Genomic DNA, 230,686 nt, shown 5'->3' with positions numbered 1-230,686 from the left:
CGCCGTCAGATCGAGTTCGACACATTGACCCGCGACCTCGCCGCCTGGGTCGGTGAAGTGGCCAACGACACCGAAGAGCAAGGCCATCGCGCCGCGTTCAAGACCGCTTTGGAACAATGCTGGCGCAGGGTGCCGCTGGAGAATCGGTCGCGGGACGAGTATCACTTCAAATTCGACGGACCGATGCGCGGTGATCTGCCAGTGCTCACAGCGCGTTTCGATTATGTCCTTGACCTGTCGCTGACCCACGCCGCCCCCCAGGCTGCCAGCGTCGGCAACTTCCTTGAGCACTTCCCCAATTTGACCCACCTGAAGGTTCGAGGGTATCGACTGACGACCTTCCCGGAGGCGGTGCTCCGTATGCAGGCCCTGACGTCGCTGGACCTGAGCGGCACCGGGCTTGGCGAGCTGCCGATCGCATTGGTCGATAACCGTCGGTTGATTCATGTCGACCTGTCCAACAACGCCATCCGCGAGGTGCCAACCGAACTGACCCAGGCCGATGCAACGACCACCGTGGCGTTCAATCTCAGCGCCAACCCGCTGTCCCCGGCCAGCCTTGCGCGCATCGCCGAGCATTTTCGCAGGACCGGCATCACCCTGGGAGTGAGCCCCGGCACCGCACTCTAACCGCCCCATGCGGGAGCGGGCTCGCTCACTCCCGCGGGCAACCCGTTGTGATTGGTGGACCCATCCCGTGCGGTAACTATCTACCGCACACGGCCCTGCCCCGTCTGGTTTGCTTGCGCTTCAATAAAACGCTCAAGGACTCGAGCCATGAACCCGCAAACTTTCACTGCAACGCCTGACGCGCCTGTTCATCACGCTGTCGACAACCTGCCCGACTGGCTGTTCAAAGCATCGCCCACCACACGCAAGGCGCTGAAAAACGCCCGCTTGCAACCGCATCAGACCGCACGACATCAGGCGTTGCACGGAGCCTGCGCCGACCACATGACCCAGCGCAACCGCCTCGAGTCGAGGCTGGCCAACCTGCAAAACCCCAGGGACTTCGCCCTACCGCTGCTGACCGCTGCCATCAAAACCCGATTCGGCCTTGAACTGGACGTCAAGGCCACCTACCTGCGCCTGTACATCCCGCAGCACATCCCTTGGTTCCCTATCCCATCGGGTGCCGCACGCGCCTGGACGATCTCGTTGCTGGACGCCGCATTGCACAACTTCGAAGAGTCGCACACCCACGTCGCCGCCTTTGAACCGGAATCCACCTACATCACCCAACCCTCACCCCACGGTCATTTCGAGACCTTGCCCGCGGTCGAGCAACAGTTGCCTATCCCACGTTTTGCCCAACTGTGCCGCGAGCTGGACATCGGCAACCAGTACCAGGCCTACCTCAACGAGACGCTCGGTCTGACCAGTCCGGTGGCCAGTGAGGTGGTCATGACCGACGTCATTGGAAGCCATAAAACCGCCCTGCGTGCCGCCCTGCACCTGGCCCACCTGCGCCACGACCTGCCTACTGACCTCTTCCAGACGATGCTCGACAATGTGGAGGGTCGCGAAGTCGCGCAGATGGACGGCCAGCCGCTGCTCGGACATGACCTGACGATGATGTCTTCCACACTGACCGGCATCCTGGTGTTCGCGCCTGAGGCCATACGTTCACGGGCCACCACGCGGATCATTGTTTACATCCCCGACGACCCGTACCATCCGCTCAAACTCTACGCCAGCCCGGCGACCTTCATTGAAGCGCTGACCCTCAAGCTGCGCGACCCCCAGTACCAGGCATTCTTCAGCCGCTTCGTCGAGCATCACGAGCGCGGGTATTTCTTCGCCGACCTGAGCCGTCGCCTGAGCCATGTCACCTGGCATCACCCTACGCGCGGCGACCCCCTGCCCAGTTGGCGCGACACCCCCATCGACCATCCCAACCTGCGATTCGCGGTGGCCCCCATCAAGACCGACCTGTGGACTCATCTGTATCAACGCCAACTGAACAAGATCCTCAACGACGCCAGCCACATGGCCGTATCCACGGCCAGCACCGACCGCGCCGCACGCTGGGCGCTGTGGGAAAGCTTGAATAAAGTGGCCGGTGCAATCGTCGAAGTCGCGTCATTCGTAGCCTTGCCCTTCGTGCCGTTTCTGGGTGAGCTGATGCTCGGCTACATGGCCTACCAGCTCCTCGACACCACCTTCGAAGGCATCATCGATTGGGCTGAAGGCTTACAAACCGAAGCCTTCGGCCAGTTGATAGCGCTGACCGAATCGGTGGCGCAAGTGGGCCTGTTCGCCGCAGGCGGCGCCCTCGTCACGCAGGCTTTGAGTCGCGTGCTCTCACCCGAAACACTGGCGCTGTTCGCCTCGCTCAACGTCGTGAAAACACGCACGGGCCAGATGCGCTACTGGCGCCCGGACCTGACACCCTACGAGCAGTCGATCACGCTGCCGAGTTCCGCCAAGCCCGATGAGCTGGGGCTGTATCACCATCAGGACAAAACCCTGCTGCGCCATGAAAACAAACTGTACGCCGTTAAACCGGACAGCGAGACCGGGCATTACCAGATCGAACATCCCGACCGTACCGATGCTTTCCAGCCGCCGCTGCGGCACAACGGTCACGGGGCCTGGCAGACCTTGCTTGACGATCCCCTGGCGTGGGACCGCGACACGGTGGTGCGCCGCCTCGGCCACAGCGTCGAGGGGTTCACCCGCCTCGAGCGCGAGCAGATCCTGCGCATCAGCGGCTTTCACGACAATGTGCTGCGCGAATCCCACGTGGAGAACCAGCGACCACCGTCACTGCTGACCGACACGATCAAGCGCTTGAAGATCGATCGCGACATCCGTGCCCTGATTGAACAGCCCGACCACCCCGAGCGCGAGGAGGCCCTGACCAACCCATTGACCTTTTTCGGCTATCGCTACGATGAACTCGAAAAAACCACCGATCGCCATGTGCAACTGCTGCAAGGTGTGGAACGCGGTCTGCCGACCGACATTGCACAAGAGCTGGTGGACAACGCCACGGGCAGCGAACTCAAGCAAATGCATGAAGGGCAAGTGCCGAGGCGCCTCCAGGATGTGGCCAACAAGGCCATGGAGGCCGTGCGGACCGCCCGGGCGTTCGAAGGGTTTTACCTGCGCGGCGCACAAACGCTCGACACCCAGCGCCTGGCCTTGCACAGCCTCGAGTCGATGTATGGCTGGCCGGACGATTTGCGCATCGACCTTCGCGCCTACTCCACAACCGGTGAAGTGCTGGACCGCATTGGCCCGGACGAAGCGCCCATTCACAAGACCCTGGTGTGCGCCGCGGACGGTACGGTCCATCTGGCCGAACACAGCGAACAGGCAGGCACCTTTTATGAGGCCATCCTGCAAGCACTGAGCAAGCAGCAACGCGATGTGCTGGAACTGTCCCAAGCCGACGGTGAAGCGCTCAAGCGACGCATCATCGACCAGGCGGCACGCACACCGTCGTTGCGCACGTTGCTGGCAAGGCACCCGCATCGCAAGACCCTGTACGACCCGGCGACCATGCGCCTGCCCGGTGGCACCGAGGGTTACTTTCGCCGCAACAGCTCCACCCCGACCCTCGATGCGCGGGTTCGCGAGATTTATCCCAACCTTGATCGAGAAGAGCTACGCGCGCAGATTTCGCGCCTGCAAAATCATCCCGACGGTGCGCGCATGGCGCTTTCGCGCCTCGCCACCGAGTCCCAGGAACTGTACACGGACCTGGATCGCTGGATCCGCCAAACACCGACCTTCAGCCCTGACACCGGGTTGGCACTGGACGCCGTCGACCGTCAGGCCATGCATCACAACCGCCGCTTGCTGGCGTTGGAGATCCAGCGCAGTTGGCAACGTCAGTCCGAGCGCGACGTGGATGCCGCCGACGGCAGCGCGCGTTACATACTGCGCTTTGCCGAGCCGATCCAGTGTGACCTGCCTGCCCTGCGCGCCGACTTCAGTCATGTGTCGACCCTTATCCTGAGGGGCGACAAGGCCACCCAGGGCGCGCCCGCGTTCCTGAAATCCTTTACCGGCCTGCGCCGGCTGGAGCTGCACGGGTTCGCCCTCGACTCATTGCCTGAAGCCGTCGGCCCACGCGCGCCACTCGAGACACTGACCCTCAGCGACTGCGCGATCACGTTCGATGAGGCCGCCTGGTCAAGACTGGCATCGATCACGACCCTCAAGCACCTGGACCTGTCTGCCAATCAGTTCAAGACCATTGTGCAGGTCGATTCGCTGCCGAACCTTCAGCATCTGGACCTCAGCGGCGCCGGCCTGACCGCCATCCCTCTTGGCGCGCTGCAACACCCCCGGCTCGACACGCTGATGTTGATGAACAACGTCATCAGCCAATTGCCAGCCGACCTGTTCGAGAGCGAGGTGTACGAAAGGCGCGGCATCCAACTGACGAACAATCCGCTCGACGATGCGTCACTGGAGCAGATCAAGCAGCACTATTTCGAGACTTCCTACGATCTTGGGGTGGCGGCGCCCGAGGCGGATGTACAGCGCGTCCTGTCGTTGTACCCGATCCTGGAGCCCACCCAGGCGAGTGACTTCGTGTACGAACTGCCCGGCAATTTCGCCGAGGGCCGGGCCATGTTGACCAGTCTGGAAGAAGAACTGGGTCGCGTGAGCAGCGATCTCGACACCTGGACCACCGAATTGCCGGTCCGACATCCGCTGACGGATGAGGCGCTCGATGCCGAGCAATTGTTCGCCGAGCACGTCAATCGCGAGCAATTCATGCAGGTACTCTTGAGCGGCTGGCGCCATGAAACGGAGCTTGATGGCTTCGATGAGCGGATGGAGCCTACCTATGAGCTGGTGATCAATGCGCCGATCCTCGGTGAACTGCCGACCCTGCGCGCCGACTTCAGCCACGTGTCGGTACTGGATCTGCGCAGTGTCGATGGACTGACGCGCATCGGGCGATTCCTGGAGGCGCTCCCCAACCTCAAGCGCCTCAGGTTGCACAATTTTGACCTGGGCAACCTCCCCGACGCGGTGTACAAGATGGGTCGCCTGCACTCACTGGCGCTGCCGGGTTGTCGCATTACGCTGACCGTGGAATCGGCCAACGCCCTGGCCGGCCTGGAGCGGCTGCAGTACCTCGACCTGGCGTCCAACCCGCTGGGGCAGGTGCCGGACTTGAGCCAGATGCCGGACCTCGTCAACGTACTGCTGGACCATACCGGCATCACCGAGTTGCCCAATGGCTTGCTCAACCGAGGCGAACTGGGTTGGGCGGACCTCAGCAACAACGCCATCACTGACGTGCCGAGCGACATCCTCGAGGTGCCTGCGGCCATTGCGCAAAACCTGCATTTGCGAAACAACCCGTTCACCGAGGACGCCCTGGGGCGACTGACCGATTATTACGAAAAGACCGGCATCAGCTTCAGCGTGGACGCCGTCAGTGATCGAGGTGAACCGCCGCTGTTGGCGACCCAAGCGTCGGCGGCGGACGAGTAAACCGGCGTCAGCCGCGCTCGGCTGGCACCGATGACAACTCGAATGGGCTGCTGCTGCGCCGCTGGTTACGATCTTCTCGCGGCGTGGCACCGAAGAAGTTGCGGTAGGCGCTGGAGAAATGCGGCCCCGACGAGAATCCGCATGACAGGCCGATCTGGATGATCGACTTGCTGGTTTGCATCAACATCTGCCGGGCCTTGTTCAGGCGCAGTTCCAGGTAGTACTGGCTCGGCACGCGGTTGAGGTATTGCTTGAAGATGCGTTCCAGCTGCCGACGGGACACGCACACGTGCTGGGCGATTTCGTCGGTGGTCAGCGGCTCTTCGATATTGGCTTCCATGAGCAATACGGCTTGCGTGAGCTTCGGGTGACTGGAGCCGAGGCGGTTCTGCAACGGAATGCGCTGACGCTCGCCGCCTTCGCGGATGCGCTCGACCACCAGCTCCTCGGAGACCGCACCGGCCAATTCGGCGCCGTGGTCGCGGGCCAACACCGCCAGCAAAAGATCGAGCACCGACATGCCACCGCAAGCGGTCAGGCGGTCGCGGTCCCAGTCGAACAGATGGCTGGTGGCGATGACCTTGGGGAAACGCTCGGCGAAATCGTCCTGCCAGCGCCAATGCACGGCGGCGCGATAACCGTCGAGCAAACCGAGCTGCGCCAGCGGGTAGACCCCGGCCGACAACCCGCCGATCACGCATCCGCTGCGCACCAGTTGCTTCAAGGCACTGCTCAGCGCTGGCGCCAACGTGGTCGGCGGCTCATCGGCGAGCAGGAACAGTTTCTGGAAGTTTTCCAGCTTGCCGGTCCACGCCTCGCCCGGCAATTGCCAAGCCCCCTCGGCAGGCGGTTCGGCCTGCAGGAACGACAGCTCGTAAACCACTTCGGGATGCACACGCTGGGCAACACGCAAGGCCTCCTCAGCCAGCGCAAGCGTCAGGGCTTTTGTGCTGGGCCAAATCAGGAAACCAATTCGATGGGCAGTCATGGTGGGCAATCCGAAGCGAAATCAAGTGTTGAAGGCATGGGCCACAATGCTAGCCCGTATACCCTGTAGGAGCGAGCTTGCTCGCGATGCGGTGTATCAGTTTGCATCTGTGGTACAGACACACCGCCATCGCGAGCACGCTCGCTCCTACAGGGGGCTGAAGCATGCACCATTGAGGTGCACAAAGCAGCCTCAAATCACTTCAGGCTACCCGACAGGAACTGCTGCAACCGTTCCGACTGCGGGTTCACCAGCACTTCGCGCGGGTTGCCGCTTTCCTCCACCAGGCCTTTGTGCAGGAACACCAGTTGGTTGGACACTTCACGGGCAAAGCCCATTTCGTGGGTCACCACCACCATGGTCCGGCCTTCCTGGGCCAGGGCCTGCATCACCTTGAGCACGTCGCCGACCAGCTCCGGGTCGAGCGCCGAAGTCGGTTCGTCGAACAGCATCACCTCCGGCTCCATGGCCAGCGCACGGGCAATCGCCACGCGCTGCTGCTCGCCGCCGGACATGTGGCCCGGGTAGGCGTCCTTGCGGTGGGCCACGCCGACCTTGTTCAGGTAGTGCTCGGCCTTCTCGCGGGCTTCGGCCTTGGCCACGCCCAGCACGTGAACCGGCGCTTCCATGATGTTTTCCAGCGCGGTCATGTGCGACCACAGGTTGAAATGCTGGAACACCATCGACAGGCGCGAACGCATGCGTTGCAGCTGCTTGGGGTCGGCGGCTTTCATTGCGCCTTCCTTGTTGGCCACCAGTTTCAGCTCTTCGTTGTTGAGCAGGATGCGGCCAGCGTGGGGCTGCTCCAGCAGGTTGATACAACGCAGGAAGGTACTTTTGCCGGAGCCACTGGAGCCGATGATGCTGATCACATCCCCGGCGGCCGCTTTCAGGGACACGCCCTTGAGCACTTCGTGACTGCCATAGCGTTTATGCAGGTCTTGGACTTCAAGTTTGTACATGCTGTCGGTTCTCACAAAAACAGTCAGTCAGTCGTTGAGCAAGCGCCCGTGACGCAGCGCTTCGCGCCCCGCCACCTTGGCCAGCCAGAAACCGGGTTGGGCATAACGCAGCCGTTCAATGGCAAACAGCACCCCGGACGTACCAGCACACACCGTGCTGACCCGATCCGCCAACGGATCGATCACTTCGAAAATCTCGTCACCGTCCTCAACCCACTCGCCGGGTTGGCGCAGGAAGCTGACCACCCCCGGATGCGGCGCAAACAGCAACTCGGTGCCTTCGAACGGCATGCCTTCGCAGGCGTCGCGCTCGGGCTTGGGCCACTCGCCGCCGATCAGCCCTTGTTCGGCGAGGAACGCCAGGATGCCGTCGGCGTAGGCCTCGGCATCCGCGCGCGCGGTGTCGGCCTGGCCACCCAGTTCAATGGTGGTCGCCAGACACGCCAATGGAATCTGCGCGTCGGGGAACTGCCGCGACAGACGCAACCACGGCAGCGAACAGGCTTCGTCGAACGAGCTGCCGCCGGAGTCTTCCGCCAGCAACCCGACCTTCACACCCAGGTGCGCCGCCAGCGAACGCCACTGTGGCCAGTGTTGCGGCAAGGCGTACATGTGCAACGCCGCCTCGGCATCGCAATGCAGGTCCAGCACCACATCGGCGGTGCAGGCGTGGCTGAGCAGGATGCGCTGCATGCCCTGCAACTGGCTCGCAGCCGCCGGCAAGGAGGCCAGGTGATCACTCATGGCCTGGCGGATCAGGCGGATGTTGGCGTGCGAGTCATCGCCCAGGCGCCCTGCGAGCGCTGCCGCAACGGGCGCGCTGAGCTCGACGAAATCACGGTTGAAGTTCTTGCCACTGCCCGCCTCGAAACGCCCTTGGTGATTGCCTTGCAGCAATTGCCCAAGCCCCAGCGGGTTGGCCACCGGCACCAGTTCGACGACGCCATTGAGCAAGCCCTGGGCTTCGAGTTCGCCCAGGCGTTTTTTCAGTTCCCAGGCGGTGCGCATGCCGGGCAGCTCGTCGGCGTGCAGGCTGGCCTGGATGTAGGCCTTGCGCTCGCCGCTGCCAAAGCGGAATACCGAAATCTGCCGCTCGCTGCCCAGGTGGCTCCATGGCAAACAATGATCAATACGTTCCATATCAGTGCTTCCGCGGGGCCAGGTAGCCCAACCAACGGCGCTCGGCCATCTTGAACAGCTTCACCAGGATGAAGGTCAGGCACAGGTAGAACACGCCAGCGGTGATGTACGCCTCGAACGGCAGGTAATACTGGGCGTTGACCGTGCGCGCGGCACCGGTAATGTCGATCAGGGTCACGATGGAGGCCAGGCTGGTGGTCTGCAACATCATGATCACTTCGTTGCTGTACTGCGGCAGTGCACGGCGCAGGGCCGACGGCAGCAGGATGCGCTTGTACATCTTGAAGCGCGACATGCCCATGGCCTTGGCCGCTTCGATCTCGCCGTGGGGCGTGGCGCGCAGGCTGCCGGCGATGATTTCGGCGGTGTAGGCGCTGGTGTTGATGGCGAACGCCAGGCAGGCGCAGAAGGTCGCGCTGGAGAGCCATGGCCAGAGGAAGCTTTCGCGCACCACTTCGAATTGCGCCAGGCCGTAGTAGATCAAAAACAACTGCACCAGCATCGGCGTGCCGCGGATCACATAGGTGTAGAGCCAGGCGGCACCGTTGACCACGGTGTTCTTCGACACGCGCATCAGGCCCAGCGGCAATGCGCACAACAGGCCAAAGAACAGCGACAGCGCGAGCAGTTTGAGGGTGGTCACCAACCCGCCAAAGTACAGCGGCAAGGCCTCCCAGATGACGTTGTAGTCGAAGATCATAGCTCAGCCGCCCTTACGCCTACCGAGTAGCGCTTCTCGAGGTGACGCAATGCCAGCAACGAGACGCTGGTAATCACCAGGTACATCGCCGCCACTGCGAGGAAGAAGGTGAAAGGCTCGCGGGTGGCATCCGCCGCCTGCTTGGCCTTGAACATCATGTCTTGCAGGCCCACCACCGAAATCAGCGCGGTGGCCTTGGTCAGTACCAGCCAGTTGTTGGTGAAGCCAGGAATCGCCAGGCGAATCATCTGCGGCACCATCACCCGGAAGAACACCTGGAAACTGCTCATGCCGTAGGCCATACCCGCTTCGGCCTGACCTTTGGGGATCGCCATGAACGCGCCACGGAAGGTTTCCGACAGGTACGCCCCGAAGATGAAGCCCAGGGTGCCGATACCGGCGGCCAACGGGTTGAGATCGATGTAATCGTCGAAGCCGAGCATCGGCGCCACGCGGTTGAGCAGGTCCTGGCCGCCGTAGAAAATCAGCAGGATCAGCACCAGGTCGGGAATGCCGCGAATCACCGTGGAATACAGGTCGCCCAGCCAGGCTAGCCAGCGCACCGGCGACAGACGCAGCGCCACGCCGATCAGCCCCAGGACGATGGCCAGCGCCATGGACGACAAGGCGAGCTGAAGCGTCAGCCATGCGCCATCGAGGATGACAGCCCCGTAGCCTTTCAACATGATTCAGGTCCTCGAAAGTTGGGATGAAAAAATGGCGCAAACCGCAGAGATCCTGTTGCTTGCGCCATTTCGGACTTGTCGCCTGGACGTGTTACTTGCCGTAGATATCGAAGGCGAAGTACTTGTCCTGGATTTGCTTGTATTTGCCGTTTTCGCGGATGGCCACGATGGCGCTGTTGATCTTCTCTTTCAGCGCGTCACCCTTGCGCACGGCGATACCCACGCCGTCGCCGAAGTACTTGACGTCGGTGAAGGCCGGACCCACAAACGCGAAGCCCTTGCCGGCGTCGGTTTTCAGGAAACCGTCATTAAGCAGCGTAGCGTCTGCCACGGTGCCGTCGAGGCGGCCAGCGGTCACGTCCAGGTAGATTTCGTTCTGCGAGCCGTATGGCTTGATCTCGGCACCCAGCGGGGCCAGGACTTCGCGGGCAAAACGCTCGTGGATCGAGCCACGCTGCACGCCGATGTTCTTGCCCTTGAGCTCGGCCAGGCCGTCGCTGACCTGGGTGCCTTCCTTCATCACCAGGCGAGCCGGGGTGTTGTAGTACTTGTTGGTGAAGTCCACGGATTTCTTGCGATCTTCGGTGATCGACATCGACGACAGGATCGCGTCGATCTTGCGCACTTTAAGCGCCGGGATCAGGCCGTCGAACTCTTGCTCGACCCATAAGCACTTGACCTTCATCTCTTCACACAGGGCGTTGCCGATGTCGTAGTCGAAACCCACGATGCTGCCGTCCGGTGCCTTGGAGGCAAATGGAGGGTAAGCCGCTTCGATACCGATCTTGATCGGCTTTTCATCGGCGAAGGTTGGCAGGGACAGCACGGACAGTGCCAGGGCGCCAAGCAGCACGAGTTTCTTCATCTTGGTACTCCATCGGTAAAGGGCGAAAACGGCAGAGTGAGCGACAGCCCAATATGCGAATGAGTGGGACCGCAATTGTGTGGCTACGTCCTAGGAAGCCGGTGGTTTTTTCAACACCGGCAACGACGAGCGAGTGATCGGCATTCTAACGACAGGCCCGAGGTCGATATTTCTTCAATGCGACAACTAGTTACAGATGCGTAGAGAAAGCCGCTCGGGCGCGTTGACAGCCCTGCAAATTCATGCAAGGGCAAAAGACAGTGAACCGATCTATGCTGCAAATTGCGGGCCTATTATTGGCAAAGCCTTCTAATCCGGCAAGCGCAGCGTTAGGGGTTATTTTTTTGCAGCGCATTTGTGGCCCTGATCAGGGCATAAGCGTTTCCGGATGCCCCGGGGCGGTGCGAGTGGTTACACCCGGGGTAACAGTGGGAAATGGATGACAGGAGATGTCGATAATTATTGGTTGGCGTTTATCCGGTGTTTGGTTTGACCCCATCGCGAGCAAGCCCGCTCCCACACTGCTGATCCCTGTGGGAGCGGCGGTGCGACGACTCGACTTGCTCGCGAAGAGGCCAGCCATTGCACCACAAAACCATCAGGCAGAAAAAAGCCCCACCGGCTTACACCGACAGGGCTTTCACTCAAAACCGGTGTTTAAGCCACGTTCATCGTCTTGTGCGTATCAATCAAATGCTGCACCACGCTCGGGTCCGCCAGGGTCGAGATATCACCCAGCCCGTCATACTCGGCCGTGGCAATCTTGCGCAGGATGCGGCGCATGATCTTGCCCGAACGGGTCTTCGGCAGCCCCGGTGCCCACTGGATCACATCCGGTGAAGCAATCGGGCCGATCTCACGACGTACCCAGTTTTTCAGCTCGATGCGCAGTTGCTCGCTGGGTTCCTCACCGCCATTCAAGGTCACATAGACATAAATGCCCTGGCCCTTGATGTCATGCGGCACGCCCACGACTGCCGCTTCGGCGACTTTCGGGTGCGCAACCATCGCGCTTTCGATTTCGGCAGTGCCCATGCGGTGGCCGGAGACGTTGAGCACGTCGTCCACACGGCCGGTGATCCAGTAGTAACCATCGGCGTCACGGCGTGCACCGTCACCGGTGAAGTACATGCCACGGAAGGTCTTGAAGTAGGTGTCCACAAAACGGTCGTGGTCGCCAAACAGCGTACGCGCCTGGCCTGGCCACGAGTCGAGAATCACCAGGTTGCCCTCGGCCTCGCCTTCGATGATGTTGCCCAGGTTGTCGACCAGCGCCGGCACCACACCGAAGAACGGACGTGCCGCCGAACCCGGCTTGAGGCCATGGGCGCCCGGCAACGGGCTCATCATGTTGCCGCCGGTCTCGGTCTGCCACCAGGTGTCGACGATCGGGCAACGGGACTTGCCGACATTCTTGTAGTACCAGTCCCAGGCTTCCGGGTTGATTGGCTCACCCACCGATCCCAGCAGGCGCAGGCTGCTGCCGTCAGCGCCGTCCACGGCGGCGGTGCCGGAAGCCATCATCGCGCGGATCGCGGTGGGCGCGGTGTAGAGAATGTTGACCTTGTGCTTGTCGACCACTTTGGCCACCCGGGTGATGTCCGGGTAGTTCGGCACGCCTTCGAACAGCACAGTGGTGGCGCCGTTGGCCAGCGGGCCGTAGACGATGTAGGAGTGGCCGGTGACCCAGCCCACGTCGGCGGTGCACCAGTAGACTTCGCCCGGACGGTAGTCGAACACGCGCTCATGGGTCATGGCCGCATACAACAGGTAACCGCCGGTAGTGTGCTGCACACCCTTGGGTTTGCCGGTGGAGCCGGAGGTATAAAGGATGAACAGCGCTTCTTCGGCACCCATCTCTTTCGGCGCGCACACGGTGCCCGCCACTTTCATCAGGTCTTCGTACCAGATGTCGCGGTGCTGGTTCCACTTGATGTCGCCACCGGTGCGCTTGCACACGATGACTTTCTGGATGCTGCTGGTTTCCGGGTTGGTCAGCGCGTCGTCGACGTTGGCCTTGAGCGAGATCTTCTTGCCGGCGCGAATGCCTTCGTCAGCGGTAATCACCACTTTGGACTTGCAGTCGATGATGCGACCGGCCAGGGCTTCCGGCGAGAAACCACCGAACACCACCGAGTGGATCGCACCGATGCGGGCACAGGCCAGCATGGCGACCACGGCCTCGGGGATCATCGGCATATAGATAGTCACCACATCGCCACGGTGCACGTCCTGGCCGCGCAAGGCGTTGGCCAGCTTGCACACTTCTTCGTGCAATTCGCGGTAGGTGATATTGCGGCTCTCGGAAGGGTCATCGCCTTCCCAGATGATGGCGACTTGGTCGCCGCGCTCAGCCAAGTGGCGGTCGAGGCAGTTGTAGGAAACGTTCAGGGTGCCATCGGCGAACCACTTGATGTCGACGTGGTGATCGTCGAACGAAGTCTGCTTCACGGTGGTGAAAGGCTTGATCCAGTCGAGGCGCTTGGCTTGCTCGCGCCAGAAGCCGTCGGGGTTGACGACCGACTGCTGGTACATGGCTTTGTAGGTTGCCTCGTCGGTCAGCGTATTCGCCAGGACCTCGGGACGAACGGGATACAGAGAAGCCGCACTCATCTTTCTTACCTCGGTGGAATAGTTGTTTTTGTATGGGTCCAGTTTTAGCCCGCCCAGCACCATAGAACCATTCGACGATGGTAGTAACAATCCCCTACAAAACGTCATGACAACGCAAAACACCACACATCCCCGCCAATCCCTGTAGGAGCGAGCATGCTCCGGGCGGCGTTCCGACGATGGTAGCCCAGGCACCGCTGGCATTCAGACAGCCAGCGTCATCGTTAACGACCATCGCGAATAAATTCGCTCCTACAGGACATCACCAGCCCACAGCCCTCCTAATCAGCGATTGTTACAAAATCTACCAAAGGTGTTTATCAAAACCCCACCTATATGAATCCCCACCCCACGCCTAGAATCCGCCCCGCAACAAGACAAACCCTGATTAACCCAGTTGCAGCCCCCACGAAGGCCGTTAATCAAATACTTGAAAACCCAAGTTCCACACGCAACCCCACAAAGGTTGCGTGACCCCACTCGACCTCTAAAAGGTAAAAACGAAATGAAAGCTTTATTAGTTCTGGCCCTCTCCAGCCTGTGCGCAACCGCCATGGCAGACGAGGTCCCGACTGATGTCGCACAGCAACAACCGGTTATCGAGGAATACACTTACTCCACCCATTTGGACATCGCCAAAGTGATCTCCATGAGCGATGTTCCCAATGTCTGTGAAGTCGTTCCAATGAAAATGGAATACGACGACTCCAAAGGCCAACGCCACATCCTGCGCTACAGCGTCATGGGCAACGGCTGCTCCAACGGCTGATCACCGCCCCCTCCCAATACGGTTCGACCCACCGGCCTGGATGCTTGAGGCTGCTGAAGCGCCGAACCGTATAGATCGGTTTTTACGATTGGTTAAAGCATATATTTGCGCTTTTTAATCAAATTAGTCGGCGTAGTATGAATTCCACACCAAGACATACAACGACGACGAACTGGAGCAACCACCATGAAAACCAAACTGATTCTCGCCCTGACCCTCTCTGTACTGGCCGCCAACACCTTCGCCGCTGACGGCTACGACCGCACAGGCTCGGCCGTTTTCACCACGGCATCGGCCGCTGCTGTCTCGACGACGTTCGCCGCTGACGGTGCTGATCATGTAGGGGCAGGCAAACTCGCTGCTGACGGTGCTGACCATGTTGGCGCAAGCAAACTCGCTTCCGATGGTGCCGACCATGTTGGCGCAAGCAAACTCGCTTCCGATGGTGCTGACCACGTCGGTGCAAGCAAACTCGCTGCTGACGGTGCCGACCATGTGGGTGCTTCCAAGCTCGCGGCCGATGGTTCGGATCACGTCGGTGCCGCTCGCCTCAGCTGATCGACGAGCATGACTTCACAGCCCGACTTCGGTCGGGCTTAGTTGTGTCCAGCCCCGCCAAAAACCGAACTAAAACACAAGATGTAGTAAAAAACGCCTTTTTTGACTGTTTTTTGAACAAAAAAAATGGCTCTGAAAAATTTATGAAAAAAAATCTGCCACAGCCATATCCAGCCAAAGCCCTGTAAACCCTCGCTCCGACCGAAAAACCCTCCTGCGCGAACGATCCGTGCGCGGATTCGCCCCACCACGGCCGCAAAAATTTCCCTATAATGCCGCCTAAACCGGCCTGCAATATTCCCTTACAGGGAAGACTGCCAGTCTGAAGCCCACGCAAAAGTCCTCCGCGATTTCTGCGCCCATCGGCGGCTCTCGGAACCCGGTACAAAATTATGTTTATTTGCCTGCGTGTACCGCTGCAAAAAACGCTATCAACGCGGCCAACAGGGCCGTGTGAAAAATACAGACATCCAATTTCACACGGGCACTCTGGCCCTCACGCAGGAGACGACACGTCATGCTGAGCTGGGACGAATTCGACAAAGAAGACACGGAAGTAGCGGCCAAGAGCGCCAACGCCGGCCACGCCACCGAAGCCAACATGGACCGTCTCGACAGCGCCGGCGGTGCCGCCGCCCTGGAAGCTCGCGCCGTTACGTCCACTGACTCGCCTGCCGTTGTCCGCGCCAAGACTGCACTGGACAACCTCGACATCGCCGAAGGCCTGGCCGAACTCGAAGGCGCCTCCGCACGCGTCGCCGTCGACGAAAAAGCCATGATCAACTGCCGCGCCGACCTCAACCAGCTCGTACCCTTCAAGTACGACTGGGCCTGGCAGAAATACCTGGACGGCTGCGCAAACCACTGGATGCCGCAAGAAGTCAACATGACCGCCGACATCGCCCTCTGGAAAAACCCGGAAGGCCTGACCGACGACGAGCGCCGCATCGTCATGCGCAACCTGGGCTTCTTCTCCACCGCCGACTCCCTGGTCGCCAACAACCTGGTGCTGGCCGTTTACCGCCTGATCACCAACCCGGAATGCCGCCAGTACATCCTGCGCCAGGCGTTCGAAGAAGCGATCCACACCCACGCCTACCAGTACTGCATCGAATCGCTGGCCATGGACGAAGGTGAAATCTTCAACATGTACCACGAGATCCCATCGGTCGCGAAAAAAGCCACCTGGGGCCTCAAGTACACCCGTTCGATCTCCGATCCGAAGTTCGAAACCGGCACCGTCGAAACCGACAAAGAGCTGCTGCGCAACCTGATCGCCTACTACTGCGTTCTGGAAGGCATTTTCTTCTACTGCGGCTTCACCCAGATCCTGTCCATGGGCCGTCGCAACAAAATGACCGGCGTCGCCGAGCAGTTCCAATACATCCTGCGCGACGAATCCATGCACCTGAACTTCGGCATCGACGTGATCAACCAGATCAAAATCGAAAACCCGCACCTGTGGGACGCCGAAATGAAGGAAGAAGCCTCGCAAATGATCCTGCAAGGCACCCAATTGGAAATCGAATACGCCCGCGACACCATGCCGCGCGGCGTACTGGGCATGAACGCCGCGATGATGGAGGACTACCTCAAATTCATCGCCAACCGTCGCCTGTCGCAGATCGGCCTGAAAGAAGAGTACCCAGGGACCACCAACCCGTTCCCATGGATGAGCGAGATCATGGACTTGAAGAAAGAGAAGAACTTCTTTGAGACGCGTGTGATTGAGTATCAGACGGGTGGGGCTTTGAGCTGGGATTGATTTGCGAGTGAGCTGCGGTTTGGTAGCTTGAACAGCAGAATCAAAAAAGCCCTGATTTGATCAGGGCTTTTTATTGCCTCAAGAAAACAAGACACTGGACTGCACGATCGCAGGTCGATCGGACGTCAATAGCGGAATGAAATCCATTAACTGGTAGCTTTAGACTTAAGCTTCTCAAGCGCTTTAGCGCAACCATACTCGGCAGCTTTATCTAGATAGCGGAAATACTCTTCCTTTAGGTTGCGCCTCATCATTGCAGTCGCAAGGCTCATATAGAGGTTTGCGCGGAAACCATTTCCATCGAGGTATATGACTGCCGTCTCGCGCTCAAGACGTCTGCAAGCCGACAACATCGCCGGCTGAGGATAGTACTTGCTAAACGCGGCGTCGCTTGCAGGAAGCTGTTCGATCAATGAAAGAAAACCGGGAGTTTTCACTTCATCGAAGCAGTAGAAAAGCATTTTCAATCCAGCGGGAGCAAAGCCCTGGCTCAAGCTAGATCTCAAGAGAGAGCAGACCTGATCGACAACCTGTTCGCGATCGTCAAAGTGCGAAGATAACCACGCTAACCGGTACTGTGCAGCAGGGTTACCTTCATCGGCTGATTGCTTGAGTGGCGGTACACCCTCACTTAAAAGTGCCTGCACTTTTTTCCGGTAGCTCTGCCGATAATCATCGGAAATTTTCTCACCGGGTGACAACTTGCCTCGAATGCTAAATAGCTCACTTTCTGCTTCATCAATTTTTTCTAGATATGGCAATGCCTTGAAATAGAGCTCATCGCTTTCCAGAGAAATTTTAAGCGTTTCTGCGTGTACAGACATCGCTAAAAAGAGCAAAAAAATTAAAGAAAAGCGTCCGGCAACCTGCTTAATCACGGGTCCATCCTAGAGAAGGTCATTCGATCCTCGATGATATCACAAGGCCACATCCGGGCTTTTTGCGTCTGTTTAATTGACGTGATTTTCTGTAGCTCCCACCTACTCACCGACGCCCACGCCCCTACAACATTCCCAGCCACTTCTACATTGATACCCGCTGAAAGCACCTTTATGCTCCAACACAGGTGCCTAAGAAACGCCCAACGTAGAAGCTAATCTCCTCACACCGAATGCATGCTGGCATCCGCCTTGTATGTGCGATGTGTGAAAGAAAGAGCTTGTTGGGATTTCTTAGATCCTCTACGTCGGGCCCCGGCCCTCTTCAACTTCACACGTAGAGGTAATGAATATGCCTAGCAAAGTCTCGAAACGCGCCGTCATCACAGAGCCTTCCGTCTCGACAGTTTTCAGCCGCCACAATCTCTCTCTTCATGCCTTTCTCCATGAAAACCAGCCATGGTTCTGCGCTCGCGATATTGGCCGCTTGATGGGCTTCCATCTCAGCGATCGCATGGTCAGCAAGCTGGATAAAGATCAGCATCAAGTCCTGTGGATTGATTATTACCACCAACCAGAAAAGCAGCTGATGCTAAGCGAATCTGGCGTGTATGCGCTGTTGGTGTATCACTACGCTCCAGAGAATCGGTTACTGCGTGAATGGTTGACCCATCAGGTCGTACCAGCGTTACGTGACGCGCAGACTTCTGACGATTCAGATCGTCCGATGCTGAGTTTGTTGGATTGGCCGAAAATGTCGTTGAGCATGCTGCATTGGCAGGGCGAGGGATGGATTAGGCTGCGGGATATGCCTTACTTGTTAGAAGACCACGCACCGAGTCCGATGAAAGCGACTAAGCCTTGGCGGCGCAGAGTCATGGATATTTTTCAGTTATCCAAGCATTCATTGGGATAGTGATACGTCTGTAGGATTGCTCGCAGGAAGCGCCATCTCTTACTGTAGGAATTTTCGTAGACAACGGTAATGGCCACTCAGTATCGTCCGAGGGTTTTCAACCCTCGGCGATTGTATGGACACGTTTAAGAGCAATAGCGATTGGAACGACGCGGAAATTCAGGCCGCAGTAGATGCTTACTTGAGCATGCTCGCGCGCGAGCAGGCTGGTCAGTCGATCAATAAAGCTCATGAAAACCGAGTCCTACGCGAAGGGCTGTTAGCAGGTCGCACCAAAGGCTCCGTCGAATTTCGGATGCAGAACATTTCTACCGTGTTGGTCGAATTGGGGCGTAGGCGCATTGAGGGCTATAAGCCCGCTAAAAATGTGGGTGCCAATGTTGTTAAGAGCATTCTTAAAGCACTCGACGCTTCTACACCGACTCCCGAGGATTTCGCTCCAACGGCAGACGAGGCGACACTCGAGCAGCGTGCCACAAAGCTTGAGCAGCAGCCGATTACGGATGAGCCAAAGGGAATCGAAAAACCACAACAGACTCAATCCAGCGGAAAGTCGTATATCCGTGATCCAGAAGTCAGGGCATGGGTTCGACAACAGGCCGCAGGGAAATGTGAAGGTTGTGGTGAGCCGGCGCCATTCGAAAAATCAGGCAAACCGTTTCTTGAGGTCCATCACGTTAAGCATCTAGCGCGGGAAGGCTCGGACCGCCCCAGCAATGCGGTAGCGCTATGCCCGAACTGTCATCGTCGTTGTCATCATTCGGATGACAGTGCGGCATTTACCGAATCGCTCTATCAGAAGGTTGGGCGATTGCTTCGTGAGTAAGCGGGCAATTGATGGGGTCTGCGAACCCCATCCTGCTAATCCGCCCACTCCACATAACTCGACTCCCCCCACCCTCCGCCCCCGACAACCACCCCCACACAAACGCCAACGTCGTGCGCCCTGCCCCATCGACACCCACCGTGCCGCGCGACCAGCCGGACAGAATCTCGCCGTCGTCGGTGATGCAGTGAAACAGCAGTTCGATGCTATCGGGGCCGGTGACGCGGCCCACTTGGTGACCCGTGCGGATTCGACCGCCCTGGTAGGTGCTGGTGATGGCATTGCCTTCGACCCGGTAATGAAACACGGTGCCGGTGCCGGAGAGGCCGTGGGTGTTGCCGGCGACGGTGAAGCGGCGGTTGTGCAGGCGTTCGTTGACGGGCATGGGTGGTGTCCTTGGGTTCACTGAGTCCATTGTGTGGGCCATGGTAAGCGTGTTGGGTGTCTGCCGGGGCAAATCCTTCACACGCTGTTCGGCTCAATCATCTCCCAGCTTCAGCGAACTCCGCTGGCGCTTCTCGATGGAGAATTTCAGCAAGGCGGCGCTACGGAAGATGCCGTGGGCGAATTTGCTGTAGGGCATGGTCAGGAAGAAAGCCATGACCAGGCCAAGGTGGAGGCTGAGCAACAGCGCCATGGCCGGGGTTTCACGGCCGGCCAGCAGGGCCAGGCCACTCAGGCTGATGAGCAGGAGCAGGGCAATGAATCCGCGGTCCATGGGTTTCTGGTTGTGATCACCCTGATCGGGATGCCGGCGCATGTTCAGCCACAACAGCCCGGCCGGCCCGATCAGCAAACCGATACCACCGGCGATGCCCAGCAACACCGGCACGCTGAGCACGGGATAAGGGGCCGACCAACCGGCCAGGTAGTGGTAGAGCGTGGCGACAGCGGTGGCGGCAAAACACAGCAAAAAACCATAAAACGTGAGGTGGTGGAAGCGGCGGCGCCATAACGTGAAGGCGTCGTCGGCGTTGTTGCAGCCTTGTGCATGGCCACCGTCGAGGTACTTGAGGGTCAGGACGTTTTTGGCCGCTTCCATTGCCGCCGGCTGCAATGGGACGGGTTGCCGGGCCGGGGTGATTTCGCGCCAGAATTTGCGCACGCCCAGCGTGAGCGCCAGCAGCGCAAAACCAAAGACCGAACCGAACATCCACACCAACGTGTTGTGGGTGAAGATCGCGTAGAAGTTGCCGCCCTCCACCTGGGTCCATAGGTTGCCCGCGACCATCAGCGTCAACAGCAGAAACAGCGCCAGCCCGGCACCGCTGGCCAGCGCCAGGGTCAGGCCATTGCGTTGGTAAAGCTTGCCCAGCGCCGGTGGCCAGGCGTATTCGGCGTAGGTGTCCAGGCGCACGCGGGCCATGGCCTGCGGTACGTTGACGGCAAACTCGTGGGGCGCGGCGTACTGGCACGCGTGCAGGCAGGCACCGCAGTTGTGGCAAAGATTGGCCAGGTAGTGCGTATCGGCCTGCTCGAACACCAGGCGGCGGGTCATGGCGGGGAACACCGCGCAAAACCCTTCGCAATACCGGCATGCGTTGCAGATGGTCATCTGCCGTTCGACTTCGCGCTCATTCACATTCAGCACAGGGATCAGGTCAGGACGCGCCTGGGTCGTGGGGTCAAACAGTTCCATGGTGATGCCCTGCCGGTTCTGATGGATGTTGAAAACCCAGCGCGGCGGCGGCGTGCACGCCCGCGAGGCGGCCAAACGCGGTGCCGATCGCCATGCCGATGCCGGCGGTGTAGCCTTTGCCCAATATGTTGCCCGCCATCATTTCCCCCGCCACAAACAGATTGGGCGAGGGTTTGCCGGCAAAACGCACCGCAGTGGTTTCGTCGGTCTTGAGCCCCAGGTAGGTGAAGGTCACGCCCGGACGCAACGGATAGGCGTAATAAGGCGGAGTGCTGATGGGCCGAGCCCAGTGACTTTTGCCGGGCACGATGCCTTCGGTGTGACAGTCATCCAGCGCGGTGTGGTCGAAAGTGCCCACGCGACAGGCACCGTTGAAGTCTTCGATGGTCTTGACGAACGCTTCGCACGGCAGACCGAGCTTTTGGGCCAACCCGTGCAGGGTGTCAGCCTGCGTACCGGCAAACACCGGCGGCATGAACCGGCCGACCGACGTTTGATCAATGATCGAAAAACCCATCTGCCCCGGCTGTTGCGCCACCAGCCGGCCCCAGATGGCGTAGCGTTTGGGCCAGAAGTCCTCCCCTTCGTCATAGAAGCGCTGGCCGTCGCGGTTGACCACCACGCCCAGCGATACGCAGTCGATGCGCGTGCAAATGCCGCCGTCGTACAGCGGGGCCCGCGCATCGATGGCGACCATGTGCGCTTGGGTCGGGTCGCCAATGACGTCGGCCCCTTGATCGATCATCCGTTTGAGCAACGTGCCTTGGTTGAAACGCGTGCCTCGGATCAGGAAATTGTCCGCCGGCCACTCGCCATCGGCATTCTGCCCCCAGGCTTCGCGCAGCCACTCGCGGTTCGACTCGAAGCCGCCCGCGGCCAGCACACAGGCGCGGGCTTCGATGCGTTCACCCGAGACGCACTGGCCGTCGACCTCGGTGGACTTCAGGTGAGCGGCGACAAAGCGGCCATTGTCCATTTCGATGTCAGCCACTTCGGCGTCGTAGCGCACCTGGATGCCCAAGCGCTCGGCGCTGCGAAAATAGGCATTGATCAGGGCCTTGCCGCCGCCCATGAAGAACGCATTGGTACGCGCCACATGCAACGCGCCGGACAACGATGGTTGAAAATGCACGCCATGGCGGCGCATCCAGTCGCGGCAGGTCGAGGAGGCGCGGATGGTGATGCGCGCGAGTTTTTCGTCGGTCTGCCCGCCGGTGACCTTGAGCAGATCCTGCCAGTATTCCTCCTGCGGATAGGCGTCGATCAGCACATCCTGCTCAGCCTCGTGCATGCAGCGCAGGTTTCGCGTGTGCTGTGAGTTGCCACCTCGCCAGGCTTTGGGCGATGCCTCCAGCAGCGTGACGCTGGCACCCGCTTCGCGCGCCATCAGGGCGGCACACAGCGCCGCGTTGCCGCCCCCTATGACTAGAACGTCGATCATGATTTCTCCTCTACGGCGAGGAGCGTTGAACATTGCCTCCCCACGAATGGGCGGACGATAAGTCAGCCAGCCCAGGCTCGAAAGGCGCCCACGGGTGGGGGGTGTTCAGTTTTGCTAAAGGCCGGGCAGCTCAGCTCGCGACGGTGCTGCCCTCCAAGAGGCTGGCGCCGGGCCAGCGCCCCTGGGCCACCAGTTCACGCGCCACCTCGATCATCACCACCCGTGCAGCCAGTGCGGCGGGTGACAGTTCATCGTCGGGCAAGGTGGTCAGGATATTGCGACGGCCCACATGCGGGTCGGCAATCTGCACCATCGACAGCCCGCACTCGCCCGAGTGCGAGGCGGCCGCGCCGGGTTGGATGGTGGCGGCGAGACCGGCGCGCACGGTGTCCATGAGCACTGCCAGGCCGTCGACTTCCATGACGACGCGCGGTTCGACCCCCGAGCGCTCGAAGGCGCTCATCAATGCGGCGCGCAGGCCATGCTGCAAGCTGGGCAGGACCAGCGGCAGATGCCCCAAGTCGGCCATCTGCACGCTCGCCCCTTGCGGCGCACCGGCCAGATCCGGGGTGCAGATCACAAAGAGTTTTTCGTCGAGCAGCGGCGTGATGGTCCAGCGCCGGGTCGCGTCCACCTGGAACAGGATGGCCACGTCCAGCTGGCGGGCAGCCAGTTGTGTGGCCAGGTGCCCGGAAAGCATTTCCACCAGGTGCAGTTGAATGTCCGGGTAACGCTCGCGCATGGCCTTGATCAAGGGCAGCGCCAGCACGGTGGCCGTCGTCGGCGGCAACCCGACGCTGACGTAACCGCTCATGCGCCCACGCTGGGCGGCTTGCATCGCGTACCCCGCCTGGCGGAGGGTCAGTTGGGCATGGTGCAGGAACGCGATGCCGGCGTTCGTCGGCGTCACCCCGACACTGCTGCGGATCAACAGGCGCGTGTTGAGTTCGCTTTCCAGCTTGCCGATCTGTTGGCTCAGCGCCGACACGCCGACGTCCAGCTCGAGTGCAGCGCGCCCCAGGCTTTTGAGTTCAACGATCTTTACGAAATAACGCAGCTGTCGCAGTTCCAAGGCTCACCTTCCGTCGAGAGAATCATCCCGGGCGCGTATGGCTTCCCGGGAGCTGCGGCCATGGTCTCAAATCTTGAACTGCCCGAGCAGACTTTCCAGGCGGCTGCCAATCGTGTGCAGTTCGTGGGTGGTTTTGACGCCGCCCTGCGTCTGCTCGGCGACCCGTTCGATGGTGTGCGCCATGCCGTGCACGCTGCGGTTGATCTCTTCCGCCACGGCGGTCTGTTCCTCGGCCGCACTGGCGATGTGGGCGTTCATGGCGTTGATGGTCGCGATGAGCTCAACCGCGTTGTCGAGGGATTGACCTGCCTCCCCCGCCTGATGACTGGCGCTCATCCCGGCTTCGCTGGAGTGGTTCATGGCATTGACCACGCTGGCGGTCGCCCGATTGAGGCGTTCGATCATGGCCTGAATTTCCTGGGTGCTGAGCTGGGTGCGGCTGGCCAGGGCACGGACCTCGTCGGCGACCACCGCAAATCCGCGGCCGGCATCGCCGGCCCGCGCCGCTTCGATGGCGGCGTTGAGCGCCAGCAGGTTGGTCTGCTCGGCAATCGAGCGGATCACGTCGAGCACCGAGACGATGCTTGCCACATCGCTGCGCAAACCTTCCAGCGACGTGCCACCGTCGGATAACTCCACGGTCAGTGCTTGCAGGCGAGCGATGCTGGCATTGACCACGTGTCGGGCGCTTTGTGCCTGTTGGTCGGTGTCGGCGGCGGCCGTGGAAGCGCTTTGAGCGCTGGAGGCCACTTCCTGCGCCGCCGACGACATCTGGTTGATGGCGGCGGCGACCTGATCGGTTTCCTGGCGTTGCTGCTCCATGGCCTGATCGATGAGTTTGCTTTGTTGGGCGACATGTCCGACGGCGTTGCTCAGTTCCCCCGACATCGCGACGATCTGGCTGACCAGCCCATGAATCTTCTCGACGAAGGCGTTGAACGATCCTGCCAATTGCCCGAACTCATCGGTACCGGTGGCCGGCAGACGCCGGGTCAAGTCACCCTCGCCGGCGGCGATTTCATCCAGATGGCTGCGGATCAATGTCAAAGGACGCAGGCTGGTGTTGATCAGCCAGACCGCCAAGGCGCCAAACGCGGCGAGCAGCAACAGCGCAGTGACGGCGACGCCGATCAGCAGGCTTTGCACCCGCGACTGGATGTCCTCACGCACGCGGGCCACCTGGCCGTCGATGTTGTCCAGGTTGATGGCCGTGACCACGATCAGGTCCCACTTGGGCAGGTAAAAGCTGTAGGCGAGCTTGGGCACCACGGTATCGGTGTTGACCAGCGCACCGGAATAATTGACGTAGTGGGTCTGGTTTTTGGCCGCGGCCACCATTTCGCGGTTCAGGTAAACGCCGTTCTTGTCCTTGCGATCACTCATGTTGGTGCCCACGCCTTCGCTGCTGTCGCCGCGAAAGAGGCGCACCACCTGGCTGTCGTAGCCGATGAAGTATCCTTCGTCACCGTATTTGATGCGCGACAGCCGGGCGATGGCCTGCGCCCTGCCCGCCTGGTCGCCGGACTCGGCGCGATCATAAAGGTCGGCCACGGCCGTACGGGCGATACTGGCGTAGTCCTTGAGACGATCGCGGCTCTCTTGCAGCAGGCGCTCGCGGGTGTTGGCGATGTCCTGCTCGGCGCTTGCCAACAGGTTCGCTCGTACGGTCAGACCCGCCACACTGGCAAACAACAGCACGGGCAACAGGGTCAGCCACAGTATTTTATTTTTGAAAGACAACGCTCAACTCCTTGCTCCTCAAGCCTGCCAAGGGAGAGCGGCGTGCGGGGGCACGCCGCTGCGATGGACCTACCAGAGTGCGATGTCGTAGGTGAAGTAAATCCGGTTGCTGTCTCGCCCGCGCGAGAAGTCGGAGCGGTAAACGTAGTTGCGCAGCCTCACGCCCAGGCCCTTGAAGGTGCCTTGCTGCACCACGTAGGCGATTTCGGCGTCACGCTCCCACTCTTTGACGGTGGTGTTGGACTTGCCGTCGTTGCCACTCAGGTAGCGCGTCGAAAACGTCAGGCCAGGCACGCCCAGGGTGGCGAAGTTGTAGCCATAACTGAGCATCCAGGTCTTCTCGTCTTCCTCGATGAACTTGCCGATGCCGACGTTGCTGAACGAGTAGACTGTGGCGCCGCTGATGTAAGGCAAGCCCGCATCACCGCTGAGCGCCTGGTAGCCACCACCGAAGGTGTGCCCGGAAATGGCGTACGACAGTTGCCCGCTCCACATGGAGTTGTCGATTTTGCCGGCATAGGCCGAGCCGGTGTCGACGCTGTTGAAGTAACGCAGGTCGCTGGTCAGCACGCCGCTGCCCAGAGGCAGATCGTGCTGAATACCGGCGAAGTTCTGCCGGTAGAAGTTTTCCAGCTCACCGTAGAAGTAACTCAACCGGATGTTTTTCCCCAGTTTGTAGTCGGCACCGGCGTAGTTGAAGTCACCGGATTTATCGCCGCTGTAACCGTCCGGAACTATCGGCATGCTGTCGGTGGAGTCACGCAGCTTGAAGCGATCCAGGTGACCGCCCGTGAGGGTCAGGTTGTCAATGTCGGTGCTGGTGACCTGGGTGCCCTGGTAGGTTTGCGGCAACAGGCGCGCATCGTTGTAAATCAGCACGGGGGTCTTGGGCAGCAAGGTGCCGTATTTGACCGTGGTGTTGGCCAGTCGAGCCTTGGCGGTCATGCCCAGGCTGGCGAACTCATCGGCCGCGCGTCCGTCGTCATGCACGGGCATCAAGCCAGTGCCGCTGCGCCCACGCCCGGAGTCGAGCTTGAAGCCGACCAGGCCCAGGGCATCCGCACCAAACCCCAGGGTCCCGGCGGTGAAACCCGATTGGTAATCCAGCAAAAAGCCCTGGGCCCACTCGGTCCGCTCGCTTTTGGCAGTGCGGGCCGCCCGGGCGCTCATGCCATGTTCATCCCGGAAGTTTTCATTGAAGTACACGTTGCGCAATTGCAACTTGAGCTTGCTGTCGTCAATGAAACCTTCGGCGTTGGCATTGGCCAACGGCAGCATTGCCAGTAGTGGAAGAACAGCCCCGCGAGTCAATGAAGTGCGCATGTTTCGTTTCTCTTTGTTGTTATTCAGGGTGCAAGTGAGCGCACGCCCCATCACCAGGGGCGTCAGCAATGATCAAAAAATGTGTGGGTGAATCAGGAGAACAGGCTGATGGCCCCGGTCAGCAGGGCCAGCGCCGTGATGACCAGTGAGGTCAGCACGGCCCATTTGACGGTGGCTTTCTGGAAGTCGCCGATGTCGCGATCGACCATGCCCACCAGCAGCAACGTCGACGCCACGAGCGGGCTCATCAGGTGCACGGGCTGGCCGAGAATCGAGGCGCGGGCGATTTCCACCGGGTCGATGCCATACGCAGCGGCGGCGTTTGCCAGAATCGGCACAACCCCGAAGTAGTAGGCGTCGTTGGACAGCACGAAGGTCAGCGGCATGCTGGTGATTGCCACCACCAACGGGAACAGGTGTCCCCAGGACGGCGGGATCCAGTCAACCAGGGTTTGCGCCAGGGAATCGACCATCTTGGTGCCCGAGAAGATCCCGGCAAAGATGCCGGCGGCAAACACCAGCAGCACCACGGTCATGGCGTTGCCGGAGTGCGCCAGGATGCGCTCTTTCTGAATGTCCAGTTGCGGGTAGTTGATCATCAGCGCCAGCACGAAACCAATCAGGAACAGAATCGCCGAGTGCATGATGCCCATCACCAGCGCCACCATGACCGCGCACACCAGCAGCAGGTTGACGTAGGCCAGCTTCGGTCGTTTGTGCGGCGTGTCCTCAAGGATGGCCTTGATGTAGCAGTCCCCACCGCCGCTCTGCAGCTGGATATTGCCGATGCGCTTACGCTCGCGACGGCCCAGCAGGAACGCGGTGAACACTACCCAGGCTGCGCCACCGATCATGGTGGGCAGCAACGGCACGAAGTACTCGCCGGCATCCAGCCCCAGCGCGGCGATTGCCCGAGTGGCCGGCCCGCCCCACGGGGTCATGCCGCTCATGATGCTCAAGGACAACATGGCAATGGTGGCCAGGATCATCGGGTTCATGCCGATACGCTTGTACAGCGGCAGCATAGCCGCGCACGTGATCATGTATGTGGTGGTGCCGTCGCCGTCCAGTGCCACAACCAGCGACAACAGGGCGGTGCCCACGGCGATTTTCATCGGGTCGCCGTTGACGCGCTTGAGGATCTTGCGAATCAGCGGGTCGAACAGCCCGGCGTCGATCATCAGGCCAAAAAACAGGATCGCAAACAGCAGCAGCGCGGCCGACGGAGCCACCATTTTCAAGCCGTCGAGCATCATCTTGCCGGTGGTGCCACCAAACCCGCCGATCACTGCGAAGAAGATGGGCACCACCGTCAGCGCGACAATCGGCGACAAGCGTTTAGTCATAATCAGGAAGGTGAAGACCACCACCATGGCCAAACCAAGGAAAGCGAGCATAGTCAGATCTCTTGTTCTTATGATGAGCGTGGCCGACGCGCAGGCGCACGGCCCCTATGCGGCCGGGCGATCCGATCAACGGTGCCCGGCGCAGGTGAATGCAAAGGTTCTTTATGGGTGTTGCAGGATGCCTTGCGCGGTTAGCTGTGTGACGTGACCTTGGCGTTGTCCCAGGTCACGTCCGCAGCCGGCGCCACCACAGGCGGCGGATTGCCGTCGAGAGTGCGCATCAGCCTCTGGCGTTCGCAGGCGTTTTCCGAGATCGAGATCACCACAGTGGCGACGGCGTTACTGGCAAGGCTGGTCAGTGCGCGGGCTTCGGACATGAAGCGATCGATGCCGATCAACAACGCCAGGCCAGCCAGGGGAATGTCGTGGATGACCGTCAGGGTGGACGCCAACGCGACGAAACCGGAACCGGTGACACCGGCGGCGCCCTTGGAGGACAGCAGCATGATCGCCAGCATGGTCACGGTTTGCGTCAGGGTCAGTTCGATGTTGCAGGCTTGGGCGATGAACACCGCCGCCAGCGACAGGTAGATCGCCGTGCCATCGAGGTTGAACGAGTAACCCGTTGGCAGGACCAGGCCGACCACGCCTTTTTTGCAGCCCAGGGCTTCGAGTTTTTCCAGCATGCGCGGCATGACCGGTTCAGTCGACGAGGTGCCCAGCACCACCAGGAATTCTTCCCGGAAGTAGCGCAACAGCTTCCACAGGCTGAAGCCGTTGGCCCGGCAAATGCTGCCCAGCACCACGATGACGAAAAACGCGCAGGCGATGTACAAGGTCATGATCAGCTTGGCCAGCGAGCCCAGCGAGGTGATCCCGTATTGGCCCACAGTGAACGCCAGTGCGCCAAATGCACCCACCGGGGCGAATCGCATCAGGTAGGAGAAGATCTTGAACACCATGTGCGAAGCGGACTCCAGCACATTGAGCACCGGCTTGCCACGCTCGCCGATCGCCGAAAGGGCAAAACCGCTGAGCACGGCAATGAACAGCACGGGCAGCACTTCACCCTTGTTGAAGGCGCCAATGAAGGTGTCCGGGATGATGTGCATGAAAAACTCCACCACGCCCAGCTTCGCCGCCGAATCGGTGTACTGCGACAGGCCCTTGGTGCTCAACTGAGTCGGGTCGATGTTCATGCCCACGCCGGGCTTGAACAGATACACCGACACCAGGCCGATGATCAGGCTGATTACGGTCAGGCCCAGGAACAGCAACATGGTCTTGCTCAGCAGTCGGCCGAGCGAGCGCTTGTCGCTCATGCCGGCGATGCCGGTGACGATGGTGCAGAACACTACGGGGGCGATCATCATCTTGATCAACTTGATGAACGCGTCGCCCAGCGGTTTGAGGGCGACCGCCTGCTGCGACCAGAAATGGCCAACGAGCACGCCCAGGATGACAGCGCAGAGAATCTGGAAATACAGCGACTTTACAACTTTCATGGCATCACCCATTTTTTAGAATTGTGCTGATGCGGAAACGGCGATAACTAGGAGGACATCATCCGGCGAGTCGTTGAGAAGCCGTCGCGTAAACGAAACCTGAGAACAACCGGCGCGCCGTGCGTACGACCGAGGCGCGGATGGTCTCACCTTTATCACCGGTGTAGGACAATACGACATCTATCCCACCACTTGGGTGCTCGATACGCACTTGCCTCAAGCGCGGTTCACTCACCCCGCCGAGCAGTTGCGCAACCACACTGCCCGGTGACACGCACGCGGTCGCCAGGCCGATAGAGCCGGTGATCGCCAGGGCGCGGTGACAGTTGTGGGGCATGAAATAACGGACCTGAACGGTGCCACCGGCCTTGGCAGGGGAAACCAGCACCGGCTTGGGAATGACTTTGTCGCTGACGTCACCCAGGCCCATGGCCAGGCCGGCCTGCAGGCGCAGGGTTTCCAGGCGCTGCAGGAACGGCTTGTCGGCGTCGAGTTCCGCAGGGCTTTCGTCACCGCGCTTACCCAACTGGCCAGCTTCGATGATCATCATCGGCATGGCCATGTCGATGCACGTCATCGGCACACCGTCGATCACGTCCTGGGTGTTGCCGGTGGGGAACAGTTTGCCGGTCTTGCTGCCCGCCGCATCGAGAAAGGTCAGTTGAACCGGCGCCGCCGTACCCGGTACACCGTCGATGGCGGTGTCGCCTTCATAGCTGACGTTGCCACCTGGGGTCTGCACCTCGGAGTTCACGAAGGTGCCGGTGTTGAGGTTGCGAATGCGCACCAGCGTCTGGGCCTTGGACGCCTTGACCAGACCCTGCTCGATAGCAAAGGGGCCCACGGCGCACAGCATGTTGCCGCAGTTGGGTGCTGTGTCGACCCGGCGCTGGGCAACCATCACCTGCACGAACAGGTAGTCGACGTCGGCATCAGGGTGCAGCGATGGGCTGACGATCGCCACCTTGCTGGTTTGCGGACTACCGCCGCCGATGCCGTCGATTTCCAGTTCGTGACCGGAACCCATCAGGTTGAGCAGCAACTCGTCGCGTTCGGGAATCGAAACAGGCAAATCCCACGCAAGAAATACGGGCCCCTTGGAGGTACCGCCACGCATAAGCACACAAGGAATTCGTTGCATGAAATCAGACTCTTGTTAATCAATAGGGGCAATTGATGCTCTGTGAACAAGAGTGACAGGAGCTCAGAAATGATTCCAATGCAAAGATTTGCGTTATTATTCCACTTAGCGAATCAATCAAACCGATGCCCGTCAGACCTCGGCCACTCGGAAACAGGGGCTTAAACCATGGATTATGAGCTGAACGATATTCGATCGTTCGTGAAAATCGCCGAACTTGGAAGCTTTCACGAAGCGGCCGAGGCACTGCACTTGTCCCAGCCGGCCATGAGCCGGCGCATGAAGAAGCTCGAGGACGGCCTGGGCATTGCGCTGCTCGATCGCACCACGCGCAAGGTCAGCCTGACGAGCGTGGGTCGTGATTTTCTGCCCAAGGCACGTCGCCTGCTGGACGATTTCGACGACTCGATACTCAATATCCGCGAATTGGCCGAGCGCCAGGTCGGCCGCGTGACCCTGGCGTGCATCCCCACGGCAGCCTTCTACTTTTTGCCCTCGGTGATTCGCCTGTACAACGAGCGGTACCCGAAAATCCGTATCCGACTGCTTGACCTCAGTGCCAATGAAGGGCTGGAGGCGGTCCTGCGGGGTGAGGCGGATTTCGGCATCAATATGATGAGCGGGCAGCACCCGGACATCGAGTTCGTGCCACTGGTGAACGAACCGTTTGTGCTGGCGTGTCGCCGCGACCACGAACTGGCCGGGCGCAGCTCCGTCAGTTGGTCGGAATTGAGCGACTACCGCCTGATCGGCGTCGGCCGCCTCAGCGGCAACCGCATGCTGCTCGACCACGCGCTGTCCGGCCTGAGCTGGCGGCCGCAATGGTTTTACGAGGTGCAGCACCTTTCCACTTCGTTGGGCCTGGTCGAAGCCGGGCTCGGGGTGTCGGCCATGCCCAGCCTGGCGATGCCTGCAGTGGATCACCCGACGTTGGTAAGCGTGCCACTGGTGGACCCGGTGATAAACCGGTCCCTGGGGCTGGTTTACCGACGCGGCGCGTCGCTCTCCCCTGCGGCCGAAAAATTCGTATCGATACTTCTGGAACAGTGGGAGCGCTAAACTCGCACCGAACGCCCCTCAAGGACCTGAGCCTGTCATGAAATTCGATCTCGCCTATTGCCTGAGCCTCGACGACAAGCTGTCGATCTATGACGTGCGCGATCTCAATTTCGACGAGACGGTGGCGTTCGATTCGGCGAAGGAAGATTTCCAGTGCCCCAACGACGCCTGTCGTATGGCGTTCGATGCGTCGAATGTGTTGACCACGTTCAATGCCAGGAATGTGAACTACGTGCGCACCCCGCACTTCAAGAACACGCCGAGCACGCGGCATGTGGCGGATTGTCCTTATGTGAGCCTCAAGGCGTCAGCCGGTGTTGATGGTGCACAAATGGATGACGGGCCGGAGGAGCATTTTCCGTCAGAGTTGTTGCTGACCCGGCGTCAGTATGTGCGTAAACCCTCGAGCGCGGACGCTTCAGCGGTCGACGGTCAAGTGGCGCCAGGGGCCGCGTCTTCAGCGCCCGGTGCAGGGCAGTCCAGCCGCGAGACTGCGCCAGACAAGACCCATGTCTTTGCCCATCCGGTGGAGTGTTTTGTTTCCAATTTCCCCGACAAGGACCTGCTCAAGCGCACGCCGTTGAAGGTGGGCGAGCACACGGCGCCTTACGCTTCGTTCTTCAAGAAGATCGAGTACCTGACGGACAATAAGGGGCTCATTTATTGGGGGCGGATCAAGGAGATCAAGGATTACACCCAGAGCTTTCGCATCGATTTCGAGCAGAAGGTGTGGTTCAAGCAGGCGGATGAGGCGAAGAAAAAGCCGTATTCGGTGAACGTTTACCTGAGCAAGAAACTGATCGAGAACTACCGCAAGCGCAAGGCGTTCCTGGAGGAGATCAAGCATGCAGTCGACAGTAAGGCCGAGTTGTATTGCTTCTTTTATGGCGTGACGCCGGAGTTGAAGCAGGTGCCGAGCAAGAAGAATCCCGAGCAGACGTTCGGGGTGTTCAGCGCGAATATCGAGAACCTGGATCACTTCATTATTCGGGAGGCGCCGGGGTTGGGTGGCTAGCGTGCAGGGGGGCACCATCCGTCAGGTCGACCATAGCGAAATCGCAGTATTCAAAAAATCAATTTGCTCCAGACTCAAAACAACTGTACAAAAACACAGTACATTTTGAGTCAGCACTTTCGAGCCCGGAGCACACCATGGCCTCTTATGCGATGAAAATCACCCTGGAACGTATCGCCCTCTTCCAATTCACCCCCGCCCATTGCGCGCAGGCCCGAGCGATGTTGGGGTGGAGTGTGGAGCAATTGTCGCGGGAGGCCGGGGTTGCGGCCGACGAGATCGAGCGTTTCGAGGCCCGGCGTGAGGTGGCGGATGCGGATCGGTTGGCGTTGGCTTATCGGTTCGAGTCTGAGGGGCTGATGTTCTTTCCGGGGTTTGCGCCGGGGCGTGGGATGGGGCGTAAAGGTGTCGGCGTGGAATCGCAAGATCGGGCGGATTTTGTGATGGCTGAGTGAGCCGAATCATTGATTGACGATTATTCCTAAATAGGTATATTCCCATGAGTACAAGGAAGTCACTCTGGTGGATTTGTAGCAGCAAAAAAGATCTGAAACAGATGCCCGCCGACGTACAAGACGTTTTTGGTTACGCACTTGATATGGCGCAAAACGGTATGAAACACCCAGACGCGAAGCCCTTGAAAGGGTTAGGGAATGGAGGTGTGCTTGAAGTGGTCGAGGACTTCGATACGAACACTTACCGAGCCGTTTACACCGCCCGTTTTGGCAATGCCATTTATGTTTTGCACTGCTTCCAGAAAAAGTCGACTTCGGGTATCAGAACCGCGCAATGCGACATCGATCTGATCAAGAAGAGACTTCTAGCAGCGCAGGGTCACGCGAAAGGATCAGGTCATGATTGAAATAGAACAAAGCAGCGGGAACGTCTACGAGGACCTCTCGACACCCAACGCCAGTGAAATGCGCGTCAAATCCCTATTGGCGGCAAAAATTGGCGAGATCATCAAGGCACGGCATTTAACTCAGGTTCAAGCTTCCGAGATCCTCGGCCTGTCCCAACCCAAGCTCTCTGAAATGCTGCGCGGCAAGTTCCGCGGGATCAGTGAAGCCAAGATGATGGAGTGTCTTTCCCTGCTTGGGCGTGACATTCAGATCGTGGTCAAGTCGGCGCCTCGTTCCAGGAAAGAGGGGTTGATTGAGGTGGTGTTCAGTTGAGGATCCTGTAGGAGCGAGCATGCTCCTACAGGGTCAGGGGTCAGGGTTTGAACGCTGGGACCTGGCGGGCGTTGGAGACTTGTTCGTAGCCGTACGCCAAGGCAATCAGTTCAGCATCGCTCCAGCGTGGGCCGAAGAAAAAGACTGAGGTCGGGAGGCCGTCTTCGTCGATGCCGGAGGGCACCATGACGCCGGGATAGCCGGCCAACGGGGCGACGTTCATGGCGGGTGAGCCGACGTCCGAGACCATGGCATCGAGCTTATGGGTCATCAACAGCAGGTCGATGGCCGCTGCATTTTGACTTTGAATCTTGCGCCAGAGGTGGTTGTAGGTTTGCTCGTCGAACACCACGTCGTTGGCTGCGATCAGTGTGTCCTGGCTGAGGGCTTGCGGGCTTGCGGCGTTGAACAGGACGAGGTCTTGCAAGGTTTTGGCCGGGATACCGGACCGTGTGGCCAGATAGCGCGGCAGTTCACGCTTGATGCCCATGTGGAAGGCGTCGTCGACCCGCTCTGATAATGGGTCACGCAGGTCGACAGGAATCAACGTCGCCCCCGCTGCCTGCATGAGTTCAAGGGCCTGGGAAAACTGCGGGTCTATCAGCAACGGCAAACTGCTCTGGTCAAATTTGGCGGGGTAGCCGATGCGCTTGCCCACCAGGGTATTGGGGCGCAATAGCGCGGTGTAGTCGACGGTATCCTGGCCGTGAGGCTTTTGCACCGGGTCGGCTGGGTCGCTGCCGCGCATGGCGTTCATGAGCTGGGCAGCCTCGCGCACCGTGCGGGCCATCGGGCCAGGCGTGTCAAGTTTGTGTGTGACGGGGATTAGGCCGCTGCGGCTGAGCAGGCCCACGGTCGGCTTGATGCCGACCACGCCATTCAACGACGCCGGGCAGACGATTGAGCCGGCGGTTTCGGTGCCGACGGCCAGCGGGGCGAAGCCGGCGGCGGTGGCCGCTGCGGAGCCGGAACTCGAGCCGCACACGTCACCGCTTAACACATGAGGATTTTTGGTTTGGCCACCCCGGCTACTCCAGCCAACAGGTAAGGTCGGATCGCGGAAAGCCGCCCATTCACTGAGGTTGGTTTTGCCGATAATGACAGCGCCTGCCTCCCTGAGACGCTGCACGATGTAGGCATCCTTTGGAGCCGGTTTGCCCACCATGGCCGGTGAGCCCGCGCTGGTCTGCATCTGATCGGAGGTGTCGATGTTGTCCTTGAGCAATACGGGGATGCCATGCAACGGTCCCCTAACGTAGCCCCACTGACGCTCCCGATCCAGGGCATAGGCGATGTCCAGTGCATCGGGGTTGAGTTCGATGATGGAATTGATCTTCGGGCCCTGTTCATCCAGCGCATAAATTCTTTGTTGCAGATGCATCACGAGCGCTGCGGCGGTCGTTTCCTTGCGTTCCATGCGCCGAGAAAGTTCATCGACACTGAGAAACTCCAACCTCGATTCGGATGCCGGTGCCTGGGCGTTGGCGGAGCTGGCGAGCGAAAGCAGAATGATCCTGACCAGCCACTTCAGGCGGCTGTTTAACGTAACGTCCATGAAAAAAAGATCCTTAGTAATGACGGTTGATGAGAGGGAAAGCCCACTCCATTTCCAGCCTACCGAGGCCTCCGGAAATGTCCGTCATCACTTGTCGCCAGATCTCGTATGAAACTTCGCGTCTGTCAGTAGCCCAATTAGCCAATGCTTTGCTGATACACCTGCTGCTCCACCTCGTACCACCAGGCACTGCCCCGCTGCGGATGCATGACGTTGAACGCCTGGCCCATCTGCGGCGTGGTGATCGAGACATTGCGGTCCCAGGCCAGGGCCAGGATGCGGTCGAACGGTTCGTACCAGGCGTGCATCGCCAAATCGAAGGTGCCGTTGTGAATCGGCAGCAGCCAGCGGCCCTTAAGGTCGATGTGTGCTTGCAGGGTCTGCTCAGGTTGCATGTGCACGTGCGGCCACTCGACGTTATAGGCGCCGGTTTCCATCAGCGTCAGATCAAACGGGCCGTACTGCTGGCCGATGCGTTTGAAGCCGTCAAAGTAGCCACTGTCGCCGCTGAAGAAAATGCGCGTGTCGCCATCGATGATCACCCACGACGCCCACAGCGTGCTGTTGCCGTCGAACAGGCCACGGCCGGAAAAGTGTTGCGACGGCGTGGCGGCGAATCGGATGCCAGCCACCTCAGTGCTTTGCCACCAATCCAGTTGGCGCACTTTGCTGGCCTCGATTCCCCACTTGATCAGCGTATCGCCGACGCCCAGGGGCGTGAGGAAGTAGTTGGTCTTGTCCGCCAGATCCAGCACGGCCTGATAATCGAGGTGGTCGTAGTGGTCGTGGGACAGGATCACCGCCTCAATCGGTGGCAACTCTGCCAGGCTGATCGGTGGCTGGTGAAAACGCTTGGGACCGGCCCATTGCACAGGAGAGGCGCGCTCGGCGAACACCGGATCGGTGATCCAGAATTTGTCCTGCAGTTTCAGCAGGACTGTGGAATGGCCCAGGCGATAGACACTATGGTTGGGCGCGGCGATCAGCGCGTCATGGGTCAGGCGTTGCACCGGCACCGCAGCGGTTGGCTTAGTGTCGCGCGGTTTGTGAAAAATCATGTTCCACAGGATGCGCAGCATTTTGCGCAGCCCTTCGCGTTTGACCGGCGCATGGTTGCGAAACAGCCCATCGGTCTGACGGGAAGCCTCGGGTTCATTAGCGGTTGTGGCATTGGCCATGACGGATGACTCCAGGACGCCGCGCCGCTGGCGGCGTCTGCGATGAACGATAAATGGCCAAGGCACGCAAGCATCAGCCGGACACTTTATTTTTACTGGACAGGATTAACGAAACATTACACTGCACAGTGTAGTTTCTAGGTTGCATCAATTATCTTCACAAGTAAACTACCCAGTGTAATTACTAAATTTTCTACCGAAGCCCTTTATGACAGCTCCACAGCGCATCACCGACCGAAAACGCGAAGCGATCATCCAGGCCGCGATTGCCGAATTCCGTGACAACGGTTTCGACATCACCAGCATGGACAAGATCGCCGCGACCGCAGGCGTCTCGAAGCGCACGGTGTACAACCACTTCCCCAGCAAGGAAGCGTTGTTCGCCGAAATCCTTAATCAGTTGTGGGCACGGGTGACGGCTGAACAGGAAGCGGTTTACCGCCCCGAACTGCCTTTGCGTGAGCAGATGCGACGGATGCTCATGGCGAAGTTGCAGATGCTGGGCGATGACAACTTCCTCGACCTTGCGCGGGTGGCCATCGCGGCGACGATTCATTCTCCGGAGCGCGCTCAGGACATGGTCGCCAGAATGGGCGAGCGCGAAGAAGGCCTCACCGTATGGATTCGTGCGGCGCAGGCTGATGGGCGCTTGAAACCGGTGCCGCCGGAGTTCGCTGCGCAACAGGTGCAGGGCCTGCTCAAGTCCTTTGCCTTCTGGCCGCAGATTTCCATGGGTCAGCCAGGTCTTTCGCCCGAGATGCAGAGCACTGTGGTGGAATCGGCGCTGGACATGTTCCTGGCGTGTTATCAGTGTTGAACCCCAGTTGATTGTCACACGCAAGTTTGCCTTGTTGGGGTATGAGTTCGGCCTTTAGATGGGTGGTTTTTTTTAGGCCTCATCGCGGGCAAGCCCGCTCCCACATAGGTACTACGTCGCACACAAGTCTGATGTGGGAGCGGGCTTGCCCGCGATGAGGCCCGCCCACACAGCGCAAATTCTCAGCCCTGCACCAAACTGCGAACCGCCGTAATCTGCGGCACTTCCCTCCGATTCATGTACACCCGCAACGGCTCGGTGATGTTGATACGGTCATCGATGTGCTGGTCCAGCAGCAACTGGATCAGGTCGCGCTTGAGGGTCATGGCGTTTTCCGGCCCCGCAGCCCAGACGAATTCGCTGGCCGGGATGATGCCGTCATCCGCAACGTCCATGCCGAAGGAGTCTTCGCTGAAGCGCACGATGTATTGGCCGGTCTTGCGGTTGAGACCGACGAAGCCCTTGAGTTGGTCGGCGGCCTGGCAGATGAGTTGGGAAGTGATGCGCATATAAACCTCACAAAAGATCGATGGTTTACACGCCTGGCAAGATGGAGGGCGCTCCCTCTGCCGGGGAGACTGCCGTGGCCAAGATTACTGCAAAGCACCGCAAAGATGCGCTGGAAAATTGTTTTTTAAACACGTTTTTGTCGGTCTCGCGATAGCGCGAGTGGCGCTCAGTTGTTAAAAGAGACCTCTTTAAAAACCTCTGCGAAAGGATCTCGACCATGCCTGCAACGTTTACCAAGAGTGCCCTGCTGCTGAGTCTGATGCTCGGTTTCACTCAGTCCCAGGCTGCGAGCGGCCCGGCCCCCGCGACACTGGCCGCCAATTCGGGCATCCCGCACCCGGCGGTGATCGCTCACCGTGGCGCCTCGTACGACGCGCCGGAATCCACCGCTGCCGCCTACAAAGCCGCCCGCGACTTGGGTGCCGATTATCTGGAGATGGACCTGCAACGCAGCAAGGACGGCGTACTGTTCGCCCTTCACGACAACAACCTGCAACGTACCACCGACGTTGCCACTAAATTCCCCGACCGCAAGGACAGCCCCGCCAACGCCTTCACCATGGCGGAGCTGAAAACACTGGACGCCGGCAGTTGGTTCAACGCGGCTTACCCGGATCGCGCGCGCCCTTCCTTTGCGGGTCTGAAAATCCTCACCCTCGATGAAATCATCGACATCGCCCAGGCAAACCCGCTGCAAAAGCCTGGCCTGTACATCGAGACCAAGGAGCCCAAGCAGTTTCCCGGCATCGAACGTGACCTCAAGGAAAAACTCCAGGATCGCGGCTGGTTGATTCCGGCCGGGTCCAACGGCAAGCGCAAGGAATTGGCCGTCGGCCAGGGCAAGGGTCGGGTGGTGCTGCAGACGTTCGAGAAGAGCAGCCTCGAACTGCTGGAAAAGGAGATGCCGCAGGTGCCGAAAATCCTGTTGCTGTGGGTGGGTGAAGGCAATATCGAACCGCAGTCCAAGGTGACGTTCGCTGAGTCGGGCGACAAGGACCACGCCGCCTACTACGCCAAGCAGCAACCCAGGAGCAAAGCCGAGTTCCAGCAATGGATCGACTACGCCAAGACACAGGGCGCCATCGGCACCGGCCCATCGGCGGCGCTGACCCACGGCGGTGATCAGAGTTATGCCGACCTGGTGAAACCATGGATGAACCAGTACACCCACGATCAGGGTTTGCTGGTGCACGTGTACACCGTGGATGACGCGGTGGATTTCCAGAAGGTGATGAACGCGGGTGTCGATGGCATCTTCACCAACCGGGCGAGCGAGTTGTTGAAGTTCTACAAACGCCCTGCAGCGGCAAGTGTCGGGCAGGTGTTGACGAAAAACGGCTACTGATCAGGGGTACGCAAAACCTGTAGGAGCGAGCATGCTCGCGATGGTAGATCAGACACTGCGGGCAAACAGACAGCCCGCGTCATCGTTGACGTCCATCGCGAGCATGCTCGCTCCTACAGAGGTCAGCAGAAAGGGAATTTTAAGGGTGGATTAAGTTACCAACGCTAATCTGATCTCACTTAAACAGCACACAAGGAATGCCCCCCATGAAAACCCTGACTGCCCTGTTCACCGCTGCCACCCTGTCCCTCACTGCCGGTTTTGCCATGGCTGACGTGCGAGTCGACGAGATCCCGCAACTGGTCAAGGAAGGCAAGATCAAGCCGCTGGAGGAACTTAACCAGATCGTCCTGAAACTGCACCCGGGTGCCACCATCACCGACACCGAGTTGGACAACCACTTCAACGGCTACGAATACGAAGTCGAGTTGCGCAAGGCCAATGGCGAGGAGTGGGACGTGGACCTGGACGCAGCCACTGGCAAGGTCCTGAAAAACAAGCGGGATAATTGATTCCTGCTCTCACCACTCCAACGTCTCCACTGTAGGAGCGAGCTTGCTCGCGATAGCGATCTGACAGGCCCCTTGATAGTGGCTGACATTCCGCCATCGCGAGCAAGCTCGCGCTTACAAATCCACCACCCGGTCAGGCGCTCAAGCGCGCCGTCACATCATTGAGCTGCCCCGACAACCCGTGCAGGTTGTGGCTGGCGGCCTCGGTGCGTTGCACGTTGTCCAGGTTGGTGCTGGCAATGCTGGTGATTTCGGTGAGGTTGCGCGAGATGTCTTCGGCCACCGAAGTCTGCTCTTCAGCGGCGGTGGCGATCTGACGGTTCATGTCGCGGATAGCTTCGACTGCATGGGTGATGCGTTCGAGCATGGCCCCGGCTTCGGTCACTTGCTGCACGCTTTCTTCGCTGCGCGATTGACCGCTTTCAATGGCGTGGGCCGCATCAACCGCGCCGATCTGCACGGTTTCGATAATCTGATTGATCTCGATGATCGAGGCCGCCGTCCGTTGCGCGAGGCTGCGCACTTCATCGGCGACCACGGCAAAACCACGCCCGGCTTCACCGGCGCGGGCGGCTTCGATGGCGGCGTTGAGCGCCAGCAGGTTCGTCTGCTCGGCGATGCCGCGAATCACTTCCAGGACCTTGCCAATCCGACCGCTGTCGGTTTCCAACTGGCGGATGACCGTCGCCGTGTTGGCGATTTCACCACGCATGCGGGTGATGGTGTGGATCGTGCCCTGCATGACTTTTTCGCCCTGCTGCGCAGACTGGTCGGCATCGTCGGCGGCACGCGCGGCATCGGCGGCATGACGGGCGACTTCCTGGGCGGTGGCGGACATCTCGTTCATGGCCGTCGCCACCTGGTCGGTGCGGCTGAACTGCTCGTTGGTCCCGCTGGCCATAAGCCCGGCAATTGATTTCAACTCGCCGCTGGCGCTGTCCAGATCCCGGGTGCTGACCTGCAAACGACTGAAGGTGTCAGCGAGGAAATCGCGCAGGGTATTGGCCGCCGTGGCCAGTTTACCCAGTTCATCCTGGCGAGTGCTGTTCACCCGATCGGCGAATTTGCCCTGACTCAAATGCGCCACGTATTCGATCAGTTTCTGGATAGGCGCCACCAGGTTGCGGTTGACGAGCCAGAGGCTCAACAGGCCGATCAAAAGCCCCGACACCAGCATCACAATGATACCCAGCAACACAGTGCGATTGGCGTTGGCGCTGATCAGCACCGACTGCTCATTACCCAGTTTGCGCAACTCACCCACCAGCTCGCTCATCTGTTCGCTGGCGGCTCGGTCCACGCCCTTGACCGCCGCGTCACCCGCCGCAGGATCGCCACCCGCAGCGACGTACGCGTCACGGCCCTTCTGATACGCCGCGCCGAGCAAACGATGCTCGTCACGCAGGCGCTCAATGCGGGTTTTCAGTGACGATTCGATGCCCTTTTGCCCAGCCAGTTCGCCGAGGATGCCTTGCACGTCACGCTGACGGTCTTCGAACTGCTTCCAGTACTTGTCCAGGTCCGCCGGTTGCTTGCCGCGCAGCAGGACGTTTTTCCATTCCTGGACCTGGATCTTGAATTGCAGGTTGGCCTCATCGATCAACTGCGAGGTGTGCAGCGGGCCTTCGATCAGGTTTGCGTAGCTCTGCACGCCATTGGACAGGAAATGAAAGCACGCCAGCGCGATCAACAACATCGCCAACAGGCTGCCACTTAGCAGGGCGAGAATTTGCGCTCTCAAGGACTTTTGCACAGACATCGGAAGATCTCATGACAGGAAATCGGCACGTGCCAGAGGACACGTGAAAGTGGTGCGGACATCCTGTCTGCGACAGCGGCCACACGCCAAAGGCGCGCAACTTAACCCATGCGTAATCGGCGTACTAGAGCGGTTCTTGATGAAAACCCGACCATCGGTAGAGCAATCGTTTGCGACCTCCGACTGTCACAAAAACGTCATGTTGGCTTGCGATGATTCGGCTCAAGTGAACCTGTGAAACCCGCGACAGGCGCCCTCCTCGCAGCGAGCCTTCATGAACCACAGCATCGACCAAAGTCATCGCGACCCGGACCTGTTCGGTCTGCTCTATGGTTTCAGTTTTCGTCCCGGCGAACGTGGTCGTGAGATCGATTCGGCGATGGCGCTGCAACGCCTGCAACAGTCCGAGGACAGCGACGAATTTCTCTGGCTGCACCTCAACCTCGCCCATGCGGCGTGCGAGCGCTGGATGAAAAATCATCTGGAATTGCCCGACGAATTTTTCGAAGCCCTGCATGAAGGTTCGCGCTCGACGCGCATCGAACATGTCGACTCGGCGCTGCTGGCGGTGGTCAACGACGTGGTGTTCAACCTCAGCAGCATGGTGTCCTCCGACGTGTCCACGCTGTGGGTGTGCGTGCGTAGCCGGCTGATCATCAGCGCACGCCTGCAACCGTTGCACTCGGTGGACAAGCTGCGTTCCTCGGTGAAGGCCGGCGAGCGCTTTCGCTCGCCCCTGGAGCTGTTGGTGCACTTGCTGCGAGACCAGGGCGAAGTGCTGACCCAGATCGTGCGCAAGACCAGCCAGAGTGTCGATCAGATCGAAGATGAGTTGCTGTCTTCGCGCCTGTCGACCAATCGCGCGGAACTGGGCACCAATCGCCGCGTGCTGGTGCGCCTGCAACGGTTGCTGGCGCTGGAGCCGGGCTCGTTGCTGCGCCTGCTCAACCGCCCACCGCCCTGGCTGCAGAAGGAAGACGTGAAGGAGTTGCGCAAATCCACCGAGGAGTTTGCGCTGATCATCAACGACCTCACGGCGCTCGGCGAGCGGATCAAGCTGTTACAGGAAGAGATCGCCGCCAACCTCAACGAACAGAGCAACCGCACGCTTTTCACCCTGACCGTGGTGACGGTGCTGGCCCTGCCGATCAACATCATCGCCGGTTTCTTCGGCATGAACGTGGGCGGCGTGCCGCTGGCCGGTGACCCGGAGGGTTTCTGGATCCTGGTGGCGCTGGTGGTGACGTTTACCGTGATTGCCGGGCGCTGGGCGTTTCGCAAGCGCCAGGATTATTGAGCCCTCAAATCGACTTCAACAGGGTCCCCGGTGGGAAGGTCAGGCACCCACAGGGTTTGGCGTCGATCACAAACCTCAAGGACACCCGATAACCTGTGGAGCGGGCTTGCCCGCGATGAGGGTCGCCAGCCCACCTCACTCCAACCCCTTGATCCGCCCCTCGATAAACCGCCGTTCCGGCTCCTGCCGGGTCAACGCCAGCGCCCGCTCATACGCCGCTCGCGCATCCGTAACCCTGCCCAACTGCCGACAGAACTCCGCCCGCGCCGAATGCGCCAGGTGGTAGTCCTGCAAATCGCCCCGGGCCAGGATCGCCTCGATCAAGGTCAGGCCTGCCAACGGCCCATCGCGCTTGGAAATTGCCACCGCGCGGTTCAGTTCGATCACCGGCGAAGGCACCCCCGCCAAGAGCACGTCATACAGACCGACGATCTGCGCCCAGTCGGTCTGCGCGGCGGTACTCGCCTCAGCGTGCACCGCCGAAATGGCCGCTTGCAGGCAATACGGCCCAAAACCATCCAGCCCCAGCGCACGCTCGATCAACGCACAGCCCTCGGCAATCATCGTCGCGTCCCAGAGCGAACGGTCCTGCTCATCCAGCAGGATCAGTTCCCCACTGGACGATGTGCGCGCCTTGCGCCGTGACTCATGCAGCAACATCAGCGCCAGCAGGCCCAGCACCTCAGGCTCGGGCAACAACTCCATCAACAGGCGCCCGAGGCGGATCGCCTCGCGCGTCAGCTCTTCCCGAGTCAATTCGGCGCCCATGGACGCCGAGTACCCTTCGTTGAACACCAGGTAAATCACCCGCAGCACGCTGTCGAGTCGCTCGGGCAATTCGGCGAAGGTCGGCACTTGGTAGGGAATCTTCGCGTCACGGATTTTCGCCTTGGCGCGCACGATGCGCTGGGCGATGGTGGCTGGCGCACAGAGAAACGCTCGGGCGATTTCCTCGGTGGTCAGGTCGCAGACTTCACGCAAGGTCAGCGGCACCTGGGCGTCCGCCGCCAAGGCCGGGTGGCAGCAGGTGAAGATCAGGCGCAGGCGATCGTCTTCCACATCGTCGTCACTCCAGTCGCTGTGTTCCAACGCCTCGGCCTGTGCGATCAGCAACGGCCGGGACGCAGCAAACCGTGCACGCCGACGCAGCACATCGATCGCCTTGAAGCGCCCGGTGGACACCAGCCAGGTGCGCGGATTGTCCGGCACGCCGTCGCGCTGCCAGCGTTCGACCGCAACGAAAAACGCCTCGTGCAGCGCCTCTTCCGCCAGATCGAAGTCCCCGAGCAAACGAATCAGGGTCGCCAGGATGCGCCGCGAGTCCTGGCGGTAAACCTGTTCGACCCGTGCCTGGACTGACACCCCGCTCATCGGTCCCGCATGCCTTAGCGCTCCAGGTTCAATTGACGAACGGGCCGCACCTCGACGCAACCCACCCTGGCCGCCGGAATGTGCCCAGCGACCTGCAGGGCCTCATTGAGGTCCTTGGCATCGATCAAATAGAAACCGGCCAACTGCTCCTTGGTTTCGGCGAACGGGCCGTCGGTGATCGACATTTTGCCGTTGCGCATGCGCACGGTGGTGGCGGTCTGCACCGACTCCAGCGCTTCGGCCGCGAGCATCCGGCCGCTGCCCTGGATCGATTCGGCGTAGGCCATGCACTCCTCGTCCCTGGGGCTCTCAGGCAGTGAATGCAATTGCTTTTCGTTGCTGTAGACCAGGCATAGATACTTCATGGGGCTCTCCACATCGGACCGTCAGGGCTTCAAGTCGAACAGCGCCGTGCCGCTCTGCATGTCGAACGGCGCCGACCAGTGTTCGTGGACAATGCGCCACTGCCCGCCCTCACGCCGGTAACAAGCAGTGACACGCATCCAGCAAGCCTGGGTTTCACCCTGTTCGTTGGTGCCACCGCAATGGGCCAGCCAATGGGCGAACGCAATGTGCTCGTCGGCGACGACGTTCAAGTGGTCGAAGTCGAAGGTGTGCGGGCCCTGGCACATTTCCATGCATTCGAGCCAATGCGCGCGGTAGGCGGCCTTACCGCGAAATTGCAGGGCTTTTACGGCATCGAACGAGACGATCTCGTCGGCATACAGGGCCATGATTTTATCGACATCCTTGGCCATCACGGCCTGACGATAGGTGTCGATCAACTTCTCGATTTCGTGGGTAGCGCTCATGGTGATTCTCCGTAGCTATTGTTGTGAAGACACCTCTAGTCGTCTGGCGATCCTGCAATTCGACAGTAGAAATAAAAGTAATCCAAATCTGTGGAGCCGTTAGAATTCGAGCCTCATTCATGTAGGAAAATGGACAATCCCATGTCAGCGAGACTTGTGCCGTACGACAGCCTGAACGCGCAACAGCGCCAGCAAGTGGAGGCCATAGAAGTGCATCGGGAGCAGATCAAGTTCTCGGGCGACATTCATGGTGCCTTGCACGCCCTGCTGTCCAAACCCGGCCCAGGGGTGAGGGGCTTCGCCCTGCTGGCCGAGGACGTTCCCGTCGCCTTCCTGCTGCTCAAGCGTCCACCTGCCCTCCCCGTGTGGGCCAATGAACACAGCGCCACGTTGCATGCGCTGCAAGTCGACCAGCGCCACCAAGGCAAAGGCTACGGCAAGGCGTGCCTGCTGGCGCTCCCTGCGGTGGCGCGCGAGGCCTGGCCGGAGATCAAGGGGTTGGAGTTGTCGGTGGATGCGGATAATGCGTCGGCAATCGGGCTGTACGCCAAGTACGGTTTTGTCGACAGCGGCGAGGCCTACAAGGGGCGGATCGGGTATGAACGGCGAATGGGGATGAGTTTCTAACCCCCCCGCATGCCGTCTGTAGGAGCGAATTTATTCGCGATGGTCGTCAAGGATGACGCTGACTGTCTGAACGCCGCGGTGACTGGGCCACCATCGCGAGCATGCTCGCTCCTACAGTAGAGGGGATGGAATCAAAGGCTCAGCACCATCTCATGCCACGCCATCCCGCCATGGTCCGATGCCGACGGTTTGATGTAGGCAAAGCCGAAGCCGGCATACAGCGGGATATGCCGCTCCTTGCACATCAGGTGAAGGGTCGCCTTGCCCATGCCGCGCATGCGCTCGATGAACTCGCCCATCAAGCGTTTCGCCAGGCCCTGGCCCTGAAAGCCGGGGTGAACCACCACCGACATGATCACCACGTTGGGGCCGGCCGGGTCGTGGCCGATCAACTCCTTGAACGCTTCGTCGGACATTTGCACGTCGAATGCCGCACCGGAATTGATGAAGCCGGCGACCACGCCGTCCACTTCGGCGACGATGAAACCTTCCGGCCAGGTGGCGATGCGGGTGGCGATTTTCTCGCGGGTCGCGGCTTCGTCCCCCTCATAGGCCACGGTCTCGATGGCGAAACAGCGGTCCAGGTCGGCGGGCGTGACGTTGCGGATAACGGTGTTCATGGCAGCTCGAATTTGGCGGTGAGAAAACCCGGAATGATAAATCAGCCACCCGGCGACATCGAGAGACGAAACAGCGAACCCGTCTCTCGCGGCCTGGCTACGCCTTTATCGGCAGCCAGATTTCTACGGTCCCGGTATTGAGCTGCGGATTGAAGTCGGCGCTGTAGTGTTCAAATTCCGGCCCTCCGCTGTGCTGGTAGCCGGATTGCGGGAACCAGGTGCCGTGGATGTACTGGAAGAGTTGTGGCATCTGGCTCAACGGCCCCTTGTGCTCGAACACCGCGTATTGCTGCGGCGGGATTTCCACCCAGCGGTAGGTGTCCGGCAAGTCGTCAAGCTTGCTGATCTGTACGCCTGCCAGGTAATCGAAACCGCCCTGGCCATCGAAATTGAAACCGACGCCGTAAGTCTCGCCGCCCGTCTGCCCCGGAACATTACCGCAGTGGGGAGCGAATTTTTCCCAGAGGGCGGGAATGTCTTTTACCGTCTGCTGGGTAAACCGGCCGGCAAGTCCCGCGATCAATCGGAAGTGGCCGTGTTCGATACGTGGCTCATCCATGGCGCGACTCCTGACGCAAATAAGTGGGTTCGGCTGGGAGTATAGAGGCCAAACCCGATTCGCCAAATTACAGGGTGTGCAACGGCTGCGCGGCACCCGCGCCGACGAACTCGTTGTAGCCCGATAGAATCACATACACTGCGAAATAGCAGAAGATCGCCGCCGATACCAGATAGGAGTAGCGCAGCAGCTTATCCCCCAGCAACTTGCCGCCATGGCTCGCCGCAAAGCACAGGCCTGCCGACCACAGCAGCCCGGCGCAGAGGAAACCGCCCAGGAACAGCGCCGAGCTGACCGGCCCACCGCCGCCCGAACGGGCGATCAGGGTGCCGCCAACCGCTGCAAACCAGAGGATGGCGCTGGGTGACGACATGGCCAGGAAAATCCCGCGAAAGAACTCCTTGCGGTGGGAGTTGTGGCCGACCTCGGCCGTCTCGGCCAGCAGCGCCTCGTGATGAATCGCCGAGTAGATCATCTTCGCCGCAAAATAGATCAACAGTGCCGAGCCGCCGATCCACAGCACCCAGCGCACGGTTTCGTACTGCAGCAGCACGGTCATCCCGGCCAGCGCCAGCACCGCGTAGATCAGGTCACCGACGCAGGTGCCCAGACCCAGGGCAAAGCCTTGAAAATAGCCGCGCTGCATGGCCAGGGTGATCATGGCGATGTTCGCCACGCCAATGTCCAGGCACAGGGAAAGGCTCAGCAAAAACCCACTGCTAAATTCCATCAACCGATTTCCTTCAGGAAAAATTGTTCACATCCGGGCTGGACAGTCTGTCACAGCTGCCCTTACATTGCGCCCCAGGTCACCGCAGTGACCAGCGTCGCTCGGACGGTTCCGGGCGCTTACGTTATCGAGGCAACAATGGCCGAACAAGGTTCGCCGCGCCGCTTTGCGCGCATAGATCGACTCCCCCCTTACGTTTTCAACATCACCGCCGAGCTGAAGATGGCCGCCCGTCGTCGTGGCGAAGACATCATCGACTTGAGCATGGGTAACCCCGACGGCGCGACCCCGCCGCACATCGTCGAAAAACTCGTCACCGTCGCCCAGCGTGAGGACACCCACGGTTACTCGACGTCCAAGGGTATTCCGCGCCTGCGCCGGGCGATTTCCAACTGGTACAAGGAACGCTACGAGGTCGAGATCGACCCCGAGAGCGAGGCCATTGTCACCATCGGCTCCAAGGAAGGCCTGGCGCACCTGATGCTGGCGACCCTGGATCAGGGCGACACGGTGCTGGTGCCCAACCCGAGCTACCCGATTCACATCTACGGTGCGGTGATTGCCGGTGCCCAGGTGCGTTCGGTGCCGCTGGTGCCGGGTGTGGACTTCTTCGCCGAGCTGGAGCGGGCCATTCGCGGTTCGATCCCCAAACCAAAGATGATGATTCTCGGCTTTCCCTCCAACCCCACCGCCCAGTGCGTGGAACTGGACTTCTTCGAGCGCGTGATCGCCCTGGCCAAGCAGTACGACGTACTGGTGGTACACGACCTGGCTTACGCCGACATCGTCTACGACGGCTGGAAGGCCCCGTCGATCATGCAGGTGCCGGGCGCCAAGGACATCGCGGTAGAGTTCTTCACCCTGTCCAAGAGCTACAACATGGCAGGCTGGCGCATCGGCTTCATGGTCGGCAACCCGGAATTGGTCAACGCCCTCGCCCGTATCAAGAGCTACCACGACTACGGCACCTTCACCCCGCTGCAAGTGGCGGCCATTGCCGCGCTGGAAGGCGACCAACAATGTGTGCGCGACATCGCCGAGCAATATCGGCAGCGACGCAACGTCCTGGTCAAAGGCCTTCATGAGCTGGGCTGGATGGTCGAAAACCCGAAAGCCTCGATGTACGTCTGGGCCAAGATTCCCCAGGGGTATGCCCATCTGGGCTCGCTGGAGTTCGCCAAGAAACTGCTGGCCGAGGCCAAGGTCTGCGTCTCGCCGGGTGTGGGTTTCGGTGAGTACGGCGACGATCACGTACGGTTCGCCTTGATCGAGAACCAGGACCGGATTCGCCAGGCTGTGCGGGGGATTCGCGGGATGTTTCGGGCGGATGGCTTAGCCAAAAACACATAACCCTGTGGGAGCGGGCTTGCCCGCGATAGCGGTCTACCTGTGAAGCCTTCGGTGACTGACACACTGCTATCGCGGGCAAGCCCGCTCCCACAGAGAATCTCCACAAAAGGTCCACGTTCTGACAGTCAATCACCCACAAAAAAACCGCATCACTGCGGTTTTTTTGTGCCTGCCAGTTGTCCTTAAACGAACAACGACAACAACAGGATAAAGCCCAGGCCCACCACCGACAGGATGGTTTCCATCGCAGTCCAGGTCTTGAAGGTTTCGGCCACGGTCATGTTGAAGTACTGCTTGACCAGCCAGAAACCGGCGTCGTTCACGTGGGACAGAATCAACGAACCGGCACCGGTGGCCAGCACCAGCAGCTCGCGGTTCACGCCTGGGATCATGCCGACCACTGGCACCACGATACCCGCGCCGGTGATGGTCGCCACGGTGGCCGAGCCGGTCGCGATGCGGATCACCGCTGCTACCAGCCATGCCAGCAGGATCGGCGAGATCTGAGCCGCCACCGCCATGTGGCCGATCACGTCGCCCACGCCGCTGGTCACCAGCATCTGCTTGAAGCCACCACCGGCACCGATGATCAGGATGATCGCGGCGGTCGGCGCCAGGCTCGCGTCCAGCCACTTGAGCATTTGCTGCGAGCCGATGCCCTGCTTGTAGCCAAAGGTGTACAGCGACAGCAGCAACGCCAGCAACAGGGCCGAGATCGGGTGACCGATCAGGTCCATGAAGGTGCGGAAGAAGTTGCCGTCTGGCAGCACCACGTCGGCAAAGGTCTTGAGCAACATCAGGAACACCGGCGAGAGCACGGTGACCAGAGTGATGCCGAAACTCGGCAGGTCGGTGGAGTCCCTTTCACGGGCCAGTTGGTCCACCAGCTCCTGGTTCGGATGACCAGGAATGTGCTTGGCAATGAAAGTACCGAAGATCGGACCGGCAATGATGGCGGTCGGCAAGGCGACGATCAGGCCGTACAGAATGGTCTTGCCGATGTCGGCGCCGAATACGCCGATGGCCAGCAGCGGGCCCGGGTGCGGCGGCACCAGGCCGTGCACCGCAGACAGACCCGCCAGCAGCGGGATACCAATCTTGATGATCGACACGCCTGTGCGGCGGGCCACGATGAACACCAGCGGGATCAGCAGCACGAAGCCGATTTCGAAGAACAGCGGGATGCCCACCAGGAACGCCGCGAACATCATCGCCCACTGCACCTTGTCCTTGCCAAAGGCACGGATCAACGTCTGGGCGATCTGATCCGCGCCGCCCGATTCGGCCATCATTTTTCCGAGCATGGTACCCAGCGCGAGAATGATGCCGACGAAACCGAGCACCCCGCCGAAGCCGTCCTGGAACGCCTTGATGATGGTGCCGATCGGCATGCCGGAGGTCAGCCCGAGGAAAGCGGCGGCGATGATCAGGGCAATGAAAGGGTGGAACTTGAACTTGGTGATCAGAACGATAAGCCCGATCACCGTGACCACTGCATCGAGCAGCAGGAACGTCTCGTGGGACATGCCAAACATTAGGGGTGTCTCCTGGTTGTTGTTGTTATTAAAGCGGGTTATTCGAGTGCCATAAGGACAGCGCTATCTTCTGAAGCAAAATCATCCGGCGCGTTTCAGGCCATGCTCCAGCCACCAGACATGCGCCTGTTTCGCCAGTTGCTCGACGCTGTAGTTGGACGCATCGAGCGCCAGGGTCAGGGGCTCGCCCACCGGGGACTCGAGGGTGGCGAACTGGCTGTCGATCAGGGTCGAAGGCATGAAGTGACCCGGGCGGTGGGACACGCGGTCGGCAGCCACTTCAGGCGTCAGTTCGAGGAACACGAAGCCCAGGCCCGGCAAGGCGCTGCGCAGGCGTTCACGATAGACATGCTTGAGCGCCGAACAGGTCAGCACCGGACGCTGGCCCGTGGCATCGACCCGACGCAGTTCTTCACACAGGGTGTCGAGCCAACCGGCACGGTCATCGTCGTTCAGGGGGATGCCCGCGCTCATTTTTTCGATATTGGCGGCAGGGTGAAAGGTATCGCCTTCAATGGCAGTGGCGCCGCTGAGCTCGCAGAGAGCTTCGCTGACGCAGGTCTTGCCGCAACCGGCGACGCCCATGATGACCAGGGCGGTGATGGGATGAGTCATGTAACACCTCAGCGCGCAGACAGCGCTACCTTTGCCAGTTATGACACTAGACCAAAAGCAGAAGTTGCCGACGCCTTCTTGTCATTTTTGTGGTTTGCAGCCAATTGAGTCCCAACGCCAAAAAGCGAGCTTCAGGTCAAACTCGCTTACGCATTTGCAGCTGCTACGGGACAGCGCTACCTTAGTGCCTTGAATTTTGTTTGGCAAGCCGCCCGATGACCTCCCCTAAAAACGATAAAAATACGCGAACCACTGGCCGTCCGACCCTTAATGAAGTGGCAAGACTGGCCGGCGTCAGCCCGATCACCGCGTCCCGCGCGTTACGTGGCGTCAGCACGGTAGCCACCGAGCTTGTGGAAAAAGTGCAGAAAGCCGCGCAGGAACTCAGCTACGTGGTCAACCCCGCCGCCCGCGCGCTGGCCTCGGCCCAGAGCCATTCGGTGGTGGTGCTGGTGCCTTCTTTGTCCAACCTGCTGTTTATCGACACCCTGGAAGCCATTCATCAGGTTTTGCGACCCAAGGGTTTCGAAGTGCTGATCGGCAACTTTCATTATTCACGCGATGAAGAGGAAAACCTGCTGCGCAACTACATGGCCTACCAGCCACGCGGCCTGTTGCTGACCGGGTTCGATCGCACCGAAAGCTCCCGACGGATGATCGAAGCGAGCAACATTCCCTGCGTCTACATGATGGAGCTCGACAGCGCCGCCGGACTCAATTGCGTCGGCTTCTCGCAACTGGCGGCCGGCGAAACGGCCGCGCAGCACTTGCTGTCCCGTGGACGCAAGCGACTGGCCTACATCGGCGCGCAACTGGATCAACGCACCCTGCTGCGCGGCGAAGGGTTTCGCAAGGCGTTGCAGAAAGCCGGTCGCTACGACCCGGATCTGGAAGTACTCACCCCACGCGCTTCCTCCGTTGGCCTGGGCGGCGAATTGTTCCTGCAACTGATTGCCAGCCATCCGGATGTCGATGCGATCTTCTTCGGTAACGACGACCTGGCCCAGGGCGCGCTGCTGGAGGCGATGCGCAGCGGCATCAGGATCCCCGAACAGGTGGCGATCCTGGGCTTCAACGACCTGCCCATGTCCGCGCACATGGTCCCGCGCCTGAGCAGCATCAACACCCCTCGCGAGGCCATCGGCCGGCGTGCTGCGGAACAGATGTTGACCCTGATGGCTGGCAACACCGTGGCCCGGCCCGTGCAGGACATGGGTTTTGAATTGATGGTGCGGGAAAGCACCTGACCGGCTCACCGGGGCTTTTCAACTAACCTTGAAGGTAAGCCCCACCGTTCTGTCGAAGGAGTGGCTTTATGGAACATGCACTGAAAATTCTTGGCAAAGCTTCGTCCATCAACGTCAGGAAAGTCCTGTGGACCTGCGACGAGCTGGGCATCAGCTATGAGCGCGTGGACTGGGGCAGCGGATTTGCCTCGACCCACAGCCCGGAATTCGTGCGGCTGAACCCCAACGCACAAGTACCGGTGATTGTCGATGAAGCCGGCGTCTTGTGGGAGTCCAACACCATCTGCCGCTACCTGGCGGGCAAGCACCACAACACCGGGTTGCTGCCCCATGAGCCGGCGGCGCGGGCGCGGGTCGAGCAGTGGATGGATTGGCAGGCCACCGAGCTCAACCGTTCCTGGAGCTACGCCTTTACTGCACTGGTGCGCAAAGATCCGGAATTTCAGGACCCGCAGCGTATTGCCCATGGCGTGCGTGACTGGAACCAAAAGATGGCGATTCTCGAACATCAGTTGGCGACCACCAAAGCCTATGTGGCCGGCGCCCACTTCACGCTGGCCGATATCGTGATCGGGCTGTCGATCAACCGCTGGTTGATGACGCCCATGGAGCGGCCGGATTATCCGGCGACGGAAGCGTATTTCCAGAAGCTGGCGCAACGCCCCGGCTTTCTCAAACACGTGTGCAATGGCCTGCCCTGAGCGGTCGGCCTCTGCCGCCCGACGGCAAAGGCTGACCGCTCAGGGCTGAATGTCAGGTCGACGTTACATGCCAAGCCCTTGTAAACAATGGCCTTTACGTCTTGGGCACACTATTTGCTCTCGGTGCTGTACCGCAACCACCTACAAGGTCTACTCATCATGTTGGTCAGTGCACAACAGAACCTGGTTACACCGCTGTTTCTCAAAAAGCCCGGCGAAGATCCGACGACCGATGCCGCGGCCGGTCTGCAGGGCGGCCTGCAAGGCTTGCTGATGCAGAACGTGCAAAACAACATCCAGTTGCAGAACAAGGAAACAGGCAGCGTCCAGGCTGCGGTTTCCAAGCTGAGCACCGAGCAGGTCAACGCCGCCGCGAAAATCAGCGACAACGTTGATGAAGCATTCGCCAAGACCCGTGTTGAGCTGCAGGCGACCTATGCACCATTGCCGGAAGGCGCCAAAGACCGCATCGGCAACGGTGGCGGGGCCACTCAGGACTTCAAGGACTGGATGGCCAAAACCCCAGAGCAACGCATCCATGATGCGATCCTGGAAGAAATGGGCCTGACTGAAGAAGACATCGCGCAAATGCCGCCGGAAAAGCAAAAGGCAATCGGTGAGGAAATCGCACAGCGCATGCAGGAAAAAGCCGCCATCGCCCAGACCGAGAAGGCGCAGCAAACCGGTGATCCAAGCAAGGCCCCGGTGGTCGAGAAGTTCCTGGCGTCGTTGTAATCAGTCCGGGCACAACACCGCCCCTGTAGGAGCGAGCTTGCTCGCGATGCGGCGTATCAGTCATATCAGTACTGGCTGACACACCGCCATCGCGAGCAAGCTCGCTCCTACAGGGATCAATTCAACTGCAACGTCGAATTGAACTGGCTGATCGCATCCACCACGTGCCGTGACCCCTGCTGAATTTCCAGGATCACCTCCCCCGCCTCGTTGGCCAGCTCGACCCCAAGCCCGGTGCGACTCAAGCTCGATTGCATGCTCGACACCGCACTCACTGACAGGTCGTGGTTCCTGCGCACCACGTCGACAATCTCCAGCGTCGCCTGGCTGGTGCGAGCCGCCAGGCTGCGCACTTCATCGGCCACTACCGCAAACCCTCGCCCATGCTCCCCGGCCCTTGCCGCTTCGATGGCCGCATTGAGCGCCAACAGGTTGGTCTGATCGGCGATGCCGCGAATGGTCTGGACGATGGTGCCGATGATGTCGGACTGCTTGCTGACCGCATCGATGCTCAACGCCGCTTCGTTCAAGTCCCTGGAGATGTCCTGGATGATCTGCACCGTCTGCTGCACCACCTCGGAACCTTTACGCGCGCACACATCGTTTTGCACCGAGGTGCTGTGGGCTGATTCGGCAGCCGTTTGCAGGGTGGTCATCTGGTGGGTGATGTCACTTGCAAACTTCACCACTTTGTACAGCCGGCCCTTGGTGTCGAACAGCGGGTTGTAGGATGCTTCGAGGAAAATCGTGCGGCCGTGTTTGTCCTTGCGCTCGAAGCGGTGCGAGTGATATTCGCCGCGATTGAGCGAGGCCCAGAATGCCTTGTAGCCGGAGGATTCAGCCTCGGCGCGATGACAAAACAGGCTGTGATGCTGGCCGACGATCTCGCCCCGCGAGTAATGCGTGGCGTTGAGGAAATTATCATTGGCCGTGATCACACGGCCCTCGGGCGTGAACTCGATCACCGCCATGGAGCGGCCAATAGCCGCGAGCATGCTTTTGTTTTCGTGTTCCTCATGCACTCGTGCAGAGATGTCGGAGGCCACCTTGATCACACTTTTTACCTGGCGATCAGCACCGGACACAGGCATGTAACTGGCTTCGAGCCAAACCTCCCGGCCACGCTTGTCCAGTCTTGGGAACGTGCCGCTGACCGCTTCGCCACGGGCCAGGTCACGCCACAACTTCGCGTAGTCCTCGCTTCGGTAAAACGCTTCTTCGCAGAAGATCCGGTGGTGTTTGCCACGCACTTCATCAGCGCTGTAACCCATGACCGCACAAAAATTCTCATTGGCGTCGATGACGAAGCCGTCGGGGGTGAATTCGATCATCGCCATCGAGCGGCAGATGGCGGCCAGTTTGGCGTTGGCTTCGCCCAGCGCACAGCTGAAGCGTTCGATTTCCAGCAAGTCAGCCTTGTGATGCAAATTGAACATGGTCGTATCACCCTAAGCGCGGTCTTATGACTGTTGAAAGTTCTTCGGTTTTTTCAACGTATCCACCACAACGTTCCCAGGAACAGGTACACGCACCCCTCCACGGGAGAGGCAGGTCAGGTGATCACTGATGTTGAATCGGAGAGTCCATATGGCAACGCTCTTATCAAGACATCCGTCTCTTGATAGCCCGGGATCGGGCCAACCCTGATGCTGTCGTAAAAAAATCCATTTAACGCAAGACTCCTTTCGCTCGTTATCGGTGCTTTTTCTCGCGAGCACTCTCGAGCTTTCCAACCTGTCCGTTCGACATGGTTAGTTACAAAGCAGCATAGCGAGGGTCCTCAACGGCGCAAGGCCACTAGTCGGCCAGTATCAAGGACAAAATCGATTCAGCAGGATTCGACTCAGCGTTCACCCAGCAGGGCCAACAGCGCCTGCACCGCCGCTGACGGTGGCTTGCCCGGCGCAGCCACCAGTGCGAACTCTCGATCGATACGCGGTTTAAGCGGCATCACCCTCAGCCCCTGAAGCTGACTGGGCAAGGTCATCTCTGGCACCAGGGTCACGCCGATGTTTTCCCGCACGAGGGTAAAAGCGCTGTTCCATTCCCGGACTTCAACGCGCACGTCTTCAAGCTGCAATCCGATGTCGCGGGCAAGGCTGCCGGCGTTGGTAGAGCAGCCGCCTGTGGCCAATACAAAGGGTTGCTGCGCCAACTCAGCGAGCGTAACGCCCTCCTCCACCGAACGACGCGCCAGACTATGGCCTGTCGACACCACCGCCACCCAGGCATCACAGCCGAGGCGGCAGGAACGTCGCCAACACCATGGGGAAACTGGCCAGGCGGATAGTGCCACGCTGTACGCCCTTGGCGGTATCGACGGTGCTGCGGATGCTTTCCAGGGCACCGACCATGCTGCGTGCGTGCTCTATCACCGACAGGCCAATGGCGGTGGGCAGGGTCTGGCGGTTTTCCCGACTGAACAACTGCACACCCAGGGTTTGCTCGATCAGCGCCAGTGCCTGGCTGGCCGCCGACTGGGTCATGCCGACGCGCTCGGCGGCGCGGGTGATGTTGCCGGTGTCAGCCACGGCCACGACCATGCGCCAATGCATCAGGTTCATCATGACAGTAGCTCTCCTTATGGCAGCGCCGTGAAAGATTAATTTTACCCAGGGTCGCGCGCACTATGACACTGGCGCAAATCCCTCACCAGAGACGCACCGATGAAGTTGTATTACGCCCCGCAAGCCTGCTCGCTGGCACCTCATATTGTGTTGCGCGAACTCGACCTGCCCTTCGAACTGATCCGCGTCGACAACCGCAGCAAAACGACCGCCCACGGCGCCGACTTCCTCGTCATCAACCCAAAGGGTTACGTGGCGGCGTTGCAACTGGATAACGCGCAAGTGCTGACCGAAGGCCCCGCTATCCTGCAATACCTCGCCGACCTGCGGCCGGACGCGAACCTGGCGCCGGCGCTCGGTACGTTCGAGCGGGTGCGTTTGCAGGAGTGGTTGAATTTTGTGTCGACGGAGATCCATGGCGGGTTGGGCTGGCTGTTCAACGAGCAATTCGCCCAAGAGGTGAAAGCGCAGATCCAGGAGAAACTGTTCAAGCGTTTTGCCGTGTTGTGCCAGACGCTGGAGCGTCAGGATTTTCTGCTGGCGAGCGGGTTCTGTGTCGCCGATGCATATCTGTTTGCGGTGCTGCGCTGGGCGCCTGGGTTTGCAATCGATCTGGATCGCTGGCCGGCGTTGGCGAGGTTTCAGGCGCGGATTAGCCAGCGCCCGTCGGTCAGCGCAGCGTTGGCCGTGGAGTTGGCTTGAACCTACAGGAGCGAGCTCGCGATGTTCGTGAGAGCGCAAGGTTGAGCAGATTATTTGTGCAGCCCTGTACGGCCCGTGTTCTCTATAATCGCCCGCCTTGCCCAGCGACAGACCCAGGCCATGCCCGACACCCGATACACCCAGCTTTGCGAACCGTCATGGCCCTTGATGAACAAGTTTTATCGCGCGCATCAGTCGTCGATGAAGGCCGTGCGCGATGCACGCCTGTGGGTCGCCCGGCGCGAGGAGATCGTCGGCGCGCTGTGCTTGCGGCCGGTGGCGGGTGGGCATTGGTTGACCGGGCTGTTCGTCGATCCGGCGTGCCGTGGGCAAGGCGTCGCGGCGAGATTAATCAGCGCAGCGGTCGAAGGTCTCGAGCAACCGGTGTGGCTGTTCTGTCACCCGGATTTGCGAGGTTTCTACGAGCGGCGAGGGTTTACCTTCGATCCGCAGATGCCCTACGCCATGGCTGAACGTCTGAGCCGGTATGCGCGCAGCAAGCCGATGATTGCGATGGGGTTGGAGCCTGCTGATCATTAAATCCTGATGGGAACTCTGTGGGAGCGGGCTTGCCCGCGATGGCGTCAGTTCAGTCAACATTGATGTTGAGTTTACCGACGCGATCGCGGGCAAGCCCGCTCCCACAGGGAAGTGCATTGAATTGGCAAATGCAGTCAATCATCCGCATTCGGATCAAGGTCCGGAAACATCACCTCGGTAAAGCCGAACTTGCTGAAGTCAGTGATTCGCGACGGGTAAAGCCGGCCGATCAAGTGATCGCATTCGTGCTGCACCACCCGCGCATGGAAGCCTTCGGCGGTGCGCACAATCGGTTGGCCCTTGGGGTCGAAGCCTTCGTAGCGAATGTGCTGATAACGGTCCACCGCGCCGCGCAGGCCGGGCACTGACAGGCAGCCTTCAAAGCCCTCTTCCATCAGTGGGCTCAGCGGCGTGATCAGCGGGTTGATCAGGATGGTTTGCGGCACGGCCTGGGCATCCGGGTAGCGCTCGCTGTGCTCGAAACCGAAGATCACCAATTGCAGGTCGACGCCGATTTGCGGCGCGGCCAGGCCAACTCCGCCAACGCTTTCCATGGTCTGGAACATGTCGTCGATCAGTTGCCACAGTTCCGGGCTGTCGAACATCTCGACCGGGACCGGCGGGGCGATGCGCAGCAGGCGCTCGTCACCCATTTTCAGAATTTCACGAATCATCACATCGCTTCGTCAGTGTTTGGTTTGATTGAGTGATCCCGACCCAGCCCGGAAACATGTTGTTTGGGAATCTCGTCGGCCTCGCCTGGAACCTTCTCGCCCTTTTCCTTGCCTTCGGCCGACATGTGCTCAATCACTGCATTCATCTCCGCACCGAGCAACAGCACCGCCGAGGAAATGTAGAAATACAGCAGCAGCACGATGATCGCACCGATACTGCCGTACATGGCGTTGTAGTTGGCAAAGGTCTTGACGTAAAAAGCGAACCCCAGGGACGCGATGATCCAAACCATCACCGCCAGCACCGAACCGGGCGTAATGAAGCGGAACTCCTGGCGCACATCCGGCATGACGTAATAGGTCAGTGCGACGGCGATCATCATCAGGATCACAATCACTGGCCAGCGCGCGATGGTCCAGACGGTGACGATGAAGTCTTCCAGGCCGACCTGCGAGGCGATCCACCCCATCACCTGCGGCCCGAGCACCATCAGCGCGGCGGCTACCAGCAACATGCCGGCAATCCCGACGGTGTAGATAATGGACAAGGGAAAGCGCTTCCACAGTGGCCGCCCTTCCACCACATCATAAGCCGCGTTCATTGCGCTCATCATCAGGCGCACGCCGGCTGAAGCGGTGTACAACGCGATGACGATACCGATCGACAGCAGACCACCCTTGGACTGCTGCAACTGGTCGATCACGGGGTTGACCTGTTCCAGGGCTTGAGGCGGCAACACCAACTCCGATTGCAGGCGCAGCCAGGAGAAGAAATCCGGCAGGTGCAGAAAACCGATCAGGGCAATCAGGAACAGGATGAACGGGAACAGCGAAAACAACATTTGATAGGCCAATGCCGAGGCATAGGTCGACATTTCGTCGTCGACGAATTCCTTGATCGTGCGCACCATTACCCGGTGCAGAGGCAAGCCTTTCATGTCGGGGAAAATCATCTGCGTCTCCTTTCGCCGCAAATCGCTTGAAGTGGTGGCGACTCAGGGGCCGTTTCTACATCAAATTAGCCTACTTGGCGATTTTGATCCTGCGCAAAATAAAAGCTGACACAAAAACGGCCATCCGCAGATAGCCGTTTGGTTTTCATCAAAAGGGGATTCACGCCTTGTCGACGCCCTTCTTCACTGCATCCTTGGCTTTACCGACCGCTTGCTGCGCTTCGCCTTTCTTCTCCTGCACCACGCCTTCGGCGCGCATTTTGTCGTTGCCGGTGGCCTTGCCGACGCCTTGCTTGATGTTGCCGGCTGCTTCGTTGGCCATGCCTTTTACTTTATCGCCAGTGCTGCCCATGGTGTGTCTCCTGTCAACCTGTGAACGAGAAAAGGGGTTACACAGGGATTGACCCAAGGTATTTGGGGGGAGTTTCATTTTTTTTACCGGGCGACATTTCATCGCCGGTCGCAGGTTGGGCTTTATGTTTGCCGGCCTACCCCTGAGAATGCGACATGTATTGGCCATGGCGCTGATGATCCAACCCGTAGGAACGTTATGAAACTCGATAAAAAGCAGGCCATTGCCCGCAGAAACCAGGAACTTGGTGGTGCCGTACTGGGCGTCAATAACTGCCACTTCACCGAACTGAACCGCAATCGCAATATCTGGTGGTTCGATATTCCGGTGTCGCGCCTGGCCATTGGTCAGTACGAATGGGTTCACCTGCTGATGCATACCCCGGCCACCGATGAGCTGCTGCACCTGAAAGTGCCGACCGTATTCCTGCGCGAGAAGCTCGAAGGGCTGGTGGTGCGCAACGAAGGCAAGCGCAAGGCGGCGCTGAGCCTGGAGCTGAGTGCGGACAAGGATTCGTACCTGCAGGACATGCGCCCGAACGGCACCAACGTCAACTTCGCAACATTCCGCCAGTAACCCAAATATTGTAGGAGCGAGCTTGCTCGCGATAGCGGTGGAACAGTCATATTGATGGTGACTGACATACCGCTATCGCGAGCAAGCTCGCTCCTACACAGGACTACGCGGTAGCTTTCTTCGCGTTGATCTTTTTCAGCTCTTCATCGCGCAGTTCGCGGCGCAGGATCTTGCCGACGTTGGTGGTCGGCAGCGCATCGCGGAACTCTACGGAGCGCGGGACCTTGTAGCCGGTGACATTCGCACGCATGTGCTCCATCACTTGCTCCTTGGTCAGGGTCACGCCCGGTTTGGCGACGATGAAAATCTTGATCGCCTCGCCCGATTTCTCATCCGGCACACCGATGGCCGCGCATTGCAGCACGCCCGGCAGGGTCGCAAGCACGTCTTCCAATTCATTGGGGTAAACGTTGAAACCGGACACCAGAATCATGTCTTTCTTGCGATCGACGATACGCATGTAGCCATCGGGCTGGATCACCGCGATGTCGCCGGTTTTCAGCCAGCCTTCGCTGTCGAGCATTTCATCGGTGGCTTCCTGGCGTTGCCAGTAGCCTTTCATCACCTGCGGGCCTTTCACACACAGCTCGCCGATTTCGCCCAACGGTCGTTCCACGCCGGCATCGTCGATGACTTTGCACAGGGTCGAAGGCACCGGAATGCCGATGGTGCCGATCTGGATGTTCTGGATCGGGTTCACGGTAGCCACCGGGCTGGTTTCGGTCATGCCATAACCTTCGCAGATGGCGCAGCCAGTGACCGCTTTCCAGCGTTCGGCCGCTGCCAGTTGCAGGGCCATGCCGCCGGACAGGGTGACTTTAAGTGCGGAGAAATCCAGCTTGCGGAAGCTTTCGTTGTTGCACAGAGCCACGAACAGCGTGTTCAAACCAACGAAGCCGCTGAATTTCCAGTTGGACAGTTCCTTGACCATCGCGGAGAGGTCGCGCGGATTGCTGATCAGGACGTTGTGGTTGCCGATCAGCATCATCGCCATGCAATGAAAGGTGAAGGCATAGATGTGGTACAGCGGCAGCGGCGTGATCAGGATCTCGCAACCTTCGTTGAGGTTGGAGCCCATCAGCGCCTTGCATTGCAGCATATTCGCCACGAGGTTGCGGTGCGTCAGCATCGCGCCCTTGGCCACACCCGTGGTGCCGCCGGTGTATTGCAGCACCGCCACGTCGCCGCTGTCCGGGCTGGCTTCAGCCACTGGCTGGCCGTGGCCCTTGCTCAGCACGTCATTGAACTTGATGGCCTTGGGCAAGTGATACGCCGGTACCATCTTCTTCACGTACTTGATGACGCTGTTGATCAGCAGGCGCTTGAGCGGTGGCAACAGGTCGGCCACTTCGGTAACGATAACGTGCTTCACACCGGTCTTGGGCACGACGGCTTCGGCCAGGTGCGCCATGTTGGCCAGGCAGACCAGGGCCTTGGCGCCGGAATCATTGAATTGGTGTTCCATTTCCCGCGCGGTGTACAGCGGATTGGTGTTGACCACGATCAGCCCGGCACGGATGGCACCGAACACCGCGACCGGGTATTGCAGGACGTTGGGCAATTGCACGGCGATTCGATCGCCGGGCTGCAAATCGGTATGCTGTTGCAGGTAAGCGGCAAAGGCACCGGACAGCTCGTACAGTTCACCGTACGTGATTGTCTTGCCCAGGTTGCTGAAAGCCGGTTTGTCGGCGAAGCGTTGGCAGGACTGCTTCAACACTGCCTGAATATTCGGGTACTCGTCCGGATTGATGTCGGCAGCAATCCCGGCAGGGTACTTATCCTTCCAGAAGTCTTCGATCATGGAAGCCCACTCCTCAGCAACGCGAATTCAAATACCGCATTTTGATGCGATTATTATTGGTGTATGGGTGAGCCAGGGCTTTTCTTGAAGGCCGAGAGGTCACAAAGCGGGCCGAGATTATCAGCTTTGCCGAGGGCCGACTAGGGCCAAACGTAGCCCCTATAGTCACTTTTGTGACTCAAGAATAACAAGCGGTCATTTTAGAGCAAAAATTCCATATAGAGATGAAAGCCCTGGAATTCGGGGCTTTGTCCTACAAGAATTTCTGTGTTGGCAGTTTTTCGTTCTGCGGTGTGGCTGAAAATGCATCGCGAGCAAGCTCGCTCCTACAGGGATCACACCCGACCTGTAGGAGCGAGTTTACTCGCGATGGACGTTAACGATGACGCGGGCTGTCTGATGCCCGCGGTGCCAGGGCCACCATCGCGACGATTCGGGCCAAGCGCGGCCATTCATCTGTTAAGCAATATCCCGCAACTCTCGGCGCAGAATCTTGCCTACCGGCGTCATTGGCAGCGAGTCACGCAACACAATGTGCTTGGGCACTTTGTAGGCGGTGAAGTTTTCCTTGCAGTAGGATTTCAGCTCTTCAAGGCTGACCCCGGACTCACGCGCCACCACGAACAGCTTCACCGCCTCTCCGGAGCGCTCGTCCGGCACACCGATGACCGCGCAGTTGGCGACTTTCGGATGGGCCATTACCACGTCTTCAATTTCGTTGGGGTACACGTTGAAGCCCGAAACGATGATCATGTCTTTCTTGCGATCGACGATGCGCACGAAGCCGTCGGGATCGATCACCCCGATGTCGCCGGACTTGAACCAGCCCTCGGCATCCAGTACTTCGGCGGTGGCCTCGGGTTTCTGCCAGTAGCCCTTCATGATCTGCGGGCCCTTGATGCACAGTTCACCGCGCTCGCCCAAAGGTTGCTCGACACCCTCATCGTCGATGATTTTCAGCGTGGTACCCGGCACCGGCAGGCCAACGGTACCGATGCGCGATTTGTCGCCGTAGGGGTTTGTGCACGCCACTGGCGAGGTTTCGGTCAGGCCATAGCCTTCGGTGATGCGGCAACCGGTCAACTGCTCCCAACGTTCGGCGGTGGCCTTGACCAGCGCGGTGCCGCCAGAGTTGGTCAGCTTGAGGCTGGAGAAATCCAGGGTCTTGAAATCCGGATGATCCATCAGCGCGACAAACAGGGTGTTGAGCCCCAACAGGCACGAGAACCGCCAGTTTTTCAGCTCCTTGATGAAGCCGCCGATGTCCCGTGGATTGGTGATCAACACGTTGTGGTTGCCCGTCACCATCATGCACATGCAGTTCGCCGTGAAGGCATAGATATGATAGAGCGGCAGCGGCGCGATCATGATCTCCTGCCCTTCGCGCAACAACGGCTGGCCATCGTCGCCATACTGCCCCAGGCAGCCGCGCGCCTGCTGCATGTTCGCCACCAGGTTGCCGTGGGTGAGCATTGCGCCCTTGGCCAGGCCGGTGGTTCCCCCGGTGTATTGCAGCACGGCGATGTCGTCGAGCCGGGCATTCAGCGGCTTGATAGCCTGGCCGCGCCCCATGCGCAGCGCACTTTTGAAGGAGATGGCCTGGGGCAAGTCGTAGTCGGGGACCATTTTCTTGACCTTGCTCACCAGGGTGTTGACCAGCCAACCCTTGGCGGCGGGCATCATGTCGCCCATCTTCGCCTCGATCAGGTACTGCAGGTCCGTGTCGGGCAGCACTTCCTGGACCTTCTGCCCGAACATGTTCAGGTACACCAGCGCCCGGGCACCGGAGTCCTTGAACTGGTGGCGCATTTCCCGCGCGGTGTACAGCGGGTTGGTGTTGACCACAATCAACCCGGCACGCAGGGCACCGAACACGGCAATCGGGTATTGCAGGACGTTGGGCATTTGCACCGCAATACGATCACCCGGTTCCAGGTCGGTATGGGCTTGCAGGTAACCGGCGAACGCTGCGCTCTGGCGTTCGAGTTCAGCGTAGGTCAGGGTCACGCCCATGTTGCTGAAGGCTGGGCGGTCCGCAAATTTCTTGCACGAACGCTCGAACACTTCGATCACCGACTTGTAGGCGCCTTGATCAATATCCAGGGGCACGCCGGCCGGGCGTTTGTCATTCCAGAAATCAGGTTGCATTGTTCTTGTCCTCTTTACCTGAACTTATCCGGGGCCGCTTTTGAGTCCTTGCTTTCCTTTCCCTCAAAACAGAAAGCAAAAAGCGGGGCTTCACGGACACTAGCAGCTATGGTCAATCAGGCAAATATGGCAACAACCGACATTGATCGTATGAATCTTGGTGCAGTGGTGTGGGCTGATCGGACGACGAGCGAAGGATGCGCTATACAATGCAACCAGTGCCCTACACGCTCATGCAAAAGGAATCGCCATGGTCCACGACACCTTCTGGCTGCCCGCGAGTGACCGCAGCCGCCTGTTCGTCAATCAATGGCTGCCGGCCGCGCCGTTAAAAGCAGTGATTCTGCTGGCCCATGGCATGGCCGAGCACAGCGACCGCTATGCCCGCCTGGCACAGGCCTGCTGCGAACAGGGCTATGGCGTCTATGCGCTGGATCAACGCGGGCACGGCAAAACAGCGGAAAACGGCACACTCGGTCACTTTGCGGACGACGATGGCTGGTGCAAGGTCGTGGGCGATCTGGCCAGCCTCAACCAACACATCGGCCAACAGCATCCCGGCGTGCCGATCGTGTTGCTCGGCCACAGCATGGGCAGCTACATCGCTCAGGCTTATCTGCTGCATCACAGCGCCAGCCTGCACGGCGCGGTGCTCAGTGGTTCGAATTTCCAACCGGTCGCGCTCTATCGCGCCGCGCGCCAGATCGCTCGCCTGGAGCGACTGCGCCAGGGCCCCAAGGGCCGCAGCGCCATGATCGAATGGCTGTCGTTTGGCTCGTTCAACAAAAAATTCAAACCGGTGCGCACGCCGTTCGACTGGCTCAGTCGCGACCCGGCCGAAGTCGACAAGTACGCCAACGACCCGCTGTGCGGGTTTCGCTGCACCAATCAATTGTGGATCGATTTGCTCGGCGGCTTGCAGCAGATCAGCAAAGCGTCCAATCTCGCCCAGATCGATCCGGGCCTGCCGTTGCTGGTGATTGGCGGCGAATGTGATCCGGTGAGTGAAGGCAAGCGTCTGAAAGATCTGGCCGATGCGTTGCGCGCCGCCGGCTGCCAGAACCTGCAATTGACGATTTACCCGCAGGCCCGGCACGAACTGTTCAACGAGACCAACCGTGATGAAGTGACGGCCGACGTGCTGGACTGGATCGCCCAGGTCCTGAGCCATCGCCGACCACCCAGATCCGAATAGTTTTTCGTGTTCTTTATATTTGCTACAGGAATTCAAACCGATGACCCAGGTGACCAACACTCCTTACGAAGCCCTTGAAGTCGGGCAGACCGCCAGCTACAGCAAGACGGTCGAAGAGCGTGACATTCAATTGTTCGCCGCGATGAGCGGTGACCACAACCCGGTGCACCTGGACGCCGAGTTCGCCGCCGCCACCATGTTCAAGGAGCGCATTGCCCACGGCATGTTCAGCGGCGCACTGATCAGCGCGGCCGTGGCCTGCGAACTGCCTGGGCCGGGCACCATCTACATTGGCCAGCAGATGAGCTTTCAAAAGCCAGTGAAGATTGGCGATACGCTGACCGTGCGCCTGGAAATCCTGGAAAAGCTGCCCAAGTTTCGTGTGCGCATTGCCACCCGCGTGTTTAATCAGCGCGATGAGCTGGTGGTGGATGGGGAGGCAGAAATCCTGGCGCCGCGCAAACAACAGACCGTGACCCTGCCGACGTTGCCGGCGATCAGTATCGGCTGAGGCTGTGAGCAAAACTGAAATGGAATGCCCCTGAATGTGGGAGCGGGCTTGCCCGCGAAAGGGTCGTGTCAGACATCGATGATGTGACTGACATACCGCCTTCGCGGGCAAGCCCGCTCCCACAGGGGACTCCCACAGTGGGGATATAAAGCTACCGCTTACGAACGCGCGCGAGCCTGGTTACGCAGGGCTTTTACCTGATCGTGATTGCGTTGCACGCCATGGTATTGACGTTCAACCAAGTCACGAATACCCACCAGGTTGTGCTTGTTGATCTTCTCGATCGCTTCGCGGTAAGCCTTAAGCGCGTGGTCTTCGCCGCGCTCGGCTTCGTTCAGCACAGCTTCTTCGTCCTTGCCAGTGAACATCGCTTTCACGTCGACCCAACGACGGTGAAGGTCGCCGCTGACGCTGGTCGAAGTTTCCGGATCGCCACCCATCGAACGCACGGCAGCCTGCAATTCCGCAGCAGCTGTTGCGCAGTCGACGGAGCGCTGGGTGAACAGCGATTTGAGTTCCGGATGCTTGATGTCTTCAGCGCAGGTCTTGAACCCTTCCTGACCATCCTTGCTGGTTTCGATCAGGTCATTGAGTACAGAGATGGCTTCTTTATTCATGTCGGTCATTTTTCAATTCCTCACGGGTTGATGAAAGATGCAATAGACATTGCAGCGGGCATGCCAGCTTTGGATATTGAATTTATTACTTATATTTCAATGACTTACAATTTACCTAAAAATCTGTATCCGTTTTTTTTGCATGATCTGTCATTTGGCCTGCATGCAGAATGCCTGTATTTTCAAGTGGCCCAATCTTGACGACTGACCGATGAACCCTGAAAAGCTCGAACTGTTGATCACCCGCCAAATGCCCTTCGGAAAATACAAGGGCCGCATCATTGCCGACCTGCCCGGTCCTTACCTCAACTGGTTCGCTCGCGAAGGGTTTCCCCATGGCGAATTGGGCGGCTTGCTGGCACTGATGCAGGAAATCGATCACAACGGTTTGTCGGATCTGCTGGAACCGTTGCGCGCCAAACATGGCAAACCCGCCCCTCGCTACTGAGTCGTCCCCATGCCCGATAACACCCGCCGTGCCCGTGATGAATTGTTCTGGCAGACCTTCGCCGATCGCTACGCCGTTGAACCTGGCCCGATCAATCTGGAAAACGGTTACTTCGGACGCCTGTCGCGGACGGTGGTCGAGGAATATCAGCGCAACATCGAACTGATCAACCGCAGCAATTCGATCTATGTGCGCCAGCGTTTCGAAAAGACCGACGGCGCGCGCATTCGTGGCAAGCTCGCCGAACTGATCGACGTACCCGCGCAAAGCGTGGCGTTCACCCGCAACGCTTCGGACGCCCTGCAATCGCTGATTCGCAACTACAACCGCCTGCAACCGGGCGACCAGGTGCTGATCTGTGATCTGGAGTACGACACGGTAAAAGGTGCGATGCGCTGGTTGGCCCGTCATCGCGGCGTCGAAGTGATCGAAATCGAACACGCCCACCCCGCCAGTTTCGACAGCCTGTTGGCGACCTATCGCGATACTTTCGCCCGATATCCCAGGCTCAAATTGATGGCCCTGACCCACGTTACCCATCGCACCGGCCTGGTGATGCCAGTGCAGGCCATTGCCGCTGCTGCCAGGGAGCATGGTATCGACGTGATCCTCGACGGCGCTCATGCGCTGGGGCAGATGGAATTCAACCTGTCGGCGCTGGGCATTGAGTTCGCCGGCTTCAACCTGCACAAGTGGATCGGTGCACCGCTGACCCTGGGGTTCATCTACATCGCGCCACAACGCCTGGCAGACATCGACCCGGACATGGGCGAGATGCATTTCCCTGTCACCGACATACTGAGCCGCACCCCCTACAGCACGCCCAACATTCCCGCGCTGCTGACCTTGCCGCTGGTGTTCGAAGAACACCAGGCCATGGGTGGCGCCGCCGCGAAGGGACCTCGCCTCAATTACCTGCGCGATCTGTGGGTGCGTGAGGTGCGCGAGGTACCGGGCATTGAAGTGCTGACGCCGGATGATCCGCGCTTGTATTGCGCAATCACGGCGATGCGCTTCACCGCGCAGGCGGATCAGCAGGTGATGGCCGAAAGGCTGCTCAACGAATACAACCTGTTTACCGTGGTGCGCACTGGGGCGGCGTGCGGGCCGTGCATTCGGATCACGCCGGGGTTCACCACGACGGGGGAGCACATGAAGCGGTTGGTGGGGGCGTTGAAAGAACTGGCGGGATGACGCCTATCTTGTAGGAGCGAGCATGCTCGCGATGGTCGTCAACGATGACGATGGGCACCTGACGCCCCGCGGCGCTTGCGGTTTTTTTCGCGAGCATGCTCGCTCCTACAGGAGAGCAGTGCTGGTTTTTCTCAAGGCAAAAAAAAGTGCGCCGACCAAGCGCACCGAAAAGCCGTAGAACACACAACGAGGTGTTGGGGTGAATCAGTCCAGCAGCGCCAAGGCCTCGGCGGTGCATTCCTGAATGCGGGCCCAGTCGCCGTTCTTGATCCACTCCGGATCAAGCATCCAGCTACCGCCCACGCACATGACGTTTTTCAACGCCATGTAGCTCTTGATGTTGGCCGGACCCACGCCACCGGTCGGGCAGAATTTCACTTCGCCGAACGGGCCGCCCAATGCCTTGATGGCGGCCACGCCGCCACTGACTTCTGCCGGGAACAGCTTGAAGCGCCGATAACCCAGGCCATAACCTTCCATGATGCCCGAGGCATTGCTGATGCCTGGCAACAGCGGAATGTCGCTGGCCACGCTGGCTTCCAGCAGGTCACGAGTAATCCCCGGGGTCACGATGAATTGCGAACCGGCCGCTTCGGCGGCAGCCAGCATCTGCCGGTCGAGCACGGTGCCGGCACCGGTGATCAGTTCCGGGCGCTGCTCGCGCAGGATCTGGATCGCCTTGAGGCCGAACTGCGAGCGCAGGGTCACTTCCAGGGCAGTCAGGCCACCGGCGGCCAGGGCATCGGCCAGCGGCAGGACATCCTGCTCGCGGGCAATCGTGATCACCGGCAGGATCCGCGCCTTGGCGGCGAGGCTGTCGATCAGGGCAACTTTATCCGCCATGGAAACGGTCGGGGATGGGTTTGTCATAGCGGCTGTTCCTTGGCTCATGGGCACCAGTAAATCTCTAACGTAGGTTGCAGAAACGCGCGAATCGGCAATGCGGCGACATCGTCACCGGCCAGTGCGGTATTCAGGGTGGTCAGCTTGGACTGGCCGGAAATCGACAAAATCTTGTGCCTGGCCGAGGCCAGCAGCGCCCGACTCATGGTCAGGCGTTGATGCGGCACGGTCGGCGCCAGCATCGGATAGCAGCGGCGCGTGCCATCAGCTGCCAGGGCCTCGGCCAGATTCGGGCTGCCCGGAAACAACGACGCGGTATGGCCGTCGTCGCCCATGCCCAGCACCAACACGTCGATCACTGGCAACTCCGACAGCAGGCGATCAGCTTGCTCCGCTGCCTGCTCCAGGTTGGCACTGGCGCTGTACAGGCTGAGGAACTGCGCCTTGGCCGCCGGGCCCTGCAACAAATACTTCTTGAGCAACCCGGCGTTGCTGTCGGCGTGTTCCACCGGGACCCAGCGCTCGTCGGCCAGGCTGACGACCACGTTGGACCAGTCCAGCGGCTGCTTGGCCAAGTGTTGGAAAAACGCCACCGGGCTGCGGCCGCCGGAGACCACCAGCGTTGCAGTGCCCTTGGCCTCGATCGCGTCGCTCAGTTGCTTGACCACATTCAGCGCCAGGCCTTCGGCCAGCAGCACCGGGCTTTTGAACGCATGGGCGCTGACGCCCTGCGGCAATTTCAAATCAGATATCGCCATACCACGACCTCCCGTCCCGCGTGATCAGTGCAATGGAGCTCATCGGCCCCCATGACCCGGCCGCGTACGGCTTGGGCGCATCGCCGGATTTTTTCCAACCGGCGATCAACTGGTCACACCAGATCCACGCAGCTTCGATTTCATCTTTACGGACAAACAGGTTCTGATTGCCGCGCATCACTTCCAGCAACAACCGTTCGTAGGCATCGGGAATCCGAGCGCTGCGCCAGGTGTCGGAAAAATTCAATTGCAGCGGGCCGCTGCGCAGTTGCATGCCCTTGTCCAGGCCTTGGTCCTTGGTCATCACCCGCAGCGAAATACCCTCGTCCGGTTGCAGGCGAATGATCAGCTTGTTGCTGATTTGCAGGCGCTGCTCCGGGGCGAAGATGTAGTGCGACGGTTCCTTGAAGTGGATGACGATCTGCGACAGCTTCTGCGGCATGCGCTTGCCGGTACGCAGGTAGAACGGCACGCCCGCCCAGCGCCAGTTGCGGATATCAGCACGCAGGGCGACGAACGTTTCAGTGTCGCTCTGGGTATTGGAGTTAGGCTCTTCGAGGTAGCCCGGCACCGGTTTGCCTTCGCTATAGCCGGCGATGTACTGGCCACGTACCACTTGGGTGGTCAGGCCTTCCGGGCTGATCGGTGCCAGGGCCTTGAGCACCTTGACCTTCTCGTCGCGGATGCTGTCGGCAGACAGGTCCGCCGGCGGGTCCATGGCGATCAGGCAGAGGAGTTGCAACAGGTGATTCTGGATCATGTCCCGCAGCTGGCCAGCCTTATCGAAGTAACCCCAGCGCCCTTCAATACCAACCTTCTCGGCCACGGTGATTTCCACGTGGGAGATGTAATTCTGGTTCCACTGGGTTTCGAACAGGCTGTTGGCGAAACGCAGGGCGATCAGGTTCTGGACGGTTTCTTTACCCAGGTAGTGGTCAATGCGGTAGGTGCGGTTCTCCGGGAAGAACTGGGCCACGGCGTCGTTGACCTTGCGCGAGGACTCTAGGTCGGAGCCGATGGGCTTTTCCAGCACCACACGGGTGTTTTCCGCCAGGCCAACTTTCGCCAGGTTCTCGCAGATCGCGCCATACACGGCGGCAGGAGTGGCGAAGTAGGCAATCAGTCGCTGGGTGCTGCCGGCCAACTCGGCCAGGGCCACGTAGTCTTCGGACTTGAGGAAGTCGACGTGCAGGTAACTCAGGCGTGCGAGGAAACGTTCGACCACCGCTTCATCGAGCTCCTTGGCACCGACATAGCGGCGCAGTTCGGAAGCAATGAACGCCAGATGCTCTTGCTCACTGCCGGCCTCACGGGCCAGTGCAATGATGCGCGAATCTTCATGCAGCAGGCCGGCGCCGTCGAGCTGATACAGGGCAGGAAACAGCTTGCGCAGGGCCAGGTCGCCCAGGGCGCCGAACAAGGCGAAGGTGCACGGTTCAACCGTAATCGAAGGCATGATGTTTGTTCTTTTATCAAGTTAAGCTACAAATACCTTTTTTCAAGGCATCACTCAAGGGAAAATGTAGTAATAACCACAACATTTTCGCAAAATACAGATTCCGAGTGGTGGTCGATCGGAGCCATCAGTAGGATAGGCCACCGTGACGGGCCTCATCAAAGGCCCATTTTGCATAGCCACGCGCCCATTCGGCGCAGGCGTTAAGGATACTTATATGGACCGCGTGCGAAATTTACTGGAGCAGATCCAGAATCGCCTTGAAGAGCTGAACAAGGCCGAGCGCAAAGTCGCCGAGGTGATCCTGCAGAACCCACAGCAGGCTACCCGGTTCAGCATCGCCGCCCTCGCCCAGGCCGCGTCGGTCAGCGAGCCGACGGTCAATCGTTTCTGCCGCTCGTTCGGTGTCAGCGGCTACCCGGAGCTCAAGCTGCAACTGGCCCAGAGCCTGGCCAGCGGCGCCGCGTATGTCAGCCGCGCCGTGGAAGCCGACGACAATCCGGAAGCCTACACCAAGAAGATTTTCGGCAGCGCCATCGCCTCCCTCGACAGCGCCCTGCAAGCCCTCGACCCGAGCCTGATCAGCCGCGCCGTCGACCTGTTGATCCAGGCCCGGCAGATCCACTTCTTCGGCCTTGGTGCCTCGGCCCCGGTGGCGCTGGATGCCCAGCACAAGTTTTTCCGCTTCAACCTGGCTGTCACTGCCCATGCCGACGTGCTCATGCAGCGCATGATTGCTTCGGTGGCGCATACGGGCGAGTTGTTCGTGATCATCTCCTACACTGGCCGCACCCGCGAGTTGGTGGAAGTGGCACGTATCGCCCGGGAAAACGGCGCATCGGTACTGGGGCTGACCGCAGAAAACTCACCGCTGGCCAAGGCCAGTACCTTGAGCCTGAACATTCCGCTGCCGGAAGACACCGACATCTACATGCCGATGACTTCGCGGATCATTCAGCTGACCGTGCTGGATGTGCTGGCGACGGGAATGACCTTGCGTCGGGGCGTGGATTTCCAGCCGCATTTGCGCAAGATCAAGGAAAGCTTGAATGCGAGTCGGTATCCGGTGGGGGATGAGTTCAACTGAGGTCGGATTCTTCATTGCCTGATCTGGCCTCATCGCGACGGTGCGACGATTCGACAAGCCCGCTCCCACAGTGATTGCGTCGTGCACAAAACCTGTGGGAGCGGGCTTGCCCGCGATGAGGCCATAAGCAACACCGCACAACCTGAGTTAAACCCCCACCCGCGCCTGCAAACTCAAATGCGCCCTCTCCCCCGGCTTCAGGCACAGGCTGTCCGTGCCACCACTGGCCGCTTCCACGCAAACGAATTCAGAGACCTCATCCCAACTCACGCCAAGCAACGGTCGCGAGCCCGGGTGCCAGACCACCGTGTCAGCCGTTTCGCCGGTATCGATGCACAACTCGCGCTGCCAGGCGTGGTCCTTGAGCTGTAATTCACCGTCGTGCTGGAACACCCGCTGACAGCCACCGTCGACCCGTAATTCGCCTTCCTGCTGACAAACCTGACGGTTGAGCTGGTCGTAGCCCTGCGCTCCGTCAAGCCCAGACAGCGCTACCTCGCCGACGTCACCAATACGCCAATAGGCGTGCAACGCCTGGCTCAACTGGCACGGCAGGCTGTCCTGATGCTCGGTGCTCAGGCGCAAATCCATGCGATCGCCCAGGTGGGCATGCAGGTCCGCTTGCCAGTCGCACAATTGCAGGCGCCAGTGCAGACGTACGCCGTCTTCGTCGTCGCTGCTGTCGAGCAGTTTCCAGTCGAGCAGCCGGGCCCAGCCATGAGATGGCCAGGCGTTTTCGCTCGGATGCCGGCCATACCATGGCCAACATACCGGCACGCCCCCGCGAATGGCGCCCACGTGCGGCCACCGCGCCGCGCACCACAGCCACGGCTTTTGTCCTCGAGGCTGAAAATGCAGCAATTGCGCGCCTTGCCGGCTGAACACCGCCTGACACAGCGGGTGATCGATCACCAGTACATCGCGCTTCTGATAGCGCTCCCACGCAAACACGGGACGCGCGCGCATGGATTTGAAGAAGCGTTGTAGCGGATGCTCATGCATGGTGTGCCACGGTCCTGAAATTCATCTGTTGTGCGCCACCCTCCAAAAAAAGCGGACAGCCAAGGCTGTCCGCAAAAATGCGCACATAGAGAGGAGCTTATCGCAACCGCGTTAGAACACCGACTGAATTTTCAGACCAGCGACCAGCGCGTTATCCACTTCATCCACACCGCCCGGGTGAGTGATGTATTGCAGGTTGGGGCGTACGGTCAGCCAGTTGGTCACGTGGAAGCCGTAGTTGATCTCGTAGTTGTATTCGGTGTCGCGCAGCGGCGAGAACAGCGGGTCCTGGTAGTCGGCGACACCATTGGCGGCGTTGGTCAGTTCGGCATTTTTCTTCACGTCATCGTTGACATGAATACGGGCGAAGCCAATACCGACGTCATCCTTGGGACGTGCATCGAACGGCCCCTTGTACACGAACATCAGCGACTGATAGTTGTCGACGACGTTGGTGTCCTTGTCGTGGAAAGTCGCGTTGGCAGCGATGTTCAAACCACGAGAAGCGTCACCGTTGTGGCTGGTGAGTTGCTGTTGCGCCACGAACCAGTAGCCGGATTTGCTGCTATGGCTGCGGTAGGCATTGCCGCTGGTGGCCGCATCGGCACCGTTCTCGTCTTCACGAACATCATCGGCTTTGGCCGTGCTTTTGTAGTAGCCCACACGGTATTCGCCCGGCAGGTTGCCGGGGTTAGGCAACCAGACCAGTTCGACCGGCAGCACGGTCCCCTTGGTACCGCTGCCACTGAGCTTGAAGCCGTTGCCGTGCTCCAGCTGCGACGGGTTCTGGTTGTACGCACCGATCTGTGCATACCACTCCGGCGAGAAGTTGTATTTCACACGAATCGCCGCCTGGCTTACCGGCCAGTTGTACCAGATGTTGGTCGCCCAGTTACCCACCTGGGAGCCGCAGAACGCCAGGTTCTGGAATTCGCACGGGAAGGTGTTGAAGTCTTCGCCTTCACCGAAGTAACCGGCCTTGACGTCCAGTTTGCCGTCGAAGAACTGGTGCTTGATCCACAACTGGGTCAGACGAACCATGTGGCCACGACCGTAGACTTCCTGTGAGGAACTCAAGGTGCCGGCACGCGGGTCGCCGACACGGTCGTTGGAGATGTTCTGGCCATTACGGTTGGTCAGTTGAATCTTGGCCTGGGTGTTATCCCAGCCCAGCAGTTTTTGCAGGTCCAATGCCGCGCCCAAGCCGAACTGATCGGAATAACGCGCGGTCTTGTCGTTGTTGTAGCCGCCGTGCAGGTTGCCACCCACCTCGCCGACGTAGTCCATTTTGATGTCGATACCCTGCTCGATCAGTCGGGTTCGCTCACCACCCCAGTCACCGGTCATCCATTCAGAATCAGCGGCGAATGCATCGGCCGCCTGAACACTGCCGGCCAGCATCATTGCCGCAACCGCCGATAACTGGCAGATCAGCTGGGCGTTTTTGTTCTTCTTCATCCCTACATTCCTCGTTTTATTGTTATTAACTTTGTTTAACGCGGTTACAACGGTTGCTCCCTGTAGGAGCGAGCATGTCGAATCGTCGAATCGTCGCGATGGTCGTCAACGATGACGCTGGCAGCCTGGTACCCCGTGGAGCCATGACCTCCATCGCGACGGTTCGACATGCTCGCTCCTACAGATCTGTCATTCAGCGGCCCTTGAATTGCGCAACGTTTGGAGCGTGACTCTCGGCCTTAGGCACCCCCGCCACCCCCAATCGCTCGCCGCTCTTGGCATCGAACAGCAGCACTTTCGACGGATCGAATTGCAGGGTCAGGGTCTCACCCACCTGCGGCGCCACGTCCGGCGCCAACCGGCAGCAGACCTTGGTGTCATTGAGATTGACGAACACCAGGGTGTCCGGGCCGGTGGGTTCGGTGACCTGCACTTCGGTGCGAATGGTCGGCAAACCATTGCTGTCGCCGGCGGCCAGGACGATCTGCTCAGGACGGATGCCGAGGATCACTTCGCGATCTTCGAGGCCGGCGTCCTGCATGCCCAACGGCAACTCGCATCGCGCCTGACCGCTGTCGAGCAGCGCCAGCAGGCGACCGTCCTTGCGCTGCAAGCGCAGGGGAATGAAGTTCATCGGCGGTGAACCGATGAAGCTCGCCACGAACAGGTTGGCCGGGTTGTTGTAGATGTCCTTCGGCGTACCGAACTGCTGAATGATGCCGTCCTTCATCACCGCCACTTTGTCGCCCAGGGTCATCGCTTCGATCTGGTCGTGGGTCACGTAGACGGTGGTGGTCTTCAGGCGCTGGTGCATCAATTTCATTTCGGTGCGCATCTCGACCCGCAGCTTGGCGTCGAGGTTGGACAGCGGCTCGTCGAACAGGTAGATCTTCGGCCGCCGCGCCAATGCGCGGCCCATCGCTACGCGCTGTTGCTGGCCACCGGAGAGCTGGCCGGGCTTGCGGCTGAGCAGGTGTTCGATCTGCAACAGCTTGGCGACGCGGGCGACTTCTTCGTCGATCTCGGCGGTCGGCATTTTGCGAATCTTCAAGCCGAACGCGATGTTGTCGCGCACGCTCATGGTCGGGTACAGCGCGTAGGACTGGAACACCATGGCGATGTCACGATCCTTTGGGCTCATGCCGCTGATGTCGGCGTCGTCCACCAGAATGGCGCCGCCGCTGATGGTTTCCAGGCCGGCGATGCAGTTCATCAGCGTGGATTTGCCGCAACCCGACGGGCCGACCAGAATCAGGAATTCCCCGTCATTGATCTTCAATTCAATGTTTTTCAGGGTGTCCGGCAAACCGGCGCCGTAGGTCTTGTTGACGTTGCGTAATTCGAGAGTTGCCATGTTTCTACCCCTTGACCGCGCCGGACGTCAGCCCACGCAGGAAATACTTGCCAGCGAATATGTAGACCAGCAGTGTCGGCAGCCCGGCGATCATCGCGGCCGCCATATCAACGTTGTATTCCTTGGCCCCGGTGCTGGTGTTGACCAGGTTGTTGAGGGCCACGGTGATTGGCTGGGCATCGCCACTGGCGAACACCACGCCGAACAGGAAGTCGTTCCAGATCTGGGTGAACTGCCAGATCAGGCAGACCATCACGATCGGGATCGACATCGGCAGCAGGATCTTCCAGAAGATGGTGAAAAAGCCTGCGCCATCCAGGCGCGCCGCCTTGACCAGCGCATCCGGGACACTCACGTAGTAGTTGCGGAAGAACAACGTGGTGAACGCCAGGCCGTAGACCACGTGCACCAGCACCAGGCCGGTAGTTGTGTTGGCCAGGCCGAACTTGCCCAGGGTGAACGAGGCCGGCAGCAGCACGGTCTGGAACGGCAGGAAGCAGCCGAACAGCAGCAGGCCGAAGAACAGTTGCGAGCCACGAAATCGCCACATCGACAGCACATAGCCGTTCATGGCGCCAATGAACGTGGAGATCAGCACTGCCGGCACGGTGATCTTCACCGAGTTCCAGAAGTAACCGCCCACCACGTCCCAGGCCTTGATCCAGCCGATGCCGTCGATCACCGCCGGCCAACTGAGCAGGTTGCCGGTGCGGATGTCTTCCGGGGTTTTGAAGCTGGTCAGCAGCATTACCACCAGCGGTACCAGGTACACCGCTGCGGCCAGCAACAAGGTCGCGTAAATGGCGATCCGGCTGAAGCCCAGCTTCGGTTTTCCGAGTTGATCAGTCATGGCGTTTGCCTCGTAGCTCGGAATACAGGTACGGCACGAGGATGGTCAGCACGGCACCGAGCATGAGCATGGCGCTGGCAGAACCGATGCCCATCTGGCCACGGCTGAAGGTGAAGGAATACATGAACATCGCCGGCAGGTCGGACGAGTAGCCCGGACCGCCTGCGGTCATCGCCGCCACCAGGTCGAAGCTCTTGATCGCAATGTGGGCGAGAATCATGAAGGCACTGAAGAACACTGGGCGCAGGCTCGGCAGAACGATCTTGAGATAGATGGTCGGCAGGCTCGCCCCATCGACTTGCGCGGCACGGATGATCGATTGATCGACACCGCGCAGACCGGCGAGGAACATCGCCATGACAAACCCGGAGGCCTGCCACACGGCGGCAATCACCAGGCAATAGACCACGCGATCCTGATCCACCAGCCAGTCCAGGCGAAAGCCTTCCCAGCCCCAGTCACGCAGCATCTTGTCCAGGCCAAGCCCCGGGTTGAGCAGCCATTTCCAGGCCGTGCCGGTGACGATCATCGACAGCGCCATCGGGTACAGATAGATGGTGCGGATGAAGCCTTCCTTGCGAATACGCTGATCCAGCAGCACCGCGAGGAACACGCCAAGGATCAGGCTGATGCCGATGAACATGCCACCGAAAACCGCGAGGTTCTTGCTCGCGACCCACCAGCGGTCGTTGTCCATCAGGCGCATGTATTGCTGCAGGCCGACCCACTTGTAGCTCGGCATGAAGCTGGAATTGGTAAAGGACAGAATGAACGTCCAGATGATGTAACCGTAGAAACCAACCAACACGATGAGCATGCTCGGCGCCAGTACCAACTTGGGTAACCAGCGTTGCAGCGCATCGAACGGTGAGGCTTTGCTGAAAACCGCCACAGAGCTCATCGGGATAATCCAGGTGAAAAGAAAAGATACCGGCACGACTCCTGTAGGAGCTGGCTTGCCAGCGATGGCATCAACCGGGTCTATCAACAGACCGAGTCGCCTGCATCGCGGGCAAGCCCGCTCCTACACACGAGCCCCTCCCGTCAGGAAAGGGGTGTGTCGGGAATTACTGCGCCGCTTTGACCGCCGACGCCAATTGCGCGCTGGCCTTGGCCGGGTCGGCGTCCTTGTCGTTCATGAAGTTCGTGACCACGTCGAAGATCGCGCCTTGCACGGCCAGGGAGGTGGCCATGTTGTGCGCCATGCTCGGCTGCAGGCCGCCGGTCTTGTCATCCGCCAGGAAGTCCTTGGCAGCGGTTTGTGCGCAGGAGTCGAAGCCCAGTTTGTCCATGTCATTGAGCATGTCGGTACGAACCGGGATCGAGCCTTTGTTGATGCTGAAGACTTTCTGGAAGTCAGTACCCAGCGCAACCTTCGCCAGGTCCTGCTGCGCGGCAATGTCACCCTTGCGGTCAGCCTTGAGCTTGAACACGGCCAGCGAGTCGATGTTGTAGGTGAAGGATTTATCGGTGCCCGGGAACGCTACGCACTGGTAGTCCTTGCCGGCGACTTTCTTGGCGGCAGTCCACTCGCTCTTGGCCCAGTCACCCATCATCTGCATGCCGGCCTTGCCATTGATGACGTCGGCGGCAGCGATGTTCCAGTCACGACCGGCACGGTTCGGGTCCATGTAGGTGGTGATCTTTTTCAGCTCGGTGAACGCCTTGGTCATGTCGGCGCTGGCGAGGGTTTTCTGGTCGAGGTCCACCAGGGCTTTTTTGTAACCGTCGGCGCCCATGACCGAGAGCACCACGTCTTCGAACACGGTGCTGTCTTGCCATGGCTGGCCACCGTGGGCGAGCGCGATGAAACCGGCGGCCTTGAGTTTGTCACCGGCGGCGTAGAATTCTTCGAGGGTGGTCGGAGCTTTGTCGATCCCGGCTTTCTTGAAGACTTCGGGGTTGATCCACAGCCAGTTGACGCGATGGATGTTCACCGGCACGGCCACGTAATCGCCTTCGTATTTGACGGTGTCGGAGACCTTCTTCGACAGCAGGCCATCCCAGTTTTCCGCCTTGGCGACGTCTTTCAGGGTGTCGGTGGCCAGCAGACCGGTGCTGCCCCATTCCTGGATGTCCGGGCCTTTGATCTGGGCGACGCCCGGCGGGTTACCGGCCACGGCGCGGCTTTTCAGAACGGTCATGGCCGTAGAACCGCCACCACCGGCAACAGCGCCGTCCTTCCAGGTGAAACCGTCTTTTTCGACTTGGGCCTTGAGCACATCCACCGCTGCCTTTTCACCGCCGGACGTCCACCAGTGAACGACTTCCACAGAACCTTTGGAAGCGTCGGCAAGTGCACTTAACGGGAACAGGGAGGCGATAGAAATGACAGTAGCGAGGCGAGAAATCGCATTCATCTAGAAGTACCTTTCTTGTTGTTATGCATTGCAAGTCTGGTGCTTGCGCTGCATGGGATTTTAAACAGGGCAAACCCTTCGCAGGTAACGAAGGGACGCGTGAATGTCACCGTATGGTTACATGGAAATGCTCTGGGACAACCCTGTCAGAGCAGTCGCCATGCTCGGCGCCAGAGGCAGACGCGGGATCAGCACGGCTTGCCAGGCGTGGTAGAGATCAGGTTTGCCGCCCCAGATATCGGCACTCGGGCGGTTCAGCGGATCGAGTTCGTGGTGCCAGCTGCCATCACAACGATCAATGAAATGCTGCTCACAAAATTCCCAGAACCGGCGGTACCACGTCTCGTATTGCCCCTCGCCCGTGCGTTTAAGCAGCGCGCTGGCGGCGGCACTTGCTTCGCAATGGGTCCAGTGCAGGCGATGGCGAACCACCGCGCGATTGTCCCAGTCGAGCGTGTAGACGATCCCCGGCAGGCCGTCGACGTCCCAGCCGTGCTGGCAGTTTTTTTCGAAAAGTTTTTGCGCGTCGGTCAACAGCCAGCCCGGCGTCAGCATGCCGGCCTGCACCCGGGCCGCTTCCAGGTGCAGCACCAACCGCGCCCATTCAAAACCGTGTCCGGGCGTGGTGCCATAAGGTCGAAAACCATCGGCGGGATTGTCGTGGTTGTAGTCGCGCAACGGCTGCCAGTCACGATCGAAATGTTCGATCACCCGATAATCGTTGGCCGCAGCATGACCATGAATCAGCCGCTCGACGATGCGTTGCGCGCGGTTCAACCAGCGGTTGTCGCCGGTGACATCGGCCAGGGCGAGGAAGGCTTCGGTGGCGTGCATGTTGCTGTTCGCACCGCGATACGCTTCCTCCTCCTGCCAGTCGCGACTGAAGGATTCGCGCATGGCACCCTCCCCTTCGCTCCAGAAATGGCGGTCGATGACGGCGATCGCGTCGTCGAGCAAAGCCTGGGCGCCAGGGCGTTGTGCGACCACGGCCGAACTGGCGGCCAGCGCCACAAAAGCATGCAGGTAAGCGGCCTTGCCGGTGTTGCCATCCATGTGATGGGTACTGGCGAACCAGCCACCGTGCTCGGCGTCTTTCAGCGGGCCGCACAGGGCCTGCACGCCGTGGTCCACCAGCTCGGCAAATCCTGGCAGCCCCTGGATGTGTGCCATGGCGAAGCTGTGGGTCATGCGCGCGGTGTTCATGGTTTCAGCGTGGGCGTCGGCCGGCAACTGGCCTTTTTCATCCAGGTTGCCGAAACCGTCGGGAAGCTTTGATGCCTTGGCGAAGGCCAGCAGGCGCAGCCCTTCGGCGGCGAGCCATTGCTGGTGGGCCGGGGCGTTCAGCCAACTGCTGGAGACGGGTTGGAAGGTGTCCATGAAGCGGCCTTTTTTGTTGTTTTGATTGCAGGCAGTCTAAACAACGGGCGTGGACGGGCTTGTAACGAAGGGGGTGGGGAATGTCACTGACCTGTGACATTTGCAGTGATGCCATCGCGAGCAGTCTCGCTCCCACATTGGACTTGTGCATGACACTAAACCCTGTGGGAGCGAGCCTGCTCGCGATGAACGATAACGCGGTTTAATCAGTCAGCACTGCGAGGCAACTGCAACGTCACCCGCAACCCACCCTCACGCAAATTCTGCAAACTGACCTCACCGCCATGGCTATGGGCAATGTTGCGGGCGATGCCCAGCCCCAATCCATAACCCTGTTGCTGCCCGGCCAGACGGAAGTGCGGCTCGAAAACTTGCTCCAGCCGCTGCTCAGGCACACCCGGTCCTTCGTCATCGACGTGCAGTACAAAGGCGTTCTCGTCGTCGTCGATCTGCAGGTGTGCGTTCTGGCCGTACTTCAAGGCGTTGTCGATCAAGTTACCGATGCAGCGCTTGAGCGCCAGCGGTTTACCGGGATATGCCGCCAAGGCCCGGCCATCCTGGGTGACGCGCCCGTTACCCTGCGGCGCGAGGTAAGGCTCTACCAAGCAGTCGAGCACATGGTTGAGATCGACCGGCTCGATGTTTTCGTGGATGTCGGTGTCTTTCACGCATTGCAGCGCGCCTTTGACCAGCAGCTCCAGTTCATCGAGGTCGCGGCCGAACTTGGCTTGCAGCTTCTCGTCTTCGAGCAGTTCCACACGCAGGCGCAAGCGCGTGATCGGCGTGCGCAGGTCGTGGGAAATCGCGCTGAACAACTGGGCGCGTTCGGTCAGGTAACGGCTGATCCGTTCGCGCATGGCATTGAACGCACGCCCCACTTCCACCACTTCGCTGCCGCCGCCCTGCGCCACCGGCTCGACGTCCGCCCCCAGCGACATTTCCCTGGCCGCCCGCGCCAGGCGTTTGAGCGGCCTGCTTTGCCAGTGCACCAGCAGGCCGATGAACAGCAGCAGGAAACCACTGGTGAGGAGGATGAACCACACCTGCTGCGCCGGCAGGCCCTGTTCTTCCAGGCTGGTGTAAGGCTCGGGTAACAGCGAGGCGATGTACAGCCACTCACCCGGCGCCATCTGGATCTGCGTCACCAGCACGGGGGGGTTCACCGGCTCCAGGGTCAGCGCGTAATGCGCCCAGGAGCGGGGCAGTTCGTCGAGCTTGAGGCCGCCGTTGAAAATCCGCAGGTCCTGAGGACTGACAAACGACACCGAAATGTCCGTGTCCTGACCGAGGGATTGGCGCAACACCTCGTCCACGGCTTTCATCACCGCCAGCTTGCGCGGAGTGGTTGGCAACACTTCCATGCCCAGGGGTTTGTCATTGAGCGTCACGACAAATCGCGTACCGCCCATGCTGCGCAACTGGTCGAGCACCAGCGGACGATAAGCCACCGGTAGTGAGCGCAGGTAACTGACACTGGCCGTCATCGAATGCGCCAGGCTGCGGGCACTGGTGACCAGGCCTTCAAGTTGCGTGGCCCGCAATTGCGAGACCCAGATCATGCTCGACAACGCCTGGGCGAACAACACCGCCAGCAATGTCAGCAGCAGCATGCGCCCAAGCAGTGAGCGCGGCACCGGCACCCGGCTTGCGAGCCTGCGAAAAAACTCAGTGGCCATTGCTGGCAACCACATTGGCCGCCAACTGGTAGCCGCTGCCGCGCACGGTGCGGATCAGTCGAGGCGGCTTTTCGGTATCGCGCAGGCGCTGGCGCAAACGGCTGACCGCCATGTCGACGATGCGATCCAGCGGCATCAGGTCGCGGCCACGGGTGGCGTTGCCGATGGTGTCGCGATCGAGGATTTCCTGGGGGTGATCGAGGAACAGTTTCAGCAAGGCGAAATCGGCACCGGAAAGGATCACTTCCTCGCCATCGGTGTGGAACAGTCGATGGCTGACCATGTCCAGCCGCCAGTCATCAAAGGCCAGTACTTCGCCGCCGGAACGCTCCTGGCCGAACTGCGCGCGACGCAGCAACGCCTTGATGCGCGCCTGCAACTCGCGAGGGCTGAAGGGTTTTCCCAGGTAGTCATCGGCACCCAGTTCCAGGCCAATGACCCGGTCGGCCTCGTCGGAACTGGCGGTGAGCATGATGATGGGCACCTGAGCCTGACGTGGGTGCTGGCGAATCCAGCGACACAGGCTGAAACCGTCCTCGTCAGGCAGCATCACATCGAGGATCACCAGATCACTCGGCGCGTCGTTCAGGGCCTGGCGAAAACCGGCACCGTCGGGCGTGGTCCGCACCTGGAAACCCGCGCGGGTCAGGTAGGTGTCCAGCAACTCGCGTATCTCTTGGTCGTCATCGACCAACAATATCGACCGGGCTGAGCTCACGGGGCGGCGTCCTTGTTGTTTGAATTGGGGCGGATTATGCCTTAAGCGCTGACCTTGCAAACACTGCACAACACATGACCACACAACACGACTCCACCCTGTAGGAGCGAGCTTGCTCGCGATGGCGGTGTGCCAGATAAACAGATGGCGACTGACATACCGCCATCGCGAGCAAGCTCGCTCCTACAGGGTGGGGGGATCTGATCAGGCTTGTTCGAGGGCCACGCCCGCACCCACCAACCCCGAATACGGCGCCGTCACCAGCCACACCGGGATGCCCTTGAAGTAATCGCTCATGCAACCCTTGTCTGCAAAGCACCGGGCGAAACCGCTTTCAAGAAAGAAATCGGCAAAGCGCGGTATCACGCCACCCACGATGTACACCCCACCGCGTCCGCCGCAGGTGAGTACGTTGTTGCCAGCCACGCGGCCGAGCCAGCAGCAGAACTGCTCCAGCACTTCCAGGGCAATCGGGTCGCCGGCCAGGCCCGCCGCCGTGATGGCTTCCGGGGTTTCGAGGACCGGCTCGTGCCCATCCACCGCGCAGATTGCCCGGTAAACACGCGGCAAACCGCCGCCGCTCAACGCCGTTTCCGCGCTGACGTGACCGATCTCGTTGAAGATGTGCTGCCACAGTTGGGTTTCCCGTGGGCTGCTCAAGGGCAGATCGACATGACCGCCCTCCCCCGGCAACGCGGCAAAACGCCCCGCCCCCAGATCCAGCAAGGTGCCAACCCCCAGACCGGTACCTGGGCCGATCACCACCGCCGGGCGCAAGGGCTCGGGGGCCCCCTCGCAGACCACGCGGAATTCGCCCGGCTGCAAGCGGGTCATGCCCAGGGCCATCGCCGAAAAGTCATTGACCAGCAACAGCTGGTCCACTTGCAAGGCCTTGCAGAACGCCTTGCGACTCAGGCGCCAGTGGTTGTTGGTGAACTTGAACTCGTCACCACTCACCGGCCCCGCCACCGACAGACACACCGAACCAATCGAGCCCAATGCCAGCCCGAGCCCGCTCAGGTAGAGGGCGATGGCCTCTTCCGGGCTGGCATGATCGGCCGTCGCCAGGACCTGGACCGATTCGAGTTGCTGATTTTTCCACAACGCGAAACGTGCGTTGGTCCCACCGATGTCACCGACCAAAGCCAGTTTCAATTAAGCGTCTCCAGGGCAGCAGTAAAGGCGCTGGCGCCCTGCTCTGCGGAGCTGAACGCCATGCGCATGAAACCAAACAACTCGCGACCGGTGCCGATGTTGTTGCCCAGCAACCCCTTGGCCGGTGTGCGCGCTGCGAATTCTTCGGCGTCTACCTTAAGCTCCAGAGTGCCCTTGACGCCATCGACGCGGATGATATCGCCCTCCTGCACGCGCGCCAAAGCACCACCTACGTAGGCTTCGGGGCTGACATGAATGGCCGCCGGAATTTTCCCCGAGGCGCCGGACATGCGCCCATCGGTGACCAACGCAACCTTGAAGCCACGGTCCTGCAGCACGCCGAGGAACGGCGTCATCTTGTGCAGTTCCGGCATGCCGTTGGAACGCGGCCCCTGAAAGCGCATGACCGCAACAAAATCCTTCTCCAGCAAACCGGCCTTGAAGGCGTCGGCCAGATCCTGTTGATCCTGGAACACCATGGCCGGCGCTTCGACGATCTGGTTTTCCAGCGCCACGGCGGAGACTTTCATGACCCCGCGACCGAGGTTGCCTTCCATCACGCGCAAGCCGCCTTCGGCGGAGAACGCACGGGCCACCGGGCGCAGGATGGTTTCATCAAGACTTTCGGTGACACCTTCGCGCCAGACCAGCTCGCCGTTATCCAGGAAAGGCTCCTGGGTGTAGCGGCTCAGGCCATGGCCCAGCACAGTGTTGACGTTCTCGTGCAGCAGGCCGGCTTCCAGCAGTTCACGGATCAGGAACGACATGCCACCCGCCGCCTGGAAGTGGTTGATGTCCGCTTTGCCGTTCGGGTAGACGTGGCTCAGGGTCGGCACAACTTCGGAGAGGTCGGCCATGTCCTGCCAGGTCAGTTGAATGCCTGCAGCCATGGCGATGGCCGGCATGTGCAGGGTGTGGTTGGTCGAACCGCCGGTAGCGTGCAAGGCCACGATGGAGTTGACCAGCGAGCGCTCGTCGACGATTTCGCCAATCGGCATGAAGCTGCCGTTCTGTTTGGTCAGGCGCGTAACCTGGTGCGCCGCCTCGCGAGTCAGGGCGTCGCGCAGCGGTGTGTTCGGGTTGACGAACGAGGCGCCCGGCAAGTGCAGGCCCATGACTTCCATCAGCAACTGGTTGGTGTTGGCGGTGCCGTAGAAGGTGCAAGTGCCGGGGCTGTGGTAGGAGTTCATTTCCGATTCCAGCAACTCTTCCCGCGTGGCCTTGCCTTCGGCGTAACGCTGGCGCACATCGGCTTTCTGCTTGTTGGAAATCCCCGAAACCATCGGCCCGCCCGGCACAAAGATCATCGGCAGGTGACCGAAGCGCAGCGCGCCCATCATCAGGCCCGGGACGATCTTGTCGCAGATGCCGAGCATCAGCGCGCCGTCAAACATGTTGTGCGACAGCGCCACGGCGGTCGACAGCGCGATCACCTCACGGCTCGGCAGGCTCAGTTCCATGCCCGGCTCACCCTGGGTCACGCCATCGCACATGGCCGGGGTACCACCGGCGAACTGGCCGACCGAGCCGATCTCGCGCAGCGCCTTCTTGATCAGTTCCGGAAACACTTCGTACGGTTGGTGCGCCGACAGCATGTCGTTATATGACGAAACAATTGCGATGTTGGCGGAGTTCATCATCCGCAGGCTGTGCTTGTCCTCGCTGCCGCAACCCGCCACGCCGTGGGCGAAGTTGGCGCATTGCAGCTTGCCGCGCATCGGACCGTCGCTGGCGGCACCGCGAATGAGCGCAAGGTAAGCCTCACGGGTGGCACGACTGCGAGCGATAAGCCGTTCGGTGACCTCAAGGACGCGGGGATGCATGTGTAGAACTCCAGGCTAACGGATGTGGCGACCTGATTGTCTATGCTGACCAAGTAGCTGACCAAGTCCCCGGGCAGATGGGATGACGGACGGCGTTGTTGATCATTCGGACCAGTTGATTCAGGTCGCTCGTTGTAGATTGAATAAAATATTGCCACTAAAAAGGCTTGTTTTCTATTTTTTTGCGAATAATCTTGTAATTCCAACAACAAATCGACGGCGGCCCAGTTAATGACTCTTCGAATCGCAATCAATGGTTTTGGCCGTATCGGCCGCAATATACTGCGTGCACTGTATACCCAGGGCTACCGTCAGGATTTGCAGATCGTCGCCATCAACGATCTGGGCGACAGCGCAATCAACGCTCATCTGCTCAAATACGACACGGTTCACGGCACGTTCGACGCCGATGTCGAGCACGATCAGGAAAGCCTTACCGTCAACGGTGACCGTATTGCGGTCAGCGCTATCCGCAACCCGGCCGACCTGCCCTGGGCGGCGGAAAAAATCGACGTGGTGTTCGAATGCACCGGTCTGTTCACCGATCGGGCCAAGGCTGCCGCGCATATCACTGCCGGGGCGCGCAAGGTGATCATCTCTGCGCCGGCCAAGGGCGCCGATGCCACCGTCGTCTACGGGGTCAACCACGACATCCTGCGCCAGTCGCATCAGGTCATTTCCAACGCTTCGTGCACCACCAACTGCCTGGCCCCGGTGGCCCAGGTGCTGCACCGCGAGCTGGGCATCGAAAGTGGCCTGATGACCACGATCCACGCCTACACCAACGACCAGAACCTGACCGACGTCTACCACACCGACCCTTACCGTGCGCGTTCGGCCACCCAGAACATGATCCCGAGCAAGACCGGCGCCGCCGAAGCGGTCGGCCTGGTGCTGCCGGAACTGGCGGGCAAGCTGACCGGGATGGCCGTGCGTGTACCGGTGATCAACGTGTCACTGGTGGACCTGACCGTGCAACTGAAAAAAGAAGCCACGGCCGAGGAAGTCAACGAACTGCTCAAGCACGCCAGCCAGCACTCGAAGATCCTGGGCTACAACACCTTGCCGCTGGTCTCCAGCGACTTCAACCACAACCCGCTGTCGTCGATCTTCGACGCCAACCACACCAAGGCCAACGGCAAACTGCTCAAGGTACTGGCCTGGTACGACAACGAGTGGGGCTTCTCCAACCGCATGCTCGATAACTGCCTGGCGCTGTGTAACGCCGAGTAAAAAACCAGCCCACACCCCCTGTAGGAGCGAGCATGTCGAGGCGTCGAACCGTCGCGATGGAGGCGCAGACACCGCGGGGTGTCAGGCTGCCAACGTCATCGTTGACGACCATCGCGACGGTTCGACAAGCTCGCTCCTACATTGTTTATACAAATCCCCACTTGACCGATTCAGCGGATGATAAGCATTATCATTTGATTGAAAAGGATCAGGTCTTCCCGTGAGTCAATCGCGCTTCAATCACGTCTTCATGGCCCAGCGGGTATCGCTGCTGCGCACATTGGAGCGAATGGTCAACAACCACAGCACCGCCGAAGACCTGTTGCAGGAGACCTACCTGCGCGTGACACGGGCACTCAGCGAGCGCCCCATCGACCATCTGGAACCCTTTGTGTTCCAGACCGCCCGCAACCTCGCACTGGACCACCTGCGCGCGCGACGCATCCAGTCGCGCACGATGCTCGATGATGTGCCACCGCAGGTAGTCGAAAGCGTCGCCGCGCCGATCAGCAGTGCCGAGGACGCCGCCCATGCCAAACAATTGCTGGAGCGTTTGAACGTGAGCCTCAGTCAACTCAGCAGCCGTCAGCAACAGATCTTCATCCTCAGCCGCCTGCATGGGCACAGTTACCTGGAAATTGCCGAGAAGCTCGACGTGTCGCTGAGCACCGTGCAGAAGGAGCTGAAGCTGATCATGGCCATCTGTGTGGATGTAGCGCAGAGGCAGCGGTAGGTTTCAAGCTTCAAGCTTCAAGCTTCAAGCTTCAAGCTTCAAGCTTCAAGCTCAAATCTACAGCTCGACTCGCCTCTGCTTGCAGCTTGCAGCTTGCAGCTGGAAACTGCTCTTCTGAGCCCCTACGAGAAAACACCGTGACGGACATCCACCACACTTCTGCGCCACCTCCCGCGCAGGACCCCGCAAGCGCGATGGACCAGGCCCTGGACTGGTTGATCGTGATGGAGCGTCCGAGCGCGCAACAAAGCGAGCAGTTCAGCCAATGGCTGGCCGCCTCGCCCCTGCACGCCGAGGCCTACGCCAAAGCCCAGACGGTGTGGAACGGCCCGCAAGTGGTGGAATGTGCGCAGACCCTCGCAACAAGGCCACCGAAGGTCAGCGTGCTGGCGCGCCTGCGCCCGCACTGGAAACCCCTGGCGACAGCCGCCGTGCTGATCCTCGGCCTGTTCAGCTTCAGCAACTTGCCGATGCGCCTGCAGGCCGATCACCTGACCGTGGTCGGTGAGCGCCAGCGTGTGCAGCTGGAGGACGGTTCTAACGTCCTGCTCAATACCAATTCGGCGTTCTCCAGCACCATCAACGAGCACCAGCGCGTGGCTCGCCTGTATCAGGGCGAGGCGTTTTTCGAGGTGCCGCCGCATCTCGGCCAGCCGCTGGAAATCGACGCGGGCCCTGTGAAAGCCAGCGTCCACGACACCGCGTTCGCCGTGCGCTACCTCGATGGCGTGGCGCAGGTCCGAGTGCAGCGCGGTGACGTGGATTTGCGCGCTACCCGCGATGACGCGCGGATTCGCCTGTCCGCCGGCGAAAGCATCCGCATCGGCCCCAATGGCTTCGACCGCCCGGCCAAGCTCGACGCCGCCACCGAGCTGGCCTGGGTCCAGGGTCGCCTGGTGTTCGAGAACTGCCCGCTCAGCGAGGTGCTGGCGGAACTGCGTCGCTACTATCCGGGCTGGATCATCAACACCAACGAGCAACTGGCCGACGTTTCGGTCACCGGCAACTACCGCCTCGACCAGCCGCTGGACGTGGTTCGATCGCTGGCGCATATCACCTCGGCGCGGCTAAAGGAATTCCCGGCGCTGGTCATCCTGAACTGAATGAGAATTATTTTTACTCGATAGCTGAGCTCCGTTCGTCTCGTTATAGCCAATGCAATTGATTCGCATCCTCGGATGCCTTTCTGCACCTATAACAACTCGTGCGACACGGAGCACCCTCGATGTCCTCTCGCCTTACTTGCGCCTCACCCTCCCGCGTGCTTTCACTGTTGACCGTCGCCATGCTGATGGCCGGCAGCGCCCCCCTGCTGGCAGCCACCGCCGAACAGCCCGCACGCAGCATGGGCGACTACAGCTTCGCCATCGCGCAACAGCCACTGGTCTCGGCACTCAATGCCTTCACCAGCGTGACCGGCTGGCAAGTCGGCTTTTCCGCTGAACTGGCGCAAGGCGTAGCGTCGCCGGGCGTACGCGGCTCCCTGCCGCCGGAGAAAGCCCTGGAGCAATTGTTGTTGGGGACTAACCTGAGCTACCGCAAACTGGGCAGCAACAACATCGTGCTCGAACGCCGCAACAACAGCGGCGCCTTGAACCTGCAACAGGTGACCATCAGCGCCACGCGTAACGAGCAGAGCGTCAACAGTGTGCCGAGCACCGTCTCGGTCCACACCCGCGAAGAGCTGGACCGCAACAACGTCAACACCATCAAGGACCTGGTGCGTTACGAACCGGGCGTCTCGGTGGGCGGCACCGGCACCCGTGGCGGCATCAGCGGCTATAACATTCGCGGGATCGACGGTAACCGGATCCTGACCCAGGTCGACGGCGTGGAAATTCCCAACGGCTTTTTCAACGGCCCCTACGCCAAGAGCCAGCGCAACTACGTCGACCCCGAAATCGTCAAACGCGTCGAAATTCTCCGTGGCCCGGCCTCGGTGCTGTACGGCAGCAACGCCATCGGCGGCGCCGTCAGCTATTTCACCCTCGACCCGGACGACATCATCAAGCCCGGCCAGGACGTTGGTGCTCGCCTGAAGACAGGCTACAGCTCGGCCGATTATAGCTGGCTCAAGTCCGCCACCGTCGCCGGCCGCGCCGAGCAGTTCGACGGCCTGCTGCATTACAGCCAGCGCGACGGCCATGAAACCGAATCCTACGGCAGCAACAACAGCAATGGCCTGAGCCGTACCGAAGCCAACCCGGAAGATGCGCGCACCTATAACGTGCTGGCCAAGCTTGGCTGGAACTACAACGAAGATTCGCGCCTGGGCCTGGTCTACGAAAAGTACAAGGATGATCGCGACACCGATCTGAAAAGTGCTTATGGCGGCCCGTACAATGCCGGCGCACCGACCATCCCGAACAGTGTATTGCCCGGTGGTATGTACCAGTGGCGCACCGGCAACGACACCGTTACCCGCGAGCGTTTCGGCATCGAGCACAACTTCGCCCTCGACAGCCTGCTGGCGGATAACATCAAGTGGAGCCTCAATCACCAGATCGCCAAGACCGATCAGAGCACGGCGGAGTTCTACTTCCCGATCACCCGCCGTGTGATCCGCACCCGCGAGACGCTGTATGAAGAAAAGCAGTGGGTCTTCGACCTGCAACTGGACAAGGCTTTCAGCATCGCCGATACCGAGCACCTGCTGACCTACGGCACCACCCTCAAGCAGCAGAAGGTCACCGGTTCGCGCAGCGGCACCGGCACTTGCCTCGCGGCAGGACTGCGCTGCGCCGGCCCGGGCGCCCCGAGCCAGGACGGTCTGGTGAAGTCCAGCGACTTCCCGGACCCGACCATCAACACCTACAGCCTGTTCGCCCAGGATCAGATCAGTTGGGACAATTGGACCTTCGTGCCGGGCGTGCGCTACGACTACACCGAACTCAAGCCGGACGTCACCCAGGAGTTCCTCAACACTGTGGCCGCCGATGGCCGTGGCACCGTCAGCGAAGACAAGAAGACGTGGAACCGCGTCTCGCCGAAATTCGGTCTGACTTACGCTTTCAATGACAATTACACCTGGTTCGGCCAGTACTCGGAAGGCTTCCGCACCCCAACCGCCAAAGCACTGTACGGCCGTTATGAAAACACCGCCGCCGGTTACAGCGTGCAACCCAACCCGGACCTCGAGCCGGAAACCAGCAAAGGTGTGGAAACCGGGTTGCGTGGCAATTTTGAATCCGGTTCCTTCGAGATCGCGGTGTTCTACAACAAGTACAAAGACTTCATCGAAGAAGATTCGGTGACGCCTGGCTACACCGAGCTGACCTTCCAAAGTGCCAACATCAAGCGCGCCACCATCAAGGGCACGGAGCTCAAGGGGCGTCTGAACCTCGATGCATTCGGCGCCCCCCAAGGCCTCTACACCCAGGGCGCGGTGAGCTACCTCTATGGTCGCAACAATGACACCGGCGAGCCGATCAACAGCATCAACCCGCTGACCGGCGTGTTCGGCCTGGGGTACGACCAGGACAACTACGGTGGCTTGCTCAGTTGGACCCTGGTGAAGAAGAAGGATCGCGTCGACGACACCCGATTCAAATCGCCGGACGGCACCAGCAGCCAGTTCAAGACGCCGGGTTATGGCGTGCTGGATCTGACCGGCTTCTACAAGGTGACCGACGACGTGACGATCAACGCCGGCTTGTACAACCTGACCGACAAGAAATACTGGCGGTGGGATGACGTGCGCGGTTACGACAGCGTGGGCGAAGCCTCGGTGACGCAACCGGCCAACCTCGATCGCCTGACCCAGCCGGGTCGCAATTTCGCGGTCAACCTGGTCTGGGACATCTGATGCTGCCTACCTCGCTGTGCGATTTTCATCTCTGCACAGCGAGGTTTTTTTACTCTCTGGCGTCTTGTTGTTCGTCTCGTTACCAAGCGCCTCTCTTCTTCAAGGATTTTTCATGACTACCCAGGACAATCCACGCACCGCCCTGCGTTCGCAACGCTTGAATCAGATCACCCACGAACCACACAGCAAACTCGACGCCCTGGTCAAGGCCCACGCACCGTTCGAGACCCAGGCCAACTTCGCCCGTTTCGTGGTGGCGCAATATTTGTTCCAGTCGGAACTGGTGGCGCTGTACAACGATGCCGACCTGGTCGCCATCGTTCCCGACCTGCCGGCACGTTGCCGTGCCGAAGCGGCCAAGGCCGATCTGGCGGACCTCGACACCGAGGTGCCGGCACCGGTCGCGGGCGCCGTGAACAACCCGAGCAAGGCCCAAGCGCTGGGCTGGCTGTTCGTTTCCGAAGGCTCGAAACTGGGTGCCGCGTTCCTGATCAAACGCGCGGTGGGCCTGGGCCTGAGCGAAACCTTCGGCGCCCGCCACCTCGGCGAACCGGCCGGCGGTCGTGCACAGGGTTGGAAAACCTTCGTCAAGACGCTGGACGAGCTGGAACTCAGCGCGACTGAAGAAGCCGAACTGGACAAGGGCGCCATCGACGCGTTCAACCGGTTCACCGTGTTGCTGGAGCAGGCTTACGCCACTGAACTGGCCTGAACCTTGTCCCCCTGTAGGAGCGAGCTTGCTCGCGATGCGGAGTGTCAGTCACATCAATGTCTACTGATCCAACGCATCGCGAGCAAGCTCGCTCCTACAGGGACCGGGAACCGGGGACGACGAAAAAAATATGCCCATGCCTGCACACTCCAGACTCGCCCGCCTCCTCTACGGCGCCCTCGCCTACACCAGCCTCGCCATCGGCCTGGTCGCCATCGTCGTGCCGGGCCTGCCGACCACCGAGTTCATTCTGCTGGCTGCCTGGGCCGCCACGCGCAGTTCGCCGCGCCTGAGTGCCTGGCTGGAAAACCACCGGCTGTTCGGACCGATCCTGCGTAACTGGCGCAACGGCAAAATCATCGCCCGCCGCGCCAAAGTCAGCGCCACCGTCAGCATGGTGCTTTGCGCCGTCTTGATGCTGGTAATGCTTGATCATGGCTGGCCCATTTACCTGGCGATCGTGGGCATGGGCCTGGGCAATCTGTGGATCTGGTCAAGGCCCGAAAACACGCCGAAAACCTGCTGAATCCCACCGTATTTTTTCCTGTTTTCCCACGCTTTGCGGGACTTTCCCCCTCGCAAACGTTCAACCAAGACCGTTCGTCGGCAGCGGTCTCATGCCCCCTCGATGCGCGCCGATGTGCAGGCAATGGCGCTGAACGGATTTGGCGAACCGGGCCGGTCCTGGCCTTCACCTCATTCCTCATCGAGTTCGTCCCATGTTCGACTCCCTCTCCATTCGCCTGAAAATCGTTCTGCTCTCCGGTCTCTGCCTGTTGGGCGTCATCGCCTTGATCGTCAGCATGAACTTCTACCAGACCAATCAGAATGACGAGCTGGTCGGCGCTTCCAGCAGCAAAATGCTCACCGACAGCGTGCAGGAGCTGCTGCAGGCCAAGGCCGCCGAGCAGGCGGTGCGGGTGCAGAAGACCTTCGGCGAAAGCCTGCTGGTGGTGACGGCCCTCGCCGATCAGATCAAGGACATGCGCAACATGGCCGCCAAGCGTTCGCTGGAAGCCGGGGCCGTGCGGGAAGAGTTGAACCAGCGCCTGAAAACCGCGTTCGAGCGCAACACCGCAGTGCTGGGCATCTGGTTGGCGTTCGAACCCAATGGTCTGGATGGCAAGGACAGCGAGTTCGTCAATGACGCCGCCAGGCAGTCCAATGAGGTCGGACGTTTCGCCTCTTACTGGAGCCGTGCCGCCGGCGAAGGGGTCAACACGATCATGGTCGAAGACGACATGACCAAGACCACCCAGAACATCAACGGTACGCCTTACAACAGCTGGTACACCTGCCCCCGCGACAGCAAGCGTACCTGCCTGCTCGACCCGTATGCCGACACGGTCAACGGCAAGGAAATGCTGATGACCACCATTTCCCTGCCGCTGCTGGTGGACGGCAAATCCATCGGTGTCGTCGGGATCGATATCGCCCTGGACGCATTACAAGCCGCAGCGGTCGCGTCTCAGCGTGAGCTGTTCAACAACGCCGGGCACATGCTGATCGTTTCCGGCAGTGGTGTACTCGCAGCTTTTGGCGTCGACGCGAGCAAGGTCGGCAAGAACATTGGCGACACCTTGGGCGCAGAGGGCAAGGAGATCCTGCAACTGCTCGGCGCCGGCACTGCGAAAATCCTCGAACAGGGCGACCTGATCCGTGCGGTTTATCCGGTCAGCCCAATTTCCGACGCCAAGGCCTGGGCCGTGGTGATCGATCTGCCCAAGCAAGTGCTACTGGCCGACTCTGTGAAGTTGCAGGCGGTACTCGATGACGCCCAGCAAAGCGGTACGATCCAGGCGGTGCTGGTGGCCATCGCGGCAGGGTTGCTCGGCCTGTTGCTGATCTGGCTGACGGCTTCGGGCGTGACTCGGCCAATCAACGGCGTGGCGCAAATGCTCAAGGAGATTGCCAGCGGTGACGGCGACCTGACCCAGCGCCTGGATTACAGCAAGCGTGATGAACTGGGCGAACTGGTCAGTTGGTTCAACCGTTTCCTCGACAAGCTGCAGCCGACCATCGCGCAGATCAAGCAGAGCATCACCGACGCCCGGGGCACCGCCGACCAGTCTTCGGACATCGCGCGCCAGACCAGCGAAGGCATGCAGGTGCAGTTCCGCGAGATCGATCAGGTGGCCACCGCCTCGAACGAAATGAGTGCCACCGCCCACGAAGTCGCCAACAGTGCGTCGAATGCCGCCAACGCGGCCAAAGGCGCCGACCAGTCGGCCCGCGATGGCATGTCGATCATTGAGCGCAGCACCCGCGACATCAACCAACTGGCCGATGAAGTCAGCAAGGCCGTGACGGAAGTCGAGGCGCTGGCGGTCAACAGTGAACAGATCGGTTCCGTGCTGGAAGTCATCCGCAGTATCGCCGAGCAGACTAACCTTCTGGCTCTCAACGCCGCGATCGAAGCGGCACGCGCTGGCGAAAGCGGTCGCGGCTTTGCGGTGGTGGCCGATGAGGTGCGCAACCTGGCCAAGCGGACCCAGGATTCGGTGGAGGAGATCCGCCTGGTGATCGAGCGCATCCAGAGCGGCACCCGAGGCGTGGTCGCCACCATGCATTCGAGTCAGACCCAGGCCCACAGCAACGCCGGGCAGATTCAGCAGGCCGTGCAGGCCTTGGGCAAGATCAGCGACGCCGTGACGGTGATCAGTGACATGAACCTGCAAATCGCCAGCGCGGCCGAGCAACAAAGCGCCGTGGCCGAAGAGGTCAACCGCAACGTCTCGGCAATCCGCGCTGTTACCGAGACCCTGACCGGCCAAGCCACCGAGTCGGCGCAAATCAGCAGCCAGCTCAATGCCCTGACCACCCAGCAGATGAAGTTGATGGATCAGTTCAGAGTTTGACCCCAAATCCAGGAACACCACCACCCCTGTAGGAGCGAGCATGCTCGCGATGCGGTGGATCAGCCAGTAGAGATGGCGGCTGACACTATGCATCGCGAGCATGCGCGCTCCTACAGAGGGGATCGTGGATTTCATTCAACCGCAGTTTTTTTCAACTATGATCGACCCCTCTCCCGGAGGGCCTTCGATGACTGGTTTACTCACGTCCATTCAAGCCACGCTTGGCTTGCCCAGCACCGCGATTACGCTCACCGCCAGTGGCGCCCTGCCCTCGGCCTTTGCCGTTACCGACCTTGCCAGCGCCAGCATCGCCGCCGCTGGGCAAGCCGTCCGCGAATTACTGCACCAGCAAACCGGACGCCTGCCCAACGTCGAAGTCGACCGACGCCTGGCTTCGTTCTGGTTCGGCACTTCACTGCGCCCCACCGGCTGGAGTGTGCCACCGCTGTGGGACCCGATTGCCGGCGACTATGCCACCCGAGACGGCTGGATTCGCCTGCACACCAACGCGCCCCATCACCGCGCGGCCGCCGAGAGCGTGCTTGGCGCCTGCGCCGATCGCACCGCGATGACGAGCAAGGTCGCCCAGTGGAATAAAACCGATCTGGAGCAGGCCGTGGTCGCTGCCGGAGGCTGTGCCGCCGAGATGCGTAGTTGGGCGCAATGGCAGGCCCACCCCCAAGGCCAGGCCGTCAACGCCGAGCCGTTGATTGCCTTCGTCGAACACCGCAGCCAAAACGCCAAACCCTGGCAGGGTTCGGTGGCGCGACCGCTGGCCGAGGTCAAGGTGCTGGATTTGACCCGCGTACTCGCAGGTCCGGTGGCCAGTCGTTTCCTCGCGGGCCTCGGTGCCGACGTCCTGCGCATCGACCCGCCAAACTGGAACGAACCGGGCGTGGTGCCGGAAGTCACCCTCGGCAAACGCAGTACGCGCTTGAACCTGCACGACAAGGCTGATCGCCTGCTGTTCGAAAGTCTGCTCAAGGACGCCGATATCCTGCTCCACGGCTACCGAACCGATGCGCTGCAACGCCTGGGTTACGGCCCGGCTGAACGCCAGGCACTTGCCCCCGGCCTGATCGACGTCTGCCTGAATGCCTACGGCTGGAGCGGCCCCTGGCAGAACCGTCGCGGCTTCGACAGCCTGGTTCAGATGAGCAGCGGCATTGCCGAGGCTGGCCAGCGCTGGAAACAAGCCGACAAACCGGTGCCGCTGCCCGTGCAGGCGCTCGATCATGCGACGGGCTATCTGATGGCCGCTGCGGCGATCACTCTGCTGACCAAGCGGTTGAGCGAGGGCCACGGCGGGTTCGCTCGGTTATCCCTGGCACGCACGGCGAAGCTGCTGGTCGAGCATGGCGCGGGCCCCGACGAGGCGTTACGTGCCGAGGACGAAAACGATCAGGGCCTGGTGACCGAACAGACCGCGTGGGGGCCAGCGCATCGCGTGCAGGTGCCGCTGAAGATCACCGGCACGCCCTTGCAATGGACCCTCCCGGCCTGCGAATTGGGTGCCCATCGCGCACAGTGGTGATGACCCCAATGCCGCCTTCGCGGGCAAGCCCGCTCCCACAGATTCTGATGCCAGTCACAAAAGAAGTGTTCGCCTTGTCCCCTGTGGGAGCGGGCTTGCCCGCGATGAGGCCCGTTCCAACACAACATCCAGATCAATTTTCACGCCCCACCAAACGTCACAACACCTGCACCGCATACCCTCTCCGAGGCCTCAGCCTTACAGGCTCAGCAAGCCGCTGTACAAACCGTAAGCCGCCAAGCCGGCGCCGATGACCACGCCGGTGAAAATGCCTTTTTCAATGGGGGTGAACAACGGCTCGCCCTGCTCATGTTTGGCCTTGGCAAACAGGATGACCCCCGGCGCGTATAACAGCGCCGACAGGAGCAGGTATTTCACCCCGCCGGCGTACAACAGCCACACCGCGTAACCCAAGGCAATACCGCCGATCATCAAGTCCTTGGTCCGCTCCGCCGAGGCGTGCTCGTAGGTTTCGCCACGCCCGCTCAACAACACCGCATACGCTGCCGACCATAGGTATGGCACCAGGATCATCGAGGACGCAAGGTAGATCAGACTGGTGTAGGTGCCGGCAGAGAACAGCGTGACCAGCAGGAATATCTGGATCATCACGTTGGTCAGCCACAACGCATTGACCGGCACATGGTTGGCGTTTTCCTTTTTCAGGAACGCCGGCATGGTCTTGTCCTTGGCGGTGGCGAAGAGGATTTCGGCGCACAGCAGCGCCCATGACAGCAGCGCACCGAGCAGGGAAATCGCCAGCCCAATACTGATCAACAACGCTCCCCAGGGCCCGACGATGTGTTCCAGCACCGCCGCCAGGGACGGGTTTTGCAGGTTGGCCAGCTCCGGCTGCTTCATGATGCCCAGCGACAGCACATTCACCAGCACCAGCAACGCCAGCACGCCCAGAAAGCCGATCACAGTGGCCCGCCCGACGTCCGAGCGTTTTTCCGCCCGCGCCGAATACACGCTCGCGCCTTCGATGCCGATGAACACGAACACCGTGACCAGCATCATGTTGCGCACCTGCTCCATCACGCCGCCGAGATCCGGGTTGCTACGGCCCCAGATGTCACCCGTGAAAATATCGGCGTTGAAAGCGATCGCAGCGATGACGATGAACATGATCAGCGGCACGATCTTCGCTACGGTGGTGACTTGATTGATGAAGGTCGCCTCCTTGATCCCGCGCATCACCAAAAAATGCACAGCCCACAGCAACGCCGAGGCGCAGCCGATGGCAATGGGCGTATTGCCCTGGCCAAATACCGGGAAGAAGTAACCCAGCGTGCTGAACAGCAGGACGAAATAGCCGACATTGCCCAGCCAGGCGCTGATCCAGTAACCCCACGCCGATGAGAACCCCATGTAATCGCCGAAGCCGGCCTTGGCGTAGGCGTAGACCCCGGAATCCAGTTCGGGCTTGCGATTGGCCAGCGTCTGGAACACGAAGGCGAGGGTCAGCATGCCCACGGCGGTGATCGCCCAACCGATCAGGATCGCTCCGACATCGGCCCTCGCCGCCATGTTCTGCGGCAGGGAAAAAATCCCCCCACCAATCATCGACCCCACCACCAGCGCGATCAGCGCACTCAGGCGAAGCTTTTGCGTCGGTTGCGTCATGCCTGCGTCTCCATTTTTCCGACCGGACCGCGATATAACCACGCCCGTTAACCGTTACACGGTGGGTTTCAATTAATTATTACAGCGTAAGTACGTTTATTGAATAACGCCAAAGTGCCAATGTTGTTTATAGCCAATAATTCTATACGCACCTTTTCAAAGTGCGAATGCGTGTGTCTCTCCACACGAAAAGATTCCACACCAAAAACCAAGCGGAAAAATTTGCGTAACGCCGAAAACAAACTAGCGTAAAAGTTCACAGCAATAGTGCTTATTTCTATTTTATCTGACCGAGGCCTCTGGACAGGGCGTTTACGGCGATATCCTCATGCCTTGGAAGGATCCATAAATGCTTCATAAACAATGGAATGCACCCATGCACTGATCTATGTCAGCCGATTGAATTGCTAACAGAATTAGTCTGTTGTCTCTCTTCTCCTGCACTGGAGTCATGCAATGTCTGAAGCCCCCGGAAAACTAAAACTTGGTGCACTTGTTGCTTTGGTGGTTGGCTCGATGATTGGCGGCGGTATCTTTTCCCTGCCGCAGAACATGGCAGCCAGTGCCGACGTCGGCGCCGTATTGATTGGTTGGGCGATCACTGCCGTCGGGATGCTGACCCTCGCCTTCGTGTTTCAGACGCTCGCCAATCGAAAACCCGATCTGGATGGCGGGGTCTACGCCTACGCCAAGGCTGGGTTCGGCGATTACATGGGTTTCTCCTCGGCCTGGGGGTACTGGATCAGTGCCTGGCTGGGCAACGTCGGCTACTTCGTGCTGTTGTTCAGCACCCTGGGGTATTTCTTCCCGATATTCGGCGAGGGCAACACGGTCGCGGCAGTGATTGGCGCTTCCGTACTGCTGTGGGCCGTGCACTTTCTGGTCCTGCGCGGGATCAAGGAAGCGGCGTTCATCAACCTGGTGACCACCGTCGCCAAGGTTGTGCCGTTGCTGCTGTTTGTCCTGATCGCGATTTTCGCCTTCAAGCTGGACATCTTCACCGCTGACATCTGGGGCGTGAAAAATCCGGACCTGGGCAGTGTGATGAACCAGGTGCGCAACATGATGCTGGTCACCGTCTGGGTATTCATTGGCATTGAAGGCGCAAGTATTTTCTCGGCCCGCGCGGAAAAACGCAGTGACGTCGGTAAAGCCACCGTCATCGGTTTTATCACCGTGCTGCTGTTCCTGGTGCTGGTGAACGTACTGTCTCTGGGCATCATGACCCAACCGGAACTGGCCAAACTGCAAAACCCATCGATGGCGGCGGTGTTGGAGCACGTGGTCGGGCATTGGGGCGCGGTGCTGATCAGCGTCGGCCTGATCATCTCGTTGCTGGGGGCGCTGCTGTCGTGGGTGCTGTTGTGTGCGGAGATCATGTACGCAGCCGCGAAAGACCACACCATGCCGGAGTTCCTGCGCAAGGAAAACGCCAACCACGTGCCGGTAAACGCCTTGTGGCTGACCAACGCCATGGTCCAGCTGTTCCTGATCATCACCCTGTTTTCGGCCAGTACCTACCTGTCGCTGATCTACCTCGCCACCTCAATGATCCTGGTGCCTTACCTCTGGTCGGCGGCTTATGCACTGTTGCTGGCGGTGCGCGGCGAAAGCTACGAGAACGACGCTCGTGATCGTTCCAAGGACCTGTTCATCGGAGCGGTCGCGCTGCTCTATGCGGTCTGGCTGATCTATGCCGGCGGGGTCAAATACCTGCTGTTGTCAGCCCTGCTCTACGCGCCCGGCGCGATTCTGTTCGCCAAGGCGAAGCTTGAACTCAACAAACCGGTTTTCACCAACGTCGAGAAGCTGATTTTCGCTGCGGTTGTCGTGGGCGCCCTGGTGGCGGCTTACGGGCTGTATGACGGCTTCCTGACTCTGTAACGATTGTTCTGTCATCTGGAGGATCACTGAAATGACCACGGAAAAAGTTAAGTACGGCGTGCATTCCGAAGCCGGGAAACTGCGCAAAGTCATGGTTTGCTCCCCAGGCCTGGCCCACCAGCGGCTGACCCCGAACAACTGCGATGAACTGCTTTTCGATGATGTGCTGTGGGTAGCCCAAGCCAAGCGCGACCACTTCGACTTCGTTACCAAGATGCGCGAACGCGGGATAGACGTGCTGGAAATGCACAACCTGCTGACCGACATCGTCGCCATGCCCGAAGCGCTGGAGTGGATTCTGCAGCGCAAGGTGACGGCCGACTCGGTGGGCCTGGGCCTGATCAATGAAGTCAAATCGTGGTTGCAAAGCCTGGAGCCGCGCAAGGTCGCTGAATTCCTCATTGGCGGCGTGTCTGCCGATGACTTGCCGGACACCTTCGGTGGCAAGACCATCCAGATGTTCCGCGACTTCCTCGGCCACTCCAGCTTCATCCTGCCACCGCTGCCCAACACCCAGTTCACCCGCGACACCACGTGCTGGATCTACGGCGGCGTGACCCTGAACCCGATGTACTGGCCAGCGCGACGCCAGGAGACCCTGCTGACCACCGCCATCTACAAATTTCACCCGCAGTTCACCAACGCCGACTTCGAAATCTGGTACGGCGACCCGGATAAGGACCACGGCAGCTCTACCCTCGAAGGCGGCGACGTGATGCCCATTGGCAACGGCGTCGTCCTGATCGGCATGGGCGAACGCTCCTCACGCCAGGCCATTGGCCAACTGGCACTGAACCTGTTCAAAAACAAGGCCGTGGAAAAAGTCATCGTGGCCGGGCTGCCCAAGTCCCGCGCGGCGATGCACCTGGACACCGTGTTCAGCTTCTGCGACCGCGACCTGGTGACGATCTTCCCCGAAGTGGTGAAACAGATCGTCGCCTTCACCTTGCGCCCTGATGACAGCAAACCCGGCAGCATCGATATCCGTCGTGAAGAAACCAGCTTCCTCGACACGGTGGCCAAAGCCCTCAATCTCAAAGCACTTCGTGTCGTGGAAACCGGCGGCAACAGCTTCGCCGCCGAACGCGAACAGTGGGACGACGGCAACAACGTGGTCGCCGTGGAGCCCGGCGTGGTGATCGGCTACGACCGCAACACCTACACCAACACCCTGCTGCGCAAGGCCGGGGTGGAAGTCATCACCATCAGCGCCGGCGAACTCGGCCGTGGACGTGGCGGTGGCCACTGCATGACCTGCCCAATCGTCCGTGACCCGATCGACTACTAATTTCTGGGAGACTCACCATGGCTTTCAATATCCATAACCGCAATCTGCTGAGCCTGGAACACCACACGCCCCGCGAATTGCGCTACCTGCTCGACCTGTCCCGCGACCTCAAGCGCGCCAAGTACACCGGCACCGAACAGCAGCACCTGAAGGGCAACAACATTGCGCTGATCTTCGAGAAAACCTCGACCCGCACACGTTGCGCGTTCGAAGTCGCGGCCTATGACCAGGGTGCCAACGTCACCTACATCGACCCCAACTCTTCGCAAATCGGCCACAAGGAAAGCATGAAGGACACCGCCCGCGTGCTCGGGCGCATGTATGACGCCATCGAGTACCGTGGTTTCAAGCAGGAAATCGTCGAGGAACTGGCGAAGTTCGCCGGGGTACCGGTGTTCAACGGCCTGACCGACGAATACCACCCGACGCAAATGATCGCCGACGTTCTGACCATGCGTGAGCACGCCGACAAGCCGATCCACGAGATCAGCTACGCCTACCTGGGCGACGCCCGAAACAACATGGGCAACTCGCTGCTGCTGATTGGCGCCAAACTCGGCATGGACGTGCGCATCTGCGCGCCCAAGGCCCTGTGGCCCCATGACGACCTGGTGGAGCGCTGCCACAAGTACGCCGAAGAAAGTGGTGCGCGCATCACCCTGACCGAAGACCCGAAAGCAGCGGTCAAGGGAGTGGACTTCATCCATACCGATGTCTGGGTGTCGATGGGCGAGCCCGTCGAAGCCTGGGCCGAGCGTATCCAGCAACTGCTGCCTTACCAGGTCAACGCCGACCTGATGAAAGCCACCGGCAACCCACGCACCAAGTTCATGCACTGCCTGCCGGCGTTCCACAACAGCGACACCAAGGTCGGCAAGCAGATTGCCGAGCAGTACCCGAACCTCAAAAACGGTATCGAAGTCACCGATGACGTCTTCGAGTCCCCGGCCTGCATCGCCTTCGAGCAAGCGGAAAACCGCATGCACACGATCAAGGCGATTCTGGTGTCGACCCTGGCTGACCTCTAAGGACTCACCCGGCCCCTGTAGGAGCTGGCTTGCCGGCGATGGCAGCACCTCGGTACATCTGAGGCACCGCAGCGATGCCATCGCGGGCAAGCCCGCTCCTACAAGGGGTGGGGTAGGCCGCATATTTCTTTGTTTAGAAGGACTGCATTATGCGTATCGTCGTAGCTCTGGGCGGTAACGCCCTGCTCCGCCGCGGTGAGCCCATGACCGCTGACAACCAGCGTGCCAACATCCGCATCGCCACCGAGCAGATCGCCAAGATCCACCCTGGCAATCAACTGGTCATCGCCCACGGCAACGGCCCTCAGGTCGGCCTGCTGTCGCTGCAGGCGGCCGCCTACACCTCGGTCTCACCGTATCCGCTGGACGTGCTCGGCGCCGAGACCGAAGGCATGATCGGCTACATCATCGAACAGGAACTGGGCAACCTGCTGGACTTCGAAGTGCCCTTCGCCACCTTGCTGACCCAGGTCGAAGTCGACGCCGACGACCCGGCCTTCCAGAACCCGACCAAACCCATCGGCCCGGTGTACGCCAAGGCCGAGGCAGAAAAACTAGCGGCCGAAAAAGGCTGGGCAATTGCCCCGGATGGCGACAAGTTCCGCCGTGTGGTGGCCAGCCCCAGGCCTAAGCGCATCTTTGAAATCCGCCCGATCAAGTGGCTGCTGGAAAAAGGCAGCATCGTCATCTGCGCCGGCGGCGGCGGCATCCCGACCATGTACGGCCCCAATAGCAAGCTGCAGGGCGTGGAAGCGGTGATCGACAAGGACCTGTGCTCGGCGCTGCTGGCCGAACAGCTGGAAAGTGATCTGTTGGTGATCGCCACGGATGTCAACGCGGCCTACATCGACTTCGGCAAACCCACCCAGAAATCCATCAGCTACGCTCATCCGGACGAAATGGAAAAACTGGGCTTCGCCGCCGGCTCCATGGGACCAAAGGTTCAGGCAGCCTGCGAGTTTGCGCGCCATACTGGGAAAACGGCGGTGATCGGTTCACTGGCGGACATCGAAGAAATCGTCAAGGGCACGGCCGGCACGCGCATCAGCACGGCGAAGCCCGGGATAACTTACATATAAGGGGAACCGACAATGGCGAAGTTCGAGCCGGGTCATCTGCACATCGAGCGTCATGCGCTGACGCGTGATGATGTCAGCTACAACCTGCACATTGACTATGAAGTCACGCAGCACCCGAAGGAAGGCAAGGGAATGACGTTCACTTTGCATGGCAGCATGCAGGGCAAGGACATGAAGGAATCGTTTTTTCTGCCCAAGGACCAGGCTTACAACTTTGCCAGCAACGTGACGAAAATTGCCGAGAAGTATGGAATTCCAAAGACCCACAGCAATATCGGCTCGATCCACAAGCACTACGACCAGATGTTCGAAGATGTTCGGCTGCAACTGAACATGAAATCCGGAGACCCGGTGAAACCCGAGCATCTGGAGTAACCCCTCAAAACGACTTTGGTCCCCCTGTAGGAGCGAGCATGCTCGCGATGGTCGTCAACGATGACGCTGGCTGTCATTAACCAGCGTCGTTCCTGAGTCCATCGCGAGCATGCTCGCTCCTACAGGGGGGCTCTCTCTGAAACTCGACAACATTTCACCAATCCCCCGCCCCAAGGCATACTTGCCACCCTTCGCATTGCAGAATCCAGTAGCGCCCCATGCGTATCCACGTCAGTTTCATCGACCGCGTCGGCATCACCCAGGAAGTCCTGGCTCTGCTCGGTGGGCGCAATCTCAACCTGGATGCGGTGGAAATGGTCCCACCCAACGTCTACATCGACGCCCCGACCCTGAGTCCAGAGGTGCTCGAAGAACTGCGTGACGCGCTGCTCAGCGTGCGTGGCGTGCAGGCAATGACGGTGGTCGACATCCTCCCCGGTCAGCGACGCCACTTGCAACTCGATGCCTTGCTGGCCGCGATGACCGATCCGGTGCTGGCGTTGGACAGTGCCGGCAAGGTACTGCTGGCCAACCCTGCGCTGATCGCCCTGTACGGCCGTGAGCCAGCCGGGCTAAGCGTGGCCGAGCTGTTTGCCGATCCCGCGCTGCTCGACACGCTGCTGGAGCAAGGCTTTCGCCTGCCCCTGCGCGAGATCACGCTCAACGGCCAGACGTTGTTGCTGGACGCCACGCCGATCACCGACGCCGGCGCCCTGTTGACGCTCTACCCGCCGAACCGCATCGGCGAACAGCTTTCCGCGCTGCACCACGATCATGCCGAAGGGTTCGATGCACTGATTGGCGAATCCCCGGCGATTCGCACACTCAAGGCTCGCGCCCAACGGGTGGCGGCGCTTGACGCGCCGTTGTTGATCCAGGGCGAAACCGGCACCGGCAAGGAACTGGTGGCGCGCGCCTGTCACGCGATCAGCGCCCGGTACAGTGCGCCTTTCCTCGCATTGAACTGCGCGGCATTGCCGGAGAACCTCGCCGAAAGCGAGCTGTTCGGCTATGCCCCCGGTGCCTTTACCGGCGCGCAACGCGGCGGCAAACCGGGGTTGATGGAACTGGCGAACCAGGGCACGGTGTTTCTCGATGAGATCGGCGAGATGTCGCCGTACTTGCAGGCCAAACTGCTGCGTTTTCTCAATGACGGCAGCTTCCGCCGGGTCGGTGGCGATCGCGAGGTCAAGGTCAATGTGCGCATTCTCAGCGCCACCCACCGCGACCTGGAAAAGATGGTTGCCGAAGGCACCTTCCGCGAAGACCTGTTCTACCGCCTCAATGTGCTGAATGTCGAAGTCCCGCCGTTGCGCGAGCGTGGCCAGGACATTCTGCTGCTGGCCCGTTACTTCATGCAGCAGGCTTGCGCCCAGATCCAGCGCCCGGTGTGCCGTCTGGCGCCGGGCACCTACCCCGCGCTGCTGGGTAATCGCTGGCCGGGCAATGTGCGGCAATTGCAGAACGTGATCTTCCGCGCCGCCGCGATCTGCGAAAGCAGCCTGGTGGACATCGGCGACCTCGACATCGCCGGCACATCCGTGGCCCGCCAGAGCGACAGCGACGTCGAAAGCCTGGAGCAGGCCATGGAAGAATTCGAAAAGTCCCTGCTGGAAAAACTCTACGTCAGCTACCCCTCCACCCGCCAACTCGCCAGCCGCTTGCAAACCTCCCACACGGCCATTGCGCATCGGCTGCGCAAGTATGGGATTCCCAATAAAGCTTGAAGGCATACACCGGCCACTGTAGGAGCGGGCTTGCCCGCGATTGCTGTTTGTCAGGTATAAAAAAATTGCCTGACACACCGTCTTCGCGAGCAAGCCCGCTCCCACAATGGCCGAGTAAATCCTCATACCCATACTAAAAACGACCTCCACTGTACTGAAAGCGCTACAGCGGAACGATATCGCTACACACCTCCCTGATCAGCGCCGTGCAAGGCTTTGATCCCCCTCGGCTTTTTTCTACACGCCTGCCTGTAGCGATTTCGCTACACACCGACACCCCCCGTGCACCAGATCTATAGGTAACTTGCTGTTTTTAATAGAAAAAACAACATTGGCCGCGTTCTTGCTAAGTATCACCCTTATTAAAAGCAGGGCTTTAGCCCGAAGCCTTTCCATCGCGTCCACCAGACGAGTCTGGCCCCTAGGAGTTTCCATGAGCGAGTTGCGTTTTACTGAAGATCACGAATGGCTGCGTGCCGAAGCGGATGGCAGCGTCACCGTCGGTATCACGGCTTTCGCCCAGAACGCCTTGGGCGACGTGGTTTTCGTACAACTGCCCGAGCTGCAGGCCTATGAAAAAGGCGCCGAAGCCGCCACCGTCGAATCGGTGAAAGCCGCCAGCGGCGTGTACATGCCACTCGACGGCGAAGTGCTGGAAGTCAACCCGGCGCTGGAAAGCAGCCCGGAACTGGTCAACGAAGATCCGCTGGGCGAAGGCTGGTTCTTCCGCTTCCAGCCCGCCGACGCTGCGGCTGTCGACAAACTGCTGGATCAGGACGCCTATGACCGTCTGATCAAAGCCAACGCCGAAGCCTGAGGAGCCCGCACATGACTCAAGTAAACCTCAGCACCGCCAACGAATTCATCGCCCGCCATATCGGTCCACGTTCCGGCGACGAGCAGGCCATGCTCAACAGCCTCGGTTTCGACTCGCTCGAAGCCCTGAGCGCCAGCGTGATCCCGGAAAGCATCAAAGGCACCAGCGTGCTCGGCATGGATGATGGCCTCAGCGAAGCCGACGCCCTGGCGATGATCAAGGGCATCGCTGGCAAAAACCAACTGTTCAAGACCTATATCGGCCAGGGTTACTACGGCACCCATACACCGGCACCGATCCTGCGCAACCTGCTGGAAAACCCGGCTTGGTACACCGCCTACACCCCGTATCAGCCGGAAATTTCCCAGGGCCGTCTCGAAGCACTGCTGAACTTCCAGACCCTGATCAGCGACCTGACCGGCCTGCCGATCGCCAACGCTTCCTTGCTCGACGAAGCCACCGCGGCTGCCGAAGCCATGACCTTCTGCAAGCGCCTGAGCAAGAACAAGGGCAGCCACAAATTCTTCGCCTCTGCCCATTGCCACCCGCAAACCCTCGACGTGCTGCGCACCCGTGCCGAGCCACTGGGCATCGACGTCGTGGTGGGCGATGAGCGTGAACTGAGTGATGTGACGCCCTTCTTTGGCGCGCTGCTGCAATACCCGGCAAGCAACGGTGATGTGTTCGACTACCGCGAACTGACCGAGCGCTTCCACGCCGCCAATGCTCTGGTTGCGGTGGCGGCTGATCTGCTCGCCCTGACCGTACTGACCCCGCCGGGCGAATTCGGCGCCGACGTGGCCATTGGCAGCGCCCAGCGCTTCGGCGTACCGCTGGGCTTCGGTGGCCCGCACGCGGCGTACTTCTCCACCAAGGACGCGTTCAAGCGCGACATGCCGGGCCGTCTGGTCGGTGTTTCCGTGGACCGTTTCGGCAAGCCGGCCCTGCGCCTGGCCATGCAGACCCGCGAACAACACATCCGTCGCGAGAAAGCCACCAGCAACATCTGCACCGCACAAGTGCTGCTGGCCAACATCGCCAGCATGTACGCCGTCTACCACGGTCCCAAAGGCCTGACGCAGATTGCCCGTCGCATTCACCAGTTGACTGCGATTCTGGCCAAGGGCCTGAACACCTTGGGCTTGAGCGTCGAGCAGGAACACTTCTTCGACACACTGACCCTCAAGACTGGCGCGAACACCGCCAAGCTGCACGACAAGGCGCACGCCCAACAGATCAACCTGCGCGTGGTCGATGCCGAACGCCTGGGCCTGTCCCTGGACGAAACCAGCACCCAGGCCGATGTTGAAACCCTGTGGGCCCTGCTGGCCGAAGACAAGTCGCTGCCTGACTTCGCCGCTGTCGCCGCCTCGGTCCAGGGCACCATCCCGGCCGCGCTGGTTCGCCAGTCGCCGATCCTCAGCCACCCGGTGTTCAACCGTTATCACTCGGAAACCGAGCTGATGCGCTACCTGCGCAAGCTCGCCGACAAGGACCTGGCCCTGGATCGCACCATGATCCCGTTGGGTTCGTGCACCATGAAACTCAACGCCGCCAGCGAAATGATTCCGGTGACCTGGGCTGAGTTCGGCGCCCTGCACCCGTTCGCCCCGGCCGAGCAAAGCGCCGGTTATCAGCAGTTGACCGATGAGCTGGAAGCGATGCTCTGCGCCGCCACCGGCTACGACTCGATCTCGCTGCAACCCAACGCCGGTTCGCAAGGTGAATACGCCGGCCTCCTGGCGATTCGCGCCTATCATCAGAGCCGTGGCGAAGACCGCCGCGACATCTGCCTGATCCCGTCGTCCGCCCACGGCACCAACCCGGCCACCGCCCAGATGGCCGGCATGCGTGTCGTGGTCACCGCCTGCGATGCGCGCGGCAACGTCGACATCGAAGACTTGCGCGCCAAAGCCATCGAGCACCGCGAACACCTCGCCGCGCTGATGATCACTTACCCGTCGACACACGGCGTGTTCGAAGAAGGCATCCGCGAAATCTGCGGCATCATTCATGACAACGGCGGCCAGGTGTATATCGACGGCGCCAACATGAACGCCATGGTCGGCCTCTGCGCACCGGGCAAGTTCGGCGGTGACGTATCGCACCTGAACCTGCACAAGACTTTCTGCATTCCCCACGGCGGTGGCGGCCCGGGCGTCGGCCCAATTGGCGTGAAATCGCACCTGGCGCCGTTCCTGCCGGGCCACGCCCAGATGGCACGCAAGGAAGGCGCGGTCTGCGCGGCGCCGTTCGGCAGCGCGAGTATCCTGCCGATCACCTGGATGTACATTCGCATGATGGGCGGCGCCGGCCTCAAACGCGCCTCGCAGTTGGCCATCCTCAATGCCAACTACATCTCCCGTCGCCTCGAAGAGCACTACCCGGTGCTGTACACCGGCAGCAACGGCCTGGTGGCGCACGAATGCATCCTCGACCTGCGCCCGCTCAAGGACAGCAGCGGCATCAGCGTCGATGACGTGGCCAAGCGCCTGATCGACTTCGGCTTCCACGCCCCAACCATGTCGTTCCCGGTGGCGGGCACGCTGATGATCGAGCCGACCGAAAGTGAATCCAGGGAAGAACTGGACCGCTTCTGTGACGCCATGATCCGCATCCGTGAAGAAATCCGCGCGGTGGAAAACGGCACGCTGGACAAGGACGACAACCCGCTGAAAAACGCCCCGCATACGGCGCAGGAGTTGGTCGGCGAGTGGTCGCATCCGTACAGCCGCGAGCAAGCGGTGTACCCGGTTGCGTCGCTGATCGAAGGCAAATACTGGCCGCCGGTCGGTCGCGTCGACAACGTCTTCGGCGATCGCAACCTGGTGTGCGCTTGCCCGTCGATCGAAAGCTACGCTTGAACAGAAGCAGCTAAGAGCTTCGAGCCCCAAGCTGCAAGCCTGAAGCGACAAGTCAAAAGCAAATTGCTCTGGCTTGCCGCTTGAAGCTTGCCGCTTCCAACTGCTCCACGGGAGCCGCCCATGTCTTTAAGCGTGTTCGACCTGTTCAAGATTGGCATCGGTCCTTCCAGTTCCCACACCGTCGGCCCGATGCGTGCCGCTGCCCGCTTCGCTGAAGGCTTGCGCCGTGACGATCTGCTGGCCACCACCACCTGTGTCAAGGTCGAGCTCTACGGCTCACTCGGCGCCACGGGCAAGGGCCACGGCAGTGACAAGGCCGTGTTGCTGGGCCTGGAAGGTGAACACCCGGATACCGTGAACACCGAAACCGTTGCCGCACGCCTCCAGGAGATTCGTGGCAACGGTCGCCTGAACCTGCTCGGCGAACACTCCATCGCCTTCAACGAGAAAGAACACCTGGCGATGATCCGCAAACCATTGGCGTATCACCCCAATGGCATGATTTTTCGCGCCTTCGACGCTGCGGGCCTGCAGATCCGCAGCCGTGAGTACTACTCGGTGGGCGGCGGTTTTGTCGTCGATGAAGACGCCGCCGGCGCCGACCGTATCGTCGAAGATGCCACCGCGCTCACGTTTCCGTTCAAGAGCGCCAAGGATCTGCTGGGACATTGCACCACCTATGGACTGTCGATCAGCCAGGTGATGCTGACCAACGAGAGCGCCTGGCGCCCGGAAGCGGAAACCCGTGCCGGGCTGCTGAAAATCTGGCAGGTCATGCAGGATTGCGTTGACGCGGGTTGCCGCAACGAAGGCATCCTGCAAGGCGGATTGAAGGTCAAACGCCGGGCGGCAGCGCTGCACCGGCAACTGTGCAAGAACCCGGAGTCGTCGTTGCGCGATCCGTTGTCTGTGCTGGACTGGGTCAACCTGTACGCCCTGGCGGTCAACGAAGAAAACGCCAACGGCGGACGCGTCGTGACCGCCCCCACGAATGGTGCGGCGGGTATCGTCCCGGCGGTGCTGCATTACTACATGCGCTTCATCCCCGGTGCCAACGAAGACGGCGTCGTGCGTTTCCTGCTGACGGCGGCTGCCATCGGCATCCTCTACAAGGAAAACGCTTCGATCTCCGGCGCCGAGGTGGGCTGCCAGGGTGAAGTCGGCGTGGCCTGCTCGATGGCGGCCGGAGCGCTTTGCGAAGTGCTCGGCGGCACCGTGCAGCAAGTGGAAAACGCCGCCGAAATCGGCATGGAACACAACCTCGGCCTGACCTGCGACCCCATTGGCGGGTTGGTGCAGGTGCCCTGCATCGAGCGCAACGCCATGGGTTCGGTCAAGGCCATCAACGCGGTACGCATGGCCATGCGCGGCGACGGACAACATTTCGTCTCGCTCGACAAGGTCATCCGCACCATGCGCCAGACTGGCGCCGACATGAAAAGCAAATACAAGGAAACCGCCCGTGGCGGTTTGGCGGTCAACATTATCGAGTGCTGATGCACGCATCCGCACGACTTTCAGGAGCTGGATATGTCCACCGAACAATTGTTGAAAACCCCGTTGCACGCGCTGCACATCGAACTCGGCGCCCGCATGGTGCCGTTCGCTGGCTACGACATGCCAGTGCAGTACCCGCTGGGCGTGATGAAGGAGCATCAGCACACTCGTGATCAGGCTGGGCTGTTCGATGTTTCGCACATGGGTCAGATTCGCCTGACCGGCGCCAATGCCGCCAAGGCCCTGGAAACCCTGGTGCCGGTGGACATCATCGATTTGCCGGTGGGGATGCAGCGTTATGCCATGTTCACCAACGAAACCGGCGGCATTCTCGACGACCTGATGGTTGCCAACCTCGGTAACGACGAGCTCTTCCTGGTGGTCAACGCCGCGTGCAAGGATCAGGACCTGGCGCACCTGCGCAAACATATCGGCGAGCAATGCACCGTCGAACCGCTGTTCGAAGAGCGTGCATTGCTGGCACTGCAGGGCCCGGCCGCCGTCACCGTGCTCGCACGCCTCGCGCCGGAAGTGGCAAACATGACGTTCATGCAATTCACCCGGGTGAAACTGCTGGGCGTGGACTGCTTTGTCAGCCGTTCGGGTTACACCGGTGAAGACGGTTTCGAAATCTCCGTGCCGGCTGCCAGCGCCGAAGCCTTGGCCCGCGCCCTGCTCGCCGAGCCGGAAGTCGAAGCCATCGGCCTTGGCGCACGCGACTCGTTACGCCTGGAAGCAGGCCTGTGCCTCTACGGCCATGACATGAACACCGACACCAGCCCGATCGAAGCGAGCCTGTTGTGGGCCATCTCCAAGCCACGTCGCGCCGATGGCGCCCGTGCCGGTGGTTTCCCGGGCGCCGATACAATATTTGCGCAACAGCAATCCGGCGTCAGTCGCAAACGTGTAGGCCTGTTGCCACAGGAGCGTACGCCCGTGCGAGAAGGCGCAGAAATCGTCAACGAAGCTGGCGACATCATCGGCCGCGTGTGCAGCGGTGGCTTCGGCCCGACCCTGGGCGCTCCCCTGGCCATGGGTTACCTCGATAGCGCCTACGTCGCCATCGACACGCCCGTCTGGGCAATCGTACGTGGGAAAAAGGTGTCTTTGCTTGTAAGCAAAATGCCATTCGTGCCACAACGCTACTATCGTGGCTGATTGACTGTTTCTATAAGTAACGCGGTTGCGTTAACAGTGCACTAATGTGTAACGCAACCGCCATAAAACAGTGCATTATTCGATTATTACCTTCGTTTATGAACGTTGCTTATAACGATCGAAAACGAGTGAACAACATGATCGAATAAGAATGCTCTAGTGGACCGACTAACGTCATCAACCCGAGCAAATACGGGCCTCTAACAAGGGCTTGTTTTTTCTCCCATAGTTGGCGTAGAGTTTGTTCACTGTGTTTGCATGGGTCGCTTGGAATCGTGACCTGGGCAGTAGCCTACAAGTTAGCTACATCCCGTTCGACGTCTTCTTACTCTCCTGCAACCAGCTCCAGTACTCTTTCATGAGAAGGAGGCTGTCATTAATTTAGCGTCAAAGGAAATAAGAAATGTCCCAACGTCAGAGCGGTACCGTCAAGTGGTTTAACGACGAGAAAGGTTTTGGTTTTATCACTCCAGAAAGCGGTCCGGATCTGTTTGTGCATTTCCGCGCTATTCAGGGCAACGGCTTCAAGAGCCTGAAAGAAGGCCAGAAAGTGACCTTCATCGCCGTGCAAGGCCAGAAAGGCATGCAGGCTGACGAAGTTCAAGCAGAAGCCTGATTCTCGTAACGAAAAAGCCCCTGATGCTGACATCAGGGGCTTTTTTGTGCGCGTAAATCCGTAAAATGGGCTTCTTTTTTCTTGAGACCCCTGGCATGTCCAAACACCAGCTCAAACCACAGGGCGAGTTCCCCGCCGCGACCCTGGGTCGCCGCCTGGCAGCGATGTTCTATGACTTCCTGCTGTGCACCGCCCTGCTGATCGTGACCAGCGGCGTCTACAAGATGATCCAGATGGCGATCATCGGCGAAGACCGGATGCGCACTCTCACAGAAGCGGGCGCGCTGGATGGCGATCCACTGCTGTCGACAGTGCTGTTTTTTGTATTGTTCGGCTTCTTCGCCAAGTTCTGGACCATGACCGGCCAGACCCTGGGCATGCAGGTGTGGTGCATCCGCGTACAGAACGCCGACGGCTCGTCCATCAGCCTGTGGCAGGCGCTGCTGCGCTTTATTGTGTCGATCGCATCGTGGCTGTGCGTAGGGCTGGGATTTGTCTGGTCGCTGTTCGACAAGCAGAAGCGCAGCTGGCATGACATCTATTCAGGCACTGAGTTGGTGCGGATTCCGAAGAAGAAAAAAGAGTGACCTGTAGGAGCGGGCTTGCCCGCGATGATCGCCAACGAGACCGCGTGCGGCCTGGATGCCCGCGGTGTCTGGACTACCATCGCGAGTAAACTCGCTCCTACAGGGGACTGCGCTTCCCTTGCTCGCGAGGCGGTGTCAGGCGTTACCCGCCAGCTTCATCCGGGCGGCCTGGGTGAAGTCGAGCATGCGCTTGAGCGGACGAATCGCCTGGGGAATCAGCGCCGGGTCGACAAAGATCTCGTTGGTGCCTTCCTTCAGGCACTTGAGCGTGCGTTCCAGGGTGTTCATTGCCATCCACGGGCAATGCGCGCAACTGCGGCACGCGGCGCCGTTACCCGCCGTTGGTGCCTCGATAAACACCTTGTCCGGGCACAGCTGCTGCATCTTGTAGAAAATGCCGCGATCCGTGGCGACGATCAGCGTCTTGTTCGGCAGGGTTTGCGCCGCTGCGATCAGTTGACTGGTCGAGCCCACGGCGTCCGCCAGCTCGATCACGGAAGTCGGTGATTCGGGGTGCACCAGAATGGCTGCGTCCGGATACAACGCCTTCATGTCTTCAAGTTGCTTGGACTTGAACTCCTCATGAACGATACAGGCACCGTCCCACAACAACATGTCCGCACCGGTCTTGCGTTGGATGTAGGTGCCCAGATGCTTGTCCGGCCCCCAGATGATCGTTTCGCCGTTATCCATCAGGCTTTCGACGATCTCCAGCGCACAGCTGGACGTCACGACCCAATCCGCCCTCGCCTTGACGGCCGCTGAGGTGTTGGCATAAACGACCACGGTGCGTTCCGGGTGCTGATCACAGAACGCCGAGAACTCATCCACCGGGCAACCCAGGTCCAGCGAGCAGGTGGCCTCCAGAGTCGGCATCAGCACGCGCTTCTCGGGGTTGAGGATCTTGGCCGTTTCGCCCATGAACTTCACCCCGGCGACCACGACGGTCTTGGCCGGATGGGCATTGCCGAAGCGCGCCATCTCCAGCGAGTCGGAAACACAGCCGCCGGTTTCTTCAGCCAAGGCCTGAATGATCGGATCACAATAGAAATGGGCCACCAGTACAGCGTCCTGAGCCTTGAGCTCGGCAGCGATGGCGGCACGGTAGTAGGCCTCTTCTTCGGTGCTCAGCGGCTTGGGCTGCTTGGCATCGAGGTGGGCTTGAACCAGAAGGCGTTCGGAAATCTGCGTCATATTCGCAAGACCTGCAGGCGCATTCGCGCGAAAGTCGAGTATACACCCGGCTCCGGACCCTAAAGGGCACCGCCGGGAAAGTGGGTATGCATCAGGCACGGTGAAGCTGGGCAAGGCTACAGAATATCCGGTCGATGCAAAAGGCCCTTCTGATCTGCGTCATGCGGCGCAGTCCCGGAGGGTCAAGTCCCTGAATCGCAGGCAAAAAAAAATCCGGAAATCCTCACTTTCGTGGGCCTTCCAGACTTTTAAAACTGCTAAAAATGGTGGGTCGTGTGGGATTCGAACCTACGACCAATTGGTTAAAAGCCAACTGCTCTACCAACTGAGCTAACGACCCGCTGTGTGGTGGCGCGTATAATACTGATTTTTATAGGTTATTCAACACCTTATTTAAAAAAACTTAAAAATAGGGTGTTGGATCGCTGATTCCGGCCGCTGCGAAGCCTTCTGCACGCAGTCGGCAGCTGTCGCACTTACCGCACGCACGCCCACTGTTATCGGCTTGATAGCAGGAAACGGTCAAGCCGTAGTCAACGCCGAGCGTCACACCCGTCTCGATGATTTGTGCCTTGCTCATGTTCTGCAACGGCGCCTGGATGCGGAAACCATTGCCTTCGACACCGGCCTTGGTCGCCAGGTTGGCCATGCGCTCGAAAGACTCGACGAACTCCGGGCGGCAGTCCGGATAGCCGGAGTAATCCACGGCGTTCACGCCAATGAAGATGTCACGGGCCCCGAGCACCTCGGCCCAGCCCAGGGCGAGGGACAGAAACACCGTGTTGCGCGCAGGCACGTAGGTAACGGGAATGCCCTCACCTGCCTCTTCCGGGATGTCGATGCTGGTGTCGGTCAACGCCGAGCCGCCCATGCCGTTCAGGTTCAAACCGATGACCTTGTGCTCGATCACGCCCAGGTCGCGAGCGACGCGCTCGGCGGCGTGCAGTTCCGCGTGGGAGCGCTGGCCGTAGTCGAAGCTCATGGTGTAGCACGCGTAGCCCTGTGCCCGGGCCATGGCCACGACCGTTGCCGAGTCGAGTCCACCGGACAGCAGGATGACCGCACGTTTTTCCGCAGTATTGGTTTGTTCAGTCATCTCAGCGCCCCGGCTCGTCATTCCAAAGATATTTATGCAGCTGCAATTGCAAACGGACCGGCAGGTTGTCCGCAACCACCCAATCAGCCAGGTCCCGCGCATTCAGGTCATGGTGACTTGGCGAAAACAGCACCTCGCCAGCGCGCCGCTCCAGACCGTACTGGATCAGCTTGGACACTGCCCAGTCATAGTCTTCCCGCGAGCAAATGACAAACTTCACCTGGTCGTTGGGTGTAAGCAGTTCGATATTCTCGTAGCGATTGCGGTGTGCTTCCTTCGAATCCGGGGTCTTGAGGTCGACCACGCGACTGACACGAGGATCGACCGCCGAGATGTCCAGTGCGCCACTGGTTTCCAGTGACACCTCGTAACCGGCGTCGCACAACTGCTTGAGCAATGGGATGGCGTTCGGTTGGGCCAAAGGCTCACCACCCGTGACACACACGTAGCGCGGGCGAAAGCCGGCGACCTGTTCGAGGATGTCGTCGAGGGTGCGCACGGTTCCGCCGGAAAACGCGTAGGCGCTGTCGCAGTACTGGCAACGCAAAGGGCAACCGGTCAGGCGCACGAAAACAGTGGGCAGCCCGGCAGTCCGCGTTTCCCCCTGCAACGAGTAGAAAACTTCGGTGATTCTCAATGTGTCTTGCATAGTCGCCACGGGCGTAACAGCTAAACAGGCTGTCCGCCTCCGTCAGGCACTTCAAGGAACCCCGCCAACGCGCAGATCCCAAAAAGCGTGTTTCATAAAAAGGGCGTGAATTCTAACGAAAAAACCCGCGACTAGCGCGGGTTTCTTCCAATCGGCTCAAGCCGCGTTACATGCGCTGCAAATCACGTTGGGCCAACTGAGCGGCGGAAGTGCCCGGGTATTGAGACACAACCTGTTGCAAAATGCCTTTGACCTTGTCGGGATGACCCAGGCGGCGTTCTACGTCAGCCAGCTTGTACAGCGAGTCAGGCACTTTATTGTGCTTGGGATAAAGCTGGGAAACCTTGGCGAAAGCCTGACCCGCACCTTGCAGATCACCTTTGGCCAGGTTCACTTCGCCCAACCAGTACTGGGCATTGCCGGCGTACTGGCTGTTGGGGTACTTGCGCAGGAAAGCGCTGAAAGCCTGGCTGGCCTTGTCGAAATCCTTGGCTTTGATCAGGTCGAAGGCTGCATCGTAATACAGTTTTTCCTTGGCCGGATCAGCGGGTTCGCTGCCTGCTGCCGGGGCTTGAGCGGCAGCCGCTCCCGCACCTGCGCCGGCGGCTGCACCGGGGGCGTTCAAGTCGCCACCGGCTGGAGAATTCTCGGGAGTCGCGGCTGGTGCAACGCCGTTCCCTATGCGCCGATCAAGATCCTGGTATCGCTCCAGGGATTCCTGCTTCATGCGCGAAACCTGATTTTGCAGTTCTTCAATCACGCCTTGCTGACGCGAAATCTGATCCTGCATTTGTTGCAGCTGGTTGAACAGCATGCCCTGTGCCGAGGCAGGAGCCGCAGCCCCTCCCCCGGCATAGGCGCCGTTCGTACCGTAACCGGCTGGCGGAGTACTACTCCCGCTATTGTTATAGCCGGAGTCATTATCGACCACAGGAACCGCAGCCCACACCGCAAGCGGAGCGAGGCTGAGAGCCAATACAGTTACAGCACGACGGCACGTTCGCATATCGAATTACTTACGCAGTTCGACGCGACGGTTTTGAGCCCAGGACTGCTCGTCGTTGCCGGTAGCAACTGGACGCTCTTCGCCGTAGGAAACCAGTTCCAGCTGAGCTGGGGAAACACCTTGCAGTACCAGGTAGCGCTGAACGGCTTTCGCACGACGCTCGCCCAGTGCCATGTTGTACTCACGAGTACCACGTTCGTCGGTGTTGCCTTCCAGAACAACGCGAGCGCCGTTTGCTTTCAGGTCTTTGGCGTGAACGTCCAGGGAGCGCATGGCTTCTGGCTTCAGGTCCGAGCTGTCGTATTCGAAGTAGAAGGTGGTGATTGCGCGCAGAGCAGCTTCTTCGCTCAGGGAGCCGTCAACAGCACCAGTGTTAGCGCCGTAACCAGCGTTTGGATCAACAGCGCCTTCACCGGCGTTGTCGCCGCCTTTGGACGAGCAACCTACAGCTACAGCCATGGCCAGAGCCAGCGCAGCAAATTTACCAAACTTCAGCATTTCCATCGTGAAACTCCTAATGAACCCCAGTGTGTTAAGTAAAACGTAAAGCGCCGCGTCAGTTCAGGTAAGGGGACCAGGAAGGTTCTCTGACTTCGCCTTGTGCGGTAGGAAGCGGGAGCCTTACGCGTCCATTAATGGACACGAGCATCAAGACTCCCCGGCCCTGCTGGCGGGTGGCGTAGATTACCATGGTGCCGTTGGGCGCAACAGTAGGCGACTCGTCCAGAGTGCTATCAGTGAGGATTTTTACACTTCCTCGCTGCAAATCCTGGGCTGCCACCTTGAAATTGGTGAAACCGTCCTGGCGGTGAATCATCACCAGCGTCTTTTCATCAGCCGACAGTTTAGGGTTGGCGTTGTAGTTACCCACGAAGGTCACACGCTCCGCCCCGCCGCCACCGACGCTGGTTTTGTAGATCTGTGGCTTGCCGCCACGGTCCGAGGTGAAGTAGATGGTCGAACCATCCTTGCCCCAGAACGGTTCGGTATTGATGCCAGGACCATTGGTCACACGAGTGATCTGACGCGAACCCAGGTTCATTACGTAAATGTCCGGGTTACCGTCCTTCGACAGCACGAATGCCAGGCGATTGCCATCCGGCGACCAGGCGGGTGCACCGTTCAGGCCCTCGAAATTGGTCAGTTGCTCACGGCGACCGGTGTCGATGTTCTGCATGAAGATACGTGGACGCTTCTGCTCGAACGACACATAGGCGATACGCTTGCCATCAGGCGCGAAACGCGGCGACAGGATCGGCTCGCGCGATTGCAGCAGGGTCACGGCACGGGCACCGTCGTAGTCCGAGCGTTGCAGCGTGTAGCGGGTGTTCTTCTCGGAGAAACGTTCTGCCGTCACGTACAGCAGGCGAGTCGAGAACGCACCTTTGATACCGGTGAGTTTTTCGAACGACTGGTCGGCAATGTAGTGCGCCATGTCACGCAGTTGATCAACACCACCCGACACGCTGCCGGTCAGCACTTGCTGCTCGGTGGCGACGTTGAACAGCGCGTACTGGACCTGCAGGCGACCACCGGCCGGCGCGATGCTGCCGACCATGATGTACTGGGCACCCAGCGCCTTGAAGTCGCGGTAGATGATTTCGCTGGCCTGACTTGGCTGGCTGATCATGTTTTGCTTCGGAATCGGCGAGTAGTAACCCGAGTTACGCAGGTCGTTACCGATGATTTCAGCCATGTCGTCCGGCAGCACGCTACCGCCCTGGTTACCAAAAGGCACGACGGCAATCGGTGTTGCCCGATCACTGCCGCTGGTGACCAGAATATTTTTCTCATCCGCCATCGCCAGACCTGCCATGCAGCAGATTGCGATCAGCATTCCTCGAAGAAGGTTTCTCACAAGGCTAGATCCTCAGGTGTAAATGTCATCTTGAAGGAACGATACGGAGCGAAATCGCTCGGCTTCATTCCCTGCATTTCTGTCAAACGTCCAATATTCTTCACCGCTGCCACAGCCGATGCGTCAAACGGACCGTCACCACTGGATTTGGCCACGCTGACCGAGGTCACCGTACCGTCCGGCAACATGCCGATCTGCAACACCACCGTCATGCCCTTGCGTGCTGAAGGTGGGCGAGCCCAGCCCTCCGCTGCACGAGCGCGAATCAGGTCATCGAAGCTGCCGGCGACTTCGTCACCCTGCTCGTCCGCCAGGGCCTGCTGACGCTGCGGCGTGTCGGAAAGCAAATCAGCCAGGGCCTGAGCCTTTTTATCCTCGGCGGATTTACGTGCCGCGTCCTGCGATTTCTTCTTCGCAGCATCGGCAGCAGCTTTCTTCTTCGCTTCGTCGGCGACTTTTTTCTTCGCCTCTTCAGCTTCAGCTTTTTTCTTGGCGTCTTCAGCGGCTTTCTTTTTCGCGTCTTCGACGATCTTTTTCTTCGCTTCTTCAGCGGCCGCTTTCTTGGCCTCTTCTTCAGCAGCCTTCTTGGCTTCTTCTTCGGCTTTCTTCTTGGCTATATCAGCCAATTGTTTCTCTTCTGCCTTCTTGGCTTCGGCGGTCTTCTTCGCTTCATCGGCTTTCTTGGCTTCATCAGCCTTTTTCGCCTCTTCGGCTTTCTTCGACTCGTCGGCCTTCTTGGCTTCCTCGGCCTTTTGAGCCGCTTCTTCTTTCTTTTGTTCCGCAGCCTTTATCGCTTCCTGCTCGACCTTCTTCTGTTCCATCTGCTCGACTTCGGTCTGGCGCGCAGCCGACTTCTTCGCTTCACCCGCAATCTTCTGATTGGTCTGGGTGGTGGCCTGACTTTTCGATTTCAGCTGGTACAGGGTGGCCTGGACAATGGGCTTGGCCGGCGGCAACTCAGGCGTAAAGGCGAAACTGACGAACAGCATGCCGAACACCAGCACGTGCAAGCAGATCGCCCAGACACTGGGCCAGAAGTAGCTTTCCGAGGCTGTTGGCTCTCGCTGTTGCTGCATCAGGGCGCCTCGGTAATCAGACCAACGTTACCGACCCCGGCTTTCTGCAACCCACCCATGGCCCCCATGACGGCACCGTAATCGACGGTCTTGTCGCCACGAATGAATACCTGGGTGTGCTTGCCGCCCTCGTTGCCGGCACGAATGATCTTGGTCACCGCATCCGTCATCTGCGGCAGGGTCATGGCGCGATCCTGCTGCTTTTCGGTGTCGACTTCGCTGCCAAGGTTCCAGTAGTAGGTCTTGTCAGCCTTGATCGAAATGGTCAGGACCTGAGTGTTGTTGTCCTGCGGCAAGGCTTCGCTGGAAACCTTGGGCAGATCAACTTTCACGCCCTGATTGAGCATTGGCGCGGTCACCATGAAGATGACCAGCAGTACCAGCATCACGTCGATGTAAGGCACCACGTTCATCTCGGCAACCGGCTTGCGCTTATTGCGGGCTCGAGCGATTAAAGCCATTGGAAATTACCTGCTTAGTCTTCGCTGGTGTGCACTTTGCGGTGCAGGATCGCCTGGAATTCATCGGCGAAGGTGTAGTAGCGGCCAATCAGCGTTTCACTGCGAGCGGCGAAACGGTTGTAGGCGATAACGGCCGGGATGGCGGCGAACAGACCGATCGCGGTGGCGATCAGGGCCTCGGCAATACCCGGGGCTACGGTGGCCAGGGTTGCTTGCTGGGCAGTGGCCAAGCCACGGAAGGAGTTCATGATCCCCCACACCGTACCGAACAGACCGATGTAAGGGCTGACCGAACCGACGGTGGCCAGGAACGGGAGGCTCTGCTCGAGCTTTTCTTCTTCACGGGAGATTGCAACGCGCATGGCACGGGCCACACCTTCCATCACGGCTTCAGGGTCAACGCCGGGCTGCTGGCGCAGACGGGAGAACTCCTTGAAACCGGCACGGAAAATCTGCTCGACGCCCGAATCCGGGTCAGGGTTACTGCCCGCCTGGCGGTAGAGTTTGGACAGGTCGATACCCGACCAGAAGCGCTCCTCGAAGCCCTCCAGCGCACGTCGACCGGCGCGCAGCAGGTTGCTGCGCTGAAAAATCATGATCCATGAGGTCACCGATGCGGCTACCAGGGTCAGCATTACCAGTTGCACCACGATACTGGCATTGCTGACCAGGCTCCACATGGAGGAATGGTCGACGACGTTAGCTTCCACGCTTTATCTCCTGCGTTGAGTGTGTACCCGCGCCGCTCACGTCGGCAAAGGCCGCACGTAGAGTTTCGGGAATGGCCCGGGGTTTCAAACTGTTGGTGCGCACACAGGCCACCAGGAACTGCCCTTCGCAGAGCAGCACATCATCCGTTGCCCGCCTGACCTGCTGCTTGAAACGCAGGCTGGCACGGTTCAATTCGATTACTTCAGCGCTTACCAGCAGTTCGTCGTCCAGTCGCGCCGGCGCGTGGTAGCGCGCTTCGCTGGAATGCACGACGAACAACAGGTCCTCCCCTGCCAGCTGGGATTGGGCAAAGCCCAGTTCCCGCAGCCGCTCGGTTCGAGCCCGTTCCATAAACTTGAGGTAATTGACGTAATACACGATGCCGCCGGCATCGGTGTCCTCGTAATAAACGCGACAACGATGTGCGAACGGCCCAAGCCCGTTTTGCGCGCGCATACTCTAGTGCTTACTCCTCGGGTTGCCAATTGGCTTGGCAACTGTTTTTCATGGTTCTGCGGCTTTGCCTGAGAAAGTACGGTCCTAGGACAGCACAATGCCCGAAAAATCAGCACGCAAACGTTAATTAATCATCAGCGTCGTCAAGAAACTCGTCTACTACGGGCTTCTCTCCCAATCGTGACGGAATGTTTAAGCCAAAATGCAGGTAGGCATGCCGAGTCACGACCCGTCCCCTCGGGGTGCGCATGATGTAACCCTGTTGAATCAGGTAGGGCTCCAGCACGTCTTCGATGGTGTGGCGCTCTTCACTGATCGCTGCCGCCAGGCTGTCGACCCCAACCGGTCCGCCATCGAATTTCTCGATCATGGTCAGGAGCAGACGACGGTCCTGGTGATCGAAGCCACGCTCGTCAACATCCAGCAGGTTCAGCGCAAGGTCGGCAATCGGCTTGGTAATGTGCCCCTTGCCGCGTACCTCGGCAAAATCGCGCACCCGGCGCAGCAAGCGGTTGGCGATCCGCGGCGTACCACGGGCTCGACGGGCAATTTCAAAAGCGCCATCCGGATCCAGCGGCAAGCCGAGGATGTTCGCCGAACGGCCGACGATGGTCGCAAGGTCCGCGGCGCTGTAGAACTCCAGGCGCTGAACGATACCGAAGCGGTCACGCAGCGGGTTGGTCAGCATGCCGGCGCGTGTCGTTGCTCCCACCAGCGTGAACGGCGGCAGATCGAGCTTGATCGAGCGGGCGGCCGGGCCTTCACCGATCATGATATCGAGCTGGAAATCTTCCATGGCCGGGTACAACACTTCCTCGACGATCGGCGACAACCGATGGATCTCATCGATGAACAGCACGTCGTGAGGTTCGAGGTTGGTCAACAACGCAGCGAGATCACCTGGACGCTCCAGGACCGGTCCCGAGGTGCTCTTGATCGACACGCCCATTTCCTGGGCGATGATGTTGGCCAGGGTCGTCTTGCCCAGCCCGGGCGGGCCGAAGATCAGCGTATGGTCCAGGGATTCGCTGCGCCCGCGCGCGGCCTGGATGAACAACTCCATTTGCTCGCGAACCGTCGGCTGGCCAATGTACTCCGCCAGGCTGACGGGACGAATCGCCCGGTCCTGGACCTCCTCGCGCTCGCGTGGACCAGGTGTGGCGGTTATCAGTCGATCAGCTTCAATCACTTAGATCATTCCCTTCAGGGCGCGACGAATCATGTCTTCACTGCTCAAGCCTTTCTCCTTGATCGCGGAAACGGCCTTGCTGGCTTCCTGCGGCTTGTAGCCCAGGGAAATCAGCGCGCTCACCGCGTCGGTTTCGGCGCTGGCGACCGGCGCAACGTCCGGCCCGCCCGGCTGGTTGGGAACCAGGGCAAACATCGCCGGCACGGTTTCCCAGGCCTTGAAGCGGTCCTTGAGTTCCACCAGCAGTCGCTCGGCGGTCTTCTTGCCCACCCCTGGCACCTTGGTCAGCGCCGACGTGTCCTGGGATTGCACGCAACGTACCAGCTCATCGACTTCCAGGCTCGACATCAGGGCGAGCGCCAGTTTGGGACCGACACCATTAAGACGGATCAACTCCCGAAAAAAGTCTCGCTCGCGCTTGCTGGCGAACCCATAGAGTAACTGTGCATCTTCACGCACGACCAGATGAGTGTGCAGCGTCAGGGGCTCACCGACCGACGGCAGGCGATACAGCGTGGTCATGGGGACTTCCAGCTCATAGCCCAGACCGTTTACATCCAGAATCAGGTGCGGCGGCTGTTTCTCAGCCAGGGTGCCGCGCAAGCGTCCAATCACGTTACAGATCCTTGAGCGTTGGCCAGGGTGGTTCTGGCGACCGATGGAGTGAGGGCTTCGCGCCGACGACACAGGCGTAAAACCCTCATTCCAGAAAATGGACTGCTGATGCTATCAGAGACGCAGGCGTCCGCCACGACTGCGTGCCGCACCCAGACCATGGGGCAACAGACTGGATCGGGTGTGGGCATGGCAAATGGCAATGGCCAGGGCGTCCGAGGCATCGATTTGCGGTTTACTGGTCAACTTCAACATGTGCATGACCATCATCTGCACCTGCTCCTTGTTGGCCGCACCCGTGCCCACCACCGCCTGCTTGACCTGGGTCGCGGAGTACTCGGCGATTTCCAGGCTTTCTTCAGCCCCCGCCACGATGGCCGCCCCTCGGGCCTGCCCCAGCTTCAGTGCGGAATCGGCGTTGCGCGCCATGAACACCTTTTCGATGCCCATGGTCACCGGGTGGTAGGTCTGGATGATCTCCCGCACGCCGCGATAGACGATCTGCAGGCGCTCATGCAGCTCACCCGCTCCGGTGCGGATGCAGCCCGAGGCCACGTATTCGCAGCCACGCCCGGTGTCGCGGACTACGCCGTAGCCGGTGATGCGCGAGCCGGGGTCGATGCCTAGTATTAGAGTCATAACGCCTTTGAAGTCAGTGAATCAACAATACCCAAGTACAACACAAAACAAATGTGGGAGCGGGCTTGCTCGCGAAGGCGGTGGGTCAGTCTGATCATCGACAACTGACACACCGCAATCGCGAGCAAGCCCGCTCCCACAGGGGACTGGCGGGCAACCTTAACTGAGCTGCGCAGCCACGTCTTCCGGGATGTCCGCGTTGGAGTAGACGTTCTGCACATCATCGAGGTCTTCAAGCATGTCGATCAGCTTGAGGACTTTCTCGGCGCCCTCCAGGTCCAGCTCGGCACTGGTGGTCGGCAGCATGACGATTTCCGCGTCGTCACCCTTGAAACCGGCGGCTTCCAGGGCGTTACGCACGGCATAGAAACCGGCGAACGAAGTGAACACATCGATGGAACCGTCTTCGTTGGTCACCACGTCATCAGCATCGGCGTCCATCGCCGCTTCCATCAGTGCGTCTTCGTCGACACCGGCGGCGAAGGAAATCTGCCCCTTGCGCTCGAACAGGTAGGCCACGGAACCATCGGTGCCGAGGTTGCCACCGCATTTGCTGAAGGCATGGCGCACGGCCGCTGCAGTACGGTTGCGGTTGTCGGTCATGCACTCGACCATCACTGCCACACCACCGGGGCCGTAACCTTCGTAGGTCAGTTCGACCATGTCGTCGGTATCAGCCGCACCGGCACCGCGAGCAACGGCGCGATCGATGATGTCGCGACTCATGTTCGCCCCCAGCGCCTTGTCCAGGGCCAGGCGCAGACGCGGGTTGGACCCCGGATCACCACCACCCTGGCGGGCAGCGACGGTCAGTTCACGAATCCACTTGGTGAAAATCTTGCCCTTCTTGGCATCCTGACGTTCTTTGCGGTGCTTGATGTTCGCCCACTTGGAATGACCCGCCATAACTCGCTCCGAATTCTCTTTGAATCATTGCCCGCCACACCCTGGGGCGCCGGCCGGCAAATAAAAATTTCGATCTATCCATAAACAAAGGGCGCATCCGAAGATGCGCCCTTGCGGCCAGTCTTACTCGGCCTTTGGCGTTTCGCGCAGACGAATGTGCAATTCGCGCAACGCCTTGGCATCCACCACACCCGGCGCCTGCGTCATCACGTCGGCAGCACTCTGGGTTTTCGGGAAGGCGATCACTTCACGGATCGACTGGGCGCCAGTCATCAGCATGACCAGACGGTCCAGACCGAAAGCCAGGCCACCGTGCGGTGGTGCGCCGTATTTCAGGGCATCGAGCAGGAAGCCGAACTTCTCTTCCTGTTCCGCTTCGTTGATGCCCAGCAGACGGAACACCGCCTGTTGCATTTCCTTGCGGTGGATACGGATCGAACCGCCACCCAGCTCGGTGCCGTTCAGGACCATGTCGTAGGCACGCGACAGTGCGGTGGCCGGGTTGGCTTCCAGCTCTGCCGGGCTGCACTTGGGTGCAGTGAACGGGTGGTGCAAGGCGCTGAAGCTGCCGTCGTCGTTCTCTTCGAACATCGGGAAGTCGACGACCCACATCGGCGCCCACTCGCAGGTCAGCAGGTTCAGGTCGTGACCCAGCTTGATGCGCAGCGCGCCCAGGGCTTCGCTGACGATCTTGAACTTGTCTGCGCCGAAGAACACGATGTCGCCGTCAACCGCGCCAACGCGATCGAGGATCACATTGAGGTTAGCCTCAGGGATGTTCTTGACGATCGGCGATTGCAGACCTTCGACGCCCTTGGCGCGCTCGTTGACCTTGATGTACGCCAAGCCCTTGGCACCGTAGATGCCGACGAACTTGGTGTAGTCGTCGATCTGCTTGCGCGGCATGCTCGCAGCGCCTGGTACGCGCAGCGCGGTCACGCGGCATTTAGGGTCGTTGGCCGGGCCGCTGAACACCTTGAACTCAACTTCCTTGAGCTGATCGGCCACGTCCACCAGCTCCAGCGGGTTACGCAGGTCCGGCTTGTCCGAGCCGTAGCGACGCATGGCCTCTTCGAAGGTCATGTGCGGGAACTCGCCGAATTCCAGATCCAGGACTTCCTTGAACAGGTTGCGGATCATGCCTTCGGTCAGGCCCATGATGTCTTTTTCGTCGAGGAAGCTGGTCTCGATGTCGATCTGAGTGAACTCAGGCTGACGGTCGGCACGCAGGTCTTCGTCGCGGAAGCACTTGGCGATCTGGTAGTAACGGTCGAAGCCGGCCACCATCAGCAGTTGCTTGAACAGTTGCGGCGATTGCGGCAGGGCGAAGAACGAACCAGCGTGGGTGCGGCTCGGCACCAGGTAGTCGCGTGCGCCTTCCGGGGTGGCGCGGGTCAGGATCGGCGTCTCGACGTCGAGGAAGCCGTTTTCGTCCAGATAGCGACGGATGCTGGTGGTCATGCGCGAACGCAGACGCAGCTTCTCGGCCATTTCCGGGCGACGCAGGTCGAGGAAGCGATAGCGCAGGCGGGTTTCTTCACCCACATCGGAGAACTCGTTGAGCGGGAACGGTGGGGTTTCCGCTTCGTTGAGCACTTCCAGCTCGTAACCCAGCACTTCGATCATGCCCGACGCCATGTTGGCGTTGGTGGCACCGGCCGGACGCAGACGCACCTTGCCGGTGACCTTGACCACGTATTCGCTGCGCACACGGTCGGCAACGGCGAAGGTCTCGGCGCGATCCGGGTCGAAAACCACCTGGGCCAGACCGTCACGATCACGGATATCGAGGAAAATCACCCCACCGTGGTCACGGCGACGGTGAACCCAGCCGCAAAGGGTAATTTCCTGGCCGTCCAGGCTTTCGTTCAGTTGGCCGCAATAATGGCTGCGCATCATGGTCGTGGTTTCACTTCTCGTAATTCGAAATTCGGTTGCAGGCCTTGCGCACTGCAAGGGCTCGCGCGTGTCGTTCAATCGGGTTGCAGACCTTAGTCGGCTTTATCGCCACCGGCCAGATTCTTCTTGGCACCGGTCTTGAAATCGGTTTCGTACCAACCGGCACCGCTGAGGCGGAAACCCGGCATGGACAGCATCTTCTTGAGCTCTGGCGCCTGACAGGCAGGGCAGTCGACCAGCGGTGCTGCGCTGATCTTTTGAATGGCTTCCAACTGATGACCACAGGAAGCACATTGGTAGTCGTACATCGGCATGGGGTTGTCTCGGCGATCAGAATGCTACCGCACACGCTGGGTTTTGCGGCAAAGAGCGGGATTATATCCATTAAATGCGGCCTGTGCAGCCGTAAGACTGCACAGACCGACACTCGATGCATTTCGCCGTCAAGACCTACGCCAGGACGCCGCCGCGCTCTTCATTGCGACTGTGCACGACGCAGACGACCCGCACCAATCCGCTGAAATTCTTCACGCCGCCGTGCCGCAAGTGCACCTCGCGATCGACATGGGACAAGAGGGCGCTGACCGAACAACAGTTGATCTTTGCCATCTCCCCCAGAATGTCCCAGTAAACCTGCTCAAGCCGCAAACAGGTGGCAAAGCCATTCAAACGAACCGAACGGGACAATGGCTGGGCCAACCCCATATCGAATTCACTGACAAAGGGGTCGATCCTTACATCCTTTAATGGACCCAACCTCCCCTCGTTCAATCTACCGTCATAAACCATACCGCTGACACTCCTTTGCCATTCCTGGTTTCTATCAAAGCCATGTTGCAAGGCTTATAAAAACGCAGGCGCAAAGTTATATCCAGATGACTTTATGACCATCAACGTAGGATAAGCCAACAACGCGAGGCGGACGATGGAGACGGTCCTAGTCTGACTGCTTTCCTACAGTGCAGAGCGCGAAATCCCTCGACCCCGGCGCAAAAAGCACAGTGCGCAAGCCCCTTGATCCAGGTCAATCGCGCACTGCAGCCCTGTCAACTCAGCAGCGCGCGCAACATCCATGCAGTTTTCTCGTGAACCTGCATGCGCTGGGTCAGCAGGTCGGCCGTCGGTTCGTCGCTGACCTTGTCCAGCAGGGGGAAAATCCCCCGCGCCGTACGTGTGACCGCTTCCTGCCCCTCGACCAATTGCTTGATCATGTCCTCGGCACTGGGTACACCCGGTTCCTCCTTGATCGAAGAAAGGCGCGCATAAATGGAATAGGCGCCCGGAGCCGGGAAACCCAGCGCACGAATGCGTTCGGCAATCGAGTCCACCGCCAGGGCCAACTCGTTATATTGCTCCTCGAACATCAGGTGCAGGGTCCGAAACATCGGGCCGGTGACATTCCAGTGGAAATTATGGGTTTTCAAATAAAGGACGTAAGTGTCCGACAACAGGCGCGAAAGTCCGTCGACGATGGACTTGCGATCCTCTTCACTGATACCGATATCGATTGCCATGCTATTCCCCTAACGGTGATGAATTCATCCAACAGGTGAACGACCACTCTAGCAAGCCTGCTACGCAATCGCAGCCCGGATTGCTGTGACGCCTGTGACAAATCGACTCGAAACACCGCTGGACACCCTGATTTGAGTAGCTGTGAGCTTTGCTGTTAAATAGACGATGTGTTGTCAACGCCTTCTTTTCCGGGCGCTGCGCATAGGCTGATGCCCGGTGCGTGTCCAACGCCTCTCATTGTTCCGAAGCGAACCGTGCCCTATCAGCTCTTCCTTGTGATCCGCCTGAACGTGAGTTAATCAAAATGTTGAAAATCGTCCACCTCCTAATGGGCGCAGCGGCCTTGCTGCTGTCCTTCATTCCAAGCCTGCGATCCGAAGCCGTTCCTTACCTGCAACAACCCGATGCGTTGTACCTGGCCTTTTTCGGCCTGCTCAACCTCATCCTGGCTCCAGTGATTCCCAACTGGAACAAAGGCCCACGCCACCAACTGCAGAACCTGGTCAGTGCCCTCCTGGTACTGGCTGTCGTCCTGCAAACCCTGACACTGTTCGCGCCAATGCCGGTCATCGCCGGTCAACCGGCCGTTCTGTTCAGCCTGGTGGCTGCCCTGATTGCCGTCGTACTGCACCTGGCCGTCAGCTTCCATAAATCTTCACCCGCTACCGCCGCGCCAAGCTACGACATGAGCAACCGCGATACCGGCACCGTCAAGTGGTTCAACACCTCCAAGGGTTTCGGTTTTATTTCCCGCGACTCCGGCGATGACATCTTCGTGCATTTCCGCGCCATTCGAGGCGAAGGCCATCGCGTCCTGGTCGAAGGCCAGCGTGTGGAGTTCTCCGTGATGAATCGTGACAAGGGCCTGCAAGCCGAAGACGTTATCGCTGCACTGCCGCGACGCTGATTCACGGCCAAAAAAAACCGCGAACAGCTTGGCTGTTCGCGGTTTTTTTGTGCCTGTCTTCCAGCCCTTGGGGTCAGTAATGCGGCGGCGGTGCGTCTTCTTCGAAGACACTGAACTGGCCAGCCATTTCTTCCTGTCGCTTGAGCAAGGCAGCCATTTGCAGTTGCAGTCGCTCCACTGCGCGCTGCTGCGCGGTCAACACATCATTCAGGGCCTGGATAGTGTCGTCCTGAAAGGCCAACTGGGTCTCCAGGTCGGTAACGCGCTCTTCAAGGTTCATGGTTCAACCCTCCAGAAACGTGAAGTCTTCGGTCAGGATCAGGCGCAGCCGCTCGCGGATCGTCGCCACCTGCTCTGCCGAATACGGCTTGGCCGGATGTTTGCCCCACACCGGAGCAGGCCAGGCTGCGTCCCCATGCTTTCGCACGATGACATGCATGTGCAATTGGCTGACAACGTTACCCAAGGCCGCGACATTCAACTTGTCGGCATCGAACGAATCCTTGAGCAATTCAGCCAGCGTGGTCGTTTCCTGCCACAGCTGCTGCTGATCGACGACATCGAGCTGAAATATCTCGCTGATATCCTCGCGACGCGGCACCAGGATGAACCAGGGGTAGTTCGAATCATTGGACAACAGCAAGCGGCTGAGCGGGAAATCGCCAATCGGCAGGGTGTCTTGTTGAAGTCGTGGATCTAAAGCGAACACTGTGCGCACTCCCGGATGTTCATCATTTTCAGCTTAGCGCCCGCCCCCGATAGGCGCAGCGCCAAGCGACAGGACGGCAGCATACCTGCGAACGTCGCTGGCTTCACGACGAAGCGCATCCCCGCCCCGGCCTGGTCGACGAATCAAGAAGCGAGCGCCCCGGCATGAAACATTTCCCTCACATTCGCACCATTACAGAACCGCGGGCCAAATGGGAAAAGCCGAGATGCCTGGTAAACCGGGGCTTGTGCACTTTTCAGCACAGATCTCACTGTATGAATTCAGTACAGCAAATAAAAATTTTTGCACCAAAACCGCACATCGTGTCTACGCTCAATGCGTCGGGCATCCGCCAATTACTCACTGATGGGGTGAACCGGTAACGTTTTTCGTTGTCGAGCCGCCAAACCGCAAGTCGCAACACGATGCCAGGCAAAGCGTCAAGCCCCTTCAAAAGGTGCGTGTAACCCCCGGTTTTATGAGGTTTTTAAGAAATCAGGCAGGCGTTCAGAAAAAAAAACAGCGAAACCGCAATTTGTGCACGCTTGTTGCATTCACACCCACATCGCCTTCGGAGCCGCCACGGGAAGTGGATCGTCTGAAGGCAATAAAAACAGTGGCAGGGTTGCCCGATGGAGATTCAAGTGCTTCACCAAGGACTCTTTTAACCGATGCTCAAGCTCTGGAAAACAGCGCTGAAGTTGCCATTCCTATTGCATTGGGGCTGTAAATTTGCGACATCTACCCAGCCATTTGCGACAGGGTCGTAAAGAAGCTGAAAGGTTGGATGCGCAAGTATCGCCAATAGGGTCGGCGTGATATAAGTTTGCGCCGACACAAAAAGAAAGAGCCGCCCAGATAAAAAAACAGGTGGGACGGCAGTACTCTTCAAAACCAAAGGAGCAAATCACGATGCGCGTGATGAAGTGGAGCATGATCGCACTGGCAGTTGCAGCAGCCGCCAGTACTCAAGTGGCAACAGCGGCACCGTTCGTAAGTGACCAGGCAGAAGCCAAAGGTTTTGTTGAAGATGCAAAAGCAGACATCCTGCTGCGCAACTACTACTTCAACCGTAACAACAAAGACGGCGGCAACGACCAGAAAGACTGGACCCAAGGTTTCTGGGGTAACTTCAGCTCCGGTTACACCCAAGGTACTGTAGGCGTCGGCGTTGATGCGTTCGGTTACCTGGCCATCAAACTGGACGGTGGCGACGGTACCGGCGGTACCGGCAACATGCCAGTTGGCGCCAACGGCGTTCAGGACAGCCAAGGCAAGGCCGGTGGCGCTGTTAAATTCCGCGTATCGAAAACCGAGCTGAAAGTCGGCGACATGCAGCCAAGCACTGCTCCAGTGTTCGCTGTCGGCGGTTCCCGTATCCTTCCTCAAACTGCCAGCGGTTTCCAACTGCAGAGCAGTGAAGTCAAAGACCTTGACCTCGAAGCCGGTCACTTCTACTCGTCGACCAGCCAGGACCGCAACTCGCGCGATGGCGGCCTGTGGGCCAACTACGCTGGCGTTGAAGCCAACACCGTCGACTACTTCGGCGGCAAATACGGCATCACCGACGCGCTGAGCGTTTCCCTGTACGGCGCCAAGCTGGAAGACATCTGGAACCAGTACTACGCCAACGCCAACTACACCATCCCGATGGGTGGTGATCAGTCGTTGAACCTGGACGGTAACATCTACCGCACCACTGATACCGGCGACAAAGAAGCTGGCGACATCAGCAACACCACGTTCTCCCTGGCTGCTGCTTTCTCGTTCCTGAAAGCACACACCCTCACCGTGGCCTTCCAGAAGGTCAACGGCGACACGCCGTTCGACTACGTCGGTGTGGGTAAAAACAACCGTGGTGGCGACTCGATCTTCCTCGCCAACTCCATCCAATACTCTGACTTCAACGGTCCTAACGAGAAATCTGCCCAGATCCGCTACGACCTGAAAATGGCTGAGTACGGCGTTCCTGGTCTGAGCTTCATGACCCGCTACGTAAAAGGCTGGGACATCGACGGTACCGGTCTGGCTGACAACAGCGTTTACCGTAAATCCAACGGTGACCCACTGTACGGCGCTGACGGCAAACACAACGAAACCAACTTCGAAGCCAAGTACGTTGTACAGACTGGCCCGGCTAAAGATCTCTCCTTCCGCATTCGTCAAGCATGGCACCAAGCTAACGCTGACCAAGGCGAAGGCGACATCAAAGAGTTCCGTCTGATCGTCGACTACCCGCTGTCGCTGTTGTAATCGCATCCAGTTAGTTTGCGATAACAAATAAAAAGGCCCATCTTCGGATGGGCCTTTTTTTGTTACAAGCTTGTTACTTACTGCACGGCAGATTCCTGCACCACGCGAATCACTCGCTGTGGAAAGGGAATATCAATGCCCGCCGCTTTCAGGCGATCGCGGGATTGTTCATTAAACATGAACATCACATCCCAATAATCCGCTGTTTTTACCCAAACCCGCAAAGAAACGGTAATGGAACTGTCACCCAAGGTAGAAATGACAGCCTGTGGTGCCGGCTCAGCCAGGATGCGCTCATCCTTGGCAAGGTCCAGTAACACCTGGCGGGCCTTCTGCAAGTCAGCTTCATAATCCACACCCACATCGAACACCACCTTGCGGGTAGGCTGACGGTTGGTGTTGGTGATGATGCCGTTGGAGAGATTGCCGTTGGGAACGATGATGGTCTTGTTGTCACCAGTGCGCAGCACCGTGTGGAAGATCTGAATGCTGTCGACCGTACCCGCCACACCCTGGGCTTCGATCCAGTCACCAATGCGAAACGGGCGGAACAGCAAAATCAATACCCCACCCGCGAAGTTCGCCAGGCTGCCTTGCAACGCCAGACCAATGGCCAGACCGGCAGCACCGATCGCAGCAACAAAGGACGTGGTTTCCACACCGATCATCGAGGCCACGCTGACGATCAGCAGCACCTTGAGGATGATGTTCGCCAGACTGCTGATGAAACCTTGCAGCGCCAGGTCGGCATTGCGCAAGGCCAGCAGGCCGCCGAGCTTGTGCGTGACCTTATTGATCAGCCACCAGCCGATGGCCAGGGTGATGACGGCCAGTAACACACGACTGCCGTACTCCATGATCATCGGGATCCAGGCTTGGGACGCCTTGACCAGGTTGTCCACTTCAGCGTTCAAGTCCATCTAGGTTCTCCTGATTGGCGGCCATACGGCACACAAAAAAATCAGGGGCAAAAATGCCCCTTGGGTTTACACACGACTTTCCCTGTAGGAGCGAGCTTGCTCCTACACATAAAGGCATCAATCGCGGAAGTTGTTGAACTGCAGCGGCATGTCGAACGTCGCGGCGCGCAGGGCCGCGATGGCTTCCTGCAAATCGTCACGTTTCTTGCCGGTCACGCGCACCTGCTCGCCCTGGATGGCGGCCTGCACCTTGAGCTTGGCGTCCTTGATGTGGGCGACGATCTTCTTCGCCAGCTCCTTGTCGATGCCTTCCTTGAGCACGGCTTCCTGCTTCATCAGCTTGCCCGAGGCGTAGGCATCCTTGACTTCCAGGCACTGCACGTCGATTTTGCGCTTGACCAGTGCCAGCTTGAGGATCTCAATCATCGCTTCAAGCTGGAAATCGGCTTCAGCGGTCAGGTTGACGGTCAGGTCCTTTTCCTTGAACTCGAAGCTGCCTTTGCCCTTCAGGTCATAGCGACGATCGAGTTCCTTGACGGCGTTCTCGACGGCGTTGGTGACTTCGTGTTTGTCCAGTTCGGATACCACGTCGAACGACGGCATGTAATTTCTCCAATAAAGGGCGCACTCGATAACGAAGGAGCGCGCATGGCTTGCGGTTAAAATCCGCGCTGATTATAACGGGTCTTTCCGATCATTCACTGTGGGCCCGCGATGCTGGCCTCAAACAGAGCGAAAAGCTGATGTCTACACCCTGGCATGTTCTGGGCGCCGGCAGCCTTGGCACCTTGTGGGCCACGCGCCTGGCGCGGGCCGGTAAAACGGTCAGGTTGATCGTGCGCGATGAAGCCAGGCTCACGGCCTATCAGGCGGCGGGCGGCTTGACGCTGGTGGAACATGGACAAGCGCAAACCTTCAACATTCCCGGTGAAACCACAAAAAGCGCAGCGCCAATCCACCGCTTGCTGGTGGCCTGCAAGGCCTACGATGCTGAGCAGGCGGTGGCCCAACTCGCGTCGCGACTGGCCCCCGACGCCGAGTTGATCCTGCTGCAAAACGGCCTCGGCAGTCAGGACGCGGTGGCCGCGCGGGTGCCTCAGGCGCGCTGCATCAGTGCATCAAGCACCGAGGGCGCCTTCCGCGATGGGGACTGGCGCGTGGTGTTTGCCGGCCATGGCTACACCTGGCTGGGTGACGCGGGGCATCCAGTGGCGCCGATCTGGCTGGAGGATCTGGTTGACGCCGGCATCCCCCACGCCTGGAGCGCCGACATCCTGACCCGGCTGTGGCGCAAGCTGGCGCTCAACTGTGCGATCAACCCGCTGACGGTCCTGCATGATTGCCGCAACGGCGGCTTGCAGGATCACCGTTGCGAAGTTGCCACCCTCTGCGGCGAACTGACCGAATTGCTGCAACGTTGCGGCCAGCCGGCCGCCGCCGAGGATTTGCAGCAGGAGGTCGAACGGGTCATCCACGCCACTGCCGCCAATTTTTCCTCGATGTACCAGGACGTCGCGTATCAGCGCCGCACTGAAATCAGCTACCTGCTGGGCTATGCCTGCAAGGTGGCTGCACGGCATCAACTGAACCTGCCACACCTCAACCAGTTGCAGCAGCGGCTGATTGCCCATCTGCACAGCCTCGGATTGCCCAGCGACTGAGCAGCGGCTACGCTGGCCACTTGTTCCTTGTGTAGCGATCACACTGATGCCATTGCGCCAGCGCCTTGAAAACCTTCCGGTCGGCCAGAAACTGCTGGCCGCCCTGCTGGTGTTGTTGACCACCGTCCTGCTGGTCGCCAACCTGACCTTCATCAGTGCCGCGTACTACATTTCCCAGGAGAGCATGGCACCCCAGGCCTTGCAGACCATCGGCCGGCTGGTGTCCAACCCGAGCCTGGTCTCCGAAGCCCTGCAATCGCCGCAAAGCGCCGAACGCCTGCTCAACGAACTCAACAGTTACTCACCGTTGCGTGCCGCCGCCTTGTACGACGGCAAGGGCGAACGCCTGGCCCAATTGCAGCATGGCGACAAACTGAAGTTGCCCGAGCGGTATCGCCACATCGAAGCCTGGCAAGCCACCGAGTTTCGCAGCAACCAACTGATCACCCTGCCCCGCCCCGGCACCGCACCCGGTCATTTGCTGCTGGTGGCCAGCAGCGAATTGCCGGTGGCTTTCTACACCGGGACCCTGACCGCCAGCCTCGGCATTCTGATCTTCAGCGTGCTGTTGTGGCTGATGATCGCCCGGCAGATCAAGCGCCTGATCACCCGGCCGATCCATCAGCTCGAAGAGTTGTCGCGCCAGGTGACCCGCGAAGAGAACTACTCCTTGCGCGCCTCGCGCGGCAACCATGACGAAATCGGCAGCCTCGCCGAGGCGTTCAACACCATGCTCTCGCGTATCGAAGCGCGGGAGCAGCAGCTGAAACGCGCGCGGGACGACTCCCAGGCCGCCTATGACCAGGCCCAGGGGCTGGCCGAGGAAACCCGCCACACCAACCGCAAGCTGGAACTGGAAGTCCAGGTGCGCAGCAAGATCGAGAAGAAACTCACCGGTTTCCAGAACTACCTCAACAGCATCATCGACTCCATGCCCTCGGCGCTGATTGCTCTCGACGAACAGCTCTACGTGACCCAGTGGAACCAGGAAGCCAGTGCGCTCTCCGGCACCCGCCTGGACGAGGCGCTGAACCAGCCCATTTTCCTTGCCTTCGAACCGCTCAAGCCGTTCCTGCCGCAGATCAAACAGACCGTCGAGCAACACACGGTGGCGAAGATCGAACGCGTGACCTGGTTCAAGGACGAGGAACCCAAGCATTACGCCCTGACTTTTTACCCGCTGATGGGCGGCGCCGGACGTGGTGTGGTGATCCGTATCGACGACATCACCCAGCGCCTGTCGCTGGAAGAAATGATGGTGCAATCGGAAAAAATGCTGTCGGTCGGTGGCCTCGCCGCCGGCATGGCCCACGAAATCAACAACCCGCTGGGGGCGATCCTGCATAACGTGCAGAACATTCGCCGGCGCCTGTCTACCGAACTGCCAAAGAACCTCGAGCAGGCCGAGCAGGTCGGTATTGAGCTCGACACCGTCAACCAGTACTTGCAAGCCCGGGAAGTACCGCAATTGCTCGACGGTATCCAACAAGCGGGGGCACGGGCCGCGAAGATCGTCACCCACATGCTCAGCTTCAGCCGTCGCAGCACCCGGCAGATGGCGCCGTGCGACCTGCCGGCGCTGATCGACCAGGCCGTGGAAATTGCCGGCAACGACTTCGACCTGGCGATCGGTTTCGATTTCAAGGGCCAGGCGATCATCCGTCAGTTCGACCCCGCACTGGGCCCGGTTCCAGGCACCGCCAACGAACTCGAGCAGGTGCTGCTGAATCTATTGAAGAACGCCGCCCAAGCCATTCACCAGCGCGAGGATGATCGCGAGCCAGGGCGAATCATCCTGCGCACCCGGCTTAACCCGCCCTGGGCGGAAATACAGGTCGAGGACAACGGCATCGGCATGAGCGAGAACGTGCGCAAACGCACCTTCGAGCCGTTTTTCACCACCAAGGAGATCGGCCAGGGCACCGGCCTGGGCCTCTCGGTCTCGTATTTCATCATCACCAATAACCACAAGGGCCAGATGGAAGTGCAGTCGACTTTGGGCCAAGGCACCTGCTTTACCTTGCGCCTGCCGCTGACCAGCACGCCGCCTGCCTCTCAAGAACTCAATCAGCTATCGAGGTAACCCATGGGTTTTCGCTTGTCGAAGATTTACACCCGCACTGGCGACAAAGGCGAAACCGGACTGGGCGACGGTCGGCGCGTCCCCAAGGACCACCCGCGCATCGAGGCGATTGGCGAGGTGGACAGCTTGAACAGCCAGTTGGGCGTGTTGCTGGCCGGGCTGGCGACTGAGCCGGCTTTGAACGAGGTGATCGAAGTGCTGGCGCCCTGTCAGCATCGCTTGTTCGACCTCGGGGGCGAACTGGCAATGCCGGAGTATCAGGCACTGAACATGGCGGAAATCGATCGCCTGGAATCGGCAATCGATCTGTGGAATGAAGAACTGGGGCCGCTGGAGAATTTCATTTTGCCGGGTGGTTCGGCGTTGATCGCCCAGGCGCACGTATGCCGCAGCCTGGCGCGCACTGCTGAACGGCGCTGCCAGCAGTTGAATGCGCTGGAGCCGTTGGCTGGGGTGGGGCTGGCCTACATCAATCGGTTGTCGGATTTGCTGTTTGTGGTGGCGCGGGTGATTGCGCGGCGGCAGGGGGTGGCGGAGATTTTGTGGGAGGCGGCGGTCAAGCCTGAGGTTTAAGTGGCGTCTGTGAGGACGCCTTCGGGAGCAAGCCCGCTCCCACAGTGACCGTGTCGAACACGAAACCTGCAGGAGCGAGCTTGCTCGCGATGAGGCCAGCAGCTACACCACGGAATCAGGCCAAAATGCCCGAATCCCCGCCACACCCTGCGCCCCTGCTTCCCAGGCCTTCTGCAGCTCAGCCGGCCCGACGCCACCGAGCAGAAACACCGGCTTGCTGAAACCTGCGATCAAGCTCGACGCCTGTTTCCAGCCCAGCGGTTGGGCATCCGGATGGGTCAAGGTCGGCTGCACGGGCGACAGGGTCACGAAGTCCACGCCCATCTGTTCAGCCAACGCCAGTTCTTCGGCATTGTGGCAGGACGCCGCCAGCCAGCGCGAGGCCGGCAGCGGGCGCCCAGCCGCTGCATATTTGCGCAACTGGGCGGCGGTGATATGCCAACCGGCCGAGGGGAAATCCCCCAGCCACTCGAAAGGCCCCTTGAGCATCAACTGAGCCTTCCCGGCGCACAGCCCCGCCGCGTCGACTGCCAGATCGCGGTACTTGGGGTCGTAGCCGCTGGGTGCCCGTAGCTGGATCAGCTTGATGCCGCCGGCAATGGCTTTTTGCATGCCACGCAGCAGCGCCGGGGCCTCAAGGTCTTCAGGGGTGATCAGGTACTGTGAAGGCAACCGCGCAGCGGCCACGATCGGTTGATTGGCCGCCGGAAACTCGTAGCTCGAAAGATCACGGGGTGCCACCCATTGCAGCGGCTGGCCTTCGGCGCCGTGGGGCTCGCCGGTGAAGTCCGAGACTTCCCAGACATCCAGCAGCACGTGCTTGTCCGGGTAGTCGTGATGGATCTTGATCAACGGACGGGCCGTGACCACCACAATTCCCAACTCCTCGTGAAGCTCGCGTGCCAGGGCGCGCTCAACGGACTCCTCCGCCTCGACCTTGCCACCGGGAAATTCCCACAGGCCACCCTGGTGCTGGGTGTCTGCACGGCGGGCAATCAGAATCTTGCCGCTTGGGTCACGAATGACCGCTGCGGCGACATGAACTCGCTTCACTGCCCAATCTCCTCCAGACCTGCCCGTTGCCACGCCTTGAAAGCCGGCCATTGGTAGATCGTTTCAACATAGGCCTCATCCGCCGCCGGCAACTTCACCTGATACGTGCGCAGGCGCACGGCAATCGGGGCGAAAAACGCATCGGCGAGGGTCGCACCACCAAACAGAAACGGACCGACTTCGGTCGCTGCGGCGCGACATTCGGCCCAAAGCGCCAGCATGCGTTCGACATCGGCCTGTACATCAACCGGGACCGGCGACAGCGGTGCATCGCGGCTCAGGTCGAAGGGCATATTGGCACGCATCGCGAAGAAACCGGCGTGCATCTGCGCACAGGCCGAACGGGCCTGGGCGCGCGCGGCGATGTCCTTGGGCCAGAGCGCGGCATCGGGGAACTGCTCGGCCAGGTACTCGGCAATCGCCAGGGAGTCGGCGATGGTGCCGTGTTCGGTTTTCAGCAGAGGGACCTTGCCGGTTGGCGAGTGTTTGAGGATGCGTTCGCGGGTGTCCGGCTGGTTCAGCTTGATCAGCTCTTCGGTGTACGGGGCACCGGCCAGCTCGAGGGCCAGGGCGCCGCGCAGGGACCAGGAGGAATACAGTTTGTCGCCGATGATCAGGTGCAGGCTCATGGTCGGGACCTTTTGATGGGGTAAGCAGGCCAGTTACTCATTGACTGGCAAGCCGCCATCGCGAGCAAGCTCGCTCCTACAGGGCCAACGCAGATCTCTGTAGGAGCGGGCTTGCCCGCGATGGGGTCGACGCGATCTTAAGTACGGTACTCAGCGTTGATTTTCACGTACTCGTGGGACAGGTCGGTCGTCCAGATGGTTTCGCTGCAATCACCACGGCCCAGTTCGATGCGGATGGTGATTTCTTCCTGCTGCATCACCGCCGCGCCCTGGGCTTCGGTGTAGGTGGCGGCGCGGGCGCCACGGCTGGCGATGCAGACGTCGCCCAAGAACACGTCGATCTTGCTCACGTCCAGGTCCGGCACGCCGGCACGGCCAACCGCAGCGAGGATACGCCCCCAGTTCGGGTCGGAGGCGAACAGCGCCGTCTTGATCAGCGGCGAATGCGCCACGGTGTAACCGACATCCAGGCACTCCTGGTGATTGCCGCCACCGTTGACCTCGACAGTGACGAACTTGGTCGCGCCTTCGCCGTCACGAACGATGGCCTGGGCGACATCCATGCACACTTCGAACACCGCTTGCTTGAGCTTGGCGAACAGCTCGCCTTCGGCGCGGGTGATTTCCGGCAAAGCGGCCTGACCGGTGGCAATCAGCATGCAGCAGTCGTTGGTCGAGGTATCACCATCGATGGTGATGCGGTTGAACGACTTGTTGGCACCGTCCAGCATCAGATTTTGCAGCACGTCACGAGCCACTTTGGCGTCGGTGGCGATGTAGCCGAGCATGGTGGCCATGTTCGGGCGGATCATGCCCGCGCCCTTGCTGATGCCGGTGACGGTGATGGTCACGCCGTCGTGCTGGAACTGGCGGCTCGCACCTTTGGGCAGGGTGTCGGTGGTCATGATACCGGTGGCGGCGGCTTCCCAGTTGTTGACCGAGAGGTCGTCGAGGGCCGCTTGCAAGGCACCTTCGATCTTCTCGACCGGCAGCGGCTCACCGATCACACCCGTGGAGTACGGCAGCACCATGCTGGCGTCGACACCGGTCAGTTCAGCCAGTTTTGCGCAGGTGCGCTCGGCGGCGGCCAGGCCTGGCTCACCGGTACCGGCGTTGGCATTGCCGGTGTTGGTCAGCAAGTAACGCACCGGGCCTTGCACGCGTTGCTTGGCCAGGATCACCGGCGCCGCGCAAAAAGCGTTGAGTGTGAACACACCGGCAACCGTCGAACCTTCGGCACAGCGCATGACCACGACATCCTTGCGCCCGGGACGCTTGATGCCGGCCGAGGCAATACCGAGTTCAAAACCGGCAACCGGGTGCAACGTAGGCAAAGGACCAAGACCAACAGCCATGAATGCGCTCCTCACTAGATGATGTCTGCACCGCTCAACGAGAGCGGTGGTGTAAATGGCAAAACGCCGCGACGGCAAGAGCCGGTCGCGGCGCGGGTATTTCAGCGTATGTAACGGGTTTTACTGGATCTGCCCGTGGCAATGCTTGTATTTCTTGCCCGAACCGCAGTAGCACAGCTCGTTGCGGCCCAGCTTCTGCTCGTTGCGAACCGGTGCGGTGGCGAGGGCAACATCGACCTCTTCACCCAACTGCTCGACTTGTTCCAGGCCGGGCGCTTCGTCGTGCTGGAACTGCATGCGTGCAGCCAGTGCCTCGGCTTCCTGGCGCAGACGCGCCTCTTCCTCGGCCGGATCTTCGCGACGCACCTGAACGTGCGACAGCACGCGGATCGAGTCGCGCTTGATCGAATCCAGAAGCTCGGAGAACAGCGTGAACGACTCGCGCTTGTATTCCTGCTTCGGGTTCTTCTGTGCATAACCACGCAAGTGGATACCGTGACGCAGGTGATCCATGGTCGACAGGTGGTCTTTCCACAGGTCGTCCAGTACACGCAGAACGATTTGTTTCTCGAAAGTGCGCAGCGCCTCGGCGCCGGCCTGGTCTTCTTTCTCGTTGTACGCCGTCATCAACTCCTGCATCAGCTTCTCGCGCAGGGTTTCTTCATACAGGTGATCGTCTTCGTCGAGCCACTGCTGGATCGGCAGCGCCACACCGAAATCGCTCTGAATGGAGGCTTCCAAACCTGCGACGTCCCACTGTTCGGGCAGCGACTGCGGCGGGATGTGCGCGCTGACGGTGGCATTGAGCACGTCCTGGCGGAAATCGGCGATGGTTTCACCGATGTTGTCGGCGGCCAGCAACGTATTACGCATGTGATAGATCACTTTACGCTGTTCGTTGTTGACGTCATCGAACTCCAGCAGTTGCTTGCGGATGTCGAAGTTACGACCTTCCACCTTGCGCTGGGCTTTCTCGATGGCGTTCGTCACCATGCGGTGCTCGATCGCTTCACCAGGCTGCATGCCCAATGCCTTCATGAAGTTCTTCACCCGATCCGAGGCGAAGATACGCATCAGGCTGTCTTCCAGCGACAGGTAGAAACGGCTGGAACCGGCGTCGCCCTGACGACCGGCACGACCGCGCAGCTGGTTGTCGATACGACGCGATTCGTGACGTTCGGACGCGATCACCTGCAAGCCGCCCGACTCGAGCACTTGCTGATGACGCTTCTGCCAGTCGGCCTTGATCTGGGCAATCTGCTCAGGCGTTGGATCTTCCAGCGACGCGACTTCCACTTCCCAGTTGCCGCCCAACAGGATGTCGGTACCACGACCGGCCATGTTGGTGGCGATGGTCAGGGCGCCTGGGCGACCGGCCTGGGCGATGATCTCGGCTTCCTTTTCGTGGAATTTGGCGTTCAGAACCTTGTGTTCGATGCCTTCTTTCACGAGCAGGCTGGACATGTGCTCAGACGTCTCGATGGTGGCGGTACCCACCAGCACCGGGCGACCAGCGGCCATGCTTTCCTTGATGTCATTGACGATTGCCGCGTATTTCTCCTCGGCCGTCAGGAACACCAGGTCGTTGTAGTCTTTACGGGCCAGCGGTTTGTTCGTCGGGATGACGATCACCGGCAAGCCGTAGATCTGATGGAACTCGAACGCTTCGGTGTCGGCCGTACCGGTCATGCCGGACAGCTTGTCGTAAAGACGGAAGTAGTTCTGGAACGTGGTCGAAGCCAGGGTCTGGCTCTCGGGTTGGATATTGAGGTTTTCCTTGGCTTCGATGGCCTGGTGCAGACCTTCGGACAGGCGACGCCCGGGCATGGTACGACCGGTGTGTTCGTCGACCAGCACGACCTGGCCGTCCTGCACGATGTACTCGACGTTGCGATGGAACAGCTTGTGTGCACGCAGGCCAGAGTAAACGTGGGTCAGCAGGCTCAGGTTGTGCGCCGAATACAGGCTCTCCCCTTCAGCGAGCAGGCCAAGACGGGTCAGCGCCTCCTCGACGAACTGGTGACCGGCTTCGTTGAGCTCGACCTGGCGGGTCTTCTCATCGACGGTGTAGTGGCCAGCCTTGGTGACTTCGCCTTCGACCTCCTCGACGTGCAATTCCAGCTGTGGGATCAGTTTGTTGATCTCCATGTACAGCTTGGAGCTGTCCTCGGCCTGACCGGAAATGATCAGCGGAGTACGGGCTTCGTCGATGAGGATGGAGTCGACTTCGTCGATCACGGCAAAATTGAGTTCGCGCTGGAATTTTTCTTCCATGCTGAACGCCATGTTGTCGCGCAGGTAGTCAAAACCGAATTCGTTGTTGGTGCCGTAGGTGATGTCGGCGGCGTAGGCAGCGCGCTTTTCTTCCGGTGGCTGGAACGGCGTGACAACGCCGACCGTCAGACCGAGGAATTCATAGAGCGGACGCATCCAGTTGGCGTCACGGCGGGCCAGGTAGTCGTTGACCGTGACCACGTGCACGCCCTTGCCGGACAGTGCGTTGAGGTAAACGCCCAGTGTACCCACCAGGGTCTTGCCTTCACCGGTCCGCATTTCAGCAATGCGACCTTCATGCAAGGTCATGCCGCCGATCAACTGGACGTCGAAGTGGCGCATGCCCATGACACGCTTGCCGGCTTCACGGGCAACCGCAAAGGCTTCTGGCAACAGTGCATCGAGGGTTTCCCCTTTGGCGATGCGGGCCTTGAACTCTTCAGTCTTGGCGCGCAATTGATCGTCCGAAAGGGCCACCATTTGCTCTTCGAAGGCATTGACGACTTGTACCGTCTTGAGCATGCGCTTGACTTCACGCTCGTTCTTGCTTCCAAAAAGTTTCTTTAACAAAGGCGCAAACATATCGGCAGGATCTTCCACACTAAAGGGATGGAGGGCGGCCCCGTGAGTCGCCCGTGCAGCCCTCATGGCCGCATGCGAACGAGCATTCTACCCGGAAACGATGGTGAGGATAGTGGCGTTATTCCACGATGCATGCACTGCGCTGTAACGGGGCTCACTTAAAATAAGGGCTTTTTGCTGAACTTCAACCCGCTGAGGGCAGAAGTTACCTGTTGATTTAATGAGTAAAGCGCACGCAAAGCAATGGGTCAGGTGCTTGCGGTGCTTTCTGCTACCATGGCGGCTCTGTTACTTCAGGTGTCGGATCATGGCATTTCGCCCTCTCACGGCCAGAGCACCCGCCGTTCTGCTTCGCGAAGCCAAGCCGCTCAAAGCCATTCTCGGTCACGCTCAGCGCCTGAGCCATTTACAGCGCCTGCTCGACAGCCAGTTGCAGCCTGCCGCCCGTGAGCATTGCCATGTAGCGTCCTGGCGCGAAGGCAGTTTGTTGCTGATTGTCACCGATGGTCATTGGGCGACCCGCCTGCGCTATCAGCAAAAACGCCTGCAACGCCAGCTACAGATGTTCGAGGAATTCGCCAATCTCAACCGGATCCTGTTCAAGGTGCAGCCACCCACCGTACAACGAGGCGTGATCGGTCATACGGCAGATTTGTCCACCGATGCCGCCGCAACCATTCAGGCCACCGCCGACGGCATCACCGATCCCAACCTGCGCGCCGCGCTGGAACGACTGGCGGCGCACGCCAAGCCAAAAGCCTGAAGGTTGCCGGCTAGCGGCGTTTGCTGCCGCCCAACAGCGAGCCCATCAAACCGCGCACCAACTGCCTGCCCAACTGATTGGCCGCCTGTCGCATCGCCGATTTCAGGGCCTGCCCGGCGGCGGTCCCCAGGAACTCCCCGGCCTGCTCGGTGAAGCTCGGCTCCTGCGCCTCTGGCGGTTGCGCTTCAGGTTTTGGCGCCAGGTCCTTGCGCCCCATCAGCACTTCATAGGCGGATTCGCGATCGATCGGTTTGTCATACCGCCCCTTGAACGGCGAACCGGCGATCAGCAGGGTGCGTTCGGTCTCGCTCAATGGCCCGATCCGTGATTGCGGCGGCGCGACCAGGACCCGCTGGACCATTTCCGGCGTGCCTTTGTCCTGCAAGGTGCCCACCAGTGCTTCGCCAATGCCCAACTCGGTCAACACCGACAGGGCCTCGAACGCCGGGTTCGGGCGGAAACCGTCGGCCACGGCGCGCAGGGACTTCTGCTCCTTGGCGGTGAATGCGCGCAAGCCATGCTGGACGCGCAAGCCAAGCTGCGCCAGCACGTCATCCGGCAAGTCGCCGGGCGACTGGGTAACGAAATACACCCCCACGCCTTTGGAGCGTATCAGCCGAACCACCTGTTCCAGACGCTCCTGCAACGCCTTGGGCGTATCGGTGAACAGCAAATGCGCCTCGTCGAAGAACAGCGCCAGCAAGGGTTTGTCGGCATCGCCGCGCTCTGGCAGTTGTTCGAACAACTCGGCCAACAACCAGAGCAGGAAGGTCGCGTAGACCTTCGGCGCCTCATGCACCAGGCGGCTGGCATCGAGCAGGTGAATACGACCGCGGCCATCGGCCGCCGGTTGCAGCATGTCTTCGAGTTGCAGCGCCGGTTCACCGAACAACGCGTCGGCACCCTGCTGTTCGAGCACCGCCAGGCGCCGCAGCAGTGCCTGACTCGAACCTGTGGTCATCAACGCCGCGTCGTCGCCGAGCAATTCGGGGTGATCACGCAGGTGATTGAGCAGCGCCTTCAAATCCTTCAAATCCAGCAGCAACAAACCTTCACGGTCCGCGACCTTGAAGGCGGCGTAGAGCGCCGACTGTTGGCTGTCGGTCAACTCCAGCAGCGCACCGATCAGTAACGGGCCCATTTCGCTCAGGGTGGTGCGCAAGGGGTGGCCGGTTTGACCATGAATGTCCCACAGCGCCACCGGATAAGCCTGGGGCGTGTGATTGAGCCAAGGCATGCCCGCAATTCGCTCGGCCACCTTGCCCTGCGGGTTGCCCGCCGCACCGAGACCGCACAGATCACCCTTGATATCGGCGGCAAAGACCGCCACACCGGCATCGCTGAATGCCTCGGCCAGGCGTTGCAGGGTGACGGTCTTGCCGGTTCCGGTGGCGCCTGCGACCAGCCCGTGGCGGTTCGCCAGGCGCATGGCCTGGGCAATCGGCTGTCCTGAAGGGTCGGCGCCGATAATGAGTTGCGATGAATCGTGCATTTTGCCCACCTTGGTTAAACATTGAACGATCACAGTCGATACAAGGGTCGTTGGTAATCCCCTAAGGCGAAGACGGAACCATCAACGTGACTTCACCCGTCGCCCATGCGCGTGCCTGTTATAAAAGCACGCCGTGGGTCCAAAGACCTTATCGGGACATCGATCCATGAATAAAAATATGCGCTTTGGCCATAAGATCCTGCTTGTGGCCGCCCTCATCGTCACTCTCGCCTTCACTGCCTTTACGTTCTACAACGACTATAAGCAACGAAATGCGATCCGCAATGACCTGAACGACCACCTGCATGAAATGGGCAGTGTGACGGCCAACAACATCCAGACCTGGTTGAACGGTCGCAGCCTGCTGGTGGAAAACCTCGCACAAAACATCGCACTGAACGCAGACCAGGGCAATATCAGCCGGTTGCTGGAACAGAACGCGATCACCACGGCCTTCGTCGCCGGTTTCATGGGCACCCAGGACGGGCACTTCGTCATCCGTCCGGACAACACGATGCCGGAGGGTTTCGACCCGCGTGTGCGGGATTGGTACCTGGACGCGCAGAACAGTCGCGGGCCGATACTCACCGAACCCTACACCGATGTGTCCACCGGCAAACAGGTGATTTCCATCGTCCAGCGTGTGTCCAGGGGCGAGCGCCAGGTCGGTGTGGTCGGCGGCGACCTGAGCCTGCAAATGATCATCGACAGTCTCAATGCCCTGGACTTCAACGGCATGGGTTTCGCGTTCCTGGTCAACGCTGAGGGCAAGATCCTGGTGCACCCGGACAAGTCGCTGGTGATGAAATCCCTGTCCCTGGCCTACCCGGACGGCACGCCGCGGATCAATAACGATGTCAGTGAGCTACAGGTCGACGGCAAGACCCGCATTGTCACGTTCACCCCGATCAAAGGCCTGTCGTCGGTGAACTGGTACATCGGTCTGTCGGTGGATAAGGAACAGGCCTACTCGATGCTCAATGCCTTTCGCACCTCGGCAGTGGTGGCTACCGTCATTGCCGTGGTCTCTATCATCGCCCTGCTGGGCATGTTGATCCGCCTGCTGATCCAGCCGCTGCACATCATGACCCGCGCACTGATCGACATTGCCGACGGCGAGGGTGACCTGACCCGGCGCCTGACCATCCAGAACAACGACGAGTTCGGCCAGCTCGGTATCGCGTTCAACCGCTTCGTGGAGCGCATTCACGGGTCCATCCGTGAAGTGTGCTCGGCCACCGTGCAGGTCAATGAGGTGGCGCTGCGGGTGGTAGCGGCCTCCAACTCGTCGATGACCAACTGCGACCAGCAAGCCTCACGCACCAGCAGCGTCGTCGCCGCGATCAACCAGCTTGGCGCCACCGCTCAAGACATCGCACGCAACGCCGCCCAGGCATCGAGCCAGGCCAGCGAAGCCCGCAGCCTGGCCGAAGAAGGCCAGCAGGTGGTCGATCGCAACATCGTCTCCATGAATCAACTGTCGAGGATGCTCAGCGCCTCAAGCACCCATATCGAGTCGCTGAACGACAAAACCGTGAACATCGGGCACATTCTCGAAGTCATCAGCAGCATCTCCCAGCAAACCAACCTGCTGGCGCTCAATGCCGCCATCGAGGCCGCCCGCGCCGGTGAAGCCGGCCGCGGTTTTGCCGTGGTGGCCGATGAAGTGCGCAACCTGGCGCACCGCACGCAGGAATCGGCGGAACAGGTGCAGGGCATGATCGAGCAATTGCAGGTCGGCGCGCGCGAATCGGTCAGCACCATGAGCGACAGCCACCGCCAAAGCCAGGACAGCGTGAAGATCGCCAACCAGGCCGGCGAGCGGCTCGACCGCGTCACCGCACGCATTGGCGACATCGACGGGATGAACCAGTCGGTGGCCACGGCGACCGAGGAGCAGACGGCGGTGGTGGAGGCCATCAATGTCGACATCAACGAGATCGACACGCTGAACCAGCAAGGGGTGCAAAACCTGCAGGCGACGCTGCGGGCCTGCGCCGATCTTGAACGGCAGGCGGCGCGGTTGCAGCAGCTGGTTGGCAGTTTCCGCATCTAGGGTGTCACTCACGGCCTCATCGTCGGAGCGCCGACCGACGATGAGGCCGGTGAAACCATCCCGAAACCCCAACCGAACATCTATTCTTCATTAAGGTCAACCAAGGGAGAGACCAGGTCGGAGGGACGCTCATCGTGCATATCGCTGACATCACCATGTTCTACGCCCCTGCCAGCGGTGGCGTTCGAACCTATCTGGATGCCAAACATCGTCGCCTGGGGATCAAGTCAGGCATTCGCCACAGCTTGCTGATTCCCGGTTCGCATCTGAGTGAAGCCGATGGTGTCTACACCGTACCGGCTCCCGCCCTGCCCTTTGGCAAGGGTTATCGATTCCCCCTTCGCCTGGCGCCCTGGCGCAATGTCCTCCAGGATCTGCAACCCGACCTGATTGAAGTCGGCGACCCCTACCTCACGGCCTGGGCGGCGCTGGATGCCCGTCGCCAGCTCGATGTACCCGTGATCGGTTTCTACCATTCGGACCTGCCATTGCTGGTCAGCAACCGAATGGGCAACTGGGTCACCAATAATGTCGAGGCCTATGTCAGCAAGCTGTACGGCAACTTCGACCGGGTACTGGCGCCGAGCCAGATCATGGCTGACAAACTCATCGGCCTGGGCGTCCAGAATGTATTCGTCCAGCCCCTGGGCGTCGACTTGCACACCTTTCACCCCGACGCACGCGATCCCGACCTGCGCGCGCAGTTGGGCATCGACGAACAGACTCACTTGCTGATTTTCGCCGGGCGCGGTTCCAAGGAAAAAAATCTGCCGGTGCTGCTCGACTGCATGACGCACCTGGGGCGGCGCTATCACCTGCTGCTGGTGGGGTCGTCCATGCCGACGGCTGTACCGGGCAACGTGACGGTGATCGATGACTTCCTTCCGGCATCCGAGGTGGCGAGGCTCATGGCCAGTGCCGATGCGCTGTTGCATGCCGGCGATCAGGAAACCTTCGGCCTGGTGACCCTCGAGGCCATGGCCTGCGGCATTGCGGTAGTGGCCGTGGCCGCCGGCGCTTTTTCGGAGATCATTACCCCAGACTGCGGCCTGTTGTGCGAACCGAACGACGCCTCGGCAATGGCCAATACGGTACGGGAGTTGTTCGCCTCGGGCAGCGTCGACCTGGGTCGGCAGGCTCGTCGCCATGTCGAGCAGCATTACTGCTGGGACACCGTGGTTCAGAGTCTGTTGGGGCACTATCACGCTGTCCTGGGCAACCAATGGCCGCTGATCGCCAATGGCTGACCTCGTGAACACGCCAAGCCTGCTACTGGTGCTGCACGACGTTGCGCCGCAAACCTGGGCCGATTACCAGCCGTTTGTCGAAGCTGTCGATGCCCTGGGCGATATACCGATGACCTGGCTGGTGGTGCCGGACTTTCACCGGCACAACCCCCTGGAAGCTCATCCGGGGTTTCGTCACCTGCTCGACGATCGTGTCGCCCGAGGTGACGAACTGGCGTTGCATGGCTATTTTCATTGTGACGAAGGCCCGCCGCCCATCACACCACGAGACTGGTTCATGCGCCGCATCTATACCCATGAAGGCGAGTTCTACAGCCTGTCCCGCGATGCAGCGTTCGCCCGGTTGTGCGCGGGCATCGAGGTGTTCGATCGATACCGATGGCCGCTGCACGGATTTGTTGCTCCGGCCTGGCTGATGAGCGAAGGCACCCGCCAGGCCTTGAGCCAGTTGCCGCTGCGCTACACCAGCGACGCGCAGCACCTGTATCGCCTGCCGGACTTCGCGCGGATCCAGGCGCCGGGGTTGGTGTGGAGCGCCCGCAGCGCCTGGCGGCGCGGTGTATCCAGGCTGCTGAGCGATCAGCGCGAGCAACGCTGGCGTCAGGCACCGGTGATTCGCCTGGGCGTGCATCCGGTGGACATGCGTCATGGCTTCTCGCGGGACTACTGGCTGGACACCCTCAGGCGTTTGCTGGACGAGGGGCGAGTGCCGTTGACCAAGGCCCATTGGCTGGAGCAGCACAGCCAAAGCCTGGGTCGCGCCGCATGAGCCGGGGCATCCTGCTGTTTGTCGCGCTGCTCGCGGCCATCCTGATTCCCCTGCTGCTCGGCGGCAACCAGACCTGGGCGCGCTTGCAGGCGTTTCCCCTGAGCGTGTTGTTGATCATGTTCACCATGATTGTGCTGTGCTGGCTCGTGAACACACAGCGCCTGCGCCTGTTGCTGGGAGATCAACGGGGCAAGGTCAGCCCGGTGAAAAGCCTGGGCGTGGTGATGGCGGCGGAATTTGCCTATTGCGCCACGCCGGGCGGCAGCGGTGGACCGTTAACGATCATGGCACTGCTGGCGCGCAACGGCGTACGGCCGGCGCGGGGAAGCGCCGTGTTTGCCATGGATCAACTGAGCGACCTGCTGTTTTTCCTCTGCGCGCTGGTGGGCATCCTGATTTATGCGTTGTTCCAGCACCTCAGCGAGCGCATGGAATGGCTGTTGATGGTCAGCGCCGTTTCAATGTTTGGCGGCTTGCTCAGTTGTGTGGTCATCGCACGCTACCACCGCCGGCTGATTCGCCTCAGTGGGCGCCTGCTGATGCGCCTCAATGTGAAAGGCGCCACTCGAATGCGTTGGGCGCGCAAACTCCTGCATTTTCTGGCGGCCTTCACCGACACACTGAAGTTGCCCTTCAACACCCTGATCACGGTATTTGCACTGACCTGCGTGCATTGGCTGCTGCGTTACAGCGTGTTGTACCTGGCGGTGCGCGGTCTCGGTGCCGACCTGCAATGGGCGTGGAGTTTCCTGATTCAAATGCTCTCGCTCAGCGCGGGGCAATTCAGCCTGTTGCCCGGCGGTGCCGGCGCTGCGGAACTGACCTCGGCTGCGCTGCTGACGCCCATGGTCGGCAAATCCACCGCTGCGGCAGCGATCCCTGATCTGGCGCGCGGTGACCTATTACTTTTACCTGGTGGTGGGCGGGCCGGTGTTTTTGCTGATGCTGGGGCGGCCGTTGCTGAAAAAACTGATGCGACCCAAACACGTGTAAACCGCCATCGCGAGCCGCGGCCCTTGCCTACGTGTCCTGCGCAAATCTACTGTGGGAGCGAGCCTGATCGCGATGATGGCTCGACCACCGCTGGTTGTCAGGCTGCCCGCGTTATCGTTAACGACCATCGCGGACAAGTCCGCTCCTGCAGGAAAACAAGGTGGTGCCAGTCAGTCGGATTTCGCCGGCACTTCGTCGGCTTCTTTGTTCAACTGCTCCCATAGCGCCTGCGCGTCCGGAAACTCAGTGCCATCGTCGGGGCTCAAGTCATCGGGGTCGTAGCGGCTCAAACACCCCTCCCCCAGTGTTGCGGGTGCGCGGGATGTCGCTTTGTCGAGCGGGTCAGCCATGATCAGTTCCTCGATGCAGAAACGGCGAAGGGCCTGGAGCGATTGAACGCCCAGGCCCTTCGAATTTCAACCCTGCGAGGGTGTTATCAGAACACCACAGTCTTGTTGCCGTGTACCAGCACGCGGTCTTCCAGGTGATAACGCAGGCCACGGGCCAATACCATTTTCTCGACGTCACGGCCGAAACGCACCATGTCTTCGATGCTGTCGCTGTGGCTGACGCGCACCACGTCCTGCTCGATGATCGGACCGGCGTCCAGCTCCTCGGTCACGTAGTGGCAGGTCGCGCCGATCAATTTCACCCCACGCAGAGAGGCTTGGTGATACGGCTTGGCACCCACGAACGAGGGCAGGAAGCTGTGGTGAATGTTGATGACCTTGTGCGCATACTCGCTGCACAACGCTGGCGGCAGGATCTGCATGTAGCGGGCAAGGACCACCACTTCGGCATCATGCTGCTTGACCAGGCGCGAGACTTCGGCGAAAGCCGGCTCTTTGTCCTGTGGGTTGACCGGCACATGGTAATAAGGAATGCCGTGCCACTCGACCATGCTGCGCAAATCATCATGGTTGGAAATCACGCAGGAAATTTCGCAGTCCAGTTCATCGCTATGCCAGCGGTGCAGCAGGTCGGCCAGGCAATGGGATTCGCGGCTGGCCATCAATACCACGCGTTTTTTCTGCGCGGTATCGGTAATGCGCCAGTCCATCGCGAACTCTTCGGCAATCGGTGCGAACGCCTCGCGAAAGGCTTCGATACCAAAAGGCAGCGAATCGGCCCGAATTTCGTGACGCATGAAGAACCAGCCACTGAGATTGTCCGAGTGGTGGCTCGCTTCGGTGATCCAGCCATTATGGGACGCCAGAAAGTTACTGACTTTAGCAACGATACCGACGCGGTCCGGGCAAGAAATCACCAACCGAAAGGTGCGCATGGGGGGAAACTCCAGAACTTCGCAAAGGCCGCCATTCTAGCGGCTGTGCAGCAAAACTGCAGTATTGATGACACCTTGTGTTGCTGGCGGCGTCGAGTCCAAGGATGCAAAGCACCCGCTCGAGCATATCCGCCTGTCTGTGACTGCACTCTTTTGGTCCAACTATATGCATCATTATTTAACTGCGTTGCCAATTGATCGCCTATTCATCACAACTAATACAAATAAAGCCCTGCTTAATGTTTACTTGATGAAACAGCCTGACTATTATTGCCGCACTGTCCCCTGACACTCTGCGTCACAACATAAGGTAGTCCCCATGTCCTTGATCAACGAATATCGCGCCACCGAAGAAGCCATCAAAGAGCTGCAAGCCCGTTTGAAGAACCTGTCCCAAGACGACAAACTGCAAACCGAGCTGGAATTCGAAGGCAAACTGCGCGCGCTGATGGCCGAATATTCCAAGTCGCTGCGTGACATCATTGCGCTGCTGGACCCGGAATCGAAAACCAAGGCACCCCGTGGTGGCGTCGTCAAAACTACCGGTACCAAGCGTGCTCGCAAAGTTAAACAATACAAAAACCCGCACAACGGCGAAGTCATCGAAACCAAGGGTGGCAACCACAAGACCCTGAAAGAGTGGAAAGCCAAGTGGGGCGGTGACGTGGTTGAAGGCTGGTCGACCTTGCTGGGCTAAGCGCCCGCGCAATCTGCTACACAAAAACGCCAGCAACCTGCTGGCGTTTTTTTATGCCCGCTATTTCAGGGCCGGCATTTTCATTTTCAAAGCTTCAATCGTTCGCGTAATGCCTGCACATAATTATCCCATTCGCCAAGCACCTGTTGCTGAAACGGCGTAGCGGTATTCTTCAACTGGGCTGCGGCCTCTACGAAAGTTTCAAGGGTATTGGGCGCACCCATTTCACGTTCTGACAAACGTCGCCGACAGAATATTCTCCAACGCTCCTGCTCTTCGAAACTCAAGGTATCGAAAAAGTTACGTGCTCGATATCGAAAAAGTAATTCAGGTAGACGCTCATCATCGAACATCCACGGTTCCCGAGCTAATTGTGCCGGGTCTGCCGCTCGCACTTGCTCGCAAAGACGTCGATCCCGATCACCCAAAAAACCGTCGTACAACTGCTGCTCCGGATCCTGACTCTGCGTGAAGTCTTCGCGGGCATAAATGGCCTGGACTTTATCTTGCCAAACTTGCCGTGCGTCATTTAGTCGCAATGCCCGCGCCTGATAGAGCGCCATGTCGAGCCCCAGCCGCTGCTGATCATCAGCGCGCAGCACTGACATCGGCGCTACCACCGGGCATTTGTTGATGTGGATAAGTTTGAGTGGCACCGGCAACTCGCCCTCGGCCAGATCCTCTCGGCGGGTATACAGGCGCTGACGCAGGGTCTCGGCATCCAGATCGAGCAAGCCCTGAGGGTCCAGGTGCAGGTCGCAAACGATCAAGGCGTTCTTGTTGCGCGGATGCCAGGCCAGTGGCAACACCACACCGACATAACTGCGCGCAGCCGAGAAGCGACCGGAAATGTGGACCATCGGCTGCAACAGTCGAATCTGATCCATCACCTTCTGCTTGCTGCGCAACTGGAACAGCCAGTCGTATAACTTCGGCTGTTTCTCACGGATCAACCGGGCCAGCGCGATGGTGGCGCGCACGTCGGACAGCGCTTCATGGGCATGACCATGATCGATGCCATTAGCGGCGGTGAGGCGTTCGAGCTTGAGGGTGACCCGCCCGTCTTCATCCTGGGGCCAGACCAGTCCATCGGGACGCAGGGCATACGCCGCGCGAACCACATCGATCAGATCCCAGCGACTGTTACCTCCCTGCCACTCACGCGCATAGGGGTCGAAAAAGTTACGGTACAGGCTGTAGCGGGTCATCTCATCGTCGAACCGCAAGGTGTTGTAGCCCGCGCCACAGGTCCCAGGCGCCGCCAGTTCGGCATGCACCCGGGTCATGAAGTCGGCCTCGCTTAAACCGTGCTCGTCCAATTGCCCCGGCGTGATACCGGTGATCGCGCACGCTGCCGGGTGGGGCAGGATGTCATCACTGGGCTGGCAATAGAGGTTGACCGGTTCATCTATGACATTGAGATCGAAGTCGGTACGCAGCCCTGCCACTTGCAGAGGACGGTCGCAACGGGGGTTGATGCCAGTGGTTTCATAGTCGTACCAGAAGATGGAGGTCACGGGCTGTTCCTGAACTGAAGATCAGCGAAGTCTAGGCGTTTGCATCCCGCCCCGGCCAGCGTTGTTGCAGTCAATCACGGCTGGCGTTGCTGCGTGCAATACATAGTTATGTCGTTTTCCCCCCAGAGACTGCTAGCATCGGGTGGACACAGAATCCCGACCAGGCCTCAACATCAGGTTGCCCATGCTCGAGACCGCAGCACAGCCAAGGAAAGCGACGCTGTCCCCGCCACTGGATACGCGGCATCAGGTTGAAACGCCCGAAGGCATCGACCTGCCCTTGCGCCCGGCCGGGCTGATGGTGCGCGCTCTCGCCTTTGCCATCGACCTGGGTTTGCGCGCGTTGATCGTGGGCGTGTTGTTCATGGTCCTGGCGTTCTTCGGCAAGCTCGGTGCCGGGCTCGGCGCGATCCTGATGTTCGCGGTGAACTGGTGGTACATGGTGCTGTTCGAAGTGCTCAACCAGGGAAGCTCACCGGGCAAGCACTGGATGGGCCTGCGTGTGGTTCAGGATGACGGCACACCCATTGGCTGGTCCGCCTCGCTGCTGCGCAACCTGCTGCGCTTCGTCGACCTGCTGCCGTTCGGCTACTTCCTCGGCGCCATCAGTTGCCTGCAACACCCCAACTTCAAGCGCCTGGGCGACCTGGCGGCCGGCACGCTGGTGGTCTATCGAGAACAGCCGGTCACCCGGCCACAACTGCCCGACGTCGACCCCCTGCGTGCGCCCTTTACCCTGACGCTGGTCGAACAACGCGCCGTCCTTGGTTTTGCCGAGCGCCAGGGCGAACTGTCTGCCGCACGTGTCACCGAGCTGGCCACCCTCCTCGCCCAACCCTTGCACGTGCCCGCCCCACAGGCGCTGGCACAACTCAATGGCGTCGCCCGTGGTTTGCTGGGGCCGGCATGAAGCAAAGCCTCTTCGAGAACCGCCACAAGGCCGAATGGGCGCAGTTTTCCCTGATGCTGGATCGACTGGAGCGAAACAAGGACGCCTCGCGGGTCGCCAGTTTTGCCAAGGACTATCGCAGGCTCTGCCAGCACCTGGCCCTGGCGCAGGAGCGTGGCTACAGCAGTTTCCTGGTCGATTCGTTGCAACAGCAGGTGCTGCGCGGGCATCAACAGTTGTACCGCCACCGCAGCCACCTGGGTGCCAATATCATCGCTTTCATCCTCGCGGACTTTCCGCGACTGGTGCGCGAGCAGTGGCGCTTCGTACTGGTCGCCAGCCTGATGTTCTTTGGCAGCCTGATCGGCTTTGCGCTGCTGGTTTACCTGTTCCCGGACCTGGTCTACAACCTGATTCCTTTCGAACAGGTCAGCGAAATGCAAGGCATGTACGACCCGGTTGCCGGTCACCTGGGGCGCTCGGAGGAACGGGCCGCCAGTGAAGACTGGGTGATGTTCGGGTTCTACATCATGCACAACATCGGCATCGCTTTTCAGACGTTCGCCAGCGGTTTGCTGTTCGGCCTGGGCAGCGCGTTTTTCCTTTTCTTCAATGGTTTGATGATCGGCGCGGTGGCCGGGCACCTGACGCAGATCGGTTATGGGCAGACCTTCTGGTCGTTCGTGATCGGCCACGGCGCCTTCGAACTCAGTGCCATCGCCCTGGCGGGTGCCGCCGGGTTGAAACTGGGCTGGGCACTGATCGCACCGGGACGCCTGCCCCGCGCCGAAGCGTTACGCCTGGCGGCGCGCAAAAGTGTGCTGCTGATTTGTGGGGTGATGCTGTTTCTGTTGATTGCCGCGTTTATCGAAGCCTACTGGTCGTCGATGACCGGACCTGCGCCGCGGACCAAATACATGGTCGGCGCGGCGCTCTGGGCATTGGTGGCGATGTACCTGCTGTTTGCCGGGCGGACGCGCCATGCGCCTGAGTGACGCAAGCGTGGTGATCCGCCCGCGCAGCACCTGGGAAGCCATGGACCTGGGTGTGCTGCTGAGCCAGCGACACCGCCGTCTGCTGATGAGCAGTTGGGCAATCATCACCCTCCCGGTCTTTGCCCTGCTGACCCTGTTGCTGTGGGATTCGCCAAGCCTGGCCGTGCTGATTTTCTGGTGGCTGAAACCGGCGTTCGAGCGACTGCCGCTGTACATCCTGTCCAAGGCCTTGTTCGGCGAAACGCCAACCTTGCAGCAGGCACTGCGCCAATGGCCACGGTTGCTCAGGCCACAGCTGCTGGCGAGCCTGACCTGGCGGCGCCTGAGCCTGAGTCGCAGTTTCCTGATGCCGGTGGTGCAGCTCGAAGGCCTGGCTGGGCTGGAGCGGCAACAGCGCTTGCAGGTGCTCACGCAACGCGACGGCGGCGCGGCGCGCTGGCTGACGATCATCGGGGTGCACCTGGAAACGGCGTTGTGGGTCGGGCTGATGGTGCTGTTTTACCTGCTGCTGCCGCAACAGGTTGAAATCGACTGGGGCTGGCAGACGCTGCTGTCCGCCGCCACCCAGGACTGGCGTTGGCTGGAACACCTGACCAATGCTTTCTACGTGCTGGTACTGGTGGTCTGGGAGCCGATCTACGTGGCGTGTGGTTTCAGCCTGTATTTGAACCGTCGCACGGTGCTGGAGGCCTGGGACATCGAGCTGGTGTTCCGCCGCCTGCGCCAACGCCTGAACGGCACCGCCGTGCTTCTGCTGCTGGCCGCGCTTCTTCTGGTGCAGGGAACGCCCAACGTATGGGCCGAAGAACCGGCCACCGGCCCCGACAGCCCGCGCCTGCTCAACCAACCCCTGACCAGCCAGGCTTCACGTGACAACATCCGGGCAATCCTCGACCAGCCACCGTTCAAGAACCGGGAGACCGTGACCCGCTACCGCTTCGGCGATGACAAATCGGCGGGCGAAACTCGGGACGACGGTCACTCCCCCGCTTGGTTGAAGTTGCTGCAAAAATGGCTGAACAGCGAGCATCTCGGCACGCTGGCAAGCGTGATCGAAGTGCTGCTGTGGAGCTTCGTCATCGGCGCGATCGCATGGTTGACCTGGCGTTACCGTGACTGGTTGCGGGCGTTCGTCAGCGGGCGTGCGAAGGTACGGGGCCACAAGGCGTCACGAACGTTGCCGCAACAGGCGTTCGGCCTCGATCTTGACCGCGAGACCTTGCCCGCAGACATCGCCACCAGCGCTGAAAACCTGTGGCAATCCAACCCCCGGGAGGCGCTCGGTTTGCTTTACCGCGCGCTGCTCAGCCACATGCTGCACGAATATGACCTGGCATTGACGCCCGCCGATACCGAAGGCCAGGTGCTGACGCGCATCGAACGCCTGCAACGCCCCGAGTTACTGGCCTTCAGCCAAAACCTTACCCACCATTGGCAAAACATGGCCTACGGGCATCGCGTGCCCGCCCCGTCCGTGCAACAGGCGTTGTGCGAGGGCTGGCGCCGCCTCTTTGGTGCGGGGGCACAACCTTGAATCGGCGCCTTGGGCAGGTCGCCGGCATGGTCATTGCGCTGCTGTTGGTTGCGCTGAGCGTCTACCTGTATGCCAGGGCGACGCCCTATCAGGAGGAAGTCGACCACGGCCCTTCACCCGAGGCTGCGGCCAACCCTTACCTGGCCGCCGAAGCCTTTTTGCGCAAACAGGGCTTGAGTGTCAGCCATGCCAATGGACTCGACGTCTTGCCGACCCTGGAACCGCGCGAGCAGAGCCTGCTGTTGCTCGGCGATCGCTCCAGCATGACCCCGCGCCAGATTGAGCAAGTGCTGAACTGGACCCGCGCTGGCGGGCGACTGCTCTTTATCGCCGAGTCGATCTGGGATGAAAAACTGGGTCGCAGCCACGACCCGCTGCTCGACCGCGTGCAGCTTCACCAGTTGCTCAGCGACGACCTGAAGGACGCGCCACCGCAGGCCGAGCAGGACCCCTACCCGAAACTGACCAAGCTCTATCTTGAGGACGAGGACGCCCCCGCCTACGCGAGCTTTCGCACCACTTTCCACCTCGAAGACCCGCACAACCTGGCGCAAGCCTGGGCGAACAGCGCCAAGGCCACCCACATGATGCAACTGAACCACGGGCTCGGTTCGATCACCGTCGTCACCGATGCCGACCTCTGGAAAAACAACGCCATCGAGCGATACGACAACGCGTGGCTGCTCTGGTACCTGACCGCCAATACCCGCGTGACCCTGATGTTCAACACTGATCACGACGGTCTGCTGACCCTGTTGCTGCGGTACTTCCCCCAAGCACTGGTGGCCCTCGCCGCCCTGATCGTCATGGGCCTGTGGCGCGTCGGCGTGCGCCACGGGCCCTTGATCGAGCCCGCACCACGGGCCCGCCGGCAACTTCACGAACACCTGCGCGCCAGCGCCGATTTCATGTGGCGGCGCGGCGCGCAAGCCAACCTGTTGCAAGCCTTGCAGCACGACATCCTGCGACGGGTACGCCGACGTCATCCCGGTTTTGAAAAACTGGGCGTCGCCGAACAATGGCTGGTACTGGCACGCCTGACCGGCCAGCCCACCCGCGCCATCAGCCAGGCCATGGGCCCGCGAGGCAAACAACGGCTGTCCAGCGTTGAATTCAGCCGCCAGGTCGCCCACTTGCAAACCTTGAGGAACGCCTTATGAGTGAACAGACCCAGCCCGGTACGCCGAGCCACGCCGAGCAGCAACGCCTGCGTGCCATTCAATTGGCCCAGGCAATCAGGGCGGAGCTGCAAAAAGTGGTCATCGGCCAGGACACGGTGATCGACGACGTCCTCTGCGCCCTGATCGCTGGCGGCCATGTGCTGCTCGAAGGCGTGCCCGGGCTGGGCAAGACTCTGCTGGTGCGCGCACTCGCACGCTGCTTTGGTGGCGAATTCGCGCGCATCCAGTTCACCCCGGACCTGATGCCCAGCGACGTCACCGGGCACGCGGTGTATGACTTGCAGACCGAGCAATTCAAGCTGCGCAAGGGGCCGCTGTTCACCCATTTGCTGCTGGCCGACGAGATCAACCGTGCCCCGGCGAAAACCCAGGCGGCGCTGCTCGAGGCCATGCAGGAACGCCAGGTCACCCTGGAAGGCCGCGCCCTGCCCATCGCCCAACCGTTCATGGTGCTCGCCACGCAAAACCCCATCGAACAGGAAGGCACGTACCCACTGCCGGAAGCCGAGCTGGATCGCTTCATGCTCAAGGTACGCATGGGTTACCCCGATGCCGAGCAGGAGTTGCAGATGGTCCGCCAGGTCAGCCGTTCGACCCGCGCCGACATGCTCGACGTTCAGCCGCTGCGCACGGTGTTGCAGGCCAAGGACGTGCTGGCCTTGCAGCGCATCGCCAGCGATCTGCCCCTGGACGATCAGGTCCTCGATTACGCCGTGCGTCTGGCTCGCACCACTCGCCATTGGCCGGGCCTGAACCTGGGTGCCGGCCCTCGAGCCTCCATCGCCCTGGTGCGCTGCGCACGGGCGCGGGCCTTGCTGCGCGGCGGCGAATTCGTGATTCCGGATGACGTTAAAGGGTGTGCGCTGGCCGTGTTGCGCCATCGCGTGCGCATTGCCCCGGAGCTGGACATCGAAGGGCTGGAGGTCGATCAGGTGTTGCGCCAGTTGCTCGATCAAGTGCCGGCACCGCGCCTGTGAAACCTTCGCGCCTGCTGTTGGGCTGGCTGGCGCTGTTGCTCGCCATTGCCATTGTGCTGGGCGCATTGCGGGCACTGGAGGTCGGCGTTCCCGGAACGCTGCTGTCGATCAACTGGGGGTTGCTGCTGGCGTTGCTGGCCCTGGCGTTAATCGATGCATGGCGGGTCAGACGCCTGCCATCGCCGCACATCAAACGACAACTGCCCGGCAGCCTGGCGCTGGGTCGCTGGAGCGAGGTGCGGCTGGAGGTCGAACATGACTTTACCCAACCGCTGACTGTCGAGCTGTTCGATCATGTGCCCGGTGGCCTGAGTTTCGAGAACCTGCCGCTGTCGGTCGAGCTGCAACCGGGTCAGCATACTCAGGCGGGTTATCGCCTGCGCCCGCTCAATCGCGGGCACTTCACCTTCGAGCGCTGTGAAATCAACCTGCCGAGCCCCCTGGGCCTGTGGACCGACAAACGCTTGCCCAGCGTGCCCGGCAGCACTCGCGTCTACCCGGATTTTGCTCGTCTTTACGGCGGCCAATTGCTGGCGGTGGACAACTGGCTCAGCCAACTGGGCGTGCGTCAGCGGCAACGGCGCGGGTTGGGTTTGGAGTTTCATCAACTGCGCGAATTTCGCGAAGGCGACAGCCTGCGCCAGATCGACTGGAAAGCCACGGCACGGCAACGCACACCGATTGCCCGCGAGTATGAGGACGAGCGCGACCAGCAAATCGTGTTCCTGCTCGATTGCGGCCGCCGCATGCGCAGCCAGGATGGTGAGCTGACGCATTTCGATCACGCCCTCAATGCCTGCCTGTTGCTCAGCTATGTCGCCTTGCGCCAGGGCGACGCGGTGGGCCTGAGTACCTTCGCCACCGAGCAATTGCGCTACCTGGCACCGGGCAAGGGTGCCGGGCAGCTCAATGTGCTGCTCAACACCGTCTATGACCTCGACAGCAGCCAACGCAGCGCCGACTACCAGGCGGCGGTGACGCAACTGCTGGCCCGGCAAAAACGCCGCTCGCTGGTGGTGCTCGTGACCAACCTGCGCGACGAAGACGATGACGACCTGCTCACGGCGGTGCAGCGTTTGGGCAAACAGCACCGGGTGCTGGTCACCAGCCTTCGCGAAGAGCTGCTCGACAGCCTGCGTCAGACATCGGTGCAAACGTTGTCGCAAGCGTTGACCTATTGCGGGACGGTGGACCTGCTCAATGCGCGGGCCGACGTACATGAGCGGCTAAACGCCCATGGGGTGCCAGTGCTGGACGCCACCCCCCATGAACTGGGTGCGGCGCTGGTGACGCGGTATCTGGAATGGAAAAAGGCTGGAGTGTTCTGAAGGACGCCGATCTCTGTAGGAGCGAGCATGTCGAGGCGTCGAACCGTCGCGATGGTCGTTAATGATGACGCAGGTTGTCTGAAAGCCCGTGGTGTCTGGGCCTCCATCGCCAGCATGCTGGCTCCTACAGGACGGCGCCGATCAACTGTGGGAGCGAGCATGTCGAGGCGTCGAACCGTCGCGATGGTCGTCAACGATGACGCGGGTTGTCTGGAAGCCCGGGGTGCCTGGGCCTCCATCGCCAGCATGCTGGCTCCTACAGGTACAGGGCTCAGGGGTTGTACTCTTTGTTGTCGAGTTTGAGTTGTTTGACTCGAAGCGGCGGGATCAGCACGTCGCAGGTGATCGCGGTGAGCCGCAGTCCGCCTGAGCCGCCGATGCTCGGGCCGTGCAGGGTGATGTCGAGGCTCTCGTCCTCTTGTGCCATTTTCTCCAGATGCTGCAGTGGATATTCGTTCCACTCAGCCTTCCCGGGGAGGCCGCTCAGGCCGATGATGGTTTCCAGGCCCAAGCTGGTGGTGATGACGATTCTGGACTCTTTGCCGTTGGCCACGTTTTCGTACTGACATCCCAGGCGAAATTTCACCTCCGGCCACTGGGCCACGGTAAAACGCGGCACCATCACCTTCTGGAGCACCTGCGCGCTGGCATTGAGGTGCATGTAGTATCCATACGTCTCGTCTATGAATACACCGGCAAAGCCGACGCCATCATGTTTCCAGTGTGCCTCCCAGTTCGGTTCGAACTGGCTGGATTTCACCAGATTACGGCCCGGGATTTCTTCATCGCTCATGATGTGTTCACCTCGAATGGTCAAACGTTCCCGAGACGCCGGCGGCGTCCTCGGCATTCTGAATGAGCCGCCCCGATTTCCATCGGGCGGCAGTCATCAACCTTCAAGTTTTTCCAGCACCGCCGCTTTGTATGCCGGCCCACCCACCTTCGCGGTATAGCGCAGGTGTATGATCACGTCCGTCATGCTGTTAATGATCTTCTGTTGTTCCTGCGTATTCGAGCGCGGAAATTCCAGGCGCCATGTGCTGTCTGCACCCGTGCCTTCGAAGGCGAAGTAACGCCCGTCATCAGACATCGACATCTGATGCATACCGGCATCATCCACGCCGGTGCTGATCGCAATCTGCTGGTTATTACGCAGGTTCAACACGACGTCCGGCGGCGGCAGTTCGTGACCTTCCTCGCGATACAGATAAGGCAGACTGTCGGGGTTGGGCTCCAGGGCCGTGACGCTGCGCAGTTGGGTCAGCGTCGCTTTCAAGTCGTCATAAGGACCGAGCACTACCGGCACCGACAGTGAAGCCGTGACGACCGTTCGGCAGTAATGACCCGGGTAATCCTCGTCGAAGAGCCGTTGCGGCAACTCAAAATCGACTTTTCCTGCGATGAGCGCAGCAATGACATCAGGCCATTGCGTTTCCGGCCCGAACACGCCCCGTTCGAACAACTGGCGCAGGGAAATGGTCTTGGTCAGCTCCAGCCGCCGCTCATTACGCTCCAGGTACCGCCGCTCCATACGGGCCAGATCGCCCTGCAGAATTTCCCCCGAACCCAGGCCATGCAGCTTGTCGCTCCACGCGCCCCCCTGGACGAACTGCGACTGGTAATCGCCCAGCTCGTATTGCCAAGCGGACTCCGCCATCTTGCACATCGCAAAAACAGTGTCGTAGGCCTGGAAGAACAGGGTGGACATCTGCCCGAGCAAATAACGGTAGAGCTCGCGATTGGTCGAGCGGGTCTTGTAAAAGCTCAGCACCTCTTCCGCCTGGGCATGCGCCCTGCGGGTCTGCGCCAGGCTGGCCGTGGCGCCGGTGAGCGAGTGCTGCATGGCGAGGATCTGCTGGTCGAGTACTTGCATTTCGCTCCTGGCCTGTCTCGACGCGAATTTCCAATCTTGCGACCGACGGTGGTAGAACGCGCTCTTGTGCAAGGACTCCGCATCAATGGAAAGCCCTGTGGAAAATAAGCCAGCGACCGCCCCGACTGCACCGATTGCGGCGCCCCAATTCACGCCACCAGCAGCCATACCGAAGATGTTCGGTGCACTGTTCGCTACGCCTTGTGCAGTTTGCGCCGCTTGCACCGCAAACAGCGTGTATTTGGCATCCAATACCTTATCGTCCGCCTTGATTTCAGCAGCGACCAGCCTGCTTTCATCGAGGCTCTGGTAATACTGAGCCCGATCCTCGACTACCTTTTTACTTTCCTCCAAGCCTTTCAACGACGCCTTGATCTGGTCGATCGACTGTTGCTGAATGTCGATGGCATAGGCTGACAGCTCTGCGCCATGCATCTGGATCATTTCTTCCTGTTCTGCCCGATCACCGGCCTCCATCAGCAGCCGGACTTCCCGGCCATAGCCGATCAGCATCTGCACCGCATTTTGGGCGATGGCCAGCAACGGCCGGAACCGGTAGTGCGGAATGCTCTTCCAGCCGCCGGCATTTCGTATCGCGCCCCATGAACCACCGGCCTGCGCCATCATCAACTGAGTAGGATGGGTCGGATTTTCATACAAGGCCAGATTCATCTCCTTGCCGTCGAGCGTCAGGTTGTGCCGCATGTTGAACAGGCACTCTTTGATGTACTTCCAAAGGTTCAGCACCTCTGGGTTGGCAAAGGGGCGGAAGACATCCAGTTCCAGAATCGTGTAATCCGCCGTGCCTGCGATCCGCGGCGGCAGATCCCCGATGTTGACCGAGAGCGCGGCGGCATAGGTTTCCAGGGAGGAGAGACCCTGGGCCTTGGTCTCGAGAATCTCGTTGGCCGACCGTGGCACCCAATGGTCAATGGCCTTCGCGGTGGGCTCCGGGCCCATCAGTGCCAGGGCGCGCATGTATTGCAGTTTTGCCGCCGTCAGACTGTCGCGGGTCAATTGTCGATACAGCGAGTCGGCATGGGCGAGGATGCAACGCACGTAGTGGATGAAAACCGCCTTGCGGTAGTGGATACGGTCGGCGAAGGCGATGGCATCCGGGTCAGCCAGGCCCTTGGATTCAAAATCCGGAAGGCCCTCTTCCAGCAAGACCCGGCACTGCCAGTATTGGGCTAGTGGTACGGTCTCGCCGGGCCGTGGGGTACGGATGTGCGGGTTGAAGATGTAGTGAAACCAGCGCTGCGACTCCAGGTATTTGCCCTCGTCGCGCAACCGACAGGCGATGAGGAACACCATGTGAAAAAACAGCTCCCAATAGAAGGTACCGTGGGCGCTGTTGAAGTCGATGGGAACCCCTTCGGTAGGTGAACCCGGTTTGGGTTCAAGGGTGTTCTGGGTGGCCAGGGACAGGAGTTCGTCGATGGAGATGGCGGCTTTTGCCACCAGTTCCGCCCCGAATAGTGAGTTGAGGCGTACCTCTTTGACGCCATCAATGCTCAAAAGCGTGAGATCGAGAAACTGAGCGCCGGACGCCTCTTCCCTGATGGTCGGAGTTTTGGCAACGACCGTGGCATTGGCCACGTTGTATTGCAACGTTTCTGGCGCAGCAAAGTCCCCTTTGAGTAGTTCATTGAGCAGCACTTTTTCAGGTGTCACCGGTTTGAACAGCTTGTCGATAGCGGCATAGAAGCGCTGCGGTGTATCACCAATGTCCAATACGCTCGGGGCAAAACAAATTTGCAATGTGGGTTCAGGCTTTACCTGGGTCCCAACGAACTGCGTGACCACCAACTGCACAGGTGCGCCACGCTCGTGTTTGAACCGTCCCTGGCTAAGGGTCATCGGAACTTTCCATTCGCCACTCATGTCGCGATAGCTGACCTGTATTTTGTATGTCCACCCTCCGAGAATCCTGACAATCAGATCACCGAGAAAGTGCTCCTGATCCTCGAGCTCTTCGGCCTCGACCCACACCACCATCAGAAGAGGGCCAACCATTACAGGGCGCAAGCCGAGCATGTGCTGGGTGGTGGGAATTTTTACTTCCTTCCACTCATCCCAGGCGGCCGGCGAAAGAAAAGTACTCTGCTCATTCAATTCGACCTCGGCCTTGCGCCAGTAATAGGAAAAAGGCTGCACCCGCTTCTGGCCAATCAGGTAGTAATCGGCATTCTTGAAGTTTTTGCCTTTGCCGGGGTCGGTGCCGTTGACGCTGTCGATGTAGCCTGAAACCATCGCCAGGTTGCACAACTCACTGAATTTCGTCAGATGGCCAGACAATGCCTTTTGCACGAACGTTTCTTCGAGCCCACCCTGGGCCATGTTGTTTTCCAGCTCTTTGAACGACTCGGACTTGTTCAGCCGCAACGTCGGGTCTATATAGATCTCCGGATCCTGTTTCAGCATTTCAAAACCGGCCCAGTTGGCTATGTTGCTGCGACTGATGCGCCAGGTATCCAGCTCATCCTTGCTGAAGTCATGGGTATGACCAGGTTCCATGCTGTGGTAGATCGCATTCAGATACTGTTGCACCGCCGCGATCGCTTCGGCCAGGGCCGATGATTCCGGTTGCTGGCCGATTTGCGTGTCCAGCAGCAGGTAGGCGTACAGGTCCTCGACCGAGGAAAGCTCCAGAGGCTTGGTCACCTCCATGTTCGGCGCCATCTGCCCCAGAAAGTAATCGGCGAGGGCGCAGCAACGCAGTTCCTGCAATGTACCAATGACGGTTGTGTCCACTTTGATAACCCCTGGAATGCGGTGTGCTTCCGGCAGTGAGTCGAGACGAACGGCAGACGCCTGCGGACGAGCCCGCTTGGTTCGACTCGCCCGGCGACCTCAGACATCTAACCCCTGGCAATCAATTCCAAATCAATGTTTTCGGGCATCCAGGGCGAAATCAGCGTGTCATTCATGTAAAAGCCCGCACCGCACCTGTAGGGTCCTGGTCCCAACTCGGGCTTGAACTGGACTCGCCAACGTCCGTCCGCATTGACCATGCCCTGCGCATAGAGCGTTCCCGCAGATCCCGTCCGGACTATTCTCACCTCGACGCCGGGCAAGCCGAGCCCTTCAAGCCAGGACTGGACAGGCACTTTGCTGCCCGTGAGCGGTTTGAGAACGACCGGGTGCGCGGCATAGCCAGCCACCACCGTCACCTGCACAGGCGCCGCCGAAGATTCGGTCGCATCAATGTTGCGCTGCGTCACCACGAACGTATGCGGGCCCGGTGACAGCTTCTCGGCAAACCTCACCGCCCACTTGCCATCTGCACCCACGCTGGTCCTGGCCAATACCGCGCCGGCGCCGCCGTAGATGATGATTTGCGCCGAGCGGGTGCCCGTGCCGTGCAGCAAGGGTTGAACCTCGACTTTCGGGGCACCATTGACCGGGGACAGCAGCACCGGCGCCGGCGTCCCCAGGCGGGCGTCCAGTGCCAGGTGCTGGCTGAACCGGTCGCAGGAAAAGATCAGCCTGAACGTGCCATTACGCAGGTCCCGACAGTTGATGCGCCACTGCAGGCTGGTTTGCGCGCCGATGGCGACGACGGCCCCTTCCCGTGGTTCGATGTCCATGCCCAAGGCCTTCGCCGACAGCGCCCCCTCGAACGCCAGCATGCCGAGCGCGCCATTGAGGTCCATGCCCGTGGGCATCTTGATGGTGAGGATGTAATCCCGGCCACGGATAAACTCCAGCGGTGCGCTGGCAGAGGTCTGGGCGACCACGGCCCCGGCCCCGGCCCCGGCAGGTGCCTCGCCCATTTCCCACTCCCAGGCAATGGCCGGGACCACCTTGACGTTGAACGTGCGCTTTTCCGCCGCGACGGTCTTGCGATCGGCCGTCACCACGTAATCACCGGCGACCTCGCCCACGAACGCATAGGAGGATCGCCCCTCACTGTCGGTCGGGATATTGACCGGCGTCGCAGCCGGGCCGGGCCCCGTGTAGCTCCACTCCACGTCACAATTGGGCACCGGCGGCGACTGGTTGTTGTTCGCCTGCCGGACCGTGACGAACAACTGATGGGGAGTGCCCACCCCGGGAAATTCGGGCCGCGCCGATTCCCCATGGATCACCGCCGTTGGTGCGACGTCGACCTCGATCTGCTGCTCGTCCATGATGACCTTGGCGGTGTAGGCCTGCTTACCGGCGGCCGGCGCCGCTACGGTGAACTCGGCGATGCCGTCCGGGTTGGTGGTGGCCGTACCGATCGGGGTCGTACCGGCCCCGGCATACAGCTTGATCTCCACACCCGGTGCCGGCGTTTTGTCCAGGCGCACCACATGGCAGTGAAGCAGCAGCGGTTGCCCGACCAGCGCGACCGAAGCCACCTCCAGGCGGGTGATCGAGGGGCTGTCGATAAAGTCGATGTTGGTGATGACCCTGGCGTCCTTGCTGGCGTAAGTGGCCACCAGGATCGCGTCGCTGATGGGCGCCATACTGGTGACGAGGGTGCTGGCAATGCCGTTTTCATCGGTTGTCGTGCTGGGCGGTTTGGCGGTGAGCCCATCGCCGGTGAAGATCACGGTGCGTCCGATACCAGGGTTCTCGTAGTGGTCCATCAGAATCACATGGACCGGGAAGCTATCCTTGCCGCCGGCGAGGAATTGTTCGTCAGGGCGAGGGTTCGGCGTGCCTCCGGGGGTGAAGCCCACGGTCAGTTCATCGCTTGCGACAAAGATCGTCGGACCAACAGCTTTCATATCCAGACCATAGCGGGCCGTGACCAGCACCTCGCCCTGCCATTTGGAAACCTCGGGCTGGAAGTGCACCACGGCACGCCCGTCGTTGTCGGTGGTGGACCGTTGTTGCAGCAAGCCGGGACGGTTCGCTTCCCAAGTGATGGTGATGTTCGACATGGGGTTGCCCGCCAGGTCGCGTATCCACACCTCGATCAGGGCCACCTGGCCTTTCATGTTGGCGATCAGGGTGTCGTTGATGCACCTGATTTCGTGGGTCACGCTCTGGCCGACCTCGCCGACCTCCTGGATTTGCCCCTCGAACGCGGCGCCGGACAGCACTTCCATGACACGCTCCGCGGCGGTGCGGTAAGCATCCTTGTCACTGTTGTGGGTAAGCAGGCCCAGTTGAATCAGGGCCTTGGCATCCAGCTTGGTGCGGGTGGCCAACTCGCGGATGCGCAGCAGCGTGTCGATATCGTCGGTATCGCGGATCACCAACTTGCCCAGGTAGAGAATGCACTCGATGACCTCCCGAACACCCCAGTTCAGCACTTGCGCCAGTTGCGTCGCGGCGGCGTCGCGGATCAGTCGCTCGTCCTCTGGCGTGAGGATCGGCGGCAGACTGTTGGCCATTCTCAGGTAGTTGAAGAGTTTTTCCGCCGGCTGCCCGGTGTGCTTCACTGCCCGCTGAACCTGGGTCAGTTTGTACAGCGTCGCCAGATTGAGGTTCTGCGCGTCCTGCAGGCCGAACCATTCGAAGTTCCTAGCGGTGGTCAGGGTCGCCAGCATGGCCGACGCCAACGCCAGTTTGCTCGCCACCTCGGCGCGCCGGGTCAGGTGCCCGAGCAGGTTGAGCACACGGTCGCCGAGGTTGATCCTGTCGGTGGGCAGGTTCACTTCCTCGAGGGCGCGCACGGTTTCCTTGAGCAGCACATAGACGCCGCCGGTGTCGACCCATTTGAGCAGCGGCAGCACCTGGTCGTGGGTGCACTTCAACTTCGTCGCCAGGCTTTCCACGACCACGGCGATTTGCGCATCACGCGCCTGCAACACCGCCGCAACCAGGACTGTACGTACCCGCTCTTCATCGCTGGCGGAAATACCGGCCTGCTCCATCGCCGCTTCAACTTCGGCGACCACCCGTGTGTAATCGCTCTCGTCGTTGGTCAGACTCGAGATCAGACCCTTTTCATCGACCAATTGACCGAGCAAGGCCATCCATTCGGTCGTTTCGGCGTCATCGCTCAGCCCGATGCCCGCTGCGCGGAAAACGCTTTCCGACAACAGGGTCGGCTGCACTCGGGTGTACATCTCCTGGATCAGGGTGATTTCTTCGTCCGTCGCGATGGGCGGCGTCACCACCTCCTTCACCTGCGCGACCAGCCAGGGCACGCTCAGGTTATTGTCCTTGAGCCACTGGGCACAGGACTGCGCCGCGTGCATCACGCTCAACACATCGCCCACGCCGCTGGTACCGCTGACCAACAGGCGCGACTCGCCAAGAATACGTTGCAGCACCTCGCTGGCCCCTCGCTCACTCAAGAGTTCGAGCAAGGCTGCCAGTTCGATCGGGTTGAGCCGGAAAAAGGAAGCGAGCAGGGCCAGGCGGTAAAACGACGACAGCACTGGCAGACTGCACGGCAGTTCGTCGGTGAAGTTGTAGCTCTTGGCGACGAAACGCGAGAGGTAGCGCCAGACCTCCAGGTTGAAGCCCAGAGGCCGGCAAATCTGATCGACTATGCGTATATCGTCGCGGGTTTTCGGTTCGATGAAGAAAAAACGCCCATCGGCCTTCAGCGGGGTATCGAACAGGCCTTCCTGGTTGAAGATCAGGTCGAACTGCGGTTGTGCGTCACCTATGCCGAAGGGAAGAATTTCGTCGATCAGCACGACGAACTGATCAATCGTGCAACGGAACAGCAACTGAAACTCGCGGAACAGGCCGAGCGCACGAAGGGCGTTGTTGGTAATTTTGATCGGCTTTTCCGCCATTGCCTTGGCCCGGGCTGCGGGGTCGACCGTTTCGCCGCGGATCTCGGCATGGTGACAGGCCCAAAGAAAGCGATCGACTTCGTAGGGCGGCAAGTCCAGCCAACGGCTCAAGCGCAGCATCCGGTTGATCCGGTCCATGCCGGTGAGCGTAATGTTGAGGAACTGACGGGTCGAACCCTCGACAGGCGCGGACAAGTCGATCGACTTGGTGTTGCCGGAGTTGATGTAGGTCGAGCCAAACTCACTGGGGGTCGGTGCTGCGACCGGAACGTTGGGGGATCGGGTCGGCGCGAAAGTTTCAATCGACAGCAACTGGGTCAACCTCAGCGCGTCGATATCGGCCTTGGCGCAGAAATACACCGAGTCGAGCAGTTTGGCCGCCGTGGAATTGAAGTTATCCAGGTAGAATTTCGCTTCGTTACCGGCGACCACGAAGCGCTCGGTCAACAATTGCTGCTGTTGCGGCCCGAGTTTGCACGACAACTGCAGCGCATTATCCGACAACGCCCCGCGCACGCCAGGCTGCTTGAAGTACGGTGCGGGAGGGTCGATGGCGCGAACGACATGGCCCAGCAATATCCGGTTCTGGTCCAGCACCCGGGTATATTGCTCCTTGTACCACTCGAACGGCATCGACCGGGGGGAAAGCGCGTCACCCGGAGCACGTCATCGACCACCTGATTGTTGTCTTCAAGCGCGGGCGCCAGGTAGGCCTCGATGATGTTTTCCAGTATTTCGTTGAACAGCTTGACCGTCGGTTTTACCTGGAAAGTGGCCTTGGCGTCGATGACCATGTTGGCCAGATCGGGGCGTCGCGTGTCCAGCGTGACCAGTCCGGCGCCACCCGCCGCCCGCGCCTCCAGGTCCCGTGCCAGCGTGATCAGATGCACGAAATAGGCAACCGCGAAGTTGTTCGCACTCATGGTGTTCGGCGGGCTGGCCCCCTCCCACTTCGGTCCGAACAGATCATTGAAATTGGGCATTTCCATCACCGCCCTGGCGCCGGAGCGGTGCAGCGGGTTTTCCGGCCCCTGCCTCACCAGCCGCTGTTCACGAAACTGCCGGGCGGCGTACAGCGCCAGGCTCGCGGCTTTGTCGCGCAGGGCCTGCACGTCATCACCGGCCACCCCGAAGGTCTCTTCCAGGCTCTGGTGATCCATCTTCAGGATGCCGAACACCGAGCCGCCCTTCTCGATGTATTCGCTGCATTTCGCGCGAGTCCTGGCGCCTCGTTTCGTGGGCACGGAGTCGAGCAGTTGCTGCAGCGATGGGTTGGTGATCGCCTTTCTCACTGTCGTTCTCCTGCCAGGGGCGGCGCCGGTAAAGGCGAAGGGTTTTGGTACGCACGACCTTTGTACGCCGGGCATTGAAAACGCCACACCTGTGAGAACTGACAGTGCCGACGGGCGGTAGGTGTTACCGGGGACAGAAAACAGGCATGAGAACGAGGGGGAAGCCCCGTGGCGCAGGGCCGGGGAACGCGTTCGATACGCGGGGGACGGCGGGCAAGAAAAAACTGTTCAGCCAGGAATTCGTCGCGTCGAACGATGAACGCGACGTCAGTCACTGCGAGAACGTCTGGGGCGGAATCAGGTCACGCAGAAGCCGACAGCGGCTGAAAACTGAAATAGCGCCTCAACGCCTGCACCAGATCCGCGAACTCCGGCGCGGCCCACTGCAAGCGGAACCCGGCGTCGTAATGCAGGGGGGTGGCGTCTTCATGGCACCATAGGCAACAGGCGCCAAGGTCAACCACCTGCAAACGACCATCAGGCAAGGGGATCTTCAAGCGCAACTCAAAATCGGCGCCAATCATCATCGGCAACTGGCTGATGAGCATCAGCCCGTCTTCAGAGACGTTGCCCAGAAATCCGATCGGCTTGTCGGTAACGCTGTTGAACACTCTGAGAAAATACGGCAGTTGATGCCGCTCGATCCGGCGGTCAGAGGACATGTTGGGTTCGCCATGCAAGGCCCCCGAGAGAGGCCGCACTATCACTTCGGAACGGGCCTGCCTTTGAAGGCATTGGCGCGCTCTCCCCGGTCACGGTGCGACAGTCGATACGGCGCTGTCGCTTACTCCTGCCGATCACAGGTGTTGCCTCGGTCCGCAAGCCACGCTTGAGAGCCGGATAATTGGACTATAGCTCACCCTTGCCGGTGAGCCAGCTTTGAATGACAAGCCCAATCAGAACCGCGTCGGACGCACCACGGCGGCACTTCGCAACGGGAAATGTCGCAGCGATTGCAAGGTATCCAGCCGCGCCTGGGCACGGTAGGCGTATTCGCTCTGCGGGTACGAAGCGATGATGAACTGGTAAGTCTGCCCCGCGTCCACGAACAGTTTTTGTCGCTCCAGACACAAACCGCGCAGCATCGACACTTCCGGCCACACGTATGACCGCGCGCGGCTGGCACGATCAACTTTGGACAATTCGAGTGTCACCTGTTCGCAATTGCCACGCTCGTAGGCGCTGTAGGCGTTATTCAAATGATGGTTCATCGACCAACGGGTGCAGCCCGTAACGCTGACTACGGCGAGGGCAAGGGCGGCTATGGGCATGAATCGCATGGGGGTTCTCCTGTCTTGAGCTCTGTATCGACCCGTCGACGGAAATCTTCAGGCTGCCGGTCATCTAATGTACCCGGTTCAATCAACAAACGAATAAGTAGTGCACATGAACAATGACTACACCCCAAGAGCATAGTAGCCTCACTCAGCGCTTGAACTCAGGAGTCTTTGCATGTCCGTCCGTCGTACCAAAATCGTCGCTACCCTTGGCCCGGCCAGTAACTCGCCGGAAGTACTGGAACAGCTGATCCTGGCTGGCCTGGACGTCGCCCGCCTGAACTTTTCCCACGGCACGCCCGACGAGCACAAGGCTCGCGCGAAGCTGGTGCGGGACCTGGCGGCCAAACACGGTCGCTTCGTCGCCCTGCTGGGTGACCTGCAAGGTCCGAAAATCCGTATCGCCAAATTCGCCAACAAGAAGATCGAGCTGAAGATCGGTGACAAGTTCACCTTCTCCACCAGCCATCCTTTGACTGAAGGCAACCAGCAGGTCGTCGGCATCGACTACCCGGACCTGGTCAAGGATTGCGGCGTGGGCGACGAGCTGCTGCTCGACGACGGCCGCGTAGTGATGCGCGTCGAAACCGCCACCGCCACCGAACTCCATTGCGTCGTGACCATTGGCGGTCCGCTGTCGGACCACAAGGGCATCAACCGTCGTGGTGGCGGCCTGACTGCCCCTGCCCTGACCGAGAAGGACAAGGCCGACATCAAGCTCGCCGCCGAGATGGAAGTCGACTACCTCGCCGTGTCCTTCCCGCGTGACGCAGCCGACATGGAATACGCCCGCCAACTGCGCGACGAAGCCGGCGGCACCGCCTGGCTGGTCGCGAAGATCGAACGCGCCGAAGCCGTGGCCGACGACGAAACCCTCGACGGCCTGATCAAGGCTTCCGACGCCGTGATGGTGGCCCGTGGTGACCTGGGCGTGGAAATCGGCGACGCCGAGCTGGTGGGCATCCAGAAAAAGATCATCCTGCACGCCCGTCGTCACAACAAGGCCGTGATCGTGGCGACCCAGATGATGGAGTCGATGATCCAGAACCCGATGCCGACGCGCGCCGAAGTGTCCGACGTAGCCAACGCCGTGCTCGACTACACCGACGCCGTGATGCTCTCGGCCGAGAGTGCCGCTGGCCAGTACCCGCTGGAAGCCGTGCAGGCCATGGCGCGCATCTGCGTCGGTGCCGAAAAGCACCCAACCGGCAAGACCTCCAGCCACCGCATCGGCAAGACCTTCGAGCGCTGCGACGAAAGCATCGCCCTGGCGACCATGTACACCGCCAACCACTTCCCGGGCGTGAAAGCGATCATCGCACTGACCGAAAGCGCCTACACCCCGCTGATCATGTCGCGTATCCGCTCCTCGGTGCCCATCTATGCGTTCACCCCGCATCGTGAAGCCCAGGCCCGTCCGGCCTTGTTCCGCGGCGTGTACACCATTCCGTTCGACCCTGCCTCCCTGCCACCAAGCCAGGTCAGCCAGGCGGCCATCGACGAGCTGCTCAAGCGCGGTGTGGTGGAGCAAGGCGACTGGGTCATCCTGACCAAGGGCGACAGCTACAACACCATTGGTGGCACCAACGGCATGAAGATCCTGCACGTTGGCGACCCGATGGTCTGAGTGACCGGTTGCTGAAAAAACAAAGCCCCGCCATGTGAATGGCGGGGCTTTTTGTTTTATGGTTCTGATGATGTGTTGGCCTCATCGCGAGCAGGCTCCCACATGAGATTTGTGAACGACGCGACTCCTGTAGGAGCGAATATGTCGAGGCGTCGAACCGTCGCGATGGAGGCACAGGCACCGAGTGGTGTCAGGCGGCCAGCGTTATCGTTGACGACCATCGCGAGTGAACTCGCTCCTACAGGAACAGGGGCCCCAGCCGACGAGGATTCAGCGCTTGTTGATAAACCCCGACAACGCCGCCACCGCCTCCGGCGAGCGCAACCGTTGAATAAAGAGCGCGCCCTCCTCTTCTATTGCCTTGCGCAGAGGCTCGCGGTCCAGCGCCTTCATCAGTTGTTTGCTGATGCGCACCGCGTCCGGCGGCAAGGACTCGAATCGCAGGGCCATCTCCCGCGCCCGGGCCAATGCTTCTTCGCCACTGCCCAGGGCTTCGGACGCGATGCCCCAAGCCGCCGCCTGCTCACCATTAAAACCTTCGCCGAGCAACAACAACTCAGCCGCCTTGGCGTGCCCAAGCAGGCGCGGCAGGATCAGGCTGGAACCGAACTCCGGGCACAAACCGAGGTTGACGAACGGCATGCGCAGTCGCGCGTCCCGGCTGACATACACCAGGTCGCAATGCAGCAACAGCGTCGTGCCGATGCCCACGGCGGCCCCGGCCACTGCCGCGACCACCGGTTTGCGGCATTCGAGCAGCGCCAGCATGAAGCGGAACACCGGGCTGTCGAGGCTGCTTGGCGGTTCCTGGAGGAAGTCGGCGATGTCGTTGCCGGCGGTGAAGCACTCACTGGAGCCGCTGATCAGAACGGCATTGATGTCCGAGTCGGCATCCGCCTGCCTCAACGCCTCGCCCAATTGGCTGTACATGGCGCGGGTCAGGGCGTTCTTTTTATCGGGCCGGTTCAGGCGCAGGGTCAGCAGGCCGCGTTCGCGTTCGATCTGGATGGCATCGGTCATGGAAGGTCTCGCGTCTGAAAGGTCAGCGCTCAACCGCGAGGCAGGAAGACGTCGGCCAGCAGTTGGTTGCGCGGCAGTCCCGCCAGATACAGGCGCCGGGCGAAGGCGTCGACGCTGTCGGGGGACCCGCAGAGTAAGGCCAGGGTTTGCCGGGAAACAAGCCGCAGTTGCGCCAAAGCCGCCGGCAACTCGGTCGACGTCCACAGCTCGACACTGAGGTTCGGGCGACTGGCGGCCATGGCCTGCAAGGGTTTGGCCAGATAATGCCCTTGCGCATCATGGGCCAGGTGAATCACGCGGATGTCGCCCTGGTGATCCTGGCGCAAGGCTTCGCGCAACACGCCGAACAACGGCCCAAGGCCGGTGCCGGCCGCCAACAACCAAAGCGGCCGAGTGTCCCAGTCGGGGTCGTAATGCAAGGCGCCACCGCGCAGCTCGCCCAGGCGCAGGCTGTCGCCGACGCTGAACTGACGTGCGGCGTCACTGAATTGGCCGCTCTGGCGGCAATCGAGGTGGAACTCCAGAAAGCGATCTTCTTGCGGCAGGCTGGCCAGCGAATAAGGGCGCGCCACCTGTCCCGCCCACAGCACCAGATGCTGGCCGGCGCTATAGCGCAAGGGCTGTTGTGGGGTCAGACGCAGGCGCAATACGTCGCGGCTCAGCCAATCGACGGCAGCGACTTCGGCCGGACGTCCGTCCTGCAGAGGATCGAAGGCGTGCACCTGCAAATCCTCGATCACCTGACATTGACACGCCAGGCGCCAGCCTTGCTGGCGTTGCTCGACGCTCAATGCATCGGGCCGGTTGTCGCTGGGCAACCCTTGGCTGCATTGCACCAGGCACGCATGGCAACTGCCGGCGCGGCAGCTGTAGGGCACGGCCACGCCGTTTTGATTCAAGGCATCGAGCAGGTTGCTGCCCGGTGCCACCGACCAACTGCGATCGCCGACCCGCAACTCAGGCATCGACATTCTCCCAGGCCGCGGCACAACGATTGCGCCCGTCGCGTTTGGCCCGATAGAGCGCCTGGTCGGCACGCTGCAAGGCGTCATCGAGGTCGTCACCCGGCTCCAGCAGGGTCATGCCGCCCGACAGGCTGAGGTTACCCACCTTCAAGCCGATCAACTGGACATCGGTAAACGCGATACGCAGTCGCTCGCAACAGGCCGTCAGGCGTTCCGGGCTGCAATCGGGCAGCAGCACCACGAACTCCTCGCCACCATAACGGGCCAGCACATCGCCATCGCGCAAGCAGGCACTGGCCACACCGGCAAAGGCTTGCAGCACCTGATCGCCCGCAGCGTGACCGTGCACGTCGTTGATGCGCTTGAAATGGTCAAGGTCAATCAGCGCCAGACCATGGGCGACACCCGGTTCCATGGTGTCGAGCTCCCGCGAAGCCAGGCGCAGGAAGTGCCGGCGGTTGAACAATCCGGTCAGTTCGTCGGTGGCGACCAGGTCTTCGAGCTGACGCATCATCCCCCGCAGGGTGTCCTGATGCGCTTGCAAGGCGAACCGGCGCTGGCGCATCCGTTGCCGCGACGCCTGGACGTACCGCGCATAGAGTTCCAGCCAGACCAGCACGATCAACAGCACGCATGCCTGCAAGGCCGCCAATGCCGGATCCGCCAGCTGGAAGTTGTAGCCTTCCCACAAGGTGATCGCGCTGAAACTGAAAAACACCAGCAGCGCACACCGGGCAAAGGCGCGGCGAGACAGGTGGAACAGGCCGAACAACAGAATCAGCACGTAGAACACCAGGAACGCGCCACGGGCTTCATCCAGATTGGCGATCAGCCAGGATTGCCAGCCCAGCCCCAGCAATACCTGGGCTTCGGTCAGGCTGGGATCGCTGAAGCGCAGGTTCCAGCCGCTGTAGAACACCGCGAACAAGGCCGCCTGGCTGATGAACGCCAGCGCACTGCCGACAGCGACGTTCGTCAGGGACTGATGGTAATGCCCGGTAAAAAACGCCAGCCACAGCAACATCAGGGCCAGGGCATAGGTGCCGGCTGCGAGGGCAAATCGTTTGAGCAACAGGCGCTGGATGGCGTTATGGGTCAATCGTTGACTCACCGTGCTAAAGGAGGCTGATCGAGTGTCCTGCTCTACAGACCGATCGCCACTTTAGTGGCGAGGCGGATAAATGACCATTCAATTTTTGGTCCACCGGCCGTCCAGCCCCACCCGCCCGTTATGCGACCAACGAATAACCCTTGGCACGTGTGCCGGCTACCTGGGCGCGGTATACTGCCGCGCCGTTTTAGCCAGAAGAGCGGCTGCAAGCTTTCAGCTTCAAGCAGCAAGCTCAGAGCAGTATGCCGACAGCTTCATCGTGCCGCTTGATGCTGAAAGCTCATAGCTGCCTTAAGAATCGAGGAACGCGACTCATGACCGTGATCAAGCAAGACGACCTGATTCAGAGCGTTGCCGACGCCCTGCAGTTCATTTCTTATTACCATCCCGTGGACTTCATCCAGGCGATGCACGAGGCCTACCTGCGCGAAGAGTCGCCGGCAGCCCGTGATTCGATGGCACAAATCCTGATCAACTCGCGCATGTGCGCCACTGGCCACCGCCCGATCTGCCAGGACACCGGCATCGTCACCGTATTCGTGCGCGTGGGCATGGATGTGCGCTGGGATGGCGCCACCATGGGCCTGGACGACATGATCAACGAAGGCGTGCGTCGCGCCTACAACCTGCCGGAAAACGTCCTGCGTGCTTCGATCCTCGCCGACCCGGCGGGCGCTCGCAAGAACACCAAGGACAACACCCCGGCGGTGATCCACTACTCCATCGTTCCGGGTAATACCGTGGAAGTGGACGTGGCGGCCAAGGGCGGCGGTTCCGAGAACAAGTCGAAGATGGCCATGCTCAACCCGTCCGACTCGATCGTCGACTGGGTACTCAAGACCGTTCCGACCATGGGCGCCGGCTGGTGCCCACCGGGCATGCTCGGCATCGGTATCGGCGGCACCGCCGAAAAAGCCGCGGTCATGGCCAAGGAAGTGTTGATGGAGTCCATCGACATTCATGAGCTCAAGGCCCGTGGCCCGCAGAACCGTATCGAAGAAATGCGCCTGGAGCTGTTCGAGAAGGTCAACCAACTGGGCATCGGCGCCCAGGGCCTGGGCGGCCTGACCACCGTGCTCGACGTGAAGATCATGGATTACCCGACCCATGCCGCGTCCCTGCCGGTGTGCATGATCCCCAACTGCGCCGCCACCCGTCACGCGCACTTCGTACTCGACGGTTCCGGCCCGGCTTCGCTGGAAGCGCCGCCGCTGGATGCTTACCCGGAAATCGTCTGGGAAGCCGGCCCGTCGGCTCGTCGTGTCAATCTCGACACCCTGACCCCGGAAGAAGTGCAGAGCTGGAAGCCGGGCGAAACCGTCCTGCTCAACGGCAAGATGCTCACCGGTCGCGACGCCGCGCACAAGCGCATGGTCGAGATGCTGAACCGAGGCGAAAGCCTGCCGGTGGACCTCAAGGGTCGTTTCATTTATTACGTCGGCCCGGTCGATCCGGTGCGCGAAGAAGTGGTTGGCCCGGCGGGCCCGACCACCGCAACGCGGATGGACAAGTTCACTCGCCAGATCCTCGAGCAGACGGGTCTGTTGGGCATGATCGGCAAATCCGAGCGCGGCCCGACCGCCATCGAGGCGATCAAGGACCACAAGGCCGTTTACCTGATGGCAGTGGGCGGTGCAGCTTACCTGGTGGCGCAAGCCATCAAGAAATCCCACGTGGTGGCCTTCGCCGAGCTGGGCATGGAAGCGATCTACGAGTTTGAGGTCAAGGACATGCCGGTCACCGTTGCTGTGGACAGCAAGGGTGAGTCGGTGCATATCACCGGTCCTGCCATCTGGCAGAAAAAGATCAGTGAGAGCCTGGCGGTGGAAGTGCAGTAAGTTGCACTGAAACGCTCGAAAACCGGCCCGCCAGCGATGACGGGCCGGTTTTTTTTCGCCTGCGCAACGGCGATTTTCCTCCTTTATGGGGCCGACCTGTCAGATGTGACAGGTCACAGCCCGCGAATCCGCTGATAAGTTGAGTGCACAAGTGCGTCCTTGTCAGGTGGAAATGCAAATGGCCACAGAAGACCCTAAAGGCACGATCAACATTGCCGTCCCCGCCCAGCCGAAAATGGGCGGCGCCATTGCCAGTTTCGGCAGCTGGTCGCCGGCGGGGCCCAACGGTTCTGCCGAGATGTCCTTGCCGCTGCCGATTTCCGCCGCCCCCAATCGAAGCCTGGTGCCGCGTATCGGCTTGAGCTATAGCAGCCAGGTGGGCAGCGGCATGGCCGGCATGGGCTGGCATTTCTCCGTTGACGCCATCACCGTGCGCACCAGCAAGGGCGTGCCGGTCTACGAAAAGAACCGGGACGTCATGGTCGGCCCCGGCGGTGAGGTGCTGATGCCGGAGCTGGGGGCGGACGGCGAGATCGTCGTCAGCACCGACAAGATCGGTACCACCGCTTACCAGGTGCTGCGCTATCAAGCGCGCGATGAAGGTGCCTTCGCCAAGGTCGAGCGCTGGTTCAATGACGAGGATGTTGGCGGGTTCTTCAAGATCCAGAGTGCCGATGGCAGCACCCGTATCTATGGCAAGTCACTGAACGCGCGCCGGGCCGAGCCCCGGGACGATGGCCAGCCAACGGCAGTCGATCGCACCGGAGTGTGGATGTTCGAGGAGCAGAGGGACGTATACGGTCAGCACATTGTCTGCGAGTACAAAGCGGACACCGGTGGCCCCGAAGACAACCAGGGACGTGACTTCCGCTCCCAGCGCTACCTGCATCGGGTGCTGTACGGCAACGCCAAGGCCGAACCGGAACTGTATTCGTTGAAGCCCGAGGGCTGGGCCGATGTGCATTTCCTGTTTCACCTGCTGTTCGACTACGGCGAACGCGAACACGACCTGACGAAACAACCGGTTTATGGCCCTCCCTATTCGCAGCCGGGGGATCAATATGGCGAGTGGACAGTGCGCGCCGATCCGTTCACACACTATGACTATGGTTTTGAGTTGCACACCCGCCGTCTTTGCCGTCAGGTATTGATGTTCCACCATTTTCCAGAGGTACAGGCTCATCCGTTTCTGGTGAGACGGCTATTCCTGTCGCACCAGGAGACCGACCTCGACTACAGCCAACTGGTGGCCGCCCATTTCCAGGCGTACGACAGCTTCGGCAACGTGGAAAGCCGGCCGCCCATGGAATTTCGTTACGCCCCCTTCGAGGCCAACCCGGATCGCCAGCCCGGTTGGCAGGCTTTTCCCGAGATGCCGGGGCTCAACGACGGTCAGCGCTATCAGTTGGTCGATTTGTACAACAAGGGCATACCGGGTGTTCTGTACCGCGACGACAAGGCCTGGCATTTCAGCGAGCCCCTCCGGAAAGAAGCCGGCAGTGATGAGGTGCGGTACGGCGACTTCAAGGCGCTGCCCTCGATCCCGGTGGGAGACAGCCGTAAACCCATCAGGCAGACACTCAGCGATCTGAACGGTGATGGCAGCCTGGAGTTTGGCTATAACTCCCCGAGCATGAACGGTTTTATCTCCATGACCCCGGAGCGGGAATGGTCCCAGTTCGTGCCCTATAAATCCTTCCCTGCCGAGTTCTTCCATCCCAAGGCACAGATGGTCGACCTGGTCGGTGATGGCCGCACGCACGTGGCGATGATCGGCAACAACAGCGTGCGCCTGTACACCAACCTGGGCCAGGACAAAGGGTTTACCAGCGCCCGGGATGTGCCGCACCAGGGCGACCTTGCACTGCCGCAACCTGGCGACAACTGGGAAACGGAGGTGGTGGGGTTTGGTGATTTATTGGGCAGCGGCAAACAGCACCTGTTTCGCCTGCGGTGCAACTCGCTGCAATGCTGGCCCAACCTCGGGCATGGGCGCTTCGGCCAACCGGTTGTGCTGCAATCACCCACATTTGATTACAACGCGTTCAATGCCTCGCGTGTGCTGATCGCGGACGTGGATGGCTCAGGGGCCGCTGACCTGATCTACCTGGAATCCGGCTGCATGCGCGTGTTCATGAACCACGCCGGCAAGGGCTTTGCCACCGAGTCCGTTGATATCCCCTGGCCGGAAGGCGTCCGTTACGACCGCTTCTGCCAGGTGACTACCGCTGATTTGCTCGGGTTGGGGTGCACCAGCATCGTCCTGACCGTCCCGCACATGTCGCCACGCCACTGGCGTTATGACTTTGTCCGCGCCAAGCCGTACCTCATCAATCGCAGCAATAACAACATGGGGGCTGCCAGCACGATCCGCTATCGCAGTTCAGCGCAGGAACAACTGGACGATGAATTCGAGCAGCATCAAGTCGACCCGAAAAAAATCGTCATTTCCAAATTGCCCTTCGCCCTGCACCTGGTCAAACAACAGACCCAACTCGATGAAATCACTGGCACTCAATTGTCGCAGGTCTTGAGCTATCGCCACGGTTACTACGACCCCATCGAGCGCGAATTCCGTGGCTTTGGCCTGGTGCTACAGACCGACACCGAAGGGACCCCGGCGCAACGGGCGGCCGAAGGCTTCACCGCGCCGGTCCTGAGCAAGACCTGGTATCACACGGGCGAGTTCATCGACCCACCAAGGGACGGCTATTACTGCGGCGACGGCAAAGCCGTGGACCTCAAACCCACTCGGTTGGAGCGCTACCACACCCGCGACCGGGCGGCGGAACCCTTCGAGCCGGACGAGGAAACGGCCCGCGAAATTGCCCGCACGCTCAGCGGCTCGGTCCGACGCACGGAAGTGTTCGCGGCTGACCATCCACGGGTGCCCTATGGGGTCACGGAAAACCGTTTGCAAGTGCGCCTGCTGCGCGCAAAAGGTGAACACAATCCTTATTCAGTGCTGCAAGCGATGGGACTGGAGTCGATCAGCTACCAGTACGAACCCCAACTGCCGGATGACCCCCGCTGTGAGCATCAACTGAACCTGGGATGGGACCCGTACGGCAACGTACTGCACGCTTGCGTGGTGTATTACGCGCGCCGCACAACCCCGGAAAATCCGCCTTTCGCCGACGAGCATGAAAACCGCTATTGGCGCGACGCTCACGATGAAGCTCAGCAGTACCATTACCTAACCGAAACCAAAGCCGAACTCATCCACGTGTATGACGAGGCGAACTGGAAATCGGGAATGCCCTATCGGCTGGCTCTGCACTTTCGCGAGCGCGTGAATGCCCTGGTACTCGAAAAGGCTGAGTTGATCCCCGAAAACATCCACCACGAGCATTTCGTCTCACAGACCGACGAAAACGGCGACTGGGCGAGGCGAGCGGAACTGGCGGGTATGTCCATGCAATTTTACGTCGACCCGGCGACCAATGAGACGCTGCCCAAGGGCGTGGCGACTGTCGAGGCGCTGCCCGGGTACGTGGAGATTGCCGAGCTGGACAGAAAAGCCCTCGGCGCCTACGACAAACTCAAGGATGAAAACGGCAACATGCCGTTCAACCTCAAGGAGAAGCTCGAATCCCGCGAAGTGGGCTACCACATCATGGACCCGTTCCTGCCCGAGGTTGACCAACCGCCGCCGGAGGACCCGAGCGACGCGAAGAACTACCTGTGGTCAATCCACCGGGGGTTCATGCATTACCTCGACAAGGGGCGTTTCCACAACGTCGACTATTTCCAGCAGACCCGGAGCCACGGCATTACCAAGGTCACGCAAGACGCTTACGACTGCGTGCACGAGTCGGTCGAGTTGCCCGACGGTTGCATCACCCGGATCAAAGACGTCGACTACTACACCTTTCTGCCCAAAACCATCATCGATCCCAATCAGAACGCCCAGCAAGCAAGCTACAACGCCTTTGGTGATGTAAAGGTCACCAGTTTTTTCGGCACCGAACTGGGTCAACCCGTGGGCTTCGATCCACTGGAAGACTATGTACCGCCAGAAGATCAAAGCCCGGCGCACGCCATCGAAAACCCCGACGAGGCCATCGGCAACTATGCCTCGGCGCTGTTCACCGATCTGTTCGCCTGGATGGGCCGTGTTCCGGAGACCCAGCCGCTGCAAGGACCATGGTTCGACTGGGCGTTGGCCGCCGGCTTCATTCTGCCCAGCGGGCACCTGTGTGATCGGGCCCGTCAGCATGTGTTGGAGCTGGAAACGCCGAGCGCCCACGAACAGTTGCTCAAGCAGTATGTCGACACTGCCACGCGCCAACCCAGGCACGGGGCAGTGTTCCTGGCCGATCGTTACCCAAAGGATCCTGACAAGCAGGTGCGCATAACGATCACCCATCACGACGGTTTTGATCGCGAACTGCAGACCAAGCAGGAAGTAGAACCCGGCAAAGCCTGGGTGGTACTCCCCGACGGCACCTTGAAACTCAAGGCCGACGGTACGCCAGAAGAGGCCGAAGCGGCCCGGCGCTTTCGGGTCAGCGCGCGCCAGGAGTTCAACAACAAGGGTTTGCCGGTGCGGATCTACCGCCCCTATTTCGCCGACAGTTCCCGCTGGGTCAAGGACGTATCGTTACGCGAGGTCCAGTATCACGACAGACAGTTCTACGACCCCCTCGGACGGCCAACGGAGACCATCCTGGCAAAAAAAATGCCCCAGGGCCCGAATGCCGAGCTCAAACCCTTGCGGCGTGAAATGTGCTATCGCACCTGGTACACCGCCGCGTTCGATGAGAACGACAACTTCGATCCACCACCGGCGGAAAAAGGAAAAACCCCTGGACGTTGCATTGATCCAGACGGGAGCGGTCTGAACGCTCGACCCGGACGATGATCAATGGCGCCCGATAGCCCGCATGCTATCTTGCGCCTCCCATCAACCGGCTCGACTCGCGTCCCATGATCCCGATTAACCGTGCCCTGCGTTTGACGCTCTATACCTTGCTGATCATCGCCGGCACCATCCTCGCCGCCACCCTCGCCATGCGCCAGGCCGAACGTGCGGCGCTGGTCGAGGACGCCGCGCGCGCCAATCAGCAGCTGGGCCTGTACGCCAACTCCCTGCACACCCTGATCGAACGCTATCGCACCCTGCCCGCAGTTTTGGCGCTCGACCCGGAACTGCGCTCGGCGCTCAGGGGGCCGGTGACGCCTCAATTGCAGGACGCGCTGAACCGTAAACTGGAGCAGATCAACGGCGCGGCGCAATCCTCGACCCTGGAACTGCTGGACCACACCGGGCTGGCCGTGGCGGCGAGCAACTGGCGCCTGCCGAGCAGTTACGTCGGCCACAACTACGGCTTTCGCCCCTATTTCATGCAGACCCGCACCCAGGGCACCGGGCGGTTTTATGCGGTGGGGGTGACCAGTGGCATTCCCGGTTATTTCCTGTCCAGTGCCGTCACCGATGACGATGGCCGGTTCCTCGGGGCGATGGTGGTCAAGCTGGAGTTTCCCGAACTGGAGCGTGAATGGCGCCAGGGCACCGACACGCTGCTGGTCAGCGACGCGCGCGGGATCGTATTCATCGCCAACCAGCCGGGCTGGCGCTATCGCCTGCTGAAGCCGCTGAGCGACAGCGACCAGGCCGAACTCAAGAGCACTCGCCAGTACGACAAGCAGCCGCTGACCCAGTTGGACTATCACACCCTGCGCCATTTCGACGACAACAGTGTGCTGGCGCAGGTGCAGGGTCCGAACGGCAAGGCCGACTACTTGTGGGAGTCCCTGCCGTTGAGCGCGGAGGGCTGGACCCTGCACCTGCTGCGGCGCCCGCAGGTGGCCTTCGAAGACACGCGCAACGCCGCGCTGGCCGCTGCCGGCCTGTGGCTGACGCTGGTATTTCTGCTGTTGTTCCTCTATCAACGCTGGCGCCTGGCCAAAATGCGCCAGCGCAGTCGCGAGGAACTCGAGCGTCTGGTGGAAGAACGCACTCGCGACCTGCGTACCGCTCAGGACGGCCTGGTGCAATCGGCCAAGCTGGCGGCGCTGGGGCAGATGTCGGCGGCGCTGGCCCATGAAATCAATCAGCCGCTGACCGCGCAACGCATGCAATTGGCGACCTTGCGCCTGCTGCTCGACCACGGCCGCGTCGATGACGCCTACAAGGCGTTAAAACCCGTGGATGACATGCTCACGCGCATGGCCGCCCTCACGGGTCATTTGAAGACCTTCGCCCGCAAAAGCCCCAGCGGCTTGCGCGAACGTCTGGACCTGGCGGCAGTGGTCGACCAGTCGCTGCACCTGCTCGACACCCGCCTGCGCGATGAACAGGTCAGCACCGTGCTGCACCTGACCCGGCCGGCATGGGTGCGCGGCGATGCGATCCGCCTGGAACAGGTGTTGATCAACCTGCTGCGCAATGCCCTGGACGCGATGCACGATACCCCCTGCAAACGCCTGGAAATCCGCCTCGAAGCCGACGAGCAGTTATGGTGCCTGAGCGTCATCGACAACGGCAGCGGCATCGCCGAGGAAAACCTGGTCAAGGTCTTCGACCCCTTCTTCACCACCAAGCCGGTGGGCGATGGCCTGGGCATCGGTCTGGCCGTATCCTTCGCTATCGTTCATGAATCGGGCGGACGCCTGAGTGCGGCCAATCACGCCAACGGCGCGGTCTTCACCGTCACCCTGCCCATCGATCCGGAGGCCCCAGGCGCATGTTGAATTCAGTGATGGTGGTCGACGACGAAGGCAGCATTCGCAGTGCCGTCGAACAATGGCTGAGCCTGTCCGGCTTCGAGGTGCAACTGTTCAGCCGCGCCGAAGATTGCCTGGCACAACTGCCGCGGCATTTTCCCGGAGTGATCCTCAGCGACGTGCGCATGCCCGGCATGAGCGGCCTGGAACTGCTGGCCGAACTCCAGCGTCGCGATGCCGACCTGCCGGTGATCCTGCTGACTGGCCACGGCGACGTGCCGATGGCGGTCGATGCCATGCGCGATGGCGCCTACGACTTCCTGGAGAAACCCTTCAGCCCGGAAACCCTGCTCGGTAGCCTGCGCCGCGCTCTGGATAAGCGCCGGCTGGTTCTGGAAAACCGTGCATTGCACGAGCAGGCGGACAACCGGGCCAAACTCGATGCAACGTTGCTGGGCGTGTCCCGTGGTTTGCAGACCCTGCGCCAGCAAGTGCTGGACCTGGCGACGCTGCCGGTGAACGTGTTGATCCGGGGTGAGACCGGTAGCGGCAAGGAACTGGTCGCCCGCTGCCTGCATGACTTCGGGCCACGCGCCGAGCGGCCGTTCGTGGCGCTCAATTGTGCGGCGATCCCCGAGCAATTGTTCGAGGCCGAGTTGTTCGGCCATGAAAGCGGCGCCTTTACCGGCGCCCAGGGCAAGCGCATCGGCAAGCTCGAATATGCCGATGGAGGCACCTTGTTCCTCGACGAAATCGAAAGCATGCCGCTGGCCCAGCAGGTGAAATTGTTGCGGGTGTTGCAGGAGCAGAAGCTCGAACGCCTGGGCTCGAACCAGAGCATTCGCGTGGACCTGCGCATCATCGCCGCCACCAAGCCCGATCTGCTGGAGGAGGCGCGAGCCGGGCGATTCCGCGAAGACCTGGCCTATCGACTGAACGTTGCCGAGTTGCGCCTGCCCCCCTTGCGTGATCGCCGCGAGGACATTCCCCTGCTGTACGAGTCCTTCGCGCGCCATGCCGCCGAGCGGCTCGGGCGCAGCGTTGCGCCCTTGAGCGGGCCGCAACTGAGCCGCCTGCTGAGCCACGACTGGCCAGGTAACGTACGCGAACTGGCGAATGTCGCCGAGCGTCAGGTGCTGGGGTTGGGCGAACCGGAGCCGGTGGGTATCGAGGCCGGCCAATCGCTGGCGGCGCAGCAGGAGGCGTTCGAGGCGCAATGCCTGCGTGCCGCGCTGACCCGGCACAAGGGCGATGTGAAAGCAGTACTGGAAGAACTGCAACTGCCGCGTCGGACCTTCAATGAAAAGATGCAGCGGCATGGATTGAGCCGGGAGATGTTTTTGTAGCGACTATAACGGCCTCATCGCGGGCAAGCCCGCGAAGAGGCCAGTACAAACAACGGCAAACCTCCAGGCATAAGCAATATTCCGCTCACCTCATCTCTCCCATAAGCGGATTTCCGCTCACTCCATTCCCGCGCCCCTTCTAAACCGGGCCTCCACCCCTTGGCACACCTCCTGCTATAGCCCTCCCAGGCTGCGTTTAAACACGCCTCTCTAAAAACAATTAAACGAAGGATCCTTCAATGGATAACTCCAACACCCTGCCCCTTGGGTCGGCTGCCGTGGCCGCTCCCAAAACGACTGCCAGCCGGATCAAATCGATCTTCAGCGGCTCGGTCGGCAACATGGTCGAGTGGTACGACTGGTACGTCTATGCCGCCTTCTCGCTGTACTTCGCCAAGACCTTCTTCCCCAAGGGCGACACCACCGCACAACTGCTCAACACCGCCGCGATCTTCGCCGTGGGCTTTTTGATGCGTCCAATCGGTGGCTGGCTGATGGGCCTCTACGCCGACCGCGCCGGACGTAAACGCGCACTGATGGCCTCGGTTTACCTGATGTGCTTCGGTTCTCTGCTGATCGCCCTGAGCCCGGGTTATGAAACCATCGGCATCGGCGCGCCGATCCTGCTGGTCTTCGCCCGTCTGTTGCAGGGCCTGTCGGTCGGTGGCGAGTACGGCACCTCCGCAACGTACCTGAGCGAAATGGCGACCAAGGAGCGTCGCGGATTCTTCTCCAGCTTCCAGTACGTGACGCTGATCTCCGGCCAGCTCATCGCTTTGGCCGTACTGATCGTGCTGCAGAACTTCCTGACCACCGAAGAGCTGTACGCCTGGGGCTGGCGTATCCCGTTCGCCATCGGCGCGCTATGTGCCGTGGTTGCGCTGTACCTGCGTCGTGGCATGGAAGAGACCGAGTCCTTCGTCAAGAAAGACAAGGCCAAGGAAAGCGCGATGCGCACCTTGATGCGTCACCCCAAGGAACTGCTGACCGTGGTCGGCCTGACCATGGGCGGTACGCTGGCGTTCTACACCTACACCACCTACATGCAGAAATACCTGGTGAACACCGTCGGCATGAGCATCTCCGACTCCACCACCATTTCTGCCGCCACCCTGTTCCTGTTCATGTGCCTGCAACCGATCATCGGCGGCCTGTCGGACAAGATCGGTCGTCGCCCGATCCTGATCGCCTTCGGCGTACTGGGCACGATCTTCACCGTACCGATCCTGATGACCCTGCACACCATCCAGACCTGGTGGGGCGCGTTCTTCCTGATCATGGCGGCGCTGATCATCGTCAGCGGCTACACCTCGATCAACGCTGTGGTGAAGGCCGAACTGTTCCCGACCGAAATCCGCGCCCTGGGCGTCGGCCTGCCGTACGCACTGACCGTATCGATCTTCGGCGGCACCGCTGAATACGTCGCGCTGTGGTTCAAGAGCATCGGCATGGAAACCGGCTACTACTGGTACGTGACCGCGTGTATTGCCGTGTCGTTGTTGGTGTACATCACCATGAAAGACACCCGCAAGCATTCGCGGATTGTGACGGACTGATAGACCCTCCTCGCGAGCAAGCTCGCTCCTACAGTTTGATCGGCGTACCTGTAGGAGCGAGCTTGCTCGCGATAAATGGTCAGGACAACTCAGCAACCTGCTGCCGGCCATAGCGCTTTTGCGCCATCGAAGCACCCGCAATCATCACCACCAAAATCCCCGCCAGTACCAGCGACGAACCGATGGTGCCAAAATCCAGGCCACCCTTTTCATGGGGTTTGGTCAGGAAATCGCCCAAGGTCGCACCAAACGGTCGGGTCAGCACGAACGCCACCCAGAACAACAGCACCGACGAAATCTTCGTGAAGTATTTGAGCAGCACCACCAGCGCAATGGTGGAGCCGATCAACAGTGCGCCACCGGCAAAACCCAGGCCCGAATCGTCAGCCAGGTAATCACCGAGCGCCGTGCCCAAGGTGTTGGAAAACAGAATCGCCATCCAGTAGAACATTTCCCCGCGAAAGGTCTGGACCTTGCTGACGTTCAGCGAATCGCCGCTCAAACGCCACGCCGCAAAAATCCCGATCAGGATCGCGATGAGAATCATCGACCCCGTGGCATAGCCCAGGCCGAGGGTGCGGTCCATGAAGTCGGACATCGTGGTGCCCGCCGTGCTGGTCGACAGAATCACCATCCAGTACAGCACTGGCTTGTAGGTCTTCGACAGCAGTTGCGTGACCAGCGTGAGCACGAACACGCTGATGAGGATGAGCGAACTCATGGCATAGCCGACGTCGAGGGTCATCGACAGCAAGTCACCTGCCGTTTCACCCAGGGTAGTCGCGCAGATCTTCATCACCCAGAACGCCAGGGTGATTTGCGGAAGTTTATTCATCGGGACGGGAGGCTCCATGGGTCAGATCAGCCGCTGCTTGGGCTTGGTGGTGCGCAGAGTGGAGACCACAGGGTGAAAAACCGGTGAGGAGTTTATGAAAAAACTGTCACACAGGCCGATATGGCGAATAAGTCGCCACACTGGAAATTGCCGCCCGGCCCTTGCACTATGGCCCTCCCCACCCGCAACAGCATTCAGGAACCCTCGCCATGGCTGACGACGTCCACTTCTATGAACCCGCCAACGGCCACGGCCTGCCCCACGATCCGTTCAACGCCATCGTCGGTCCACGCCCCATTGGCTGGATCTCCTCGCAAGATGCCCAAGGTCGCCTGAACCTGGCGCCCTATAGTTTTTTCAACGCCTTCAACTACATCCCGCCGATCATTGGATTCTCCAGTGTCGGACGCAAAGACAGCCTGAACAACATCGAGCAGACCGGCGAGTTTGCCTGGAACCTGGCCACGCGGCCGCTGGCCGAGCAGATGAACCAGAGCTGCGCCATGGTCGGACCCGAGGTCGATGAGTTCGCGTTGTCCGGGCTGACACCCGTGGCATCGAAAGTCATCCAGGTGCCACGGGTAGCCGAAAGCCCGGTGTCGTTTGAGTGCAAGGTCACGCAGATCATCCAGCTGCAACGGGCTGACGGCAACGTCGTGCCGAGCTGGCTGATCCTGGGCGAAGTGGTGGCCGTGCACATTGCCAAGTGGCTGTTGAAGGAGGGGGTGTACGATACCGCCGCCGCAGAGCCGATTCTGCGCGGGGGTGGGCCGGCGGATTACTTCCAGTTGGGGCCTGAGGCTTTGTTCAAGATGTACCGCCCAGGCGCGGCCAGGTAACTACCAGATCAATTCGCCTTCTTCACCTACACCTTTAAGGCGCATCAACTCCAGGGCCGCTGCTTCGTCGGCTTCCATGGCGGTCTTGAAGCTCTGATCTTCCAGCAGTTTGTTGAAGCGCGGTGCTCCGGCGCCACCGATCTGTTTGGTGGCGATCGCCGCGTAGTAACCACCGCCTTCACGGGGGACTACGGCAGATACCGCTTCAAAGGTTTCAAAGGCTTTACGTGCCATGTCGGGGTCCTGACGGGTGGGAAGTTGCGCCATTAAACCTTCAACCCGCCATTTTGTGTACCCAGGACCGAGTTTGCCCCGATGCCTGAATGGCGGTCACGTCCTTGAAGGTATGAAAGTCCAGATTATCGACCACCAACTCCTGTACCAGTTCGGCAAAAATCTGCATGCCCGGCGTATTGAAGTAGGTCGTCATGGCTGACTGATGCGTCCAGAAACCGCAGACCAGCCACAAATCCGGATCGCACTGCGAATGCTGCAATGAAAAACTCAGGCAACCCGGCGCGCTGCGGGTCGGCTCGATCAGGGCGCTGAGCCGCGCACCCAGCTCTGGCGAGCGTCCGGCGCGAGCGCGGGCCAGAACCATATGACTGACGGGATTCTGTGTGGACATGTTCAACCCTCCCAGGTACTCGGGTGGCAGCCGTGGGACGGGCTGCGACAGGATCAAAGGTAAATCGCGCACGGGCCGTCGCGTTAGTCGATTCCTGCCGGCTTTTTGCACATTCCTGCGAAGGTGTATCCGGCACCTGTAACACTGTGTAAAAGCGTGTAGCCGGTGTGCCGCACTGTTTTCTGTAGGAGCGAGCATGCTCGCGAGGGTGGTCAACGACGACGCTGGACACCTGACACCCCGCGATGTCCGGGCCTCCATCGCGAGCATGCTCGCTCCTACAGGGGCTTCGTGTATGCCGTGACGTTGCAGGATCAGGCAAGCATTTCGCAGAATGTATCTACCGCTTCGCCTTGCACGAATCTATTCTCAGCTGACTTTCAACGCGCTGCGAGGATGCCCGGCATGACATCGTTCGATCACCTTCAAGCCCCGCTGGACGCCGACATGGAAAAACAGCGCGCGGAATTGGCCGATATCATCCGTCGCATCACCACCGATGATGGCAACTACGCGACTGCGGTCGATTCGCTGTTCATGTCCCGGTACAGCAAGTCCCACGACTTCGCCTCGGTGCTGGCGCAACCGGCGCTGTGCATCATGGCCCAAGGGCGCAAGGAGGTGCGGCTGTCGGATGAGATTTTCAACTACGACCCGCTGAATTACCTGGTGGTGTCGGTTTCGATGCCGTTGAGCGGACGGGTAGTAAACGTCACCTCGGAGGAACCGATCCTGGCCATTCGCCTGGACATCGACCCCGCCGAGATCACCGCGCTGATCGCCGACGCCGGCCCCATGGGTGTACCCACCCGCCCTACCGGCCGTGGCCTGTATGTGGAGCGGATCGACACAGCGATGCTCGACGCCGTGCTGCGCCTGGCGCGGTTGCTGGAAACGCCCAAGGACATCGCCATGCTCGCGCCGCTCATCCGCCGGGAGATCCTCTATCGTCTACTGCGCAGCCCACAGGGCCATCGGCTGTACGAAATCGCCATCGCGAACAGTCAGAGCCACCGCATCAGCCAGGCGATCAAATGGCTCAACGGCAACTACGAACAGCCTCTGCGCATCGATGACCTGGCCAGGGAAGTGAACCTGAGCGTGTCGACGCTGCATCACCGCTTCAAGGCGATGACGGCAATGAGTCCGCTGCAATATCAGAAGCAACTGCGCTTGCAGGAAGCGCGCCGGTTGATGCTGGCCGAAGGGCTGGAGGCTTCGGCGGCAGGGTATCGCGTAGGATATGAAAGCCCCTCGCAGTTCAGCCGCGAGTACAGCCGGTTGTTCGGGGCGCCGCCATTACGGGATTTGGCGCGGTTGCGGTTGTCGGTTTGATCCGGCTTTTGCATTAGGGCTGATGGCCTCATCGCGGGCAAGCCCGCTCCCACATTGGGTCGGTGTAAACCTTACCCCTGTGGGAGCGGGCTTGCCCGCGATGAGGCCAGCAAGACCTACATCAAATCCAGTTCAAGCCCCAAGCACCCGACACGCCTCAACCGGCAACGTCACCGACACCGGATGCCCGACGCTCAAGCCAATGCCCTGGCACGGTGTGCTCAAGGCCGTGAACGACACCCCGGAGCACTCCACCGTGGTCTCGATGGTCGCACCGATATCCCGCACGAACGTCACCTTGCCGAGCAAGCGGTTACCTGCCGTTGCCTGGGGCGCGGACAGTTGCAAGTCTTCAGGGCGAATCAGCATCTTGACCTTCTGCCCCACCACGATGCTGCTGCAGATCGGCACGTGCAGTGCATCGCCTCCCGGCAGGCTCACTTTGCCGTCACCCAGCGCCGTGGCCGCAAAAATGTTGCCCGAGCCAATGAAGTCTGCGACGAACTCGTTGGCCGGATGGCGATAGATCTCGATGGGCGTCCCCACCTGCTGCACCCGATGCTCGCCCAGCACGACGACAATATCGGCCATGGTCATGGCCTCGCGCTGGTCGTGGGTCACCATGATGGTGGTGATGTTCAGGCGTTGTTGCAGTTGGCGGATTTCCACCTGCATGGATTCGCGCAGCTTGGCGTCCAGTGCCGACAATGGCTCATCGAGCAGGAGGATTTTGGGGTGCGAGGCAATCGCCCGGGCAATCGCCACGCGCTGGCGTTGTCCGCCGGACAGTTTGGCCACCGGACGGTTGATCATCGGTTGCAGCTGGATCAGTTCCAGCAACTCCACCACCCGCGCCTGCTGTTCAGCCTTGGCGACGCCGCGCAGCTTGAGCGGGTAAGCGATGTTCTCGCCCACGGTCATGTGCGGGAACAGCGCCAGGGACTGAAAGACCATGCCGAAGTTGCGCAAGTGGGCCGGGGTGTGGCCGATGTCTTCGCCATCCAGGCGAATCTCGCCACCAGTCAGGGTTTCCAACCCGGCGATCATGCGCAGCAAGGTGGTCTTGCCGCAGCCCGAAGGGCCGAGGAAGCACACCAACTTGCCCTCGGGCAGATGCAGGTTCACATCGGTGACCGCGCAGGCCGAACCGTAGTGTTTCTCGACGTTTTGCAGAATCAAACCAGACATAAGCACTCCCTCAGCAATCAAAACGAAACGCCACCTTCACCGACCAGTTTTTCGAGCGCCCAGATCAGGACGAAGTCGATCAACACGATCAGCACGGCAAACGAGAACACGGTGGGGTCCAGCGAAGAAACGGTGCGGCTGTACATCCAGATCGGCACGGTCATCACGTCGATGGTGTAGAGGAAATAGGTGACGGTGAACTCGTTGAACGAGACGATGAACGCCAGCAGCATGCCCGCCAGGATCCCCGACTTCATCAGCGGCACCACCACGTCGATGATTGCCCGCAGCGGTGAGGCGCCGAGCATTTGCGCCGCCTCCTCGACTTCGCTGCCGATGGACAACATGGCGGCGGTGCAGTTTTTCACCACGAATGGCAGCGCGAGGATCACGTGGGCAATCACCAGCCGCGAGGTGGTCATGTGAAACGGCAGACTGTCGAATACCAGCAGCAACGCCAGCCCCAGCACCACCATGGGAAACACCAGCGGCAATGACATCAATTGCAGCGCCACGGCCTTGCCGCGAAATTCACAACGGGTTAGCGCGTACGCCGCCGGCACCGCGATCAGCGTGGCGAAAATCATGGTCAGGCACGAAACCAACAGGCTGGTGACCATGGCCTGACCAAGGCTCAGCACATCGCTGGCGTCCGGCGAGACGAAGGTGTGCCAGGCTGCCTTGTACCATTGCAGGCTGTAGCTGCTGGGCGGAAAGTCGAGGTTCGACGCACCGCTGAAAGACATGACGATCATGGTCAGGATCGGCAGCACTGCCAGCAGCAGGATGAAGCCCGAGAGGATCCCGGCGAACTTGCCGGTATCGCCCGGCAACAACGATTGACGCTTTTTGATCAGGGCACTCATTGCGATGCCTCCAGCAGGCGGCGGCGACGGCCAGTGATGAACTCGGACAGGGTCATGATCGCCAGGGTCGTGACGATCAGCACCACGCCAGCGGCGGACGCGGCAGGCCAGTTCATCAGCGGGGCGATCTGGTCATGCACCATCACTGCCAGCATCGGAACGCGCCGGCCACCGAGCAGCAACGGCACCACGAAGCTGCTCGCGTTGTAAGCGAACACCAGGGTCGCACCCGTAATGATCCCCGGCAGACTCATCGGCAACACCACCTGGCGGAACACTTGCCAGCGACTGGCGCCGAGGGTGGCGGCGGCTTCTTCGTAACTGCGGGCGACACCCCGCATGGCACTGGCAATCGGCAACACCGCCAGCGGGAACGCGGTCTGCACCAGGCCCATCAACACGCCATTCTGGTTGTACAGCAGCATGATCGGCCGCTTGATCAGGCCCAGGCCCATCAGCGTCTGGTTGAGCATCCCGCCCGGCCCCAGGATCACCAGCCAGCCATAGCTTTGCAGCAGCAGATTGACCAATAACGGCAACAGCACCGCCGCGAGGAAGATGCGCCGCACAAACGGCGAAGTCAGGCGCGACATGGTGTAGGCCACCGGGATCGCCAGCACCACGGCAATCACTGCACTGATCAGCGCCAGGCGCAGGGTCAGCAGCAGGGACTTGAGGTAATACGGCTCCAGCAATTGCGCGTAACTGGCCAGGCTGAACCCGGACCATTCGGCGCCCTTGGTGCCGACGCTCATGCGCAGCACCAAAAGGCTCGCGGCAATCAGCACACCCAGAAACAGCATCGACGGCGACAGGAAAAACCAGGCACGGGCCGTCGGCGAAACTCCACGCCGGGCACGTTCAGGGACGGCGCTCACCGGGTGGGTCAGAGGTTGATGTTCCATAGCTAGGGTCTCGTCAATGGAAAGCAGCGACGAACACAGGACTTGAAACCACAACGGCCTCCTGTGGGAGCGGGCTTGCTCGCGAGTGCGGTATGACATTCAACATGGATGTCGACTGACACGGCCTCTTCGCGAGCAAGCCCGCTCCCACAGGGATTCATCCGTGGTTGAAAAACCTGCGTTCACCACCCGATCAGGAAGAAAAGATTTCCGTGTAACGACGAATCCATTGGTCATGCACGGAGGCCAGGAAGGCGTTGTCATGCATGATCGCCTTCTCGGCGATCTGCTCCGGCGTGAGGATGTACGGGCTCTTGCGCGCCTCGGCGGAGATGATCGCCTTGGCATTGACCGGGCCGTTGTAGATGTCTTCGGCCATCTTGCCCTGCACCAAAGGGTCGAGGGAGTGGTTGATGAAGGCGTAGGCCACGTCGGTATCGCCCGGACGATTTTTCGGCATGACCGAAAGCATCAGGTCGGTGTAGAAACCTTCCTTCATGCCGAAGGTGGCGCCCAGCCCATAGTTCGGGTCGCGGATCTGTTTGGGGAAGAACGCCGGAGCGTAGAGCCCCCCCATGTCCAGGGAGCCGGTACGGAACAGTTCGGCGATCTGGTTGGGGTTTTCGCCCAGGGTCACCACGCGGTCCTTGAGCTCGGCGAGTTTCTTGAAGCCCGGCTCAATGTTGTGCTCGTCACCACCGGCCAATTTGGCGGCGATGATGATCAGGTCCATGGCTTCGGTCCAGTTCGGCGGCGGCAGGAAAATGTTGGGCGACAACTCGGCGTCCCACAGGGCAGCGTAACTGTCCGGTGCGTCCTTGATGGTGCGAGTGCTGTAGACCAGGCTGTTGCACCACAGCAGGTAGCCGATGCCGTGGCCGTTGGCGCCGGTGCGGTATTTCTCCGGCACGTCGACCAGGTTGGGAATGCGGTTGAGGTCGGGTTTTTCCAGGAGGTCGGCAGCGGCCAGCCCCTCGGCACCGACGCCGGCCAGGGTGATGATGTCGTATTGCGGACGATCACCGCCGGCCTTGAGTTTGGCGACCATTTCCGAGGTGCTGCCGGTGCGATCGGCGATCACTTTGCAGCCGTACTTGTCTTCGAAGGTCGCGGCGATGTTGCGCAGCGCGGCCAGGCCAGTGTCATCGGACCAGGTCAGCAGACGCAGGGTCTTGCCCTGGAAACGGGTGTCGCTGGCGCTGGCCTTGATGAAGGGCATACTCATGGCCGCCGCCGCGACGGAGGCCACACCCACGGTTTTGATGAATTGACGTCTGTTCAGATCGTGCTCGCCCATTACGGACTCCCATTTATTGTTGTTGGAATGAGATTGGTAGCAACCGTTGCATCTGCGCGCCTGGCCCGCCTGAGCCCCTGTATTGGGGGCGATGACTGAGCCGACGGGGTCATCCTGAGGTTGTGCAAAACACCTGACTATCGATAAAAACTCATTGAAGCCATGACGCCATTGCATGCCTGAGTTCCTGTGGGAGCGGGCTTGCCCGCGATGGTCGCAAGGTCGACGCGGACTGCCTGATGCTCCGCGTGATCGTTGACGTCCATCGCTGTAGGAGCGGGCTTGCCCGCGAAGGGGCCAGGGAGCCCACCACGCAACCATGCCCCTTACACAGCGCGAATCACGTGCTTGATCTCCTGGAACGCCTGCAACCCCCACGGCCCCAGTTCGCGGCCGATACTGCTCTGCTTGTAGCCACCCCAGGCGGTCTGCGGGAAGATCACCTGCGGCGCGTTGATCCACACCAGGCCGGCCTGCAAGGCATTGGCGACACGATCCGCCGCCTCGGCATCACGGGTGACGACGCTGGCGACCAAGCCGAATTGGCTGTCATTGGCAAGGGCAATCGCCTCGGCCTCGGCACTGAAGCGACGCACGCAGATCACCGGGCCAAAAATCTCCTCAGACCACAACGCACTGTCCAGCGGCACGTCAGTGAACACCGTCGGTTGCAGGAAATAACCCCGCGACAGGTGCGCCGGTCGATTACCGCCGCAGACCAACCGCGCTCCGGCGTTCAGGCCGCGATCAATGTGCCCGAGCACCCGCTGGTACTGCGCCTGATTGACCAACGCGCCCATTTCCACGTTGGGGTCGAACGGGTCAGCCACGCGAATGGCTTCGGCACGAGCCTTCAGGCGCGCGAGGAACTCATCGAATAATGGGTCTGCGACCAGCACGCGACTGGTGGCGGAACACATTTGCCCAGCATTGAAGAAACCGCCGCCGCAGGCCACTTCCACAGCCAGTTCAAGATCGGCATCGGCCAGCACCAGCAACGAAGATTTACCACCCAGTTCCAGGCTCACGCCTTTGACGGTTTCGGCGGCGCGCTGCATGACCTGCACGCCCACCGCATTGCTGCCCGTGAAAGAGACCTTGGCGATGCGCGGGTCCGCTGTCAGCGGCGCGCCCACGGCCAGGCCGGTGCCGCAGACCACGTTGAGCACGCCCTTGGGCAGCCCGGCCTCGGCGATGATCGCAGCCAGTTCCAGTTCCGGCAGCGGCGTGACTTCGGAGGGTTTGAGTACCACACAGCAGCCGGCCGCCAAGGCGGGGGCAAGCTTCCAGGCGGTGGTGACCATCGGGAAATTCCACGGCACGATCAGCCCCACCACACCGCAGGCCTCGCGACGCAGGCGTGCGCTGAACTCGTCGCTCGGCAGTTCAACAGTGGTGTCCTGCCGGGCGTCCAGCCCTTCGGCCAAACCTGCGTAGTACTCGAAGGTAGCGATCACGTCATCGACGTCGATGGCCGCTTCGAACTGCGGCTTGCCGTTGTTGCTCGACTGCAAGTGCATCAATTGCTCACGACCGCCCGCCACGCCAGCCGCGATCCGGCGCAGGATGGCGCCGCGCTCGGCACCGGTGGTCTGCGACCAGTTTTTGAAGGCTTCGGTGGCGGCTCTCACCGCGTGGTCGACCGCCTGGGCATCACCGCCATTGACCGTGGTCAGCAGCGCCTCGGTGGCCGGGTTGATCACCCGCAGGTGTTCGTTGCCGGCGAACCATTGGCCATCGATGTACAGGCCATCGAGTGTGGTCGGGAAGCTCATTTCGACACCGCCTTCATCCACTGCGCCTGATCGATTTCAATCAGGGTCGGCCCCTGGCGATCGGCGGCGGCACGCAGCGCGCTGCGCAGTTTCTCGACATCGTTGACGGCCTCGGCTGAGCACCCCAGCGCCCTGGCCACACCGATGAAATCCGGGGTGTAGATGTCCACGCCTACCGGTTCGATGGCACGGTTGACCATGTATTTCTTGATCTCTTCGTAGCCCTGGTTATTCCACAGCAGCACGATCACCGGGGTGCGTGCTTCCACGGCGCTGGCCAGTTCAGGCAGGGTGAATTGCAGGCCGCCGTCGCCAATCAGGCACACCACCGGTGGCCGTGCACCGCCCTCAATACGGCCACCGAGCCAGGCGCCAATCGCTGCCGGCAACGCATAACCAAGGGTGCCGTAACCGGTGGACGAGTTGAACCAGCGGCGCGGTCGCTCGGGGTTGAAGGTCAGGTTGCCGGTGTACACCGGCTGCGTGGAATCGCCGACGAACACGGCCTGCGGCAACTCATGCATCACGGTTTCCAGGAAGCGCGTCTGGGCCAGGGTCGGCGCGTCCCAGTTGGCCGCCAGCTCTTCGCGCAAACGGGCGGCGCGCACTTGACCCCAATCGTTGCGGCGCTCGGCCAGGGATTTGTGCGACAGCGCACTGAGCAAGGCCCGCGCTGCGTTCCGCGAATCGGCAACCAGGGCCAGGTGCGGCGGGTAATTGCGCACGGTTTGGTCGGGGTCAATATCGACACGCAGCAGCTTGCCGGGAATTTCGAAGCCACCGGCGAACGTCACGTCGTAATCGGTCTCGGCCAGCTCGGTGCCGATGGCCAGCACCACATCGGCTTCGGCCACCAGGGCGCGGGTCGCCACCAGACTCTGGGTCGAACCGATCAGCAACGGATGCGCGGATTCGAGCATGCCCTTGGCGTTGATCGTCAGCGCAACCGGCGCGTCCAGCAGCTCAGCCAGTTCGGTCAACTCGGCAGCGGCCTCGATGGCCCCACCACCGGCCAGGATCAACGGGCGTTTGGCACCGGCCAGCAGGTCGGTCATGCGGCTGATCGCGCAGGGCGACGCGCCGGCACGGTCGATGTGCACCGGCAAACTGGCGAGCAGTTCATCGGCGTCCTCGACCAGCACGTCCAGCGGGATTTCAATGTGCACCGGACGTGGCCGGCCGGCCTGGAACAGGGCGAAGGCACGGGCCAGCACCCCGGGCAATTCCGACGCCGACATCAGGGTGTGGGAGAACGCGGCGACACCGCCACACAGCGCGCTTTGGTTCGGCAGCTCGTGAAGCTTGCCGCGACCGCCGCCCAACTGGTTGCGCGTCTGCACGCTGGAGATCACCAGCATCGGGATCGAATCGGCGTACGCCTGGCCCATCGCGGTGGTGATGTTGGTCATGCCGGGGCCGGTGATGATGAAGCACACACCCGGCTTGCCACTGGTGCGGGCGTAGCCGTCGGCCATGAACCCGGCGCCCTGCTCATGACGCGGCGTGACATGATGGATGCTCGAACGGGCCAGCCCGCGATACAACTCGACGGTGTGCACACCAGGGATGCCGAATACCTGCTCGACCCCGTAGCCCTCGAGTAACTTGACCAATACTTCGCCGCACGTCGCCATGTCTTTGCCCTTGTTGTTCGTTTGAGACGCCGGGCCTGCGCTGTGTTTATGATGAGTGAGCAGGTCCAGGGATGGCCTCATTGGAACGGTCGACACGTTGCCGCAACAATGGATAAAAAATCATGCCAGCCATGTCCTTACGTCATACCTTGGATCCCGATGAAACGATTGCCTCCCCTGCCGGCGCTGTACACTTTTCTGATTACCGCGCAGTGCTGCAACTTCACCCGCGCCGCCGAACAGCTGTTCATCACCCAGGGCGCGGTGAGTCGGCAAATTGCCGGGCTGGAAGCGCATTTGGGTTATGAGTTGTTCATCCGCCAGGCGAGGGGCCTGGAGCTGACGAGCGAAGGCCGGGAGTGGCTGCCACGGGTACAACAGATTTTCGGCCTGATCGATGAGGCCGTGGAGCAGATCGGCGAGAAGCGTGAAACCCTGCAACTCAAGGCGCCGACCTGTGTCATGCGCTGGCTGTTGCCGCGATTGTTGCAGTGGCAAAAGGAGCGTCCGGATGTGCCCGTGGCGCTGACCACGACGGTCAAGCACGGCGTGGACTTCCAGCGCGAGCAGTTCGATGCCGCGGTGATGTATGGGGCCCGACCGGACAGCATGCTGAACGCCTGCCTGCTGTTCGACGAGCAACTGACGCCGGTCTGTTCGCCACAGACGGCACTGCAGGCGCCAGCGGATTTGCATCAGCACCTGCTGCTGCACCCGACCCGCGATGAACGCGACTGGAATGCCTGGTTACAGGCCGCCAACCTCAAGTTGAGCCATGCTCGTGGCCAGCATTTCGAAACCTTGGATCTGGCAATGTCGACGGCGTCCCAGGGCATGGGCGTGGCGATCGGCGACTGGTCGCTGATCGGGGATGACCTGAGCGCAGGGCGGCTGGTCATGCCGTTTGACTTGAAGGTGAAGACCGGATTGGCGTACTACCTGGTGTTCCCGGAGAAGACCGCGCCGTCGGCGCCTTTGCGCGAGTTGATGGCCTGGTTGGTGGAGCAGGCGCGCAGCCGCTGAAAATGCGGCCCCTGTGGGAGCGGGCTTGCCCGCGATGGTGGTCCAGACGACAAAGGGCAACCTGATTCCCCGCGTCATCGTTAACGACCATCGCGGGCAAGCCCGCTCCCACAGGGGGGAGTGTGATCACCTGCTCGCGAGCCTCTCAGCTTCTATCAATACCCGACGGTGAAACGCTGACGAGCGTGTTTCGGCGCCTCCACCTCATCGATCATCGCAATCGCATAATCGGCAAAGGTAATCCAGCTTCGACCGGCACTGCTGACCAGCAAATCATCCTTGCCGATGCGAAACGCGCCAGTGCGCTCACCCTCGACGAACTCCGCCGAAGGCGACACGAACGTCCAGTCCAGTTGCTGCTCACGGCGCAGGTCATCGAGGAACGCCGCACCGGCACTCGCCTCGGCCTTGTACTCTGCAGGAAAGCCTTCGCTGTCGATCACCCGGGTGCCACCGGGCAGCAACAGCGAACCGGCACCACCCACCACTAGCAGGCGTTTAACTCCGGCTTTTTTCACCGGTTCGATCACGGCGGCGCTGGGAACCGTGGCGAAATGTGCAGCGCTGATCACCACGTCATGCCCTGCCACTGCCGCTTGCAGTGCCTGGGTATCCAGTACGTCGACATTCTTGCTGACCACCCCGTCTCGCTCGCCGATCTTGGCCGTATTACGGGCGATGGCCGTCACGTGATGACCACGACGCAGGGCTTCTTCCAAAAGTTGGCTGCCGGCACGGCCGGTGGCACCGATGATTGCGATTTTGCTCATGACGTACTCCAGTTGGCTTGAATAGGCTCTTTGTGATCAAGGGTGGCGGGTTACCACTGCATCTCGCCCATGGCGACTTTGGCGCTCAGTTCCAGCGAGCTGTCTTCGCCCAGGTTCGGAAAGCGTTTTTTCATGGCGGCGACCAGTGCAGGGCTGTCCTTGGCCTTCACGGTCTCTTCGTCGAAAGCCCGAATGTAATCGGCCGTGAAGTGCACCGCCGCCAGGGAGCGGGCACTTTTGCCCAGGTAATGGCCCGGCACGACGGTGTTCGGCTTGAGGCTTTCGATAGCGTGCAGCGTAGCCAACCAATCAGCATGGGACTGTGCGGTTTGGGTATCGGCCATCCACACGTGGATGTTTTCGGCGACTACCACGCCACCAACCACTGCCTTGATCGAAGGGATCCAGACGAAGCTACGATCCGGCTGCGGGCCTTCAAGGCCCACCACCTGCAACTTCTGCCCTTCGAGCATCAGACTGTCGCCCTTCAGTACGCCCGGCACCAGGGTTTTGGCAGGGGCATCGGCGCCCATCTTCGGCCCCCAATAGGCCATCTTGCCCTGGACGGTCTGCTTGATGTGATCCACGGTTGGCTGCGAGGCGAGCACCCGGGCTTCGGGGAATGCGGCCGTCAGGGTGTCCAGGCCGAAGTAGTAATCAGGGTCACCGTGGCTGATGTAGATGGTGGTCAGGCGCTTGCCGCTGGCGCGGATTCTCTCCACCACCTGGGCGGCCTGCTCGCGACCGAATTGTGCGTCCACCAGGATCGCATCCTTCTCGCCGCTGACCAGCACCGAGGTCACGGGGAAGATCGCCTTCTCGCCGGGGTTGTAGACGTCCAGGGTCAAGCTGGCAGCGCTGGCGTGAGCGGCGAAGGCGAATGCGGCGGTTGCCAGGAGGATGCGTTTGAACAACATGTGAAGCTCCGTCTGTGTGAAGGCCCCCGCCCCCCTGTAGGAGCGAGCTTGCTCGCGATGGCGGTGTATCAGCCCCCATCATTGTCGACTGACACAGCGCTATCGCGAGCAAGCTCGCTCCTACAGGGGGCAGTGTCGCCAAGAATGGAACAGAGCATAGTTGTCAAACTCAGTACAAAAAATGCGATGCTGGAACATAGTTTGTTTCTAAAATCGGGCAAATCATGGATCGTCTACAAGCAATACGGGTGTTCGTCACAGTGGTCGACCTCGGCAGCCAGTCAGCCGCCGCCGATCATCTGGAGCTGTCACGGCCAGTGGTCTCGCGCTATCTGGCAGAGTTGGAAGATTGGGTGGGCGCCCGCCTGATGCACCGCACCACGCGCAAACTGAGTCTGACCGCCGCCGGTAGCGAAATCCTGCCCCGGTGCCGGCAGATGCTTGAACTGTCCACAGACATGCAGACCATCCTCAGCGAACCCGACGAGACACCTCGAGGTCTTTTGCGCATCAGCGTCAGTACATCATTTGGCCAGGCACAACTGGCCGATGCGATGGCGGCTTACGTCAAGCGTTACCCCGGTGTGCGCATCGAATTGCAGATGCTCGACCGAACGGTGAACCTGGTGGACGAGCGTATCGACCTGGCGATTCGCACCAGCAATGACCTGGATCCGAACCTTATCGCCCGGCGACTGACGGTCTGTCGCTCGGTGATCTGCGCGGCACCTGCTTACCTGCAAACACATCCCGCGCCACGGCGGGTCGAAGACCTCAGCCAGCACAACTGCCTGACCCATTCCTATTTCGGCAAGAACCTGTGGCATTTTGAGCAGGACGGCGAACCGGTGTCGATGCCGGTGCAGGGCAATATCAGCGCCAACGAGGCCAGCACCCTGTTGCGCGCGACCATTGCGGGTGCGGGGGTGGCGATGCTCCCTACTTATCAGGCCTACGTACATATCCACAGCGGCGAACTGGTGCGCCTGCTGCCCCACGCCGAACCCCGGCAGATGAACATCTACGCGGTGTACGCCTCGCGCAAGCACATGCCGGCGGCGCTGCGCAGCCTGCTGGATTTTCTGGTGGAGAGGTTTCCACAAGAGCCTGAGTGGGACAAAGGCCTGTAGTCACCACCAATCTACTGTGGGAGCGGCGGTGCCCTGAATACCGCATCACATACAAACCCGCATCACTGGCAACCCACCACCACTGACCTATGCTCAAGTTAGTACCCATGGGTATTCGTTCAGAGGTCAACGCCATGAACATCAAAACAAGAAGATACCTCGCGATTTTCCTGACCTGCGCCGCCACACTGGCGCTGTATGGCACGGCGGCCTGGCGCGTCGAGCAATTGCGGCAACTGCCCCGCGATTACGCCAGCTGCAATTTCGAGCGCTGCATACCTCACAATGCAACGCTCAACGCCCTGCGGTAAAGACGGCTCAGGACCCGTTACCCCGTTCGGCCTTCAAACGGTCGCGGAACGCCTTGGGTGAGATCCCCACCCGGCGGCGGAACAGGCGCGTGAAGTTGGTGGGATCGGAAAATCCCAACACCTCGGACATCTCATAGATGGTCATGCTGGTGTAGGTCAGCAAGCGCTTGGCCTCCAGCAACTGCCGCTCGTGCATGATCTGCAGGGCGGGTTGCCCCGCCAGTTCCCGACAGGTGCCGTTGAGGTGGGACACGGATATACCCAGGCGATGCGCCAGGTCCTCCACCTTGACGTGCTGGCGATAGGTCTCTTCCACCAGTTGGATGAACCCGTTCAGGTACTCCCGCGCGCGTTGCGGACGCTGGCTGGCGTTGCGACGCTGCAACGCCTGGCGGCCGACCCACACCAGGATCACGCTGACCAGCGAATGCATGAGCATTTCCCGGGCGGGTTGATGACCGGTGTATTCGGTTTGCAAGGCGAGGAACAGGCTATTGAGGTAGTCGCTGTCCACGCCCGACGGGTAACTGTCCGCCTGGCCCAGGGCATTGACCGAGTGCCCCAACTGCGCCTGCAAGTGGGCGACCAACGGCGCCGCCAGGGTCACGACAAACCCTTCGACATCCTCGGAAAAACGATAACCATGAACGGACAGCGGCGGCAGGACCAGCACGGCCGGCTCGCTCAACTGTGTTCGATTGCCTTCGATTTCGAGCTCGGCCTGACCTTTGAACACGAAGAGCAACTGGCATAAATCAGCGTGACGATGGGGTTTGATCTCCCATTGGTGTTCGCGACTGCGTTTGGAAATGGTTTCGCAATGCAGCAAGTCCGGCGTCGGCCAATCCAGGCTTTCACCGTAAAGCTTGAACACCGGTATCGAAGGCAGGTCAGGCTTGTTCATCACTTCAATCCAGGCCTCGGAGGTGGCGGGTAGTTTTACACCCATGGACGGAATGTACAGATGGGGCCCAGTTTTCACCCTCAATCGGCAGACCCGCAAGTGAAAATTGCGTCGGCCATTCGTACGCGGCTATCGAATAGCTTGCTACCGACTTACACTGAAGGGCATTACCGACTGCCTTGCGTCTACCCCAAGCCCACTCCCCCCGCAGGTTACCCGTGACCCACCTGAATCACCCCGACACGCCCAGGCCAGCCATTCGCAATGTGCTGATTGCGTTGATGCTGGCGATCTTTCTCGGTGCGCTGGACCAGACCATCGTTGCCGTGTCGATGCCGGCCATTTCCGCACAGTTCAAGGACGTCAGCCTGCTGGCCTGGGTGATTTCCGGCTACATGGTGGCGATGACCGTGGCCGTCCCGATCTACGGCAAATTGGGCGACTTGTACGGGCGGCGTCGGTTGATGCTGTTCGGCATGGGCTTATTCACCCTCGCTTCGCTGTTCTGTGGCATGGCCCAGAGCATGGAGCAACTGGTGCTTGCACGGATCTTCCAGGGCATCGGCGCCGGCGGGATGATTTCGGTCAGCCAGGCGATCATCGGCGACATCGTGCCGCCCCGCGAACGCGGCCGCTACCAAGGCTATTTCAGCAGCATGTACGCCGTGGCCAGCGTCGCCGGCCCGGTACTCGGCGGCTACATGACCGAATACCTGTCGTGGCGCTGGGTGTTCCTGATCAATCTGCCGCTGGGGCTCGGGGCATACTGGGTCGCCCACCGCAACCTGATGGGCCTGCCAATTCCCCAGCGCAAACCGGTCATCGACTACCTCGGCACACTGTTGATGATCACCGGCCTGACCGCCCTGCTCCTTGGCATCACCCAGATCGGGCAAGGCCACTCCTGGCGCAGCAACGAAGTGCTCGGGCTGTTCACGGCGGCGGTATTGATACTGGCCGTGTTCGTCTGGCATGAGGGCCGTGCGCGGGAGCCGCTTCTGCCCATGCACCTGTTCGCCAACCGCAATGCCCTGCTGTGCTGGTGCACGATTTTCTTCACCAGTTTCCAGGCGATTTCGTTGATCGTGCTAATGCCTTTGCGCTTCCAGAGCGTCACAGGTGCCGGGGCCGACAGCGCCGCCTTGCATTTGCTGCCACTGGCAATGGGGTTGCCGATTGGCGCCTATTTCGCAGGTCGTCGAACCTCGGTCACCGGTCGCTACAAACCGCAGATCCTGGCCGGAGCGATCCTGATGCCGATCTCGATCCTGGGCATGGCGCTCAGTGCGCCCCAGGCCTTTGTGCTCAGTAGCCTGTTCATGTTGCTCAGCGGGATCGCCGGCGGCATGCAATTTCCCACTTCGCTGGTGGGCACGCAAAACGCCGTGGACCAGCGCGACATCGGCGTCGCCACGAGCACCACCAACCTGTTCCGCTCACTGGGCGGCGCGGTGGGCGTAGCGCTGATGTCGGCCTTGCTCCTGGCGTTGTTGCAGGATTCGAGTTTTTCTCAACTGGCGGGTTCGACACTGCTGGCAGAGGGGCATTCCGGTAACGTCCTGCTGGACGGCCTGAATGCCGCACCGGGCGATACGCAGGATGCCTTGCGTGCAGAATTGCTGTTGACGTTCAGGCATTTGTTGATGGTCAGCGCCGCGGTGTCACTGCTGGGTCTGGCAGCAGCGGTTGCCATGCCAAACCGGTTGTTGCGCGGGCGTGAGGATAAGGTCAGGTAGACCGCGGTTGCTGTTGTGGGAGCGGGCTTGCTCGCGAAGAGGTCAGCAACATCATCGGCGACTGACACTCCGCCTTCGCGAGCAAGCCCGCAGGCCTCGGTTTCAAGGGCTGTAATACCCCACCGCCACCAGAAAATGCCCGACCTTCTTCAGGTAGGCATGCTTGTCTTCGACCTTGCCGGTAACCGGGTTTTTCCACTTATAGGCGTATTCACCGTGGTCCTGCTGTGCGATCAACGCCAGGATCGGCTCACCCACGGGCTTGCCGTCAGGGTCCTTGATCTTGCTGAAGTCGGTATTGAGCAGGCGCAGGTTGGTGCCATGGGCGACGTACCGCTGGGTGTCCAGGTCGACGACAAACACGTACAGGTCATCCTGCAAATAACCTCCCTTGAGGGAGTTGATGGCCTTGAGCGTGCCCTTTTCGTCCTTGGCCAGATCGACCGCCGCCTTGTTCAGCAGCGCCATGGCCTGTTCCGCCGACGCCCTGGGCAGGTAGTAACCCACCGCGAGGATGCGCTGGCCAATTCGCTGGTAGTACACGTGTTTACGCTCGATCTTGCCGTCGGCCCAGTTCTGCCAGCGATATTCGGCCTCCTGAATGCCATTGCCCTCCGGCACATTCAGGGCGTTCTTGAACGCTGTCTGCAAATCAGGCCCGAGCACCTCGGACACGTCACGCCCAATCAACGCCGAAGAGGGCCCACCGCTGGCCAGCATCACGCCCTTGGTGTCGACCACGAACACGTAGCGGTCCTTGTCGACGAACTCACCCTGGCGACTGAACGCCGCAAACGCCTTGTCACCATGATCGTGGTAATAGGCCAGGGCCTTTTCCAGCAGGGCAATGGCCGCCTTGCTGTCATCCTTTTGCGTCGCAGCCGCCTGCGCCTGCCCCAACAACAGCAGCAACATGCCGCCCACCAACGCCAACCTGTGCAAAAACCCCATTGCCCATCCCTCGCTCTGTCAGTGTTTCAAGAGCGTAGACGGCAATGGGGCATGTATGGATATTCAGCAAACCGCAGTAACAGCTTGATGCTTATGGCTTGGCGCGCAACTGCTGTTGCAGGTTCTGAATCTGCGCCTGAAGGGTGTTGATGTTGCGGGTGACCTGGCCACGGAACGCGTCGAACTCGGCAGTGCTGGATGCGCCGGGCGCGGCGGCCGGGCGATTGTCCTGCTCGCTTTTGAGCACGATCATGTCCTGTTCCAGGCGCTCGATGGCGGCGCTTGGGTTGCCCTGTTTTTTCAGCGCGGCGATATCGGCGCCGAGGCTCTTGAGTTGGGCATCGATCTTGTCGGTGTCCGCTGGCGTGCTTTTCAGCGTGGCCAGCTCGCTGCCGAGGGCTTTGACCTGGGCCTGCAATTGCGAATTGGCAGCCTGTTGCTCGGTGTTCTGGGCAGTGGCTTGAGCCAGGCGCTTGTCCAGCTCGGCGGTTTGCGCGGTCATTTGCGCCAGCCGCTTGTCCAGGTCCGAGGCCTGGCCGGCAACGCCCTGTTGTTGCTTGCCCTGATCCTGAAGGCGGCTTTCCAACTGCTTGATCTGCAGCTTCAGCGCTTCGCTGTCCGAGGTGACGTTGGTCTGGCTGGCGACCACCTTGCCGGAAATGTCCTGCAAGCGCCCCGCCGCATCCTCACTGATGCGTGCGAAACTTTCCTGGGTCGCCACCAGTTGCTGTTCCATCAGCGAGATCTGCTGGAAACTCCACCAGGCCAGGCCCGCGAAAGCGAAGAACAGCGCGCCGACCAGGGCCCACAACGGGCCGGTGCTCGCCGCCCTGACCTTGACCATCGGCGGCGTGCGCGAGTGCACCGTGGTGCGCGCAGGCGTTGGAAAATCATCGTCGTCGAGGACATCGGCCCGCAGGCTCGGCACATCGTCGAAGTCGTCGTTGGCATCGTTACGCATGGACATTGAGTCAACCTTTGTGAAACGCGGTGATGGCATTATGGGCGTGAGTATAAACCCGTGAGCCGCATGGATTGACCCTCAATGCCCCGGCTCGGTTCACTATGGGCAACGTCTGTGTTTCAGCGAATGTCCTGGGCTTTCCACCAGTTGCAGAATTCATCCAGGGCAGTCCAGAGACTGACCTTCGGATCGTAATCCAGATAATGACGCGCGCGACTGATGTCCAGGGTGAAACTTTTGTTCATCACCTGCATGCCCAGCCGTGACAGGGTCGGCTCGGGGCGCCCTGGCCAGAGCTTGCACGCGCCTTCGTTGAGCGCCGCCACCGTGTAGGCAAGGCCGTAGGAACGGTAGCGAGTCACCTGTGGGACATCCATCTGGCGCATGACGTAATTGACCACGTCCCACAAGGGAATTGGCGCTCCGTTACTGATGTTGTAGGCCTTGCCCAGCGCCGAACCGGCGGCCAGCAAGCTGCTGAGCATTGCTTCGTTGAGGTTTTGCACGCTGGTGAAGTCGACCTTGTTCAAGCCGTTGCCGACGATGGCCAGGCGACCTTTGCGCTGCATCTTCAACAAACGCGGAAAAATGCTCATGTCTCCGGCACCGGTGACGAAACGCGGGCGAAGCGCCAGGGTTTCGAGACCGAATTCCTGTGCCCCGAACACCTTTTGCTCGGCCAGGTATTTGGTCGCGGCATAGGGATGTTTGAAGCGTTTTGGCACCTGTTCTTCGGTCAGTCCAAGGTGATCACGACCATCGAAATAGATCGAGGGCGACGACAGATGCACCAGGCGCCGCACGCGCTGCTTGAGGCAGGCTTCGACCACGTTTTCGGTAACCTGCACGTTGCCTTGATGGAAATCTTGATAACGCCCCCACACGCCGACTGCGCCCGCGCAATGCACCACGGCCTCGACATCACGACACAGCGCTCGCGCCAGTTCCGGGTCGCTCAAGTCTCCCGGGACGAACTCGGCACCACGGCGCACCAGGTGTTCGACGCTTTCGGCCCGGCGACCGTTGACCCGAACATCCAGGCCCTGCTCCAGGGCGAAACGCGCAAAGCGTCCGCCAATGAAGCCGCTTGCGCCGGTGACCAGAATCTTCATGAGGTTTCCTTCGGAAACAGCTCCAAGCTGCAAGCTTCAAGCTGATAGTTAAAACAGTTCGCAAGCGCTTCACTTGCCGCTTGCAGCTTGACGCTCATGGCTGGCCCAGAGGCACCAACCAATGCTTCGACGCACGCACCAATTGCTCCGTCAGCAACCCGAGCAACTGCCCACCATTGCGCCAATGATGCCAGTACAACGGCACATCGATGGGCTTATCTGGCAGCAGTTCGCGTAAAACTCCGCGCGCCAGCTGGTCACGAACCTGCAGTTCGGGCACCAGTCCCCAGCCGAGACCGGCCTCGGCCAGGCGCAGGAACCCCTCGGATGACGGGCATAGATGATGTTCGAATCCGCCATCGACACCCAGGGACGCGAGGTAGCGATGCTGGAGGAAATCGTCCGGGCCGAACACCAGCGCCGGCGTTTTCGCCAACCGCTCGGCACGCACGCCGTCCGGAAAATGCCGGACGATGAACTCAGGGCTGGCCATCGCCCGGTAACGCATGGCCCCCAGCAGCACGCTACGCCCGCCGGCTACCGGACGTTCACTGGCGCACAGACATGCGGCCACTTCGCCGGCCTTCATGCGTTTGAGGCCGACGGTCTGGTCTTCCACTACCAGGTCGAGCAGCAGATGCTGCTCCGCGCAAAAATCGCCGACCGCTCCCGCCCACCAGGTGGCGAGGCTGTCGGCATTGAGGGCGATGCGCAGGCGCTCCGGCAGGCCTTCTTCATCCAGCGCCGGGACCAGGCTTTGCAGGTCGCGCTCGAGCAGGCGCACCTGCTGCACATGGTTGAGCAGGCGCCGGCCGATGTCAGTGGGCGCCGGTGGCGTGGCGCGCACCAGCACCGGCTGGCCGACCCGCGCCTCGAGCAACTTGATGCGCTGCGAAATGGCCGATTGCGACAGGCCGAGCACCTGGGCGGCGCGTTCGAAACCGGCCTGTTCGATCACCGCCGCCAGGGCCGAAAGCAGTTTGTAGTCGAACATCAGTTTTCCTAATGAGCAATCAGTAAGATTGGTTTTTCTTATACAGCCTTGGGAAGGACAATAGCCAGCAAGAACTCTTGGACAAGGATCACCCCGATGGCTGGCGAAACCTCCCTGGCAACCCTGCTGCGCAGCATGAGCCCGCAGCTCAATGACGGCGAATACGTGTTCTGCACGTTGCCCGATGGTCAGTTGCCCCACGGCCTGGACATCGTCGGCAGCTTTCGCGAACAGGAAGGCCTGACCGTGATCCTGCCACGCGCCCACGCGCAGCAGGCCGGCTTGAGCTTCGACTATGTCGCCGCCTGGATCACCCTCAACGTGCACTCGGCATTGCAAGCCGTTGGCCTGACCGCCGCCTTCGCCACGGCACTGAGCCAGGCCGGCATCAGCTGCAATGTGATCGCCGGCTACTACCACGACCATTTGTTCGTCGGCCAGGCCGACGCCGAACGCGCCATGCAAGTGCTGCGCGACCTGGCAGCGAACGCGGAGTAACGACCCATGTGGCAAAGTTATGTGAACGGCCTGTTGGTGGCCGCGGGGCTGATCATGGCGATCGGCACCCAGAACGCTTTCGTCCTGGCGCAGAGCCTGCGGCGCGAACATCACCTGCCGGTAGCGGCACTGTGTGTGACCTGCGATGCGTTGCTGGTGGCCGCCGGTGTCTTCGGCCTGACGACTGTGCTGGCGCAAAACCCGACCTTGCTGGCCATCGCCCGCTGGGGTGGTGCGGCGTTCCTGCTGTGGTACGGCAGCCTCGCGCTGCGTCGTGCCTGCTCCCGGCAGAGCCTGCAACAAGGGGAAAACCAGACGGTACGATCACTGCGTGCGGTCATGCTCAGTGCCCTGGCGGTGACGTTGCTCAACCCGCACGTCTACCTGGACACGGTGCTGCTGATCGGCTCGCTGGGCGCCCAACAGACCGAGCCCGGTGCCTATGTCGTCGGCGCGGCCAGTGCGTCGCTGCTGTGGTTCTTTACCCTGGCGTTGGGCGCCGCCTGGCTGGCCCCCTGGCTGGCACGCCCCAGCACCTGGCGAATCCTCGACTTGCTGGTGGCGGTGATGATGTTCACCGTGGCAGCGCAGTTGATCACTAGCGCCTGATTTATTCCAAAAGGCTCTGGAACCTCTATTCCACACAGTTGTTGCGTGGTTATGCCGCCACCCCGGTGCTATGATCCGGTTCGATGCGCCGCAAAGAGTACAAACTCCCCGGCGCTTTGTCTGGCCGCCCGTGATCGGCCTTGCGCCCACCGCAAACTGACCTGATTAGGAGAATGATCATGGCTTTCGAATTGCCGCCGCTGCCTTACGCCCACGATGCCCTGCAGCCGCACATTTCCAAGGAAACCCTGGAATACCACCACGACAAGCACCACAACACCTACGTCGTGAACCTGAACAATCTGGTGCCTGGCACCGAGTTCGAAGGCAAGACCCTGGAAGAAATCGTCAAGTCTTCCTCGGGCGGCATCTTCAACAACGCCGCTCAAGTCTGGAACCACACTTTCTACTGGAACTGCCTGGCGCCAAACGCCGGTGGTCAACCAACCGGCGCACTGGCTGAAGCCATCAACGCGGCCTTCGGTTCGTTCGACAAGTTCAAGGAAGAGTTCAGCAAAACCTCCATCGGCACCTTCGGTTCCGGCTGGGGCTGGCTGGTGAAAAAAGCTGACGGTTCCCTGGCCCTGGCCAGCACCATCGGCGCCGGCAACCCGCTGACCAACGGCGACACCCCGCTGCTGACCTGCGACGTCTGGGAACACGCCTACTACATCGACTACCGCAACGTTCGTCCGAAATACGTCGAAGCGTTCTGGAACCTGGTCAACTGGAAATTCGTGGCTGAGCAATTCGAAGGCAAGACCTTCAAAGCTTAAGCTCGATGCCAGACAAAAAACCCGGCCTTGGCCGGGTTTTTTTATGCCCTGGCCATCCCCCATCCCTGTAGGAGCGAGCTTGTCGAGGCGTCGAACCGTCGCGATGGTAGCCCAGGCACCGCCGACATCCAGACACCCCGCTTCATCGTTGACGACCATCGCGAGTAAACTCGCTCCTACAGAAGATCCAGATCAAAAGCGCACCGGGGCCCTCTGTAGGAGCGAGCTTGCTCGCGATGGTGGCCCAGGCACCGCCGACATCCAGACACCCCGCGTCATCGTTGACGACCATCGCGAATAAATTCGCTCCTACAGAAGATCAAGCTCAACCGCGCACCGGGGCCCTCTGTAGGAGCGAGCTTGCTCGCGATGGTGGCCCAGGCACCGCGGGCATCCAGGCTGCCCGCGTCATCGTTGACGACCATCGCGAGCAAGCTCGCTCTTACAGGGATGATGTACACCGGTAGGAATGGGTTGGCTGCATGAACACCATCGCGGGCAAGCTGAACTGGCCTAATGATTTTGGACACTTCAATCGGGCGCTATGATAGCGCCCAAATCTGAGGTGTTTGGATATGCGTAAATCCTATTCGAGTGAGTTCAAGCTCAAGGCTGCCAGCATGGTGTTGGATGAAGGTCAGCCGGTTACCGAAGTCTGTGCCAGCCTGGATATCGGCCCCACAGCCCTGCGCCGTTGGGTTGATCAAGTGCAAAAAGAGCGCTTGGGCTCGACTCCGGTGGGGGCCAAGGCGATTACCGCTGATCAACGAGAAATCCAGAGACTCAAAGCTCTGCTCAGAGAGAAAGACCTGGATATCGAAATCCTAAAAAAGGCCAGTGCTCTCCTGCTTTTGGACGCCAAAGATCATTCACGCTGATCGATGAGCTGGGCGAGCAGTACGGCGTTAAAAAGTGTTGCCGGGCGTTTGGGGGCAACCGCAGTAGCTTTTACGCCTGGCGCCAGCGCCAAGGCAGAGCAAATCCTGAACGGGACAAGCTCAAAGCCGCGTTGGTCAGGCACCACAAGGCGTCCAGAGAGTCGGCCGGCGCACGTACTTTGTCCAAGGAGCTACAAGCCAAAGGGCATCGTATCGGGCGTTATATGGCTCGCAGTTTGATGCGCGAAGCTGGCATCGCTAGTCGTCAGCGCCGGCGCCATAAGTACAAGTCGCCGGGTGTGGAGGCCTTGGTGGCGCCGCACGTGCTCAAGCGAAAATTTGATGTGACGGCGGTTAATCAGGTGTGGTGTGGCGACGTGACATACATCAAGGTCGGCAAGCGGTGGATGTACTTCGCCGCCGTTTTGGATCTGTACGCTCGCAGGATCGTAGGGTGGTCGTTTTCGATGATTTCTGATGCCAACCTGACCTGCGAAGCGCTACGCATGGCGGTTGAGCTGCGCGGCCATCCCCAGGATGTGTTGTTTCATTCTGATCAAGGTTGCCAGTACACCAGCCATAAATTCCGAAATGCGCTTGTGAAACATCGGTTCAGGCAAAGTATGAGCCGTAAAGGCGAGTGCTGGGACAATGCCCCGATGGAGCGTTTCTTTGGTAGTTTGAAGTCCGAGTGGGTGCCTGAAACGGGCTACAAACTGGAGCATGAGGCCCGGGCAGATGTGCAGCGCTATGTCTCGCGCTACAACATCAGCAGGCCTCACAGCTATAACGACTACAGGTCGCCGGTCGTGAAGGAAAGATTGGCGGCGTGAACCGTAATCAGTGTCCAAGATTACTTGACCAGTTCAAGCCCGCTCCCACACGGGCAAGCATCCAGCCGCAAAAATGAAACCCACCCCACTCCTCTTGCCCCCGCGCCAGACCCGTCTACCATCAACCTGAAGGAATTTTCTCCCCGCCCCCTCAAGTTGAAGGACTCGACTACCGAAACAGTACGAATAAGCGCGAATACTCCAGATAGCAGCATTTCGGCCAACCCACAGGTAAATCTTCCTGTGTTCGATTGTCCCTTTGACTGCCATCTCGGGATTGCCAATACTCATGGCTACTTGATGCTACCCGCATGGAACAAGGAATGACTCTTTGAAGCTGGAACTCAAGAACAGCTTGTCGGTAAAGTTGCTCCGGGTCGTGCTGTTGTCGGCATTGATCGTTGGCGTGGTCTTGAGCTGCGCGCAGATCGTTTTCGATGCCTATAAGACGAACCAGGCCGTGGCCAGCGATGCGCAGCGCATCCTCGACATGTTTCGCGACCCCTCAACCCAGGCCGTTTACAGCCTGGACCGGGAAATGGGCATGCAGGTCATCGAAGGCCTGTTCCAGGACGATGCCGTGCGCCAGGCGTCCATCGGTCACCCCAATGAAGCGATGCTCGCGCAGAAGTCCCGCGATCTGCAGGCGTCCAACAGCCGCTGGCTGACCGACCTTATTCTCGGCAAGGAACGCACATTCACCACACAATTGGTCGGCCGTGGCCCTTACAGCGAGTATTACGGCGACCTCAGCATCACCCTCGACACGGCCACTTATGGCCAGGGTTTTATCGTCAGTTCGGTGATCATCTTCATTTCGGGGGTCCTGCGCGCCCTGGCCATGGGGTTGGTCTTGTATCTGGTCTATCACTGGCTGCTGACCAAACCACTGTCACGCATCATCGAGCACCTGACCGAAATCAACCCGGACCGTCCCAGCGAACACAAGATCCCGCAGCTCAAGGGGCACGAAAAAAACGAATTGGGGATCTGGATCAGCACCGCCAATCAGTTGCTCGAATCCATCGAGCGCAACACCCATCTGCGCCATGAAGCGGAAAACAGCCTGCTGCGCATGGCCCAGTACGACTTCCTCACCGGCCTGCCGAACCGCCAGCAACTGCAGACGCAACTGGACAAAATCCTGGTTGACGCCGGCAAGTTGCAGCGTCGGGTCGCGGTGTTGTGTGTCGGCCTCGACGACTTCAAAGGCATCAACGAACAGTTCAGCTACCAGACCGGCGACCAGTTGCTGCTGGCCCTGGCCGACCGCCTGCGTGCCCACAGCGGTCGCCTGGGGGCTCTGGCCCGCCTGGGCGGCGACCAATTCGCCCTGGTGCAGGCCGACATCGAACAACCCTACGAGGCGGCGGAACTGGCACAGAACATTCTCGATGACCTGGAGGCGCCCTTCGCCCTCGATCACCAGGAAATTCGCCTGCGAGCCACGATCGGTATCACCCTGTTTCCCGAAGATGGCGACAGCACCGAGAAGCTGCTGCAAAAGGCCGAGCAGACCATGACGCTGGCCAAGACCCGTTCACGCAACCGTTATCAGTTCTACATTGCCAGCGTCGATACCGAGATGCGCCGTCGTCGTGAGCTGGAAAAAGACCTGCGCGATGCCCTGACCCGAGATCAGTTCTACCTGGTTTATCAACCCCAGATCAGCTACCGCGATCAGCGCGTGGTGGGCGTTGAGGCGTTGATTCGCTGGCAGCACCCCGAGCACGGGCTGGTGCCGCCGGATCTGTTCATCCCTCTGGCGGAGCAGAACGGCACCATCATCGCCATCGGCGAGTGGGTGCTGGACCATGCGTGCAAGCAACTGCGCGATTGGCATGACCAGGGTTTCACCGAACTGCGCATGGCGGTGAACCTGTCGACCGTGCAACTGCACCACGCCGAGCTGCCGCGAGTGGTCAACAACCTGCTGCAGATGTACCGTCTGCCACCGCGCAGTCTGGAGCTGGAAGTCACCGAAACCGGCCTGATGGAAGACATCAGCACCGCAGCCCAGCACTTGCTTAGCCTGCGCCGCTCCGGCGCGCTGATCGCCATCGACGACTTCGGTACCGGATATTCATCGCTGAGCTACTTGAAGAGCTTGCCGCTGGACAAGATCAAGATCGACAAGAGCTTCGTGCAGGACCTGCTCGATGACGATGACGACGCCACCATCGTTCGCGCCATCATCCAACTGGGCAAGAGCCTGGGCATGCAGGTCATCGCCGAAGGTGTGGAAACTGCCGAGCAAGAGGCCTACATCATTTCCGAAGGCTGCCATGAAGGTCAGGGCTACTTCTACAGCAAACCGCTGCCGGCGCGAGAGCTGGGCGCCTACATGAAGCAGGCTCAGCGCACCAACGCGGCAATCCTCTGATGTTGAAATCCTGTAGGAGCGAGCATGCTCGCGATGGAGGTCAACGATAACGCGGGAAGTCTGACACCCCGCGGCGTTCATCAGTCCATCGCGAGCATGCTCGCTCCTACAGGGGGTAGCGCCCCTCCCGAATAAGAAATATTTCCAACAACAACCCTTTACACATAATGCGAAAGATTTGCATTATGTGGCAGTTTTGCGCGCCGGGCGCGTCTCCACCCCCTCTCGAAGCAGGATGTTCGCCATGATTCGTATGCCTCTGGCTACCGCCAGTCTGTTGGCCATCGCTATTTCCCTCGCCGGTTGCGGCGAAGGCAAAGACAAAGAAAAAGCCGCCGCACCTGTGCCGGCCGCCAGCACCGCTGCGGCCCCGGCTGCTCCAGCCGCCGCGCCAGCCGCTGCCGGTAAAGTCGATGAAGCCGCCGCCAAGGCCGTTGTCGCTCACTACGCCGACATCGTTTACGCCGTTTACAGCGATGCCGAATCCACTGCAAAAACCCTGCAGACTGCCGTCGACGCCTTCCTCGCCAAGCCGAACGCCGAGACCCTCAAAGCTGCCAAGGCCGCCTGGGTTGCGTCCCGCGTACCTTACCTGCAGAGCGAAGCGTTCCGCTTCGGCAACACCATCATCGACGACTGGGAAGGTCAGGTGAACGCCTGGCCATTGGACGAAGGCCTGATCGACTACGTCGACAAATCCTACGAGCACGCTTTGGGTAACCCAGGCGCTACGGCCAACATCATCGCCAACACCGAGATCCAGGTTGGCGAAGACAAGATCGACGTCAAGGAAATCACTCCGGAAAAACTCGCCAGCCTCAACGAGCTGGGCGGTTCCGAAGCCAACGTCGCGACCGGCTACCACGCCATCGAATTCCTGCTCTGGGGCCAGGACCTGAACGGCACCGGCCCTGGTGCCGGCAACCGTCCGGCTTCGGACTACCTGGAAGGCGCCGGCGCCACCGGCGGCCACAACGACCGTCGTCGTGCTTACCTGAAAGCGGTGACCGAGTTGCTGGTCAGCGACCTGGAAGAAATGGTCGGCAACTGGAAACCAAACGTAGCCGACAACTATCGCGCCACCCTGGAAGCGGAACCGGGTGACGTCGGCCTGCGTAAAATGCTGTTCGGCATGGGCAGCCTGTCCCTGGGCGAACTGGCTGGCGAGCGCATGAAGGTTTCGCTGGAAGCCAACTCCCCTGAAGACGAACACGATTGCTTCAGCGACAACACCCACTACTCGCAGTTCTACGATGCCAAGGGCATTCGTAACGTGTACCTGGGCGAATACACTCGCGTCGACGGCACCAAGATGACCGGAGCCAGCCTGTCGTCCCTGGTGGCCAAGGCCGACGCCGCCGCGGATACCGCGCTTAAAGCTGACCTTGCCGCCACCGAAGCGAAAATGCAGGTCATCGTCGATCACGCCCTCAAGGGTGAGCACTACGACCAACTGATCGCGGCGGGCAACACCGCCGGCAACCAGATCGTGCGCGACGCCATCGCCGCCCTGGTCAAGCAGACCGGTTCGATCGAAGCCGCCGCTGGCAAGCTGGGCATCACCGACCTCAACCCGGACAACGCTGATCACGAGTTCTGATCGACGCTGGTTGCCTGAAGAAAGCCCCGACTCGTCGGGGCTTTTTTATGCTTCCCGCTCCCTGTAGGAGCGAGCATGCTCGCGATGGACGCAAGAACACCGCGGGGTATCAGGTAACCAGCGTCATCGTTAACGACCATCGCGAGCATGCTCGCTCCTACAGGTGAAGGGGTAGACGGGCAATCAAACGATAATTCCTCTTATTCAAACTCCCCCGCCCTGTTAGACTTTGCGCCCTTGTTTTGCTCGTCTCGCAGGATGTCTGATGCCCTCGCTGCTTCTTCGCTTGTCCGCACTGGTTCTGGCCCTGGGCCTGAGTGCCTGCGATGACGCCCCGCGTTTTACCAAAGCCGAGCCCGGCGAAGCCCGTTCCGGTGGCCAGGCAACCGTGCGCAAGACCGACCAGAACGCCTTTTCCCTGCCGTCTGCCAACCTGCCGCCGTCCAGGCGCGTGGATTTCAGCGTTGGCAACAGCTTCTTCCGCAACCCCTGGGTGATCGCCCCCTCGACCACAACCGCCCGCGATGGCCTCGGCCCGTTGTTCAACACCAACGCTTGCCAGAACTGCCACATCAAGGACGGGCGCGGCCATCCGCCGGCGCCCGATGCCTCGAACGCCGTGTCGATGCTGGTGCGCCTGTCGATTCCCGATACGCCAGCCTATGCCAAACTCATCGAGCAGAACGGCGTGGTTCCGGAACCCGTCTACGGCGGACAATTCCAGGACATGTCCATTCCAGGCGTAGTCCCGGAAGGCAAGGTGCGGGTCGACTACACGCCCGTGTCGGTGCGCTTCAAGGACGGCACCGAGGTCGAGCTGCGTAAGCCGAGCCTGAAAATCACCCAGTTGGGCTATGGCCCGATGCACCCCGACACGCGGTTTTCTGCGCGGGTGGCGCCGCCGATGATTGGGCTGGGTTTGCTCGAAGCCATTCCCGACGAGGCGATCCTGGCCAACGCCAAGGCTCAAGAGAAAGAAAACAACGGCATCGCCGGGCGTCCGAACCAGGTGTGGGATGACGCCCAGCAGAAAACAGTCCTCGGCCGCTTTGGCTGGAAGGCCGGGCAACCGAACCTCAATCAACAAAATGTTCATGCGTTTTCGGGTGACATGGGCCTCACCACCCGCCTGAGACCGTTTGATGACTGCACCGACACGCAAACCGCGTGCAAACAGGCGCCCAACGGTAATGGAGCGGATGGCGAGCCGGAAGTCAGCGACAACATCCTGCGCCTGGTGCTGTTTTACAGTCGCAATCTCGCCGTACCGGCGCGCCGCGATGTGGGCTCGCCGCAAGTGCTGGCGGGCAAGAACCTGTTTTTCCAGGCCCGTTGCCAGTCCTGCCACACGCCGAAATACACCACTGGCGCCAACGCCGCTGAACCTGAACTGGCCAATCAAGTGATTCGCCCTTACAGCGACCTGCTGTTGCACGACATGGGCGACGGCCTGGCCGACAATCGCACTGAATTCAAGGCCGGTGGCCGCGACTGGCGCACTCCGCCGTTGTGGGGCATCGGCCTGACCGAGGCCGTCAGCGGCCACACCCAATTCCTGCATGACGGCCGCGCCCGCAACCTGCTCGAAGCCGTGCTCTGGCATGGCGGCGAAGCGAAAGCGGCGCAGCAACAGGTGTTGTCTTTTAATGCCGAGCAGCGCGCCGCGTTGCTGGCCTTTTTGAACTCTCTATAAATCCAGAATCGGGAGCCCGACATGTTCCGCCCCAAACTGTTGTTCACCAGCCTAGCGGCTATCGCCCTCGGCGCCTGCTCGCCGCAGGACCCACAGGCTGTGACCTCGGCCGCCATCGCCAAGTCGGTGATCCTGCCGACCTACACCCGTTGGGTCGAGGCTGACCGCCAGTTGGCCGTGAGCGCGCTCGCCTACTGCGAAGGCAAGGAAACCCTGGACACCGCCCGGGCCGACTTCCTGCACGCGCAGAAGGCGTGGGCCGAGCTGCAACCGTTGCTGATCGGCCCGTTGGCTGAGGGCAACCGCGCCTGGCAGGTGCAATTCTGGCCGGACAAAAAGAACCTCGTCGGCCGTCAGGTCGAGCAACTGATCGTTGCCCAGCCGCAGATCGATGCCGCAGCGTTGGCCAAGTCCAGCGTAGTGGTCCAGGGCCTCTCCGCCTACGAGTACATCCTGTTCGACAGCAAGCCCGATATGGCCAACGCCGAGCAGAAAGCCAAGTACTGCCCGCTGTTGATCGCCATCGGCGAGCGCCAGAAGCAATTGGCCGAGGACATCCTCAAAGGCTGGAACAATACCGACGGTATGCTCGCGCAGATGAGCAAGTTTCCGAACCAGCGCTATGCCGATTCCCACGAAGCCATCGCTGATCTCTTGCGTGTGCAGGTCACTGCGCTCGACAGCCTGAAGAAAAAACTCGGCACCCCGATGGGCCGCCAGACCAAGGGCGTTCCGCAACCGTTCCAAGCCGATGCCTGGCGCAGCCAGTCGTCGCTGACGGGGCTGGAAGCCAGCCTCGCGGCCGCCAAAACCGTGTGGGAAGGCGTTGATAACAAAGGTCTGCGCGGCCTGCTGCCGAGCGAGCAGAAACCCTTGGCCGACAAGATCGATGCCGCCTATGCAGCGTCCTTGAAGCTGTTCGCCAGCAATCAGCGCTCGCTGACCGAAATGCTCGGCGACGATGCCGGTCGCCAACAGCTCAACGATCTTTACGACAGCCTCAACGTTGTCCATCGCCTGCACGAAGGCGAGCTGGCCAAGGCGCTGGGCATCCAACTGGGCTTCAACGCCAACGACGGTGACTGATGAGGGCAAGTGCCATGCTGCGACGACAGGCTCTGACGTTAGGTAGTTTGCTGCTGGGAGCAGTGACGCTGGGCGGCTGGAAGCTGTTCAAGCAAAAGGACCAGAGCCCGTTGCTGCTGTCGGCGCGGGACGATGGCGACGGCAAGCATTATGCCGTCGGTTATCGACTGGACGGCACCCGGGTGTTCGCCACCCAGGTCGGCCAGCGCTGCCACGACATCATCAATCACCCGACGCTGCCGATCACCCTGTTCGTCGCACGGCGCCCTGGCACCGAAAGCTACCTGGTCGACCTGCGCGACGGCACATTGCTGCAGACGGTGGTCTCGCAACCGAACCGGCATTTTTATGGGCACGCGGTGATCCACAAGGGTGGCGACTGGCTGTACGCCACCGAAAACGACACGTCCGACCCGGGCCGCGGCCTGCTCGGCGTGTACAAGTTCGAGGGTGAACGCCTGGTGCACAGCGGCGAGATCTCCACCCACGGCATCGGCCCGCATCAGGTGTCGTGGCTACCCGATGGCGAAACCCTGGTGGTGGCCAACGGCGGCATTCGCACCGAAGCCGAAAGCCGGGTCGAGATGAACCTCGATGCCATGGAGCCGAGCCTGGTGCTGATGCAACGCGACGGCACCCTGCTGAGCAAGGAAACCCTCGCGCAGCAGATGAACAGCGTGCGCCACCTTGGCATTGCCAGCGACGGCACCATCGTCGCCGGCCAGCAATTCATGGGGCCGTCCCACGAGTCCTCGGAGTTGCTGGCGATCAAGCGTCCCGGCCAGCCGTTCGTGGCGTTCCCGGTGCCCGAGCACCAATTGCAGGCCATGGGGCACTACACCGCCAGCGTCGCCGTGCACAGCGACTTGCGCCTGGTGGCGTTGACTGCACCGAGGGGCAATCGCTTTTTCATCTGGGACCTGGACAGCGGTGAAGTGCGCCTGGATGCGCCGCTGCCCGATTGCGCCGGGGTCGGTGCCGTGGCCGACGGTTTTGTCGTGACGTCGGGACAAGGTCGCTGCCGTTATTACGATTGCCGCCAGACAAACCTTGTAGCAAAACCGCTGGAGCTGCCGGCGGGGCTCTGGGACAACCATCTGCACTTGATGGCGTAACACACCTGTAGCCACCGGCGTGCCTGTGCCGGTGGCTACGGTGACCCCTGTGATTTCTATCAGTTGGAATCCCCTTCCCAGTCGCGGTAATGTGCCGGTCTGTCTCGCCTGATTTCTCCAAGGAACTGGAAATATGCTGCGTCGCCGCATGCTGATCATGTTGGGTGTTGTTCTGTTGATCGTGCTGATCCTGGCCGGTTACAAGGCCTGGTCCATCTACACGATGATTCAGACCTTCTCCGCGCCAAAACCACCGATCAGTGTCGCCGTGGCCACGGCCAGCGAGCAGCCATGGCAGGCGCGTCTGCCCAGTGTTGGCACGCTGAAGGCCTTGCAGGGTGTGGACCTGAGCCTGGAGACCGACGGCACCGTGATCGACCTGCAGTTCGAATCCGGGCAGAAGGTCAAGGTCGGCCAGCCGCTGCTGCGCCTCGACAGCAAGGTCGAATCAGCCTTGCTCGAAACCGCCGAGGCCGACCTTGGGCTGGCCCAGCTCGATTATGGTCGCGGTAGCCAACTGGTTGGCAGCCAGGCCATTTCCAAAGGTGAATTCGACCGACTGTCGGCCGTGCTGAAAAAGAGCAAGGCCACGGTCAATCAGCTCAAGGCGGCCCTTGGCAAGAAGAGCATCGCCGCACCGTTCACCGGCACCATCGGTATTCGCCAGGTGGACGTTGGCGATTACCTGGCGAGCGGCGCCGTGATCGCTACGCTTCAAGACCTCAGCAGCCTCTATGTCGACTTCTTCGTGCCCGAGCAGTCGGTGCCGAAGATTGCCCTCGGCCAGCCCGTCGATATCCTGGTCGCGGCGTACCCCTCCCAGACCTTCCCCGGCAGGATCAGCGCGATCAATCCGAAACTCGAGAACAGCACGCGCAACATGCAGGTGCGTGCGACCCTGGCTAACCCGGACGGCAAGTTGTTGCCGGGCATGTTTGCCAACCTGCAGGTGATGCTGCCCGATCCGAAACCAAGCATCGTCGTGCCGGAAAGCGCCATCACCTATACGCTGTACGGCAACTCGCTGTATATCGTCGCGCAGAAAAAGACCGAGAGCGGCGAGGTGGAAAAAAACGACAAGGGTGAGCCGATCCTGATCGCCGAACGTCGTTTCATCGAAACCGGCGAACGCCGCGAAGGTGTGGTGGTGATTACCAAGGGCGTGCAAAACGGCGAGAAAGTGGTCACGGCCGGCCAGATCAAACTGGACAATGGTGCACGCATTGCCATCAGCGACGACAAAACCCTAGGCGAGAAGAACAGCCCGCCGCGTGCGGACTGATCAAGGAATTCCCATGGCTTTTACCGACCCGTTCATCCGCCGCCCGGTGCTCGCCTGCGTGGTCAGCCTGTTGATTGTGCTGCTGGGTTTCCAGGCCTGGAGCAAGCTGCCGCTGCGCCAGTATCCGCAAATGGAAAACGCCCTGATCACGGTCACCACCGCGTACCCCGGTGCCAATGCCGAAACCATCCAGGGCTACATCACCCAGCCGATGCAACAGAGCCTGGCGAGCGCCGAGGGGATTGATTACATGACCTCGGTCAGTCGTCAGAACTTCTCGATCATTTCCATCTACGCACGCATCGGCTCCAACAGCGACCGTTTGTTCACGGAGTTGCTGGCCAAGGCCAACGAGGTGAAAAACCAACTGCCCCAGGACGCCGAAGACCCGGTGCTGAGCAAGGAAGCGGCGGACGCCTCGGCGCTGATGTACATCAGTTTCTTCAGCAAGGAACTGAGCAACCCGCAGATCACCGATTACCTGTCGCGAGTCATCCAGCCCAAACTGGCGACGCTGCCGGGCATGGCCGAAGCCGAGATTCTCGGTAACCAGGTGTTCGCCATGCGCCTGTGGCTGGACCCGGTCAAGCTCGCAGGTTTTGGCCTGAGCGCCAGCGACGTGACCAACGCGGTGCGCCAGTACAACTTCCTCTCCGCCGCTGGCGAAGTGAAAGGCGAGTACGTGGTCACCAGCATCAATGCCAACACCGAACTGAAATCCGCCGAGGCCTTCGCGGCGATCCCGCTCAAGGTCGAAGGCGACAGCCGAGTGCTGCTGCGCGATGTCGCACGGGTGGAAATGGGCGCGGAAAACTACGACAGCATCAGTTCCTTCGGTGGCACGCCGTCGGTGTACATCGGCATCAAGGCCACGCCCGGCGCCAACCCACTGGACGTGATCAAGGAAGTGCGCAAGATCATGCCGGACCTTGAGGCCCAGTTGCCGCCCAACCTCAAGGGCGAGATTGCCTACGACGCCACGCTGTTTATCCAGGCCTCCATCGATGAGGTGGTGAAGACCCTGTTCGAAGCCGTGCTGATCGTGATTGTCGTGGTGTTTCTGTTCCTCGGCGCCCTGCGTTCGGTCGTGATCCCGGTGGTCACCATTCCGCTGTCGATGATCGGCGTGATGTTCTTCATGCAAATGATGGGCTATTCGATCAACTTGCTGACCTTGCTGGCCATGGTGCTGGCTATCGGCCTGGTGGTGGACGACGCCATCGTGGTAGTGGAAAACATCCACCGGCATATCGAGGAAGGCAAGACGCCGTTGGACGCCGCCATCGAAGGTGCCCGGGAAATCGCCATGCCGGTGGTCTCGATGACCATCACCCTGGCGGCGGTGTATGCACCCATCGGCTTCCTCACCGGCCTCACCGGCGCGCTGTTCAAGGAGTTCGCCCTGACGCTGGCCGGCGCCGTGGTGATCTCCGGCATCGTCGCCCTGACCCTGTCACCGATGATGTGCGCCGTATTGTTGCGCCACGACGAAAACCCGACGGGCCTGGCACATCGTCTGGACTTGATCTTCGAAAGTCTCAAGCGCCGCTACCAGCGCCTGCTCCACGGCACGCTGAATACACGTCCGGTGGTATTGGTGTTTGCCGTCATCGTGCTGTGCCTGATCCCGGCCCTGCTGATGTTCACCAAATCGGAACTGGCACCTGACGAGGACCAGGGCATCGTCTTCATGATCTCGAATGCGCCGCAGCCAACCAACCTCGACTACCTGAACACCTACACCAACGAATTCATCGATATCTTCAAGGCGTTTCCGGAGTACTACTCGTCATTCCAGATCAACGGCTTCAACGGTGTGCAGTCGGGTGTCGGCGGCTTTCTGCTCAAGCCGTGGAACGAACGTGACCGCACACAGATGCAAATTCTGCCCGAGGTCCAGAGCAAGCTCGACAGCATCGCCGGCTTGCAGGTATTCGGTTTCAACCTGCCTTCCCTCCCGGGCACCGGCGAGGGTCTGCCGTTTCAGTTCGTGATCAACACCGCCAGCGATTACGACTCGTTGCTGCAGGTGATGGACCGGGTGAAAAAGCGCGCGATGGAGTCCGGCAAGTTCGCTTTCGTCGACGTCGACCTGGCGTTCGACAAGCCCGAAGTCGTGGTCGATATCGATCGCGCCAAGGCTGCGCAGATGGGCGTGTCCATGCAGGACCTGGGTGGCACGCTGGCGACATTGCTGGGCGAAGCGGAAATCAACCGCTTCACCATTGAAGGCCGCAGCTACAAGGTCATCGCTCAGGTCGAACGACCGTTCCGCGACAACCCCGACTGGCTGAACAACTATTACGTGAGGAACACCAAGGGCGAACTGCTGGCCCTGTCGACCCTGATCACCGTCACCGACCGCGCACGACCACGCCAGTTGAACCAGTTCCAACAGCTCAATTCGGCCATCCTCTCTGGCGTGCCGCTGGTGAGCATGGGCGAGGCCCTCGACGTGGTGCGCCAGATCGCTCGGGAAGAAGCACCAGCCGGCTTTGCCATCGACTATGCCGGGGCCTCGCGACAATACATTCAGGAAGGCACTGCGCTGTGGGTGACGTTTGCCCTGGCGCTGGCAATCATTTTCCTGGTGCTGGCGGCTCAGTTCGAGAGCTTCCGCGACCCGCTGGTGATTCTGGTGACGGTGCCGCTGTCGATCTGCGGGGCGTTGCTGCCGTTGTTCCTGGGCTGGTCCAGCATGAACATCTACACCCAGGTCGGATTGGTGACGCTGATCGGATTGATCAGCAAACACGGGATCCTGATCGTCGAATTCGCCAACCAGTTACGCAAGGACAAGGGGCTGACACCCCGGGAAGCCGTCGAGGAAGCCGCCTCCATCCGCCTGCGTCCAGTGTTGATGACCACTGCAGCCATGGTCTTCGGCATGGTCCCGCTGATCATCGCCACGGGAGCAGGTGCCGTCAGCCGCTTCGACATCGGGACGGTCATTGCCACGGGGATGTCGATCGGCACGCTGTTCACCCTGTTCGTCTTGCCGTGCGTGTACACCGTGCTGGCGAAGCCCGACCGCTCCCTGTAGGAGCGAGCTTGCTCCGGGCGGCGATCCGACGATGACGGTGCATCAGTCAGCGAACATGGCGCCTGACACACTGCCATCGCAAGCAAGCTCGCTCCTACAGGGACAGGGGCAAAAAAAAGGCCTCGCATCTGGCGAGGCCTTTTCCGGGGGGCTTGAATGGGTCAACTTTGCGGCCTCAGTCCTTGAGAAAGACCGAACATGAACAGTAACAAGTCATGATCGGGTTGTGTTGTGGCCGACACCTTGGCAACCCGCGGCATGGGGCAACGAGCGTCCCCGTTCGCTGAACCGAGAACCTGTGTGCGCGGCTGCTCCCAAGCCGCTACCGCCAATGAAGCAACTGCCAAGGCTCCTACCAGGAACAAACCTCGTGCAATTTCTAGTTTCATCGCTATAAACCCTTGATAGCGCTGCCAAACGCTGTCTCATAAAAATAGACGAGTTTTTTCCACTCCGTGTCGCTGAACGACGAATGGCGGCGCAGTTGTTTCAGGTCATGGGAAGCGGCGCGATAGGCGGTCAAGCGCTGCCGGCATTTCTCCAGATCGATCACGGCGGATTCCACCTTGGCGGACTCGCCTTCGCCGGTGACCCGGACAAAGACGTGCTTCATGTAGAGGCAACTGTGCTGCCAACGCCCCAAGTGCATCAACGCCAGGTTCTCGGCGACACTCTTCAATACACGGTCCTGCACGGCCTCGCTGTAGTGCTCGCGCCCACCGCCGGCGTACCAATGGGCGATTTCCTCAAACCCATCCAGTGACTTGGTCACCAGCAAGGCGCGCCATTGGTGGGCGGGGTCGCGTTGCGCGCCGCAGAAGACGATCTCAGGCGCTCGCACACCTAAACGCTGTACACCGATCAGCGCATCACGTTCACGCAACACCGTCGGGCGACCGAACGGGTGCAGCCAACTGCGGTAAATGTGCCCGGTCTGACGCTTGGCGTAGAGCAACTGACCATCGTCACCCTTGACGCGCTGGACGCCACTTTCGCCACCGCGACGAACGTTTGGTTCTTCGACCCATTCGCCGCGTTGATTCCAGTAGAAGTCGAAACGATCTTCCAGAGTATTGTTCGTTCCCGCCGCACACTGCGCTGCCATTGAGTTACCTCTTGCGTAATACATAAACTCGCCACATGGCGAAGAACGGTAGAAAGTCCAGTCGTTCCTGAATTCGAAAACCCGCTTGTTCAAATTCCTTTTCGACCGTAGCTACCGGTAACACAAATCGGTTTTGGTAACCTTCCTGCCCACGTTTAAGCTCTGAACGCTGACGCTTCCACGCCTTGAAATTGCCGTCGACCCAGAGAGAAAGGACGACGCTGTCGCGGGTGACGCGTTCGAATTCACGTAGAATCGCCAGTCGATGCTCGGCTTCACCAATGTGGTGCAGCAGGCGCATGCAAAAAATGCTGTCGACGGCGTTATCAGGCAAGGCGATGTCGAACGCAGAAGTGTGCAAAGGTTGTACCCGTTTCACGACTTCGGCAGGTTGCGCAGCCATTGCGACCTTGATCATTGACTCGGAGTTGTCCGCGCCAATGATCACGCGATTGTGTTTTTCCGCCAGCAATGGCCAAAAACGCCCGGCACCACAAGGCAAATCAAGTACCAGTCCGGGTTCACCGGCCAGGGTCAATGCTTTGCGCGCCAACTGCTCGTCACGCCAGTGAGACAATCGGCGCGAAAAACCGTTCTTGTGTTTGCGCAAATATTTTTCGGCGTGTGTGTCGTCGTACTTTTCGGAAAAATCGAGTTTAATCGGGCCGGCCATCACCAAGCACTCCTGATCGTCTGATGACAATCACGTTAAGGAGCGACGTGTCAGCGGCAGGTCATGCGTTTGTGAAAAAAATGTCATGTAAAACCTCAAAGCATTACAAGGTTTTACATGATTCGACTGGACGGGCGATGGCGAACACGGATTCAACCGGCGGGACGAGCGCCCAGTTCAACTTCAAAACGGCAGCCATTGGGCTCCATGTGCGTCAGGTTCACGCTCCATCCCTGGTTTTCGCAGATGCGTTGCACCAGCGAGAGCCCCAGACCCAACCCATCTCCACGCTTTTCGTCACCTCGCACGAAGGGTTCGAACATCGCCTGGCGTTTCTCCTCGGGAATTCCCACGCCACTGTCCTCCACCCGGAACCCGGTCGCCGTCAAGGTCAAGCGGATGAAACCTCGTTCGGTGTAATGCAATGCATTGCGCAACAAGTTGCCCATTACCGCGTGCAGCAACGTGGAGTTGTAGCGGGTGCTGGTGGGATTCCCAGGCTCGACGATCAACGATAATCCCTTGTTCTCGATCGGCTCGCGCCAGAGGCCGAGCAGGTCGTCGGCAACCTGGTCAACCGTCTGTTGCGGCGACATGCTGGCATCTTCACGCTGGGCCCTGGCCAGCATCAGGAAGGTTTGCACCAGTTCGCGCATCTCCTCACTGGCACGGGCGATACGCTCGACCTGCGCCCGACCACGCTGGTCGATGCCGGGGTTTTCCAACAGCAATTCACAGGACGTGGCCAGCACCATCAGTGGCGTGCGCAATTCATGGCTGACATCACTGGTAAACAAGCGCTCGCGGGTCAATGCCTGGCGCAAGCGGCCCAGCGTGACGTCGAACGCCACGGCAAGCTCCCCCACTTCGTCGGCGGCGTAGTCCGGCGCCAGCGGAGGCGCCAGGCCCAACAACTGATCACGGTGGCGTACCTGGCGCGCCAGGCGTACCACGGGGGCCATCACCTTGCGCGCCAGTATCCAGCCAAGGAACACGGCCAGCGCCAGACTCAGTACAAAACCGACCAACACGACCGCGAACAGCACGCGCTCGCGTTCCTCGAAATCACTCTGATCCTGGAGCAAAACGTAACGCCGGCCATCGACCACCTCGACCATGGCGTGATACGACAATTGCTCGCGAAACACCTCATGAAACCCTGGATCGAGATGGCGCAGGTCCTTGGGCAGCTCGAAGTCTCCCGGTCCGCCGCTGAAATAGAACAACTGGTCCGGTTCCGGGCGATGGCTCCAGTCCGAAACGCTGTCCATCAACAACAGACGTTGCAAGTCACCGCCCAGTCCTGCCGAAATCAGTTTTTCTTCCACCAGGTGCACGGTCGCGACAATGCCCATGGCGAAGGCCCCGGCGACCAGCGCGCTCATCAGCGCAAAGGCAATGATGATCCGCTGGGCAAGGCTTTGCTTAAACTCCATCACGGCCCTCGGCCAAGCGATATCCCACACCATGCACGGTGTGCAGAAGCGGTTTGGCAAATGGCTTGTCAATCACCTGACGCAATTGGTGGACGTGACTGCGCAGACTGTCACTGTCCGGGCAATCATCCCCCCACAGGGCCTCTTCGAGAATTTCCCGACGCAGCACATGGGGGCTTTTCTGCATCAACACGGCCAGCAACTTGAGGCCAACCGGGTTCAGCTTCAGCAAGCGACCTTCGCGGGTGACCTCCAGCGTGTCGAGGTCATAGCTGAGGTCACCAACCTCCAGGGCGCGACGGCCGCCGCCCTGCGTGCGACGCATGACGGCTTCGATCCGCGCGGCCAGCTCAGACAGGGCGAAAGGCTTGATCAGATAGTCATCGGCGCCGGACTTGAAGCCCTGCAGACGGTCGTCCAACTGATCACGGGCGGTGAGCATGATCACTGGCGTATCGCGGCGGGCATCCTCCCGCAGGCGTTTGCACAGGGTGTAGCCGTCGATCCCGGGCAGCATGATGTCGAGCACGATCAGGTCGTAATGCTCGGTGGCTGCCAGGTGAAGGCCCGACAAACCGTCCTGAGCGCAATCGACGGTATAGCCTTTGAGCCCCAGGTAATCGGCCAGATTGGCCAGGATATCGCGGTTGTCTTCAACCAATAGAATTCGCATGGGCACCTCCTGCGTACACGGTAACGGCCGTCTTGGCTCGCGCAGCTTAAGGCCAAGTGTGGCTCAGGACCAGAATCTCTTGCAGTTGTATTTGCGGCTTTTCAAGCCTGCAAGTGCTTAACGACTTTTTCACCCTCGATTCACAAACAGACGACACCCCTCTGCCCACACTCCGCGCGGCTGCACTTTCAAGTATTTTTAACCGATCAAGGAACTGCCATGGTTTCCACCACCGTCCGCCCGGCATCGCGCGCGCTCAATTGGCGTTTGTACCTGGGTGTTCCCGCCATTGCGGCGATTGTTTTGGTGCTGCTCGAACTGACGTCACTGGACATGGACCTGGCCACGCTGTTCTATGACCCGGTGGCGCAGGATTTCATCGGGCGCCACAGTTACTTCCTTGAAGACATCCTGCATGACCGCGCCAAGCAAATGGTTATCGCGTTTTCAGTGTTCGCCATACTCGGCTTCATCGGGGCGTTTTTCATCCACCGGCTTAAACCGTTCAAACGCGAACTCGGTTGCCTGGTGCTGTCCCTGGGGCTGGCAACCTCC

General features: G+C 60.4%; 197 protein-coding genes, 1 tRNA gene and 8 pseudogenes (2 of these 206 only partly in view). 92 read left to right on the top strand and 114 right to left on the bottom strand.

The genetic code is table 11. From position 1 onward, the window contains the following. Both AB4O36_RS03480 and AB4O36_RS03475 read left to right on the top strand, forming a co-directional pair. On the top strand, positions 1-630 hold the final stretch of the coding sequence (locus AB4O36_RS03480; RefSeq protein WP_460141067.1) for a dermonecrotic toxin domain-containing protein. 6,879 nt of this gene lie to the left of the window's left edge; 630 of the gene's 7,509 nt are visible here — the last part of the coding sequence; its start codon lies off the left edge, out of view; its stop codon occupies positions 628-630. 147 nt (positions 631-777) lie between these two features. Beyond that, on the top strand, positions 778-5,463 hold the full coding sequence (locus AB4O36_RS03475; RefSeq protein WP_460141066.1) for a dermonecrotic toxin domain-containing protein: 4,686 nt from the start codon (positions 778-780) through the stop codon (positions 5,461-5,463). 7 nt (positions 5,464-5,470) lie between these two features. Here AB4O36_RS03475 and argR read toward each other — a convergent pair whose 3' ends face one another. The 7 genes from argR to acs all read right to left on the bottom strand — a co-directional run bounded on the left by argR (position 5,471) and on the right by acs (position 13,417). Further along, positions 5,471-6,451 carry a transcriptional regulator ArgR gene (gene argR / locus AB4O36_RS03470; protein ID WP_460121711.1) on the bottom strand — a complete coding sequence of 327 codons (981 nt, stop codon included), beginning with the start codon at positions 6,449-6,451 and terminating at the stop codon, positions 5,471-5,473. Positions 6,452-6,648: 197 nt separating this feature from the next. Further along, a complete protein-coding gene (locus AB4O36_RS03465) occupies positions 6,649-7,413 on the bottom strand; it encodes an ABC transporter ATP-binding protein (protein WP_460141065.1) in 765 nt (254 codons plus the stop codon). Positions 7,414-7,440: 27 nt separating this feature from the next. Next, entirely contained in the window at positions 7,441-8,553 is a 1,113-nt protein-coding gene (locus AB4O36_RS03460) for a M14 family metallopeptidase (RefSeq protein ID WP_460121707.1), read from the bottom strand. A gap of 1 nt (position 8,554) precedes the next feature. Beyond that, positions 8,555-9,253, bottom strand: coding sequence for an ABC transporter permease (locus AB4O36_RS03455; RefSeq protein ID WP_460141064.1), 699 nt, complete (start codon positions 9,251-9,253; stop codon positions 8,555-8,557). Beyond that, positions 9,250-9,939 carry an ABC transporter permease gene (locus tag AB4O36_RS03450; protein WP_460121703.1) on the bottom strand — a complete coding sequence of 230 codons (690 nt, stop codon included), beginning with the start codon at positions 9,937-9,939 and terminating at the stop codon, positions 9,250-9,252. The genes AB4O36_RS03455 and AB4O36_RS03450 overlap by 4 nt, the downstream gene beginning before the upstream one ends. A 91-nt stretch (positions 9,940-10,030) precedes the next feature. Continuing rightward, positions 10,031-10,804, bottom strand: coding sequence for an ABC transporter substrate-binding protein (locus tag AB4O36_RS03445; RefSeq protein WP_460141063.1), 774 nt, complete (start codon positions 10,802-10,804; stop codon positions 10,031-10,033). Positions 10,805-11,461: 657 nt separating this feature from the next. Continuing rightward, entirely contained in the window at positions 11,462-13,417 is a 1,956-nt protein-coding gene (gene acs, locus AB4O36_RS03440) for an acetate--CoA ligase (protein WP_460121699.1), read from the bottom strand. A gap of 505 nt (positions 13,418-13,922) precedes the next feature. Between acs and AB4O36_RS03435 the strand changes: the two genes are divergently transcribed. From AB4O36_RS03435 to AB4O36_RS03425, 3 genes are all read left to right on the top strand, one after another. Next, positions 13,923-14,186 carry a DUF2790 domain-containing protein gene (locus AB4O36_RS03435; protein WP_460121697.1) on the top strand — a complete coding sequence of 88 codons (264 nt, stop codon included), beginning with the start codon at positions 13,923-13,925 and terminating at the stop codon, positions 14,184-14,186. Positions 14,187-14,372: 186 nt separating this feature from the next. After that, a complete protein-coding gene (locus tag AB4O36_RS03430; protein WP_460141061.1) occupies positions 14,373-14,744 on the top strand; it encodes a hypothetical protein in 372 nt (123 codons plus the stop codon). 517 nt (positions 14,745-15,261) lie between these two features. Beyond that, a complete protein-coding gene (locus AB4O36_RS03425; RefSeq protein ID WP_460141060.1) occupies positions 15,262-16,509 on the top strand; it encodes a ribonucleotide-diphosphate reductase subunit beta in 1,248 nt (415 codons plus the stop codon). Positions 16,510-16,655: 146 nt separating this feature from the next. Here the strand turns inward: AB4O36_RS03425 and AB4O36_RS03420 are convergent, their stop codons facing one another. After that, positions 16,656-17,387 (bottom strand): hypothetical protein, encoded by a 732-nt coding sequence (locus AB4O36_RS03420; protein ID WP_460141059.1) that lies wholly within the window; start codon positions 17,385-17,387, stop codon positions 16,656-16,658. A 352-nt stretch (positions 17,388-17,739) separates the two neighbouring features. Between AB4O36_RS03420 and AB4O36_RS03415 the strand changes: the two genes are divergently transcribed. Then, positions 17,740-18,303, top strand: coding sequence for a BRO-N domain-containing protein (locus tag AB4O36_RS03415; protein ID WP_460141058.1), 564 nt, complete (start codon positions 17,740-17,742; stop codon positions 18,301-18,303). A gap of 115 nt (positions 18,304-18,418) precedes the next feature. Next, on the top strand, positions 18,419-19,129 hold the full coding sequence (locus AB4O36_RS03410; RefSeq protein ID WP_460141057.1) for an HNH endonuclease: 711 nt from the start codon (positions 18,419-18,421) through the stop codon (positions 19,127-19,129). Positions 19,130-19,164: 35 nt separating this feature from the next. On the opposite strand, the pseudogene AB4O36_RS03405 reads toward AB4O36_RS03410, so the two are convergent. From AB4O36_RS03405 to AB4O36_RS03360, 10 genes and pseudogenes are all read right to left on the bottom strand, one after another. Further along, positions 19,165-19,544 (bottom strand): annotated as a pseudogene (locus AB4O36_RS03405) (hypothetical protein). 63 nt (positions 19,545-19,607) lie between these two features. After that, the gene (tcuB, locus tag AB4O36_RS03400; protein ID WP_460141056.1) at positions 19,608-20,768 is read right to left on the bottom strand and encodes a tricarballylate utilization 4Fe-4S protein TcuB; all 1,161 of its coding nucleotides are present in this window, start codon (positions 20,766-20,768) and stop codon (positions 19,608-19,610) included. Further along, positions 20,755-22,209, bottom strand: coding sequence for an FAD-dependent tricarballylate dehydrogenase TcuA (gene tcuA, locus AB4O36_RS03395; protein ID WP_460141055.1), 1,455 nt, complete (start codon positions 22,207-22,209; stop codon positions 20,755-20,757). Before tcuA ends, tcuB begins: the two co-directional genes overlap by 14 nt. A 130-nt stretch (positions 22,210-22,339) precedes the next feature. After that, a complete protein-coding gene (locus AB4O36_RS03390; RefSeq protein ID WP_460141054.1) occupies positions 22,340-23,281 on the bottom strand; it encodes a LysR family transcriptional regulator in 942 nt (313 codons plus the stop codon). Between the two features lie 66 nt (positions 23,282-23,347). Further along, on the bottom strand, positions 23,348-24,103 hold the full coding sequence (locus tag AB4O36_RS03385) for a methyl-accepting chemotaxis protein (protein WP_460126570.1): 756 nt from the start codon (positions 24,101-24,103) through the stop codon (positions 23,348-23,350). A 102-nt stretch (positions 24,104-24,205) separates the two neighbouring features. Beyond that, a pseudogene (locus tag AB4O36_RS03380) lies at positions 24,206-24,961 on the bottom strand (cache domain-containing protein); the annotation flags it as partial. 129 nt (positions 24,962-25,090) lie between these two features. After that, a complete protein-coding gene (locus AB4O36_RS03375; RefSeq protein WP_460141053.1) occupies positions 25,091-26,344 on the bottom strand; it encodes an OprD family porin in 1,254 nt (417 codons plus the stop codon). Between the two features lie 92 nt (positions 26,345-26,436). Beyond that, a complete protein-coding gene (locus AB4O36_RS03370; RefSeq protein ID WP_460142104.1) occupies positions 26,437-27,762 on the bottom strand; it encodes a CitMHS family transporter in 1,326 nt (441 codons plus the stop codon). A gap of 119 nt (positions 27,763-27,881) precedes the next feature. After that, the gene (locus AB4O36_RS03365; RefSeq protein WP_460141052.1) at positions 27,882-29,207 is read right to left on the bottom strand and encodes a dicarboxylate/amino acid:cation symporter; all 1,326 of its coding nucleotides are present in this window, start codon (positions 29,205-29,207) and stop codon (positions 27,882-27,884) included. Between the two features lie 46 nt (positions 29,208-29,253). After that, complete coding sequence (locus tag AB4O36_RS03360; RefSeq protein ID WP_460121678.1) at positions 29,254-30,336, bottom strand: 4-oxalomesaconate tautomerase; 1,083 nt, start codon at positions 30,334-30,336, stop codon at positions 29,254-29,256. A 168-nt stretch (positions 30,337-30,504) separates the two neighbouring features. Between AB4O36_RS03360 and AB4O36_RS03355 the strand changes: the two genes are divergently transcribed. The 5 genes from AB4O36_RS03355 (at position 30,505) to AB4O36_RS03335 (ending at position 33,585) form a co-directional block, all read left to right on the top strand. Beyond that, positions 30,505-31,395, top strand: a complete 891-nt coding sequence (locus AB4O36_RS03355; RefSeq protein WP_460121676.1) for a LysR family transcriptional regulator — start codon at positions 30,505-30,507, stop codon at positions 31,393-31,395. Between the two features lie 37 nt (positions 31,396-31,432). Then, positions 31,433-32,410 carry a hypothetical protein gene (locus AB4O36_RS03350; protein ID WP_460141051.1) on the top strand — a complete coding sequence of 326 codons (978 nt, stop codon included), beginning with the start codon at positions 31,433-31,435 and terminating at the stop codon, positions 32,408-32,410. Positions 32,411-32,547: 137 nt separating this feature from the next. After that, complete coding sequence (locus AB4O36_RS03345) at positions 32,548-32,865, top strand: XRE family transcriptional regulator (RefSeq protein ID WP_460121673.1); 318 nt, start codon at positions 32,548-32,550, stop codon at positions 32,863-32,865. A gap of 44 nt (positions 32,866-32,909) precedes the next feature. After that, positions 32,910-33,272 carry a type II toxin-antitoxin system RelE/ParE family toxin gene (locus tag AB4O36_RS03340; protein ID WP_460141050.1) on the top strand — a complete coding sequence of 121 codons (363 nt, stop codon included), beginning with the start codon at positions 32,910-32,912 and terminating at the stop codon, positions 33,270-33,272. Continuing rightward, a complete protein-coding gene (locus AB4O36_RS03335) occupies positions 33,265-33,585 on the top strand; it encodes a helix-turn-helix domain-containing protein (RefSeq protein ID WP_460121669.1) in 321 nt (106 codons plus the stop codon). The genes AB4O36_RS03340 and AB4O36_RS03335 overlap by 8 nt, the downstream gene beginning before the upstream one ends. A 40-nt stretch (positions 33,586-33,625) precedes the next feature. Here AB4O36_RS03335 and AB4O36_RS03330 read toward each other — a convergent pair whose 3' ends face one another. Then, on the bottom strand, positions 33,626-35,140 hold the full coding sequence (locus AB4O36_RS03330; RefSeq protein ID WP_460141049.1) for an amidase family protein: 1,515 nt from the start codon (positions 35,138-35,140) through the stop codon (positions 33,626-33,628). 137 nt (positions 35,141-35,277) lie between these two features. Beyond that, positions 35,278-36,318: an MBL fold metallo-hydrolase gene (locus AB4O36_RS03325; protein WP_460121666.1), complete on the bottom strand. Its 1,041-nt coding sequence runs from the start codon at positions 36,316-36,318 to the stop codon at positions 35,278-35,280. Positions 36,319-36,526: 208 nt separating this feature from the next. On the opposite strand from AB4O36_RS03325, the gene AB4O36_RS03320 reads away from it, so the two are divergent. Further along, positions 36,527-37,135, top strand: a complete 609-nt coding sequence (locus AB4O36_RS03320; RefSeq protein ID WP_460141048.1) for a TetR/AcrR family transcriptional regulator — start codon at positions 36,527-36,529, stop codon at positions 37,133-37,135. Positions 37,136-37,317: 182 nt separating this feature from the next. Here the strand turns inward: AB4O36_RS03320 and AB4O36_RS03315 are convergent, their stop codons facing one another. Beyond that, a complete protein-coding gene (locus tag AB4O36_RS03315; protein WP_460121664.1) occupies positions 37,318-37,644 on the bottom strand; it encodes a DUF2025 family protein in 327 nt (108 codons plus the stop codon). A 218-nt stretch (positions 37,645-37,862) separates the two neighbouring features. Between AB4O36_RS03315 and AB4O36_RS03310 the strand changes: the two genes are divergently transcribed. Further along, entirely contained in the window at positions 37,863-38,990 is a 1,128-nt protein-coding gene (locus AB4O36_RS03310; protein ID WP_460141047.1) for a glycerophosphodiester phosphodiesterase, read from the top strand. Positions 38,991-39,196: 206 nt separating this feature from the next. Further along, positions 39,197-39,502, top strand: coding sequence for a PepSY domain-containing protein (locus AB4O36_RS03305; RefSeq protein WP_460141046.1), 306 nt, complete (start codon positions 39,197-39,199; stop codon positions 39,500-39,502). A 133-nt stretch (positions 39,503-39,635) separates the two neighbouring features. Here the strand turns inward: AB4O36_RS03305 and AB4O36_RS03300 are convergent, their stop codons facing one another. Continuing rightward, positions 39,636-41,261 carry a methyl-accepting chemotaxis protein gene (locus AB4O36_RS03300; protein WP_460141045.1) on the bottom strand — a complete coding sequence of 542 codons (1,626 nt, stop codon included), beginning with the start codon at positions 41,259-41,261 and terminating at the stop codon, positions 39,636-39,638. 274 nt (positions 41,262-41,535) lie between these two features. Here AB4O36_RS03300 and AB4O36_RS03295 point away from each other — a divergent pair, with 274 nt between their 5' ends. Continuing rightward, positions 41,536-42,558, top strand: coding sequence for a transporter (locus AB4O36_RS03295; RefSeq protein WP_460141044.1), 1,023 nt, complete (start codon positions 41,536-41,538; stop codon positions 42,556-42,558). A 135-nt stretch (positions 42,559-42,693) separates the two neighbouring features. On the opposite strand, the gene AB4O36_RS03290 is transcribed toward AB4O36_RS03295, so the two are convergent. The 3 genes from AB4O36_RS03290 to AB4O36_RS03280 are packed head-to-tail and all read right to left on the bottom strand — an operon-like array spanning position 42,694 to position 44,741. After that, positions 42,694-43,929, bottom strand: coding sequence for an RNA polymerase sigma factor (locus tag AB4O36_RS03290; RefSeq protein WP_460141043.1), 1,236 nt, complete (start codon positions 43,927-43,929; stop codon positions 42,694-42,696). A 14-nt stretch (positions 43,930-43,943) separates the two neighbouring features. Further along, positions 43,944-44,294 carry a YciI family protein gene (locus AB4O36_RS03285; RefSeq protein ID WP_460121652.1) on the bottom strand — a complete coding sequence of 117 codons (351 nt, stop codon included), beginning with the start codon at positions 44,292-44,294 and terminating at the stop codon, positions 43,944-43,946. 21 nt (positions 44,295-44,315) lie between these two features. Further along, entirely contained in the window at positions 44,316-44,741 is a 426-nt protein-coding gene (locus AB4O36_RS03280; RefSeq protein WP_460141042.1) for a YybH family protein, read from the bottom strand. Positions 44,742-44,882: 141 nt separating this feature from the next. Here AB4O36_RS03280 and AB4O36_RS03275 point away from each other — a divergent pair, with 141 nt between their 5' ends. Then, positions 44,883-45,368: a GNAT family N-acetyltransferase gene (locus AB4O36_RS03275; protein WP_460121649.1), complete on the top strand. Its 486-nt coding sequence runs from the start codon at positions 44,883-44,885 to the stop codon at positions 45,366-45,368. Positions 45,369-45,499: 131 nt separating this feature from the next. Here the strand turns inward: AB4O36_RS03275 and AB4O36_RS03270 are convergent, their stop codons facing one another. From AB4O36_RS03270 to AB4O36_RS03260, 3 genes are all read right to left on the bottom strand, one after another. Then, a complete protein-coding gene (locus tag AB4O36_RS03270) occupies positions 45,500-45,988 on the bottom strand; it encodes a GNAT family N-acetyltransferase (protein WP_460121647.1) in 489 nt (162 codons plus the stop codon). A 97-nt stretch (positions 45,989-46,085) separates the two neighbouring features. Then, a complete protein-coding gene (locus tag AB4O36_RS03265) occupies positions 46,086-46,547 on the bottom strand; it encodes a GyrI-like domain-containing protein (RefSeq protein WP_460121645.1) in 462 nt (153 codons plus the stop codon). 67 nt (positions 46,548-46,614) lie between these two features. Then, positions 46,615-47,277: a LysE family translocator gene (locus AB4O36_RS03260; RefSeq protein ID WP_460141041.1), complete on the bottom strand. Its 663-nt coding sequence runs from the start codon at positions 47,275-47,277 to the stop codon at positions 46,615-46,617. 138 nt (positions 47,278-47,415) lie between these two features. Here AB4O36_RS03260 and alaC point away from each other — a divergent pair, with 138 nt between their 5' ends. After that, a complete protein-coding gene (gene alaC, locus AB4O36_RS03255) occupies positions 47,416-48,627 on the top strand; it encodes an alanine transaminase (RefSeq protein WP_460121641.1) in 1,212 nt (403 codons plus the stop codon). 182 nt (positions 48,628-48,809) lie between these two features. On the opposite strand, the gene AB4O36_RS03250 is transcribed toward alaC, so the two are convergent. Beyond that, a complete protein-coding gene (locus AB4O36_RS03250) occupies positions 48,810-50,162 on the bottom strand; it encodes a GntP family permease (RefSeq protein ID WP_460121639.1) in 1,353 nt (450 codons plus the stop codon). Between the two features lie 81 nt (positions 50,163-50,243). Next, positions 50,244-50,777, bottom strand: coding sequence for a gluconokinase (locus AB4O36_RS03245; RefSeq protein WP_460121638.1), 534 nt, complete (start codon positions 50,775-50,777; stop codon positions 50,244-50,246). Positions 50,778-50,992: 215 nt separating this feature from the next. Between AB4O36_RS03245 and gntR the strand changes: the two genes are divergently transcribed. From gntR to AB4O36_RS03230, 3 genes are all read left to right on the top strand, one after another. Further along, on the top strand, positions 50,993-52,024 hold the full coding sequence (gene gntR / locus AB4O36_RS03240) for an HTH-type transcriptional regulator GntR (RefSeq protein WP_460121636.1): 1,032 nt from the start codon (positions 50,993-50,995) through the stop codon (positions 52,022-52,024). A 68-nt stretch (positions 52,025-52,092) separates the two neighbouring features. Continuing rightward, positions 52,093-52,725 carry a glutathione S-transferase family protein gene (locus AB4O36_RS03235; protein WP_460141040.1) on the top strand — a complete coding sequence of 211 codons (633 nt, stop codon included), beginning with the start codon at positions 52,093-52,095 and terminating at the stop codon, positions 52,723-52,725. Between the two features lie 159 nt (positions 52,726-52,884). Then, the gene (locus tag AB4O36_RS03230; RefSeq protein WP_460121632.1) at positions 52,885-53,460 is read left to right on the top strand and encodes a hypothetical protein; all 576 of its coding nucleotides are present in this window, start codon (positions 52,885-52,887) and stop codon (positions 53,458-53,460) included. Between the two features lie 116 nt (positions 53,461-53,576). Here the strand turns inward: AB4O36_RS03230 and AB4O36_RS03225 are convergent. The 3 pseudogenes from AB4O36_RS03225 to AB4O36_RS03215 all read right to left on the bottom strand — a co-directional run. After that, positions 53,577-53,993, bottom strand: a pseudogene (locus tag AB4O36_RS03225) (methyl-accepting chemotaxis protein); the annotation flags it as partial. A 129-nt stretch (positions 53,994-54,122) separates the two neighbouring features. Continuing rightward, positions 54,123-54,896: pseudogene (locus AB4O36_RS03220) on the bottom strand (PAS domain-containing protein); the annotation flags it as partial. Positions 54,897-55,303: 407 nt separating this feature from the next. After that, positions 55,304-56,027, bottom strand: a pseudogene (locus AB4O36_RS03215) (LysR family transcriptional regulator). Positions 56,028-56,126: 99 nt separating this feature from the next. Between AB4O36_RS03215 and gstA the strand changes: the two are divergent. Continuing rightward, positions 56,127-56,729 (top strand): glutathione transferase GstA, encoded by a 603-nt coding sequence (gstA, locus tag AB4O36_RS03210; protein WP_460141039.1) that lies wholly within the window; start codon positions 56,127-56,129, stop codon positions 56,727-56,729. A gap of 120 nt (positions 56,730-56,849) precedes the next feature. Then, positions 56,850-57,269: a GNAT family N-acetyltransferase gene (locus tag AB4O36_RS03205; RefSeq protein WP_460141038.1), complete on the top strand. Its 420-nt coding sequence runs from the start codon at positions 56,850-56,852 to the stop codon at positions 57,267-57,269. Between the two features lie 134 nt (positions 57,270-57,403). On the opposite strand, the gene def is transcribed toward AB4O36_RS03205, so the two are convergent. The 3 genes from def to AB4O36_RS03190 all read right to left on the bottom strand — a co-directional run bounded on the left by def (position 57,404) and on the right by AB4O36_RS03190 (position 59,248). Further along, a complete protein-coding gene (gene def, locus AB4O36_RS03200) occupies positions 57,404-57,943 on the bottom strand; it encodes a peptide deformylase (protein WP_460121624.1) in 540 nt (179 codons plus the stop codon). Continuing rightward, positions 57,943-58,896, bottom strand: a complete 954-nt coding sequence (locus AB4O36_RS03195; protein ID WP_460121622.1) for a YihY/virulence factor BrkB family protein — start codon at positions 58,894-58,896, stop codon at positions 57,943-57,945. Before AB4O36_RS03195 ends, def begins: the two co-directional genes overlap by 1 nt. Before the next feature lie 160 nt (positions 58,897-59,056). Then, complete coding sequence (locus tag AB4O36_RS03190) at positions 59,057-59,248, bottom strand: CsbD family protein (RefSeq protein WP_460121621.1); 192 nt, start codon at positions 59,246-59,248, stop codon at positions 59,057-59,059. 198 nt (positions 59,249-59,446) lie between these two features. On the opposite strand from AB4O36_RS03190, the gene AB4O36_RS03185 reads away from it, so the two are divergent. Next, positions 59,447-59,824 (top strand): hypothetical protein, encoded by a 378-nt coding sequence (locus AB4O36_RS03185; RefSeq protein ID WP_460121619.1) that lies wholly within the window; start codon positions 59,447-59,449, stop codon positions 59,822-59,824. A 103-nt stretch (positions 59,825-59,927) separates the two neighbouring features. Here the strand turns inward: AB4O36_RS03185 and fadD1 are convergent, their stop codons facing one another. Both fadD1 and fadD2 read right to left on the bottom strand, forming a co-directional pair. Beyond that, on the bottom strand, positions 59,928-61,628 hold the full coding sequence (fadD1, locus tag AB4O36_RS03180; RefSeq protein WP_460141037.1) for a long-chain-fatty-acid--CoA ligase FadD1: 1,701 nt from the start codon (positions 61,626-61,628) through the stop codon (positions 59,928-59,930). Positions 61,629-62,087: 459 nt separating this feature from the next. Then, the gene (gene fadD2, locus AB4O36_RS03175; protein ID WP_460141036.1) at positions 62,088-63,776 is read right to left on the bottom strand and encodes a long-chain-fatty-acid--CoA ligase FadD2; all 1,689 of its coding nucleotides are present in this window, start codon (positions 63,774-63,776) and stop codon (positions 62,088-62,090) included. A gap of 250 nt (positions 63,777-64,026) precedes the next feature. Here fadD2 and AB4O36_RS03170 point away from each other — a divergent pair, with 250 nt between their 5' ends. Beyond that, positions 64,027-64,971: an alpha/beta hydrolase gene (locus AB4O36_RS03170; protein WP_460141035.1), complete on the top strand. Its 945-nt coding sequence runs from the start codon at positions 64,027-64,029 to the stop codon at positions 64,969-64,971. Between the two features lie 40 nt (positions 64,972-65,011). Next, a complete protein-coding gene (locus AB4O36_RS03165; protein ID WP_020295762.1) occupies positions 65,012-65,482 on the top strand; it encodes a MaoC family dehydratase in 471 nt (156 codons plus the stop codon). A 158-nt stretch (positions 65,483-65,640) separates the two neighbouring features. On the opposite strand, the gene AB4O36_RS03160 is transcribed toward AB4O36_RS03165, so the two are convergent. Then, positions 65,641-66,108 carry a ferritin-like domain-containing protein gene (locus AB4O36_RS03160; RefSeq protein ID WP_460121612.1) on the bottom strand — a complete coding sequence of 156 codons (468 nt, stop codon included), beginning with the start codon at positions 66,106-66,108 and terminating at the stop codon, positions 65,641-65,643. Between the two features lie 202 nt (positions 66,109-66,310). On the opposite strand from AB4O36_RS03160, the gene AB4O36_RS03155 reads away from it, so the two are divergent. Both AB4O36_RS03155 and AB4O36_RS03150 read left to right on the top strand, forming a co-directional pair. Beyond that, a complete protein-coding gene (locus tag AB4O36_RS03155) occupies positions 66,311-66,547 on the top strand; it encodes a DUF3820 family protein (RefSeq protein WP_460141034.1) in 237 nt (78 codons plus the stop codon). A gap of 9 nt (positions 66,548-66,556) precedes the next feature. Beyond that, on the top strand, positions 66,557-67,741 hold the full coding sequence (locus AB4O36_RS03150; protein WP_460121609.1) for an aminotransferase class V-fold PLP-dependent enzyme: 1,185 nt from the start codon (positions 66,557-66,559) through the stop codon (positions 67,739-67,741). A 204-nt stretch (positions 67,742-67,945) separates the two neighbouring features. Here AB4O36_RS03150 and AB4O36_RS03145 read toward each other — a convergent pair whose 3' ends face one another. From AB4O36_RS03145 to zwf, 3 genes are read right to left on the bottom strand one after another with little or no spacing between them, the layout of a single operon-like run. Next, a complete protein-coding gene (locus tag AB4O36_RS03145; protein ID WP_460121607.1) occupies positions 67,946-68,611 on the bottom strand; it encodes a bifunctional 4-hydroxy-2-oxoglutarate aldolase/2-dehydro-3-deoxy-phosphogluconate aldolase in 666 nt (221 codons plus the stop codon). Positions 68,612-68,628: 17 nt separating this feature from the next. Then, the gene (gene pgl, locus AB4O36_RS03140; RefSeq protein WP_460121605.1) at positions 68,629-69,342 is read right to left on the bottom strand and encodes a 6-phosphogluconolactonase; all 714 of its coding nucleotides are present in this window, start codon (positions 69,340-69,342) and stop codon (positions 68,629-68,631) included. Then, complete coding sequence (gene zwf / locus AB4O36_RS03135; RefSeq protein WP_460121603.1) at positions 69,329-70,798, bottom strand: glucose-6-phosphate dehydrogenase; 1,470 nt, start codon at positions 70,796-70,798, stop codon at positions 69,329-69,331. The genes pgl and zwf overlap by 14 nt, the downstream gene beginning before the upstream one ends. A gap of 226 nt (positions 70,799-71,024) precedes the next feature. Here zwf and AB4O36_RS03130 point away from each other — a divergent pair, with 226 nt between their 5' ends. Further along, positions 71,025-71,885 carry a MurR/RpiR family transcriptional regulator gene (locus tag AB4O36_RS03130; RefSeq protein ID WP_368557677.1) on the top strand — a complete coding sequence of 287 codons (861 nt, stop codon included), beginning with the start codon at positions 71,025-71,027 and terminating at the stop codon, positions 71,883-71,885. 147 nt (positions 71,886-72,032) lie between these two features. Here AB4O36_RS03130 and AB4O36_RS03125 read toward each other — a convergent pair whose 3' ends face one another. The 11 genes from AB4O36_RS03125 to edd form a co-directional block, all read right to left on the bottom strand. Beyond that, positions 72,033-72,887: a D-hexose-6-phosphate mutarotase gene (locus tag AB4O36_RS03125; RefSeq protein WP_460141033.1), complete on the bottom strand. Its 855-nt coding sequence runs from the start codon at positions 72,885-72,887 to the stop codon at positions 72,033-72,035. 111 nt (positions 72,888-72,998) lie between these two features. Beyond that, positions 72,999-74,345 carry a carbohydrate porin gene (locus tag AB4O36_RS03120; protein WP_460121599.1) on the bottom strand — a complete coding sequence of 449 codons (1,347 nt, stop codon included), beginning with the start codon at positions 74,343-74,345 and terminating at the stop codon, positions 72,999-73,001. A 193-nt stretch (positions 74,346-74,538) separates the two neighbouring features. Continuing rightward, the gene (locus AB4O36_RS03115; RefSeq protein WP_460121597.1) at positions 74,539-75,699 is read right to left on the bottom strand and encodes an ABC transporter ATP-binding protein; all 1,161 of its coding nucleotides are present in this window, start codon (positions 75,697-75,699) and stop codon (positions 74,539-74,541) included. Between the two features lie 4 nt (positions 75,700-75,703). After that, positions 75,704-76,549: a carbohydrate ABC transporter permease gene (locus tag AB4O36_RS03110; RefSeq protein WP_368554866.1), complete on the bottom strand. Its 846-nt coding sequence runs from the start codon at positions 76,547-76,549 to the stop codon at positions 75,704-75,706. Then, positions 76,542-77,450, bottom strand: coding sequence for a carbohydrate ABC transporter permease (locus AB4O36_RS03105; protein WP_460121595.1), 909 nt, complete (start codon positions 77,448-77,450; stop codon positions 76,542-76,544). Before AB4O36_RS03105 ends, AB4O36_RS03110 begins: the two co-directional genes overlap by 8 nt. A gap of 166 nt (positions 77,451-77,616) precedes the next feature. Further along, on the bottom strand, positions 77,617-78,909 hold the full coding sequence (locus AB4O36_RS03100; RefSeq protein ID WP_460121593.1) for an ABC transporter substrate-binding protein: 1,293 nt from the start codon (positions 78,907-78,909) through the stop codon (positions 77,617-77,619). A 117-nt stretch (positions 78,910-79,026) separates the two neighbouring features. Then, positions 79,027-80,286: a D-mannose isomerase gene (locus AB4O36_RS03095; RefSeq protein ID WP_460141032.1), complete on the bottom strand. Its 1,260-nt coding sequence runs from the start codon at positions 80,284-80,286 to the stop codon at positions 79,027-79,029. 206 nt (positions 80,287-80,492) lie between these two features. Continuing rightward, positions 80,493-81,962 (bottom strand): ATP-binding protein, encoded by a 1,470-nt coding sequence (locus AB4O36_RS03090; protein WP_460141031.1) that lies wholly within the window; start codon positions 81,960-81,962, stop codon positions 80,493-80,495. Further along, the gene (locus AB4O36_RS03085) at positions 81,952-82,680 is read right to left on the bottom strand and encodes a response regulator (protein ID WP_368554872.1); all 729 of its coding nucleotides are present in this window, start codon (positions 82,678-82,680) and stop codon (positions 81,952-81,954) included. The genes AB4O36_RS03090 and AB4O36_RS03085 overlap by 11 nt, the downstream gene beginning before the upstream one ends. A gap of 204 nt (positions 82,681-82,884) precedes the next feature. Next, positions 82,885-83,835: a glucokinase gene (locus AB4O36_RS03080; RefSeq protein WP_460121587.1), complete on the bottom strand. Its 951-nt coding sequence runs from the start codon at positions 83,833-83,835 to the stop codon at positions 82,885-82,887. Further along, entirely contained in the window at positions 83,832-85,658 is a 1,827-nt protein-coding gene (gene edd / locus AB4O36_RS03075; RefSeq protein ID WP_460141030.1) for a phosphogluconate dehydratase, read from the bottom strand. Before edd ends, AB4O36_RS03080 begins: the two co-directional genes overlap by 4 nt. A gap of 231 nt (positions 85,659-85,889) precedes the next feature. On the opposite strand from edd, the gene gap reads away from it, so the two are divergent. From gap to AB4O36_RS03030, 9 genes and pseudogenes are all read left to right on the top strand, one after another. Continuing rightward, positions 85,890-86,891 carry a type I glyceraldehyde-3-phosphate dehydrogenase gene (gene gap, locus AB4O36_RS03070; RefSeq protein ID WP_460141029.1) on the top strand — a complete coding sequence of 334 codons (1,002 nt, stop codon included), beginning with the start codon at positions 85,890-85,892 and terminating at the stop codon, positions 86,889-86,891. 220 nt (positions 86,892-87,111) lie between these two features. Then, on the top strand, positions 87,112-87,624 hold the full coding sequence (locus AB4O36_RS03065; protein WP_460121581.1) for an RNA polymerase sigma factor: 513 nt from the start codon (positions 87,112-87,114) through the stop codon (positions 87,622-87,624). A gap of 194 nt (positions 87,625-87,818) precedes the next feature. After that, complete coding sequence (locus tag AB4O36_RS03060; protein ID WP_460121579.1) at positions 87,819-88,727, top strand: FecR family protein; 909 nt, start codon at positions 87,819-87,821, stop codon at positions 88,725-88,727. 122 nt (positions 88,728-88,849) lie between these two features. Continuing rightward, positions 88,850-91,429, top strand: coding sequence for a TonB-dependent receptor (locus AB4O36_RS03055; RefSeq protein ID WP_460141028.1), 2,580 nt, complete (start codon positions 88,850-88,852; stop codon positions 91,427-91,429). Positions 91,430-91,541: 112 nt separating this feature from the next. Then, positions 91,542-92,141 carry a biliverdin-producing heme oxygenase gene (locus AB4O36_RS03050; RefSeq protein WP_460121577.1) on the top strand — a complete coding sequence of 200 codons (600 nt, stop codon included), beginning with the start codon at positions 91,542-91,544 and terminating at the stop codon, positions 92,139-92,141. A gap of 130 nt (positions 92,142-92,271) precedes the next feature. Beyond that, positions 92,272-92,667 (top strand): YbaN family protein, encoded by a 396-nt coding sequence (locus AB4O36_RS03045; protein ID WP_460121575.1) that lies wholly within the window; start codon positions 92,272-92,274, stop codon positions 92,665-92,667. 193 nt (positions 92,668-92,860) lie between these two features. Beyond that, positions 92,861-94,141: pseudogene (locus AB4O36_RS03040) on the top strand (methyl-accepting chemotaxis protein); the annotation flags it as partial. Between the two features lie 102 nt (positions 94,142-94,243). Continuing rightward, positions 94,244-94,999, top strand: coding sequence for a methyl-accepting chemotaxis protein (locus tag AB4O36_RS03035; RefSeq protein ID WP_460142103.1), 756 nt, complete (start codon positions 94,244-94,246; stop codon positions 94,997-94,999). 187 nt (positions 95,000-95,186) lie between these two features. Beyond that, entirely contained in the window at positions 95,187-96,533 is a 1,347-nt protein-coding gene (locus tag AB4O36_RS03030) for a CoA transferase (protein WP_460141027.1), read from the top strand. A 198-nt stretch (positions 96,534-96,731) separates the two neighbouring features. On the opposite strand, the gene arcD (AB4O36_RS03025) is transcribed toward AB4O36_RS03030, so the two are convergent. After that, positions 96,732-98,159 (bottom strand): arginine-ornithine antiporter, encoded by a 1,428-nt coding sequence (arcD, locus tag AB4O36_RS03025; RefSeq protein WP_460121571.1) that lies wholly within the window; start codon positions 98,157-98,159, stop codon positions 96,732-96,734. A gap of 456 nt (positions 98,160-98,615) precedes the next feature. Here arcD (AB4O36_RS03025) and arcD (AB4O36_RS03020) point away from each other — a divergent pair, with 456 nt between their 5' ends. From arcD (AB4O36_RS03020) to AB4O36_RS02965, 12 genes are all read left to right on the top strand, one after another. Then, a complete protein-coding gene (arcD, locus tag AB4O36_RS03020) occupies positions 98,616-100,043 on the top strand; it encodes an arginine-ornithine antiporter (RefSeq protein WP_460121569.1) in 1,428 nt (475 codons plus the stop codon). Between the two features lie 31 nt (positions 100,044-100,074). After that, entirely contained in the window at positions 100,075-101,331 is a 1,257-nt protein-coding gene (arcA, locus tag AB4O36_RS03015) for an arginine deiminase (protein ID WP_460121567.1), read from the top strand. 17 nt (positions 101,332-101,348) lie between these two features. Next, positions 101,349-102,359, top strand: a complete 1,011-nt coding sequence (locus AB4O36_RS03010; protein ID WP_460121565.1) for an ornithine carbamoyltransferase — start codon at positions 101,349-101,351, stop codon at positions 102,357-102,359. Positions 102,360-102,508: 149 nt separating this feature from the next. Beyond that, positions 102,509-103,438 carry a carbamate kinase gene (gene arcC, locus AB4O36_RS03005; protein ID WP_460121563.1) on the top strand — a complete coding sequence of 310 codons (930 nt, stop codon included), beginning with the start codon at positions 102,509-102,511 and terminating at the stop codon, positions 103,436-103,438. Positions 103,439-103,450: 12 nt separating this feature from the next. Next, positions 103,451-103,813, top strand: coding sequence for a DUF5064 family protein (locus tag AB4O36_RS03000; protein WP_460121561.1), 363 nt, complete (start codon positions 103,451-103,453; stop codon positions 103,811-103,813). 218 nt (positions 103,814-104,031) lie between these two features. Further along, entirely contained in the window at positions 104,032-105,540 is a 1,509-nt protein-coding gene (locus AB4O36_RS02995; protein ID WP_460121559.1) for a sigma-54-dependent transcriptional regulator, read from the top strand. 433 nt (positions 105,541-105,973) lie between these two features. Next, positions 105,974-106,357: a glycine cleavage system protein GcvH gene (gene gcvH / locus AB4O36_RS02990; RefSeq protein WP_460121558.1), complete on the top strand. Its 384-nt coding sequence runs from the start codon at positions 105,974-105,976 to the stop codon at positions 106,355-106,357. Between the two features lie 11 nt (positions 106,358-106,368). Then, on the top strand, positions 106,369-109,221 hold the full coding sequence (gene gcvP, locus AB4O36_RS02985) for an aminomethyl-transferring glycine dehydrogenase (protein ID WP_460141026.1): 2,853 nt from the start codon (positions 106,369-106,371) through the stop codon (positions 109,219-109,221). A gap of 120 nt (positions 109,222-109,341) precedes the next feature. Further along, positions 109,342-110,718: an L-serine ammonia-lyase gene (locus tag AB4O36_RS02980; protein WP_460121554.1), complete on the top strand. Its 1,377-nt coding sequence runs from the start codon at positions 109,342-109,344 to the stop codon at positions 110,716-110,718. Between the two features lie 33 nt (positions 110,719-110,751). After that, on the top strand, positions 110,752-111,876 hold the full coding sequence (gene gcvT, locus AB4O36_RS02975) for a glycine cleavage system aminomethyltransferase GcvT (protein WP_460121553.1): 1,125 nt from the start codon (positions 110,752-110,754) through the stop codon (positions 111,874-111,876). A 403-nt stretch (positions 111,877-112,279) separates the two neighbouring features. Further along, complete coding sequence (locus tag AB4O36_RS02970; RefSeq protein ID WP_007977299.1) at positions 112,280-112,492, top strand: cold-shock protein; 213 nt, start codon at positions 112,280-112,282, stop codon at positions 112,490-112,492. A 95-nt stretch (positions 112,493-112,587) separates the two neighbouring features. Beyond that, positions 112,588-113,079 carry an RDD family protein gene (locus AB4O36_RS02965; RefSeq protein ID WP_460141025.1) on the top strand — a complete coding sequence of 164 codons (492 nt, stop codon included), beginning with the start codon at positions 112,588-112,590 and terminating at the stop codon, positions 113,077-113,079. Between the two features lie 135 nt (positions 113,080-113,214). On the opposite strand, the gene nadA is transcribed toward AB4O36_RS02965, so the two are convergent. The 19 genes from nadA to AB4O36_RS02870 all read right to left on the bottom strand — a co-directional run bounded on the left by nadA (position 113,215) and on the right by AB4O36_RS02870 (position 128,348). Further along, the gene (gene nadA, locus AB4O36_RS02960; protein ID WP_460121549.1) at positions 113,215-114,273 is read right to left on the bottom strand and encodes a quinolinate synthase NadA; all 1,059 of its coding nucleotides are present in this window, start codon (positions 114,271-114,273) and stop codon (positions 113,215-113,217) included. A 264-nt stretch (positions 114,274-114,537) separates the two neighbouring features. Next, a tRNA-Lys gene (locus AB4O36_RS02955) sits at positions 114,538-114,613 on the bottom strand. 63 nt (positions 114,614-114,676) lie between these two features. Beyond that, positions 114,677-115,369 carry a 7-cyano-7-deazaguanine synthase QueC gene (gene queC, locus AB4O36_RS02950; RefSeq protein WP_460141024.1) on the bottom strand — a complete coding sequence of 231 codons (693 nt, stop codon included), beginning with the start codon at positions 115,367-115,369 and terminating at the stop codon, positions 114,677-114,679. 1 nt (position 115,370) lies between these two features. Continuing rightward, positions 115,371-116,018, bottom strand: a complete 648-nt coding sequence (gene queE / locus AB4O36_RS02945; RefSeq protein WP_192305571.1) for a 7-carboxy-7-deazaguanine synthase QueE — start codon at positions 116,016-116,018, stop codon at positions 115,371-115,373. 166 nt (positions 116,019-116,184) lie between these two features. Continuing rightward, complete coding sequence (ybgF, locus tag AB4O36_RS02940; protein WP_460141023.1) at positions 116,185-117,024, bottom strand: tol-pal system protein YbgF; 840 nt, start codon at positions 117,022-117,024, stop codon at positions 116,185-116,187. A gap of 6 nt (positions 117,025-117,030) precedes the next feature. Then, positions 117,031-117,528: a peptidoglycan-associated lipoprotein Pal gene (pal, locus tag AB4O36_RS02935; RefSeq protein WP_150772357.1), complete on the bottom strand. Its 498-nt coding sequence runs from the start codon at positions 117,526-117,528 to the stop codon at positions 117,031-117,033. Positions 117,529-117,580: 52 nt separating this feature from the next. Further along, complete coding sequence (gene tolB, locus AB4O36_RS02930; RefSeq protein WP_460126565.1) at positions 117,581-118,861, bottom strand: Tol-Pal system beta propeller repeat protein TolB; 1,281 nt, start codon at positions 118,859-118,861, stop codon at positions 117,581-117,583. 17 nt (positions 118,862-118,878) lie between these two features. Continuing rightward, a complete protein-coding gene (tolA, locus tag AB4O36_RS02925) occupies positions 118,879-119,958 on the bottom strand; it encodes a cell envelope integrity protein TolA (protein WP_460121542.1) in 1,080 nt (359 codons plus the stop codon). Then, the gene (tolR, locus tag AB4O36_RS02920; RefSeq protein ID WP_192306394.1) at positions 119,958-120,410 is read right to left on the bottom strand and encodes a protein TolR; all 453 of its coding nucleotides are present in this window, start codon (positions 120,408-120,410) and stop codon (positions 119,958-119,960) included. Before tolR ends, tolA begins: the two co-directional genes overlap by 1 nt. Before the next feature lie 23 nt (positions 120,411-120,433). After that, positions 120,434-121,129: a protein TolQ gene (tolQ, locus tag AB4O36_RS02915; protein ID WP_460121540.1), complete on the bottom strand. Its 696-nt coding sequence runs from the start codon at positions 121,127-121,129 to the stop codon at positions 120,434-120,436. After that, the gene (gene ybgC / locus AB4O36_RS02910) at positions 121,119-121,586 is read right to left on the bottom strand and encodes a tol-pal system-associated acyl-CoA thioesterase (RefSeq protein ID WP_460121538.1); all 468 of its coding nucleotides are present in this window, start codon (positions 121,584-121,586) and stop codon (positions 121,119-121,121) included. Before ybgC ends, tolQ begins: the two co-directional genes overlap by 11 nt. A gap of 127 nt (positions 121,587-121,713) precedes the next feature. Beyond that, positions 121,714-122,775, bottom strand: a complete 1,062-nt coding sequence (ruvB, locus tag AB4O36_RS02905; protein ID WP_460141021.1) for a Holliday junction branch migration DNA helicase RuvB — start codon at positions 122,773-122,775, stop codon at positions 121,714-121,716. Beyond that, on the bottom strand, positions 122,776-123,390 hold the full coding sequence (ruvA, locus tag AB4O36_RS02900; RefSeq protein ID WP_192305559.1) for a Holliday junction branch migration protein RuvA: 615 nt from the start codon (positions 123,388-123,390) through the stop codon (positions 122,776-122,778). It lies immediately after the preceding gene. Between the two features lie 114 nt (positions 123,391-123,504). Further along, a complete protein-coding gene (ruvC, locus tag AB4O36_RS02895; RefSeq protein ID WP_192305557.1) occupies positions 123,505-124,029 on the bottom strand; it encodes a crossover junction endodeoxyribonuclease RuvC in 525 nt (174 codons plus the stop codon). Between the two features lie 159 nt (positions 124,030-124,188). Next, the gene (locus tag AB4O36_RS02890) at positions 124,189-124,935 is read right to left on the bottom strand and encodes a YebC/PmpR family DNA-binding transcriptional regulator (protein WP_460141020.1); all 747 of its coding nucleotides are present in this window, start codon (positions 124,933-124,935) and stop codon (positions 124,189-124,191) included. 123 nt (positions 124,936-125,058) lie between these two features. Further along, the gene (gene aspS, locus AB4O36_RS02885) at positions 125,059-126,834 is read right to left on the bottom strand and encodes an aspartate--tRNA ligase (RefSeq protein ID WP_460121532.1); all 1,776 of its coding nucleotides are present in this window, start codon (positions 126,832-126,834) and stop codon (positions 125,059-125,061) included. A 92-nt stretch (positions 126,835-126,926) separates the two neighbouring features. Beyond that, positions 126,927-127,148, bottom strand: coding sequence for an FmdB family zinc ribbon protein (locus AB4O36_RS02880; protein WP_460121530.1), 222 nt, complete (start codon positions 127,146-127,148; stop codon positions 126,927-126,929). 136 nt (positions 127,149-127,284) lie between these two features. Further along, entirely contained in the window at positions 127,285-127,623 is a 339-nt protein-coding gene (locus tag AB4O36_RS02875) for a ribbon-helix-helix domain-containing protein (protein ID WP_192305551.1), read from the bottom strand. Positions 127,624-127,880: 257 nt separating this feature from the next. After that, complete coding sequence (locus AB4O36_RS02870) at positions 127,881-128,348, bottom strand: Dps family protein (protein ID WP_460121528.1); 468 nt, start codon at positions 128,346-128,348, stop codon at positions 127,881-127,883. Positions 128,349-128,653: 305 nt separating this feature from the next. Between AB4O36_RS02870 and AB4O36_RS02865 the strand changes: the two genes are divergently transcribed. After that, positions 128,654-129,256 carry a cold-shock protein gene (locus AB4O36_RS02865; RefSeq protein WP_460141019.1) on the top strand — a complete coding sequence of 201 codons (603 nt, stop codon included), beginning with the start codon at positions 128,654-128,656 and terminating at the stop codon, positions 129,254-129,256. A gap of 73 nt (positions 129,257-129,329) precedes the next feature. Here the strand turns inward: AB4O36_RS02865 and AB4O36_RS02860 are convergent, their stop codons facing one another. After that, positions 129,330-129,536, bottom strand: a complete 207-nt coding sequence (locus AB4O36_RS02860) for a SlyX family protein (protein ID WP_460121524.1) — start codon at positions 129,534-129,536, stop codon at positions 129,330-129,332. A 3-nt stretch (positions 129,537-129,539) separates the two neighbouring features. After that, on the bottom strand, positions 129,540-129,965 hold the full coding sequence (locus tag AB4O36_RS02855) for an HIT domain-containing protein (protein ID WP_460121522.1): 426 nt from the start codon (positions 129,963-129,965) through the stop codon (positions 129,540-129,542). 912 nt (positions 129,966-130,877) lie between these two features. On the opposite strand from AB4O36_RS02855, the gene AB4O36_RS02850 reads away from it, so the two are divergent. Beyond that, entirely contained in the window at positions 130,878-132,218 is a 1,341-nt protein-coding gene (locus AB4O36_RS02850) for an OprD family porin (RefSeq protein ID WP_460121520.1), read from the top strand. A 77-nt stretch (positions 132,219-132,295) separates the two neighbouring features. Here the strand turns inward: AB4O36_RS02850 and AB4O36_RS02845 are convergent, their stop codons facing one another. Both AB4O36_RS02845 and AB4O36_RS02840 read right to left on the bottom strand, forming a co-directional pair. After that, complete coding sequence (locus tag AB4O36_RS02845; RefSeq protein ID WP_460121518.1) at positions 132,296-133,138, bottom strand: mechanosensitive ion channel family protein; 843 nt, start codon at positions 133,136-133,138, stop codon at positions 132,296-132,298. A gap of 117 nt (positions 133,139-133,255) precedes the next feature. After that, positions 133,256-133,741 carry a YajQ family cyclic di-GMP-binding protein gene (locus AB4O36_RS02840; protein WP_368554943.1) on the bottom strand — a complete coding sequence of 162 codons (486 nt, stop codon included), beginning with the start codon at positions 133,739-133,741 and terminating at the stop codon, positions 133,256-133,258. Positions 133,742-133,881: 140 nt separating this feature from the next. Here AB4O36_RS02840 and AB4O36_RS02835 point away from each other — a divergent pair, with 140 nt between their 5' ends. From AB4O36_RS02835 to AB4O36_RS02825, 3 genes are read left to right on the top strand one after another with little or no spacing between them, the layout of a single operon-like run. After that, a complete protein-coding gene (locus AB4O36_RS02835; protein ID WP_460141018.1) occupies positions 133,882-134,799 on the top strand; it encodes a putative 2-dehydropantoate 2-reductase in 918 nt (305 codons plus the stop codon). A 46-nt stretch (positions 134,800-134,845) separates the two neighbouring features. Further along, positions 134,846-136,882, top strand: a complete 2,037-nt coding sequence (locus AB4O36_RS02830) for a sensor histidine kinase (RefSeq protein WP_460121514.1) — start codon at positions 134,846-134,848, stop codon at positions 136,880-136,882. Between the two features lie 3 nt (positions 136,883-136,885). After that, entirely contained in the window at positions 136,886-137,455 is a 570-nt protein-coding gene (locus AB4O36_RS02825; RefSeq protein WP_460141017.1) for a cob(I)yrinic acid a,c-diamide adenosyltransferase, read from the top strand. A gap of 102 nt (positions 137,456-137,557) precedes the next feature. Here AB4O36_RS02825 and AB4O36_RS02820 read toward each other — a convergent pair whose 3' ends face one another. The 4 genes from AB4O36_RS02820 to secA all read right to left on the bottom strand — a co-directional run bounded on the left by AB4O36_RS02820 (position 137,558) and on the right by secA (position 143,348). After that, on the bottom strand, positions 137,558-138,508 hold the full coding sequence (locus tag AB4O36_RS02820) for a Nudix family hydrolase (RefSeq protein WP_460141016.1): 951 nt from the start codon (positions 138,506-138,508) through the stop codon (positions 137,558-137,560). Beyond that, complete coding sequence (locus AB4O36_RS02815) at positions 138,505-139,137, bottom strand: glutathione S-transferase family protein (RefSeq protein WP_460121508.1); 633 nt, start codon at positions 139,135-139,137, stop codon at positions 138,505-138,507. The genes AB4O36_RS02820 and AB4O36_RS02815 overlap by 4 nt, the downstream gene beginning before the upstream one ends. Before the next feature lie 137 nt (positions 139,138-139,274). Further along, on the bottom strand, positions 139,275-140,492 hold the full coding sequence (gene argJ / locus AB4O36_RS02810) for a bifunctional glutamate N-acetyltransferase/amino-acid acetyltransferase ArgJ (RefSeq protein ID WP_460141015.1): 1,218 nt from the start codon (positions 140,490-140,492) through the stop codon (positions 139,275-139,277). A gap of 120 nt (positions 140,493-140,612) precedes the next feature. Next, positions 140,613-143,348, bottom strand: a complete 2,736-nt coding sequence (gene secA, locus AB4O36_RS02805) for a preprotein translocase subunit SecA (RefSeq protein WP_460141014.1) — start codon at positions 143,346-143,348, stop codon at positions 140,613-140,615. Between the two features lie 307 nt (positions 143,349-143,655). Between secA and AB4O36_RS02800 the strand changes: the two genes are divergently transcribed. Beyond that, positions 143,656-144,111, top strand: coding sequence for a DUF721 domain-containing protein (locus tag AB4O36_RS02800; protein ID WP_460121503.1), 456 nt, complete (start codon positions 143,656-143,658; stop codon positions 144,109-144,111). 10 nt (positions 144,112-144,121) lie between these two features. On the opposite strand, the gene AB4O36_RS02795 is transcribed toward AB4O36_RS02800, so the two are convergent. Beyond that, positions 144,122-145,603, bottom strand: a complete 1,482-nt coding sequence (locus AB4O36_RS02795; protein ID WP_460141013.1) for a helicase HerA-like domain-containing protein — start codon at positions 145,601-145,603, stop codon at positions 144,122-144,124. Between the two features lie 166 nt (positions 145,604-145,769). On the opposite strand from AB4O36_RS02795, the pseudogene AB4O36_RS02790 reads away from it, so the two are divergent. The 5 genes and pseudogenes from AB4O36_RS02790 to AB4O36_RS02770 form a co-directional block, all read left to right on the top strand. Next, positions 145,770-146,801, top strand: a pseudogene (locus AB4O36_RS02790) (HAMP domain-containing protein); the annotation flags it as partial. A 93-nt stretch (positions 146,802-146,894) separates the two neighbouring features. Continuing rightward, positions 146,895-147,659, top strand: a complete 765-nt coding sequence (locus AB4O36_RS02785) for a methyl-accepting chemotaxis protein (protein ID WP_460126564.1) — start codon at positions 146,895-146,897, stop codon at positions 147,657-147,659. Between the two features lie 134 nt (positions 147,660-147,793). After that, positions 147,794-148,906, top strand: a complete 1,113-nt coding sequence (locus tag AB4O36_RS02780) for a glycosyltransferase family 4 protein (protein ID WP_460141012.1) — start codon at positions 147,794-147,796, stop codon at positions 148,904-148,906. Then, a complete protein-coding gene (locus AB4O36_RS02775) occupies positions 148,899-149,675 on the top strand; it encodes a DUF2334 domain-containing protein (protein ID WP_460141011.1) in 777 nt (258 codons plus the stop codon). The genes AB4O36_RS02780 and AB4O36_RS02775 overlap by 8 nt, the downstream gene beginning before the upstream one ends. After that, positions 149,672-150,668: pseudogene (locus AB4O36_RS02770) on the top strand (lysylphosphatidylglycerol synthase transmembrane domain-containing protein). Before AB4O36_RS02775 ends, AB4O36_RS02770 begins: the two are co-directional and overlap by 4 nt. A 170-nt stretch (positions 150,669-150,838) precedes the next feature. Here the strand turns inward: AB4O36_RS02770 and AB4O36_RS02765 are convergent. After that, entirely contained in the window at positions 150,839-151,018 is a 180-nt protein-coding gene (locus tag AB4O36_RS02765) for a hypothetical protein (protein ID WP_460121492.1), read from the bottom strand. An 86-nt stretch (positions 151,019-151,104) separates the two neighbouring features. After that, positions 151,105-151,953 carry a formyltetrahydrofolate deformylase gene (gene purU, locus AB4O36_RS02760; RefSeq protein ID WP_460121490.1) on the bottom strand — a complete coding sequence of 283 codons (849 nt, stop codon included), beginning with the start codon at positions 151,951-151,953 and terminating at the stop codon, positions 151,105-151,107. A 319-nt stretch (positions 151,954-152,272) separates the two neighbouring features. On the opposite strand from purU, the gene mvaT reads away from it, so the two are divergent. Continuing rightward, positions 152,273-152,650, top strand: coding sequence for a histone-like nucleoid-structuring protein MvaT (mvaT, locus tag AB4O36_RS02755; protein ID WP_460121488.1), 378 nt, complete (start codon positions 152,273-152,275; stop codon positions 152,648-152,650). Between the two features lie 86 nt (positions 152,651-152,736). Here mvaT and sbcB read toward each other — a convergent pair whose 3' ends face one another. Continuing rightward, a complete protein-coding gene (gene sbcB / locus AB4O36_RS02750; RefSeq protein WP_460121486.1) occupies positions 152,737-154,167 on the bottom strand; it encodes an exodeoxyribonuclease I in 1,431 nt (476 codons plus the stop codon). 184 nt (positions 154,168-154,351) lie between these two features. Here sbcB and AB4O36_RS02745 point away from each other — a divergent pair, with 184 nt between their 5' ends. From AB4O36_RS02745 to AB4O36_RS02720, 6 genes are read left to right on the top strand one after another with little or no spacing between them, the layout of a single operon-like run. Further along, entirely contained in the window at positions 154,352-155,077 is a 726-nt protein-coding gene (locus AB4O36_RS02745) for an RDD family protein (protein WP_460121484.1), read from the top strand. Further along, positions 155,074-156,051, top strand: coding sequence for a stage II sporulation protein M (locus tag AB4O36_RS02740; RefSeq protein WP_460121482.1), 978 nt, complete (start codon positions 155,074-155,076; stop codon positions 156,049-156,051). Before AB4O36_RS02745 ends, AB4O36_RS02740 begins: the two co-directional genes overlap by 4 nt. After that, on the top strand, positions 156,038-157,585 hold the full coding sequence (locus AB4O36_RS02735) for a DUF4129 domain-containing protein (protein WP_460121480.1): 1,548 nt from the start codon (positions 156,038-156,040) through the stop codon (positions 157,583-157,585). The genes AB4O36_RS02740 and AB4O36_RS02735 overlap by 14 nt, the downstream gene beginning before the upstream one ends. Next, entirely contained in the window at positions 157,582-158,745 is a 1,164-nt protein-coding gene (locus AB4O36_RS02730; protein WP_460121478.1) for a DUF4350 domain-containing protein, read from the top strand. The genes AB4O36_RS02735 and AB4O36_RS02730 overlap by 4 nt, the downstream gene beginning before the upstream one ends. After that, positions 158,742-159,743 carry an AAA family ATPase gene (locus tag AB4O36_RS02725; RefSeq protein WP_460141010.1) on the top strand — a complete coding sequence of 334 codons (1,002 nt, stop codon included), beginning with the start codon at positions 158,742-158,744 and terminating at the stop codon, positions 159,741-159,743. Before AB4O36_RS02730 ends, AB4O36_RS02725 begins: the two co-directional genes overlap by 4 nt. Next, on the top strand, positions 159,740-161,071 hold the full coding sequence (locus AB4O36_RS02720) for a DUF58 domain-containing protein (RefSeq protein ID WP_460141009.1): 1,332 nt from the start codon (positions 159,740-159,742) through the stop codon (positions 161,069-161,071). Before AB4O36_RS02725 ends, AB4O36_RS02720 begins: the two co-directional genes overlap by 4 nt. A gap of 271 nt (positions 161,072-161,342) precedes the next feature. Here AB4O36_RS02720 and AB4O36_RS02715 read toward each other — a convergent pair whose 3' ends face one another. The 5 genes from AB4O36_RS02715 to AB4O36_RS02695 all read right to left on the bottom strand — a co-directional run bounded on the left by AB4O36_RS02715 (position 161,343) and on the right by AB4O36_RS02695 (position 172,205). After that, complete coding sequence (locus AB4O36_RS02715; protein WP_460141008.1) at positions 161,343-161,864, bottom strand: hypothetical protein; 522 nt, start codon at positions 161,862-161,864, stop codon at positions 161,343-161,345. A gap of 96 nt (positions 161,865-161,960) precedes the next feature. Next, positions 161,961-165,698 (bottom strand): Tc toxin subunit A-related protein, encoded by a 3,738-nt coding sequence (locus AB4O36_RS02710; RefSeq protein ID WP_460141007.1) that lies wholly within the window; start codon positions 165,696-165,698, stop codon positions 161,961-161,963. 4,378 nt (positions 165,699-170,076) lie between these two features. Further along, positions 170,077-170,925: a Tc toxin subunit A gene (locus tag AB4O36_RS02705; protein WP_460121468.1), complete on the bottom strand. Its 849-nt coding sequence runs from the start codon at positions 170,923-170,925 to the stop codon at positions 170,077-170,079. Between the two features lie 302 nt (positions 170,926-171,227). Further along, positions 171,228-171,587, bottom strand: a complete 360-nt coding sequence (locus tag AB4O36_RS02700; RefSeq protein WP_460121466.1) for a PilZ domain-containing protein — start codon at positions 171,585-171,587, stop codon at positions 171,228-171,230. 234 nt (positions 171,588-171,821) lie between these two features. After that, a complete protein-coding gene (locus tag AB4O36_RS02695) occupies positions 171,822-172,205 on the bottom strand; it encodes a tetratricopeptide repeat protein (protein ID WP_460141006.1) in 384 nt (127 codons plus the stop codon). A gap of 172 nt (positions 172,206-172,377) precedes the next feature. On the opposite strand from AB4O36_RS02695, the gene pyk reads away from it, so the two are divergent. Further along, complete coding sequence (pyk, locus tag AB4O36_RS02690; RefSeq protein WP_460121463.1) at positions 172,378-173,829, top strand: pyruvate kinase; 1,452 nt, start codon at positions 172,378-172,380, stop codon at positions 173,827-173,829. A 270-nt stretch (positions 173,830-174,099) separates the two neighbouring features. Here pyk and AB4O36_RS02685 read toward each other — a convergent pair whose 3' ends face one another. The 3 genes from AB4O36_RS02685 to AB4O36_RS02675 are packed head-to-tail and all read right to left on the bottom strand — an operon-like array spanning position 174,100 to position 176,913. After that, positions 174,100-174,849 (bottom strand): enoyl-CoA hydratase-related protein, encoded by a 750-nt coding sequence (locus AB4O36_RS02685; protein WP_460121461.1) that lies wholly within the window; start codon positions 174,847-174,849, stop codon positions 174,100-174,102. Positions 174,850-174,878: 29 nt separating this feature from the next. Beyond that, positions 174,879-175,814: an iron-sulfur-binding ferredoxin reductase gene (locus AB4O36_RS02680; RefSeq protein ID WP_460121459.1), complete on the bottom strand. Its 936-nt coding sequence runs from the start codon at positions 175,812-175,814 to the stop codon at positions 174,879-174,881. Further along, entirely contained in the window at positions 175,807-176,913 is a 1,107-nt protein-coding gene (locus tag AB4O36_RS02675; protein WP_460121457.1) for a GGDEF domain-containing protein, read from the bottom strand. The genes AB4O36_RS02680 and AB4O36_RS02675 overlap by 8 nt, the downstream gene beginning before the upstream one ends. Before the next feature lie 326 nt (positions 176,914-177,239). Between AB4O36_RS02675 and AB4O36_RS02670 the strand changes: the two genes are divergently transcribed. The 5 genes from AB4O36_RS02670 to AB4O36_RS02650 all read left to right on the top strand — a co-directional run bounded on the left by AB4O36_RS02670 (position 177,240) and on the right by AB4O36_RS02650 (position 188,334). After that, the gene (locus tag AB4O36_RS02670; RefSeq protein ID WP_460121456.1) at positions 177,240-178,763 is read left to right on the top strand and encodes a fumarate hydratase; all 1,524 of its coding nucleotides are present in this window, start codon (positions 177,240-177,242) and stop codon (positions 178,761-178,763) included. A gap of 178 nt (positions 178,764-178,941) precedes the next feature. Continuing rightward, positions 178,942-183,627 carry a SpvB/TcaC N-terminal domain-containing protein gene (locus AB4O36_RS02665; RefSeq protein WP_460141005.1) on the top strand — a complete coding sequence of 1,562 codons (4,686 nt, stop codon included), beginning with the start codon at positions 178,942-178,944 and terminating at the stop codon, positions 183,625-183,627. 65 nt (positions 183,628-183,692) lie between these two features. After that, positions 183,693-185,459 carry an ATP-binding protein gene (locus AB4O36_RS02660; RefSeq protein WP_460121452.1) on the top strand — a complete coding sequence of 589 codons (1,767 nt, stop codon included), beginning with the start codon at positions 183,693-183,695 and terminating at the stop codon, positions 185,457-185,459. After that, entirely contained in the window at positions 185,453-186,778 is a 1,326-nt protein-coding gene (locus AB4O36_RS02655; protein WP_460121450.1) for a sigma-54-dependent transcriptional regulator, read from the top strand. The genes AB4O36_RS02660 and AB4O36_RS02655 overlap by 7 nt, the downstream gene beginning before the upstream one ends. Before the next feature lie 239 nt (positions 186,779-187,017). Further along, positions 187,018-188,334, top strand: a complete 1,317-nt coding sequence (locus tag AB4O36_RS02650; RefSeq protein WP_460121448.1) for an MFS transporter — start codon at positions 187,018-187,020, stop codon at positions 188,332-188,334. A 79-nt stretch (positions 188,335-188,413) separates the two neighbouring features. Here AB4O36_RS02650 and AB4O36_RS02645 read toward each other — a convergent pair whose 3' ends face one another. After that, positions 188,414-189,169, bottom strand: a complete 756-nt coding sequence (locus AB4O36_RS02645; protein WP_460141004.1) for a COG4705 family protein — start codon at positions 189,167-189,169, stop codon at positions 188,414-188,416. Positions 189,170-189,378: 209 nt separating this feature from the next. On the opposite strand from AB4O36_RS02645, the gene AB4O36_RS02640 reads away from it, so the two are divergent. After that, complete coding sequence (locus AB4O36_RS02640) at positions 189,379-190,008, top strand: flavin reductase family protein (RefSeq protein WP_460141003.1); 630 nt, start codon at positions 189,379-189,381, stop codon at positions 190,006-190,008. Here AB4O36_RS02640 and AB4O36_RS02635 read toward each other — a convergent pair whose 3' ends face one another. Both AB4O36_RS02635 and AB4O36_RS02630 read right to left on the bottom strand, forming a co-directional pair. Continuing rightward, entirely contained in the window at positions 190,009-190,242 is a 234-nt protein-coding gene (locus AB4O36_RS02635; RefSeq protein ID WP_460121442.1) for a hypothetical protein, read from the bottom strand. A 40-nt stretch (positions 190,243-190,282) separates the two neighbouring features. Further along, a complete protein-coding gene (locus AB4O36_RS02630) occupies positions 190,283-190,636 on the bottom strand; it encodes a putative quinol monooxygenase (RefSeq protein ID WP_460141002.1) in 354 nt (117 codons plus the stop codon). Between the two features lie 405 nt (positions 190,637-191,041). Here AB4O36_RS02630 and AB4O36_RS02625 point away from each other — a divergent pair, with 405 nt between their 5' ends. Further along, positions 191,042-191,971 (top strand): AraC family transcriptional regulator, encoded by a 930-nt coding sequence (locus AB4O36_RS02625; RefSeq protein WP_460121439.1) that lies wholly within the window; start codon positions 191,042-191,044, stop codon positions 191,969-191,971. 132 nt (positions 191,972-192,103) lie between these two features. Here AB4O36_RS02625 and AB4O36_RS02620 read toward each other — a convergent pair whose 3' ends face one another. The 6 genes from AB4O36_RS02620 to AB4O36_RS02595 all read right to left on the bottom strand — a co-directional run bounded on the left by AB4O36_RS02620 (position 192,104) and on the right by AB4O36_RS02595 (position 199,636). Continuing rightward, complete coding sequence (locus AB4O36_RS02620; RefSeq protein ID WP_460121437.1) at positions 192,104-193,159, bottom strand: ABC transporter ATP-binding protein; 1,056 nt, start codon at positions 193,157-193,159, stop codon at positions 192,104-192,106. Between the two features lie 17 nt (positions 193,160-193,176). Beyond that, entirely contained in the window at positions 193,177-194,025 is an 849-nt protein-coding gene (locus AB4O36_RS02615) for an ABC transporter permease (protein ID WP_460141001.1), read from the bottom strand. Then, entirely contained in the window at positions 194,022-194,930 is a 909-nt protein-coding gene (locus AB4O36_RS02610) for an ABC transporter permease (protein ID WP_460141000.1), read from the bottom strand. The genes AB4O36_RS02615 and AB4O36_RS02610 overlap by 4 nt, the downstream gene beginning before the upstream one ends. 193 nt (positions 194,931-195,123) lie before the next feature. After that, entirely contained in the window at positions 195,124-196,227 is a 1,104-nt protein-coding gene (locus AB4O36_RS02605; protein ID WP_460121432.1) for an extracellular solute-binding protein, read from the bottom strand. Positions 196,228-196,553: 326 nt separating this feature from the next. Next, the gene (locus AB4O36_RS02600) at positions 196,554-198,002 is read right to left on the bottom strand and encodes an aldehyde dehydrogenase family protein (RefSeq protein ID WP_460140999.1); all 1,449 of its coding nucleotides are present in this window, start codon (positions 198,000-198,002) and stop codon (positions 196,554-196,556) included. Next, positions 197,999-199,636, bottom strand: coding sequence for a 5-guanidino-2-oxopentanoate decarboxylase (locus AB4O36_RS02595; protein WP_460140998.1), 1,638 nt, complete (start codon positions 199,634-199,636; stop codon positions 197,999-198,001). Before AB4O36_RS02595 ends, AB4O36_RS02600 begins: the two co-directional genes overlap by 4 nt. Positions 199,637-199,795: 159 nt before the next feature. Here AB4O36_RS02595 and AB4O36_RS02590 point away from each other — a divergent pair, with 159 nt between their 5' ends. Then, a complete protein-coding gene (locus AB4O36_RS02590) occupies positions 199,796-200,659 on the top strand; it encodes a LysR substrate-binding domain-containing protein (protein WP_460121426.1) in 864 nt (287 codons plus the stop codon). Positions 200,660-200,814: 155 nt separating this feature from the next. On the opposite strand, the gene AB4O36_RS02585 is transcribed toward AB4O36_RS02590, so the two are convergent. Next, positions 200,815-201,429, bottom strand: coding sequence for an NAD(P)-dependent oxidoreductase (locus AB4O36_RS02585; RefSeq protein ID WP_460121424.1), 615 nt, complete (start codon positions 201,427-201,429; stop codon positions 200,815-200,817). Positions 201,430-201,479: 50 nt separating this feature from the next. Next, positions 201,480-202,346, bottom strand: coding sequence for an MBL fold metallo-hydrolase (locus AB4O36_RS02580; RefSeq protein WP_460140997.1), 867 nt, complete (start codon positions 202,344-202,346; stop codon positions 201,480-201,482). Between the two features lie 224 nt (positions 202,347-202,570). Here AB4O36_RS02580 and AB4O36_RS02575 point away from each other — a divergent pair, with 224 nt between their 5' ends. Together AB4O36_RS02575 and AB4O36_RS02570 are read left to right on the top strand one after the other, a co-directional pair. Next, positions 202,571-203,476 carry a LysR family transcriptional regulator gene (locus AB4O36_RS02575; protein ID WP_460121420.1) on the top strand — a complete coding sequence of 302 codons (906 nt, stop codon included), beginning with the start codon at positions 202,571-202,573 and terminating at the stop codon, positions 203,474-203,476. A gap of 107 nt (positions 203,477-203,583) precedes the next feature. Continuing rightward, positions 203,584-203,787: a hypothetical protein gene (locus AB4O36_RS02570; protein WP_368557740.1), complete on the top strand. Its 204-nt coding sequence runs from the start codon at positions 203,584-203,586 to the stop codon at positions 203,785-203,787. A 7-nt stretch (positions 203,788-203,794) separates the two neighbouring features. Here AB4O36_RS02570 and AB4O36_RS02565 read toward each other — a convergent pair whose 3' ends face one another. After that, positions 203,795-204,691, bottom strand: coding sequence for a helix-turn-helix domain-containing protein (locus AB4O36_RS02565; RefSeq protein WP_460121418.1), 897 nt, complete (start codon positions 204,689-204,691; stop codon positions 203,795-203,797). Positions 204,692-204,909: 218 nt separating this feature from the next. Here AB4O36_RS02565 and AB4O36_RS02560 point away from each other — a divergent pair, with 218 nt between their 5' ends. Continuing rightward, positions 204,910-206,427 carry an MDR family MFS transporter gene (locus AB4O36_RS02560; RefSeq protein WP_460140996.1) on the top strand — a complete coding sequence of 506 codons (1,518 nt, stop codon included), beginning with the start codon at positions 204,910-204,912 and terminating at the stop codon, positions 206,425-206,427. A 102-nt stretch (positions 206,428-206,529) separates the two neighbouring features. On the opposite strand, the gene AB4O36_RS02555 is transcribed toward AB4O36_RS02560, so the two are convergent. The 4 genes from AB4O36_RS02555 to AB4O36_RS02540 all read right to left on the bottom strand — a co-directional run bounded on the left by AB4O36_RS02555 (position 206,530) and on the right by AB4O36_RS02540 (position 210,448). Further along, positions 206,530-207,378 carry a cache domain-containing protein gene (locus AB4O36_RS02555; protein ID WP_460140995.1) on the bottom strand — a complete coding sequence of 283 codons (849 nt, stop codon included), beginning with the start codon at positions 207,376-207,378 and terminating at the stop codon, positions 206,530-206,532. A gap of 91 nt (positions 207,379-207,469) precedes the next feature. Further along, positions 207,470-208,345 (bottom strand): ATPase, encoded by an 876-nt coding sequence (locus tag AB4O36_RS02550; protein WP_460140994.1) that lies wholly within the window; start codon positions 208,343-208,345, stop codon positions 207,470-207,472. Positions 208,346-208,461: 116 nt separating this feature from the next. Next, on the bottom strand, positions 208,462-209,454 hold the full coding sequence (locus AB4O36_RS02545) for an NAD-dependent epimerase/dehydratase family protein (RefSeq protein ID WP_460140993.1): 993 nt from the start codon (positions 209,452-209,454) through the stop codon (positions 208,462-208,464). 94 nt (positions 209,455-209,548) lie between these two features. Continuing rightward, entirely contained in the window at positions 209,549-210,448 is a 900-nt protein-coding gene (locus AB4O36_RS02540) for a LysR family transcriptional regulator ArgP (protein WP_460121408.1), read from the bottom strand. Between the two features lie 96 nt (positions 210,449-210,544). On the opposite strand from AB4O36_RS02540, the gene AB4O36_RS02535 reads away from it, so the two are divergent. The 11 genes from AB4O36_RS02535 (at position 210,545) to AB4O36_RS02485 (ending at position 226,244) form a co-directional block, all read left to right on the top strand. Further along, positions 210,545-210,946: an ACT domain-containing protein gene (locus AB4O36_RS02535; RefSeq protein WP_460140992.1), complete on the top strand. Its 402-nt coding sequence runs from the start codon at positions 210,545-210,547 to the stop codon at positions 210,944-210,946. Between the two features lie 6 nt (positions 210,947-210,952). Further along, positions 210,953-211,555: a LysE/ArgO family amino acid transporter gene (locus tag AB4O36_RS02530; RefSeq protein ID WP_460140991.1), complete on the top strand. Its 603-nt coding sequence runs from the start codon at positions 210,953-210,955 to the stop codon at positions 211,553-211,555. A gap of 179 nt (positions 211,556-211,734) precedes the next feature. Continuing rightward, the gene (locus AB4O36_RS02525) at positions 211,735-212,331 is read left to right on the top strand and encodes a superoxide dismutase (protein ID WP_460121402.1); all 597 of its coding nucleotides are present in this window, start codon (positions 211,735-211,737) and stop codon (positions 212,329-212,331) included. A gap of 575 nt (positions 212,332-212,906) precedes the next feature. After that, positions 212,907-214,042, top strand: a protein-coding gene (locus AB4O36_RS02520) for an IS3 family transposase (protein ID WP_460140388.1) whose coding sequence is annotated in 2 segments (ribosomal slippage) — positions 212,907-213,156 and positions 213,156-214,042 — 1,137 coding nt in all. Because the reading frame shifts where the segments join, the coding sequence is not laid out codon by codon here. A gap of 331 nt (positions 214,043-214,373) precedes the next feature. Beyond that, positions 214,374-216,425 carry a putative bifunctional diguanylate cyclase/phosphodiesterase gene (locus tag AB4O36_RS02515; protein ID WP_460121400.1) on the top strand — a complete coding sequence of 684 codons (2,052 nt, stop codon included), beginning with the start codon at positions 214,374-214,376 and terminating at the stop codon, positions 216,423-216,425. Between the two features lie 244 nt (positions 216,426-216,669). Beyond that, the gene (locus AB4O36_RS02510; RefSeq protein ID WP_460140990.1) at positions 216,670-218,025 is read left to right on the top strand and encodes an imelysin family protein; all 1,356 of its coding nucleotides are present in this window, start codon (positions 216,670-216,672) and stop codon (positions 218,023-218,025) included. Positions 218,026-218,290: 265 nt separating this feature from the next. Continuing rightward, complete coding sequence (locus tag AB4O36_RS02505) at positions 218,291-219,718, top strand: di-heme oxidoreductase family protein (RefSeq protein WP_460140989.1); 1,428 nt, start codon at positions 218,291-218,293, stop codon at positions 219,716-219,718. A gap of 21 nt (positions 219,719-219,739) precedes the next feature. After that, a complete protein-coding gene (locus AB4O36_RS02500; RefSeq protein WP_460140988.1) occupies positions 219,740-220,804 on the top strand; it encodes an imelysin family protein in 1,065 nt (354 codons plus the stop codon). A 14-nt stretch (positions 220,805-220,818) separates the two neighbouring features. Beyond that, positions 220,819-221,919, top strand: a complete 1,101-nt coding sequence (locus tag AB4O36_RS02495; protein WP_460140987.1) for a DUF1513 domain-containing protein — start codon at positions 220,819-220,821, stop codon at positions 221,917-221,919. Between the two features lie 133 nt (positions 221,920-222,052). Continuing rightward, positions 222,053-223,201 (top strand): efflux RND transporter periplasmic adaptor subunit, encoded by a 1,149-nt coding sequence (locus AB4O36_RS02490; protein WP_460121389.1) that lies wholly within the window; start codon positions 222,053-222,055, stop codon positions 223,199-223,201. A gap of 13 nt (positions 223,202-223,214) precedes the next feature. Further along, a complete protein-coding gene (locus AB4O36_RS02485; RefSeq protein ID WP_460140986.1) occupies positions 223,215-226,244 on the top strand; it encodes a multidrug efflux RND transporter permease subunit in 3,030 nt (1,009 codons plus the stop codon). Between the two features lie 161 nt (positions 226,245-226,405). On the opposite strand, the gene AB4O36_RS02480 is transcribed toward AB4O36_RS02485, so the two are convergent. The 5 genes from AB4O36_RS02480 to colR form a co-directional block, all read right to left on the bottom strand. Further along, positions 226,406-226,633 carry a hypothetical protein gene (locus tag AB4O36_RS02480; RefSeq protein WP_460121386.1) on the bottom strand — a complete coding sequence of 76 codons (228 nt, stop codon included), beginning with the start codon at positions 226,631-226,633 and terminating at the stop codon, positions 226,406-226,408. A gap of 2 nt (positions 226,634-226,635) precedes the next feature. Beyond that, the gene (locus AB4O36_RS02475) at positions 226,636-227,349 is read right to left on the bottom strand and encodes a lipopolysaccharide kinase InaA family protein (protein WP_460140985.1); all 714 of its coding nucleotides are present in this window, start codon (positions 227,347-227,349) and stop codon (positions 226,636-226,638) included. Positions 227,350-227,353: 4 nt separating this feature from the next. Next, positions 227,354-228,022: a class I SAM-dependent methyltransferase gene (locus tag AB4O36_RS02470; protein WP_460121383.1), complete on the bottom strand. Its 669-nt coding sequence runs from the start codon at positions 228,020-228,022 to the stop codon at positions 227,354-227,356. 152 nt (positions 228,023-228,174) lie between these two features. Further along, positions 228,175-229,458 (bottom strand): sensor histidine kinase, encoded by a 1,284-nt coding sequence (locus tag AB4O36_RS02465; RefSeq protein ID WP_460121380.1) that lies wholly within the window; start codon positions 229,456-229,458, stop codon positions 228,175-228,177. Beyond that, the gene (gene colR, locus AB4O36_RS02460; protein ID WP_460121378.1) at positions 229,448-230,131 is read right to left on the bottom strand and encodes a two-component system response regulator ColR; all 684 of its coding nucleotides are present in this window, start codon (positions 230,129-230,131) and stop codon (positions 229,448-229,450) included. Before colR ends, AB4O36_RS02465 begins: the two co-directional genes overlap by 11 nt. Positions 230,132-230,350: 219 nt before the next feature. Here colR and AB4O36_RS02455 point away from each other — a divergent pair, with 219 nt between their 5' ends. Next, a protein-coding gene (locus tag AB4O36_RS02455) for a phosphatase PAP2 family protein (protein ID WP_460140984.1) crosses the window boundary here: on the top strand, positions 230,351-230,686 show its 5' portion. It continues 408 nt past the right edge of the window; 336 of the gene's 744 nt are visible here — the first part of the coding sequence; the start codon lies at positions 230,351-230,353; the stop codon falls past the right edge of the window.

The sequence above is a fragment of the Pseudomonas sp. S2_E01 genome, from assembly GCF_054668365.1.
The sequence above is the reverse complement of the archived record's forward strand: the minus strand, read 5'-3'. Positions and strand labels throughout refer to the sequence as shown.

Coding starts and splice junctions, on each gene's coding strand:
- AB4O36_RS03475 (WP_460141066.1), top strand. CDS start 778: ATGAACCCGCAAACTTTCACTGCAACGCCTGACGCGCCTGTTCATCAC.
- argR (WP_460121711.1), bottom strand. CDS start 6,451: ATGACTGCCCATCGAATTGGTTTCCTGATTTGGCCCAGCACAAAAGCC.
- AB4O36_RS03465 (WP_460141065.1), bottom strand. CDS start 7,413: ATGTACAAACTTGAAGTCCAAGACCTGCATAAACGCTATGGCAGTCAC.
- AB4O36_RS03460 (WP_460121707.1), bottom strand. CDS start 8,553: ATGGAACGTATTGATCATTGTTTGCCATGGAGCCACCTGGGCAGCGAG.
- AB4O36_RS03455 (WP_460141064.1), bottom strand. CDS start 9,253: ATGATCTTCGACTACAACGTCATCTGGGAGGCCTTGCCGCTGTACTTT.
- AB4O36_RS03450 (WP_460121703.1), bottom strand. CDS start 9,939: ATGTTGAAAGGCTACGGGGCTGTCATCCTCGATGGCGCATGGCTGACG.
- AB4O36_RS03445 (WP_460141063.1), bottom strand. CDS start 10,804: ATGAAGAAACTCGTGCTGCTTGGCGCCCTGGCACTGTCCGTGCTGTCC.
- acs (WP_460121699.1), bottom strand. CDS start 13,417: ATGAGTGCGGCTTCTCTGTATCCCGTTCGTCCCGAGGTCCTGGCGAAT.
- AB4O36_RS03435 (WP_460121697.1), top strand. CDS start 13,923: ATGAAAGCTTTATTAGTTCTGGCCCTCTCCAGCCTGTGCGCAACCGCC.
- AB4O36_RS03430 (WP_460141061.1), top strand. CDS start 14,373: ATGAAAACCAAACTGATTCTCGCCCTGACCCTCTCTGTACTGGCCGCC.
- AB4O36_RS03425 (WP_460141060.1), top strand. CDS start 15,262: ATGCTGAGCTGGGACGAATTCGACAAAGAAGACACGGAAGTAGCGGCC.
- AB4O36_RS03415 (WP_460141058.1), top strand. CDS start 17,740: ATGCCTAGCAAAGTCTCGAAACGCGCCGTCATCACAGAGCCTTCCGTC.
- AB4O36_RS03410 (WP_460141057.1), top strand. CDS start 18,419: ATGGACACGTTTAAGAGCAATAGCGATTGGAACGACGCGGAAATTCAG.
- tcuB (WP_460141056.1), bottom strand. CDS start 20,768: ATGGAACTGTTTGACCCCACGACCCAGGCGCGTCCTGACCTGATCCCT.
- tcuA (WP_460141055.1), bottom strand. CDS start 22,209: ATGATCGACGTTCTAGTCATAGGGGGCGGCAACGCGGCGCTGTGTGCC.
- AB4O36_RS03385 (WP_460126570.1), bottom strand. CDS start 24,103: ATGGAGCAGCAACGCCAGGAAACCGATCAGGTCGCCGCCGCCATCAAC.
- AB4O36_RS03375 (WP_460141053.1), bottom strand. CDS start 26,344: ATGCGCACTTCATTGACTCGCGGGGCTGTTCTTCCACTACTGGCAATG.
- AB4O36_RS03365 (WP_460141052.1), bottom strand. CDS start 29,207: ATGGGTGATGCCATGAAAGTTGTAAAGTCGCTGTATTTCCAGATTCTC.
- AB4O36_RS03360 (WP_460121678.1), bottom strand. CDS start 30,336: ATGCAACGAATTCCTTGTGTGCTTATGCGTGGCGGTACCTCCAAGGGG.
- AB4O36_RS03355 (WP_460121676.1), top strand. CDS start 30,505: ATGGATTATGAGCTGAACGATATTCGATCGTTCGTGAAAATCGCCGAA.
- AB4O36_RS03350 (WP_460141051.1), top strand. CDS start 31,433: ATGAAATTCGATCTCGCCTATTGCCTGAGCCTCGACGACAAGCTGTCG.
- AB4O36_RS03345 (WP_460121673.1), top strand. CDS start 32,548: ATGGCCTCTTATGCGATGAAAATCACCCTGGAACGTATCGCCCTCTTC.
- AB4O36_RS03340 (WP_460141050.1), top strand. CDS start 32,910: ATGAGTACAAGGAAGTCACTCTGGTGGATTTGTAGCAGCAAAAAAGAT.
- AB4O36_RS03335 (WP_460121669.1), top strand. CDS start 33,265: ATGATTGAAATAGAACAAAGCAGCGGGAACGTCTACGAGGACCTCTCG.
- AB4O36_RS03330 (WP_460141049.1), bottom strand. CDS start 35,140: ATGGACGTTACGTTAAACAGCCGCCTGAAGTGGCTGGTCAGGATCATT.
- AB4O36_RS03325 (WP_460121666.1), bottom strand. CDS start 36,318: ATGGCCAATGCCACAACCGCTAATGAACCCGAGGCTTCCCGTCAGACC.
- AB4O36_RS03320 (WP_460141048.1), top strand. CDS start 36,527: ATGACAGCTCCACAGCGCATCACCGACCGAAAACGCGAAGCGATCATC.
- AB4O36_RS03315 (WP_460121664.1), bottom strand. CDS start 37,644: ATGCGCATCACTTCCCAACTCATCTGCCAGGCCGCCGACCAACTCAAG.
- AB4O36_RS03310 (WP_460141047.1), top strand. CDS start 37,863: ATGCCTGCAACGTTTACCAAGAGTGCCCTGCTGCTGAGTCTGATGCTC.
- AB4O36_RS03305 (WP_460141046.1), top strand. CDS start 39,197: ATGAAAACCCTGACTGCCCTGTTCACCGCTGCCACCCTGTCCCTCACT.
- AB4O36_RS03300 (WP_460141045.1), bottom strand. CDS start 41,261: ATGTCTGTGCAAAAGTCCTTGAGAGCGCAAATTCTCGCCCTGCTAAGT.
- AB4O36_RS03295 (WP_460141044.1), top strand. CDS start 41,536: ATGAACCACAGCATCGACCAAAGTCATCGCGACCCGGACCTGTTCGGT.
- AB4O36_RS03290 (WP_460141043.1), bottom strand. CDS start 43,929: ATGAGCGGGGTGTCAGTCCAGGCACGGGTCGAACAGGTTTACCGCCAG.
- AB4O36_RS03285 (WP_460121652.1), bottom strand. CDS start 44,294: ATGAAGTATCTATGCCTGGTCTACAGCAACGAAAAGCAATTGCATTCA.
- AB4O36_RS03280 (WP_460141042.1), bottom strand. CDS start 44,741: ATGAGCGCTACCCACGAAATCGAGAAGTTGATCGACACCTATCGTCAG.
- AB4O36_RS03275 (WP_460121649.1), top strand. CDS start 44,883: ATGTCAGCGAGACTTGTGCCGTACGACAGCCTGAACGCGCAACAGCGC.
- AB4O36_RS03270 (WP_460121647.1), bottom strand. CDS start 45,988: ATGAACACCGTTATCCGCAACGTCACGCCCGCCGACCTGGACCGCTGT.
- AB4O36_RS03265 (WP_460121645.1), bottom strand. CDS start 46,547: ATGGATGAGCCACGTATCGAACACGGCCACTTCCGATTGATCGCGGGA.
- AB4O36_RS03260 (WP_460141041.1), bottom strand. CDS start 47,277: ATGGAATTTAGCAGTGGGTTTTTGCTGAGCCTTTCCCTGTGCCTGGAC.
- alaC (WP_460121641.1), top strand. CDS start 47,416: ATGGCCGAACAAGGTTCGCCGCGCCGCTTTGCGCGCATAGATCGACTC.
- AB4O36_RS03250 (WP_460121639.1), bottom strand. CDS start 50,162: ATGTTTGGCATGTCCCACGAGACGTTCCTGCTGCTCGATGCAGTGGTC.
- AB4O36_RS03245 (WP_460121638.1), bottom strand. CDS start 50,777: ATGACTCATCCCATCACCGCCCTGGTCATCATGGGCGTCGCCGGTTGC.
- gntR (WP_460121636.1), top strand. CDS start 50,993: ATGACCTCCCCTAAAAACGATAAAAATACGCGAACCACTGGCCGTCCG.
- AB4O36_RS03235 (WP_460141040.1), top strand. CDS start 52,093: ATGGAACATGCACTGAAAATTCTTGGCAAAGCTTCGTCCATCAACGTC.
- AB4O36_RS03230 (WP_460121632.1), top strand. CDS start 52,885: ATGTTGGTCAGTGCACAACAGAACCTGGTTACACCGCTGTTTCTCAAA.
- gstA (WP_460141039.1), top strand. CDS start 56,127: ATGAAGTTGTATTACGCCCCGCAAGCCTGCTCGCTGGCACCTCATATT.
- AB4O36_RS03205 (WP_460141038.1), top strand. CDS start 56,850: ATGCCCGACACCCGATACACCCAGCTTTGCGAACCGTCATGGCCCTTG.
- def (WP_460121624.1), bottom strand. CDS start 57,943: ATGATTCGTGAAATTCTGAAAATGGGTGACGAGCGCCTGCTGCGCATC.
- AB4O36_RS03195 (WP_460121622.1), bottom strand. CDS start 58,896: ATGATTTTCCCCGACATGAAAGGCTTGCCTCTGCACCGGGTAATGGTG.
- AB4O36_RS03190 (WP_460121621.1), bottom strand. CDS start 59,248: ATGGGCAGCACTGGCGATAAAGTAAAAGGCATGGCCAACGAAGCAGCC.
- AB4O36_RS03185 (WP_460121619.1), top strand. CDS start 59,447: ATGAAACTCGATAAAAAGCAGGCCATTGCCCGCAGAAACCAGGAACTT.
- fadD1 (WP_460141037.1), bottom strand. CDS start 61,628: ATGATCGAAGACTTCTGGAAGGATAAGTACCCTGCCGGGATTGCTGCC.
- fadD2 (WP_460141036.1), bottom strand. CDS start 63,776: ATGCAACCTGATTTCTGGAATGACAAACGCCCGGCCGGCGTGCCCCTG.
- AB4O36_RS03170 (WP_460141035.1), top strand. CDS start 64,027: ATGGTCCACGACACCTTCTGGCTGCCCGCGAGTGACCGCAGCCGCCTG.
- AB4O36_RS03165 (WP_020295762.1), top strand. CDS start 65,012: ATGACCCAGGTGACCAACACTCCTTACGAAGCCCTTGAAGTCGGGCAG.
- AB4O36_RS03160 (WP_460121612.1), bottom strand. CDS start 66,108: ATGACCGACATGAATAAAGAAGCCATCTCTGTACTCAATGACCTGATC.
- AB4O36_RS03155 (WP_460141034.1), top strand. CDS start 66,311: ATGAACCCTGAAAAGCTCGAACTGTTGATCACCCGCCAAATGCCCTTC.
- AB4O36_RS03150 (WP_460121609.1), top strand. CDS start 66,557: ATGCCCGATAACACCCGCCGTGCCCGTGATGAATTGTTCTGGCAGACC.
- AB4O36_RS03145 (WP_460121607.1), bottom strand. CDS start 68,611: ATGACAAACCCATCCCCGACCGTTTCCATGGCGGATAAAGTTGCCCTG.
- pgl (WP_460121605.1), bottom strand. CDS start 69,342: ATGGCGATATCTGATTTGAAATTGCCGCAGGGCGTCAGCGCCCATGCG.
- zwf (WP_460121603.1), bottom strand. CDS start 70,798: ATGCCTTCGATTACGGTTGAACCGTGCACCTTCGCCTTGTTCGGCGCC.
- AB4O36_RS03125 (WP_460141033.1), bottom strand. CDS start 72,887: ATGCATGAGCATCCGCTACAACGCTTCTTCAAATCCATGCGCGCGCGT.
- AB4O36_RS03120 (WP_460121599.1), bottom strand. CDS start 74,345: ATGAAGAAGAACAAAAACGCCCAGCTGATCTGCCAGTTATCGGCGGTT.
- AB4O36_RS03115 (WP_460121597.1), bottom strand. CDS start 75,699: ATGGCAACTCTCGAATTACGCAACGTCAACAAGACCTACGGCGCCGGT.
- AB4O36_RS03110 (WP_368554866.1), bottom strand. CDS start 76,549: ATGACTGATCAACTCGGAAAACCGAAGCTGGGCTTCAGCCGGATCGCC.
- AB4O36_RS03105 (WP_460121595.1), bottom strand. CDS start 77,450: ATGAGCTCTGTGGCGGTTTTCAGCAAAGCCTCACCGTTCGATGCGCTG.
- AB4O36_RS03100 (WP_460121593.1), bottom strand. CDS start 78,909: ATGAATGCGATTTCTCGCCTCGCTACTGTCATTTCTATCGCCTCCCTG.
- AB4O36_RS03095 (WP_460141032.1), bottom strand. CDS start 80,286: ATGGACACCTTCCAACCCGTCTCCAGCAGTTGGCTGAACGCCCCGGCC.
- AB4O36_RS03090 (WP_460141031.1), bottom strand. CDS start 81,962: ATGGCCACTGAGTTTTTTCGCAGGCTCGCAAGCCGGGTGCCGGTGCCG.
- edd (WP_460141030.1), bottom strand. CDS start 85,658: ATGCATCCCCGCGTCCTTGAGGTCACCGAACGGCTTATCGCTCGCAGT.
- gap (WP_460141029.1), top strand. CDS start 85,890: ATGACTCTTCGAATCGCAATCAATGGTTTTGGCCGTATCGGCCGCAAT.
- AB4O36_RS03060 (WP_460121579.1), top strand. CDS start 87,819: ATGGACCAGGCCCTGGACTGGTTGATCGTGATGGAGCGTCCGAGCGCG.
- AB4O36_RS03055 (WP_460141028.1), top strand. CDS start 88,850: ATGTCCTCTCGCCTTACTTGCGCCTCACCCTCCCGCGTGCTTTCACTG.
- AB4O36_RS03050 (WP_460121577.1), top strand. CDS start 91,542: ATGACTACCCAGGACAATCCACGCACCGCCCTGCGTTCGCAACGCTTG.
- AB4O36_RS03045 (WP_460121575.1), top strand. CDS start 92,272: ATGCCCATGCCTGCACACTCCAGACTCGCCCGCCTCCTCTACGGCGCC.
- AB4O36_RS03035 (WP_460142103.1), top strand. CDS start 94,244: ATGCAGGTGCAGTTCCGCGAGATCGATCAGGTGGCCACCGCCTCGAAC.
- AB4O36_RS03030 (WP_460141027.1), top strand. CDS start 95,187: ATGACTGGTTTACTCACGTCCATTCAAGCCACGCTTGGCTTGCCCAGC.
- arcD (WP_460121571.1), bottom strand. CDS start 98,159: ATGACGCAACCGACGCAAAAGCTTCGCCTGAGTGCGCTGATCGCGCTG.
- arcD (WP_460121569.1), top strand. CDS start 98,616: ATGTCTGAAGCCCCCGGAAAACTAAAACTTGGTGCACTTGTTGCTTTG.
- arcA (WP_460121567.1), top strand. CDS start 100,075: ATGACCACGGAAAAAGTTAAGTACGGCGTGCATTCCGAAGCCGGGAAA.
- AB4O36_RS03010 (WP_460121565.1), top strand. CDS start 101,349: ATGGCTTTCAATATCCATAACCGCAATCTGCTGAGCCTGGAACACCAC.
- arcC (WP_460121563.1), top strand. CDS start 102,509: ATGCGTATCGTCGTAGCTCTGGGCGGTAACGCCCTGCTCCGCCGCGGT.
- AB4O36_RS03000 (WP_460121561.1), top strand. CDS start 103,451: ATGGCGAAGTTCGAGCCGGGTCATCTGCACATCGAGCGTCATGCGCTG.
- AB4O36_RS02995 (WP_460121559.1), top strand. CDS start 104,032: ATGCGTATCCACGTCAGTTTCATCGACCGCGTCGGCATCACCCAGGAA.
- gcvH (WP_460121558.1), top strand. CDS start 105,974: ATGAGCGAGTTGCGTTTTACTGAAGATCACGAATGGCTGCGTGCCGAA.
- gcvP (WP_460141026.1), top strand. CDS start 106,369: ATGACTCAAGTAAACCTCAGCACCGCCAACGAATTCATCGCCCGCCAT.
- AB4O36_RS02980 (WP_460121554.1), top strand. CDS start 109,342: ATGTCTTTAAGCGTGTTCGACCTGTTCAAGATTGGCATCGGTCCTTCC.
- gcvT (WP_460121553.1), top strand. CDS start 110,752: ATGTCCACCGAACAATTGTTGAAAACCCCGTTGCACGCGCTGCACATC.
- AB4O36_RS02970 (WP_007977299.1), top strand. CDS start 112,280: ATGTCCCAACGTCAGAGCGGTACCGTCAAGTGGTTTAACGACGAGAAA.
- AB4O36_RS02965 (WP_460141025.1), top strand. CDS start 112,588: ATGTCCAAACACCAGCTCAAACCACAGGGCGAGTTCCCCGCCGCGACC.
- nadA (WP_460121549.1), bottom strand. CDS start 114,273: ATGACGCAGATTTCCGAACGCCTTCTGGTTCAAGCCCACCTCGATGCC.
- queC (WP_460141024.1), bottom strand. CDS start 115,369: ATGACTGAACAAACCAATACTGCGGAAAAACGTGCGGTCATCCTGCTG.
- queE (WP_192305571.1), bottom strand. CDS start 116,018: ATGCAAGACACATTGAGAATCACCGAAGTTTTCTACTCGTTGCAGGGG.
- ybgF (WP_460141023.1), bottom strand. CDS start 117,024: ATGCGAACGTGCCGTCGTGCTGTAACTGTATTGGCTCTCAGCCTCGCT.
- pal (WP_150772357.1), bottom strand. CDS start 117,528: ATGGAAATGCTGAAGTTTGGTAAATTTGCTGCGCTGGCTCTGGCCATG.
- tolB (WP_460126565.1), bottom strand. CDS start 118,861: ATGCTGATCGCAATCTGCTGCATGGCAGGTCTGGCGATGGCGGATGAG.
- tolA (WP_460121542.1), bottom strand. CDS start 119,958: ATGCAGCAACAGCGAGAGCCAACAGCCTCGGAAAGCTACTTCTGGCCC.
- ybgC (WP_460121538.1), bottom strand. CDS start 121,586: ATGCGCGCGCAAAACGGGCTTGGGCCGTTCGCACATCGTTGTCGCGTT.
- ruvC (WP_192305557.1), bottom strand. CDS start 124,029: ATGACTCTAATACTAGGCATCGACCCCGGCTCGCGCATCACCGGCTAC.
- AB4O36_RS02890 (WP_460141020.1), bottom strand. CDS start 124,935: ATGGCGGGTCATTCCAAGTGGGCGAACATCAAGCACCGCAAAGAACGT.
- aspS (WP_460121532.1), bottom strand. CDS start 126,834: ATGATGCGCAGCCATTATTGCGGCCAACTGAACGAAAGCCTGGACGGC.
- AB4O36_RS02880 (WP_460121530.1), bottom strand. CDS start 127,148: ATGCCGATGTACGACTACCAATGTGCTTCCTGTGGTCATCAGTTGGAA.
- AB4O36_RS02875 (WP_192305551.1), bottom strand. CDS start 127,623: ATGGTTTATGACGGTAGATTGAACGAGGGGAGGTTGGGTCCATTAAAG.
- AB4O36_RS02870 (WP_460121528.1), bottom strand. CDS start 128,348: ATGGCAATCGATATCGGTATCAGTGAAGAGGATCGCAAGTCCATCGTC.
- AB4O36_RS02865 (WP_460141019.1), top strand. CDS start 128,654: ATGTTGAAAATCGTCCACCTCCTAATGGGCGCAGCGGCCTTGCTGCTG.
- AB4O36_RS02860 (WP_460121524.1), bottom strand. CDS start 129,536: ATGAACCTTGAAGAGCGCGTTACCGACCTGGAGACCCAGTTGGCCTTT.
- AB4O36_RS02850 (WP_460121520.1), top strand. CDS start 130,878: ATGCGCGTGATGAAGTGGAGCATGATCGCACTGGCAGTTGCAGCAGCC.
- AB4O36_RS02845 (WP_460121518.1), bottom strand. CDS start 133,138: ATGGACTTGAACGCTGAAGTGGACAACCTGGTCAAGGCGTCCCAAGCC.
- AB4O36_RS02840 (WP_368554943.1), bottom strand. CDS start 133,741: ATGCCGTCGTTCGACGTGGTATCCGAACTGGACAAACACGAAGTCACC.
- AB4O36_RS02835 (WP_460141018.1), top strand. CDS start 133,882: ATGTCTACACCCTGGCATGTTCTGGGCGCCGGCAGCCTTGGCACCTTG.
- AB4O36_RS02830 (WP_460121514.1), top strand. CDS start 134,846: ATGCCATTGCGCCAGCGCCTTGAAAACCTTCCGGTCGGCCAGAAACTG.
- AB4O36_RS02825 (WP_460141017.1), top strand. CDS start 136,886: ATGGGTTTTCGCTTGTCGAAGATTTACACCCGCACTGGCGACAAAGGC.
- AB4O36_RS02815 (WP_460121508.1), bottom strand. CDS start 139,137: ATGAGCCTGCACCTGATCATCGGCGACAAACTGTATTCCTCCTGGTCC.
- argJ (WP_460141015.1), bottom strand. CDS start 140,492: ATGGCTGTTGGTCTTGGTCCTTTGCCTACGTTGCACCCGGTTGCCGGT.
- secA (WP_460141014.1), bottom strand. CDS start 143,348: ATGTTTGCGCCTTTGTTAAAGAAACTTTTTGGAAGCAAGAACGAGCGT.
- AB4O36_RS02800 (WP_460121503.1), top strand. CDS start 143,656: ATGGCATTTCGCCCTCTCACGGCCAGAGCACCCGCCGTTCTGCTTCGC.
- AB4O36_RS02795 (WP_460141013.1), bottom strand. CDS start 145,603: ATGCACGATTCATCGCAACTCATTATCGGCGCCGACCCTTCAGGACAG.
- AB4O36_RS02785 (WP_460126564.1), top strand. CDS start 146,895: ATGACCAACTGCGACCAGCAAGCCTCACGCACCAGCAGCGTCGTCGCC.
- AB4O36_RS02775 (WP_460141011.1), top strand. CDS start 148,899: ATGGCTGACCTCGTGAACACGCCAAGCCTGCTACTGGTGCTGCACGAC.
- AB4O36_RS02765 (WP_460121492.1), bottom strand. CDS start 151,018: ATGGCTGACCCGCTCGACAAAGCGACATCCCGCGCACCCGCAACACTG.
- purU (WP_460121490.1), bottom strand. CDS start 151,953: ATGCGCACCTTTCGGTTGGTGATTTCTTGCCCGGACCGCGTCGGTATC.
- mvaT (WP_460121488.1), top strand. CDS start 152,273: ATGTCCTTGATCAACGAATATCGCGCCACCGAAGAAGCCATCAAAGAG.
- AB4O36_RS02745 (WP_460121484.1), top strand. CDS start 154,352: ATGCTCGAGACCGCAGCACAGCCAAGGAAAGCGACGCTGTCCCCGCCA.
- AB4O36_RS02740 (WP_460121482.1), top strand. CDS start 155,074: ATGAAGCAAAGCCTCTTCGAGAACCGCCACAAGGCCGAATGGGCGCAG.
- AB4O36_RS02735 (WP_460121480.1), top strand. CDS start 156,038: ATGCGCCTGAGTGACGCAAGCGTGGTGATCCGCCCGCGCAGCACCTGG.
- AB4O36_RS02725 (WP_460141010.1), top strand. CDS start 158,742: ATGAGTGAACAGACCCAGCCCGGTACGCCGAGCCACGCCGAGCAGCAA.
- AB4O36_RS02715 (WP_460141008.1), bottom strand. CDS start 161,864: ATGAGCGATGAAGAAATCCCGGGCCGTAATCTGGTGAAATCCAGCCAG.
- AB4O36_RS02700 (WP_460121466.1), bottom strand. CDS start 171,587: ATGTCCTCTGACCGCCGGATCGAGCGGCATCAACTGCCGTATTTTCTC.
- AB4O36_RS02695 (WP_460141006.1), bottom strand. CDS start 172,205: ATGCGATTCATGCCCATAGCCGCCCTTGCCCTCGCCGTAGTCAGCGTT.
- pyk (WP_460121463.1), top strand. CDS start 172,378: ATGTCCGTCCGTCGTACCAAAATCGTCGCTACCCTTGGCCCGGCCAGT.
- AB4O36_RS02685 (WP_460121461.1), bottom strand. CDS start 174,849: ATGACCGATGCCATCCAGATCGAACGCGAACGCGGCCTGCTGACCCTG.
- AB4O36_RS02680 (WP_460121459.1), bottom strand. CDS start 175,814: ATGCCTGAGTTGCGGGTCGGCGATCGCAGTTGGTCGGTGGCACCGGGC.
- AB4O36_RS02670 (WP_460121456.1), top strand. CDS start 177,240: ATGACCGTGATCAAGCAAGACGACCTGATTCAGAGCGTTGCCGACGCC.
- AB4O36_RS02665 (WP_460141005.1), top strand. CDS start 178,942: ATGGCCACAGAAGACCCTAAAGGCACGATCAACATTGCCGTCCCCGCC.
- AB4O36_RS02660 (WP_460121452.1), top strand. CDS start 183,693: ATGATCCCGATTAACCGTGCCCTGCGTTTGACGCTCTATACCTTGCTG.
- AB4O36_RS02655 (WP_460121450.1), top strand. CDS start 185,453: ATGTTGAATTCAGTGATGGTGGTCGACGACGAAGGCAGCATTCGCAGT.
- AB4O36_RS02650 (WP_460121448.1), top strand. CDS start 187,018: ATGGATAACTCCAACACCCTGCCCCTTGGGTCGGCTGCCGTGGCCGCT.
- AB4O36_RS02645 (WP_460141004.1), bottom strand. CDS start 189,169: ATGAATAAACTTCCGCAAATCACCCTGGCGTTCTGGGTGATGAAGATC.
- AB4O36_RS02640 (WP_460141003.1), top strand. CDS start 189,379: ATGGCTGACGACGTCCACTTCTATGAACCCGCCAACGGCCACGGCCTG.
- AB4O36_RS02635 (WP_460121442.1), bottom strand. CDS start 190,242: ATGGCACGTAAAGCCTTTGAAACCTTTGAAGCGGTATCTGCCGTAGTC.
- AB4O36_RS02630 (WP_460141002.1), bottom strand. CDS start 190,636: ATGTCCACACAGAATCCCGTCAGTCATATGGTTCTGGCCCGCGCTCGC.
- AB4O36_RS02625 (WP_460121439.1), top strand. CDS start 191,042: ATGACATCGTTCGATCACCTTCAAGCCCCGCTGGACGCCGACATGGAA.
- AB4O36_RS02620 (WP_460121437.1), bottom strand. CDS start 193,159: ATGTCTGGTTTGATTCTGCAAAACGTCGAGAAACACTACGGTTCGGCC.
- AB4O36_RS02615 (WP_460141001.1), bottom strand. CDS start 194,025: ATGAGTGCCCTGATCAAAAAGCGTCAATCGTTGTTGCCGGGCGATACC.
- AB4O36_RS02610 (WP_460141000.1), bottom strand. CDS start 194,930: ATGGAACATCAACCTCTGACCCACCCGGTGAGCGCCGTCCCTGAACGT.
- AB4O36_RS02605 (WP_460121432.1), bottom strand. CDS start 196,227: ATGGGCGAGCACGATCTGAACAGACGTCAATTCATCAAAACCGTGGGT.
- AB4O36_RS02600 (WP_460140999.1), bottom strand. CDS start 198,002: ATGAGCTTCCCGACCACACTCGATGGCCTGTACATCGATGGCCAATGG.
- AB4O36_RS02595 (WP_460140998.1), bottom strand. CDS start 199,636: ATGGCGACGTGCGGCGAAGTATTGGTCAAGTTACTCGAGGGCTACGGG.
- AB4O36_RS02590 (WP_460121426.1), top strand. CDS start 199,796: ATGAAACGATTGCCTCCCCTGCCGGCGCTGTACACTTTTCTGATTACC.
- AB4O36_RS02585 (WP_460121424.1), bottom strand. CDS start 201,429: ATGAGCAAAATCGCAATCATCGGTGCCACCGGCCGTGCCGGCAGCCAA.
- AB4O36_RS02580 (WP_460140997.1), bottom strand. CDS start 202,346: ATGTTGTTCAAACGCATCCTCCTGGCAACCGCCGCATTCGCCTTCGCC.
- AB4O36_RS02575 (WP_460121420.1), top strand. CDS start 202,571: ATGGATCGTCTACAAGCAATACGGGTGTTCGTCACAGTGGTCGACCTC.
- AB4O36_RS02570 (WP_368557740.1), top strand. CDS start 203,584: ATGGGTATTCGTTCAGAGGTCAACGCCATGAACATCAAAACAAGAAGA.
- AB4O36_RS02565 (WP_460121418.1), bottom strand. CDS start 204,691: ATGAACAAGCCTGACCTGCCTTCGATACCGGTGTTCAAGCTTTACGGT.
- AB4O36_RS02555 (WP_460140995.1), bottom strand. CDS start 207,378: ATGGGGTTTTTGCACAGGTTGGCGTTGGTGGGCGGCATGTTGCTGCTG.
- AB4O36_RS02550 (WP_460140994.1), bottom strand. CDS start 208,345: ATGTCCATGCGTAACGATGCCAACGACGACTTCGACGATGTGCCGAGC.
- AB4O36_RS02545 (WP_460140993.1), bottom strand. CDS start 209,454: ATGAAGATTCTGGTCACCGGCGCAAGCGGCTTCATTGGCGGACGCTTT.
- AB4O36_RS02540 (WP_460121408.1), bottom strand. CDS start 210,448: ATGTTCGACTACAAACTGCTTTCGGCCCTGGCGGCGGTGATCGAACAG.
- AB4O36_RS02535 (WP_460140992.1), top strand. CDS start 210,545: ATGGCTGGCGAAACCTCCCTGGCAACCCTGCTGCGCAGCATGAGCCCG.
- AB4O36_RS02530 (WP_460140991.1), top strand. CDS start 210,953: ATGTGGCAAAGTTATGTGAACGGCCTGTTGGTGGCCGCGGGGCTGATC.
- AB4O36_RS02525 (WP_460121402.1), top strand. CDS start 211,735: ATGGCTTTCGAATTGCCGCCGCTGCCTTACGCCCACGATGCCCTGCAG.
- AB4O36_RS02510 (WP_460140990.1), top strand. CDS start 216,670: ATGATTCGTATGCCTCTGGCTACCGCCAGTCTGTTGGCCATCGCTATT.
- AB4O36_RS02505 (WP_460140989.1), top strand. CDS start 218,291: ATGCCCTCGCTGCTTCTTCGCTTGTCCGCACTGGTTCTGGCCCTGGGC.
- AB4O36_RS02500 (WP_460140988.1), top strand. CDS start 219,740: ATGTTCCGCCCCAAACTGTTGTTCACCAGCCTAGCGGCTATCGCCCTC.
- AB4O36_RS02495 (WP_460140987.1), top strand. CDS start 220,819: ATGCTGCGACGACAGGCTCTGACGTTAGGTAGTTTGCTGCTGGGAGCA.
- AB4O36_RS02490 (WP_460121389.1), top strand. CDS start 222,053: ATGCTGCGTCGCCGCATGCTGATCATGTTGGGTGTTGTTCTGTTGATC.
- AB4O36_RS02485 (WP_460140986.1), top strand. CDS start 223,215: ATGGCTTTTACCGACCCGTTCATCCGCCGCCCGGTGCTCGCCTGCGTG.
- AB4O36_RS02480 (WP_460121386.1), bottom strand. CDS start 226,633: ATGAAACTAGAAATTGCACGAGGTTTGTTCCTGGTAGGAGCCTTGGCA.
- AB4O36_RS02475 (WP_460140985.1), bottom strand. CDS start 227,349: ATGGCAGCGCAGTGTGCGGCGGGAACGAACAATACTCTGGAAGATCGT.
- AB4O36_RS02470 (WP_460121383.1), bottom strand. CDS start 228,022: ATGGCCGGCCCGATTAAACTCGATTTTTCCGAAAAGTACGACGACACA.
- AB4O36_RS02465 (WP_460121380.1), bottom strand. CDS start 229,458: ATGGAGTTTAAGCAAAGCCTTGCCCAGCGGATCATCATTGCCTTTGCG.
- colR (WP_460121378.1), bottom strand. CDS start 230,131: ATGCGAATTCTATTGGTTGAAGACAACCGCGATATCCTGGCCAATCTG.